Origin of the sequence: Frondihabitans sp. PAMC 28766, assembly GCF_001577365.1 — a bacterium.
In the GTDB taxonomy this organism is placed as follows: domain Bacteria; phylum Actinomycetota; class Actinomycetes; order Actinomycetales; family Microbacteriaceae; genus Frondihabitans.
This window is the reverse complement of the sequence record NZ_CP014513.1, coordinates 3,677,342-3,908,027: the sequence shown is the minus strand read 5'-3', so window position 1 is coordinate 3,908,027 and position 230,686 is coordinate 3,677,342. Positions and strand designations below refer to the sequence as shown.

Annotated in this window: 195 protein-coding genes, 4 tRNA genes, 1 other RNA gene and 8 pseudogenes (1 of these 208 only partly in view); 121 read left to right on the top strand and 87 right to left on the bottom strand. The window is 69.5% G+C overall.

From position 1 onward, the window contains the following. Nucleotides 1-208 precede the first annotated feature (208 nt). Entirely contained in the window at nt 209-772 is a 564-nt protein-coding gene (locus AX769_RS18650) for a TetR/AcrR family transcriptional regulator (RefSeq protein WP_066282203.1), read from the bottom strand. A 115-nt stretch (nt 773-887) separates the two neighbouring features. On the opposite strand from AX769_RS18650, the gene AX769_RS18645 reads away from it, so the two are divergent. Next, nucleotides 888-2,876 carry a helicase HerA-like domain-containing protein gene (locus AX769_RS18645; RefSeq protein WP_066282202.1) on the top strand — a complete coding sequence of 663 codons (1,989 nt, stop codon included), beginning with the start codon at nt 888-890 and terminating at the stop codon, nt 2,874-2,876. Nucleotides 2,877-2,880: 4 nt separating this feature from the next. On the opposite strand, the gene AX769_RS18640 is transcribed toward AX769_RS18645, so the two are convergent. The 3 genes from AX769_RS18640 to AX769_RS18630 form a co-directional block, all read right to left on the bottom strand. Next, nucleotides 2,881-3,507 (bottom strand): hypothetical protein, encoded by a 627-nt coding sequence (locus tag AX769_RS18640; RefSeq protein WP_157887728.1) that lies wholly within the window; start codon nt 3,505-3,507, stop codon nt 2,881-2,883. A 226-nt stretch (nt 3,508-3,733) separates the two neighbouring features. Next, complete coding sequence (locus AX769_RS18635) at nt 3,734-4,138, bottom strand: RNA-binding S4 domain-containing protein (RefSeq protein WP_066282200.1); 405 nt, start codon at nt 4,136-4,138, stop codon at nt 3,734-3,736. Nucleotides 4,139-4,318: 180 nt separating this feature from the next. Beyond that, nucleotides 4,319-4,403: transfer RNA gene (locus AX769_RS18630), tRNA-Ser, on the bottom strand. Between the two features lie 142 nt (nt 4,404-4,545). On the opposite strand from AX769_RS18630, the gene pta reads away from it, so the two are divergent. After that, on the top strand, nt 4,546-6,672 hold the full coding sequence (pta, locus tag AX769_RS18625; protein ID WP_066282197.1) for a phosphate acetyltransferase: 2,127 nt from the start codon (nt 4,546-4,548) through the stop codon (nt 6,670-6,672). After that, nucleotides 6,669-7,862, top strand: coding sequence for an acetate/propionate family kinase (locus AX769_RS18620; protein WP_066282196.1), 1,194 nt, complete (start codon nt 6,669-6,671; stop codon nt 7,860-7,862). Before pta ends, AX769_RS18620 begins: the two co-directional genes overlap by 4 nt. Nucleotides 7,863-8,002: 140 nt before the next feature. On the opposite strand, the gene AX769_RS18615 is transcribed toward AX769_RS18620, so the two are convergent. Beyond that, a complete protein-coding gene (locus AX769_RS18615) occupies nt 8,003-8,680 on the bottom strand; it encodes an SDR family oxidoreductase (protein ID WP_066284005.1) in 678 nt (225 codons plus the stop codon). Between the two features lie 375 nt (nt 8,681-9,055). Continuing rightward, an RNA gene (gene ffs / locus AX769_RS18610) (signal recognition particle sRNA small type) lies at nt 9,056-9,152 on the bottom strand. Between the two features lie 264 nt (nt 9,153-9,416). Here ffs and AX769_RS18605 point away from each other — a divergent pair. The 10 genes and pseudogenes from AX769_RS18605 (at nt 9,417) to AX769_RS18560 (ending at nt 30,640) form a co-directional block, all read left to right on the top strand. Beyond that, nucleotides 9,417-18,473 (top strand): S-layer family protein, encoded by a 9,057-nt coding sequence (locus AX769_RS18605; protein WP_157887727.1) that lies wholly within the window; start codon nt 9,417-9,419, stop codon nt 18,471-18,473. Between the two features lie 139 nt (nt 18,474-18,612). Continuing rightward, nucleotides 18,613-21,233 (top strand): annotated as a pseudogene (locus AX769_RS25855) (DNA polymerase III subunit gamma and tau). 1 nt (nt 21,234) lies between these two features. Then, nucleotides 21,235-21,834 (top strand): recombination mediator RecR, encoded by a 600-nt coding sequence (gene recR / locus AX769_RS18595; RefSeq protein WP_066282194.1) that lies wholly within the window; start codon nt 21,235-21,237, stop codon nt 21,832-21,834. Nucleotides 21,835-22,605: 771 nt separating this feature from the next. After that, on the top strand, nt 22,606-23,871 hold the full coding sequence (locus AX769_RS18590) for an aspartate kinase (RefSeq protein WP_066282193.1): 1,266 nt from the start codon (nt 22,606-22,608) through the stop codon (nt 23,869-23,871). Nucleotides 23,872-23,890: 19 nt separating this feature from the next. Then, entirely contained in the window at nt 23,891-24,952 is a 1,062-nt protein-coding gene (locus AX769_RS18585; RefSeq protein WP_066282191.1) for an aspartate-semialdehyde dehydrogenase, read from the top strand. Between the two features lie 137 nt (nt 24,953-25,089). Beyond that, nucleotides 25,090-26,520, top strand: coding sequence for a malate:quinone oxidoreductase (locus tag AX769_RS18580; protein ID WP_066282189.1), 1,431 nt, complete (start codon nt 25,090-25,092; stop codon nt 26,518-26,520). 205 nt (nt 26,521-26,725) lie between these two features. Then, complete coding sequence (locus tag AX769_RS18575) at nt 26,726-28,126, top strand: sensor histidine kinase (RefSeq protein ID WP_157887726.1); 1,401 nt, start codon at nt 26,726-26,728, stop codon at nt 28,124-28,126. Continuing rightward, complete coding sequence (locus AX769_RS18570) at nt 28,123-29,268, top strand: hypothetical protein (RefSeq protein ID WP_066282185.1); 1,146 nt, start codon at nt 28,123-28,125, stop codon at nt 29,266-29,268. The genes AX769_RS18575 and AX769_RS18570 overlap by 4 nt, the downstream gene beginning before the upstream one ends. Continuing rightward, the gene (locus AX769_RS18565; RefSeq protein WP_157887725.1) at nt 29,255-29,998 is read left to right on the top strand and encodes a response regulator; all 744 of its coding nucleotides are present in this window, start codon (nt 29,255-29,257) and stop codon (nt 29,996-29,998) included. Before AX769_RS18570 ends, AX769_RS18565 begins: the two co-directional genes overlap by 14 nt. Nucleotides 29,999-30,034: 36 nt before the next feature. Then, a complete protein-coding gene (locus AX769_RS18560) occupies nt 30,035-30,640 on the top strand; it encodes a thymidine kinase (protein ID WP_066282183.1) in 606 nt (201 codons plus the stop codon). 38 nt (nt 30,641-30,678) lie between these two features. Here AX769_RS18560 and AX769_RS18555 read toward each other — a convergent pair whose 3' ends face one another. From AX769_RS18555 to AX769_RS18535, 6 genes are all read right to left on the bottom strand, one after another. Continuing rightward, nucleotides 30,679-31,332: a hypothetical protein gene (locus tag AX769_RS18555; RefSeq protein WP_066282181.1), complete on the bottom strand. Its 654-nt coding sequence runs from the start codon at nt 31,330-31,332 to the stop codon at nt 30,679-30,681. Then, nucleotides 31,293-31,898 carry a DUF2510 domain-containing protein gene (locus AX769_RS24260; RefSeq protein WP_157887724.1) on the bottom strand — a complete coding sequence of 202 codons (606 nt, stop codon included), beginning with the start codon at nt 31,896-31,898 and terminating at the stop codon, nt 31,293-31,295. The genes AX769_RS18555 and AX769_RS24260 overlap by 40 nt, the downstream gene beginning before the upstream one ends. Next, nucleotides 31,895-32,800, bottom strand: coding sequence for a DUF2510 domain-containing protein (locus AX769_RS25775; RefSeq protein WP_066282180.1), 906 nt, complete (start codon nt 32,798-32,800; stop codon nt 31,895-31,897). Before AX769_RS25775 ends, AX769_RS24260 begins: the two co-directional genes overlap by 4 nt. A 370-nt stretch (nt 32,801-33,170) precedes the next feature. Beyond that, nucleotides 33,171-33,244 (bottom strand) — tRNA-Pro (locus AX769_RS18545). Between the two features lie 82 nt (nt 33,245-33,326). Then, the gene (locus tag AX769_RS18540; RefSeq protein ID WP_066282179.1) at nt 33,327-34,274 is read right to left on the bottom strand and encodes a metallophosphoesterase; all 948 of its coding nucleotides are present in this window, start codon (nt 34,272-34,274) and stop codon (nt 33,327-33,329) included. Next, nucleotides 34,271-36,820 (bottom strand): transglycosylase domain-containing protein, encoded by a 2,550-nt coding sequence (locus tag AX769_RS18535; RefSeq protein WP_082763931.1) that lies wholly within the window; start codon nt 36,818-36,820, stop codon nt 34,271-34,273. The genes AX769_RS18540 and AX769_RS18535 overlap by 4 nt, the downstream gene beginning before the upstream one ends. A 51-nt stretch (nt 36,821-36,871) precedes the next feature. Here AX769_RS18535 and AX769_RS24800 point away from each other — a divergent pair, with 51 nt between their 5' ends. After that, the gene (locus AX769_RS24800; protein WP_204249235.1) at nt 36,872-37,033 is read left to right on the top strand and encodes a hypothetical protein; all 162 of its coding nucleotides are present in this window, start codon (nt 36,872-36,874) and stop codon (nt 37,031-37,033) included. Next, nucleotides 37,030-37,503, top strand: a complete 474-nt coding sequence (locus AX769_RS18530) for a RidA family protein (protein ID WP_066282174.1) — start codon at nt 37,030-37,032, stop codon at nt 37,501-37,503. The genes AX769_RS24800 and AX769_RS18530 overlap by 4 nt, the downstream gene beginning before the upstream one ends. 98 nt (nt 37,504-37,601) lie before the next feature. Here the strand turns inward: AX769_RS18530 and acs are convergent, their stop codons facing one another. Further along, complete coding sequence (gene acs, locus AX769_RS18525) at nt 37,602-39,578, bottom strand: acetate--CoA ligase (protein WP_066282173.1); 1,977 nt, start codon at nt 39,576-39,578, stop codon at nt 37,602-37,604. 539 nt (nt 39,579-40,117) lie between these two features. Between acs and AX769_RS18520 the strand changes: the two genes are divergently transcribed. The 17 genes and pseudogenes from AX769_RS18520 (at nt 40,118) to AX769_RS18440 (ending at nt 56,725) form a co-directional block, all read left to right on the top strand. Next, nucleotides 40,118-41,056, top strand: coding sequence for a TadA family conjugal transfer-associated ATPase (locus tag AX769_RS18520; protein WP_066282168.1), 939 nt, complete (start codon nt 40,118-40,120; stop codon nt 41,054-41,056). Nucleotides 41,057-41,126: 70 nt separating this feature from the next. Next, nucleotides 41,127-42,047 carry a type II secretion system F family protein gene (locus AX769_RS18515; RefSeq protein ID WP_204249234.1) on the top strand — a complete coding sequence of 307 codons (921 nt, stop codon included), beginning with the start codon at nt 41,127-41,129 and terminating at the stop codon, nt 42,045-42,047. A gap of 103 nt (nt 42,048-42,150) precedes the next feature. Beyond that, on the top strand, nt 42,151-42,342 hold the full coding sequence (locus tag AX769_RS18510) for a DUF4244 domain-containing protein (RefSeq protein WP_066282164.1): 192 nt from the start codon (nt 42,151-42,153) through the stop codon (nt 42,340-42,342). Next, entirely contained in the window at nt 42,339-42,671 is a 333-nt protein-coding gene (locus tag AX769_RS24255; RefSeq protein ID WP_066282163.1) for a TadE family protein, read from the top strand. The genes AX769_RS18510 and AX769_RS24255 overlap by 4 nt, the downstream gene beginning before the upstream one ends. Nucleotides 42,672-42,720: 49 nt before the next feature. Beyond that, a complete protein-coding gene (locus AX769_RS24250) occupies nt 42,721-43,020 on the top strand; it encodes an Rv3654c family TadE-like protein (protein ID WP_157887722.1) in 300 nt (99 codons plus the stop codon). A gap of 269 nt (nt 43,021-43,289) precedes the next feature. Then, the gene (topA, locus tag AX769_RS18495) at nt 43,290-46,280 is read left to right on the top strand and encodes a type I DNA topoisomerase (protein WP_066282159.1); all 2,991 of its coding nucleotides are present in this window, start codon (nt 43,290-43,292) and stop codon (nt 46,278-46,280) included. Continuing rightward, nucleotides 46,280-46,900, top strand: a complete 621-nt coding sequence (tmk, locus tag AX769_RS18490; RefSeq protein ID WP_066282157.1) for a dTMP kinase — start codon at nt 46,280-46,282, stop codon at nt 46,898-46,900. Before topA ends, tmk begins: the two co-directional genes overlap by 1 nt. A 2-nt stretch (nt 46,901-46,902) precedes the next feature. Then, the gene (locus AX769_RS18485) at nt 46,903-48,096 is read left to right on the top strand and encodes a DNA polymerase III subunit delta' (RefSeq protein ID WP_066282156.1); all 1,194 of its coding nucleotides are present in this window, start codon (nt 46,903-46,905) and stop codon (nt 48,094-48,096) included. A 14-nt stretch (nt 48,097-48,110) separates the two neighbouring features. After that, nucleotides 48,111-48,785 (top strand): TetR/AcrR family transcriptional regulator, encoded by a 675-nt coding sequence (locus AX769_RS18480; RefSeq protein ID WP_066282154.1) that lies wholly within the window; start codon nt 48,111-48,113, stop codon nt 48,783-48,785. 40 nt (nt 48,786-48,825) lie between these two features. Continuing rightward, nucleotides 48,826-48,898 (top strand) — tRNA-Thr (locus tag AX769_RS18475). Nucleotides 48,899-49,582: 684 nt separating this feature from the next. Further along, nucleotides 49,583-50,527: an extracellular solute-binding protein gene (locus AX769_RS18470; RefSeq protein ID WP_066282152.1), complete on the top strand. Its 945-nt coding sequence runs from the start codon at nt 49,583-49,585 to the stop codon at nt 50,525-50,527. 48 nt (nt 50,528-50,575) lie between these two features. Further along, nucleotides 50,576-52,036 (top strand): annotated as a pseudogene (locus tag AX769_RS18465) (ATP-binding cassette domain-containing protein); the annotation flags it as partial. Between the two features lie 71 nt (nt 52,037-52,107). Next, nucleotides 52,108-52,479, top strand: coding sequence for a TOBE domain-containing protein (locus AX769_RS26115; protein WP_369824107.1), 372 nt, complete (start codon nt 52,108-52,110; stop codon nt 52,477-52,479). 13 nt (nt 52,480-52,492) lie between these two features. Next, nucleotides 52,493-53,434 carry a ribokinase gene (locus tag AX769_RS18455; RefSeq protein WP_066282145.1) on the top strand — a complete coding sequence of 314 codons (942 nt, stop codon included), beginning with the start codon at nt 52,493-52,495 and terminating at the stop codon, nt 53,432-53,434. Further along, nucleotides 53,431-54,438, top strand: coding sequence for a Gfo/Idh/MocA family protein (locus AX769_RS18450; RefSeq protein ID WP_066282143.1), 1,008 nt, complete (start codon nt 53,431-53,433; stop codon nt 54,436-54,438). Before AX769_RS18455 ends, AX769_RS18450 begins: the two co-directional genes overlap by 4 nt. A gap of 79 nt (nt 54,439-54,517) precedes the next feature. Next, complete coding sequence (locus AX769_RS18445; protein WP_082764116.1) at nt 54,518-56,008, top strand: D-alanyl-D-alanine carboxypeptidase/D-alanyl-D-alanine-endopeptidase; 1,491 nt, start codon at nt 54,518-54,520, stop codon at nt 56,006-56,008. A gap of 129 nt (nt 56,009-56,137) precedes the next feature. Further along, the gene (locus AX769_RS18440) at nt 56,138-56,725 is read left to right on the top strand and encodes an isochorismatase family protein (protein WP_066282140.1); all 588 of its coding nucleotides are present in this window, start codon (nt 56,138-56,140) and stop codon (nt 56,723-56,725) included. A gap of 259 nt (nt 56,726-56,984) precedes the next feature. Here the strand turns inward: AX769_RS18440 and AX769_RS18435 are convergent, their stop codons facing one another. The 10 genes and pseudogenes from AX769_RS18435 to AX769_RS18390 form a co-directional block, all read right to left on the bottom strand. After that, nucleotides 56,985-59,129, bottom strand: a complete 2,145-nt coding sequence (locus AX769_RS18435) for an ABC transporter ATP-binding protein (RefSeq protein WP_082763929.1) — start codon at nt 59,127-59,129, stop codon at nt 56,985-56,987. Nucleotides 59,130-59,237: 108 nt separating this feature from the next. Next, entirely contained in the window at nt 59,238-60,644 is a 1,407-nt protein-coding gene (locus AX769_RS18430) for an MFS transporter (protein ID WP_066282139.1), read from the bottom strand. Between the two features lie 227 nt (nt 60,645-60,871). Beyond that, nucleotides 60,872-61,483 (bottom strand): annotated as a pseudogene (gene ribA / locus AX769_RS18425) (GTP cyclohydrolase II); the annotation flags it as partial. Nucleotides 61,484-61,506: 23 nt separating this feature from the next. Further along, complete coding sequence (gene ribD, locus AX769_RS18420; protein ID WP_082764115.1) at nt 61,507-62,508, bottom strand: bifunctional diaminohydroxyphosphoribosylaminopyrimidine deaminase/5-amino-6-(5-phosphoribosylamino)uracil reductase RibD; 1,002 nt, start codon at nt 62,506-62,508, stop codon at nt 61,507-61,509. A 184-nt stretch (nt 62,509-62,692) separates the two neighbouring features. Then, nucleotides 62,693-63,037: a GNAT family N-acetyltransferase gene (locus tag AX769_RS23270; protein WP_369824106.1), complete on the bottom strand. Its 345-nt coding sequence runs from the start codon at nt 63,035-63,037 to the stop codon at nt 62,693-62,695. Further along, a complete protein-coding gene (locus AX769_RS25460) occupies nt 63,010-63,267 on the bottom strand; it encodes a GNAT family N-acetyltransferase (protein WP_066282134.1) in 258 nt (85 codons plus the stop codon). The genes AX769_RS23270 and AX769_RS25460 overlap by 28 nt, the downstream gene beginning before the upstream one ends. A gap of 22 nt (nt 63,268-63,289) precedes the next feature. Beyond that, nucleotides 63,290-64,300, bottom strand: coding sequence for a tryptophan--tRNA ligase (gene trpS, locus AX769_RS18405; RefSeq protein ID WP_066282133.1), 1,011 nt, complete (start codon nt 64,298-64,300; stop codon nt 63,290-63,292). A 71-nt stretch (nt 64,301-64,371) separates the two neighbouring features. Further along, on the bottom strand, nt 64,372-65,217 hold the full coding sequence (locus AX769_RS18400; protein ID WP_066282131.1) for an exodeoxyribonuclease III: 846 nt from the start codon (nt 65,215-65,217) through the stop codon (nt 64,372-64,374). A gap of 47 nt (nt 65,218-65,264) precedes the next feature. Beyond that, nucleotides 65,265-65,537 (bottom strand): HPr family phosphocarrier protein, encoded by a 273-nt coding sequence (locus AX769_RS18395; RefSeq protein WP_066282130.1) that lies wholly within the window; start codon nt 65,535-65,537, stop codon nt 65,265-65,267. A 65-nt stretch (nt 65,538-65,602) separates the two neighbouring features. Then, a complete protein-coding gene (locus AX769_RS18390) occupies nt 65,603-66,373 on the bottom strand; it encodes a DeoR/GlpR family DNA-binding transcription regulator (protein ID WP_066282126.1) in 771 nt (256 codons plus the stop codon). Between the two features lie 192 nt (nt 66,374-66,565). Between AX769_RS18390 and ptsP the strand changes: the two genes are divergently transcribed. The 4 genes and pseudogenes from ptsP to AX769_RS18370 all read left to right on the top strand — a co-directional run bounded on the left by ptsP (nt 66,566) and on the right by AX769_RS18370 (nt 71,483). Further along, entirely contained in the window at nt 66,566-68,224 is a 1,659-nt protein-coding gene (gene ptsP / locus AX769_RS18385) for a phosphoenolpyruvate--protein phosphotransferase (protein WP_082763927.1), read from the top strand. Between the two features lie 61 nt (nt 68,225-68,285). After that, entirely contained in the window at nt 68,286-69,848 is a 1,563-nt protein-coding gene (locus AX769_RS18380; RefSeq protein ID WP_066282123.1) for a PTS mannitol transporter subunit IICB, read from the top strand. 32 nt (nt 69,849-69,880) lie between these two features. After that, entirely contained in the window at nt 69,881-70,318 is a 438-nt protein-coding gene (locus tag AX769_RS18375) for a PTS sugar transporter subunit IIA (RefSeq protein ID WP_066282121.1), read from the top strand. Nucleotides 70,319-70,335: 17 nt separating this feature from the next. Further along, nucleotides 70,336-71,483 (top strand): annotated as a pseudogene (locus AX769_RS18370) (mannitol-1-phosphate 5-dehydrogenase). A 335-nt stretch (nt 71,484-71,818) separates the two neighbouring features. On the opposite strand, the gene AX769_RS18365 reads toward AX769_RS18370, so the two are convergent. Then, nucleotides 71,819-72,244, bottom strand: coding sequence for a hypothetical protein (locus AX769_RS18365; protein WP_066282119.1), 426 nt, complete (start codon nt 72,242-72,244; stop codon nt 71,819-71,821). A 161-nt stretch (nt 72,245-72,405) separates the two neighbouring features. On the opposite strand from AX769_RS18365, the gene AX769_RS18360 reads away from it, so the two are divergent. Next, on the top strand, nt 72,406-73,590 hold the full coding sequence (locus AX769_RS18360) for a DUF6177 family protein (protein ID WP_066282117.1): 1,185 nt from the start codon (nt 72,406-72,408) through the stop codon (nt 73,588-73,590). Continuing rightward, nucleotides 73,590-73,934, top strand: a complete 345-nt coding sequence (locus AX769_RS18355; RefSeq protein ID WP_066282116.1) for a hypothetical protein — start codon at nt 73,590-73,592, stop codon at nt 73,932-73,934. Before AX769_RS18360 ends, AX769_RS18355 begins: the two co-directional genes overlap by 1 nt. Before the next feature lie 93 nt (nt 73,935-74,027). Here the strand turns inward: AX769_RS18355 and AX769_RS18350 are convergent, their stop codons facing one another. The 6 genes from AX769_RS18350 to AX769_RS26105 form a co-directional block, all read right to left on the bottom strand. Next, nucleotides 74,028-74,783 (bottom strand): succinate dehydrogenase iron-sulfur subunit, encoded by a 756-nt coding sequence (locus AX769_RS18350; RefSeq protein ID WP_066282114.1) that lies wholly within the window; start codon nt 74,781-74,783, stop codon nt 74,028-74,030. Between the two features lies 1 nt (nt 74,784). After that, complete coding sequence (gene sdhA, locus AX769_RS18345; protein WP_239451850.1) at nt 74,785-76,599, bottom strand: succinate dehydrogenase flavoprotein subunit; 1,815 nt, start codon at nt 76,597-76,599, stop codon at nt 74,785-74,787. A 52-nt stretch (nt 76,600-76,651) separates the two neighbouring features. Further along, entirely contained in the window at nt 76,652-77,110 is a 459-nt protein-coding gene (locus AX769_RS18340; protein ID WP_066282113.1) for a succinate dehydrogenase hydrophobic membrane anchor subunit, read from the bottom strand. A 2-nt stretch (nt 77,111-77,112) separates the two neighbouring features. After that, nucleotides 77,113-77,448: a succinate dehydrogenase, cytochrome b556 subunit gene (sdhC, locus tag AX769_RS18335; protein ID WP_066282111.1), complete on the bottom strand. Its 336-nt coding sequence runs from the start codon at nt 77,446-77,448 to the stop codon at nt 77,113-77,115. Nucleotides 77,449-77,670: 222 nt separating this feature from the next. Further along, nucleotides 77,671-78,144, bottom strand: coding sequence for a glycosyltransferase (locus AX769_RS26110; RefSeq protein ID WP_369824041.1), 474 nt, complete (start codon nt 78,142-78,144; stop codon nt 77,671-77,673). After that, nucleotides 78,132-78,821, bottom strand: a complete 690-nt coding sequence (locus AX769_RS26105; protein ID WP_369824040.1) for a glycosyltransferase — start codon at nt 78,819-78,821, stop codon at nt 78,132-78,134. The genes AX769_RS26110 and AX769_RS26105 overlap by 13 nt, the downstream gene beginning before the upstream one ends. Nucleotides 78,822-78,975: 154 nt before the next feature. Between AX769_RS26105 and AX769_RS18325 the strand changes: the two genes are divergently transcribed. The 10 genes from AX769_RS18325 (at nt 78,976) to AX769_RS18280 (ending at nt 89,469) form a co-directional block, all read left to right on the top strand. After that, entirely contained in the window at nt 78,976-80,097 is a 1,122-nt protein-coding gene (locus tag AX769_RS18325; RefSeq protein ID WP_066282109.1) for a mannose-1-phosphate guanylyltransferase, read from the top strand. A gap of 266 nt (nt 80,098-80,363) precedes the next feature. Further along, nucleotides 80,364-81,446, top strand: coding sequence for a BMP family protein (locus AX769_RS18320; protein WP_066282107.1), 1,083 nt, complete (start codon nt 80,364-80,366; stop codon nt 81,444-81,446). Between the two features lie 80 nt (nt 81,447-81,526). Further along, nucleotides 81,527-83,065, top strand: a complete 1,539-nt coding sequence (locus tag AX769_RS18315; protein ID WP_066282105.1) for an ABC transporter ATP-binding protein — start codon at nt 81,527-81,529, stop codon at nt 83,063-83,065. Further along, nucleotides 83,062-84,396: an ABC transporter permease gene (locus AX769_RS18310; RefSeq protein ID WP_082763925.1), complete on the top strand. Its 1,335-nt coding sequence runs from the start codon at nt 83,062-83,064 to the stop codon at nt 84,394-84,396. Before AX769_RS18315 ends, AX769_RS18310 begins: the two co-directional genes overlap by 4 nt. Further along, nucleotides 84,393-85,682 carry an ABC transporter permease gene (locus AX769_RS18305; RefSeq protein WP_082763924.1) on the top strand — a complete coding sequence of 430 codons (1,290 nt, stop codon included), beginning with the start codon at nt 84,393-84,395 and terminating at the stop codon, nt 85,680-85,682. Before AX769_RS18310 ends, AX769_RS18305 begins: the two co-directional genes overlap by 4 nt. A 37-nt stretch (nt 85,683-85,719) precedes the next feature. Next, nucleotides 85,720-86,139 (top strand): cytidine deaminase, encoded by a 420-nt coding sequence (locus tag AX769_RS18300; protein WP_066282103.1) that lies wholly within the window; start codon nt 85,720-85,722, stop codon nt 86,137-86,139. Then, nucleotides 86,136-87,470, top strand: a complete 1,335-nt coding sequence (locus AX769_RS18295; RefSeq protein WP_066282102.1) for a thymidine phosphorylase — start codon at nt 86,136-86,138, stop codon at nt 87,468-87,470. The genes AX769_RS18300 and AX769_RS18295 overlap by 4 nt, the downstream gene beginning before the upstream one ends. A 77-nt stretch (nt 87,471-87,547) precedes the next feature. Beyond that, a complete protein-coding gene (locus AX769_RS18290; protein WP_066282100.1) occupies nt 87,548-88,687 on the top strand; it encodes an adenosine deaminase in 1,140 nt (379 codons plus the stop codon). A gap of 1 nt (nt 88,688) precedes the next feature. Beyond that, nucleotides 88,689-89,135, top strand: coding sequence for a PTS sugar transporter subunit IIA (locus AX769_RS18285; RefSeq protein ID WP_066282099.1), 447 nt, complete (start codon nt 88,689-88,691; stop codon nt 89,133-89,135). A 61-nt stretch (nt 89,136-89,196) separates the two neighbouring features. Further along, a complete protein-coding gene (locus AX769_RS18280) occupies nt 89,197-89,469 on the top strand; it encodes a PTS sugar transporter subunit IIB (protein WP_066282098.1) in 273 nt (90 codons plus the stop codon). Between the two features lie 500 nt (nt 89,470-89,969). On the opposite strand, the gene AX769_RS18275 is transcribed toward AX769_RS18280, so the two are convergent. Both AX769_RS18275 and AX769_RS18270 read right to left on the bottom strand, forming a co-directional pair. Beyond that, a complete protein-coding gene (locus tag AX769_RS18275) occupies nt 89,970-91,730 on the bottom strand; it encodes a phospho-sugar mutase (protein ID WP_239451849.1) in 1,761 nt (586 codons plus the stop codon). Between the two features lie 41 nt (nt 91,731-91,771). Further along, the gene (locus AX769_RS18270) at nt 91,772-92,626 is read right to left on the bottom strand and encodes a purine-nucleoside phosphorylase (RefSeq protein ID WP_066282096.1); all 855 of its coding nucleotides are present in this window, start codon (nt 92,624-92,626) and stop codon (nt 91,772-91,774) included. Between the two features lie 113 nt (nt 92,627-92,739). Here AX769_RS18270 and AX769_RS18265 point away from each other — a divergent pair, with 113 nt between their 5' ends. From AX769_RS18265 to AX769_RS25455, 3 genes and pseudogenes are all read left to right on the top strand, one after another. Continuing rightward, nucleotides 92,740-94,176, top strand: a complete 1,437-nt coding sequence (locus tag AX769_RS18265) for an NAD(P)H-quinone dehydrogenase (protein WP_066283991.1) — start codon at nt 92,740-92,742, stop codon at nt 94,174-94,176. 101 nt (nt 94,177-94,277) lie between these two features. Further along, nucleotides 94,278-94,385, top strand: a pseudogene (locus AX769_RS26100) (hypothetical protein); the annotation flags it as partial. A 246-nt stretch (nt 94,386-94,631) separates the two neighbouring features. Continuing rightward, the gene (locus AX769_RS25455; RefSeq protein WP_239451848.1) at nt 94,632-95,177 is read left to right on the top strand and encodes an endonuclease domain-containing protein; all 546 of its coding nucleotides are present in this window, start codon (nt 94,632-94,634) and stop codon (nt 95,175-95,177) included. Between the two features lie 218 nt (nt 95,178-95,395). Here AX769_RS25455 and AX769_RS18255 read toward each other — a convergent pair whose 3' ends face one another. Further along, nucleotides 95,396-97,183, bottom strand: coding sequence for a biotin carboxylase N-terminal domain-containing protein (locus AX769_RS18255; protein WP_066282092.1), 1,788 nt, complete (start codon nt 97,181-97,183; stop codon nt 95,396-95,398). A 79-nt stretch (nt 97,184-97,262) separates the two neighbouring features. Further along, complete coding sequence (locus AX769_RS18250; protein ID WP_066282090.1) at nt 97,263-97,943, bottom strand: nucleoside triphosphate pyrophosphatase; 681 nt, start codon at nt 97,941-97,943, stop codon at nt 97,263-97,265. 39 nt (nt 97,944-97,982) lie between these two features. On the opposite strand from AX769_RS18250, the gene AX769_RS18245 reads away from it, so the two are divergent. From AX769_RS18245 to AX769_RS18230, 4 genes are all read left to right on the top strand, one after another. After that, a complete protein-coding gene (locus AX769_RS18245; RefSeq protein ID WP_066282088.1) occupies nt 97,983-99,209 on the top strand; it encodes a class I SAM-dependent RNA methyltransferase in 1,227 nt (408 codons plus the stop codon). A gap of 191 nt (nt 99,210-99,400) precedes the next feature. Beyond that, entirely contained in the window at nt 99,401-100,042 is a 642-nt protein-coding gene (locus AX769_RS18240) for a response regulator transcription factor (RefSeq protein WP_066283985.1), read from the top strand. Further along, nucleotides 100,032-101,300, top strand: coding sequence for a sensor histidine kinase (locus AX769_RS18235; protein ID WP_157887721.1), 1,269 nt, complete (start codon nt 100,032-100,034; stop codon nt 101,298-101,300). Before AX769_RS18240 ends, AX769_RS18235 begins: the two co-directional genes overlap by 11 nt. Continuing rightward, nucleotides 101,297-102,409, top strand: coding sequence for a hypothetical protein (locus AX769_RS18230; RefSeq protein ID WP_066282085.1), 1,113 nt, complete (start codon nt 101,297-101,299; stop codon nt 102,407-102,409). Before AX769_RS18235 ends, AX769_RS18230 begins: the two co-directional genes overlap by 4 nt. Nucleotides 102,410-103,249: 840 nt before the next feature. Here AX769_RS18230 and AX769_RS18225 read toward each other — a convergent pair. Both AX769_RS18225 and AX769_RS18220 read right to left on the bottom strand, forming a co-directional pair. Further along, the gene (locus AX769_RS18225; protein WP_066282083.1) at nt 103,250-103,561 is read right to left on the bottom strand and encodes an acyl-CoA carboxylase epsilon subunit; all 312 of its coding nucleotides are present in this window, start codon (nt 103,559-103,561) and stop codon (nt 103,250-103,252) included. Next, nucleotides 103,558-105,129: an acyl-CoA carboxylase subunit beta gene (locus AX769_RS18220; RefSeq protein ID WP_066283984.1), complete on the bottom strand. Its 1,572-nt coding sequence runs from the start codon at nt 105,127-105,129 to the stop codon at nt 103,558-103,560. Before AX769_RS18220 ends, AX769_RS18225 begins: the two co-directional genes overlap by 4 nt. 131 nt (nt 105,130-105,260) lie before the next feature. Between AX769_RS18220 and AX769_RS18215 the strand changes: the two genes are divergently transcribed. From AX769_RS18215 to AX769_RS18200, 4 genes are read left to right on the top strand one after another with little or no spacing between them, the layout of a single operon-like run. Then, nucleotides 105,261-106,994 (top strand): hypothetical protein, encoded by a 1,734-nt coding sequence (locus tag AX769_RS18215; protein WP_157887720.1) that lies wholly within the window; start codon nt 105,261-105,263, stop codon nt 106,992-106,994. After that, a complete protein-coding gene (locus tag AX769_RS18210) occupies nt 106,991-107,794 on the top strand; it encodes a biotin--[acetyl-CoA-carboxylase] ligase (RefSeq protein ID WP_066282079.1) in 804 nt (267 codons plus the stop codon). The genes AX769_RS18215 and AX769_RS18210 overlap by 4 nt, the downstream gene beginning before the upstream one ends. Nucleotides 107,795-107,841: 47 nt before the next feature. After that, nucleotides 107,842-108,354, top strand: a complete 513-nt coding sequence (locus AX769_RS18205; protein ID WP_239451847.1) for a PH domain-containing protein — start codon at nt 107,842-107,844, stop codon at nt 108,352-108,354. A gap of 55 nt (nt 108,355-108,409) precedes the next feature. Beyond that, nucleotides 108,410-109,720, top strand: coding sequence for a UDP-glucose/GDP-mannose dehydrogenase family protein (locus tag AX769_RS18200; protein WP_066282078.1), 1,311 nt, complete (start codon nt 108,410-108,412; stop codon nt 109,718-109,720). 34 nt (nt 109,721-109,754) lie between these two features. Here AX769_RS18200 and AX769_RS18195 read toward each other — a convergent pair whose 3' ends face one another. From AX769_RS18195 to AX769_RS18185, 3 genes are read right to left on the bottom strand one after another with little or no spacing between them, the layout of a single operon-like run. After that, nucleotides 109,755-110,558, bottom strand: a complete 804-nt coding sequence (locus tag AX769_RS18195; protein ID WP_066282076.1) for an ATP-binding cassette domain-containing protein — start codon at nt 110,556-110,558, stop codon at nt 109,755-109,757. A 1-nt stretch (nt 110,559) separates the two neighbouring features. Next, complete coding sequence (locus AX769_RS18190; RefSeq protein ID WP_082763922.1) at nt 110,560-111,600, bottom strand: ABC transporter permease; 1,041 nt, start codon at nt 111,598-111,600, stop codon at nt 110,560-110,562. A 3-nt stretch (nt 111,601-111,603) separates the two neighbouring features. Further along, complete coding sequence (locus AX769_RS18185) at nt 111,604-112,719, bottom strand: substrate-binding domain-containing protein (protein WP_082763921.1); 1,116 nt, start codon at nt 112,717-112,719, stop codon at nt 111,604-111,606. 241 nt (nt 112,720-112,960) lie between these two features. Between AX769_RS18185 and AX769_RS18180 the strand changes: the two genes are divergently transcribed. Further along, complete coding sequence (locus AX769_RS18180; RefSeq protein WP_066282074.1) at nt 112,961-114,103, top strand: 5-(carboxyamino)imidazole ribonucleotide synthase; 1,143 nt, start codon at nt 112,961-112,963, stop codon at nt 114,101-114,103. Nucleotides 114,104-114,392: 289 nt separating this feature from the next. Beyond that, nucleotides 114,393-114,860: a 5-(carboxyamino)imidazole ribonucleotide mutase gene (gene purE / locus AX769_RS18175; RefSeq protein ID WP_066283971.1), complete on the top strand. Its 468-nt coding sequence runs from the start codon at nt 114,393-114,395 to the stop codon at nt 114,858-114,860. A 444-nt stretch (nt 114,861-115,304) separates the two neighbouring features. On the opposite strand, the gene AX769_RS18170 is transcribed toward purE, so the two are convergent. Together AX769_RS18170 and AX769_RS18165 are read right to left on the bottom strand one after the other, a co-directional pair. Further along, nucleotides 115,305-116,444: a glycosyltransferase family 1 protein gene (locus AX769_RS18170; protein WP_066282072.1), complete on the bottom strand. Its 1,140-nt coding sequence runs from the start codon at nt 116,442-116,444 to the stop codon at nt 115,305-115,307. A gap of 76 nt (nt 116,445-116,520) precedes the next feature. Beyond that, complete coding sequence (locus AX769_RS18165) at nt 116,521-116,946, bottom strand: hypothetical protein (protein ID WP_066282071.1); 426 nt, start codon at nt 116,944-116,946, stop codon at nt 116,521-116,523. Between the two features lie 89 nt (nt 116,947-117,035). On the opposite strand from AX769_RS18165, the gene AX769_RS18160 reads away from it, so the two are divergent. Next, entirely contained in the window at nt 117,036-117,965 is a 930-nt protein-coding gene (locus AX769_RS18160) for an aldo/keto reductase family oxidoreductase (protein ID WP_066282070.1), read from the top strand. Between the two features lie 4 nt (nt 117,966-117,969). On the opposite strand, the gene AX769_RS18155 is transcribed toward AX769_RS18160, so the two are convergent. The 4 genes from AX769_RS18155 to rfbB all read right to left on the bottom strand — a co-directional run bounded on the left by AX769_RS18155 (nt 117,970) and on the right by rfbB (nt 121,149). Continuing rightward, entirely contained in the window at nt 117,970-118,527 is a 558-nt protein-coding gene (locus AX769_RS18155) for an isochorismatase family cysteine hydrolase (RefSeq protein WP_066282069.1), read from the bottom strand. Then, a complete protein-coding gene (locus AX769_RS18150) occupies nt 118,524-119,024 on the bottom strand; it encodes a MarR family winged helix-turn-helix transcriptional regulator (RefSeq protein ID WP_066282067.1) in 501 nt (166 codons plus the stop codon). Before AX769_RS18150 ends, AX769_RS18155 begins: the two co-directional genes overlap by 4 nt. Nucleotides 119,025-119,302: 278 nt before the next feature. After that, the gene (rfbD, locus tag AX769_RS18145) at nt 119,303-120,121 is read right to left on the bottom strand and encodes a dTDP-4-dehydrorhamnose reductase (protein WP_066283970.1); all 819 of its coding nucleotides are present in this window, start codon (nt 120,119-120,121) and stop codon (nt 119,303-119,305) included. 41 nt (nt 120,122-120,162) lie between these two features. Continuing rightward, on the bottom strand, nt 120,163-121,149 hold the full coding sequence (gene rfbB, locus AX769_RS18140; protein WP_066282065.1) for a dTDP-glucose 4,6-dehydratase: 987 nt from the start codon (nt 121,147-121,149) through the stop codon (nt 120,163-120,165). Between the two features lie 268 nt (nt 121,150-121,417). Between rfbB and AX769_RS18135 the strand changes: the two genes are divergently transcribed. Both AX769_RS18135 and AX769_RS18130 read left to right on the top strand, forming a co-directional pair. Beyond that, nucleotides 121,418-122,623: a N(5)-(carboxyethyl)ornithine synthase gene (locus AX769_RS18135; RefSeq protein ID WP_066282063.1), complete on the top strand. Its 1,206-nt coding sequence runs from the start codon at nt 121,418-121,420 to the stop codon at nt 122,621-122,623. Between the two features lie 4 nt (nt 122,624-122,627). Then, complete coding sequence (locus AX769_RS18130; RefSeq protein WP_066282062.1) at nt 122,628-123,890, top strand: MFS transporter; 1,263 nt, start codon at nt 122,628-122,630, stop codon at nt 123,888-123,890. Nucleotides 123,891-124,133: 243 nt separating this feature from the next. On the opposite strand, the gene AX769_RS18125 is transcribed toward AX769_RS18130, so the two are convergent. The 7 genes from AX769_RS18125 to AX769_RS18100 form a co-directional block, all read right to left on the bottom strand. Continuing rightward, nucleotides 124,134-124,985, bottom strand: a complete 852-nt coding sequence (locus AX769_RS18125) for a glycosyltransferase family 2 protein (RefSeq protein WP_066282061.1) — start codon at nt 124,983-124,985, stop codon at nt 124,134-124,136. Next, nucleotides 124,982-126,133 (bottom strand): glycosyltransferase family 1 protein, encoded by a 1,152-nt coding sequence (locus tag AX769_RS18120; protein WP_066282059.1) that lies wholly within the window; start codon nt 126,131-126,133, stop codon nt 124,982-124,984. The genes AX769_RS18125 and AX769_RS18120 overlap by 4 nt, the downstream gene beginning before the upstream one ends. A gap of 65 nt (nt 126,134-126,198) precedes the next feature. After that, on the bottom strand, nt 126,199-128,034 hold the full coding sequence (locus AX769_RS18115) for a cell wall-binding repeat-containing protein (protein ID WP_082763920.1): 1,836 nt from the start codon (nt 128,032-128,034) through the stop codon (nt 126,199-126,201). 82 nt (nt 128,035-128,116) lie between these two features. Beyond that, the gene (locus tag AX769_RS23260) at nt 128,117-128,275 is read right to left on the bottom strand and encodes a hypothetical protein (protein ID WP_082764112.1); all 159 of its coding nucleotides are present in this window, start codon (nt 128,273-128,275) and stop codon (nt 128,117-128,119) included. Further along, nucleotides 128,239-129,234, bottom strand: coding sequence for a cell wall-binding repeat-containing protein (locus tag AX769_RS18110; protein WP_066282057.1), 996 nt, complete (start codon nt 129,232-129,234; stop codon nt 128,239-128,241). The genes AX769_RS23260 and AX769_RS18110 overlap by 37 nt, the downstream gene beginning before the upstream one ends. 85 nt (nt 129,235-129,319) lie before the next feature. Beyond that, nucleotides 129,320-130,258 carry a hypothetical protein gene (locus tag AX769_RS18105; RefSeq protein ID WP_066282056.1) on the bottom strand — a complete coding sequence of 313 codons (939 nt, stop codon included), beginning with the start codon at nt 130,256-130,258 and terminating at the stop codon, nt 129,320-129,322. Next, a complete protein-coding gene (locus AX769_RS18100) occupies nt 130,258-132,303 on the bottom strand; it encodes a cell wall-binding repeat-containing protein (RefSeq protein ID WP_157887719.1) in 2,046 nt (681 codons plus the stop codon). Before AX769_RS18100 ends, AX769_RS18105 begins: the two co-directional genes overlap by 1 nt. Nucleotides 132,304-132,724: 421 nt before the next feature. Between AX769_RS18100 and AX769_RS18095 the strand changes: the two genes are divergently transcribed. Both AX769_RS18095 and rfbA read left to right on the top strand, forming a co-directional pair. Further along, nucleotides 132,725-133,360: a dTDP-4-dehydrorhamnose 3,5-epimerase family protein gene (locus AX769_RS18095; protein ID WP_066282051.1), complete on the top strand. Its 636-nt coding sequence runs from the start codon at nt 132,725-132,727 to the stop codon at nt 133,358-133,360. Further along, nucleotides 133,357-134,220, top strand: a complete 864-nt coding sequence (rfbA, locus tag AX769_RS18090) for a glucose-1-phosphate thymidylyltransferase RfbA (protein WP_066282050.1) — start codon at nt 133,357-133,359, stop codon at nt 134,218-134,220. The genes AX769_RS18095 and rfbA overlap by 4 nt, the downstream gene beginning before the upstream one ends. Here rfbA and AX769_RS18085 read toward each other — a convergent pair. Together AX769_RS18085 and AX769_RS18080 are read right to left on the bottom strand one after the other, a co-directional pair. Continuing rightward, nucleotides 134,210-135,157: a glycosyltransferase family 2 protein gene (locus AX769_RS18085; protein WP_066282048.1), complete on the bottom strand. Its 948-nt coding sequence runs from the start codon at nt 135,155-135,157 to the stop codon at nt 134,210-134,212. The two genes, rfbA and AX769_RS18085, sit on opposite strands and share 11 nt — an antisense overlap. Continuing rightward, nucleotides 135,154-136,122: a lysylphosphatidylglycerol synthase domain-containing protein gene (locus AX769_RS18080; protein ID WP_082763919.1), complete on the bottom strand. Its 969-nt coding sequence runs from the start codon at nt 136,120-136,122 to the stop codon at nt 135,154-135,156. The genes AX769_RS18085 and AX769_RS18080 overlap by 4 nt, the downstream gene beginning before the upstream one ends. A gap of 116 nt (nt 136,123-136,238) precedes the next feature. On the opposite strand from AX769_RS18080, the gene AX769_RS18075 reads away from it, so the two are divergent. Further along, nucleotides 136,239-137,297 (top strand): glycosyltransferase, encoded by a 1,059-nt coding sequence (locus AX769_RS18075; protein WP_204249233.1) that lies wholly within the window; start codon nt 136,239-136,241, stop codon nt 137,295-137,297. Between the two features lie 20 nt (nt 137,298-137,317). On the opposite strand, the gene AX769_RS18070 is transcribed toward AX769_RS18075, so the two are convergent. From AX769_RS18070 to AX769_RS18040, 7 genes are all read right to left on the bottom strand, one after another. Next, nucleotides 137,318-138,898, bottom strand: a complete 1,581-nt coding sequence (locus AX769_RS18070) for a glycosyltransferase family 39 protein (protein WP_066282045.1) — start codon at nt 138,896-138,898, stop codon at nt 137,318-137,320. 7 nt (nt 138,899-138,905) lie between these two features. Beyond that, nucleotides 138,906-141,803: a YfhO family protein gene (locus tag AX769_RS18065; RefSeq protein ID WP_157887718.1), complete on the bottom strand. Its 2,898-nt coding sequence runs from the start codon at nt 141,801-141,803 to the stop codon at nt 138,906-138,908. A gap of 7 nt (nt 141,804-141,810) precedes the next feature. Further along, complete coding sequence (locus AX769_RS18060) at nt 141,811-142,752, bottom strand: glycosyltransferase family 2 protein (RefSeq protein ID WP_066282041.1); 942 nt, start codon at nt 142,750-142,752, stop codon at nt 141,811-141,813. Nucleotides 142,753-142,867: 115 nt separating this feature from the next. After that, a complete protein-coding gene (locus AX769_RS18055; RefSeq protein WP_066282040.1) occupies nt 142,868-143,995 on the bottom strand; it encodes a glycosyltransferase family 2 protein in 1,128 nt (375 codons plus the stop codon). Nucleotides 143,996-144,052: 57 nt separating this feature from the next. After that, nucleotides 144,053-145,309 (bottom strand): ABC transporter ATP-binding protein, encoded by a 1,257-nt coding sequence (locus AX769_RS18050; protein WP_066282039.1) that lies wholly within the window; start codon nt 145,307-145,309, stop codon nt 144,053-144,055. Between the two features lie 17 nt (nt 145,310-145,326). Continuing rightward, complete coding sequence (locus AX769_RS18045) at nt 145,327-146,283, bottom strand: ABC transporter permease (protein WP_066282038.1); 957 nt, start codon at nt 146,281-146,283, stop codon at nt 145,327-145,329. 90 nt (nt 146,284-146,373) lie between these two features. Continuing rightward, a complete protein-coding gene (locus AX769_RS18040; protein ID WP_066283961.1) occupies nt 146,374-148,938 on the bottom strand; it encodes a glycosyltransferase in 2,565 nt (854 codons plus the stop codon). A 134-nt stretch (nt 148,939-149,072) separates the two neighbouring features. On the opposite strand from AX769_RS18040, the gene AX769_RS18035 reads away from it, so the two are divergent. The 3 genes and pseudogenes from AX769_RS18035 (at nt 149,073) to AX769_RS18020 (ending at nt 154,408) form a co-directional block, all read left to right on the top strand. After that, the gene (locus AX769_RS18035) at nt 149,073-150,107 is read left to right on the top strand and encodes a glycosyltransferase (protein WP_066282036.1); all 1,035 of its coding nucleotides are present in this window, start codon (nt 149,073-149,075) and stop codon (nt 150,105-150,107) included. 259 nt (nt 150,108-150,366) lie between these two features. Further along, nucleotides 150,367-152,354 (top strand): annotated as a pseudogene (locus AX769_RS18025) (lysozyme). Then, entirely contained in the window at nt 152,351-154,408 is a 2,058-nt protein-coding gene (locus AX769_RS18020; RefSeq protein WP_066282032.1) for a hypothetical protein, read from the top strand. Before AX769_RS18025 ends, AX769_RS18020 begins: the two are co-directional and overlap by 4 nt. Nucleotides 154,409-154,441: 33 nt before the next feature. Here AX769_RS18020 and AX769_RS18015 read toward each other — a convergent pair whose 3' ends face one another. Together AX769_RS18015 and AX769_RS18010 are read right to left on the bottom strand one after the other, a co-directional pair. Further along, nucleotides 154,442-155,785, bottom strand: a complete 1,344-nt coding sequence (locus tag AX769_RS18015; protein ID WP_066282031.1) for a hypothetical protein — start codon at nt 155,783-155,785, stop codon at nt 154,442-154,444. A gap of 12 nt (nt 155,786-155,797) precedes the next feature. Continuing rightward, nucleotides 155,798-157,192: an O-antigen ligase gene (locus AX769_RS18010; protein ID WP_066282030.1), complete on the bottom strand. Its 1,395-nt coding sequence runs from the start codon at nt 157,190-157,192 to the stop codon at nt 155,798-155,800. A gap of 88 nt (nt 157,193-157,280) precedes the next feature. Here AX769_RS18010 and manA point away from each other — a divergent pair, with 88 nt between their 5' ends. Then, nucleotides 157,281-158,456 (top strand): mannose-6-phosphate isomerase, class I, encoded by a 1,176-nt coding sequence (gene manA / locus AX769_RS18005; protein ID WP_066282027.1) that lies wholly within the window; start codon nt 157,281-157,283, stop codon nt 158,454-158,456. Nucleotides 158,457-158,561: 105 nt separating this feature from the next. Here the strand turns inward: manA and AX769_RS18000 are convergent, their stop codons facing one another. Then, a complete protein-coding gene (locus AX769_RS18000) occupies nt 158,562-159,503 on the bottom strand; it encodes a GlxA family transcriptional regulator (protein ID WP_066282025.1) in 942 nt (313 codons plus the stop codon). Nucleotides 159,504-159,590: 87 nt separating this feature from the next. On the opposite strand from AX769_RS18000, the gene galE reads away from it, so the two are divergent. From galE to AX769_RS17980, 4 genes are all read left to right on the top strand, one after another. After that, complete coding sequence (gene galE, locus AX769_RS17995) at nt 159,591-160,553, top strand: UDP-glucose 4-epimerase GalE (protein WP_066282023.1); 963 nt, start codon at nt 159,591-159,593, stop codon at nt 160,551-160,553. 179 nt (nt 160,554-160,732) lie between these two features. Beyond that, a complete protein-coding gene (locus tag AX769_RS17990) occupies nt 160,733-161,065 on the top strand; it encodes a WhiB family transcriptional regulator (RefSeq protein WP_082763918.1) in 333 nt (110 codons plus the stop codon). Nucleotides 161,066-161,146: 81 nt separating this feature from the next. Further along, the gene (locus AX769_RS17985; protein WP_066282021.1) at nt 161,147-163,177 is read left to right on the top strand and encodes a glycosyltransferase; all 2,031 of its coding nucleotides are present in this window, start codon (nt 161,147-161,149) and stop codon (nt 163,175-163,177) included. A gap of 801 nt (nt 163,178-163,978) precedes the next feature. After that, complete coding sequence (locus AX769_RS17980; protein WP_066282019.1) at nt 163,979-165,406, top strand: DUF5719 family protein; 1,428 nt, start codon at nt 163,979-163,981, stop codon at nt 165,404-165,406. Between the two features lie 25 nt (nt 165,407-165,431). Here AX769_RS17980 and AX769_RS17975 read toward each other — a convergent pair whose 3' ends face one another. Next, nucleotides 165,432-165,878: a metallopeptidase family protein gene (locus AX769_RS17975; RefSeq protein ID WP_066282018.1), complete on the bottom strand. Its 447-nt coding sequence runs from the start codon at nt 165,876-165,878 to the stop codon at nt 165,432-165,434. A gap of 123 nt (nt 165,879-166,001) precedes the next feature. Between AX769_RS17975 and AX769_RS17970 the strand changes: the two genes are divergently transcribed. The 3 genes from AX769_RS17970 (at nt 166,002) to AX769_RS17960 (ending at nt 168,147) form a co-directional block, all read left to right on the top strand. Continuing rightward, nucleotides 166,002-166,169, top strand: a complete 168-nt coding sequence (locus AX769_RS17970; RefSeq protein WP_369824039.1) for a DUF3499 family protein — start codon at nt 166,002-166,004, stop codon at nt 166,167-166,169. Then, the gene (locus tag AX769_RS17965; protein ID WP_066282014.1) at nt 166,159-167,589 is read left to right on the top strand and encodes a phosphomannomutase/phosphoglucomutase; all 1,431 of its coding nucleotides are present in this window, start codon (nt 166,159-166,161) and stop codon (nt 167,587-167,589) included. Before AX769_RS17970 ends, AX769_RS17965 begins: the two co-directional genes overlap by 11 nt. Before the next feature lie 273 nt (nt 167,590-167,862). Then, nucleotides 167,863-168,147 carry a metal-sensitive transcriptional regulator gene (locus tag AX769_RS17960; protein WP_066282013.1) on the top strand — a complete coding sequence of 95 codons (285 nt, stop codon included), beginning with the start codon at nt 167,863-167,865 and terminating at the stop codon, nt 168,145-168,147. Here the strand turns inward: AX769_RS17960 and AX769_RS17955 are convergent. Then, nucleotides 168,144-169,172 carry a glycerophosphoryl diester phosphodiesterase membrane domain-containing protein gene (locus tag AX769_RS17955; protein WP_066282010.1) on the bottom strand — a complete coding sequence of 343 codons (1,029 nt, stop codon included), beginning with the start codon at nt 169,170-169,172 and terminating at the stop codon, nt 168,144-168,146. The genes AX769_RS17960 and AX769_RS17955 overlap by 4 nt on opposite strands. Before the next feature lie 328 nt (nt 169,173-169,500). On the opposite strand from AX769_RS17955, the pseudogene mtrA reads away from it, so the two are divergent. The 6 genes and pseudogenes from mtrA to secA all read left to right on the top strand — a co-directional run bounded on the left by mtrA (nt 169,501) and on the right by secA (nt 178,136). Then, nucleotides 169,501-170,183, top strand: a pseudogene (gene mtrA / locus AX769_RS17950) (MtrAB system response regulator MtrA). A 49-nt stretch (nt 170,184-170,232) separates the two neighbouring features. After that, nucleotides 170,233-171,861 carry an MtrAB system histidine kinase MtrB gene (gene mtrB / locus AX769_RS17945; RefSeq protein ID WP_066282008.1) on the top strand — a complete coding sequence of 543 codons (1,629 nt, stop codon included), beginning with the start codon at nt 170,233-170,235 and terminating at the stop codon, nt 171,859-171,861. Next, nucleotides 171,858-173,540, top strand: coding sequence for a GerMN domain-containing protein (locus tag AX769_RS17940; RefSeq protein ID WP_066282006.1), 1,683 nt, complete (start codon nt 171,858-171,860; stop codon nt 173,538-173,540). Before mtrB ends, AX769_RS17940 begins: the two co-directional genes overlap by 4 nt. Nucleotides 173,541-173,634: 94 nt before the next feature. Further along, nucleotides 173,635-174,294 (top strand): ComF family protein, encoded by a 660-nt coding sequence (locus tag AX769_RS17935; protein WP_066282004.1) that lies wholly within the window; start codon nt 173,635-173,637, stop codon nt 174,292-174,294. 156 nt (nt 174,295-174,450) lie between these two features. After that, complete coding sequence (gene hpf, locus AX769_RS17930; RefSeq protein ID WP_066282003.1) at nt 174,451-175,149, top strand: ribosome hibernation-promoting factor, HPF/YfiA family; 699 nt, start codon at nt 174,451-174,453, stop codon at nt 175,147-175,149. Between the two features lie 125 nt (nt 175,150-175,274). Beyond that, on the top strand, nt 175,275-178,136 hold the full coding sequence (gene secA, locus AX769_RS17925; RefSeq protein ID WP_066282002.1) for a preprotein translocase subunit SecA: 2,862 nt from the start codon (nt 175,275-175,277) through the stop codon (nt 178,134-178,136). A 152-nt stretch (nt 178,137-178,288) separates the two neighbouring features. Here the strand turns inward: secA and AX769_RS25450 are convergent, their stop codons facing one another. Then, nucleotides 178,289-178,882: an Rv3235 family protein gene (locus AX769_RS25450; RefSeq protein ID WP_239451846.1), complete on the bottom strand. Its 594-nt coding sequence runs from the start codon at nt 178,880-178,882 to the stop codon at nt 178,289-178,291. 136 nt (nt 178,883-179,018) lie between these two features. Continuing rightward, nucleotides 179,019-179,321: a helix-turn-helix domain-containing protein gene (locus tag AX769_RS17915; protein ID WP_066282001.1), complete on the bottom strand. Its 303-nt coding sequence runs from the start codon at nt 179,319-179,321 to the stop codon at nt 179,019-179,021. A 64-nt stretch (nt 179,322-179,385) separates the two neighbouring features. Between AX769_RS17915 and AX769_RS17910 the strand changes: the two genes are divergently transcribed. Next, the gene (locus AX769_RS17910) at nt 179,386-180,882 is read left to right on the top strand and encodes a sensor histidine kinase (protein WP_066283951.1); all 1,497 of its coding nucleotides are present in this window, start codon (nt 179,386-179,388) and stop codon (nt 180,880-180,882) included. A gap of 244 nt (nt 180,883-181,126) precedes the next feature. On the opposite strand, the gene AX769_RS17905 is transcribed toward AX769_RS17910, so the two are convergent. Next, nucleotides 181,127-181,375, bottom strand: a complete 249-nt coding sequence (locus tag AX769_RS17905) for a WhiB family transcriptional regulator (RefSeq protein ID WP_055959328.1) — start codon at nt 181,373-181,375, stop codon at nt 181,127-181,129. 185 nt (nt 181,376-181,560) lie between these two features. On the opposite strand from AX769_RS17905, the gene AX769_RS17900 reads away from it, so the two are divergent. Further along, a complete protein-coding gene (locus tag AX769_RS17900; RefSeq protein ID WP_157887717.1) occupies nt 181,561-181,998 on the top strand; it encodes a hypothetical protein in 438 nt (145 codons plus the stop codon). 356 nt (nt 181,999-182,354) lie between these two features. Here the strand turns inward: AX769_RS17900 and bcp are convergent, their stop codons facing one another. After that, nucleotides 182,355-182,831 (bottom strand): thioredoxin-dependent thiol peroxidase, encoded by a 477-nt coding sequence (bcp, locus tag AX769_RS17895; protein ID WP_066281995.1) that lies wholly within the window; start codon nt 182,829-182,831, stop codon nt 182,355-182,357. Nucleotides 182,832-182,935: 104 nt separating this feature from the next. Between bcp and AX769_RS17890 the strand changes: the two genes are divergently transcribed. Both AX769_RS17890 and AX769_RS17885 read left to right on the top strand, forming a co-directional pair. Beyond that, nucleotides 182,936-183,008: transfer RNA gene (locus AX769_RS17890), tRNA-Lys, on the top strand. A 77-nt stretch (nt 183,009-183,085) separates the two neighbouring features. Continuing rightward, entirely contained in the window at nt 183,086-184,108 is a 1,023-nt protein-coding gene (locus AX769_RS17885; protein WP_066281994.1) for an LLM class flavin-dependent oxidoreductase, read from the top strand. Between the two features lie 192 nt (nt 184,109-184,300). Here AX769_RS17885 and AX769_RS17880 read toward each other — a convergent pair whose 3' ends face one another. Continuing rightward, nucleotides 184,301-184,825 carry a hypothetical protein gene (locus tag AX769_RS17880; RefSeq protein WP_066281992.1) on the bottom strand — a complete coding sequence of 175 codons (525 nt, stop codon included), beginning with the start codon at nt 184,823-184,825 and terminating at the stop codon, nt 184,301-184,303. Between the two features lie 603 nt (nt 184,826-185,428). On the opposite strand from AX769_RS17880, the gene AX769_RS17870 reads away from it, so the two are divergent. Continuing rightward, a complete protein-coding gene (locus AX769_RS17870; RefSeq protein WP_066281989.1) occupies nt 185,429-185,995 on the top strand; it encodes a T6SS immunity protein Tdi1 domain-containing protein in 567 nt (188 codons plus the stop codon). 235 nt (nt 185,996-186,230) lie between these two features. Here AX769_RS17870 and AX769_RS24245 read toward each other — a convergent pair whose 3' ends face one another. Then, entirely contained in the window at nt 186,231-186,491 is a 261-nt protein-coding gene (locus AX769_RS24245; protein WP_157887716.1) for a hypothetical protein, read from the bottom strand. Here AX769_RS24245 and AX769_RS17865 point away from each other — a divergent pair. From AX769_RS17865 to AX769_RS17850, 4 genes are all read left to right on the top strand, one after another. Next, nucleotides 186,463-186,873: a hypothetical protein gene (locus AX769_RS17865; RefSeq protein WP_157887715.1), complete on the top strand. Its 411-nt coding sequence runs from the start codon at nt 186,463-186,465 to the stop codon at nt 186,871-186,873. The genes AX769_RS24245 and AX769_RS17865 overlap by 29 nt on opposite strands. A gap of 72 nt (nt 186,874-186,945) precedes the next feature. After that, the gene (locus AX769_RS17860) at nt 186,946-187,821 is read left to right on the top strand and encodes a phosphoribosyltransferase family protein (protein ID WP_066281986.1); all 876 of its coding nucleotides are present in this window, start codon (nt 186,946-186,948) and stop codon (nt 187,819-187,821) included. Continuing rightward, nucleotides 187,818-189,398 (top strand): nicotinate phosphoribosyltransferase, encoded by a 1,581-nt coding sequence (locus AX769_RS17855; protein WP_082763914.1) that lies wholly within the window; start codon nt 187,818-187,820, stop codon nt 189,396-189,398. The genes AX769_RS17860 and AX769_RS17855 overlap by 4 nt, the downstream gene beginning before the upstream one ends. Nucleotides 189,399-189,400: 2 nt before the next feature. Next, nucleotides 189,401-190,054 carry an NUDIX hydrolase gene (locus AX769_RS17850; RefSeq protein WP_157887714.1) on the top strand — a complete coding sequence of 218 codons (654 nt, stop codon included), beginning with the start codon at nt 189,401-189,403 and terminating at the stop codon, nt 190,052-190,054. On the opposite strand, the gene AX769_RS17845 is transcribed toward AX769_RS17850, so the two are convergent. Further along, complete coding sequence (locus tag AX769_RS17845; protein WP_157887713.1) at nt 190,051-191,082, bottom strand: LacI family DNA-binding transcriptional regulator; 1,032 nt, start codon at nt 191,080-191,082, stop codon at nt 190,051-190,053. The genes AX769_RS17850 and AX769_RS17845 overlap by 4 nt on opposite strands. 114 nt (nt 191,083-191,196) lie before the next feature. On the opposite strand from AX769_RS17845, the gene AX769_RS17840 reads away from it, so the two are divergent. The 4 genes from AX769_RS17840 to AX769_RS17825 are packed head-to-tail and all read left to right on the top strand — an operon-like array spanning nt 191,197 to nt 196,053. Then, nucleotides 191,197-192,528 carry an extracellular solute-binding protein gene (locus tag AX769_RS17840; RefSeq protein WP_066281981.1) on the top strand — a complete coding sequence of 444 codons (1,332 nt, stop codon included), beginning with the start codon at nt 191,197-191,199 and terminating at the stop codon, nt 192,526-192,528. Continuing rightward, a complete protein-coding gene (locus AX769_RS17835; RefSeq protein ID WP_239451845.1) occupies nt 192,525-193,496 on the top strand; it encodes a carbohydrate ABC transporter permease in 972 nt (323 codons plus the stop codon). The genes AX769_RS17840 and AX769_RS17835 overlap by 4 nt, the downstream gene beginning before the upstream one ends. Beyond that, nucleotides 193,493-194,341 carry a carbohydrate ABC transporter permease gene (locus AX769_RS17830; protein WP_066281980.1) on the top strand — a complete coding sequence of 283 codons (849 nt, stop codon included), beginning with the start codon at nt 193,493-193,495 and terminating at the stop codon, nt 194,339-194,341. The genes AX769_RS17835 and AX769_RS17830 overlap by 4 nt, the downstream gene beginning before the upstream one ends. 47 nt (nt 194,342-194,388) lie before the next feature. Next, on the top strand, nt 194,389-196,053 hold the full coding sequence (locus AX769_RS17825; protein ID WP_066281978.1) for a glycoside hydrolase family 13 protein: 1,665 nt from the start codon (nt 194,389-194,391) through the stop codon (nt 196,051-196,053). An 835-nt stretch (nt 196,054-196,888) separates the two neighbouring features. Here the strand turns inward: AX769_RS17825 and AX769_RS17820 are convergent. The 3 genes from AX769_RS17820 to AX769_RS17810 form a co-directional block, all read right to left on the bottom strand. Further along, complete coding sequence (locus AX769_RS17820; protein ID WP_066281977.1) at nt 196,889-197,812, bottom strand: ABC transporter ATP-binding protein; 924 nt, start codon at nt 197,810-197,812, stop codon at nt 196,889-196,891. Beyond that, nucleotides 197,809-198,171: a GntR family transcriptional regulator gene (locus tag AX769_RS17815; protein ID WP_066281976.1), complete on the bottom strand. Its 363-nt coding sequence runs from the start codon at nt 198,169-198,171 to the stop codon at nt 197,809-197,811. Before AX769_RS17815 ends, AX769_RS17820 begins: the two co-directional genes overlap by 4 nt. 84 nt (nt 198,172-198,255) lie before the next feature. After that, on the bottom strand, nt 198,256-198,888 hold the full coding sequence (locus AX769_RS17810; protein ID WP_066281974.1) for a TetR/AcrR family transcriptional regulator: 633 nt from the start codon (nt 198,886-198,888) through the stop codon (nt 198,256-198,258). 91 nt (nt 198,889-198,979) lie between these two features. Between AX769_RS17810 and AX769_RS17805 the strand changes: the two genes are divergently transcribed. After that, the gene (locus tag AX769_RS17805; protein ID WP_066281973.1) at nt 198,980-199,699 is read left to right on the top strand and encodes an SDR family oxidoreductase; all 720 of its coding nucleotides are present in this window, start codon (nt 198,980-198,982) and stop codon (nt 199,697-199,699) included. Between the two features lie 7 nt (nt 199,700-199,706). Here AX769_RS17805 and AX769_RS17800 read toward each other — a convergent pair whose 3' ends face one another. From AX769_RS17800 to AX769_RS17780, 5 genes and pseudogenes are all read right to left on the bottom strand, one after another. Then, entirely contained in the window at nt 199,707-199,997 is a 291-nt protein-coding gene (locus AX769_RS17800; protein WP_066281971.1) for an ATP-binding protein, read from the bottom strand. A 200-nt stretch (nt 199,998-200,197) separates the two neighbouring features. Further along, nucleotides 200,198-200,404 (bottom strand): annotated as a pseudogene (locus AX769_RS26095) (histidine kinase dimerization/phospho-acceptor domain-containing protein); the annotation flags it as partial. A gap of 560 nt (nt 200,405-200,964) precedes the next feature. Beyond that, the gene (locus tag AX769_RS17790) at nt 200,965-201,651 is read right to left on the bottom strand and encodes a response regulator transcription factor (RefSeq protein ID WP_066281967.1); all 687 of its coding nucleotides are present in this window, start codon (nt 201,649-201,651) and stop codon (nt 200,965-200,967) included. A 59-nt stretch (nt 201,652-201,710) separates the two neighbouring features. Further along, nucleotides 201,711-202,994, bottom strand: coding sequence for an LCP family protein (locus AX769_RS17785; RefSeq protein ID WP_066281966.1), 1,284 nt, complete (start codon nt 202,992-202,994; stop codon nt 201,711-201,713). Between the two features lie 110 nt (nt 202,995-203,104). Further along, a complete protein-coding gene (locus AX769_RS17780) occupies nt 203,105-203,581 on the bottom strand; it encodes a GNAT family N-acetyltransferase (protein ID WP_066281965.1) in 477 nt (158 codons plus the stop codon). Between the two features lie 135 nt (nt 203,582-203,716). Between AX769_RS17780 and AX769_RS17775 the strand changes: the two genes are divergently transcribed. The 19 genes from AX769_RS17775 (at nt 203,717) to AX769_RS23240 (ending at nt 223,762) form a co-directional block, all read left to right on the top strand. Further along, nucleotides 203,717-205,279 carry an ABC transporter substrate-binding protein gene (locus tag AX769_RS17775; protein WP_066281963.1) on the top strand — a complete coding sequence of 521 codons (1,563 nt, stop codon included), beginning with the start codon at nt 203,717-203,719 and terminating at the stop codon, nt 205,277-205,279. Between the two features lie 58 nt (nt 205,280-205,337). Further along, a complete protein-coding gene (locus AX769_RS17770) occupies nt 205,338-206,552 on the top strand; it encodes an amidase (protein WP_066281960.1) in 1,215 nt (404 codons plus the stop codon). A gap of 79 nt (nt 206,553-206,631) precedes the next feature. After that, on the top strand, nt 206,632-207,588 hold the full coding sequence (locus AX769_RS17765) for an ABC transporter permease (RefSeq protein WP_066281959.1): 957 nt from the start codon (nt 206,632-206,634) through the stop codon (nt 207,586-207,588). Continuing rightward, on the top strand, nt 207,585-208,469 hold the full coding sequence (locus tag AX769_RS17760) for an ABC transporter permease (RefSeq protein ID WP_066281957.1): 885 nt from the start codon (nt 207,585-207,587) through the stop codon (nt 208,467-208,469). Before AX769_RS17765 ends, AX769_RS17760 begins: the two co-directional genes overlap by 4 nt. Nucleotides 208,470-208,471: 2 nt before the next feature. Further along, nucleotides 208,472-209,470: an ABC transporter ATP-binding protein gene (locus AX769_RS17755; RefSeq protein ID WP_066281955.1), complete on the top strand. Its 999-nt coding sequence runs from the start codon at nt 208,472-208,474 to the stop codon at nt 209,468-209,470. Beyond that, nucleotides 209,467-210,531 carry an ABC transporter ATP-binding protein gene (locus AX769_RS17750; protein ID WP_066281954.1) on the top strand — a complete coding sequence of 355 codons (1,065 nt, stop codon included), beginning with the start codon at nt 209,467-209,469 and terminating at the stop codon, nt 210,529-210,531. Before AX769_RS17755 ends, AX769_RS17750 begins: the two co-directional genes overlap by 4 nt. Continuing rightward, on the top strand, nt 210,528-211,361 hold the full coding sequence (locus tag AX769_RS17745; protein WP_066281953.1) for a M55 family metallopeptidase: 834 nt from the start codon (nt 210,528-210,530) through the stop codon (nt 211,359-211,361). The genes AX769_RS17750 and AX769_RS17745 overlap by 4 nt, the downstream gene beginning before the upstream one ends. Before the next feature lie 106 nt (nt 211,362-211,467). Then, on the top strand, nt 211,468-212,313 hold the full coding sequence (locus tag AX769_RS17740) for an isoaspartyl peptidase/L-asparaginase family protein (RefSeq protein WP_082763911.1): 846 nt from the start codon (nt 211,468-211,470) through the stop codon (nt 212,311-212,313). Nucleotides 212,314-212,379: 66 nt separating this feature from the next. Next, complete coding sequence (locus AX769_RS17735; RefSeq protein ID WP_066281952.1) at nt 212,380-213,264, top strand: MurR/RpiR family transcriptional regulator; 885 nt, start codon at nt 212,380-212,382, stop codon at nt 213,262-213,264. 11 nt (nt 213,265-213,275) lie between these two features. Continuing rightward, a complete protein-coding gene (locus AX769_RS17730) occupies nt 213,276-213,974 on the top strand; it encodes an SDR family NAD(P)-dependent oxidoreductase (RefSeq protein WP_066281951.1) in 699 nt (232 codons plus the stop codon). A gap of 24 nt (nt 213,975-213,998) precedes the next feature. After that, nucleotides 213,999-215,720: a DUF885 family protein gene (locus tag AX769_RS17725; protein ID WP_066281949.1), complete on the top strand. Its 1,722-nt coding sequence runs from the start codon at nt 213,999-214,001 to the stop codon at nt 215,718-215,720. A 10-nt stretch (nt 215,721-215,730) separates the two neighbouring features. Continuing rightward, on the top strand, nt 215,731-216,603 hold the full coding sequence (locus AX769_RS17720; RefSeq protein ID WP_066281947.1) for an alpha/beta fold hydrolase: 873 nt from the start codon (nt 215,731-215,733) through the stop codon (nt 216,601-216,603). Continuing rightward, on the top strand, nt 216,600-217,565 hold the full coding sequence (locus AX769_RS17715) for a ketopantoate reductase family protein (protein WP_066281946.1): 966 nt from the start codon (nt 216,600-216,602) through the stop codon (nt 217,563-217,565). Before AX769_RS17720 ends, AX769_RS17715 begins: the two co-directional genes overlap by 4 nt. A gap of 1 nt (nt 217,566) precedes the next feature. After that, entirely contained in the window at nt 217,567-218,817 is a 1,251-nt protein-coding gene (locus tag AX769_RS17710) for a methylaspartate ammonia-lyase (RefSeq protein WP_066281945.1), read from the top strand. A gap of 4 nt (nt 218,818-218,821) precedes the next feature. Further along, on the top strand, nt 218,822-219,535 hold the full coding sequence (locus AX769_RS17705) for a creatininase family protein (protein ID WP_066281944.1): 714 nt from the start codon (nt 218,822-218,824) through the stop codon (nt 219,533-219,535). Further along, complete coding sequence (locus tag AX769_RS17700) at nt 219,532-220,929, top strand: M20/M25/M40 family metallo-hydrolase (RefSeq protein WP_066281943.1); 1,398 nt, start codon at nt 219,532-219,534, stop codon at nt 220,927-220,929. The genes AX769_RS17705 and AX769_RS17700 overlap by 4 nt, the downstream gene beginning before the upstream one ends. Beyond that, nucleotides 220,926-222,110, top strand: coding sequence for a dipeptidase (locus AX769_RS17695; RefSeq protein ID WP_066281941.1), 1,185 nt, complete (start codon nt 220,926-220,928; stop codon nt 222,108-222,110). Before AX769_RS17700 ends, AX769_RS17695 begins: the two co-directional genes overlap by 4 nt. Before the next feature lie 467 nt (nt 222,111-222,577). Next, complete coding sequence (locus AX769_RS17690) at nt 222,578-222,949, top strand: hypothetical protein (protein WP_066281939.1); 372 nt, start codon at nt 222,578-222,580, stop codon at nt 222,947-222,949. An 81-nt stretch (nt 222,950-223,030) separates the two neighbouring features. Next, the gene (locus tag AX769_RS23240; RefSeq protein WP_082763910.1) at nt 223,031-223,762 is read left to right on the top strand and encodes a phosphotransferase; all 732 of its coding nucleotides are present in this window, start codon (nt 223,031-223,033) and stop codon (nt 223,760-223,762) included. Nucleotides 223,763-223,784: 22 nt separating this feature from the next. Here AX769_RS23240 and AX769_RS24235 read toward each other — a convergent pair whose 3' ends face one another. Continuing rightward, entirely contained in the window at nt 223,785-224,543 is a 759-nt protein-coding gene (locus AX769_RS24235; RefSeq protein ID WP_066281937.1) for a phosphotransferase, read from the bottom strand. Nucleotides 224,544-224,662: 119 nt separating this feature from the next. On the opposite strand from AX769_RS24235, the gene AX769_RS17675 reads away from it, so the two are divergent. Then, nucleotides 224,663-225,079, top strand: a complete 417-nt coding sequence (locus AX769_RS17675; RefSeq protein WP_157887712.1) for a 2'-5' RNA ligase family protein — start codon at nt 224,663-224,665, stop codon at nt 225,077-225,079. Between the two features lie 493 nt (nt 225,080-225,572). Here AX769_RS17675 and AX769_RS17670 read toward each other — a convergent pair whose 3' ends face one another. The 5 genes from AX769_RS17670 to AX769_RS17650 form a co-directional block, all read right to left on the bottom strand. Next, on the bottom strand, nt 225,573-226,043 hold the full coding sequence (locus AX769_RS17670) for a DUF3592 domain-containing protein (protein WP_066281935.1): 471 nt from the start codon (nt 226,041-226,043) through the stop codon (nt 225,573-225,575). Nucleotides 226,044-226,200: 157 nt separating this feature from the next. Continuing rightward, nucleotides 226,201-226,482 carry a hypothetical protein gene (locus AX769_RS17665; protein WP_162269022.1) on the bottom strand — a complete coding sequence of 94 codons (282 nt, stop codon included), beginning with the start codon at nt 226,480-226,482 and terminating at the stop codon, nt 226,201-226,203. Between the two features lie 283 nt (nt 226,483-226,765). Then, nucleotides 226,766-227,494 (bottom strand): bifunctional 2-polyprenyl-6-hydroxyphenol methylase/3-demethylubiquinol 3-O-methyltransferase UbiG, encoded by a 729-nt coding sequence (locus AX769_RS17660; protein WP_066281931.1) that lies wholly within the window; start codon nt 227,492-227,494, stop codon nt 226,766-226,768. 392 nt (nt 227,495-227,886) lie between these two features. Further along, nucleotides 227,887-228,459 carry a TetR/AcrR family transcriptional regulator gene (locus tag AX769_RS17655; RefSeq protein WP_066281929.1) on the bottom strand — a complete coding sequence of 191 codons (573 nt, stop codon included), beginning with the start codon at nt 228,457-228,459 and terminating at the stop codon, nt 227,887-227,889. A gap of 33 nt (nt 228,460-228,492) precedes the next feature. Next, entirely contained in the window at nt 228,493-228,852 is a 360-nt protein-coding gene (locus AX769_RS17650; RefSeq protein WP_162269021.1) for a hypothetical protein, read from the bottom strand. A gap of 218 nt (nt 228,853-229,070) precedes the next feature. On the opposite strand from AX769_RS17650, the gene AX769_RS17645 reads away from it, so the two are divergent. The 3 genes from AX769_RS17645 to AX769_RS17635 all read left to right on the top strand — a co-directional run. Beyond that, nucleotides 229,071-229,805 carry an MFS transporter gene (locus AX769_RS17645; protein WP_157887709.1) on the top strand — a complete coding sequence of 245 codons (735 nt, stop codon included), beginning with the start codon at nt 229,071-229,073 and terminating at the stop codon, nt 229,803-229,805. Nucleotides 229,806-229,837: 32 nt separating this feature from the next. Beyond that, nucleotides 229,838-230,089 (top strand): GNAT family N-acetyltransferase, encoded by a 252-nt coding sequence (locus tag AX769_RS23230; protein ID WP_239451843.1) that lies wholly within the window; start codon nt 229,838-229,840, stop codon nt 230,087-230,089. A gap of 62 nt (nt 230,090-230,151) precedes the next feature. Next, nucleotides 230,152-230,686, top strand: the 5' portion of a protein-coding gene (locus AX769_RS17635) for a tyrosine-protein phosphatase (protein ID WP_066281926.1). It continues 188 nt past the right edge of the window; only the first 535 of its 723 coding nucleotides appear in the window; its start codon is at nt 230,152-230,154; the stop codon falls past the right edge of the window.

The following is a 230,686-nucleotide window of genomic DNA, read 5'->3' as shown; positions in this document are numbered from 1 at the left end:
CGAGCCCAGCGGGAAGTGTCTTGCGAGCGCCCACTTCAGGTTCGCCCGAATTCAGGCAGAACTGAATTCGGCGCTTCCAAAGACCGTGCCCGGAAGGCGTCGGATTCCGCCGACGGCACGGACGGAACGAGTGACGGCGACGACGCCGCCCGCCGACAACGGCAACCGGCGCGACGGCGCTGCTGGCGAGACGGGAACTCGTGCCCGGTCAGCCCCACCACGTCGGAAACATGAGCACCATGTTGTCGACGAGGGTCTTGCGGCTGGTGCGCTTGCCGGACAGCCACGTCTCGATCACACCGACGAGGCCGTGCGCGATGAAACCGGCCACGAGGGGTGCCGAGGCGCCCTCGGGCAGGGTGGCCTCGTGACGGTCGAGGTGCTCCAGGCACGAGATCTCGAAGTGCCGGGCGAGCACACGGTGCGTCGAGGCGTCGAGCGCGTCGGGCAGCGCGAGGCGGTAGATGTCTTTGTATTTGACGACGTGGTCGACGATGCGCTCCATGCCCTTGCGGGTGATCGACGGGGCGTCGAGGGCGCTGGTCTCGCGCAGTTCGTAGTCGCCCGAGCGGATGGCGTCGAGGTCGGGCGTCAGAACGTCGACGAGCAGCGAGCCCGGCGAGGTGGCGTGGCTGTAGAACGTCGCGCGGTTGATGCCGGCAGCCCGGGTCACGTCCGCGACCGTGATCGACGACACCGGCGTCGACGAAGCAAGCTCGACGATTGCGGTGTGCAGCGCTGTCGTCGTTTGCACGATTCGTGCGTCGACCATCGTCGGTCCTCCCCATTCTCTGGTGCCCCAGAGCCTAGCCCCGGGCGACTGACGATTATGCCAGGTCGATCGGCGGGGCTGTCCCAGGGAGGGCCGAGGCTCCTAGAGTGGCGACATGAGTGATGCTCTGCAAGACGCCCAGGCCGCGGCTGCCGCTGCTGTGGCTGCCGCTGAGAAGGCCAAGCAGGATGCCGAGGACGCCCTCGCTCGCGCCCAGCAGATCGCCGCCGAGGCGACGGCGGCCGCGCAACAGGCCGCTGAGCAGGCTGTAGCGGCGGTCACAGCGGCAGCGGCGACCGGGTCAGCGGTAGTGACAGCGGCAGCGCCGGCCGGGCCAGCGCCGGCCGATCAGGCCGCGGCGCCCGCCCCGCAGCCGACCGCACCGACGCGCCCCCTCGGCGACGCCGACGTCGCCACGATCCGCACCGGCTACGCCTTCGCCGGCCCCGCCCTCGAGATGGGCGCCCTGGTCAACGGCGAGGCTCAGGCCGACGTGCCGATCCGCATCCCCCTCGCGATGATGAACCGGCACGGCCTCGTCGCCGGCGCGACCGGCACAGGCAAGACGAAGACTCTGCAGGTACTCGCCGAGCAGCTGTCCGCAGCCGGTGTGCCGGTGTTCGCGGCCGACGTGAAGGGCGACCTCTCGGGGATCGCGACGCCGGGGGAGTCGAACCCCAAGCTGCTCGAGCGCACGGAGGGCATCGGGCAGCACTGGTCCCCCCAGGCCGCCCCCACCGAGTACTTCGCGCTCGGGGGCAAGGGCACAGGGATCCCCGTGCGGGCCACCGTGTCGGGCTTCGGCCCGATCCTGCTCTCGAAGGTGCTGGGCCTCAACGCGACGCAGGAGTCGAGCCTCGGTCTCGTCTTCCACTACGCCGAGAAGGCGGGGCTCGCGCTCCTCGACCTCAGCGACCTCCGCACCGTGCTGAGCTATCTCACGAGCGACGACGGCAAAGGCGAGCTGCAGGATCTCGGGGGGCTGAGCAGCCAGACCGTCGGCGTGATCCTGCGCGAGCTGATCACCTTCGCCGACCAGGGCGCCGACGAGTTCTTCGGCGAGCCCGAGATGGACACCGCGGAGTTCCTCCGCACGGCACCCGACGGTCGCGGCATCGTCAGCCTCCTCGAGCTGCCCGGCGTCGCGACGCAGCCGGCCCTCTTCTCGACCTTCCTGATGTGGATGCTCGCCGACCTCTACAACGACCTGCCCGAGGTCGGCGACCTCGACAAGCCGAAGCTGGTCTTCTTCTTCGACGAGGCCCACCTGCTCTTCCGCGACGCGTCGAAGGACTTCCTGGCCTCCATCACCCAGACCGTGCGCCTCATCCGCTCGAAGGGGGTCGGCATCGTCTTCGTCACGCAGACGCCGAAAGACGTGCCCTCCGAAGTGCTCGCGCAGCTCGGCTCGCGGGTGCAGCACCAGCTGCGCGCCTTCACGCCCGACGACGCCAAGGCTCTGAAAGCAACCGTCTCGACCTACCCGTCGAGCGGCTACGACCTCGCCGCCGTGCTGCAGTCGCTCGCCACGGGCGAGGCGATCGTCACCGTGATGAACGAGAAGGGCGCGCCGTCGCCGGTCGCCTGGACCAGACTGCGGGCGCCTCAGGGCTCGATGTCGCCCACCCCGCAGGCCGCCATGGACGCCACGGTCGCAGGATCACCGCTGCGCGACACATACTGGGAGCCGATCGATCGCGAGTCGGCCCGCGAGATCCTGACGGCGAAGCTGGATGCGGCGGCGTCGGCCGAGCAGGCTCGCACCGACGCGGAGGCTGTCGCGAAGGCCCAGACGGAGGCGGAGAAGGCTGCCGCAGCGCAGGCCAAAGCCCAGGCCTCGGCGGAGAAGTCGGCGGCCAAGGCCGAAGCCGATGCAGCCCGTGAGCGCGCGAAGATCCAGGCGGAGTACGACCGTCAGCAGCGGGGGTTCGAGCGGGCCGAGAAGGCTCAGCGGGCCACGAAGGCCCCGGCCGCGCGGGCGTCCACGTCGCGTCGCGGCTCGGGCTCGAACAATCCGCTGAGCGACCTGCTCGGGTCGTCGGCGAGCAACACGATCGTGCGCGAGGTGGTGAAGGGGATCTTCGGCACGCTGCGGCGGCGCTGACAGATCACGCCCGGACGATGCCCTCGATGGCGGCCAGCACGCCCGCCAGAGCGATCGCGCCGACACCGACGGCGATCAGCCGGAAGACCCGGGTCTCGTACCAGCCGCGAGCCGTCGGGTACATCTCGTAGTACTCGCCCCGCGACAGCGGCTGCTCGTCGACGACGAGTTGCACGTCGAGGGCCTCGGCGATGGCGCGGATGTCGGCCTCCGACCAGAACAGGCCGCTCATGCCGAACAGGCGCCGGCCTTCGGCGTCGAGGACGAGCATCTGCGTCAGCGACTCGGTCGACGAGCCGCGGTAGACCCGGCTGATCAGCACGTGGTCGACGGCAGTGCGGTCGACGCTGGTGGCGGTGAGCACCATGCGGCGCTTGACGAGCGTGCTCGGCGTGACAGCCGAGTAGACGAGTTTGAAGCGGATGAAGACTGCGAAGAAGACGGCGGTCACGATGACTTCGACGCACGCCACAACCGGCCAGGTGCCCGTTCGCGCCGTGAGCCAGAGGCAGGCGGCGAAGACGGGGACCAGGCTGAACGCTGCCGACAAGAGGGCTGTGCGACCCAGCGACTGGATCGGCACGACGGTCGTGGTGAACTCGGTGCGGTCGAGCCCTCGCTGCATTGTCATCTCGTTCTCCCCCATGAAGTGGCGCACGCAGTGCCCAGCAGTCACACGCAGGCTCGGGTGCCCTCGCATGTCGAGCATCTGCGGTGGTTCACGCAAGACCCCTCCACCCCTGGAGGGCCTCCCGTGCAGTGCCTACTGTAAGCCCGGCCGCCGACAGGGCGGACTGCCCAGTTCGGGTGGTAGCAGACCAGTGGGTATGTTTTTTCACCCGCGGGTGACCGGCGGACTAGCGCTCGAACGTCTCGCCGCCGAACCTCTCGTCGCGTAGGCGGTCGATCTCGCGGCGGTCGCGTTTCGTGGGGCGTCCGGCGCCGCGGTCGCGCAGCGGGATGTAGAGCAGCTCTTTGCGTTCGGGAGGCGGTGGGCTCATGTCGGTGAGTGCGGTGGCGGCGACGGGGGCGCCGACCCGCTTCGTCAGGATCGTGCGGACGGTCACGATGCGCTCCCAGCCCTCGATCCTGGTGCGGATCTCGTCTCCGGGCCGCACCGTGTGCGCGGCTTTCACCCGCTCGCCGTTGACCCGCACGTGGCCCGCGCGGCACGCCGCCGTCGCGGCCGAGCGCGTCTTGTACACGCGGACGGCCCACATCCACGCGTCCACCCGTGCGCTCGCCGCCGCTTCGCCGCTCATGCTCTCCACCCTACGTCCGCCGCCCGGTCTGCCCCTTCGCTGCACTAGTGCCGCCAGAACACGGCGGAGGAGCTTCGGCGAGGCCGCGCAGCGGCCGACGCCGGCGGGAGCGGAGCGACCCAGCCAAACCAGCGACGCCCCTGCGAGGTTTCGAAGAAACCGAACAGGGGCGATGCGTCGCGGAGAATGGGGGATTCGAACCCCCGAGGGCTTGCACCCAACACGCTTTCCAAGCGTGCGCCATAGGCCACTAGGCGAATTCTCCAGTGATCGGCGGGGTGAGCCGCCGTTCGACCTAGAGAACTCTAGCGGACGGGCGGGGCGACCACGAACCGGCACGGGTTTTGCCCTCTCCATGTCAGGACAAGTCCAGGCGGCGTCGAGGTGTCGGTCATACAGTTGTCAGCGTGTCGACCCGCATCTACATCACGTCCGCTGAAGGCCACACCGGCAAGTCCACCGTCGCCCTGGGGGTGCTCGACACGCTCAGCCACGAGCTCGGTCGTGTGGGCGTCTTCCGCCCCGTCGCCCGGTCGACGAGTGAGCCCGACTACGTGCTGGAGTTGCTGCTCGCGCATGACAGCGTCGACCTCCCCTACGAAGACTGCATCGGAGTGACGTACGACGACGTGCACGCTGATCCTGATGCCGCCCTCGCCACGATCATCGGCCGGTTCGCGGCCGTCGAGCGTCAGTGCGACGCCGTCGTGATCGTCGGCTCGGATTACACGGATGTCGGCAGCCCGACCGAGCTGTCGTTCAACGCGCGGATCGCCGCCAACCTGGGCGCCCCGGTGCTGCTGGTGCTCGGCGGGCGCGCCGCCGACGGTTCGCGGGCTCGCTCGGGTGTCGACGTGCGCCAGGTGGCCGAGCTGACCACGGCAGAGCTCCGCAGCGAGCACGCGAGCCTCCTGGCCGTGATCGTCAACCGCGCCGAACCCGATCGGCTGGCCGAGGTCGTCGAGGGGATCGGCGAGGCCCTCGAGGCGTCGCCCGAGGGCCGGGTGCCGGTGTGGGCTCTGCCCGAAGACCGGGTGTTGGTCTCGCCGACGCTCCGAGCGGTGATGGAGGCGACGCAGGCCCGCCTGGTGCGCGGCGACGACGCCCTGCTCGAGCGCGAGGCGATCGGAGTGGTCGTGGCAGCCATGTCGATGGAGAACGTGCTGCCCCGGCTGACCGAGGGCGCCGTCGTCGTCGTGCCGGGCGACCGGTCCGACGTGCTGGTGGCCACGGTGCTCGCGCACTCGTCCGACACGTTCCCGTCGATCGCCGGCATCATTCTCAACGGTGGGTTCGACCTCGCCCCGCAGGTGGTCCGCCTTCTCGGTGGCCTCGACAGCTCGCTGCCGATCCTCTGGAACGAACTCGGCACGTACGACACCGCCACGCGCATCACCCAGACGAGCGGGCGGCTCGCGGCCGAGTCGCCGCGCAAGTACGACCTGGCCCTTTCGCTGTTCGAGACCAACGTCGACGGTGACGCCCTGCTGCGCCTGCTCGAGATCTCACCCTCGAAGGTCGTCACCCCGCTCATGTTCGAGTACCAGCTGCTCGACCGGGCCCGCTCGGTCAAGAAGCACATCGTGCTTCCCGAGGGCGACGACGACAGGATCCTGCGGGCCGCGTCGTCCCTCCTCCAGCGCGGCGTCGCCTCGTTGACTCTGCTCGGCAACGAGCCCTCCGTCCGCGCGCGCGGCGCCGAGCTGGGTCTCGATCTCGGCGACGCGTCTGTGCTCGACCCCACCGACCCCGAGCTGCAGCTGAAGTTCGCCACCGAGTACGCCGCCTTGCGCGCCCACAAGGGCACGACCGTCGAGATGGCGATGGACACCGTCACGGACGTGTCCTACTTCGGCACGATGATGGTCAAGATGGGCCTCGCCGACGGCATGGTCTCGGGTGCGAAGCACACCACCGCCCACACCATCCGCCCGGCGTTCGAGGTGATCAAGACGCGGCCCGAGGTCAACGTCGTGTCGAGCGTCTTCCTCATGGCGCTCGCCGATCGCGTCCTGGTCTACGGCGACTGCGCAGTCATCCCCGACCCCACGTCCGAGCAGCTCGCCGACATCGCGATCTCGTCGGCCGAGACCGCGGTGCAGTTCGGCATCGAGCCGCGCATCGCGATGCTGAGCTATTCGACGGGCGACTCCGGTTCGGGCGCCGACGTCGAGAAGGTACGCGCGGCCACGGCCCTCGTGCGCGAACGCCGCCCCGAGCTGCTCGTCGAGGGGCCCATCCAGTACGACGCCGCGGCCGATCCCACGGTGGCGGCGGCGAAGATGCCCGACTCCGACGTCGCGGGGCGCGCGACGGTCTTCATCTTCCCCGACCTCAACACGGGCAACAACACCTACAAGGCGGTGCAGCGGAGCGCCGGGGCCGTCGCGATCGGACCGATCCTGCAGGGCCTTCGCAAGCCCATCAACGACCTGTCGCGAGGCGCCCTCGTCTCGGACATCATCAACACCGTCGCCATCACCGCCATCCAGGCGGGCACCGCCCAGCCGGGCACCGAAGGAGCATTCCTGTGAGCGCAGTCCTCGTCGTCAACTCCGGTTCGTCGTCGTTCAAGTACCAGCTGATCGAACTGGAGGGCGAGAAGACGCTCGCGTCGGGCCTCGTCGAGCGCATCGGCGAAGAGACCGGGTCGACGAAGCACAAGAACGCGCTCACGGGCGACGAGACGTCGAACGACTCGACGCCCATCCCCGACCACTCCGCCGGCTTCGAGGTCATGCTCAACGCGTTCCAGGATCACGGCCCCTCGTTCGACGAGCATCCGCTCGTCGCGGTCGGGCACCGGGTCGTGCACGGCGGCTCGCAGTTCGACAAGGCCACGATCGTCACGACCGCGGTCGAGCATGCCATCGAAAAGCTCTCGGCGCTGGCACCGCTGCACAATCCTGCGAACCTCGAGGGCATCCGCGCGGCCTCCAAGGCCTTCCCGGGCGTGCCCGAGGTGGCCGTGTTCGACACGGCCTTCCACCAGACGCTGACGCCTGCGGCCTACACGTACGCCATCGACGACAAGCTGGCGAAGGAGCACCAGGTGCGCCGCTACGGCTTCCACGGCACGTCGCACAAGTACGTCTCCGCCGCCGCCGCCGACTTCCTCGGCAAGCCGCTCGCCGAGCTCAAGATGATCGTGCTGCACATCGGCAACGGCGCGTCGGCGTGTGCGATCCTGGCGGGCCGGAGCATCGAGACGTCGATGGGCCTCACACCCCTCGAGGGCCTCGTCATGGGAACGCGGTCGGGCGACGTCGATCCTGCCGTCGTGTTCCACCTGCACCGCGAGGCCGGGCTCGACTTCGACGAGCTCGAGGGAATGCTCAACAAGCAGAGCGGCCTCCTGGGCCTCACGGGCAACGGCGACATGCGCGACGTGCAGGATGCCGCCGCCCGCGGCGACGAGACGGCCGAGGCGGCGCTCGCGGTCTACCGTCACCGCATCAGGCACTACGTCGGGGCGTACGCCGCTCAGCTCGGCGGCCTCGACGCAGTCGTGTTCACCGCGGGCGTCGGCGAGAACAACGCGCTGCTGCGACGCCGGACGCTGATGGGGCTCGAGTTCTTGGGCATCCGCATCGACGACGACCGCAACGAGCTCGACTCGCGCGAGGCGCGCTACATCTCGGCCGAGGGAGCGCCCGTCGCCGTGCTCGTGGTGCCCACCGACGAAGAGCTCGAGATCGCGCGCCAGGCCGCTGCCCTCGTTTAGCTCCGGGGCCGGAGCCTGGGCCGGGGCCGGAGCCTGGGCCGGGGCCGGGGCCGGGGCCGGGGCCTGGGCCTGGGCCGGGCCGGGCCGGGGCTGAGGCCGGAGCCCACGGGGCCGGCGGGGCCGGGGAGGAGAGGCGGGTGCTAGTAGCGGATGGCGACGAGAGCGTCGCTGATCGTGGCCTCGCCAGAGATCGTCTCGAACTGGGTGTGCACGGCGGTGCCCTCCTCGAGAGCGGTGGCGATGATCGTCGCGACGTCGGCGCGGGGGATCGACCCGGTCTCGAGGCGCTTGCCGACCGAGATGAGACCGGTGGGGGCCTCGTCGGTGAGGGTGCCGGGGCGGACGATCGTCCAGTCGAGGTCGGAGCGGGCGCGGAGGTCGGCGTCGGCCTCGGACTTGGCGCGCAGGTATACCTGGAAGGCGTCGGTGGCGTCGGTGCCGAGCTGGGCGCGGGACTCGTCGAAGTCGTCGGTGTGGATCGCCGACACCATCACGTAGCGGGTCACGCCGGCTTGCTCCGCGGCGTCGGCGAGCAGGATCGCGCCGTCGCGATCGATCGTCAGCTTGCGCTCGGCGCCGCTCGAGCCGCCCCCGCCCGCGGCGAAGACGACGGCGTCGGCGCCGTCCAGGTGTCCGGCTAGCGTGTCGACGTCAGTGCTCTCGAGGTCGAGCACGAGTGCACGGGCGCCCGCCTCTTCGAGGTCGGCGGCCTGGTCGGGGTTGCGGATGATGCCGATCGGGTCGTGGCCCTTGTCGGACAGCTGTCGTTCGAGGAGCAGGGCGATCTGGCCGTGCCCACCGGCGATGACGATTCTCATGCCGCCCATCAAACCCCGTTCCGCTGGGCACCCGCCACTTGCCGAGCCGGAGGCGAGGTGCATGGGCACGCGATGGCGGGCGGTGCTCTTTGAGCGAAGCGAAAAGACTCCTCACGCACCCGCCACTTGCCGAGCCGGAGGCGAGGTGCAGAGGCACGCGATGGCGGGCGGTGCTCTTTGAGCGAAGCGAAAAGACTTCTCACGCACCCGCCACTTGCCGAGCCGGAGGCGAGGTGCAGAGGCACGCGATGGCGGGCGGTGCTTTCTGTGTGCGAAGCGAAAGGAGAGACTCCTCACGCACCCGCCACTTGCCGAGCCGGAGGCGAGGTGCAGAGGCACGCGATGGCGGGCGGTGCTTTCTTTGAGCGAAGCGAAAAGAAAGACTCCTCACGCACCCGCCAGAGCCCGGTTACCCTTGCTGCATTTCTGCCCTGGGGGAGTTGGCCTGGATGGCGCCACGTGAGGAGCCGTCCGAGAGTCTACAGGATACGAAACCGGGTGCCGTTCTCGGGTCCTTTCTGCCGGGTGGAGGACCGTCACTCGTTTGGGGGTACAAACCGCTCAATCCGGTCGACTTGGCACCTCGGAGTCTGCATATGATGGGCCCCACAAACATCGAGAACCGCTCACCATGGCTCTCGTCGCTCCTCTCACCAGGGAGCGAAGCCCCTTCCGATTCACCCACGGAGGGATTCCGGATCAGTGACAGGCCCTGCCTGTCAGGAAGAGGCACCTCATGCACCACCAGGGGACTCGTACCCGTACCCGCACCGGCATGTTCTCCGGTCGGAGGACGATTCTGCAGCTCGCCGCGGCCACCGTGGTCGCCGCCGTCATCGCCGCGATGACCGTCGTGCCCGCGCAGGCCGCCACCGGCGACGTCAGCGAGGGCGAGGGGCTCCTGCTCTCCGGCAGCGGTCTGGTCAACGTCGACAACCTCGCCGAGCTGCAGAGCGCGTATTCGTCGAGCACGTCGTCGTCGAGCCTCGGTGCGGTGTCGCACCCGCTCGACGTCTCCGCCCTCAACGCGGTCAACGTGGACCTCGGCAACGGGATCCGTCTGCTCGGCACGAACGGTCTCCTCACCCTGGGCGTCGGCGACCAGTACGCGAGCACCTCGACCACCGGCTCGACGGCGTCGTCGGGGGTCCTCACCCCGGATGGCGCCATCGCCGTCGGCTCGGGGCACGGTTCGACCCTCAACCTCGAGCCCCTCTTCACGCAGGTCGGCGCGAACTCGTCGCTCGCCAGCGCCGCCCAGTTGAACATCGGCGCCCTCGCGTCGAGCATCCAGTCGACACGCGGTGCGACGGCGACCCCTCCGACGACGAACTACCAGATCGCGGGCGCGAACGTCGCCGTGACGAGCCCGGCTGTCGCAGGGCTCAACTCGTCGCTGCAGACGACGGTGAACACGACCGGCTCGGCGCTCAACAACCTCGTGTCGAGCCAGGGCTTCCTCGACTCGCTCACGACGGCGACGACCAGCAACCTGACCTCGGCGATCCGCACGCTGATCCCGCTCGCCAACCTCAACGGCACGACCGTCACGGCCAGCCTCAACGGTCTCAACCTCTCGGCCGTGACCGCCCCGGTGCTCACGCAGAACTACACGTCTGGCCCGGTCACGATCAACCCGCAAGCCGGCACGATCTCGATCGACCTCGCCACCCTCCAGGCCCTCAACAACCAGCCGGCGAACACGAAGCTGCTGTCGACGCAGGCTTTGCAGGACACCGTCACGGGCGCGATCAGAGACATCCTCACCACGCAGATCCCGGCAGCCCTCAACACGGCCATCGTCGGGGCCCTCGGCGGGGCCACTCTCAAGGTGAGCGTCAACGCCAGCGCCAGCCTCGTGCTGCTGGGCATCACCACCAACGTGGCCACGGTGAACCTCACTTCGACGGTGCCGCTCAGCAACCTCGTCTCGGGCGGCACCTCGGTCGCCCCGACGCTCACGGCGAACGTCTCGGCCATCGACAACCTCGTCAACATCCCCGTCAACGCCGTCCTGCCGGCGCTCACGCCCGTGGTCTCGTCGATCACCGGGTCGCTGGGGACCCTGCTCTCGCCGACCCTCAACGGCCTGGCGCCGGCCCTCCTGACGGTGCTCAACGCGGCGAACGTCGTCGTGGCGCCGCTGATCGGCATCATCAACCAGGTCGTCTCGATCACCGTCAACGCGCAGGATTCGACGTCCGGCTTCCGAGACAGCCGCGGCAACGACACCGGGGCGAGGTCCGTCCACGCGCTCCAGCTCACCGTCCTGCCCGTGCTCAACGCGGCCACGGTGAACCTCGCGACGTCGACCGTCAACGTGACGACCATCGCGCCGGTGGCGATCACCTCGCCGACGGCGAACCAGCAGCTCACGGTCGCGACCAGCACGGCCACCCGTTCGATCCCCGTCTCGGGCACCGGCGAGCCGGGCGCGACGATCGCGGTCGACCTCGGCGCCGGCCGCACCGGTTCGGCCACCGTCGCCACCGACGGCACCTGGAGCACGTCGATCGCCGGAGTGGGGGTGGGCTCCGTCACCGCGACGGCGACCCAGACGTTCGGCGGAGTCGCCGGCACGCCCGTCTCGCAGACGTTCAGCGTCGTCGCCCAGCAGCCCCTGACCATCACCGCCCCGACCGCGTCGCAGCAGTCCCTGGTCGTCTCGCCGACGGCCACCCGCTCGATCACCGTGTCGGGCACCTCGACGCCGGGCGCGACCATCGCTCTCGACCTCGGCTCGGGTCTCACCGCGAGCACGACGGCGGACGGCTCAGGGGTCTGGAGCACCCCGGTCGCAGGCGTCGGCGTCGGCAGCTACACGATCTCGGCCACGCAGACCTCCGGCGGCGTCACGAGCGCCGCGGTCACCAGCCCCTTCACCGTCGTCTCCGGCGCCGGCCTCACGGTCACGGCCCCGACGGCGAGCACGCAGTACGTCGTCCCGGGGGCCACGTCGACCACCACGGTCACGATGACCGGCACGGCGCAGCCCGGCGCCACCGTCACCGCCGACCTCGGTGGCGGCATCACCGGCTCGGCCGCCGCCGCCGCTGACGGCAGCTACAGCATCCCGGTCGCGCACGTCGGCACCGGCTCGTACACGGTCAGCGTGACGCAGACCGTCGGCGGAGTCGCATCCGCCGCCATCACGCGCCCGATCACCGTCGTCGCAGCATCGCCCGTCGTCATCCAGGCCCCGGTCGCCGGTGGCACGTTCACCGTGGCCGGCCCGCTCTCGACCACTCCGGTGACCGTCTCGGGCACCGCGCAGGCCGGGGCGACCGTGCAGGTGCAGCTCGCCAGCGGCGTCTCGGCGACCGTCACGGCCGACCTCACCGGCACCTGGAGCGCCCCCTTCAGCAACGTGGGGGTGGGCAACTACACCGCGAGCGTCACGCAGACCATCGCCGGGGTCACCTCGACCCCGGTCACCCGCTCGTTCTCGGTCGTCGCCGGCGCAGCGGTCACGATCGCCAGCCCTGCACAGGGCTCGGTCACGACCGTCGCCGACCCGACCTCGACGATCCCGGTGACCGTCACCGGCACGGCACAGCCGGGCGCCTCCGTGGCAGTGACGCTGGGATCGCAGGGCACCCGGACCGTGACGGCGACCGGCACGGGATCCTGGTCCGCGCCCTTCACGAACGTGCCGGTCGGCGGCTACACGATCAGCGCGGCGCAGACCATCGGCGCGACCACGTCGACGCCCGTGACCAGCACCTATTCGATCGTGGCCGGCGCCCCGGTGGCCGTCACGGCGCCGGCCCCGGGCGCCACGATCCCCGTGGCCGACGGCACCTCGACCGCGAACGTCGCCGTGACGGGCACGGCTCAGCCGGCCGCCACCGTGAAGGTGGATCTCGGGGGCGGCATCACCGGCACGACGACCGCGGCCGCTGACGGCTCCTGGTCGGTGCCGCTCGCGGGCGTGCCCATCGGCGCCTACACCGTGAGCACCAGCGAGACCGTCGGCGGCACCACGTCGCCCGCCGTCACACAGCCCCTCACCGTCGCCGCCGGTGCTCCCGTCGTGATCCAGAGCCCGACTGCGAACGGCTCGATCACCGTCTTCGGCGGGGACCTCGCCACTGTGCCGGTCTCGGGCACCGCGCAGCCCGGCGCGACCGTGACGGCCAGCCTCGGCACCGGTCTGACGGCGACCACCACCGCAGGTCCCACCGGATCCTGGTCGACCACCATCGCGAACGTCCCCGACGGCAACTACACGCTGAGCGCGTCGCAGAGCATCAACGGCGGCACCTCGGCCCCGGTGACGCAGCCGTTCTCGGTGCTCTCGAGCACCGGAGTCGTCATCCAGACCCCCGTGTCGGGCACCACATCCGTGGTCGCCGACGCGAACGGCACGCACACGACGATCGTCACCGGCGTCGGCACCCCGCTCGTGCCCGTGACGGTCGACCTCGGTGGGGCGAACGTGCAGACCGTCCCCACGAGCCCGCTCGGAACCTGGACGGCGACCTTCACCGCCCTGCCGGTCGCGAACTACACGGTCAACGCGTCGCAGCTCGTCGGCACCGACACGATCACGGCCGCGCCGACCACCTTCAGGATCGCCGCGGGCGCTCCGGTCACGATCACGGCCCCGGTCGCCCCCGACAACTCGTTCACCGTGGCCACCGCCGGCTCGACTCTGCCGGTTACCATCAGCGGCACCGCTCAGCCGGGTGCATCGCTCTCGGTCGTCGTCACTCCCGGCGGCGCGCCGATCCCGGCCACCGCCGACGCCTCCGGCGCCTGGAGCGTCACGACCCCCGCGTCCGGCGTGCACACCGGCTATACAGCCACCGTCACGCAGACGGTGAACGGCACGACCTCGACCGGCGTCTCCACGACGTTCTCGATCGTCCAGGGCGCGGACTTCGCCGTCGCGACGCCGATCGACGGCGCGAACCTGACCGTCGCCGACGCCTCCGGCACGCAGGACGTGGCCGTGTCGGGCACCGGTGACCCCGGGGCCTCGGTCGCCGTCACGACGGGCACCGGCGCGAACGCCGTCACGCAGACCACCGCCGTCGACCTGACGGGCCACTGGTCGACCACCTTCCTCGGCCTCGGCGTGGGGGACCACTCGTTCGGCGCCACCGAGACCCTCGACAGCGGGTCGACGGCTGTCGCGCCGACCGTCACCGTGCACATCCTGACCGCGGCCCCGGCGACAATCACGGCGCCGACCGCGGGCCAGAAGATCCCGCTGGCCTCGTCGGTCGGCGGTACCACGGTCACGGTGACCGGCACGGCCCCGGATGCCACGAGCGTCACGGTCAGCCTCGGCGGAACCGGCACGCAGACCGTTCCCGTCACGGGCGGCACCTGGACGGCCGACTTCGACGCCCTGCCCGTCGGCTCGTACACCGCAGCCGTCTCGCAGACCGTGAACGAAACCACCTCGGCACCGATCACGCGCTCGTTCCAGGTGGTCGCCGGTGATCCTGTGGTCGTCACGGCCCCGGTCGACGGCAGCACAGTCACCGTCGCAACGGCCGACTCGACCACCCCGATCACCGTGTCGGGCACCGCGCAGGCGGGCGCCACCGTCACCGTGAAGCTCGGCACTCTCACCGGTTCGGCGACGGTCGCCGGCGACGGCTCCTTCTCGGTGCCCTTCGCCGCCGTGCCGGTCGCGGACGACCCCTACACCGTGAGCGTCTCGCAGACGATCAACGGCACGACCTCGACGCCCGTCACCTCGACGGTGTCGGTCATGGCCGGCGCACCGCTCGTCATCGCGACGCCCACCGAGGGCCAGACGATCACCCTCGCCGACACCTCGTCGAAGACCGACGTGATCGTGGCCGGCACCGGCCAGCCCGGCGCGACGATCGACCTCACGGTCAACGGCACACCCGTCGCTCCGATCATGGTGCGCAACAGCGGCGGCTGGACGACGACCCTGGCGAACACGCCGCCCGGCTCGTACATGCTGCACGCCACCCAGACCGTCGGCACCACCACGACTCCCGAGGTCGACCGCGACTTCTCGGTCGTCGGCAGCCCGGCCGTGACCATCACGGCGCCGACGGGCGGCAGCACGGTCGTTGTGCCGACGGCGACCTCGACGACGCCGATCGACGTCACGGGCGTCGCGGCCCCCGGCGCCTCCGTCACCGTCACCACCGACGGCGGCCTCGCAGCGTCCGGCACGGCCGACCCGACGACCGGCGCCTACCTGGTGACGATCCCCGACGTGCCCGTCGGCCCGCAGACCGTCTCGGTCACGCAGACCATCAACGGCACGGTGTCGCCTCTGCCGACCACGGTCGACTTCACGATCGCGGCGGCAGCGGACCTCACCATCACGAGCCCCGCCGACGGCACCGCCTTCACGGTCCCGACCGCGGCCGGCACCACCGACGTCACGCTCAGCGGCAAGGCGCAGGCGGACGCGCCGATCGCCGTCTCGCTCGGCACCGGCCTCACCGCGACGACGACGGCCACCGACGGCGGCACCTGGGCCACCACGGTCCGCGGCGTCCCGGTCGGCAGCTACACGGCCTCGGTCACGCAGACGATCGCAGGCACCGTGTCGGCGCCCGTGACCGAGAGGCTCACGGTCGCCACGGCCGCTCCCGTCGTCGTCGCGGCCCCGGCCAACGACCAGTCCTTCCCGATCGCCACCACGACCGACACCGTCACGGTGCCCGTCTCGGGCACCGCCGAACCGGGCGCCACGGTCTCGGTGAGCCTCGACGGCGGCACCGCGAAGCTCGTCACGGCCGACCCGTCCACCGGCGCGTGGAACACCAGCTTCGCCGACGTCGCCCGTGGCCCCCACGAGGTGTCGGTCACCGAAGAGACCTCGGCCGGCCCCACGACCCCGGCGCTCGCCGACTTCACGGTCGACGTCGCCCCGGCCGCCGTCATCACGTCGCCCGTCGCCGGGCAGTCCATCCAGGTGCCCACCGTCACATCGACGACCGACGTGCCCGTCTCGGGCACCGGTCTCGCCGGCGCCGCCATCTCGGTCACCCTCGACGGCACCGGCACGCCTCAGACCACCACGGTCTCGGGCACTGGCACCTGGGACGTCACGTTCAGCGCCGTCGCAGTGGGCCCGCACGAGATCGCGGCGACCCAGACCGTCAACGGAACCGATCAGGATCCGGTGACCCGCGACTTCTCGGTCGACCAGACTGCGGCCCCCGCAGCGCCGGTCGAGATCACGAGCCCCGACCCCGGCGCGGCGATCCCCGACGCCGACGGCGACGGCTTCGTCGACGTGCCGGTCTCGGGAACCGGCCAGCCCGGCTCGACCGTCACGGTCACGTTGAACGACGGCCAGACGCTCACCACGACGGTCGGTGACGACGGCACCTGGAGCGTCACCTTCCACCACGTGCCGGTCGGCGTGATCCGGATCGTGGTGCGCCAGACCACCGGCGGTGTCACGACCGGCTCCGACCAGGTCGGCGTCTCGGCCGAGACGGTCGCAGCGGCGACCATCACGACTCCTGTCGCAGGTGCCCCCGTGATCGTCTCGAACGCCACCGCCGCAGCGGACGTGCCCGTCGCGGGCACCGGCCAGGCCGGCGCCCACATCGCGGTCGACATCGACGGCCTCACCGGCACGGCGACCGTCGGCGACGACGGCACCTGGTCGACGACCGTCCACGCCCTCCCGGTGGGCGACCACACGATCAGCGTCGTCGAAAGCACCGACGACGTGACGCTTCCCGCGGTGACGCAGGATCTCGTCGTCACAGCCGGCCAGGGCGTGGCAGTCACCTCGCCCGCCGACGGCTCGAGCGTGACAGTGCCCACCGCGGGCTCGACGGTCACCCTGCCGGTCACCGGCACCGCCGACCCGGGCGCCGCCGTCTCGGTGACGCTCGACGGCGGAGCGGCGAAGACGGTCGACGCGGCGAACGACGGCACCTGGTCGGTGGACTTCACCGGCGTCGCGGTCGGCACGCACGCCATCGCGGCCAGTGAGACCCTCGCCGACGGACCGACGACGCCCGTCACCAGCTCCGTCACCGTCAAGGTCGCGGCCCTCGCCGTGATCACGACACCGCAGAGCGGCCAGCAGATCGAGGTCACCCCGGGCTCGACCACCGCGGTGGTCGTGTCGGGCACCGGCGAACCCGGAGCCTCGATCAGCGTCTCGCTCGACGGGAAGGGCACCGTGTCCGTGCCGGTGAGCGCCCAGGGGTCCTGGACCACGACGTTCACCCAGGTCGGAGTCGGGTCGCACACGGCGAAGGCCGTGCAGACCGTGCTCGGGGTCACGCAGAGCCCGGTCACCACCGGCTTCACGGTGGCCGCCACCACGACTCCGGTCGTCGCCCCGACGATTCAGAGCCCCTCGGCCGGCCAGATCATCCTCGACCCGAACGGTGACGGCTTCTTCGACGTGCCGGTCTCGGGCACGGGCGACCCCGGCTCGACCATCACGGTCGACCTCGGCGCCGGCATCACGCGCACCGTTCCGGTCGGCGACGACGGTGCCTGGAGCGTGACCGTGACCGGCGTGCCCGACGGCACCCGCACCATCCTGGTGACCCAGACGACCGACGGGACGACCACAGGATCCGCCTCGGTGCAGGTCACCGGTGCCGCCATCGATCCGATCACAGTCACCTCGCCCACCCCGGGCCAGAGCGTGCAGGGCTCGATGATCGGCGGCACGGTCCTCACGGTCACCGGTACCGCCGAGCCGGGCGCGACCGTCTCGGTCTCGCTCGACGGCGGTACGGCGAAGACCACGACGGCCGACGGAACGGGCGCGTGGAGCGTCCCCCTGACCGACGTCTCGACGGGCAGCCACTCGATCGCGGTCTCGGAGAAGCTCGGAGCCGCCACGTCGGCGCCGGTGACCGTGCCCTTCGCAGTCTCCGCGGCTCCGTCCTCGGGCGGCATCACGGTGCTCTCCCCGGCGCCGAACGCCCTGATCATGGACACCGGCGTGCAGGGGTCCGAGAACGTCACGATCTCGGGCACGGCCGCACCGGGCGCCGACGTCTCGGTCTCGCTCGACTCCGGCGCGACGACGCTCACGACGACTGCCGACGGCACGACCGGGGCGTGGAGCATCCCCTTCCCCGCCGTGTCCGACGGAACCCACTCCTTCGTGGCCACGCAGACCGTGCTCGGCACGCCCACCAACGCTCCGTCGCAGTCGTTCACGATCGCAGCCATGGCACCGCTCACCATCTCGAGCCCGGCCCCCGGGTCGGCCTTCCAGGCCGGTGCCGACGGGACGGCCACGGTGCCCGTCCGAGGCACGTCGGAGCCCGACGCCACGATCACCATCACGTTCGACGGCGGCACGCCGATCACTGTGACGGCGGGTGACGACGGCACCTGGTCGCACACGTTCACCGGTCTCGAGCCCGGCAGCCACACGGCCGTGGCGACGCAGAGCGTGGACGGCTTCACCAGCGCCCCCGAAGCGACCACGTTCAGTGTGCTGCGCGCCATCAGCAACCCGGGTGGCGGGACGCCGGGTGGCGGCAACCCCGGCGGTGGCGGCAACCCCGGCGGCGGCGGCAACCCTGGCGGTGGCGGCAACCCTGGCGGTGGCGGCACAGGCCCGGGCACCGGCACGGGCGGCTCAGTCGGCGGCTCGGGTGGTTCGATCGCACCGGCCGGCCACTCCGGCAACGGCTCAGGCAGCGTCTCCTCCTCGGCCACGGCCCTGGGTGAAGCGCTGGCCTACACAGGCTCGACCGTCTTCCCATGGGCGGTCGTGGGCGCAGGCCTCCTCGCGCTGGGTCTCGGGATGTTGGGTGCATCCCGCGGGCTGAGCAGGATCAGGGCGAGGAAACGCTAGCGCCATCAGGGGCGGCCCTCTCCATTCGGGTGAGGGGGCCGCTCCGCTCTCTTCGTCAGGTCGGCGGTGTTCTCACCGCCGGCCCGTCGTCTCGTCCGGGGCAGCCGGCAGTGTCGGTGGGGCCGACTACTCTTGCTCTGTGGTCACCGCTCTGTATCGCCGTTACCGGCCCGAGACGTTCGCCGAACTCATCGGCCAGTCTCAGGTGACCGATCCGCTGCGCACCGCACTGCGCACCAACCGGGTCAACCACGCCTATCTGTTCAGCGGCCCCCGCGGCTGCGGCAAGACCACCTCGGCCCGCATCCTGGCGCGCTGCCTCAACTGCGCCCAGGGCCCGACCGACACCCCTTGTGGCGTCTGCGACAGCTGTGTCGAGCTGTCGCGCGACGGCTCCGGCTCGCTCGACGTCATCGAGATCGACGCCGCCAGCCACAACGGCGTCGACGACGCCCGCGACCTCCGCGACCGCGCCATCTTCGCCCCGGCCCGCGACCGCTACAAGATCTTCATCCTGGACGAGGCCCACATGGTCACGCCGCAGGGCTTCAACGCGCTGCTCAAGATCGTCGAAGAGCCGCCCGAGCACGTCAAGTTCATCTTCGCGACCACCGAGCCCGACAAGGTCATCGGCACCATCCGTTCGCGCACACACCACTACCCCTTCCGCCTCGTTCCGCCCGCTCAGATGCTCGACTACGTGCAACAGCTCTGCGAGACCGAGAAGGTGACGGCCGCCCCGGCGTTCTGCCGCTCGTCGTCCGGGCCGGCGGCGGCTCGGTGCGCGACACCCTGTCGCTTCTCGACCAGTTGATCGCAGGATCAGAGGGCGGCGACATCCTCTACGAGCGCGCGGTCGCCCTGCTGGGCTACACCCACGCGTCGCTCCTCGACGCCGTGGTCGACGCCCTCGGCGAGCGTGACGGCGCCGGGGCCTTCGCCGCGGTGGACCGCGTCATCCAGACCGGCCAAGACCCGCGTCGCTTCGTCGAAGACCTCCTCGAGCGACTCCGCGACCTCATCGTCGTCGGCGCCACCACCGAGGGTGCCGCCGCCGTGCTGCGCGGCGTGACGCCCGAAGAGCTCGAGCATCTCGCCCGCCAGTCGCACGCGTTCGGCCCAGCCGAGCTCTCGCGCTCGGCCGACGTCGTCAACCGCGCCCTGACGGACATGACCGGCGCCACCTCGCCGCGCCTCCACCTCGAGCTGATGATCGCGCGCGTGCTCGTACCCGAGGCCGACGAGACCGGCCGCGGCGCGCTCGCGCGCGTCGAGCGGCTCGAGCGGCGCGTGGGTGTCGACGCTGGTGCTGCAGCCGCGGCTCCCGCCGGCCAGGGCCCGCCGTCGATGGGTCGCCCGGCCGCGCAGGGGGCTCCGGCGCGCTCCGCGCAGGCCGCGGCCTCCGACCCGGCGCGCGAGACGTCGTCGCCCGCCGCGGCCGCTCATGCGTGGGCCGCCGCTGCGCCTGCCGATGCTGGTGGTGCTGCTGCGCCTGCTGGCGCTGCTGCGCCCGCTGGTGCTGCTGCGCCTGCTGATGCTGCCCGGGCCTCGGCCACCGCGCCTGCATCGCCGTCCGCAGGCCCCGCTGCACCTGCCGCTGCCGCACCGTCGTCGTCGCCCGACGCGGCGCCTCCCGGCGCCGCACACTCCACGGCCTGGGCCGAGACACCGCCCGTCGAGCACCCGGTCGAGGCTCCGGCGTCCGTGGCCCCTGGGGCCGCCGCCGCAGCGGGCCCGGTGACGCTCGAGCAGTTGCGTGACTCGTGGCCCGAGATCCTCGAGATCGTGGAGCGCGACAAGCTCTCGGCGTGGATGGTCGTCATGACCTCCACCGTGCGGGCCTTCGCCGACGACGTGCTCACCCTCAGCTTCCCCAGCGTCAACGACGTCGAGCTCTTCAAGCGTCCCCTCGGCGCCGGCGAGGGTGTCAGCGAGCACCTGCGCCGCGCCATCCTGCAGCTGCTCGGTGTCCGCGTCAAGTACATCGCGCGCGTCGAGCGCCCCGACGAGGGCGGCCCCGTGGCTGCCGCGCCGACCCCGGCCGCTGCGGCTGCGCCGTCCGTGTCGGAAGGGGCTCCGCCGGCCGTGGCGGCGCCGTCGACTACATCTCCCGCCGGCGAGGCCCCTGCGCGTGAATCCGCACCCGCCGGCCGGGAACCCGACGGCCGGAAACCCGCCGCCCAGGCTCCTCCCATCTCGGCGCCCACGGCCGCAGCCGCGACGCGGCCCGCACCGGCAGCCACCGCGCCGGCAGCCACCTTGCCGGCGACCGCCACGGGCTGGGACGTCGCTCCCATCCCGCAGTCGGCACCGCCCGAGCCCGACGAGCCCGAATACATCACCGAAGAGCCCGAGGGTGGCGTGCCATCGGTCGACGTCGAGCCGCCGGTCGGGGCCGCCGCCTCGGCTCCTGCCGGCTCATCGCAAGCGGGGCCGTCGCATCCTGCCGCGCCGTCGACTTCTGCTGGAGTGTCGACGGTCGGCACCACCGATTCAGCCGGGTGGAGCACCGCCGTGCCCGGGGGCGACGAGCCGCCCGCAGCGCCGACCGCCACCGCACCGGGCGAGCCCGGCGCCCGCCCGGCCGAGCAGCAGGCCGCATCACAGCCCGCCGCGCCCCGGCAGGCCGCCCGCGGTGTCGCGCAGAGCTCGCGCTACGGCGAGGCCGTCGTGCGCGAGATCTTGAACGCCCAGTTCATCCACGAAGAGACGATTGTGCCTCGGGTCACGCCGCAGGCCGGCCCGACAGAGAGCGCCTGACATGTACGAAGGCATCGTCCAAGACCTGATCGATGAGTTCGGCCGCCTGCCCGGCATCGGCCCGAAGTCGGCGCAGCGCATCGCGTTCCACATCCTCCAGTCGGAGAACTTCGACACCAGCCGTCTCGCCGAGCTGCTGATCGACGTCAAGACGAAGGTGCGCTTCTGCGAGATCTGCGGCAACGTCACCGAAGAGCAGACCTGCTCGATCTGCCGCGACCCGCGCCGCTCGCCGGCCACGATCTGCGTGGTGGAAGAGGCGAAAGACGTCCAGGCGATCGAGCGCACCCGCGAATTCCGCGGGCTTTACCACGTGCTCGGCGGGGCGATCAGCCCGATCGACGGCATCGGGCCCGACGACCTCCGCATTCGGCAGCTCGTTCAGCGCCTCGCAGACGACACCGTGCAGGAGGTGATCATCGCCACCGACCCCAACCTCGAGGGCGAGGCCACCGCCACGTATCTCTCGCGCATGCTCGCGCCGTTCGGGCTGCGAGTCACGCGACTCGCGTCCGGTCTCCCGGTCGGCGGCGACCTCGAGTACGCCGACGAGGTCACCCTCGGCCGCGCCTTCGAGGGCCGCCGGCTCGTCAGCGAGTAGCTCGGCGGCGACCGCCACCGCCGCGGTTGCTGCCGGGCGATTGCGGGGCAGCAGGTTCCTCCCCGAGTGAAGCCTCTGCGGCGGGGTCCCCGCGCTCGGGAGGGAAACGCCGAGGCCGTTCCTCCGGGGCGGGCGCCAGGCATCAGGATCCCCTCCCGACCGGGGGCGATTCGCTCGCGATCCCTCCCGGGGCCGCGGGGCTTCCTCCCGTGCGACGCGTTCCTCCTGACGTGCCATGGAGGCTTCCTCCCGAACGGGCCTCGGCCTGTACGGCCGTGGAGGCTTCCTCCCCGAGGAAGGCGAGACTCCCTCTCGAAGCACGCAGTGCCCGCGAGATCGCGGTTCCGCCCGGCTCGCTCAGCAGGAACCGACCGAGACGCGATCTCGCGAGCGCCGGTAGCTCGGCATCCGGCCGTCGCGACGAAATCGACGAGTCGCGTCCTCCGTCACGGCGGTTCGGGCCCGAATCTCCTCTCCTCTCGGCGGCCGCACGGTGTTTCTCCTCGCGGAGCGCGCAGACTTCCGTGCGACCCGCACAGACGCCGACCACCGCACACCCCCGCCGTCGTCTCCCGCACGCCGGCGAGAGACCCGCCGTCGACCCGCGCCGACCCACCAGTCACCGCCGTAACACCCCGGAAACGTCCAATACAATTGCACGGCGGCGCACCACGGCGCCCCGTGCCGAGCGCGCCAGCGACCGACACCAGCCCAGCGACACCACCCCAGCGACCGACACCAGCCCAGCGACACCACCCCAGGAGCCCAGCAGTGAGCTTGATCGTGCAGAAATTCGGCGGCTCGTCGGTCGCCGATGCCGAGAGCATCAAGCGTGTCGCGAAGCGCATCGTCGAGACGCGCAAGGCGGGCAACGAGGTGGTCGTCGCGGTGAGCGCCATGGGCGACACCACCGACGAGCTCCTGGACCTCGCGGCCCAGGTCACTCCGATCCCCGGCGGGCGCGAGCTCGACATGCTGCTCACGGCGGGGGAGCGCATCAGCATGGCCCTGCTCGCGATGTCCATCCGGAGCCTCGGCGTCGAGGCCCGCTCGTACACCGGCAGCCAGGCCGGCATGATCACCGATGCGCAGCATGGCAAGGCGCGCATCGTCGACGTCACGCCGGGTCGCATCCGGTCTGCTCTCGACCAGGGCGCGATCGCGATCGTCGCGGGCTTCCAGGGCTTCAATCGGAGCACCGGCGACATCACGACGCTCGGCCGCGGCGGCTCCGACACCACCGCCGTCGCCCTGGCGGCGGCCCTCGACGCCGACGTCTGCGAGATCTACACCGACGTCGACGGAATCTTCACGGCCGACCCGCGCGTTGTCCCCAGGGCGAAGAAGCTCGACCGGGTCACCAGCGAAGAGATGCTCGAGCTGGCCGCGGCCGGGTCGAAGGTGCTCTACATCCGGGCCGTCGAATACGCGAGGCGCCACGGCGTCACGCTGCACGTGCGCTCGTCGTTCAACAATAACGAGGGCACCCTGGTCGTCAACCCGAAAGAGGGAGAGAACGTGGAAGAGCCGATCATCGCCGGCGTCGCCGGAGACCTCAGCGAGGGCAAGATCACCGTCGTCGGCGTGCCCGACAAGCCCGGCAAGGCTGCGCAGATCTTCCGTACGGTCGCCAAGACCGGTGCGAACATCGACATGATCGTGCAGAACGTGTCGGCCGCCGCCACCAGCCTCACCGACATCTCGTTCACCCTGCCCAAGTCCGACGGCGCGACCGTCATGCAGGCCCTCGAGTCCGAGCGCGACGAGATCCAGTTCTCGAGCCTCCTCTACGACGACCAGATCGGCAAGCTCGCCCTGGTCGGCGCCGGCATGCGCACGAACCCCGGCGTCAGCGCCAAGTTCTTCACCGCGCTGTTCGAGGCGGGCATCAACATCGAGATGATCTCGACCAGCGAGATCCGCATCTCCGTCGTCACCCGAGCCGACACCCTGAACGACGCCCTCCGCGTCGTCCACACGGCCTTCGGTCTCGACGCCGACGAGGTCGCAGTCGTCCACGCCGGCACCGGCCGCTAATCCCTTCCAAGGAGCCCAGATGAGCACAGGATTCCGCGTCGGCGTCGTCGGCGCCACCGGCCAGGTCGGCGCCGTGATGCGCCGTCTCCTCGAAGAGCGCGACTTCCCGATCTCCGAGATCCGCTTCTTCGCCACCGCCCGCTCGGCCGGCACCACCCTGCCGTTCAAGGGCGAGCAGATCGTCGTCGAAGACTCGGCCACTGCTGATCCTGCCGGCCTCGACATCGCCCTCTTCTCGGCGGGCGCCACCGGTTCGAAGGCGCTCGCGCCGAAGTTCGCCGCGGCGGGCGCCATCGTCATCGACAACTCCAGCGCCTGGCGCATGGACCCGGAGGTGCCGCTCGTCGTCAGCGAGGTCAACCCCCACGCGATCGACGAGGCCGTCAAGGGCATCATCGCCAACCCGAACTGCACGACGATGGCCGCGATGCCGGTGCTCAAGGTGCTCGACACCGAGGCCACCCTCGAGCGGCTCATCGTCAGCACCTACCAGGCCGTCTCGGGTTCCGGCCTCGCGGGCGCCGAAGAGCTGCGCGACCAGGCTCTGGCGGCCGTGTCGCAGGATCTGATCGGTCTCGTCAGCGACGGTTCGAGCGTCACCTTCCCGGCACCCGTCAAATACGTCAAGCCGATCGCGTTCGACGTGATCCCCTTCGCCGGCAACCTCGTGGACGATGGCCGGGGCGAGACCGACGAAGAGAAGAAGTTGCGGGGCGAGAGCCGGAAGATCCTCGAGCTGCCGGGCCTCCTGGTCAGCGGCACCTGCGTGCGCGTGCCCGTCTTCACCGGCCACTCGCTGTCGATCAACGCCGAGTTCGCGACCGAGCTGACGGCGGCCCGCGCGAAAGAGCTGCTGGCCGATGCCCCGGGCGTCGTGCTGACCGACGTGCCGACACCCTTGGAAGCCGCGGGCAAAGACCCCAGCTTCGTCGGTCGCATCCGGCAGGATGAAGGTGTCCCCGGCAACCGGGGCATCGCGCTCTTCATCTCCAACGACAACCTCCGGAAGGGCGCGGCCCTCAACGCGGTGCAGATCGCCGAGCTCGTCGCCGCCCGTCGCCTGAGCGCCGCCACCGCGTAGCGCCACGGGCTCTCGAGTCGTCTCGACGTCGAGAGACCTTCACCCGCGCTGGGCGGCCCTGCGGTAGCCCGCAATAGGATTGCGGGGTGACTGCTGCAACGGAGCCAATCGACGTCGCCCTCATCGGCGGCGGAATCATGTCCGCGACTCTCGGGGCGCTGCTCAAGCAGCTTCAGCCCGACTGGACGATCCGCGTCTACGAGGCGTTGAACGACGTCGCGCAAGAGAGCAGCAACCCGTGGAACAACGCGGGCACCGGTCACTCCGCTCTCTGCGAGCTCAACTACACGCCAGAGAAGGGCGACGGCTCGATCGACATCACGAGCGCCGTCAAGGTCAACGAGCAGTTTCAGGTGTCTCGCCAGTTCTGGTCGTACCTCGTCGACAAGGGCGCGCTGCCTCAGCCCGACCAGTTCATCAACTCGACGCCGCACATGAGTTTCGTGTGGGGTGCCGACAACGTCGAGTACCTGCGCAAGCGCTATGAGGCGCTGAAAGACCACCCGCTCTTCCAGGGGATGGAATTCAGCGACGACCCCGGGCAGATCGCGAAGTGGGCCCCTTCGCTGGTGCCCGGCCGCACGAAGGCGCAGCCGATCGCGGCCACGCACATCCTCGCCGGCACCGACGTGGACTTCGGGTCGCTCACGCGCAGCCTGCTGCGCTACCTCACCGAGAACGGTGTCGACCTCGCGCTCGGCAACCGGGTGACCAACCTCTCCCGCAACCGCGACCGCACGTGGAGGATCGATCTCGCGGTCGGCGCCACGGCCGAGCCGGTTCGCGTGAACGCGCGGTTCGTCTTCGTCGGCGCCGGTGGCGGCGCGCTGAACCTGCTGCAGAAGTCCGGCATCCCCGAGATCCGCGGCTTCGGCGGCTTCCCCGTCAGCGGTGAGTTCCTCCGCACCGACAACCCCGCCGTCGTGGCCAAGCACCAGGCCAAGGTCTACGGCAAGGCCTCGGTCGGCGCCCCGCCGATGTCGGTGCCGCACCTCGACACCCGCGTCGTCGACGGGTCGTCGAGCCTGATGTTCGGGCCCTACGCCGGGTTCAGCCCGAAGTTCTTGAAGAGCGGCTCGTACCTCGACCTGTTCCGCTCGATCCGGCTGCACAACCTGTACCCGATGATCCGCGTCGCCCTCTCGAACGTCGACCTGCTCAAATACCTGATCGGCCAGCTGGCCGCGTCGAAGCGCACCAAGTTCGACGCGCTCAAAGAATTCATGCCCGACGCCGACCCGAGAGACTGGTACCGGATCACGGCGGGTCAGCGCGTGCAGGTCATCAAGGCCGACAAGGAGAAGGGCGGCGTGCTCCAGTTCGGCACCGAGGTCGTCGCAGCGAAGGACGGCTCGATCGCCGGTCTGCTCGGGGCGTCGCCCGGGGCTTCGACAGCCGTGCCGATCATGCTGACGATCCTGGATCGCTGCTTCCCGGCCAAGAGAGACGAGTGGGCGCCTCAGCTCAAGGCCATGATCCCGACGATCGGCCAGCAGCTCGCCGCCGATGAAAAGCAGGCGGCGGCGACCATGGGATCCACCGCGGAGGCGCTCCACATTCACGTCTGACGACGCCTGTCGGGCGTCGTCACGATCGTGAGGAGCGCGCTAAACTCGCCGATGGACCGCTTTCGGGGCACAAAAATCGCCATGAAAGGGGTCCGCGTGCGGCGTGTCCCCTGATATCGGGGTACAGCCGAGGCCGGTTGTTTGACATACTTCGAGTACGTCGGCACCAGCGATCGCTGACGACCCGAACGAAGGAGGACGACGCGTGCTGCTCGGGCTCCCCAGTCACCTCGCTCCGCAGAGTTCGAGTCGCGCCATCGCCCGGGCGTGCCATGGCGTGGCGACCGTCCTGCTCGTCGCCGCGACCGTCATCCTGCTCGCCGGGCAGTTCTCCGACCGGTCGCTCGTGCTCTGGCCCGCACTGCTCGCTCTCGTGCCGATGCTCGCTCTCCTCGTCCTGGTCGAGCGCATCCGCTCGACGATCTCGACGATCGCGTACCTCGCGGTCGGCGCCGCAGCGGTCTACGTCTACGCGGTCACGGTGCTGTCGCAGTTCAGCTTCGTGAACTCGTCCGACGCCTTCACCGTCTCGCTGCCGAAGCTCGCGCTCGTACTGGTCGGCGGCAGCGGCCTCTACGCCAAGCGCGGGCCCCTCTGGGCGACGTTCGGGCTGGTCGCCGGCGAGATCGCCACGCAGATCGCCACCTGGCAGGCCGGTGCGACGCCTCGCGTCGACGTCACGACCCTGCTCGGCTACGTGTTGATCGTCGCCACGATGGGCGTCTCGTTGATCGCCCGCGACCGCGCCCAGCACCTCCAGCCCAACCTCCACCGCGCCGCACGCGACCAGCAGATCTCGGTCGTGCGCCACGAGATCGAGCAGCAGGCGTCGGCCATGGTGCACGACACGGTGCTCAGCCACCTCGCCGCGATCTCGGTTGCGCCGAGCGGCCCGCTCGACGAGGGCCTCGTCACCGCCATCGAGCGCGACCTCGCCACGATCGTCGGGCAGGAGTGGCTGCACGACGCGATCGCCGATCTGACGGCCGTCCAGGGCACGTGGGAGGCGAGCGAACTGGCTTTGGCCGTCGAGCAGGCGCGTCGCGACGGTCTCGACGTGGTCGTGACAGGAGACGTCTCGGCTGTCGGCCGCCTCGACGCCGGTGTCCGCCGTGCCCTGGCCCTGGCCGTCGCGCAGTGCTTCGCGAACGTGCTCAAGCACGCCGGCACCCGCGACGCAGAGCTCGTGCTCTTCGGGTCGGGCGCCGACGTCTCGGTGATGGTCATCGACAACGGCGTCGGATTCGACGAGTCGGAGACTCCCGACGACCGTCTCGGCCTCAAGCACTCCATTCGCGCGCGGGTCGAGCGCGTCGGCGGATCGGTGCAGGTGTGGTCGTCGCCGGGCAGTGGCACGTCGGTCATGTTCGGCCTGCCGGTTGCCCGCCAAGCTCAGGCGCCCGCCGAGCCGCGGCCCGAAGCGGGTCATGGTGACGCGGCTCCGGCTCAGGCACCGCCCGAGGTGGCGGTCGCCAGCGCGCGAGAGCAGGAGGCCGCGGCTGAGTGGGCCGCCGAGCCCGACCTCGAGAGCGACTTCGAGTCGGGCTACGAATCGGGCTTCGAACGCGGGGACGAGCACGACGACCGCCCGGAGGACGCCGCGTGAGCGATCGCGAGGCGACAGCTCAGCAGGCCGACCCCCTGGGCGTTCTCAATCAGCGCCCGGTCGCCGTCGTCATCGCGCTCTTCGCCGTCGCTCTTGCCGTGGGCCGGGCCGCGACCGGTCACGACCCCGGCACGAACACGGCGCTCGCGGTCGTCGCGGTGGTCGTCGCGGCCGTCGGGGCGCTCGTCATGATCCTGGCCTCGAATGCCTTCCGCGCGCCGTTCACCCGGCGCTCCTTCGTCGTCCTCATGGCGTGCGGCTGCCTCGGCATGGTGCTCGAGGCCGCCGCGAGCTACGGGCACGACTCGATCATCCGCGACGACTGGGGCAGCACGGTCGTGGGCCTGCTGCTCTTGGCCTGCGCGCCCTTCCGTCCCGGTCGCGACATCGTCGCAGCCACAGCCGTGGCATCGGTCGTCTCGATCGTCGTCGTCGCCCTCGAGGCGCCCTACTTCACGGCTGCCGCGCCGAGCCTCCTCTTCGTCGTGGTGGGCACCACTCCGCTCGTGGCCCTCGGTGCGGCCAGCACGATCTACTCGACCACCTTCGTCACTCTTGTGAGCCAGTGGCTCGAGCGAGCCTCGTCGATGACCGTCGAGAGCGCCCGCGAGATGCGCCCCGTGATCGCCCGGTCGGTGCAGCAGGATCGTGTCACCGGGCTCAACCGCGAGGTCGTCCCGTTCTTCACCGACCTGCTCGAGCGGGGCGAGACCACCGAGGTCGATCGTCTTCGCGCCTCCGAGGTCGCCACGGGCATCCGCCAGCGCATCGTCGACGAGTCGGATCGCTCCTGGCTCGAGCAGGTGCTGATCGACGTGTGCCCCCTCGGGCAGAGCGGCACCGTGATCGACCGCTCGCACCTGGCCGAGCAGATGAACGGCGATCAGCGCACGGCTCTCCGCGCCGTCGTGAACGCCATCGCGGTCGACCCCGATACCCGGGCGTCGAGCCTCGGCATCGTCCTGCACGACGATGCCCCGTTCGTCCGCGCTCTCGTGCGAGTCGAGAGCGCCTCCGCCGACGTCGCCATCCGGCAGCACTACGCGTCCTATCTCGCCGTCCTCCGCATCCTCTTCCACGATCTCCAGATCGACGTGAGCGGATCCTTCCTGACACTAAGGTTTTCTTATGACCAGCACTGACCCGAACGGTAGCCGCACCCTCCGATCGAGTGGTGCTCGCCCCCAGCCGGTCGCCTCATGGAACAGCGCCTCGACCGAGGCGCCGTCTCAGCGTCGCGTCCGCCTGGCCATCCTCGACGACCACGAGGTGCTGCTCGACAGCCTTTCGAGCTGGATCAACGTCAACGCGTACGACTTCGACCTCGTGCTGACGGCGCACACCTGGCTGCAGCTGGTGCACAGCGACAACTTCCCGACCGACCTGGTCTTCCTCGACTTCCAACTCAAAGAGCCCGTCTCGATCGAAGCCCGCGTGCGCACCTGCCGCGCCGCCGGGGCGAAGGTCGTCGTGCTCTCGAGTCTCGACACGCGCGAGTCGCGCGAGCGCGCTCTCGATGCGGGGGCGAGCGCCTTCCTCTCGAAGGCCCTGCCGATGCGCGAGGTGATGGACGCCGCCCGCCAGGTGATGGGTGTCGCCCGCGACAACGCCCCGCAGCGCGACTGGCGGCCGCTCCCCGTCGGCGCCTCCAACCAGAGTCGTCCCAAGCTGTCGGCCGGCGAGGCCGAGGCCTTCCGTCTGTACGTCTCCGGCTTCTCGACCAACGAGGTCGCCCAGCAGATGAACGTGCAGTACGAGACGGCCAAGACCTACCTGCGCCGCGTCCGCGAGAAGTACGCCAAGGCCAACCGCCCCGCGTCGAAGAAGGCCGAACTGATCCGGCGTGCCGCCGAAGACGGCTACCTGCAGTAGCGCTGCTCTCGATGGCAAAGCTCTGATCTCACAACAATGGCAAAACTCTATTTTCGCTACGGGGCGATGAACTCCGGCAAGAGCACCGCGCTGCTCCAGGCCGCCTACAACTACGAAGAGCGCCACCAGAACGTGCTGCTCGCGAAGCCCGACACCGACACCAAGGGTGACGACGCGATCGTCTCGCGCCTCGGCGTGACCCGGGCCGTCGACTTCGTGGTGGCGCCGACCGACGATCTCCTCGAGGTGTTCACCGCCGCACGAGCGGGTGCCGTCGAGGCGACAGGATCCGACGTGGCCTGCCTCCTGGTCGACGAGGTCCAGTTCTTCACGCCGCGGCAGGTCGACGACCTCCTGCGCGTCGCAGTGCTCGAGAACATCCCCGTGCTCGCTTACGGCATCCGCACCGACTTCCGCACCCGCGCCTTCGCCGGCGCCGAGCGCCTGTTCGAGGTCGCGCACTCGCTCGAAGAGCTCAAGACGATCTGCCGCTGCGGCCGAAAGGCGATGTTCAACGCGCGCCTGATCGACGGCCGCTACGTGTTCGACGGCGACCAGGTGGCCATCGAGGGCGCCACAGTCACCTACGAGCCGCTCTGCGCGGCGTGCTACCTCGACGAATCGGGCGGCGTGCTGGCCTGAGGTCGTCGGTCGTCGGGTTCAGCAGCGGGCGCCGGCGGTCAGCCGGCCGAGATCTCGAGCTCGCCCTGGTCGGAGACCACGGTCACCTCGACGCTCGTCGTGCCGGCGGCGGGCAGAGCGACGCTGCAGTCGAACGTCGTGCCGATCACGATCAGCTCGGAGGTCGGACACTGCACGCTGCCGGGTGTGATGTGCACCCGCTGCACGATGGCCGAGGTGATCGCGCTCTCCGTGAGGGACTGCGAGTACACGTACGAGGTCGTCCCGTCGCCGTCCTCGGGGGTCGCACCGATGGGCGCCTGCGCGGGAGCCGTCGCCCCGGCCGTGGGCAACGTGCTCTGATTCGCAGTGCGCTGAGCGGCCGAACCGATGTCCAGGAGTCTCACCGCCGTGACGGAGTTGCCGACCAGCAGCAGCACGCAGATCACGATGCCGATGATCGCGTGCGGGCGGCCTCGGGCGATCTGCCCGCCGCGGGCGATGCGTGCGGCGCGGACCAGGCCGACGATCCCGAACGGAATCCCGGCGATCAGGGCTGCGAGAGCGAGTACGTCGATGATCAGAGCGACGGCGGTGCCCGCCGCGCCGAGGACGCCGCTCACGCGGATCCCCACGAAGACCGGCACCAGAACGAGCGCGAGCAGCGGCAGCGTCAGCGCCCAGCGGGCAGGGAGGTTGCGGTCGGCCGACACGGCGCCCCAGTCGGCCGGGCCGAGCCCTCCGGCCGGCGAGCAGTACGGGTGGGCGCGCCGGAGGGAGCGCCGGGGCCGTACGTGACTACCGGAGGGGCCGGAGCCCCCGGGGCGTTAGCGACCCACGCGGTGGGCGGGGTGAAGGGTGTGTCGCTGGACGGTGGGGCCGACGGGCCCGTGACGGCCTGGAACCGGGCGACGCCCGTGGCATCCTGCGCCGTCTGGCCGGTGGCCTGGTGCACCTTTGCCGCCTGAGTCGCATCAGGAGCCGACGGGCCTCGCGACGTCGTCTCGGCAGAGGCCCGGGCGTTGCCGGCCTCACGCAGGCTGCGGCGCGACGGGAACGTGCCGTCGGCGGCAGGGCCGACAACACGCTCTGGGGTGCCAGGGGCGCCGCTGGCGTCGGGCTGTGGGTCTGCGGCGGCTTCGGTGCCCGCGGGGGTCGCTGGGCGCTCGTGGAGCGTGTCGGTCGTCCACCGCGAGCCGTCCCACCACCGGTAAGGTGCCGCGCCGCTGGGGTCGTCGTACCAACCTGCCGTCGGCACCTCGGTCGCGGTGTCGGTCACGGAAGCAGCCCGCCTAGGTCGGCGAGGTCGGACAGGCCGGAGCCTGTCGCGACGAGGGCCTGCGCACCCAGCGCGAGAAGGCACACCAGGATCACGAGGACGCCCTCGCTCCGTCTGGCCGGTGCGCCCTCGGCGACGAAGAGGTGCGCTCGAGCCACGCCCAGCACCCCGAGAAGAAGCCCGGCGAGCACGGCGACGGCCACGGCGACCCCGGTCCAGCTGGTGGCGAGTGGCGCGCCCCAGACCGCGACGACCGCCTGGTAGAGCAGGCCGATCAGCGCGAAGCCGGCCCCGAGGTTGGCGAACGGGTTGACTCCGGTCGGCTTGTGCCCCGCCGGGAGCGTTGCGACGAAGGGGGTGCCGGTGCCGTAGACGGCGTGGTCGTCGAGCGAGGCGTGCGGGCTGTTGGCGACCCAGGCGTCAGGGGCGTGCCAGTCCGGGGCTGCGGCCTGCGGGCTCTGCGGGGCGGCGACCCGGAGGGGGTTGAGAGGGATGTAACGCTGCGGATCAAGTGGGACGGTGTATTCGTCGGCGGGCTGCCGGGTTGCTGGCTCGGCGGGTCGCACGTCCGCGTGCTGCGAAGCGTGCATCGGCCCGAGGTCGGTCGGGGCGTCGATCGTGGGGGTGCTGCCCGCCTGACGGAGGCTGCGGCGGCTGGGCAGCAGCGCGGAGACGGCGGTGCCGGCCGCAGTCGCGGAGACGGCGGCGCCGGCGGGTGCGGGTGCGGCTGCGGTTGCGGTTGCGGCAATGGCGGCGGGCGCGGCAGTGGGCGCGGTGTCATCCTGGCGGTGCGTGCTCGTGCGCGTGCTCCAGCGGTCGCCGTCCCACCAGCGGTACGGCGCCTGCGAGCTGGGGTCGGGGTACCACCCGGCCGTCGGCCGCTCGGTCATCGTCTCGCTCACGCGTTCCCCCAGAGAAGTGGTTGCACCCACCGTACGAACCCGCGCGGCACCCCGGCGAGCCCCACTTCCGGGGTCGCCCTAAAGGGGGACCCACAACACCCGTTGCCGACGTTCGGCCGATTCCGCCCCGCCCGTTCCGTCCCGCCGTCCCGTCCGGCCGTCCCGTCCGGAGGAGAAGCTGTCCCCTGAGACCCCTGGAGCGCCCCAAGCCGCCGCGATCTCCTCCCGAAGGCACGGCGCGGGCGTGACACGCGAGCAGAGCGAGGCGCGAGCGGCAGCGAGCCTATCTGGCACCGCCGCGCCGCCGGAACGGCGGGCTGGAAGGGGAACGAAAAATTGGCCAGGCCCACAGGCCCAGCCAATTTGTTCGTCGGGGTAGCGGGATTCGAACCCACGACCTCCTCGTCCCGAACGAGGCGCGCTACCAAGCTGCGCCACACCCCGAGGTGTGTCGGTGCCGTTCGGCCCGCAAGCGGACCGTGCGAAGCACCTCCGGAAGTCTAGCCGATCTTTGGGGCGCCGCGCGTCACGCCCCCGCGGTCAGCGTCACGAGCACGGCCTCGGGCCGGCAGGCGAACCGGAACGGGGCGTAGATCGACGTGCCGATGCCGGCCGAGACCTCGAGGTCGGCCGTCCGGAGGGCGTGCGTCCATGTGCTGAGCCCGGCCACCTGGTCGCGGGGGATGTCGCAGTTGGTGACGAGGGCGCCGTAGCCGGGCAGGCAGACCTGGCCGCCGTGGGTGTGGCCGGCGAAGATCAGGTCGGCGCCGTTGGTCACGAACGAGTTGAGCACCCGCTGGTAGGGCGCGTGGGTGAGGCCGATACTGACGGCGCGGGGGCCGTCCTCGTCCTGCCAGCCGACGTTCTCGCGCAGGTCGTCGAGAGCGCCGGGGATCTTGTCGAGTCTCGCCCAGCCGCGGTGTGCGTCGTTGACGCCGAAGAATTCGAGCCGCGAGCCCTTCAGCTCGAGGGCGCGGGCCGTGTTGTTGAGGTCGAGCCAGCCGTAGTCGTCGAACGAGTCGGTGAGTCGGTCGTTGTCGAGCATCACGGGCTTCTGGCCGGCCCGGCTGGGGCCGCCGAAGTACGTGAGCGGGCTCTTGAACTTCGGCGCGATGTAGTCGTTCGACCCGTGCACGTAGACGCCTGGCACGCCGTCGAACGGCTCGAGCGCGTAGCCGAGCGCGTCGTAGGCATCGACGTGGCCGAGGTTGTCGCCGGTGTTGACGATCAGGTCGGGTTCGAGCACGGCCAGCCCGCGGATCCACTCCTGCTTGTCGGTCTGCCACGGGGCCATGTGGATGTCGGACAGGTGGAGGATCGTGAGCGGACGGGATCTTGCCGGCAGGATGCCGAGGGTCTCGCGGCGCACGTGAAACCGATTGCGTTCGACGAGCGCCCCGTAGGCGAACGATCCGGCCGCGCCGAGGGCGGCCAGGGTCGCGCCGGCGAGGGCGGTGTCGCTGCGGCGGCTCACGAGCAGTTCCCGGGGTCTTTGCCGTCGGTGCCGCCGCCGACGCTGAGAGCGATCGCGGCTGTCTTGGCGGCCGAACTGCCACCGGCCGGGTTCGACGACTGCACGTCGCACTTCTGGCTGTCGTCGGTCTTCGTGTAGGTCACCGTGACCTTCGAGGTGTCGAATCCGGCGTTCTGGAAGGCGCTGATCGCGGTTTTGAGCGGCTGGCCGGTGACGGTGGGCACGGTCGTCGCGAGCGAGCCGTCGCTGGTGTAGAAGGTGATGCGCTGGCCTTTCGCGACGCTGGTGCCGGCGACGGGGTCGCTGGCGGTGACTTGGCCCTGGGGCAGAGCGGAGGCCTGAGTCCCGGCGATCGAGTAGCCGAGACCGGCGTTGATCAGCGCGCTCTCGGCCTGGTCGCTGGTGAGGCCGGTGAGGCTCGGCACCGTGACGCCCGATCCGGAGATCTCGCTCTGCGGCGGGTCGGTGAAGGTGCCGCCCGGGTAGACGCCGTTGTTGGCGTTCTGCACGTTGTAGAAGAGCGACGCGCGCGACGAAGCGTACTGCCCGTGCGGGCCGTACATCAGCCGCAGGCTCGTCTGGCCCTCGACGTTGCCCATCCACGTGACCGTCGTCAGCGCCGTGGTCGAGCCGATCAGCCAGATCTGGTCGGCCTTGTCGGTCGTACCGGTCTTGGCGAACATCTGGCCGCCGTTGCCGGGGTCGGCGCCGACGGCAGTGCCGCCGCCCGTCAGCGTGCCCTTCATCGCGTAGACGACGCCCTGCGCGACCTCGGGCGAGATGGCCTGCTTGCAGCTCTTCGGTTGGCCGCCGAGGTCTTTGCCGTCCGGCCCGACGGCCTTGTCGACCACGATCGGCGAGCAGTACATGCCGTTGTCGGCGATGGCGGCGTAGGCGGCGCCCATCGTCAGCGGGGCGACGTAGTTCGTGCCGAGCACCGACGACGGGTTGTCTTCGAGCTGTGCCCCGTCGGCGCGGTGGACGCCGAGCGACTCGGCGGTCGAGCGGATGTCGCAGAGGTCGAGTTGCTGCGCCATGGCGACGAAGGCGACGTTCACCGAGAGCGCGGTGGCCGTCTCGACGCTCATGTAGCCGCGGATGTAGCCCTCGTCGTTCTTCGGCGTGTAGGTCGGCCCGACCTGCTTGCCGCAGGCCGTCGAGGTGTCGAAGGTGCGGGGTGTCGCGTCGACCTCTTCGTCGAGCCCGTGACCCTTCGCCAGCCAGTCGGCCAGCGTGAACGCCTTGTAGGTCGACCCGGTCTGGAATCCGCCGGAGTTTCCGTAGGCCTCGTCGGTCGAGTAGTTGAGCGACGTCTGCGTCGAGTTGCCCGAGCCCGCCGTGTAGTTCTTGTTCTGGGCCATCACGATCACGCGACCGGTGCCGGGCTGGATGGAGTCGACCACGCCGCCGAGGTCGAAGCGCGTCTCGGTGTTGGGGGCGTACGAGTCGATCTGCGCCTTGGCGTTGTTGTTGAGGTCGAGGTTGAGCGTCGTGTAGATCTTGTAGCCGCCGGTCTTCCAGTTGGCCTCGCGCTGGGTTTTGTTCGCCCCCAAGAACGAATAGTTCTGCACGTTGCGCTGCACGTAGTCGCAGAAGTTCTGCGCCCCGTTGTACTGGGCGGCGATCGCCGCGCAGCCCTGGCGCGGCGGGCTCAGCTTGACGTAGCTCGCGGGGTTGCTCGCGACGGCCGCCGTGTAGTCGGGCGTCGACAGGTCGCCGAGCTGGTTCATGCTCTTCAGGATCACGTTGCGGCGCGCCTCGTTGGCCGGGTAGTTCTTCGGCGTCGCGAGGTTGCGCGACGTGGGGTACTGCACGATCGCGATCAGGCTGGCCGCCTGCACCGGTGTGAGGTTCTGGGCGGTCGTGTTGTAGTAATGCTCGGCAGCCGCCTCGACGCCGTAGGCCTGATCGCCGAAATAGGCGATGTTGAGGTATGCCAGAAGGATCTGGTCTTTGGTGTACTTCTTCTCGAGGCCGATCGCGAGCTTCATCTCCTGCAGCTTGCGACTGATCGAGGTGTCGGTCGCCTCGGCGGCGAGCGACTTCTGCTGGGCGAGTGTCGGCGCATTCTGCGCCTGCGCGAGACGGATGTTCTTGACGAGCTGCATGGTCAGCGTCGACCCACCGCCGCCCGCGCCGAGCGAGCCGCCCGAGATCGTGCCGAACGCCGCGCGCACCAGCGATGTCAGGTCGACGCCGCCGTGCTCGTAGAAGCGGCGGTCCTCGCCGTCGACGGCCGCCTTCTTGAGGTTGGGCGAGACTTGATCCCACGTGAGGTTGACGCGGTTCTGGTCATAGAGCGTGGCGAAGGGCACCTGCTTGCCGCCGGAGGTGGCGTAGAGCGTGTTGCGCTGCTGCAGCTGGCCGATCGAGATGTAGTCGGGGAGGCTCTGGAAGATGCCCACCGAGCTCGAGGCCGTCACACTGCCGACAGCCAGAGCCGGGGTCACTCCGATCGTGACGAGCAGGCCGGCGAGGGCGGCGAAACCGACGAAGCCGAGCACGGCCCCCACGGTCGACGTAGGCCTCTTTTTTTGGGCAGACATAAGATCAGGGTAAGTGATCGACCGCACCGCCTTACTGAACGGACACCGAATATGGTCCTCTGGGAGTACTTCACAGCCCCCCTCATCAACCACAACACGACAGCGATCCTGAACAACTTCGGGTCGGAGGGGTGGGAGCTCGTGTCGGTCCTCCAGGGGGCCGAGGGTGGACTCGTGGCCTACCTCAAGCGCCCGGTCGAGGGCTCGAAGTGACCGGGGTCGAGACGCGCCTGGCCGAGCTGGGTCTGACGCTGCCCCCGGTGGCTGCGCCCGCCGGATCCTACGTGCCCGCCGTGTACTCGCGCGGCACCGTCTACACCTCCGGGCAGCTGCCCTTCGTCGACGGCGTACTGCCTGCCACGGGCAAGGTGGGCGACGGCGACGGTCTGGTCTCACCCGCTCTGGCGCAGGATCTGGCGCGCCAGTCGGCCCTCAACGCCCTCGCCGCTGCGAGCTCGGTGCTCGGCACGCTCGACCGCGTCGTGCGCGTGGTCAAGGTGGTCGGCTTCGTCGCCTCCGACCCGTCGTTCTCGGGCCAGCCGCGTGTCATCAACGGCGCCTCCGACGTGCTCGCCCAGATCTTCGGCGACAAGGGCGCCCACGCCCGCAGTGCGGTGGGCGTGGCCGCCCTGCCTCTGGATTCGCCCGTCGAGGTCGAACTCGTCCTCGAGGTGGAGGACTGAGGAGGCCCGCCCTTACCGGGCCCACCCTTACCTTTTCGGCGCGATCTGGCCTTTCAGGAGGCCAGGACGAGCCGAAAAGGTAAGGGTTCGGGTCACGCTCAGCCGATTTTGATGGCGTTCATCACGCTGGTGTCGGCCAGCGTCGTCGTGTCGCCGATCTCCCGGCCTTCGGCGACGTCGCGCAGCAGTCGGCGCATGATCTTGCCCGAGCGGGTCTTGGGCAGCTCCTGAACGATCATGACGGTGCGCGGCTTGGCGATCGCGCCGATCTCGTGGGCGACGTGCGCGCGGAGGGCGGCGACGGCATCCTCGGGTGTCATCGTGTCGACCTGAGAGGTGCGCAGGATCACGAACGCCACGACCGCCTGCCCCGTCGTCTCGTCCGCCGCCCCGACGACGGCCGCCTCGGCGACGATGGGGTGCGAGACGAGCGCCGATTCGATTTCGGCCGTCGACAGGCGGTGCCCCGAGACGTTCATCACGTCGTCGACGCGGCCGAGCAGCCAGATGTCGCCGTCCTCGTCCTTGCGAGCTCCGTCGCCCGCGAAATAGTAACCCTGGGATTTCCCAAGGGATGCAGCCTCGAACTTGCTCCAGTACGTCTCCTTGAAGCGCTCGGGGTCGCCCCAGATGCCGCGGAGCATCGACGGCCACGGCTCGGTGATCACCAGCAGGCCGCCCTGGCCGTTGCCGACGGGGAGCCCCTTGTCGTCCACCACGTCGATCGAGACTCCGGGCAGCGGCACCTGCGCCGAGCCGGGCTTCAGAGTCGTGAGGCCGGGCAGCGCCGAGATCATGATCGAGCCGGTCTCGGTCTGCCACCAGGTGTCGACGATCGGGGTCTTTCCGCCGCCGATCACGTCGCGGTACCAGACCCATGCCTCGGGGTTGATCGGCTCGCCGACGCTGCCGAGGAGGCGCAGCGACGACAGGTCTCGTGATCCGGGGATCTGCCTGCCGGCCTTCATGGCACTGCGGATGGCCGTGGGGGCGGCGTAGAAGATGCTGACCTTGTACTTCTCGATGAGATCCCACCAGCGGCCGGGCTCGGGGGAGTCGGGCGTGCCCTCGTAGACCACCTGCGTGGCGCCGTTGGCGAGCGGGCCGTAGACGACGTAGGTGTGTCCGGTGATCCAGCCGATGTCGGCGGTCGACCAGTAGACGTCGCTCTCGGGGTGCAGGTCGAAGACGTTCTTGTGCGTGTACGCGGCCCCGGTCAGGTAGCCGCCCGAGGTGTGGAGGATTCCCTTCGGTTTGCCGGTGGTGCCCGACGTGTAGAGGATGAACAAGGGGTGCTCTGCGTCGAACCCCTCGGCCACGTGCTCGGGCTCGGCCTCGGCCATGAGGTCGTGCCACCAGAGGTCGCGGCCCTCTTGCCACGCGACCTCGTTGCCGCCGCGCTTGATCACGATGACCTTCTCGACGGAGGTCGACCCGTGTGCGCTCACCTCGAGGGCTTCGTCGACGGCGGGCTTGAGGGCCGAGACGGCGCCCTTCCGCCAGCCGCCGTCGGCCGTGATGACGAGCTTTGCCGCCGCGTCGTCCACCCGGGCGCGGATGCTCTCGGCGCTGAAGCCGCCGAAGACTACGGAATGGACGGCGCCGATGCGGGCCACGGCGAGCATCGAGACGATCGCCTCGGGGATGAGGGGCAGGTAGATGATGACACGGTCGCCGGCGCGGACGCCCAGCGACAGCAGCACGTTGGCAGCCTTCTTGACATCGGCGGTGAGCTCGGCGTAGGTGATGGTGCGGGTGTCTCCCGGCTCGCCCTCCCAGTGCAGAGCGACGCGGTCGCCGTTGCCGGCTTCGACGTGACGGTCGAGGCAGTTGTAGGCGACGTTGATCTGCCCGTCGGCGAACCACTTCGCGAACGGCGGGTTCGTCCAGTCGAGCACCTGGGTGAACGGCTTCTGCCACGACAGCAGGTCGCGGGACTGGTCGGCCCAGAAGGCCAGGCGATCCGTTCGAGCGGCCTCGCCGAGCGCCGATGTCGCCACGGCGTTCGCCGTGAACTCGTCGCTCGGGGCGAAGCGGCGGGTCTCGGTGAGGAGGTTGTCGATGTTGTCAGCCATGGGGCGTCCTTCCGCGTCATTGCGTGGGCCGTTGGTCGGCCCGACTCGAGCGTATAGCCGCAATGAGAACTCTGCAGATTCCCACGTTGCGATTCCTTGCGCAGGCGTCGCTTTGGGGTACACTCATTCGAGTCGGACTTGTTCCGACTGGCGACGCACTCGATTCCCCCAATCACGCGTCGCCGTGGCGGCACCCGTTCCCCCCAACAGGTGCCGCCCCTCTCTTTTTAACCGCCCTGGCGCTCGGGCCACTGCGACAGGTGTCGAATAGTGTCCGTGCGGTCGGGCCACACGTCATGTCCTCCACAGGGCCGACATCCGCACCGTCCCGGGCGCGGGGGTGTGCAGAACCGTCTACGACCAGGGCTTCGGCTCTACCGTCGAGCATGATCTGCACGCCAGCGCCCCGGTCCCGCCCATTCGCCCACCTCACCGACACGGCACCGTCAGGGGCATTCGTCGTCGGCGGCTCTCGCGCGACCGCGAATAGCCGGGGTACAGACGAGTCGAACGGGGTACAGGTCCTCGCGCAGCGGTCGGTGCCCGATCAGTTCGGGCCGCTCGCGCGGATCCTGGCCGACCCGGCGGTCACCGACGCGTTCGTGAATGCGGCCGGAGACGTCTGGGTGGTCCGCGGCTGCGGCGTCGAGCCTCTCCTGGCGCTCCGGCTCGAGCCCGACGAGGTGCGTCGGCTGGCTGTCCGCCTCGTGGCTCTCGGCGGCCGCCACGTCGACGAGGCCACCCCGTGCGCCGACGTGCGCCTCGCCGACGGTCTGCGAGTGCACGTCGTGCTGCCGCCCGTGGCGCGCGACGGCACCGTGCTGTCGGTCCGGGCCCCTCGGGTCGGCATCCTGCGGCTGGACGATCTCGACGACGGCCGGTACTTCTCGTTCGTCGATCGCGAGGTCGTCGAGCGGCTCGTCGCGCGCCGAGCGAACCTGCTGATCACGGGTGCGGCCGGCACCGGCAAGACCACTCTTCTGGCAGCCCTTCTGAGCGGCGCGCCACCGACGGAGCGGATCGTCACCATCGAAGACGTGGCCGAACTGCGGGTCGACCATCCGCACGTCGTCGCCCTCGAGACGCGGCAGGCCAACCTGGAGGGCGCGGGGCGGATCGACCTCGCCCGGCTCGTGCGCGAGGCCCTGCGCATGCGGCCCGATCGGCTCGTCGTGGGGGAGTGCCGGGGCGTTGAGATCCGCGAGCTGCTCTCGGCCCTCAGCACCGGGCACGACGGGGGCGCGGGCACTCTGCACGCTAACGGACTCGACGCGGTCCCGGCCCGGCTCGAAGCTCTCGGGGCGCTCGCCGGTCTGACGCCCGAGTCGGTCGCCCGGCAGGCCGTCAGCGCCTTCGACGCGGTGCTGCATCTCGAGGCGGTGCCGGGCGACAGAGGAGGGACGGTGCGGAGGATCGCGGGGCTCGCCTCGTTCACGCTCGACGCGTCCGGTCGGCTGCAGGTCGATGCGGAGGGGTGAGGTGGGGCGTCGTGGCGGAGATCGTGGTGGTCGAGCGGGTGCCGGTGGCGCCGCGAATGCGCTCGAGCGCGTGGCGATCCTGCTCGAAGCCGGTGTCGGCCCGGCGGCGGCATGGCGGCACGTCGGGGACGGTGCCGCGGCGGCGGGCGAAGTCGACACCGCACAGCGCGCGCTCCGCATGGCGGCGGCGCTCGCGCGGGGCGAGCGAGGCGGCCCCGCCCTCGCGGCAGAAGGCGCGGCGACGGATGGGCTGGGGGCGGCCGTGTCGGTGGCAGCCGGATCTGCCGCGTGGCGTCAGGCCGGCGCCGCGTGGCAGGTGGCCGAAGAGAGCGGCAGCCCGCTCGCGCCGAGCCTCCGCTCGGTCGCTCGCTCGCTGCGAGCCCTCGCCGAGGCTCAGCGCGATGCCGACGTCGCCCTGGCCGGCCCGACCGCCACGGGCCGGATCGTGCTGGCGCTGCCCGCCGTCGGGGTCCTGCTCGGCGCCTTTCTCGGCTTCGACACCATCGGCGTGCTCCTCCGCCCCACGGGCTGGCTGCTGCTCGCGGTCGCCGCCGCCCTCGTGCTCACCGCGCGAGCGTGGAACTCCCGGCTGGTCCGCTCCGCTCGGCCGGCCGACGCCGTGCCGGGTCTCGAGCTCGAGCTGCTGGCAGTGGCGCTCGCCGGCGGCGGAGCCTGGCCGGCAGCCCGCGACCGGGTGCGCGCGGCCCTCGACGCACACTGCCCGCGCCAGGCGGGGCGGCAGGATGCCACGGCCCGAGTCGACGAGATCGCCCACCTCTCCGAGACGGCCGGCGTGCCCGCAGCAGAGCTCTTGCACTCGGCAGCCACCGAATGCCGCCGCGACGCCCGAGCCCGGGCCGCGATGGCGACCGAGCGGCTGGGAGTCGCGCTGATGCTTCCGCTGGGGCTCTGCATCCTGCCGGCCCTCGTCGCCGTGGCGGTCGTGCCGATGGTCGTGGCACTCCTGTCCTCCACAGGGCTGGGTTTCTGACGAGTTCTCCACAGATCCGGAATCGGGGCCCACGGCCCCGAGCAGGATCGCAACACTGAAAGCCCACCGACGAAAGGCTCCGATGACATTTCCTACCTCTCTTATGCACGACCGCCTTCAGCACCACCGGCTGCTGCGCGGCCTCGGTGACGACCGCGGCGCGGTCACCGCCGAGTACGCGATCGTGATCATGGCGGCGGTGGCTTTCGCCGGCGCCCTGGTGGCGGTGATGCGCTCCGGGGCCGTCCAGGGCATCTTGACCGACCTCGTGCACAAAGCACTCACGATCGGATGACGGGTTCGGATCGTGGCAGTGTCACCGTCGAGTTCGCGCTCGTCGTTCCTTCTCTTCTCCTCGTCATCGCCGCGGGGGTCGGTGCGATCGGCGTCGCCGCCCAGGCGATCAGGCTCGCCGATGCAGCCGGCATCGTGGCCCGCGCCGAGGGGAGGGGAGACGGGCGGGTCGCCGCCGAGGCACGCGCGGCGCTCGCCGACGGGGCCAGTGTCTCGGTCGAGCGCGGGGCGCTCACCTGCGTCCGCCTCGACCGGTCCGCCGACCTCGGTCCCCTGTCCGGCGTGGTCCCGCTCTCGGCTCGCAGCTGTGCGGCGAGCGGCGGAGGGTGAGGCGCGGCGCGGCTCAGTGGGCGAGCGGGGCACGGCGACCGTCGTCGGCGTGGCGATCATCGCTCTCCTGCTCTTCGTGGTCGCCGCTGCGGCGTTCGCGGCGAGTCTCCTGGTCGAACGGCACCGAGTCGCAGCGTCGGCCGATGCCGCCGCCCTGGTGGCAGCCGACACCGCCGCCGGGCGTCGCTCGGGTGACCCTTGCGCCGAGGCGGCCGTGGTCGCCGAGGCGAATCGGGTGCGCCTCGTCGGCTGTCGGGCGAGCGGCTCGAGCGTCACCGTCAGAGCGGCCTCGATCGGCTCTCCGGTGCCCGTCGGGGCCACCGCGACGGCCGGCCGGCCGCCCTCGTGACACCGGGGCCTCAAGGTGTGTTCCTAGAAATGAAGAGCGAGACCCGGGCCTGGTGTGTGTATGGTGTGCCTGTCGGGTGCACCGGCAACGAGCGATCTCACCGATCGCCAGGGCGACGAAGCCGTCGGGCACCTGTCGACCGCGTCGTCGAAACTCAGGTCGCCCGAGGTCGGGCCTCACGCTCCGCCTCTTTCGATCCCCTTCGATTTCCGGTCTCCAAACCGTCTGCGCAGTTCGCAGGCAGTCCTTTCCATCATTCAAGGAGTCCCGTGCCAGGCACGAAGAAGCTGGTCATCGTCGAGTCGCCCGCCAAGGCGAAGACGATCGGCCAGTATCTGGGCAGCGGTTACGAAGTGCTGGCGTCCGTCGGCCACATCCGCGACCTCGTCGAGCCCAAGAACCTGCCGGCCGAGCTGAAGAAGGGCTCGCTCGGCAAGTTCTCGGTCGACGTCGAGAACGGCTTCGAGCCCTACTACGTCGTCTCCGATGCCAAGAAGAAGACCGTCGCCGACCTCAAGCGCGCCCTCAAGAACGCCGACGAGCTCTACCTCGCAACAGATGAAGACCGCGAGGGCGAGGCCATCGCGTGGCACCTGCTGCAAGAGCTGAAGCCCAAGGTGCCGGTCAAGCGCATGGTCTTCCACGAGATCACCAAAGACGCCATTCAGAAGGCCCAGGAGAACACGCGCGAGCTCGACACGGCGCTCGTCGACGCGCAAGAGACCCGTCGCATCCTCGATCGCCTCTACGGCTACGAGGTCTCGCCGGTGCTCTGGCGCAAGGTGGGCCCCGGCCTGTCCGCCGGGCGCGTCCAGTCGGCGGCCACACGACTCGTCGTCGACCGCGAGCGCGAACGCCTCGCCTTCGTCTCGGCGTCCTACTGGGACCTCGCAGCGATCTTCTCGCCGACCGCCGAGCGCTCTCCCTTCCCGTCACGTCTCGTGCGCGTCAACGGCTCGCGCATCTCGTCGGGCCGCGACTTCGACGATCGGGGCAATCTCAAGGGCGAGGCGACCACCCTCGACGCCGAGACCGCGCAGGCCCTCGCCGAGGCGCTCTACCGCCCCGACGTCACGGCAGTCGTGCAGTCGGTCGAGTCGAAGCCGTACACGCGTCGGCCCGCCGCCCCGTTCACGACGTCGACACTGCAGCAGGAGGCCGCGCGCAAGCTCCGGTTCTCGGCCCGACAGACGATGAGCGTCGCGCAGTCGCTCTACGAGAACGGCTACATCACCTATATGCGCACCGACTCGCCCAACCTGTCCCAGCAGGCGATCGACGCGGCGCGCTCGCAGGCCAAGCGCCTCTACGGCAATGACACCGTGCCCGACAAGGCACGGATGTACAGCGGCAAGAGCAAGAACGCCCAGGAGGCCCACGAGGCGATCCGCCCCTCGGGCGACACCTTCAAGACGCCGACCGAGCTCGAGAGCACGCTGCGCGGCAACGACTGGAAGCTCTACGACCTCATCTGGAAGCGCACTGTCGCCTCGCAGATGGCCGACGCCAAGGGGTCGACGGCCTCGGTCGTCGTCGCAGCCACCACGGCTCAGCCGGTCACCGGCATCACCCCTGGCGCGACCATCGGCGGCACGATCGCCGAATTCGTCGCCACCGGCACCGTGATCACCTTCCGGGGGTTCCTCTCCGCCTACGAAGAGGGTCAGGACGAGGACCGGCACGCCGCGGACGCCGCCCCGGCCGACGCGAAGCTGCCCGTTCTCACCGAGGGCCAGGCTCTCGCCGTCGACGACGTCGAGGCGAAGGGGCACGACACCAGCGCTCCGCCGCGCTACACCGAGGCCAGCCTGGTCAAGACACTCGAAGAGCTCGGCATCGGTCGCCCCTCGACGTACGCGGCGATCATGTCGACCATTGTCGACCGCGGGTACGTCACGCCGCGTGGCACGGCTCTCGTGCCCAATTGGATCGCCTTCTCGGTGGTCCGGCTGCTCGAAGAGTATTTCGGCGACCTCGTCGAGTACGACTTCACCGCCAGCATGGAAGACGACCTCGACCTCATCGCGGGCGGCGAGGCGGACCGGGTCGACTGGCTCAACGGCTTCTACTTCGGCAACGAGACCCACCGAGGCCTCCGCAAGGTGATCGACAACCTCGGCGAGATCGATGCGCGCGACATCAACTCGATCCCGCTCGGCGAAGGCATCACGCTGCGGATCGGCCGGTACGGCCCCTACCTCGAAGCGCCCGGCGACGACCCGGAGACTCCGCGTCGTGTGAACGTGCCCGAAGACCTCGCCCCCGACGAGCTCACACCTGCCAAGGCCCGCGAGCTCATGGACGCGCCGGTGATCGGCGACCGGGTGCTGGGTGTCAATCCCGACTCGGGCAAGGAGGTCGTCGTCAAAGACGGTCGCTTCGGCCCCTATGTGACCGAGCGCACGCCCGAGGCCGAACCCGACATCGCGGTCGACGCCGAGACCGGTGAGATCATCGACGCGCCTGCGGAGGTCGCCGAGACGGCTGCTGCCGTCGCCGCTTCCGCCGAGGGCGGGACGACCCTGACGAAAGCGCCGCCGAAGAAGGCCGCCGCAGCGAAGGCCCCTGCCAAGAAGGCGCCAGCGAAGAAGTCGGTGCTTCCTAAAGAGCGCACCGCCTCCCTCTTCAAGTCGATGAGCGTCGACGCCGTCGACTTCGAGACCGCGCTCAGACTGCTCGACCTGCCGCGCACGGTGGGCGCCGACCCGGAGTCGGGCGAGGAGATCCTGGCCCAGAACGGCCGCTACGGCCCGTATCTGAAGAAGGGCGTCGACACCCGGTCGCTGACCGACGAAGACCAGATCTTCACGATCGACCTTCCCGGCGCTCTCGAGCTCTACGCCCAGCCGAAGTACGGCGCGAGGCGCGCCTCGAGTGCCCTCAAGGAGTTCGAGGCCCCTGACCCGGTCAGCGGCAAGGCGATCAAGATCAAAGACGGCCGCTTCGGCGCTTACGTCACCGACGGCGAGACGAACGCGACGATCCCGCGCGGCGAGACCGTCGACGACGTGGACTTCGATCGCGCCGTGCAGCTGATCGCCGACAAGCGTGCCAAGGGCCCCGTCAAGAAGCCTGCCGCCAAGAAGGCCGCGGCGAAGAAGCCTGTTGCCAAGAAGTCGCCCGCGAAGGCGACGGCTGCGAAGGCGACGGCTGCAAAGACGACGGCCGCGAAGGCGACCACGACGAAGACTGCGGCGACGCGCAAGGCTCCGGCGAAGAAGACCGGCAACCCGACCACCTCGCCTCCCGAGTCGAAGTAGTGGCCGGACTCTTCATCACGCTCGAGGGGGGAGACGGCGCCGGCAAGTCGACGCAGGCCGCCCTCCTCGAGACGTGGCTGCGTGAGCAGGGCGAGACCGTCGTGCGCACCCGCGAGCCGGGCGGCACCGACCTCGGCGCCGAGATCCGAACGATGGTGCTGCACCGGCGCGGCCACATCGCGCCCCGCGCCGAAGCCCTGCTCTATGCCGCCGACCGCGCCCACCACGTCGCGACCGTCGTGCGCCCGGCGCTCGACCGTGGCGAAGTCGTGCTGCAAGACCGCTACCTCGACTCGTCCGTCGCCTACCAGGGCGCGGGCCGCGTGCTCGACCCGACCGAGGTGCGCGAGCTCTCGCTCTGGGCCACCGGCGACCTGCTGCCCGACCTCACGGTCCTGCTCGACCTCGACGAGTCGTCCAGCCGCTCGAGGCTCGACGCCGCGCGCACCGGGTACGACCGTCTCGAGGCCGAGCCCGAGAGCTTTCACGCGCGTGTGCGCCAGGGTTTTCTCGATCTCGCCGAGGCAGAGCCCGAGCGCTTCGCGGTGCTCGACGCGACTCGCCCCGTCGACGACATTGCGGCCCTCGTGCGCGAGCGCGTCGCCGGTATGCTGAACTGACCATGGGCGTCTGGGATCACCTCACCGGGCAGACGGAGGCCATCCGCGGCTTCGCAGCCGCCGCGGCGCTCCCGCCCGATCGTCTCGCCCCGGGCAACGGCGCTCCGGGCGTGACTCCGCTCGAGAACCTCGCCATGACCCACTCCTGGCTCATCACCGGGCCGCCCGGCTCCGGCCGGTCGAACCTCGCCTACGCCTTCGCGGCGGCGCTTCTGTCGCGCGGCCCCGACGACGAGGCGCAGACCATGCGCCAGGTGCAGGCGCGCACCCACCCCGACCTCGCCGTCCTGAGCACCGAGCGCGTCATCATCACGATCGACGAGGTGCGGCAGCTCGTCACCGCGTCGCAGTTCTCGCCGTCGGTCGGGCGCTACCGTGTCGTCGTCATCGAAGACGCCGACCGCATGACCGAGCGCACGTCCAACCTCCTGCTCAAGGCGCTCGAAGAGCCGCCGCCGCGCACCGTCTGGATCCTGTGCGCTCCGAGCGAGGCCGACCTCATCCCCACCATCCGCTCGCGCGTCCGCAGCGTGCGGCTGCGGGTGCCGTCGACCGAAGACGTCGCAGCGCTCCTCCGCGACCGCGACGGGGTCGACCCCGAGACGGCCGAGATCGCCGCCCGCGAGGCCCAGAGCCACATCGGCATGGCGCACCGCCTCGCGACCGACCCCGACGCGCGTGCCCGCCGTCGGCAGACCCTCGAGACGGCACTCGGCATCCGCAGCGTCGCCGACGCCGTCATGGCCGCCGCCACGCTGCTGTCGGTCGCGGGCGACGACGCCAAGGCGATCACCGAAGAACGTGACGCCGAAGAACGCGAGAGCGCGCTCCGCAGCCTCGGCGTCTCGCCCGGCGGCACGATCCCGCCGGCCCTCCGCGCACAGCTGCGCGCCCTCGAAGACGACCAGAAGCGGCGGGCGACCCGGTCCCTCCGCGACGGGATCGATCGCATCCTGGTCGACCTGCTCTCGCTCTACCGAGACGTGCTCTTGCTGCAGCTCGGAGTCGAGGGCGAGCCCATCAACCAGGCCATCCGCTCCGCCCTCGACGACGCCGCGCGTGCGTCGACCCCCGCGTCGACCCTGCGTGTCATGGACGCGATCAGCACCGCGCGCACCAGGATCGACGGCAACGTCGCCCCCGCCCTCGCCCTCGAGGCCATGCTCGTCGCTGTCAGCCGCCACGCCGTTCGATAGGCCAGGATGCCAGCATGACCGACGACGCCACCCCTCCCGGCCTCCGCGAGCGCAAACGCCTCGCCACCCGCAGAGCCATCCAGGTGGCCGTCCTCCGCCTCGTCCACGACCTCGGCTACGACGCCGTCACAGTCGAGATGATCAGCCGCGAATCCGAGGTGTCGCCTCGCACCTTCTTCAACTACTTCCCCTCGAAGGAAGACGCCGTCGTCGGCGACCCGCCCACCATGCCCACCGGTGAGGCGCAGGATGCCTTCGCCCGCGGCGAGCCCACCGGCCGACTGCTCGGCGATGTGATCGAGCTGCTCGACCGGGCGATGGAAGCCAACATCACCGACCGTGAACTCGTGCGGAGTCGCCGCGGGGTGCTGCGCCAGCACCCCGAGCTCTTCGCCCGCCGCAGCGCCTCCATGCACGAATTCGAAGGCGAACTGCTCGAGATCCTGACGCATCGCATCCAGCACGACCACCCCGCGCTCGCAGCCGACCCGGCGGCGCTCGCCAGCCGAGCGCAGGTCACGGCCCTCGTGACGATGGCGGCCCTGAGGCACGCCTGGGCCGAATGGCTCGAAGAGCGCGACGATCTGCGGCAGGACGGCGCTGTCGAAACGGGCCTCCGAGCCCACCTCGACAAGAGCTTCGCCACCCTCGGCGACGTGCTGTCACAAGACGCCCCGCGCATCGGGTAAAGTATCTGACTGTGCCTCGCGGGCCCTGCCTCGCGAACACGCCGCCTTAGCTCAGTCGGTAGAGCGTCTCACTCGTAATGAGAAGGTCGTCAGTTCGATTCTGACAGGCGGCTCACGATCAGCGCGCAGGGTTCCGCTTCGCTTCGCGCCGCGTTCCCGCGTTGTGCTTGTGCCGCGGGCGACTTCGTCGCCGCGGGCGCCTTCGGCTCGCGATCAGCGCGCGCAGGGTTCCGCTTCGCTTCGCGTCACGTTCCCGCGTTGTGCTTGTGCCGCGGGCGACTTCGTCGCCGCACGGGCCCGGGAGACACAGGGGCGGTGCTCGAGGGGATTCCTCCCGTGGAGGTGCGGGCGGCGAGTGTTACGCCGCGGGAGGATGCATTCGGGAGGGGAATTCGACGGCGGATCCTCCGGGGGTGGCGGCTGCGAGGGGAAAATCCTCCCGTGGGCGCCGGGCGCCCCGGGTTTCCTCCCACGGCAATGGGGGTTCCTCCCGGGCGGGGGCTTCCTCCCGGGCGTGAATCGCCTGGGGAGGAAATGTTGGCGGGCGATCCTCCCAGACGCCCGGCCGGCACCCGGCGGTCACCCCGGCGCGCCTTCCTCCCGCAACCCTGCGACGAAGCGCAGGACAGAGCGCAAATGTTACGGGTGGCCGCAGGTGCGGCGGCAGGTGACCCTCGGTGCCGCAGATCTGGCTAGGGTGGAGGGCGGCGCGACAGCACGCGCCCCGCACCCGCCTGCCGAACCCGCCCATCACCGCCCGCGCCCAGCCCTAGCGCTCTCGCCGAAAGCAGCCTCCCATGTCGTTCCACAATCGCCCCGTCGCGCGCCGACCCCGTCGCATCCTGACCCTCTCCGCCGCCGCCCTCGGCATCGCCCTCGTTGCCACCGGCTGCTCGTCGTCGAACAGCACGTCGACCCCGAGCGCCAGCGCCACGAAGGCCGGCGCCTCGCAGATCACCGGCACCGGCAACGTCTCCGTGCTCTACGCCGGGTCGCTGCTCGGCCTGATGGAGAACACCGTCGGCCCCGCCTACGACAAGGCCACCGGCTTCACGTTCGCAGGGATGGGCGCAGGATCCAACGCGCTGGCCACCGAGATCAGCGGAAAGACCATGAAGGCCGACGTCTTCATCAGCGCGGCCCCCGCGGTCAACCAGATGCTCGAGGGCTCGACGAACGGCGACTGGGTGTCGTGGTACGCGACGTTCGCCTCGTCGAAGCTCGTGATCGGCATCAACCCGAAGTCGAAGTTCGCTGCCGACCTGACCTCGAAGCCGTGGTACGACGTCGTGGGCGAGCCCGGCTTCAAGCTCGGCTCGACCGACGCGCTCACCGACCCGAAGGGCAAGCTGAGCGTCGAAGCGCTGAACAATGCCGCGAAGAGCGAGAACAAACCGGCCCTGGCGACGATCGCCAAGTCGTACAACAACGTGCAGCCCGAGGAGTCGCTGGTGGCCCGCCTGCAGGCCGGCCAGCTCGACGCCGCGTTCTTCTATGCGAGCGAGGCGAAGGCGGCGAAGCTCCAGACCATCCCGCTGACCGGCCAGAATCTCAAGGCGATCTACACGATCACCGAGGTCAACCATGCGCCGAACTCGAAGGGCGCGCAGGCGTTCATCCAGTACCTGCTCGGCTCGAAGGGTCAGGCGGCGATGAAGAAGTTCGGCTACGACATCACGTCGCCGGCGACGGTGACGGGCACAGGCGTGCCGAAGAGCCTGTCGAGTCTCGTCAGCAAGTAGGCGGGTGACGCCGCCTGCGCCGCCGTGCGCGCCAGTAGGCTGACCGCGATGAGACGCAGCCCGCTGACCTACCTGGGCTCTCTGCTCGCGCTCTACCTGCTGGTGCCGCTCGTGGCGTTCGCGGTTCGCTTCGCGGTCTCCGACGACCGGGGCTTCGGCGCCCTCGGCCTGGCGTCGGCGTTCTGGACGTCGGTCGGCACGGCGAGCGTCTCGACGGCGATCATCACGGTGCTCGGCGTGCCGCTCGCGTATGTTCTGGCGCGCTCGCCGGGGCGGCTGTCGCGGGCCGTCGGCGTCCTCGTCCAGCTGCCCTTGGCCCTGCCACCCGTGATGAGCGGCATCGTGCTGATCTACATCGTCGGGCCGTACACGGCGCTCGGGTCGCTCTTCGGCGGCGAGCTGACGAGCACCTTCGTCGGCGTGGTCATCGCCCAGACGTTCGTCGCGTCGCCCTTCCTCGTGATCGCGGCGCGCTCCGCGTTCAGCGCCCTCGACCCCGCCCTCGACGACCTCGCCGCGACGATGGGACATCGCCCGCTGGCGCGCTTCCTCCGGGTGGCGCTGCCGGCGGCATCGGGTGGGATCGGCGCCGGCATCCTGCTGACCTGGCTGCGGGCCCTGGGAGAGTACGGCGCGACCGTGCTGCTCGCCTACCACCCGTACACGCTGCCGGTCTTCACGAACGTGCAGTTCCAGGCGACCGGTATTCCGGGCACGCAGGCTCCGACGGCCCTCGCGCTCGGCATCGCGATCGTGGCCGTGCTCGGCGTGCCGTTCGCCGTGGCGCGCCTGCGCGCCGCGTTGCGGGCCAAACGGGCACGCGACGGGTCTGCGGGCTCAGCCGGGGCAGCTGCAGCCGGGGCAGCTGCAGCCGGCCCAGCCACGGCTCCCGGGTCAGCCGCCGCCCGGCCGCCCTGCGACACGCCGCCCACCCCCGTGTCGTTCGCCCTCGACACCCGGGCCGGCCGCTTCCACCTCCGCCTCCAGCACGAGAGCGCCAGCCACCGGATCGCGATCCTGGGCCCGTCGGGCTCGGGCAAGTCGATGACCCTGCGCGCCATCGCCGGCCTCCTGGGCGAGGCGGCAGGATCCGTGCGGTTCGGAGGCGAAGACGTCGCGTCCGTCCCCACCGAGAGTCGTCACGTGGGCTACGTGCCGCAGGGGGAGCGCTGCTGCCGGGCCGCACCGTGCGCGAGCAGCTGACGTTCGGGGTGGGGGCCGATGCGTCCGTCGCATCCTGGTGGCTTCGCATCCTGCGGCTCCAGGGCCTCGAGGGCAGGATGCCGGAGCAGCTCTCGGGCGGCCAGCGACAGCGCGTCGCTCTCGCGTCGGCTCTCAGCCGCCAGCCGCGCGTGGTGCTGCTCGACGAGCCGTTCTCGGCCCTCGACGCCCCCGTGCGCGAAGAGCTGCGGCAGGAGCTGCGGCGGCTGCAGCGCGAGACGGGCCTGTCGACGGTGCTCGTCACGCACGATCCGGAAGAGGCGGCGCTCTTGGCCGACGAGATCGTGGTGATCGCCGACGGTCGCCTGCTGCAGGCCGGGCCGCGCGCCGAGGTCTACCGCCGACCCCGCTCGCCCGAGGTGGCGAGGCTGCTCGGCATCGAGAACCTCGTGCGGGGCGTCGCCGAGGCGGCCTCGTCCGTTTCGAGCGCCGGCGTGACGCTGGAGACGCCCGTGCACGGTGTCGCGAGGGGCGTGCCGGTGCTGTGGAGTGTCCGGCCCGAGAAAGTGCGTGTGGGGGCCGTCGGGTCCCTCCCCGCCCGAGTCGTCGACGTGGCCGACCTGGGGGCCTCGAGCACTCTCACGCTGGCGGTCGGCGACGGGCCCGACCCTCTCGAACTGCGGTCCCGCACCACCGATTCGGTCACCGCCGGCATCGGAGACCGTGTGCGCGTCGACATCGACGCCGACGACTTGTCGGTCTGGGCGTCACCGCGCGAGCCCGTCGCGTGAAAGGCTGGTCGTCGTGAACAGCAAGCGCATCGTCGTGGTCGGGTCGGCCAACCAGGATTACCTGCTGCGGGTGCCCAAGGCGCCCGGCCCGGGGGAGACCACGATCGCCACCGGCCTCACCAAGCAGCCGGGCGGCAAAGGCGCCAACCAGGCGGTTGCGGCAGCCCGCCTCGGCGGCGACGTGCACTTCGTCGGGGCCGTGGGCCGCGACGACGACGGCGCGACCATCCTGCGCAATCTCTCGACCGACGGCGTCTCGATCGACGACGTCCGCATCATCGACCAGCAGCCCACCGGCCTCGCCCTCATCTGGGTCGAGGCGGCCGGCGAGAACAGCATCACCGTCGTGTCGGGCGCCAACGCCACGGTCACGGCCGAGCGGGCGTCGAGCGCCGTGACGCGGCTCGCCGGCCAGGGCTCGATCGTCGTCGTGCAGGGCGAGCTGCCCCGCGACGTCGTCGAGACGACCGTGCGCGCGGCGACCGGGGTCGGAGCTCGCGTCATCCTCAACCTCGCCCCCTTCCTCGAGGTCGACGCGGCCGCGCTCGCCGCGGCCGACCCGCTGGTGCTCAACGAGACCGAAGCCGGCCAGCTGCTGGGGGTGCCGGTGCCCGACGCCTCCGCCGTGCTCGCAGTGCGTGACCGCCTTTTGGCGATCGCGCCCTCGGTCGTCGTGACTCTCGGCGGCGAGGGCGCCGTCTGGGGTGCTCGCGGCGACGACGGCCCGGCAGGAGGCCACGTCCCGGCCGAGAAGGTCGCCACGGTCGTCGACACCACCGGCGCCGGCGATGCCTTCGTCGGCGCCTTGGCCTACGCGCTCGCAGGCTCTGCCGCCCTGGCCGACGCCGTCCGCCTCGGGGCCCGCGCCGGCAGTTTCGCGATCACGGGCGTCGGGGCCCAGAAGTCGTACGCCCGCGCATCCGATCGGGGCCTCGCGGCCGGGGCCGCCTCGTGAGGCGCCTGCGCTGGGGCATCCTCGGGGCCGGCGGCATCGCCGAGACGTTCACGCGCGACCTCGTGGGTGCGCGAGCCCAGGGAGCTGCGCTCGACGTCATGGCCGTCGGCGCGCGCGACCAGGTGCGCTCGCAGGAGTTCGCCGACCGGTTCGGCATCCCGCATGCCCACGACAGCTACGAGGCGCTCGTGGCCGACCCAGACGTCGACGCCGTCTACGTCGCGACCCCGCACGTCTTCCACCGCGAGCAGGCGCTGCTCGCCATCGCCGCCGGCAAACACGTGCTCGTCGAGAAGCCGTTCACGGTGAACGCCGCCGAGGCCCGCGAAGTGTTCGCCGCGGCAGAGGCCGCCTCGGTCGTGGCGCTCGACGCGATGTGGACGCGGTTCGTGCCGCAGAACGTGCGGCTCCGCGGCATCCTGCGCTCCGGGGTCATCGGCGAGCTGCGCCTCTTCACGGGCACGCACGCCCAGGCGCTGCCCACCGACCCGCGGCACCGCATCAACGATCCCGCTCTCGGCGGAGGCGCGCTGCTCGACCTCGGCGTGTATCCGGTGGCGTTCGCGCACGACGTGCTCGGCGCACCGACCGCGATCGTCGCCCAGGCCCGGCTCTCATCGCAGGGCGTCGACGCCTCGATCGGGTCGGTGATGCAGCACGGCGACGCCCAGTCGCTGCTCTTCAGCGCCCTCGACCTCGCGGCCTCCAACACCGGCAGGATCGACGGCACCACGGGGCGCATCGAGATCGACTCGCCGTTCTTCGTGCCCGGCGGCTTCACCGTGTACGACTCGTCGGGCACCGTCGTCGAGCGCTACGACGCCGACGAGAAGGGCCTGCGGGGCATGCAGCACCAGGCCTTCGAGATGGCGCGCCTCGTCGACGAGGGCTGGACGGACGACGCGCCGCTGACGCCCGGCGACACGATCGCGATCATGGAGACGATGGACGAGATGCGGCGCCAGGCCGGTGTCGTGTACGAGGCCGATTCGCGGGTGGTCTGACATTCGAGCCGCCCCCGGTCGTCCACAGGCCCGAACGGGTGGGATGGACTCGGGGCTCGAGTTTCGTAAGATGATCGCGATGACTTCTGACGACGAGACCCCGGCCACCGGTGCTCTCGGCCGCGCCGGTGCGTGGATCCGCGGCCACCAGCGCGCTTCGCTGATCACGGGCGGGGCTCTCGCGGTCGTGCTCTTCGGCGGCGGCGCGCTCGCGGCGGGGGCGGCCACTGCGCCCGGTTCGTCAACGGCGCCTGTCGCGCCCGGTGCTCCGGTCTCTTCGGCGCCGTCGACCGCTTCGTCGCCGACCCCGAAGCCCACCCCGACGGCCGCGGCGCGCCCCGTGCCCTCGGCCATTCCGGGGGCCACCGCCCTCCGCACCTGCTCGGTCGCGGCGGCCGCCGCGCAGCCCGCCCTCGGCTCGTTCGAGGGCACTGTCGTCAACGCCACGACGGGCCAGACCCTGTTCGACCGCAACGGCGGCACCCCCGCCCGCACGGGCAGTGTGATGAAGACCCTGACGTCGGCCGTCGCGCTCTCGGTGCTCGGCCCCGACTACCGCTTCACCACGACCGTCGCGGGGCCGACCACCGGCGGCACGATCAGCCTCGTCGGCGGCGGTGACCCGACGCTCAGCGCGACGCCGGTCGGCGCCGAGAGCGTCTATCAGGGCGCCCCGAAGCTCGCCACGCTCGCAGCGGCGGTCAAAGCCAAGCTCGGGTCGAACAAGATCACGACCATCAACCTCGACTCGTCGATGTGGAACAACGCCGACTCCTACGACCCCAGCTGGCCGGCCACCGAGCGCACCGAGGGGTACCAGCCGCTGATCGTGCCGCTCATGGTCGACGGCGACCGCGCCAACCCGGCAGCCCAGGACAGCCCGCGCAGCACCGACCCCGTCGGCCGAGCGGGTTCGGCCTTCCAGGCCGCTCTCGCAGCCGCCGGGGTGCAGGGCGCATCGACGGCGAAGATCACTCGCGTCACGAACACCGACAAGACCGTTCTCGCCACCGTGCAGTCGCAGCCGATCAAGACCCTCATCGCCCAGATGATTCCCGTCAGCGACAACACGCTCGCCGAGATGATGGCACGCGTGTCGTCACTCAAATCAGGGTCCGACGGCTCGGCCAAGTCGCTCACCGCCGTCTACAAGAGCGTCCTGTCCAAGACGTACGGCCTCGACACGTCGAAGCTCACGATCATCGACGGCTCGGGCGAGAGCCTCAACGACGGCGTGCCGTCGAGCTTCGAAGCCGCGCTGATGATCCAGGTGCTGAACCGCAACGCCAACCTCGGCATCCTCTACGAGGCACTGCCGATCTCGGGCCAGACCGGCACCCTCGCCACCCGCTTCACCGGGGCGAACGCCATCGCCCGCGGCGCCGTGCACGCCAAGACCGGTTGGATCGCCAGCGCGTACACGCTCGGGGGCGTCATCTATGCCAAAGACGGCACGAAGCTCACGTTCGCCTTCTACGCGATCGGCAACGTGTCCGCTGCGGCCATGCCCGCGCTCGACACTCTGACCACCGCCGTCTACTCGTGCGGGGCGAACCTCTCGAACAACTGAGGCCGGCTCTGCGTCCGCCCCGGCCTTACCATTTCGGCACGTTCTGACCGTCCTGCCCGAGCGGCCGGGCCGAAAAGGTGAGGCTCGGGGCTCCAGGCGGCCTCGGGGTGCGGCTGGCAGAATCGAGCCATGACCCGTGGCCTGCTGATCGTCGACGTGCAGAACGACTTCACCGAGGGCGGCGCGCTCGGCGTCGACGGCGGGGCCGCCATCGCCTCGGGTGTCACGTCGCTTCTGCAGGCATCGGCTGGCACGTACGCGCTTGTGATGGCGTCGCGCGACTGGCACGCCCAGACAGGCGACAACGGCGGGCACTTCGCGACCATGTCGGATCCTGACTACGTCACGTCGTGGCCCGTGCATTGCGTCGAGGGCACGCCGGGGGCCGCGTACCACCCCGCACTCGCGGTCGATGCGATCGACGTCAACGTCAAGAAAGGCCACGGCGAGCCCGCCTACTCACTGTTCGAGGGCCTGACCGACGACGGGCGGACTCCGGCGGATGCTTTGAGAACGGCCGGCATCGACGAGGTCGACGTCGTCGGCATCGCGACCGACCACTGCGTGCGGGCCACCGCTCTCGACGCCGTGCACGGCGGCCTCCGGGTACGGGTGCTCTCCGATCTGGTCGCCGGCGTCTCGCCCGAGGCCAGCGCGACGGCACTCGACGAGCTGCGTGCCGCCGGCGTTCGCGTCGAGCCGAGCGACCCCGCCTGAGCCGGGCCGTCGCCCGTCGTCGGCCCCGACTCCGGTCGCTCTCGTGCAAAACGGGCGGTTTAGACGTTCCGTTCTGGCCGAAATCGACCGGACTTGCCCAGCGGATGGCGGTTCGGCCCGGCAGCCGCCTTCGCGCCACGTTTGCGTCGTCGCGCCACGTCCAACCGGGGCGCGGTGCCCGAAACGTGGTTCGGCGAAGCGGCACGGCCGTGGCTGGACGGGCCGCCGGGCGACCGACTCGACCCGCGCACTGCGGCAGCTACACGAGCAGCTGGTGCTTCGCCAGATCCTTGTACAGCGGCGTCGACACGACCAGCTCGGAGTGCGTGCCGACACCGACCACCTGGCCGCCTTCGAGCACCACGATCTGGTCGGAGTCGACCACGGTCGAGAGGCGGTGCGCGATCACGATGAGGGTGCGGTTCTCGGCCACGGCGTCGATGGCCTCGCGGAGGCGCTGCTCGTTGATACCGTCGAGCGACGACGTCGACTCGTCGAGCAGCAGGATCGGCGGGGCGGCCAGCAGGGTGCGCGCGATCGCGAGCCGCTGCTTCTCACCGCCCGAGAGCAGCACGCCGTCTTCGCCGACCTGGGTGTCGAGGCCGTGGGCGCCGCGCTCGACCACGGCAGTGAGGTTGACCGCCTCGAGTACGTGACGGCAGTCGTCGTCGGTGGAGTCGGGGCTCGAGAGCACGAGGTTGTCGCGAATCGTGCCGGCCAGCACGGGGGCGTCCTGCTCGACGTAGCCGATCTGCGCCCGCAGCTCGGCGCGGTCCAGGGCGCGGATGTCGGTGCCGCCGATGCTGACGACGCCGGAGTCGGCGTCGTAGAAACGCTCGATGAGCGCCAGGATCGTCGACTTGCCGGCCCCCGAGGGGCCGACGAGGGCGGTGCGCTGCCCGCGCCGCGCGGTGAAGCTGACGCCCCGCAGCACGGTGAGGTCGGCAGTGTCTTCGCGGGCCTTCAGCGCCTCGGCGTCGAGCGGCGACAGATTCCAGCTGTCGACGGGGGGTGCCGCCGGGTAGGCGAACGCCACGTCGTCGAAGCGGATCATCGCGTCGGCGACATCGTCTTCGGCAGCCGATGCGAGCGCAGGATCCGACGCTCGGGCCGGCGACGACGACTCGCCCGGCGAGGGGGCACCGCCCTGCGAGGGGGCACCGGCAGACGAGGCCGCACCGGCGGTCGTGGTGGCACTGGCGGTCGTGGTGGCACTGGCGAGCCGCCCGGCGATCTCGGCATCCGCAGCGGTCTCGCCCGGCAGCCCGATGATCTCCTCGATGCGCCCGAGGGCGCCGAGCGCGGAGTTGACACTGGTCACGGCGCCGAACGCGCTGCCGAGCGGCATGATCATGAGGAACAAGAAGAGGATGAACGAGACGAGCTGCGCGATGGTGTCGGCGCCGCTGGCGACGCGGAAGCCGCCGACGCCGAGCACGACGAGGAACGACACCTGCATCGCGACGCTGGCGATCGGCACGACGACGGCCGAGGCGCTGGCGACCTCGAGGCCGCGGTCGTAGGCGCCTTCGGAGTCGACGTCGATCGCCCGGATCTCGCGCTCGGTGGCACCCGATGCGCGCACCGTGCGGATGGACGAGATGGCACGCTCGACGGCCGCGGTGAGGTCGCCGACCTTGCGCTGCGCGCGCTGGCTGGCGACCCGGATCCTGCGCGACAGGCTGACGACGACGACGACCGAGATGGCGACGACGAGCACGGTCAGGCCGAGCAGCACCGGGTCGATGATCGCCATGCCGACGATGGCGCCGACGAAGGTGAGCGAGCCGCCGATCGCGTCGACGAGGCCCTGGGTGAGGACGGCTCGCAGCAGCGTGGTGTCCGAGCCGACGCGCGACACGAGGTCGCCGGTGCGGCGCGAGTCGAACTCGTGGATGGGCAGGTGCAGCATCCGCGAGACCAGGCGGCGTCGGCTCGAGAGCACCACGGCCTCGCCCGTGCGCTGCAGCAGGTAGTGCTGGAAGCCGCTGAGGAGGCCCGAGATGATCACCAGGGCGACCAGGGCGACGACGATCATGCCGAGCGGCTTGTTCTTCTGCACGAGGCCGATCACCTGGCTGACGAGCAGCGGCTGGGCGAGCGACGCGGCGGCGCCGAGGATGCTGAGGGCGATGATGACGACGAGCATCTTCTTGTGCTCGAAGAGGTACGGCAGCAGCTGGGTGAACTTCGCGCGCGGCCCTTCGGGGATGGGGCGGCCGTTCTTGTCGAGGCGGGGAGGGCGCTGCCGCTTGGCGCGACCCGCGCGACCCCGACAAGTACGCCCCGAGCGCCCGGCGCCGCCTTTCCCGCCTGCGCCACCAAGCCCGTCGGCAGACGCGCCGGGGCCGCCAGAAGAACCGGGATCGGAGGGGGCCGGCCGGGTTGTGGTGTCGGAGCTCATGGACGCCTTTCGAGTCGCGTGACAGCGATTTTACGCGCGCTCGACGACGCCCTCGAACGCCTGTGGAGAACAGGCGCCGAGGGCGTGGGTGAGGTGCGGGCGAACCCGCTAGTTCAGGTTGCTCGAGTAGTCGACGTCGCGGGTCTCGCGGCTCAGGATCAGCGCCACCAGAGTGATCACGGCCATGGCCGAGAGGTAGAGCCCGACCTGCCAGGTGCTGCCGTGGGCGGCCTGCCACAGGGCGACCGCGATGAACGGAGCGACCGCGGCGCCGAGGATGCTCGAGAAGTTGTAGCTGATGGCCGAGCCGGTGTAGCGGACGTTCGCCGGGAAGAGCTCGGGCAGCACGGCGCCCATCGGCCCGAAGGTCAGCCCCATCAGGATGAAGCCGATGATCAGCAGCCCCTGCGCACCGGCGAACCCGGCGCTGAAGAGCGGCGCGAACAGGAATCCGAAGACCAGGATCCCGGCGGTCACCGCGATCAGCAGTCGCCGGCGCCCGAAACGCTCGGCCAGCGGCCCCGACACGAGTGTGAAGATGCCGAAGAACGCCACGCCCACGATCAGCATCAGCAGGAAGTTCTCGCGCGTGTAGCCGAGGCCCGGCACGAAGGCGGAGGCGGCGAACGGCTTCCCTGCGGCCTTCGCGGCGGCTGCAGCGGACTTCGCCGACGAGGCGGTCGTGCCGTAGGTCAGCGTGAACGTGGTCATCAGGTAGAACAGCGTGTAGGTCGCCAGCATGATGAACGTACCGAGGATCAGCTGGCGCCACGAGGTGCGGAAGACGCGCCCGAGCGGCAGCTTCGACACGTTGCCGGTCTCGACGACCTTGGTGAACGCGGGCGTCTCGACCAGCTTGAAGCGGGCGTAGAGCCCGATGATCACGAGCACGGCGCTGCCGAGGAAGGGGATGCGCCAGCCCCACGCGGCGAACGACGCCGTCGACATGGTCACGTTGAGGATCAGGAAGAGACCGTTGGCGATCATGAACCCGATCGGGGCGCCCAGCTGCGGGAAGGTGCCGTAGATCGCACGCTTCTTGGCGGGGGCGTTCTCGGTCGCGAGCAGTGCCGCGCCCGACCACTCGCCGCCGAGGCCGAAGCCCTGGGCGAAGCGGAGGATGACCAGCAGGGTCGGCGCGAGCGTGTGCCATCCTGACGTCGTCGCCCCCGGCAGGACGCCGATCAGCACGGTCGCGATGCCCATGGTGAGGAGCGACGCGATCAGCGTGTTCTTGCGGCCGATGCGGTCGCCGAAGTGGCCGAAGACGATCGAGCCGATGGGGCGGGCGACGAAGGCGACACCGAACACCGCGAACGAGGCGAGGAGAGCGACGGTCGGGTCGGAGTTCGCGAAGAAGAGCGTCGGGAAGACGAGGACGGCGGCCGTCGCGTACGCGTAGAAGTCGTAGAACTCGATCGAGGTGCCGATGAGGCTCGCGACGATCACGCGAGCTCTCGAGTTGACGGGGGCCGGGTTGGTCGACGGCGGGGCCGTCACGGTGCTGGCTGACATGAGAGGGGGTCTCCGGACAAAGGCGCTCGACGCCTGCCGACAGAAGCCGGGCGGGTGGAGCAGATGCTGGGGGAGACGCGAACGGGAGACGGCGCACGGTGATGCGGAGGACTCCCGCGCATCATCGCCACCGGGAAGTGGGCGATCGTTTGTGACGACCTGTCGACTATGTTACAGCAACATTTCGGCTCGCCCGACAGCTGTCGTGAACGAGCCTTGAGAACGCACTACGCGACAGGGTCGTACCCGGTGTCGAGGTGGCCGGGCAGCCGGTGGCCCATGCGGTCGCGCTTGGTGTCGAGGTACGACTCGTTGAACGCGCCGACGCCGACCACGAGGGGCACCATCTCGGTCACCTCGATGTCGTGCGCGGTGAGCTGATCCTGCTTGTCGGGGTTGTTGCTGAGCAGCCGGATCGACGCGATGCCGAGATCCCGCAGGATGTCGGCGGCCGCGCCGTACTCTCGGCTGTCGGCCGGCAGACCCAGGGCGAGGTTCGCGTCGAGGGTGTCGAGCCCCTCCTCCTGCAGCTTGTAGGCACGCAGCTTGTTGATCAGGCCGATGCCGCGGCCCTCGTGGCCGCGCAGGTAGATGACGACGCCACCGTGGTTGTGGATCGTATCGAGCGCGGCGTCGAGCTGCGGCCCGCACTCGCACTTGAGCGACCCGAAGGCCTCGCCGGTGAGGCACTCCGAGTGGACGCGGACGAGGGTGCCGTCGACGGGGTCGCCCGCGACGATCGCGATGTGGTCGGCCCCGGTGTCGAGGTCGCGGTAGGCGCGCATACGGAAGGTGCCGTGGGTGGTGGGGACGGTGGTCTCCACCTCGAAGGTGACTTGCGGGCGCACGGCTGGGGTGTCGGTCATGAGGAGCTCCCGCTCTGATTGCGGGCGACGATCGCGAGATCGTCACCGAGGGGGGTGACGGCGGTCACGCGCAGGCGGCGTGCTTCGTCGAGTGTCTCGACCCCGATGTCGCCGAGGGCGAGTCGTGATCCGCCCACCAGGGTCGGGGCGAGGTAGATCAAATAGTCGTCGACGAGACCGCGGCGGATGAACTCGGAGGCGATGGTAGGCCCGCCCTCCACGAACACACTCCGGATCTCTCGGGCGAACAGATCGGCGAGCACGGCGCTGAGGTCGCGCGTTCGCTCTTCGATCAGCGGGTGCGGGTGCTGCAGGATGCGAGACCCTTCGGGCACTGCGCGTTCGCCCACGACCACAGGCACCGGCTGGTCGGCGAGCAGCTCTCCGCCGTCGCCCCGCGCCGTCAGAGACGGGTCGTCGGCAAGGAGAGTGCCCGTGCCCACGAGGATGGCGTCGTGCGCGGCTCGCTGCTCGTGCACGTGCTGGCGCGCGGCGGCACCCGTGATCCACTGGCTGGTGCCGTCGTCGGCCGCGGCACGGCCGTCGAGCGTCGACGCCCACTTGACCGTGACGAACGGGCGCTGCAACCGAGCGGCGACGAGCCAGCGGCGCATGAACTCCTCGACCTCGTCGGCCAGCAGGCCCTCCTCGACGGGGATGCCGGCGTCGCGCAGGCGCTCTTTGCCGCCCCCGGAGTGCTCGCCCGGGTCTTCGACCGAGAAGACCACGCGCCCGATCCCGGCTTCGACGAGGGCTTCGCTGCACGGGCCCGTCCGGCCCCAGTGGTTGCACGGCTCGAGGGTGACGACGGCGGTGAGCCCGGCGGCCTCGCCCGGGGCGAGGTGCGACAGGGCGTCGACCTCGGCGTGGGCGGTGCCGGCGCCGCGGTGCCAGCCCTCGGCCACGACCTCGCCGTGGGCGTCGAGCAGCACGCAGCCGACCCGCGCGTGCGGGCCGCGGGCGGGGCCGTTGGCAGCGAGGGTGAGTGCCCGGCGCATGGCGTGCTGCAGCTGCGCGGAAGCGGGGGCTGCGGTCGTGCTCACGGAGGCCTCAATCGGGGTGAGAAGGGAGTTTCGGGTTCGTCGGCGTCTGACGAGAATCTCGAGAAGCATCGTCGCTTCTTCGACCATAACCAACGCGGGCACCAGGGCAGTATTCCGCGCGACTGGCGAAATGAACTTCTTACATGGCGTGACGTGACGACCCCTCGGTCGGCCAGTTCGGTTTGGGCTCGCGATCGTCGTCGCGGCCGAGACGACCCTTCCAGCAGGCAGGATGCCCTCGGTCGCGGTCGGGCTGCAGCCCCGGCCCGGTGCCGGTGTAGGTGAATCCGGCGCGACGGGCGACTCCGGCCGAGCCGAGGTTGCCGACATACCCCTCCCACAGCACGTCGTCGAGACCCTCGTCGAACGCCCAGTCGGCCACGAGACGCACCGCCTCGGTCGTGAGGCCGAGCCCGCGGACATCGGGCGCGGCCCAGAAGCCGATGTCGTGGTGCATCAGGCGGATGCTGATGACGCCGACCAGCAGGCCGGCTCCGGGCAGGCGGAGCCCCCAGGTGTACTCGCGGCCCGTCGTCCAACCCGCTCGACGACCTGCGAGACGAAGAACTGGGCGTCCTGGAAGGTGTACGGCACGGGCACGGTCGTGTACTTCTGCACTTCGGCGTCTTGGCACGCGTCGTAGATCGCGCCGATGTCGGCTGTGCGGGGCGCCTCGAGACGCAGGCGGTCGGACTCGAGCGCGAAGGGCTTCATGGCAGGATCCGGGCTCGCCCGGTCAGACTCGCGCCCTGCGCACGAAGCCGATGCGGTCGTAGACCGTGTCGAGGGTCTGCTGGGCGATCGCGTCGGCGCGGTCGGCGTTGGACGAGAGCACCCGGTCGAGCTCGGCCGGGTCGGCGAGCAGCTCGAGCGTGCGCTCGCGCACCGGCGTGAAGACCTCGACCACGGCCTCGGCCACATCCTTCTTGAGGTCGCCGTAGCCGCGGCCCGCGTACTGCTCTTCGAGAGCCGGGATCGTCGAGCCCGAGAAAGCCGACAGGATCGTGAGGAGGTTCGAGACGCCCGCCTTCTCACCGCGGTCGAAACGGATCTCGCGCTCGGTGTCGGTGACGGCGCTCTTGATCTTCTTCGCCGTCTTCGAAGGCTCGTCGAGCATCCACACGATTCCCGCGTCGGTCGCGGCCGACTTGCTCATCTTCGACTCCGGGTTCTGGAGGTCGTAGATGCGGGCGGTCTCTTTCTGGATCATCGCCTCGGGGATGCGGAACGTCTCGCCGAACCGCGAGTTGAACCGGTTGGCGAGGTCGCGGGTCAGCTCGATGTGCTGTCGCTGGTCGTCGCCGACGGGCACGACGCTGGTGTCGTAGAGCAGGATGTCGGCGGCCATGAGCATGGGGTAGGTGAAGAGCCCGACCGAGGCCGACTCGGCGCCCTGCTTGGCCGACTTGTCTTTGAACTGGGTCATCCGGCTGGCCTCGCCGAAACCGGTGATGGTGTTGAGCACCCAGGCGAGCTCGGCGTGGGCCGGCACCTGCGACTGGATGAACAGGATCGACTGCGATGGGTCGATGCCCGACGCGATGTACTGCGCGGCTGTGCGGCGGGTCTGCTCGCGCAGGTGTGCGGGATCCTGGGGCGAAGTGATCGCGTGCATGTCGACGACGCAGAACAGGGCTTCGTGGTCGGCCTGCAGCTGCTTCCACTGCTGGATCGCGCCGATGTAGTTGCCGGCGTGGAGGGAGTCGGCGGACGGCTGGATGCCCGAGAAGAGGCGGGGGAGGGTCATTGCGAGTCCTTGGAGCTAGGAGCGAGGAGAAGTCGGGAGTGCAGACATGCGGACATGTCGTTCGACGAGCACTAGATGTCGTAGTCGACGACCACGGGAGTGTGGTCGGACCATCGCTTGTCGTACGACTCGGCCCGGTCGACCGCATAGTGCTTCACCTTCGCTGCCAGAGCCGGGGTGGCCATCTGGTAGTCGATGCGCCAGCCGGTGTCGTTGTCGAAAGCGGCGCCGCGCCACGACCACCAGGTGTACGGCCCCTCGACGTCGCCTGCGGCCTGGCGACCCACGTCGACCCACCCGAGGCCCTTGCCGCTCGAGCCGTCGACTCCCTCGACCTTCTTGCCCGCGGGGCCGAAGAAGCGGTCGAAGTAGGCGCGCTCGCGCGGGAGAAAACCGGCGCGCTTGACGTTGCCCTTCCAGTTCTTGATGTCGAGCGGGGTGTGCCCGACGTTGAGGTCGCCGACGACGACGGCGAGCTCGTTGTGCTTCTCGAGCTGGGGGAGGCGCTTCGACATGGCGTCGAGGAACTTCCACTTCTCGTCCTGCTTGGGGTTGTCGGCCTCGCCCGAGTGCACGTAGGTGCTGACGACGGTCACGATGGTGCCGTTGACGTCGTAGTCGGCTTCGAGCCAGCGCCCGGCGCTGTCGAACGACTTGGGGCCGAGATCGATGCGGTGGATCTCGGCCTTCTTGCGGCTCGCAAGAGCGACGCCGGCTCGACCCTTGGCCGTCGCCTCGTCGTGCACCACGTTCCACTCGGGCCCGAGCAGGCCCTGGATGTCGTCCGTCGACGCGCGGACCTCTTGGATCGCCAGGATGTCGACGTCTCGGCCCTCGAGCCACGGCCCCATGCCCTTGCGGAAGGCGGCGCGGATGCCGTTGGTGTTGATGGTGGCCAGGCGGAGACGAGAACCCATGGCTGAGAGCCTACCGACCACCCCTGACGTCGGTGCGCGCCGCGGGGCTACGCGGCGTCGTGGTCGGTCGAGAGGAAGTCGACGAGCGAGTCGGCGGTCGTCTCGGCGTCCTCGCCTGAAACCGTGAGGGTGACCTCGTCGCCGGTGTTGACGCCGAGGCCGAGGAGGCCGAGGATGCTCGACGCGTTGACGGTCTTGTCGCCCTTGGCGATGGTCACGGCCTGGCCGGAGGCGGTCACGGTCTGCACGAACAGCGAGGCGGGGCGGGCGTGGAGGCCCGACGACGAGGCGACGGTGACGGTGCGGGTGACTTCAGGCATGGTGCGGCTCCTTGATTGGTGGTGCGGTGGGACGGTGCGGTGGTGGAAGGGATCGAGAGGTGGGCTCAGACGCGTCCGGGCCAGAAGACCTCCGTGCCGGCCCCCTCGACCTCGCGCACGAGATCGAGGTTGACCGCGGGGTCGGTGATGATCGTATCGATCGCGGCGATCGGGGCGACGCGGCCGAACTCCTCGCGGCCGAACTTCGTGTGGTCGGCCAGGAGGACAGAGCGCCGCGCGGCCTTGATCAGAGCGGACTTCACTGCGGCCTCGGCGATGTTGTGCGTGGTGAGGCCGCGCTCGGGTGTGATGCCTCCGACGCTGAGGAAGGCCGCGTCGACCGAGACCATGCCGACGAGCTGGTGCGTCCAGGTGCCGACGCCCGCGAGCGAGTCGCGGCGGATGGACCCCCCGAGCAGGTGCAGGTCGATGCCCGGCCGATTCGCGACGGCCATCGCGACGGGCAGCGAGTGGGTGACGACGGTCAGGCCGCGGTCGGTCGGCAGCATCTGGGCCAGCAGGATCGTCGAGGTGCCGGCGTCGATGATGATCGACCCGTTCTCGGGGATCTCGTCGAGCGCGGCCTGGGCGATGACCATCTTCTCGGCGGTGTTGATGCCGCCGCGGTCGCCGACGCCGGGGTGGAAGGTCATCCGCTCGACCGGAATGGCACCGCCGTGGGCACGGCGCACGAGGCCGCGTCGCTCGAGGCTGGTGAGGTCGCGGCGGATTGTTTCGGGGGTGACGGCGAGCAGCTCGGCGAGGTCTTTGACGTCGACGCGCCCGTGTTGCCTGGCCTCTTCGACGATACGAAGGTGGCGTTCTGGAGCGTACATCGGTCCTCATCAATGAGAAGTGGGCATTTTGGAGCCTCGATCGAGGCAAGCAGGCATAAACAAATGTCTGTTGGTGCATTTTTAGCTCTGAATTTGTTTGTTTGTCAATTCAGATAGATGTATGGTCTTCCCAGCGCACGCGCAGTGTGCACGCTTCACAGCGATGGACGACTTGAGATGAAGGAGTCTCGGATGCCAGAACTTCACGGTGTCGGAGTAGGACGAGGGACCGTCACGGGCCCCGTCCTCCGCATGGCCGACCCGCTCGGAGAGCCGGACGCGACCCCGCTCACGGGCGACGCGGCCACGGCCAAGGCCTCCGTCGGCGAAGCACTCGCCGCCGTCGCCGCCGATCTCGGCAAGCGCGGCGCAGCAGCCGGCGGAGACGCTCAGGCCGTTCTCGAGGCCCAGGCGCTGATGGCGCAGGACCCGTCGATCCTCGACGACGTGCACCGTCAGATCGACGAGGGCACCAACCCCGAGCGCGCCGTCTTCACCGCGTTCAAGTCGTTCCAGGACATCTTGGCGGGTATGGGCGGCTACATGGGCGAGCGGGCCGCCGACCTCGGCGACGTGGCGCAGCGCATCATCGCCCAGCTCCGCGGTGTGCACGCCCCGGGTGTGCCCGAGAGCGACACCCCCTTCATCCTGGTGGCCCACGACCTGGCCCCCGCCGACACCGCTCTGCTCGACCTCGAGAAGGTGCTGGCCCTCGTGACGCGCGATGGCGGCCCGACGTCGCACACGGCGATCCTGGCCCGTGCCAAGGGCATCACCGCCATCGTCGGCGTCGTCGAGGCCGACTCTCTCGACGACGGCGCCGTCGTGATCGTCGACGCTGCGGCCGGAGTGGTCGTGACCGACCCGAGCGCCGACCAGGTCGCCGAGGCCGAGCGCAAGCAGGCCGAGCGCCTCGCCGCGGTCAACGCCCCGATCACCGCCGGCGCCCTCGCCGACGGCACCGCGGTGCCGCTGCTGGCCAACCTCGGCTCGCCGAAGGACGCCGCGAACGCCGTCGAGCTGGGCGCCGAGGGCGTCGGCCTCTTCCGCACCGAGTTCCTCTTCCTCGACTCGCCCTACGCCCCCGACATCGCCGCGCAGAAGGCGTCCTACGTCGCTCTCCTCGAGGCGTTCCCGGGCAAGAAAGTCGTCGTGCGCGCGCTCGACGCCGGTGCCGACAAGCCCCTGCCCTTCCTCACGGACCAGGGCGAAGAGAACCCGGCCCTCGGGCGACGCGGGCTGCGTGCCCTGCGTCACCACCCCGAGATCCTGCGCGACCAGCTGACAGCCCTCGTTGAGGCGGACGCCGAGACCGACGCCGACCTCTGGGTCATGGCGCCGATGGTGGCCGACCTCGAAGAGACGCAGTACTTCGTCGACCTGGCCCGCTCGCTCGGCATCAAGACCGCCGGTGTCATGGCCGAGGTGCCGTCGGTCGCCCTCATGGCCGAGCAGGTGCTGGGCGCCGCCGACTTCGTCTCGATCGGCACCAACGATCTGACGCAGTACACGATGGCCGCCGACCGCATGCTCGGCAGCGTCGCGAGCTACCAGGATCCGTGGCACCCCGCCGTCCTGCGCCTCGTCGCCCAGCTCGGCTCGGCCGGAGCCGCCGTTCACAAGGGCGTCGGCATCTGCGGCGAGGCGGCGTCCGATCCGATGCTGGCCGTCGTGCTGGTCGGCCTCGGCGCGACCACGCTCTCCATGACTCCCGCCGCTCTCGCTGACGTCCGGGCCGAGCTCAAAAACCACACGCTCGACCAGGCCAAGTCCCTCGCAGCGGCTGCCCTCGCGGCGCCGTCGGCTGCGGGCGCTCGCGAGGCCGTGTCGCAGCTCGTCTCAGCGCTGTGACCTCCACGATCCCCCTCCCCACCAACACCTCCTCCCTTCCGACAGAAAGAAAGAACCGATCATGACAACGACGTCTGCAGACGCCCCGGCACGCCAGCGCGGCTCCGGCCGGGTTCAGGTTCAGAAGTTCGGCGCCTTCCTCGCCGGCATGGTGATGCCGAACATCGCGATCTTCATCGCGTGGGGCATCATCACCGCCATCTTCATCCCCACCGGTTGGCACCCCGTCGCCATCCTCGGCGGCGACAAGGCCGGAACCCCCGGGGTCGGCGTGGTCTCACCGATCCTCACGTACCTGATCCCGCTGGCGATCGCCATCCAGGGCGGCCGCATGATCTACGACATCCGCGGTGCTGTCGTCGGCTCGATCTTCACGATGGGCGTGATCCTCGGCTCCGACACGACGATGATCCTCGGCGCCATGATCTGCGGCCCGCTGGGCGCGTACCTGGTGAAGCAGATGGACCGTCTCTGGGACGGCAAGATCAAGCCCGGATTCGAGATGCTGGTCAACAACTACTCGGCCGGCATCCTCGGCTTCGGGTTGTTCCTGGCGGGCTTCTTCTGGCTGTCGAAGCTCGTCTCGCTGGTCGAGAACGGCCTCGGTGACGCGGTCAAGGCACTCGTCAACGCGCACCTCCTGCCCCTCGCGAGCATCTTCATCGAGCCGGCCAAGGTCTTCTTCCTCAACAACGCGATCAACCACGGCATCCTCGACCAGCTCGGTGCTCAGCAGGTGCAGCAGTCGGGCAAGTCGATCCTGTTCCTGCTCGAGGCCAACCCCGGCCCCGGTCTCGGCATCCTGCTCGCCTTCACCTTCTTCGGCGTCGGCGCGGCTCGCTCCACCGCCCCCGGTGCGATCATCATCCAGTTCATCGGCGGCATCCACGAGATCTACTTCCCGTTCGTGCTGCAGAAGCCGATCCTGTTCATCGCCGTGATCCTCGGCGGTGCGACCGGTGTCGGCACCAACGTCGCCTTCAACTCGGGTCTCGTCGCGCCAGCGTCTCCGGGGTCGATCATCGCGGTCCTCGGCGAGACCGCGAAGGACAGCTACGTCGGCGTCATCCTGTCGGTCGTCCTCTCGGCTGCGGTGTCGGGCGTCGTCGCCTCGCTGTTCCTGATTGCGACTCGCAAGCGCGACCTCGCCAACGCGGACGCCGGCGACATGAGCGCCGCCTTCGCCAAGATGCAGGCGTCCAAGGGCCGCGACGCCAACGCCGCGACCGCGGGCCTCTTCGCCGGTGCCTCGGTGAACGGTGCGACCGAGGAAGAAGACGAAGCCACCTTCGGCGGCGTCGGCAGCGCATCGGCGCCCGGCTCGACCACCACCGCGACTCGCGTCGAGAACATCGTCTTCGCCTGCGACGCCGGTATGGGCTCGTCGGCGATGGGTGCGAGCGTCCTCCGCAACAAGATCAAGAAGGCCGGCATCGAGGGGGTTACGGTGGTCAACAAGGCCATCGCGAACCTCTCGGGTGACGAAGATCTGATCATCACGCAGCAGCAGCTGACCGACCGCGCGAAGACCATGAACCCGGGCGCCCAGCACGTCTCGGTCGACAACTTCATGAACGCCCCGCAGTACGACCAGGTCGTCGAGCAGCTGCAGGCGCAGAAGTAACGAACCACCACTACGAGTAGGAAGAACCGCCGATGACGAACCCCGTCCTCCAGAAGAGCTACATCAAGGCCGAAGGAACCGCCACCACCAAGCTGGAGGCGATGCGAGAGGCCTTCGAGATCCTTCTGGAGGCGGGGGCCGTCACGGCCGACTACCTGCCCGCCATGCTCGAGCGCGAGAAGACCGTGTCGACGTACATGGGCAATTTCCTCGCCATCCCGCACGGCACGAACGAGGCGAAGGGCGCGATCCTGGCGTCCGCCCTCTCGTTCGTCCGCTACGCCGACCCGATCGACTGGGACGGCAACCCCGTCCACTTCGTCGTCGGCATCGCCGGCATCGAGAACGAGCACCTCGAGATCCTGTCGAAGATCGCCATCATCTTCTCCGACGACGACCAGGTGCAGGCCCTCCGCGACGCCGCCGGCCAGGACGACATCTATAAGCAGCTCGAAGAGGTCAACGAGTGACCGACGCTTCGTCGAAGATCGCCGTCCACTTCGGGGCCGGCAACATCGGTCGCGGCTTCGTCGGGCTGCTGCTGCACGAGGCCGGCTACGAGGTCGTCTTCTCGGACGTCAACGCCGAACTGATCGACTCTCTTGCGGCCGCCACCTCCTACACGGTGCACGAGGTCGGTGCCGGGGCGCAGGATCACGAGGTCACGCGCTTCAGCGCCCTCAACTCCGCCGCCGACCCGGAGGCCGTCGTGGCAGCCGTGGCGTCGGCCGCCGTGGTCACGTGCGCGGTCGGCCCGAACGTGCTGCGCTTCATCGCCCCCGCCATCGCCCAGGGGCTCCAGGCGCGCGACGCTTCGCTTCCGCCGGTCGCGGTCATGGCCTGCGAGAACGCCATCAACGCGACCGACCGCCTCGAGGAGTTCATCGTTGCGGCCCTACCCGGGGCGCTTCGGACGAGGCCCTCGCCAGAGCGGTTTTCGCCAACACCGCCGTCGACCGCATCGTGCCGGCGCAAGAGCCCGGCCAGGGCCTCGACGTGACCGTCGAGACCTACTACGAGTGGGCGATCGACCGTACGCCGTTCGGCGGCTCCGAGCCGACGATCCCCGGGGTGCACTGGGTCGACGGCCTCGAGCCCTCGATCGAGCGCAAGCTCTTCACGGTCAACACCGGTCACGCGACCACCGCGTACTTCGGCTTCATCGAGGGCGCCGACAAGATCTCGGACGCGATCGCCCTGCCCGCCGTTCGCACGGCCGTCGAAGCGGTGCTCGCCGAGACGAGCGCGTACCTCATCGCCAAGCACGAGCTCGACGCACAGGATCACGCCGACTACGTCGCCCGCATCATCTCGCGCTTCGAGAACCCCCACCTGCCCGACACCGTGACGCGTGTCGGCCGCCAGCCGCTGCGCAAGCTGTCGCGCGACGAGCGCTTCGTGTCGCCCGCCGCCGCGATCGCCTCACAGGGCACCGAGCCCGTCGCCCTGCTGAACGCCATGGGCGCGGCGCTCCGCTTCGACGTGCCCGACGACGAGCAGTCGGTCGAGCTGCAGGCGATGCTCGGCGACGCCTCCCTCGACGACACCACCGTCGCGACGACGATCACGGGGCTCGACGCGGGGCACCCGCTCGTCGAGCCGTTCACCGCGCGCGTCTCGGCAGCGCGGGAGTAGCCCCGCCACTCTCCGCGATTCGTGGCAGGGCAGCGGCTTTCGCCGGTGCCCTGCGCTGCTTCGTGCGGGTGCGAGTGGCCGGGGCTCGTCAGGCGCGAATCGGAGGTGCCGCGAGATGGCCCGTCCGACGGCGGTGGCCGGTTGCCGCGGTAGGACGGGCCATCTCGCGGAGGGCTTTGGCGCGAGATCGCACTTCAGCCGGGCGGGCTCGCGCGCGGCCGGCCGAACTGCGATCTCGCGCGGGCGCGGGCGCGGGCGCGGGCGCGGGCGCGGGCCCGGCCGCGAGTGCACGGCGTTCGTCGCCTGCGGGCGGCCAACGCGGCGGCCGGGCGGCGTCAGGCGGCGGCGGCGCGGAGGCGCTGACGCACCAGGTCGCCGAGGGTGCCGTAGACCCCGGCCTCGACGGCGAGCAGCGCCGGCGACGAGGTCTGCCGCGCGTCGAGCAGCGTCGCACCGGGGTCGAGTTCGTCGGCCGCGGGCACGGGCCGGAGAAGATGCCGGGCGACGGCTTCGGCGTGCAGCGCGAGCAGCGTGGCGAGGGGGTGCGACTCGAGCGTTTCGGCCACCACGGCCGTGAGTACCAGGCGGCCGAGGTCGTCCGCCTGCTGCCTGTCGAGACGAGCCGTGGCATCCTTCGCGCCTGCGGCCTGCCACTCGGCCAGCGCCGCCGCGACGTGCGCGTCGATGCTCGCGATCACGCCGTGCCAGCATGGGACGTCGGTGAGGCGCAGGGTGGGGTCGCGTTCGATCTCGGCGTCCATGGCGGGCCTCTCGTCAGGCGTGGAACGGACGCCCCGGTCTCGGGCCCAGGGCTTGCTGTGAGCTTACTGAGTCTCGTGGCAACCTGCGCCGTCGACATCGCGATGCGTTCTACTGGATGTGCGCTCGACCGGATCAGACCGTTCGAGAGTTCAATGGCCGGGTGGGCACTCCGATACGGCATCCCCTGATCGACGAGATCACAGAACGCGTCGCCCTGGTCGAGAGCCGGGCACGCGTAATTCGGTTGAGCCCCGCTCTGGCCGACCTGTTGGCACGCCCCGTCGCGCTCGGCCGCACTCTCGTGCTGCTCACCCCCGAGTCGTCCCGGGTGACGATCGGCCTGCGCAGCGCTCTCGTGGCTGCTCGCGCCGTGTGGGCCGTGGTGACCGCCGACGGCTACCGCGACGGCATCACGGGCATCGACCACCACACCCTCGACGAGGCGGCCGCCGGCCATGCACCCGACATCGAACCGAGCGCCGACTTCGACGGGCTGCCCCCCTCCATCTCGGCCGCCTCGGAGGTCACGACCCAGTTGAGCGTCGACGTGACCCTGCTGCATCGCGCCACGCACGACACCCTGCTCGGCGGTGCCGTCGAGTCGATCAGCGCTGCGATCGGCGGCTACCGACCACTGGCGTGGGGTTTGAGCGAACCTCTCGAGAAGAGCTGGGACCGCTGGGTCTTGACGCAGGATGCGAGGCACCGCGCGCCCGACCCCACCCGAATCATCGTCGAGGGTGAGCACGTCTCGGCGGCCGTCACCACTCGCGTCACCGACCGCGGCCTCGAAGAGACCGTCGCCCTGACCGCCGACGTGCCCGGCGGGCGCGCGGGGCTCGATGCGGCGATCGAACGCCTGCGTGCCGCTCTGGGTGACCTCACCCGCACGTCTCTGCCGACTTTCGCGCTCGTGCTCGCCCGCGAGGGCGAGGCCGACCGCAGCTTCCGGCCCGTGACCTACCCGCCGCCCAACCCGGTCGTGCTGCTGATCGGCGCACCCTCCGTGCGTCGGCTCGATCTCGGCGAGAACACGTTCGCCCCGTCGCAGGATGTCGACGTCGTCGGTCGGCCGACCCTCCCCGCGTTCTTGCTTCCGCTCGGCAGTGCGGATCGTTCGGGCTGGGAGGCCCTCCACGACGCCCTCGACTCGGTCGGCTCGGAGCGCCTCACGACCCTCGTCGACGAGCCGCTGCTCGACGCGTGGGAGGGCGACCTGCACGAGGACATCGACCGGCACGGAGACCCGCACCCGCACGACCACCCTGACACCGGCGGCGACGCCAGTGAGCGTCTGGACTACCGCGACGATCGTGACGGTCTCGACGACGGGGGAGACGCCTGATGCCCCGCGAGATCACGATCCTGTCGCAGACCCCGCACGACCTCTACGCGCTCGCCGAGGCCGCGGAGGGCATCGCAGGGACGGGAGAGGTGCGAGAGATCGAAGGGGGCACCGCCGTGCAGGTGCTGACGGCAGCGGGGAGCGACCTGCTCACTGTGTACGCACCCCGCATCCTGCGCACCGGCGGCGAGGTCGCGCGGCTGCTGCCGGACGCGCCCGCGGTCGAGCTGCCCGTGTACTGGAGCGATGCGTTCGCGCCGTGGGGGGATGCGGGGGAGGCGGGCGTCTCGATTGCGTTGCGCCTCGCGCTAGCCGTCGACGCGACCTGCGTCGTCGAGGACTGATCCAACGCACAACACCCCCGACTTCGGCCATGGTCCTCGCGCCGCGGCGCGGGGACCTCGTCCGAAAACGGGGGTGTGACGAAGAGCTAGAGGCTACGGGCGGCCGCGGAGCACGGCAGCCTTGACCTCGGCGATCGCCTGCGTGACCTGGATGCCACGAGGGCACGCCTCGGTGCAGTTGAAGGTGGTGCGGCAGCGCCACACGCCCTCTTTGTCGTTGAGGATGTCGAGACGAACCTTGGCCTCTTCGTCGCGCGAGTCGAAGATGAAGCGGTGCGCGTTGACGATCGCAGCGGGGCCGAAGTACTGGCCGTCCGTCCAGAAGACGGGGCACGACGAGGTGCACGCGGCGCAGAGGATGCACTTCGTGGTGTCGTCGAAGCGCGCGCGCTGCTCGTCCGACTGGAGGCGCTCTTTATCCGGCTTGGACGACGACTGCAGGAAGGGCTGGATCTCGCGGTACGACGCGAAGAACGGGTCCATGTCGACGACGAGGTCCTTCTCGAGGGGCAGACCCTTGATCGCCTCGACGTAGACCGGCTTCGAGATGTCGAGGTCTTTCATCAGTGTCTTGCAGGCGAGGCGGTTGCGCCCGTTGATGCGCATCGCGTCCGAACCGCAGACGCCGTGGGCACAGGATCGACGGAACGTCAGCGAGCCGTCCTGCTCCCACTTGATCTGGTGCAGAGCGTCGAGGACGCGGTCGGTCGGCAGCATCTCGACCTGGAACTCCTGCCAGCGCGGCTCGTCGTCGACGTCGGGGTCGAAGCGGCGGATCGACAGCGTGGCGGTGAACTTGGTGATGGCGGCGTCGGCTTCCGGCGCCTTCTCGAGGACTGCGTTGCTCATCTCAGTACTTCCGTTCCATCGGCTGGTAGTTCGTGATGACGACAGGTTTGGTGTCGAGCTTGATGTGGTCGCCGGCGTCGGCGGAGTGCGCGTCGCCGGTGAGGTAGGCCATCGTGTGCACCAGCCAGTTCTCGTCATCGCGCGTCGGGAAGTCTTCGCGGAAGTGGCCGCCGCGGCTCTCGGTGCGGGTGCGCGCCGAGTAGACGACGACCTCGGCCAGGTCGAGGAGGAACCCCAGCTCGATCGCTTCGAGGAGGTCGGTGTTGAAGCGCTTGCCCTTGTCTTGCACCGAGATGTTGAGGTAGCGCTCGCGCAGCTCCTGGATCTTGTCGGTGACGAGGTTGAGCGTCTCTTCGGTGCGGAAGACCTGGGCGTTGTCGTCCATCGACTCCTGCAACTCGCGGCGCAGGGTCGCGATGCGCTCGGTGCCGGTCGCGGTACGGACCTGCTCGATGAGGCCCTGCACGAAAGCTGCGGAGTCGTCGGGCAGCGGCACGAAGTCGGCCGTCTTGACGTACTCGACAGCGTTGTTGCCGGCGCGCTTGCCGAAGACGTTGATGTCGAGCAGCGAGTTGGTGCCGAGGCGGTTCGAGCCGTGCACGCTCACGCAGGCGCACTCGCCGGCGGCGTAGAGGCCGGGCACGGGCGTGATGTTGTCGCGCAGCACCTCGGCCTTGACGTTGGTGGGGATGCCGCCCATCGCGTAGTGCGCGGTCGGCAGGATCGGCACCGGCTCGGTGTACGGCTCGACGCCCAGATAGGTGCGCGCGAACTCGGTGATGTCGGGGAGCTTGGCGTCGATCACCTCGGGGGAGAGGTGGGTGATGTCGAGGTAGACGTAGTCTTTGTTCGGGCCCGCGCCTCGACCTTCGCGGATCTCGGTCCGGATGCAGCGGGCGACGATGTCACGCGGAGCGAGGTCTTTGATGGTCGGGGCGTAGCGCTCCATGAACCGCTCGCCCTCGCTGTTGCGGAGGATGGCGCCCTCGCCGCGAGCGGCCTCCGACAGCAGGATGCCGAGACCCGCGAGCCCTGTCGGGTGGAACTGGAAGAACTCCATGTCTTCGAGCGGCAGGCCCTTTCGCCACACGATGCCGACGCCGTCGCCGGTGAGGGTGTGCGCGTTCGACGTGGTCTTGTAGATCTTGCCGAAGCCACCGGTCGCGAAGATGACGGCCTTGCCCTGGAAGACGTGCAGCTCGCCGGTCGCGAGCTCGTAGGCCACGACGCCCGCCGGGCGCGAGACGCCGTCGACCTCGGCCATGATCAGGTCGAGCACGTAGAACTCGTTGAAGAAGTTGATGCCGAACTTGACGCAGTTCTGATAGAGCGTCTGCAGGATCATGTGGCCGGTGCGGTCGGCCGCGTAGCAGGCGCGACGCACGGGCGACTTGCCGTGCTCGGAGGTATGGCCGCCGAAACGACGCTGGTCGATCTTGCCCTCGGGGGTGCGGTTGAACGGCAGACCCATGTTCTCGAGATCGAGGACGGCGTCGATGGCCTCTTTGGCGAGGATCTCGGCGGCGTCCTGGTCGACGAGGTAGTCGCCGCCCTTGACGGTGTCGAAGGTGTGCCACTCCCAGTTGTCTTCCTCGACGTTGGCGAGAGCGGCGGCCATGCCTCCCTGCGCGGCACCCGTGTGCGAGCGCGTCGGGTAGAGCTTGGAGATCACGGCGGTCGACGCGTGCGGGCCGGCTTCGATGGCGGCGCGCATGCCGGCGCCGCCGGCCCCGACGATCACGATGTCGTGCTGGTGATAGTGAACGCCGTTGACGGTCTTCGTCGGGGCGGTGGAGGAGTCGGGGATGTCTGTCACGAGAGCTTTCCGTTGCGTGATGGTGCGGAGTCGAGCGGGCGTGGAGCCGGTGCTAGTGGGTCGGGCAGAACGAGGCGACCTGCGAGGGGTTCGCGCCGGCGGGGCACGGGTTGAAGGTGGTGACGACGAGCGTGCCGAGCACGATCAGCACGACGCTCGAGACGAGCAGGGCGATGACCATGACGCGACGCAGCTTCTCGTTGCCGACGTAGTCGTTGACGATCGTGCGCATGCCGTTCGAGCCGTGGATCACGGCGAGCCAGAGCATGAGGGTGTCCCACACCTGCCAGAACGGGCTGGCCCACTTGCCGGCCACGAACGCGAAGTCGATGGCGCGGACGCCGCCCTGGTGGGCGATCAGGTTGGTGAACAGGTGGCCGAACACGAGCACGAGCAGCAGCACGCCGCTGCCGCGCATGTAGATCCAGCCCCATTTCTCCCAGTTGGTGCCGCGGCGCGGGGCGCGCTGCGAGCGGGGGGCTTCGACGCCCGTGAAGGTCTCAGTCGTCATGATCAGAACTCCGCGATGATGTTCGTGAGCTGGACCGGCACGAAGCCGGCGAGCAGGATGATCCAGATCGCGATCACGATCCAGAACATGAGGCGCTGGTGGGCGGCGCCCTTGCTCCAGAAGTCGATGAGGATGATGCGCAGGCCGTTGACCGCGTGGAAGCAGATCGCGGCGACCAGTGCCATCTCGCCGAAGCCCATGATGGGCGTCTTGTACGTGCCGATAACCGCGTTGTAGGCGGCCGGGCTGACGCGCAGGAGCGAGGTGTCGAGGATGTGCACCAGCAGGAAGAAGTAGATGGCGACGCCGGTCACCCGGTGGAGCACCCAGCCCCACATGCCTTCTCGACCCCGGTACAGCGTGCCCGCGACCCGACTGGGTTTGGGGTCGGGAATCGTCGGCGCGTTGCGCCCGGGTGATGCTGCGGAGCCCGGAAGGACCCCCGTCGTCTGCTCGGCCATGAGCGACCCTCCGTACGGATCAGGTGTGTTCTGAGAACGTCACCATCCTAGGCAAACGCTGAGTGCGCCGCCGCCCAGGCGGGCCTAAGTCCGCCGGAACTATCTCGACACCGAGAGACCAGGATCGGCGGCGGTACGGGGCGACGGCAGCACGGACCGGTAGTGCTCGATCAGCTCGTCGCCGAGGTGCTCCCACGTGCGCGACAGTACCTTTCGTCGCCCGGCCTCGCCGAAACGGGCCCGCTGCTCGGCGTTCGTCACGAGCGACAGGACGGCCCGTCGCAGCGCGTGATCGTGCCGCGGGTCGACGAGGAAGCCGTCCACGCCGTGCTGCACGAGATCGACGGGGCCGCCGACCGACGGCGCCACGACCGGGAGCCCCGACGCGTGCGCCTCCTGGATGGTCTGCCCGAAGGTCTCGGTCGTGCCCGTGTGCACGAACACGTCGATCGCGGCGTAGGCCGTGGCGAGCTCTTCGCCGTGCAGCGAGCCGAGGAAGACCGGTCCGACGTGCGCGAGCTTCCGGGCGAGCGCCGGGCGGGCCGGCCCCGAGCCGACGATCACCAGGCGCATGCCCCGGATGCGGCGGAGGGCCGCGAGACGCTGCACCTCTTTCTCGGGGCGAGGCGGCCGACGTAGCCCACGACCACCTCGTCGTCGTCTGCGAAAGACGAGCGCAGGATCCTGGTGCTCTCGAGGCCTCGTCGGTTCGGGTGGTAGAGCCCCGAGTCGACCCCGCGGCCCCACGATGCCATCCGGGCGACGCCCAGCCGCTCGAGGTCGAGACGGGACGCTTCGGAGGGCACCAGTGTGAGCGTGGCCGCGAGGTGGATGCGTTTGAGGACGCTCCAGCCGACGGCGACTCCTGCGCGCCCGAGGCCGTTGCGGCCCGCGTAGCGCGCCATGTCGGTCTGGTAGACGGCGATGGTGGGGATTCCCTGCCGGTTCGCGGCGGTGACCGCCTGCGCTCCGAGCACGAAGGGGGAGGCGAGGTGGACGACGTCCGGGTCGAAGCCGGCGATCAGAGCGGCGAGCTGGGGCCCGGGGATGCCGACGGGGAACTGTCGGTAGGCCACTGACGGCATGCGGTGCACGGCGAACCCGGCGTAGGAGGAAGGCCCCTTTCCGTCCGGGGCGATGACCATCGCCTGGTGCCCGCGTGCCGCCAGGTGCTCGAGCACCCGGCAGACGCTCGTGGTGACCCCGTTCAGGGTCGGAAGGAAGCTCTCGGTCACGATGGCTACACGCATCTGGATCCCTTGGTCGCCTTCGAGAAGGCTACGAGCCGGGTGTGACGGGCGAGTGGCCCCGATGTGAAGACGCGGTGGCGACCCGGGTGCGTCGGTGGGCCCCAGTGCTGGGGGGAACCAGGTCCAGGGCACCTCGCGCCGATAGTGTGGCGGCATGACCACAGCGAAGAAGAGCCTCGACCGGTTCTACAGCATCATCCCGGCCGGCGGCATCGGTTCTCGCCTCTGGCCGCTCAGCCGCGCCGACGCGCCCAAGTTCCTCCACGACCTGACGGGCTCGGGCTCGACCCTGTTGCGCGGCACGTGGGACCGCCTCGCCCCGATCAACGGCGAGCAGCGCATCATGGTCGTCACCGGCCGGTCGCATCGCGCCGCCGTCGAAGAGCAGCTGCCGGCGCTCGCCGACCACAACGTCGTGCTCGAGTCCGAGCCGAAGGACTCGACGGCGGCCATCGGCCTCGCCGCCGCGATCCTCGCGAAGCGCGAGCCCGACGTGATCATCGGCTCGTTCGCCGCCGACCACGTCATCGCCGACCAGCGGGCGTTCGTCCGCACCGTGCACGAGGCCATCGCCGCTGCCGACGCCGGCTACATCGCCACCATCGGGATCACGCCCACCGAGCCGGCCGTCGGCTTCGGCTACATCCACTACGGCGCCGCGCTCGAGATCGACGGCGCCCCGCACGCGAAGGCCGTCACGTCGTTCGTCGAGAAGCCCGAGCTGGAGACCGCCGAGGCCTACCTCCGCGACGGCAACTATCTCTGGAACGCCGGCATGTTCATCTCCCGCGCCGACGTGCTGCTCAAGCAGATCGGCGAGACCCGGCCCGAGCTGCTCGCCGGCCTCCTCGAGCTCGCCGAGGCGTGGGACTCCTCGGCCCGCGGGGCCGTCGTCGACCAGATCTGGCCGAACCTCGAGAAGATCGCCATCGACTACACCGTCGCCGAGCCTGCAGCGGCGCAGGGCCGCCTCGCCGTCATCCCGGGCGACTTCGACTGGGACGACGTGGGCGACTTCGCGTCGATCGCCAAGCTGCACTCGAAGGGCCGAGCCTCCGACCTCGCAATCCTCGGCGAGAACGCCCGCGTGCTCGCCGACTCGTCGTCGGGCATCGTGGTCAGCCAGGGCGACCGTCTCATCTCGCTGATCGGCGTGCAGGACATCGTCGTGGTCGACACCCCCGACGCCCTGCTCGTCACGACCTCGGCCAACGCCCAGCGCGTGAAGAGCGTCGTCGACGCGCTCAAGCTGTCCGGCCGCAACGACGTCCTCTAGCCCGCTCGGCCTTACCTTTTCGGCCCAGCCAGACCCCCGGGTCGGTCAGGACCTGCCGAAAAGGAAAGGCTTCGACCGGGACGGTGCCCGCCGACGGGACAGGAAGCGATTACGGCGCCGTTTCGCTGACGTCGCGATGAGGTAACGCTTGTCACTCGAAACGACGCTCGTGTCAAATAGACGGCGTCACTGTGGGTAACCTGCATGTCGACGTGCTCAGCGACAGATGCTGAGGCGATTCGTAGGATCACTCGAGAGGACCCACAGTGACTATCTCTGCGCGAAAGGCCGTCCTGGCCGGTCTCGGCATCGTTGCCGCGACTGCGATGCTCGCCGGCTGCGGCTCGGCCCCGACTCCGTCGAGCTCGAAGACGGCGTCGTCGTCGAGCTACCTGCCCTGCATGGTCTCCGACTCGGGCGGGTTCAACGACAAGTCGTTCAACGAGCTGGGCCTCGACGGCCTGCAGGACGCCGCGAAGTCGATCGGCTCGAACGAGAAGCACGTCGAGTCGGCCGACCAGACGGTCTACGCCTCGAACATCACGAGCCTCCTCAACCAGAAGTGCAACCTGATCATCACGGTCGGCTTCCTTCTTGCCGATGCGACGAAGGCGGCCGCCAAGGCCAACCCGAAGACCGACTTCGCCACCATCGACGACGCGTCGACGACGGCCAAGAACGTGCGCCCGATCACCTTCGACACCGACGAGGCGGCCTTCCTCGGCGGCTACGCGGCGGCCAGCTACTCGAAGACCGGCGTCGTCGGCACCTTCGGCGGCCAGCAGATCCCGACGGTCACCATCTTCATGGACGGCTTCGCCGACGGTGTCGCCTACTACAACCAGCAGAAGAACAAAGACGTCAAGCTCGTCGGCTGGAACGAGAAGTCGCAGAAGGGCGTCTTCACCGGTGGCTTCGACGCCGGCACCGCCGCCAAGCAGTCGGCTCAGACCCTGCTCGACCAGAACGCCGACGTGATCATGCCGGTCGGCGGCCCGATCTACCAGAGCGCAGCCGAGGCGATCAAGGACAGCAACAAGGGCCAGGTGCTCGTGGGAGTCGACTCCGACACCTTCCAGACCGACCCGCAGAACGCCTCGCTCTTCCTCACCAGCGTCGAGAAGGGCATCGCGCCCGCGACCGAGGCCGTCGTCTCAGACGCCGCCAAGGGCAAGTTCACCGACACGCCCTACGTCGGCACCCTGAAGAACGACGGCGTCGGCCTCGCCCCGTTCCACGACTACAAGAGCAAGATCTCGTCGAGCCTCCCCGGTGAGCTCACCAAGATCAAGGCCGGCATCATCGACGGCTCGATCAAGGTCGACTCGCCCGCTTCGCTCACGAAGTAGCGCAGCCCCCCGAAGGCCCGGAGCGACTAAAGTCGCTCCGGGCCTTCAGGCCTGTACCAACCCGAGGGAGATCACCCCCAATGAAGCTCGAACTCCAGGGCATCACCAAACGCTTCGGCGCTCTCACCGCCAACGACCACATCAGCCTCACCGTCGAGCCTGGTGAGATCCACGCGCTCCTTGGCGAGAACGGCGCCGGCAAGTCCACTCTCATGAACGTGCTCTACGGCCTCTATCAGGCCGACGAGGGCGAGATCCTGCTCGACGACGTCGTCCAGCACTTCCAGGGCCCGGGTGACGCGATGAACGCCGGCATCGGCATGGTGCACCAGCACTTCATGCTCGTGCCCGTCTTCACCGTCGCCGAGAACGTCATGCTCGGCCACGAAGAGACCTCCTTCGGCGGCCGCCTCGACCTGCCGGGGGCCCGCGCGAGGGTCACTGAGATCTCGCAGCGCTTCGGGTTCGACGTCGACCCCGACGCGATCGTCGAAGAGCTGCCCGTCGGCGTGCAGCAGCGCGTCGAGATCATCAAGGCGCTCTCGCGCGAGGCCAAGGTGCTCGTGTTCGACGAGCCGACCGCCGTCCTCACGCCTCAAGAGACCGACGAGCTGATGGCGATCATGCGTCAGTTGCGCGACGCCGGCACCGCGATCGTCTTCATCACGCACAAGCTGCGCGAGGTGCGCGAAGTCGCCAGCAGGATCACGGTCATCCGGCTCGGCAAGGTCGTCGGCGAGGCCTCGCCCACCGCCTCCAATGCCGAGCTCGCGTCGCTCATGGTCGGCCGCTCGGTCGAGCTCACCGTGCAGAAAGAGCCGGCGAAGCCCGGCGAGACCGCCCTCGTCGTCGAAGGGCTCAAGGTCATCGACGCCATCGGTCAGGTCGTCGTCGACGACGTCTCGTTCGAGGTCAGGCGCGGCGAGATCCTGGCGATCGCCGGTGTGCAGGGCAACGGGCAGACCGAGCTCACCGAGGCGATCCTGGGGCTGCAGGATCGCGTGCAGGGGACCATCCGTCTCGACGGTCGCGATATCCAGGGGCTCAGCGTGCGCCGCGTGCTCGACGCCGGCGTCGGCTTCGTGCCCGAAGACCGCACCGAAGACGGCCTCGTGGGCGAGTTCACCATCGCCGAGAACCTCATGCTCGACCGCTCGCAGTCGGGGCCGTTCGTCAAGAGCGGGTGGCTGAAGCTCGTCGAGCTCGCGCAGTTCGCCACCGACAAGATCAAGGAATTCGACATCCGCAGCCAGGGCATCACGACCCCGGTCGGGCGCCTGTCGGGCGGCAACCAGCAGAAGGTGGTGCTCGCCCGCGAGCTCTCGCGCGATCTGCGGCTGTTCGTGGCGGCGCAGCCCACCCGCGGCATCGACGTCGGCTCGATCGAGTTCGTGCACAAGCGCATCGTCGCCACCCGCGACGAGGGCGTGCCGGTCATCGTCGTCTCGACCGAGCTCGACGAGGTCACGGCGCTCGCCGACCGCATCGCCGTGATGTATCGCGGCACGATCATCGGCATCGTCCCGGCCGACACCCCGCGCGATGTCCTCGGCCTGATGATGGCCGGCGAGATGCCGCCCGAAGCACAGCAGCAGCACGAGAAGGAGCAGCTCGCATGAGCGAGGTCTCACCCACACCGCCCGGGCCGAGAGAACCGGCACAGCCCGGGCTCGTCGAAGCGACGCCGAGCCCGGCCGAGAACGAGCCGCGGCCGTCCCGCGACGAGCAGGGCTCCCAGATCCTGCGCCAGATCGTGCAGTCGAACGCGCTGATCTCAGTGCTGGCCGTCGTGCTGGCGCTGATCATCTCCGGCATCCTGATCGCGGCGACCGACCCGACAGTGCAGTCGACGTCGAGCTACTTCTTCGCGCGGCCCGGCGACATGATCCACGCGGTGTGGAGCTCGGTGTCGATCGCCTACTCGTCGATCTTCCAAGGCGCGGTCATCAACTTCCAGGCGTCGACCGTCGCGGGGGCCCTCGCCCCGCTGTCGGACACGCTGAACTTCGCGATGCCGCTGATCGTGGCCGGCCTCGGCGTCGCGCTCTCCTTCCGCGCCGGGCTCTTCAACATCGGCGGCCAGGGGCAGATCCTGATCGGCGCGGCGTTCGCCGGCTGGGTCGGCTTCTCGTTCCACATGCCGATCGGAATCCACCTGCCGCTGGCGATCCTGGCCGGCGTCGCGGGTGGGGCGTTCTGGGGCTTCATCGTGGGCATCCTGAAGGCGCGCACCGGCGCGCACGAGGTGATCCTCACGATCATGCTCAATTACGTCGCGTTCTACCTCATCTCGTTCATGCTGCGGACGCCGGGCCTGCTGCAGGCGCAGGGGTCGACCAACCCGCAGTCCCCGCCCACGATGCACTCGGCGATCCTGCCGCCCCTGCTCGGCTCGAAGTTCTCGCTGAACATCGGCTTCTTGATCGTGATCGCGGCGACGTTCTTCTGCGCCTGGCTGCTCAACCGCTCGAGCCTCGGCTTCCGCTTCCGTGCCGTGGGCGAGAACCCGAGCGCAGCTCGCACGGCCGGCATCGACGTCAAGGGCATCTACGTCTGGGCGATGGTGCTCTCGGGCGCGCTCGTCGGCATCGCCGGCGCCACCCAGGTGCTCGGCACGCTCACGACCGGCTTTTCGTCGGGGATCGACGCGGGCATCGGCTTCGACGCCATCACGGTGGCGCTGCTCGGCCGCTCGCGCCCGTGGGGCGTCTTCGGCGCGGGCATCCTGTTCGGCGCTCTCAAGGCCGGCGGCTACGCGATGCAGGCGGCGAACGGTGTGCCGATCGACATCGTGCTCGTAGTGCAGTCGCTGATCGTGCTGTTCGTGGCGGCCCCGCCGCTCGTGCGGACCGTCTTCCGTATTCCGGCGCCAGGCTCGAAGACCGGCCCCGCCAAACCCTCGCGCCGGCTCCGCCGTGCAGCGACCGAGACCGCGACGGTGACCAAGTGAGCACTCTGACCCCGAACATCGTCGTCCCCGCAAGCGAGACTCCGGGGCTGGCCGTGACCCGCACGCGATCCTGGAAGGCTCCGATCGCGCTCGCGGTGTTCACGATCCTGTCGCTGCTGCTCGTCACCGCCGCCCACCGTGACGGCCACTCGACCTTCCGCCTCGCGTCGTCGTCGGACTTCGTCAAGCTGCCGAACGCCGTCCTGCCGACGGCCGGCACTGGCATCGTGCTCACGATCGTGCTCGCGCTCATCACCGTGTTCGCGGCCCAGCAGTCGGCGCGCTACCGCAAGACGCCGCTGTGGCTGCTGGCGCTGTTCGGCGTGTTGTTCTTCGTCGGCTTCTTGACCTGGGCCGGCGCCGACAACTCGATCCTGGTGCCGGGCCTCCTGGTGGGCTCGCTCGGCCTCAGCTGCCCGCTGATCTTCGGCGCGCTCGGCGGCGTGATCTCCGAGCGGGTCGGCGTCGTCAACGTCGCCATCGAAGGGCAGCTGCTCGGCGGGGCATTCGTCTCGGCGATCGTCGCCAGTGTGACGGGGTCGCTCTGGGCCGGGCTCCTCTCCGCTCTCGTCGCGGGTGCCCTCGTGTCGATGGTGCTGGCGGTGTTCAGCATCCGCTACCTCGTCGACCAGGTGATCGTCGGCGTCGTGCTCAACGTGCTCGTCACCGGCCTGACCAGCTTCTTCTATTCGGAGGTGCTGACGAACTCGCCCGGGCTCAACAAGGGCCTGCGGTTCTCGACTCTCGACATCCCCGGGCTCAGCAGCATCCCTCTCATCGGTCCGCTGCTCTTCCAGCAGAACATCGTCGTCTACCTCATGTACGTCGCGGTCGCCGCGGTCTTCTTCGGGCTCTTCAAGACCCGCTGGGGCCTCCGCCTGCGCGCCGTGGGCGAGCACCCTCAGGCGGCGGACACCGTCGGCATCCGTGTCAACGCGACGCGGTTCTGGAACGTCTCGCTCGCCGGCGCGATCGCCGGCCTCGGCGGTGCGTTCTTCACCCTCGGCGACCTCGGTCAGTTCCAGAAGGAGATGACAGCGGGCGCGGGCTACATCGCCCTCGCCGCCGTCATCTTCGGGCGCTGGGATCCGATCCGGGCGACGCTCGCAGCCCTGCTCTTCGGCTTCGCGAGCAACCTGCAGAACGTGCTGAGCGTCGTCGGCTCACCGGTGCCGAGCGAGTTCATGCTGATGCTGCCTTACGTCGTCACGATCCTCGCGGTCGCCGGGCTCGTCGGGCAGTCGCGAGGGCCGGCGGCGTCCGGCAAGCCGTACATCAAGTCATAACAGACGAGTATCGAGTCGTAGAGAGCAGGATCCAGACATGACTCACCCTTCAGAATTCGACTGGACCACGCTCCGCGCCACGGCTCGCTCGGCCATGGAACGCGCCTACGCCCCGTACTCGAAGTTCGCCGTCGGGGCCGCGGCGCTCACTGACGACGGCCGGATGGTCTCGGGCTGCAACATCGAGAACGCCTCGTACGGCGTCACGCTCTGCGCCGAGTGCTCGCTGGTGACCGATCTGATCATGGGCGGCGGCGGGCTGCTCGTCGCCTTCACCTGCGTCGACGGCAACGGCGACACCCTGATGCCGTGCGGGCGATGCCGGCAGCTGCTCTACGAGCACTCGGCGGACGGCCTGATCCTCGACACGGTCTCGGGGTTCAAGACGATCGACGAGGTGCTGCCCGATGCCTTCGGGCCGCGGCAGCTCGACGTCTACCGGGAGACCCGGGCGTGAGCGACGCAGCGCCAGCGACCGGCGCCGCCACCGCCACCGCCACCTCCGCCGTCGAGCCGTTCGACACCGTCGATCTCATTCGCGTGAAGCGCTCGGGCGGAGCCCTCTCGACGGCCCAGATCGGCTGGCTGATCGACGCCTACACGCGCGGCTACGTGGCTGACGAGCAGATGTCGGCCCTCGCCATGGCGATCTTCTTGAATGGCATGGAGCGGCGCGAGATCCGCGACCTCACCCTCGCCATGGTGGCGTCCGGCGAGACGATGTCGTTCGAGGGCCTCGGCAAGACCACCGTCGACAAGCATTCGACCGGGGGAGTGGGCGACAAGATCACTCTCCCGCTGGCGCCCCTCGTCGCCTCGTTCGGTGTCGCCGTTCCGCAGCTCTCGGGGCGCGGGCTCGGCCACACCGGCGGGACCCTCGACAAGCTCGAGTCGATCGCGGGCTGGGAAGCGGACATCCCCGTCGACCGGATGCGTGGCATCCTGCGCGACGTCGGCGCTGTGGTGTGCGCCGCCGGTTCGGGGCTCGCCCCGGCCGACGGCAAGCTCTACGCCCTGCGCGACATCACCGGCACGGTCGAGTGCATCCCGCTGATCGCCTCGTCGATCATGTCGAAGAAGATCGCCGAGGGCACCGCTGCCCTGGTGCTCGACGTGAAGTTCGGGTCGGGGGCGTTCATTCAGGATCGCGCGCAGTCCAAACTGCTCGCACAGACGATGGTCGACCTGGGGCGCGACGCCGGACTGTCGATGGCGGCGCTGCTCACCGACATGAACGTGCCGCTCGGGCTCACCATCGGCAACGCCCTCGAGGTGCGCGAATCGCTCGAGGTGCTGCAGGGCGGCGGCCCGGCCGACGTGCGCGAGCTCACCCTGGCGCTCGCCCGCGAGATGCTCGCGTTGGCGGGGCAGCCCGACGCCGATGTGGCCGCCGCGCTCGACGACGGGCGTGCCTACGCGACCTGGCGTCGTATGGTCACCGCGCAGAGCGGTGATCCTGACGCGCCCCTGCCCGTGGCCCGTGAGACGCACGTCGTCACGGCGGAGTCGTCGGGGTACGTGGTGCGGCAGGACGCCCTGCCCTTCGGCATCGGAGCCTGGCGCCTCGGCGCCGGCCGAGCACGCAAGCAGGATGCCGTCGTGGCCAGCGCCGGCATCGAGCTGCACGCCAAGCCGGGTGACCGTGTCACGGCCGGGCAGCCGCTGTTCACGCTGCACGCCGACGATGCTGCGCGCTTCGCTCGGGCCCTCGAGTCCGTGGAGGGTGCATGGAGCATCGGCTCAGAGGCCCCCACGCCCACTCCCATCGTGGTCGAACGGATCTCGTAGGCGACCTCCAGACCTCGCCCCGGTTGCTTGTGGCCGCCACCCAGGGTCGCGCCACTGACCGCTAGTAGGTTTGAGTCATGAGCGCACCGAGTCAGGAGTACCGCCTGCCCAACGGGGGGCCGAGCATCGCGGCCCTGCCGAAGGTGTCGCTGCACGACCACCTCGACGGGGGTCTCCGGCCGACGACGATCGTCGAGCTCGCCTCGGCCGCGGGCATCGCGTTGCCGGTCGACGACGCCGCCGGGCTGGCCTCGTGGTTCTCGAGCGATCGCGGCTCGCTCGTCGAGTACCTCCAGACATTCGCCGTGACGTCTGCTGTGATGCAAACGGCGCCCGCACTCCGGCGGGTCGCCCACGAGTTCGTGCTCGACCTCGCCGCCGACGGCGTGATCCATGGCGAAGTGCGCTGGGCTCCGTCGAAGCACCTCCTCGGCGGCCTCACTCTCGACGAGGCGGTGGAAGCCGTGCAAGCGGGCCTCGACGACGGTATCGAAGATCTCGCCGAGCGGGGGCACCGGATCGGCATCGGGCAGATCCTGTGTGCGCTGCGCAACGATGATCCTGCCGCCGGTGGCCCCGTCTTCGGGTCGTCGGCCATCGCCGAGCTTGCGCTTCGCCACCGCGACTCGGGCGTCGTCGGGTTCGACATCGCCGGGCCCGAGGCCGGCTTCCCGCCCTCGGCGCACGCGGCGGCCTTCGACCTGCTGCAGCAGGAGTTCTTGCCCGTGACCGTGCACGCCGGCGAGGCGGACGGTCTCACCAGCATCCGTGGCGCCCTGATCGACGGGCACGCCCTTCGCCTCGGCCACGGCGTGCGGGTCGCCGACGACGTCAGCGTGCTCGACCGCGACACCGACCACACCACCGTCGGCCTCGGCCCCATCGCCACCTGGGTGCGCGACCGGCGCATCGCCCTCGAACTGTCGCCGACTTCGAACCTCCAGACGGGCGCGATCGCGGCGTGGGGCGTCGAGATGTACGACCACCCCTTCGACCTGCTCTACCAGCTCGGGTTCCGGGTCACAGTCAACCCCGACAACCGCCTCATGAGCGGCACGAGCATCAGCCGCGAGCTGGCGCTCTTGGCCCAGGCCTTCGACTACGACCTCGACGACCTCGAGCGGTTTCAGCTCAACGCGGCCGAATCGGCGTTCCTGCCCCTCGAAGAGCGCGACGACCTGGCCGAGCGCATCGTGGCCGGGTTCGAGGAGGCTTGAGATGACTTTGCCCCTGATCCCCGACGAAGCGATCGTCATCGGCGCGACCGCGACCGACTGGCGATCGGCCGTGCGAACCGCCGGCGCCGCCCTGGTCGCCTCCGGGTCGGCGAAGCCCGGCTACTCCGACGCCATGATCCGCATGATCGACGAGCACGGCCCCTACGTCGTGATCGCCCCCGGGCTCGCCCTCGCGCACGCCCGCCCCGACGATCAGGTCATCGCGACGGGGCTCGCCGTGGTGACACTCGCGTCGCCGGTCAGTTTCGGCCACCCGCACAACGACCCCGTGCGGGTCGTGCTCGGCCTCGCGGTCGAGTCGGTCGGTGGCCACCTCGAATCGATCGCCGATCTGGCCAACGTGTTCAACGACTCGAAGATGATCGGGGTGCTCGCCGACGCGGCGACACCCGACGAGGTGCGGAGCCTGATGGGAGTCGCGACATGAAGATGGGGAGTCTCGTCGTGAAGATGGGCAGTCTTGTCATGAAGACCACGGAGCGCTCGCTGTGAAGATCGTGACCATCTGCGGAGCCGGAATCGGCTCGAGCGGCATCCTCAAAGTGAACGCCGAGCGGGTGCTCGCCCGGCTCGAGATCGAAGCCGACGTCGTGGCCGCCGACGTCGCCAGCGTGCGGACGGTCGCTGAAGACGCCCAGGTGATCCTGACCTCGGCTGAGTTCGTCGACGCGATCGGGCCGACGTTCGCCGATGTCGTCGTCATCGTCAACCACTTCGACCAGCAGGAGCTCACCGAGAAGCTCGAGCGGGCGCTGGGGTAGGTCGCGGCGCGGCGCCGTCGCTTCGGTGCGCTTCGGTGCGCGAGGACGTTTTCGCGCTTCGCGAGGAGAAACGGCCTCGCGTCTCCGCGAGGAGAGGAAGAACGGGGTGCCGCCGCAATGCGGCGCGGAACGGCCAGCCGGACTTCCTCGCGCATGCGTTCGGCGTGGGCTGCGTGCGCAGGGCGACGCCCGGGGAGGAAGCTGCCCAACGCCCGGGGAGGAACCCCGTGTTAGGGAGGATTTCGCGACGGCAGGGGAGGGAATCGATGCCGCCGTCGCGCGCCAGGGAGGAGGTCGCGCGTTTCGGGCCGGTGCTGGGAGGAATCGTTCGGCGTTCATCCTCCCGCCGAGCGAGTTCCTCCCTGCAGGACGCGGGCCAGGGAGGAACTGCGGCCGCTCGCCATCCGCACGGGAGGAAACGCTTGCCGGGGAGGAAGCCTGCGCGCGGGAGAAGACCGGCCGGCAGGGTCAGGCGCGCAGACTTCCTCCGGGCACAGAGCTCAGCGCAATAGCTCGCGAACGCCCGCCTCGAGCGCGGCAACGGCGGCATCGGCGGCGGCACGCCGTTCGGCGGCCGTGCCGGTGCTGCTCCACGCGTCGATGTAGACCTTGAGCTTCGGCTCGGTGCCGCTCGGCCGCACGATCACGCGTGCGCCGTCGGCACCCGCGCCGCCGGCCCCGGCCCCGCCGGACGTCGCGTCGGCACCGCCGGCTGCGGCACCGCCGGCTGCGGCACCGCCACCGAACCGGAACCGCAAGATGTCGGTGGGGGCGAAGCCGTCGACCCCCGCCGCGAAGTCGTCGACCGCCGCGACCGTCTGGCCGCCGATCGCCGCAGGTGGTGTGGCCCGCAGTGACGACGTGATCCTGCCGATGTCGGCGAGGTCGGTGACCCGCAGCGAGACCTGCGTCGATGCGAATGCGCCGAAACGCTCGTCGAAGTCACGCAGGTGCTGTTCGAGCGACGTGCCCTCGATGCGAAGCGACACGACGAGCGCCAGAAAGTCGACGGCCGCCGAGATGCCGTCCTTGTCGCGCACCTTCGCGGGGTCGACGAGGTAACCGAGGGCCTCCTCGTAGCCGTAGGCGAGGCCGTCGACACGCGAGACCCACTTGAAGCCGGTGAGGGTGTCGGCGGAGGGCAGGTCGAAGTGGCGGGCGACCTCGCCGAGCGCCGGCGACGAGACGATGCTCGCGGCGAGGGTGCCTCGGGTGCCCTCGGCTCGCTGCCGCTCGGCGGCGCGCCAGCCGAGCAGGGCGCCGACCTCGTTGCCGGTGAGGCGTCGCCAGGCCGCAGGATCCGATGGGTCGCCGACCGGGATCGCCACCGCCAGCCGATCGGCGTCGGGGTCGTTGGCGATGACGAGATCGGCGCCGACTCGTGCTGCGGTCTCGAAAGAGAGGTCCATCGCGCCGGGCTCTTCGGGGTTGGGGAAGGCGACCGTGGGGAAGGTGGCGTCGGGCGCCGCCTGGTCGGCGACGGGGATGGGCTCGGTGAATCCTGCCGTGGCGAAGACGCGGCGGGCGACCTCCCACCCGACGCCGTGCAGCGCGGTGTAGACGACGCGCGGCTGGGCGACGCCTGCCGAGGCCGCATCGGCAGCGGCGCTGCCGGCGACAGCGGCGGTGAGTCGCACGTAGTCGGTGACGAGGTCGTCGCCGGCGGTCGTGTAGGCGTCGGAGCGCGGGAGGTCGAGCACGGACGAGTGTGCGGCGACCTCGATGAGGGCGGCGATGTCGGCGTCGGCAGGGCTCACGATCTGGCTGCCCTGGTCGTCGTCGCCGAGATAGACCTTGTAGCCGTTGTCGCGCGGCGGGTTGTGGCTCGCGGTGACCATCACGCCGGCGGAGGCGTCGAAGTGCCGCACGGCGAACGCCAGCACGGGCGTGGGCAGCGCGCGGGGCAGGAGCGTCGTGGCGACGCCTGCCGCCGCCATGATCTCGGCGGTGTCGCGGGCGAAGACGTCGGACTTCGTGCGCCCGTCGTATCCGATCACGATCGACGGCGCAGCCTTCCGGGCGAGCAGGTAGGCGGCGAGCCCGGCCGCGGCTTGCGCCACCAGCACGCGGTTCATGCGCTTCGAGCCCGCGCCGATCTCGCCCCGCAGACCCGCGGTGCCGAATTCCAGCCGGCCGTCGAAGCGGTCTGCGAGCGACGCGGCCGCGGCACTGTCGCCCGTCGCCGCCGCGTCGACGAGAGCGCTGAGCTCGGCACGCGTCTCGGCGTCGGGATCCTGTGCCAGCCAGGCTTGCGCGGCCACCTGAACCGAGGCGATTCCCGAGGACGGGGAGGGCACGCCGCTCACAGCGCCGCCACCACCCGTGCCAACAGCTCGCTGATGACCGGCTCGGCGTCGCGCCCCGCCTGCAGCACCTCGGCGTGGCTGAGAGGCTCGGGCGAGATGCCGGCCGCGAGGTTGGTGATGAGCGAGAACCCGAGCACCTCCATGCCGGCCTGCCGGGCGGCGATGGCCTCGAGAGCCGTCGACATGCCGACGATGTGGCCGCCGATCGCCTTGGCCATCTGCACTTCGGCGGGGGTCTCGTAGTGCGGGCCGCGGTTCTGCACGTAGACGCCCTCGTCGAGGTTCGGATCGATCGAGCGCGCGACATCGCGCAGGCGCCGGCTGTAGAGGTCGGTGAGGTCGATGAACGTCGCGCCCTCGAGCGGCGAGTCGCCGGTCAGGTTGATGTGGTCGCTGATGAGCACGGGGGTGCCAGGATGCCAGCTCTCGCGGATCCCGCCCGCCCCGTTGGTCAGCACCATCGTGGTGGCACCGGTCGCGGCAGCCGCCCGCACGCTGTGCACCACGCGTCGCACCCCGTAGCCCTCGTAGTAGTGCGTGCGCGCCCCGATCACGAGAGTGTGACGCCCGTCGGGCATCCGCACGCTGCGGATCGAGCCGGTGTGGCCGGAGACCGCCGACGCGGTGAAGCCCGTCACCGACGTGGCGGGCACCTCGGCGATCGTCTGGCCGATCAACTCGGCGGCGCGGCCCCAGCCGCTGCCGAGCGTCAGGGCGATGTCGTGCCGCTCGACGCCGGTGAGGCGTGCGATGTCGGCGGCGGCCTGCTCGGCCACGACGAGCGGGTCGGCGGACGCGTCGTCCAGGGGATTGGCTGCGCTGCCGGCGGGGTGGGGCTCGAAGACATGCAGACCACTCTAAGGGGGTGGCCGCGGGGTCGAGAGGTTCTCCACAGGGTCGGGGACCAGCCGGATCCTGCGCCCGCCGATCGGCCCGGTGAGTGCGCCACAGGATAATGGGCAGCATGACCTACGAGTTCGAGCGCAAGCAGCGGCTGGCCATCCTCGGCGGCGGCCCGGGCGGCTTCGAAGCGGCCCTCAGCGGCGCACAGCTCGGCGCGGACGTGACGCTCGTCGAGAGGGTGGGCGTCGGCGGGTCGGCAGTCATCACCGACGTCGTGCCGTCGAAGACCCTCATCGCGACCGCCGAGGCGACGAACGCGATCGGCGAGGCCGCCGACCTCGGCGTGCAGTTCTTCACCCGGGGCGAGAACGGGCGGCCCGTGCGCCCGCAGATCGCGGTCAACCTCAAGGCCGTCAACGATCGGCTGCTGCGGTTGGCGCGCCAGCAGTCCGAAGACATGCGGGCGCAGCTCACCCGTGCCCGCGTGCGCATCGTGCAGGGGGAGGGGCGTCTCGACGGGCCCAGCCGCATCGTGGTGTCCACCGGTCACGGCAGGGGAGCAACCACCTTCGACGAGATCGAGGCCGACACCGTCGTCGTCAGTGTCGGTGCCCGCCCGCGAGAGCTCGACACGGCGAAGCCCGACGGCCAGCGCATCCTGACCTGGACCCAGCTCTACACGCTCGACACCGTGCCCGAGCACCTCATCGTGGTCGGCTCCGGTGTCACCGGCGCCGAGTTCGCCAGCGCCTACACGGCCCTCGGCTCGCACGTGACGCTCATCTCGAGCCGCGACCAGGTGCTGCCCGGCGAAGACGCCGACGCCGCCCGCGTCATCGAAGACGTCTTCACCCGCAACGGCATGGACGTGCTCGAGCTGGCCCGCGCCGCCACCGTCGAGCGGACCGCCGACGGTGTCGTCGCCGCCCTGACCGATGGGCGCAGGATCGAGGGTTCGCACTGTCTCATGGCCGTCGGCTCCATCCCGAACACCGAAGGCATCGGCCTGGAGGAGGCCGGCATCCAGCTGACAGCCACGGGTCACGTCCGCGTGAACCGAGTTGCTCGCACCTCGGTGCCCAACGTCTACGCGGCCGGCGACTGCTCCGACTTCCTGCCCCTCGCCTCCGTCGCGTCGATGCAGGGCCGCACGGCCGTCTTCCACGCCATGGGCGACGCCGTCACGCCGATCGAACTGCGCAACGTCACGTCGAACATCTTCACGCAGCCCGAGATCGCCACCGTCGGCTGGACGCAGAAGCAGATCGAAGACGGCATCGCCCAGGGCGAGATCTACAAGATGCCGCTCGCCTCGAACCCGCGCGCGAAGATGATGGGCATCCGTGACGGCTTCGTCAAGATCTTCGCCCGCACGGGCTCGGGCACCGTGATCGGCGGCGTGATCGTGGCGCCGAAGGCTTCCGAGCTCGTCTTCCCGCTCGCGCTCGCTGTCGAGCACCGCCTCACCGTCGACCAGGTCGCCCGCGCCTTCACGGTCTACCCGTCGCTCTCCGGCAGCATCGCCGACGCCGCCCGGGCCATGCACATCGTCAACTGAGGGTTCTCTCTTCTCCTCCACAGGCCAGGATCCGGCGGCTCGTTCTCCACAGGCGCCCTCGCACCCCGGTGCCGTGCCCATCGTTCGGGCAGGGTCGGGGCATGTCGTCTCCTTCGCCGCCCACGGCCCTCCGTCTCACCGGGGGTCTCGGCACGTCCGCGCAGCTCGTGGCCGCCGGTGTCTCCGCGCATGCGGTGCGAGGCGCGGTCGACCGAGGCACGATCACCCGTGTGCGTCGCGGGATCTACGCCGTGCCGGATGCGCCGGTCGAGGGACTCGTGGCAGTTCGGGCGGGTTCACGCCTTGCGGGCCTGTCCGCAGCCGACAGCTTCGGTCTCTGGGGAGGCTGGGGGACGCCGCTGCATCTCTGCGTCCGAGGGCACTCCGGGCACGTTCGAGGGCGCAGCCTTCCGACGACTCGGGGAGTGCCGCTCATCGACGGAAGGCGTGCGGTCATGCACTGGAACGACGATCGCCACGACACGACATGGTGCTGGCGGGTGTCTGTGGAACGTTGCCTTCGACAGGTGCTGCGCTGGCACGACACCGAGACGGCCGTGGCGGTCGTGGACACCGCGCTCACCACGGGGCTGATCGACGAGGCAGGCGTACGGGCCCTGTGTCAGGGCCCGTCGACATCGCTGGCGAGCGACCTGGCGCGGTGCGCTGCGGGCGCACAGTCCGGCGTGGAGTCGATCGCCCGGCAGAGGCTGGAGCGCATCGGTCTCGCGGTGCGGCGTCAACCCGAAGTTCCCGGCGTCGGCCACGTCGATCTCGGCATCACCGGCACGATGATCTACGTCGAGGTCGACGGATACGAGTTCCACAAGAGCCCCGAGCAGTTCGCGGAGGACCGACGCCGCGATGCGGAGGCGCGATCTCGAGGATTCGTGCCGTTGCGTTTCACCGCGGTGCAGGTGCGCGACGATTGGCCGTGGGTGGAGCGGATGATTCTGGACTCCGTGTCGAAGTACGGGAGGAGTGACATCAGGGGGAGGTAGTTGCGGCTGTTCAGGGCCGCCCGGGAGGGAGCGCCACGGGAGGAAGTCGGATTTTGGGAGGATGTCCGCGCGCACGTTCCTCCCGGGAAAGCGCTAGCTGGCGAGCGATCCTCCGCGCGGCACGATGCGGCCCTAATCGCCTCCCGGTGACGCGGGACTCCCTCCCGTATAGCGACTTCCTCCCGAGGAGTTCCTCGCGAAGGGCGGCGGGGGCGGCGCTAGTCGCCGATGCTGAGCAGCACGTGGCCCGAGGAGACCGTCGAGCCGACGGCGGCGTCGATGCCCGAGACGGTGCCGTCGCGGTGCGCCGAGACGGGCTGCTCCATCTTCATGGCCTCGAGCACGAGCACGAGGTCGCCCTTCACCACGTGCTGGCCCTCTTCGACGGCGAGCTTCACGACGGTGGCCTGCATCGGGGCGACGACCGAACTGCCGGTGGCGACGGTCGCGACCGAACGGCCGCCCGAGCGGCGCCGCGGCGGAGCAACGGCCACGCCGGAGCCGTACCCGGCCCCGCCGACCGAAGCGCGCGACCCGAGCGACGCCGGCAGCGTCACCTCGATGCGCTTGCCGTCGACCTCGACCACGACGGTCGAGCGTGCGGCCTCGACGCGAGGAGCGGACGCCTCGCCGCTCCACGGCGGGATCTGATTGTCGAACTCGGTCTCGATCCAGCGGGTGTGGATCGTGAACGGGGCGCCGTCGGCGGGGGCGAAGGCCGGGTCGTCGACGATGGCGCGGTGGAAGGGCAGGACGGTCGGCAGACCGGCGATCTCGAACTCTTCCAGGGCGCGGCGGGCGCGCTCGAGGGCGTCTTCGCGGGTGGAGCCGGTGACGACGAGCTTGGCGAGCAGCGAGTCGAAGGCGCCCGAGATCTCGTCGCCCGACTGCACGCCGCTGTCGACGCGCACACCGGGGCCGCCCGGAGCCTTGAAGACGTGAATGGGCCCGGGGGCCGGGAAGAAGTTGCGGCCCGGGTCTTCGCCGTTGATGCGGAACTCGAACGAGTGGCCCTGCGGAACCGGGTCGTCGTACTCGAGCACGCCGCCTTCGGCGACGCGGAACTGCTCGCGCACGAGGTCGATGCCGGTGACCTCTTCGGAGACCGGGTGCTCGACCTGCAGGCGGGTGTTGACCTCGAGGAAGGAGACCGTGCCGTCCTGCCCGATGAGGAACTCGCAGGTGCCGGCGCCGACGTAGCCGACCTCTCGGAGGATGGCTTTCGACGCCTGGTAGAGCGCGTTCTCCTGCTGCTCGGTGAGGAAGGGCGCGGGGGCCTCTTCGACGAGCTTCTGGTTGCGGCGCTGCAGCGAGCAGTCTCGCGTCGAGACGATGACGACGTTGCCGTGCTGGTCGGCGATGCACTGGGTCTCGACGTGGCGCGGTTTGTCGAGGAACTTCTCGACGAAACACTCGCCGCGCCCGAACGCGGCGACGGCCTCGCGCACGGCCGAGTCGAACTGCTCGGGGATCTCTTCGCGGGTGCGGGCGATCTTGAGACCGCGCCCGCCGCCTCCGAAGGCCGCCTTGATAGCGACAGGCAGGCCGAACTGATCGACGAACTCCAGGATCTCGGAGGCGTCGGCGACCGGGTTGAGCGTGCCGGGGGCGAGGGGCGCACCGACCTTCTCGGCGATGTGCCGTGCGGAGACCTTGTCGCCGAGCTTTTCGATGGCGTCGGGCGACGGCCCGATCCAGATGAGGCCGGCGTCGATCACGGCTCGGGCGAAGTCGGCGTTCTCGGCGAGGAAGCCGTAGCCGGGGTGCACGGCGTCGGCACCCGAGCGGCGGGCGACCGACAGGATCTTCTCGATCACCAGATAGGTGTCGGCGCTGGTGGTGCCGTCGAGCGAGTACGCCTCGTCGGCGAGGCGGGCGTGGAGGGCGTCCCGATCCTGATCCGCGTAGACCGCGACACTGCGGATCGAGCTGTCTCGCGCGGCACGGATCACGCGAACGGCGATCTCTCCACGGTTGGCGATGAGCACCTTGGTAATACGCGGCATGACAACCAAGCCTACGGGCCCGACCTGACGCGCCTTTGGCCGCACCGCACAAAAACGCGAGGAGTCGACCACACGAGACCTACAAGGGGTTGTCAGAGGGAGCGCTCGGGATGTTCCAGAGCTCGTGCCACTCCACCCCGAACTGCGATCGCAGGAGGCCCCGCAGCACCGGCACCGACAGCCCGACCACGGCGCTCGGAGTGCCCACGATGCTCGTGATGAAGGCGCTGGCGAGCCCATCGATCGTGAACGCCCCGGCGACCTCCAGAGGCTCGCCCGTGCCGACGTAGCGCGCGATCTCGCCGTCGCTCAGATCGTCGGCGAAGGTCAGCTCGGCCGAGGCGGCAGCGGAGTGCCCGGCGTGAGGGCGCCCGCCGCGGTGGTCGATCAGGTGGTGGCCGGAGTGCAGGATGCCATGGCCCACCCGCGACATCTGCCGCCACCGCTTCGTCGCGACGAGCGGCTCGTGGGGCTTGCCCAGCACCTCGCCCTCGATCTCGAAAGCGGAGTCCCCGCCGAGGATGAAGCCGTCGATCTCCTCGCCGTCGACGAGAGCCCCGATCACAGCCTCGGCTTTTGCCCGCGCCAGCAGCGTCACGACCTCCACAGCCGTCAGATCGCGACCGAGCGTCAGCGCCTCCTGGGCGACCGCCTCGTCTTCGTCGACCCCCGGCGAGATCAGGATCGGCTCGATCCCGGCCGCGCGAAGCAGCGCAAGACGAGCGGGCGAGGTGGAAGCGAGATACAGCCGAACGGTCATGGTCAAACTCTGTCAGACGTCGTGCACCACACTGGAGCCATGGGAGACATGCAGGGGAAGGACGTCGAGCTCGACGTCACCGGGATTGCGCACGGAGGCATCAGCGTGGCGCGCCTCGACGGGCGCGTCGTCTTCGTGACCGACGCCATCCCCGGCGAGCGAGTGGTGGCGCGGGTCACCGACGACCGCAAGAAGGCGTTCTGGCGAGCCGATGCGGTCGAGGTCGTCGAGGCGTCTCCTCACCGCCAGGAGCACGTGTGGGGGGCAGCGTCCATCGATCGGGATCCTGCCGTCCGTGCGGGAGGCGCCGAGTTCGGCCACATCGAGCTGTCGCACCAGCGCGCCCTCAAGAAGCAGGTGCTGACCGAGGCGATGCAGCGGTTCGCGAAGCTCGACGTGGACGTCGAGGTGGAGCCGGTCGCCGGCGACGTGGAGGCGAAGGGTCTCGGCTGGCGCACCCGCGTCAGCCTGCACGTCGACGGCGACGGCCGTGTCGGCCCGTACGCCGCGCGCTCGCACACCGTCGTGACTGTCGACGACCTCCCGCTGGCGACTGCCGCGCTCGCCGAGGCCGCCCCGCTCGATCAGCTCTTCGTCGGCGAGGAGCGCGTCGACGTGCTCGAGGCGTCGGAGGGCGGCGCGCGCTTGATCATCGGCGACCAGGCCCGCACGACCATCGTCGAGCGGGTGGGGGATCGCGAGTTCAGGCTCGACGACGCCGGCTTCTGGCAGGTGCACCACGGGGCGGCGACCACGCTGACCGAGGCGGTGCAGGATCTCGTCGACCCGGCCCTCTTCGACCCTCGCGCCGCGAATCTCGACCTCTACGGCGGCGTGGGCCTCCTCGCCGCGGCGATCGGCGACCGCTTCGGCCAGGCGACGCGAATCACCAGCGTCGAGAGCGACTCGCGGGCCACCGACCACGCCTCCGAGAACCTCCAGGAGTGGATCGGCGCCAGCGCCGTGACGGGGCGCGTGGAGCGCTGGATCCGCGAGCACTCGAAAGCCACCGGCATCGACCGCTCGCGCCTGGCCGCGTCGACGATTCTGCTCGACCCACCCCGGTCGGGGGCTGGCAGGGCCGTTGTCGACGAGATAACGTCCATCGAACCGGCCCAGGTCGTCTATGTCGCATGCGATCCAGTCGCCCTGGCTCGGGACGTCGCGTTCTTCGCCGAGCGCGGCTACCACCTCGAGGCCATCCGGGCCTTCGACCTGTTCCCGCACACGCACCATCTTGAAACCGTGGTGCGCCTGATCCGCTGAGCGCCCAGCGGCCCGATAAGATTTCGGGTGTGACGCCCGGGAATCAGGGACCCGACGCGCCCATCGAACGAAGGATGATCGTGCCAGAATCCACGACGGACCCGACCACTGTAGCCACGAACACCGAAGCTGGCACCAGCTCCGGCGACGCGCCAGCACGCCAGGACAGCGCTCGCCAGGTACGTGTAGCCATTGTCGACGACCACGAGTCCGTGCGACTCGGCATTCAGGCCGCCTGCCAGAACGCCGGCTTCGACGTCATCCTCACGGCCGCCGGCGTGCAGGAGTTCGTCGACAACCTCGCCGGCCGCGAGGTCGACGTCGTGGTGCTCGACCTGTCGCTCGGCGACGGCTCGACCGTCACCGAGAACGTCAAGCGGGTGCAGGCCACCGGCTCGGCCGTGCTCGTGCACTCGATCGCCGACCGCGTCGCCAGCGTGCGCGAGGCCCTCGCCGCCGGTGCCGCCGGCGTCATCCCCAAGTCGTCCGCGACCAAGACCGTCATGGCCGCCGTCGCGACCGTCGCCCGCGGCGACGTGCTCAACAACCTCGAGTGGGCGAGCGCGATCGACGCCGACCGCGATTTCGCCAAGGCCCAGCTGGGTCGGCGCGAGCGCGAGATCCTGCACCTGTACGCCTCGGGCCTGCCACTCAAGCTCGCCGCGCAGCAGCTCGGCATCGGCTACTCGACGGCCCGCGAGTATCTCGACCGCATCCGCGTGAAGTACGTCGAGGTCGGCCGCCCCGCCCCGACGAAGGTCGACCTGCTCCGACGAGCGGTCGAAGACGGGATCCTGCCGGGTCTGGATGCGGACGGCGGCGATGGCCGCTGACGGACCCTCCGGGGTTCCCTCTTCTCTTCGGCCGAGGCCGGCCCGCAATCCGATCAGCGGGCCCCTCCTCGACAAGATCTTCGCGCGCGCACTCGCCGCGCTGGGCGTCGTCTTCGGCCTCCAGGCCATCCCGTTCGTGCTCTCCGAGCAGAACAGCATGCAACTCGCCTGGGGCTGGATCATCTCGATCGCCGTCTTCGGCGGCATTCTCGTCGTCGGTCTTGCCAGCGTGCTCATGCGCGGCATCGAGACGGCTGCTGCCTTCGTCGCGATCTCCTTCCTGGTCGCGCTGATCACCTGGCCGCTGGCGGTGCAGGATCCCGGCACCGTCCAGCCTCAGGTGCCGTGGCTCTGGTATCTCGTCACGGTGGCCACCTCGGCCGCCGCCATCGCGTTCTCGCTCTGGGTCGCGACCGGCTACCTTTTTCTCGCGCCCGTCATCTACGGGCTGATCCGGCTGACCCCGTCGGGCGGTGAGGCAGGGTTCCTGCGCGCCGGTCTGGACGCTGCGTACTCGATCATCCTGGGTGGCGCCGTCCTGATCCTGATCACTCTGCTGCGGCAAGCGTCGGCCTCGGTCGACTCGGCGCAGAACATGGCCGTGGCCCGCTACTCCGGCGCGATCCGAGAGCACGCCACCGAGCTCGAGCGAGTGCAGGTCGACGCGATCGTGCACGACAGCGTGCTCACCACCTTCATCTCCGCCGCTCGGGCCTTCTCGCCCGACGAGCGTGCCCTCGCCACCACGATGGCCAGGAACGCGATGTCGCACCTGACCAGCGCGGCCAGCGTCACGCCCTTCGACGAGTCGTCGACGAGCCTTTCGTCGATGCGTGACCGCATCCGGGTCTTCATCGAGAACCTCGGAGCGAACGTCGAGATCCGGGCAAAAGGCCTCGACGAGCACACCATCCCCGCCGGAGCCGCCGAGGCGCTCTACTCGGCCGCCGTGCAGGCCGTCGTCAACAGCGTCCAGCACGCCGGCGGCGACGCCGTCGAGCGCTGGGTCAGCGTCAACTGGGCGAAGGAGCGCGTCACCGTCGAAGTGGGCGACACCGGGTCGGGCTTCAACCCGAGCGCCGTGCCCGGCGAACGACTGGGCGTGCGCGTCTCGATCACCGAGCGACTCGCCAACGCCGGCGGCGAAGCCGACATCCACACCAAGACCGGCTCCGGCACGGTCATCCACCTGAGCTGGCCCCGATCCGAGCCGCGCCCGGCCGTCGTCGTCAGCGAGATCCACGAGGAGGCCTCGTGAACGTCAAGCTGCCCCGGTGGCTCCCCGTCGGGCTCGCCGCGCTGTTCTCGCTGTACCACCTGCTGCTCGCCGCGGTGTCGCTGTCGATCCCGTCGGACCCTGTGCCCGTCATCGTCTGCATGGTGCTCTACGCCGTCGCGACCGCCGTCGTGCTCTGGCCCGACAAGTCGAAGAACCTCCTGCTGCCGGTGTGGATGGCGTGCCTCGCGCTCGCCGTCGCCGTGATCCTGCCGCTCGCCGTCGCGTCGCAGCTCGACCCGCACCGCGCCGGGGGCAACGGCTACGCCACCTGGTACGTCGCCGCAGTCGGCACGCTGATGGTGATCGTGTCGACCCGGCGCCGGCAGGGTTTCGCGTGGGTCGGCGTCGGATTCTTGGTGTTGCACTCCGTCATCTGGAGCGGTAACTTCGCCGAGCTCGCGAATCTCGGCGTGGTCGGCAGCGTCAGTTGGGTGGCCATCTCGCACGCCCTGCAGGCGACTCTCTCACGCGCCAGCCGCGATACGCGCGAGTTCATCCGCGCCGAGCAGGAGGCCGCCGACTGGCAGGCCGCCCAAGAGGCCCACGTCAACGAGCGGCAGTTCCGGCTGCTGCAGACCGGCCGCACCGCGCGCCCCATGCTGCAGCGGATCGTCGCGACCGGCGGCGATCTCTCGCCGGAAGAGCGCCAGGAGTGCCTCAACCTCGAGGGCGCCATCCGCGACGAGATCCGGGGTCGCCGTCTGCTGAGCGACGACGTTCGCCGCGAGGTCATGGCCGCGCGCCGCCGCGGCACGGTGGTGAGCCTCCTCGACGAGGGCGGCATCGACGACATCGACGACGCCGAGCTCGAGCGTGTGCACCGCGAGCTGGCCGACGCCATCCGCGACGCCTCAGCCGACCGACTCATCATCCGCACCGTCTCGGTCGGCAGCGAGTACGCCGTCACCGTCGTCGGCCTCTCGAGCGAAGACCTGCAGTCGTCGACCCTGGGGTCGAGCCACGCGAATGCCGACTCCGGCGAGTTCGACGAGTTCGACGACGATGACGATGACGACGGCGAGGACGAGGTCAGCCTCTGGCTGCAGATCCCGCGCTCGTCGGTGCCGCGGGAGTCTGTCGACGCCTGAGACTGGGCCGTGGCTTGAGCTTGGGCCCTGGCCTGAGCTTGGGCCCTGGTCGGCTCTGGCCCTCCGCTCGGGCATCGAGAGGGCACAGACGCACGCCTGAGGGCGACTCGGGGTGCGTTTGCGCCCTCTCGCCGAGACCGGCACTGGCCGCGGCTCGCGAGTGCGTGGAATCCGGTCGCGGGGGGCGGCTCTCGACCCGGAATCCACGCACTCGGTTCAGGGGCTGGCCGGACCGGCCCGGGCGGTGCGACGGGAGGAATTGCTGCCGGGAGGAAGTGTTGCCGGGAGGAAGTGCGCCGCCGGGAGGATGGCGCGCGAGGCGGGGAGGGTGCTCGACGGTATTCGGCGCGCGGGGAGGAACACCGCAGGGGTAGCGCGGCCCTGGGAGGAGCTGTGCGGCCGTTCTCCTCCCGCCCGGCGGGAGGGAGCCCTGCCGGGCGGAAATCCTGCCGGGCAGAACTGAGGCACGGCGCGCGCGCAGCGCCCGTTAACGGGAAGAGGGCCGGACCCCCGAAGGTCCGACCCTGCTAAAGCCCCGAGTCAGGGCGACAACCCGAATGCAACCCTGACTCGCCCCCGAACAGTGAGGCCCGCTTACCCTAGTAGGCCCCGTTCGGTGGTGTATCTCTGAGAGAAACACCTAGCACAAGCAATAATGCCCAAAGCGTGCCCCCCGAGATAGTCGTCATTTAGGGGGACAGTGGGGGGCAAAACGCCGGGTGCCTGACAGAGGAATGCCCCCCGTTCTGGGGATCCCGACGGGCCTGATGCCCCCCGCGGCACCCGAACGGGGGACAAAACGAGCAAGTTTGGACGGATCGACTCGACGACCGGAACCGGTCATGCCGGATAGCGCCGCCACTGTTCGGGGCCCGCGTGGACGGGCTGACGGAGAGGTCGACGCGACTGCGACCACGCCGACTCGACCTGGGGCCGCGAGAGACGCGCGGCGGCGTTCGCGGCCTCTTCGGCGGCGAGGGCCGCGAGCACGGCCGTCACTGCGGCCAGCTCGGCGTCGGTCGGATCGCCGGCGACCACACGGATCGTCGGGTCGGCGCCGGTCGCCTCCTCGGCGGCAGCCGGGGCAGACGCGACCGCAGCCCCCTCGGACGCCGCGTCGCCCGCCGCCGAGGCCGAGTGCTTGCCGCTCACAGCGGGATGTTCCCGTGCTTCTTCGTCGGCTGCGTGGCGCGCTTGGTGCGGAGCGCCCGCAGGGCCTTGATCACGGCGGTGCGCGAGGCGGCCGGCTCGATGATGCCGTCGAGCTCGCCCCGCTCGGCGGCGAGGAAGGGCGACGCCACGTTGTAGGTGTAGTCGTTGGCGAGCTTCGTGCGCACCGCGTGCACGTCTTCGCCCGAGTCGGTCGCGCGCTTGATCTCGGAGCGGTAGAGGATGTTGACAGCGCCCTGCCCGCCCATGACGGCGATCTCCGACGTCGGCCACGCGAGGTTGATGTCCGCGCCGAGTTGCTTCGAGCCCATCACGATGTACGCCCCGCCGTAGGCCTTGCGGGTGATGACTGTGACGAGCGGCACCGTGGCCTCGGCGTAGGCGTAGAGCAGCTTGGCACCGCGGCGGATGATGCCCGTCCACTCCTGGTCGGTGCCGGGCAGGAAGCCGGGGGTGTCGACGAGCGTCAGGATCGGGATCGAGAACGCGTCGCAGAATCGCACGAACCGCGCCGCCTTCTCGCCGGCGTCGATGTTGAGCGTGCCGGCCATCACGTTGGGCTGGTTGGCGATGATGCCGACGGAGCGCCCTTCGACGCGGCCCAGGCCGATGACGATGTTGGGGGCGAAGAGCGGCTGCACCTCGAGGAATTCGCCGTCGTCGAGGATGTGCTCGATGACGGTGAGCATGTCATACGGCTGGTTGGGTAAGTCGGGGATCAGCGTGTTGAGTGCGCGATCGGCGTCGGTGGTTTCCATCTCGGGCGCGAGGTCGAACACCGGCGGGTCGGAGAGGTTGTTGTCGGGCAGGTAGCCGAGGAGGGTCGCGACGTAGTCGAGCGCGTCGTCCTCGTCGCTCGCGAGGTAATGCGAGACGCCCGAGATCTTGTTGTGCGTGAGGGCGCCGCCGAGCTCTTCGAACCCGACGTCTTCGCCGGTGACCGTCTTGATGACGTCGGGCCCGGTCACGAACATCTGCGAGGTCTTGTCGACCATGATCACGAAGTCGGTGAGGGCTGGCGAGTAGACCGCGCCGCCGGCCGCGGGGCCCATGATGATCGAGATCTGGGGGATCACGCCCGACGAGGCGGTGTTCAGCTTGAAGATCTCGCCGTACTTGCCGAGGGCGACGACGCCTTCCTGGATGCGGGCCCCGCCCGAGTCGAGGATGCCGATGATGGGCACCCCGGTGCGCAGTGCGAGCTCCATCACCTTGATGATCTTCTCGCCGGCGACCTCGCCGAGCGACCCGCCGAAGGTGGTGAAATCCTGCGAGTAGACGGCGACGTTGCGGCCGCCGATCGTGCCCGTGCCGGAGACGACGGAGTCGCCGTAGGGCCGCTTGGCGTCCATTCCGAATGCCGTCGTGCGGTGTCGCACGTATTCGTCGAGCTCGACGAACGAGCCGTCGTCGAGCAGCTGTTCGATGCGCTCGCGCGCCGTCTTCTTGCCTTTGGCGTGCTGCTTGGCGACGGCGGCTTCGCTCGGGCCGGTCACTGCGTCGTGGAAGCGGTTCTTGAGGTCGGCGATCTTGCCGGCGGTGGTCGCCATGTCGGGCTCGGTGGTGGAGTCTGGAGTCACGGCGTCCACCCTACTAACCGCCGAGTCGCGACACGGTGGAGGAACCTGCCAAGTCTGCGGCCCGAACCTCGTCCCCTGACGACTTCGGCTACTCTCCGAACGTGCCCATGAAACCGCGCCCACGCGTCGCGGTCGAAGCCTTGGGTCTGATCCTGTCAGCCGCCTGGGCCGTCATCCTGCTCGCGCACGCCCTCGGCGGAGCCAAGCGTGCCCTGCTGCTCGACGACGGCGACACGGTGCTGCTGCCGATGATCAAGCAGTCGTTCGAGCGCGGCCAGCCGATCGAGTGGGGCATGTCGCCGGTGCTCTTCGTCTTCCCCGAGCTGCCGCTGTATCTCGCGGCCGCCGCCGTGACGTCGACCGTGGCGGCGGCCCTCCTGGTGAGCGGGGTCGTCAACGTCGTGATCCTGTACGGCCTGCTTCGGGCCGTGACGGGGCGCGTCGCCCCGGGCCGCGCGGGCGTCGGAGTCGCCGCCGCCCTCAGCGCCACCGCGCTCTTCTCGGTGCTCTCGCTGCTCGAGACGCGGCCCGGCGGCAACTCGGGCGAGATCGCGTCGCTCTACCTCACCACGACCTACTATTCGGGCACGGTCATGGCCCTCGTGGCCGCGATCGGGCTGACGCTCCACCTGGCGGGAGTGCCGGGCGGCAGGATCACGACGAGGCGCAGGATGCGGGTCGCTCCCATCGCTCTCGCACTCCTGTCTGCGCTGGCGACCCTGTCGAATCCCCTCTTCGTGCTGTGGGCCACCGCGCCCCTCGTGGTGGCGCTCGGCGCACTCGCGCTGCTCACACGCTTCACGCCGGCCCGCACCCGCTCCGGCCCCCGACGGCCCGTGACCGCCGCTGCCGCCCTCCTCGTCGGCGCGGGTGTCGGCTATCTGGGGCGGGAGCCGCTGCAGCGCTTCATCATCGCCGACAAGACGGAGTACCTCCGCTTCGGCGGCGGGGCCGCGAGCCTGCGCTTCTTCGGCGACTCGGCAGCCGTGCTCGTGCAGACGCCCGGGGGAGTGGTGGAAGCCGCCGTCGGGATCCTGCTGACCGTGGCCGTCGTGGTGCTCACCATCGGCCGCCTCACTCGCGGCCGCCGCGACCCGGCCACCGTCGCGGGCCTCGTCGTCGTCGCCACCGTCGTGGTGGTGCCCGTGGGGCTCCTGGTCACGGGGAGCCTCTCGACCCGGTATGCCATGCCGCTCATGTTCACGCCGATCGTCGCTCTCGCCGCGCTGGTGGCCGATGCGCTGGTGCATCGTCGGCCGCGGGCCTGGCGCGAACGGGTGCAGGGCCGCGAGCAGGAGCAGGGCCGAAAGGGGCAGCAGGGCCGGGGCCGCCGGGTGCCGGCCGTGGTCGCCGGGGTGGCGGTCGTGCTGTTGCTCACGGTCGTGCTGGTCGTGCCGGGTGCGGGGCGCGTCGTGGCGGCCGGGCGATCTCTCGGTGATCCTGCGGCCGGCTGCCTGACGAACTGGGCCCGGGGCAAAGACGTCGCCGGCGTCGCGCAGTTCTGGACCGGCCGGCCGTTGGAGGCGTACGGCGGAGCCGACGTCGACGTGCTGCAGGTGAACTCCGACTTCACGGTCTACCCGTGGCTCGTGAACCTGGCTGCCTACCGCGATGCCCGGGTAGGTTACGTGATCGTGGCGACCGGGCCGACGCCCGGCGACCACCTCGAGGGATGGGGAGACTCCGTGACGGATCTCGGAACACCGCGGGCAGTCGTCCGCTGCGACGGCTACGACATCGATGACTTCAGAGGGACTCCCGGCGAGACGGCTCTCACGCAGCGCGTCGAGGGCAGCGCGCGCGTCCTCGCGGCACTGCGGGGGCTCGGCTGGTGACCTCCTCCGTCTTTCCGATCTCGTCCGCCGTCAGCGGCCACTTCGACTACCGCGTGACGACGGGCTCGACCAACACCGACCTGGTGGCCGAGGCGGGGGCGCTGCCCGATCGCGCCGTCATCGCCTCCCTCGACCAGCGAGCCGGCCGAGGTCGCCTCGATCGCGCCTGGTCGTCGCCGGCCGGCCAGACGCTCGCGGCCAGCGTGCTGCTGCGGCCGCGCAGATCCGGCGGCGAGCCGCTCGGCGACGACGACTGGGCCTGGTTCCCGCTGCTCGCCGGCACCGCTCTGCACGGCGCGATCGGCGGTCTCCTGCCCGACGCCGACGTCACGCTCAAGTGGCCGAATGACGTGCAGATCCGGGGGCTCAAGGTGTCGGGCCTCCTCGCCGACCTCGTGATCGTCGACGGGCGGCCGGATGCCGTCGTGATGGGCTCCGGCATCAACCTCACGATCCCGCCCGAGCGCCTTCCCACCCCCACCTCGACGTCACTCGCGATCGAGGGCGCCGAAGGCAGCGCGGACGACATCGGCGACGCCGTGTTCGCGGCCTACCTCGAGCGCCTGTTCTCGCTCGTCGACGCGCTCGCCGCGGGCGGCGAAGGGGCCGTGCGCGACGCGGTCACCGCGGCCTGCGCGACCGTCGGCCGCCGCGTCCGCGTCGAGCTGCCCGACGGCACGAAGCGCCACGGTCTGGCTCAGGCGCTGGGCGAGGGCGGGCGCCTCGTCGTCCTGGAGGATGACTCTGGCGAGAGTCTCGTGGTTGCCGCCGGAGACGTGACGCACCTGAGGTATGAATGACGCATGTCCGCCGATGAGCCCGCCTTCCGCGAAGGCACCCCGAGCAGGTGATCGCGCGCCTCCGGCCGCACGCCCGGGTGCTGTTCTGGCCGTCGGTGGCGCTCGTCGCGATCTGCTTCTTCGCCTCGTTCGGTGCTGGTCGGCTGCCCTCCGCGTGGATGAACCAGGCCGTGCCGATCGTGGCGATCGTGCTCGTGATCCTGCTGTGGCTGCTGCCGCTGCTCGCCTGGCTGGGGCGGCACTACACGATCACGACGCGCCGCATCGTGATCCGCCGCGGCCTCTTCGTGCGCACCCGGCAAGAGCTGATGCACACCCGCGGCTACGACCTGACGGTGCGGAAGAACGGCATTCAGAGTCTCTTCCGCTCGGGCGACGTGCTGATCAACTCCGGTCTGGACCGGCCCGTCGTGCTGTGGGACGTGCCCTCGGCCGACCTGGTGCAGTCGACGCTGCACGACCTGATGGAAGAGAACATCTCGGCCGTCGCCCGCATGCGCCAGCAGGAGCAGACGATGCCACCCGACGCGTCGACGTATTGGAACGGCGGCACGGTGTGAACCTCTCGTACCGCGCCTGACGAAACCGTCGCTCGCCGTCCGTTAGGGTCGATCCGTGCGAATCTCTGTCATCGGATGCGGTTACCTGGGCGCCGTTCATGCGGCCTGCATGGCTGAACTCGGCCACGACGTCGTCGGCATCGACGTCGACGAACACAAGGTCTCGGAGCTCTCCGCCGGCCGCGCCCCCTTCTTCGAGCCGGGCCTGCCCGAGGTGCTCACCCGCGCGGTCGCCACGGGGCGCCTCCGCTTCACCACCGATATGTCGCAGGCGCAGGATGCCACCGTGCACTTCGTCGCCGTCGGCACCCCTCAGACGAAGGGCAGCTTCACCGCCGACCTGACGTACGTGAACGCCGCGATCGACGGCCTCCTGCCCTACCTGTCAGAGGGCGACCTCGTCGTCGGCAAGTCGACCGTGCCGGTCGGCACCGCGGCGCGCCTCGCGGGGATCATCGAGGGGGCGGGCAGCGGCGCCCACCTGGCCTGGAACCCCGAGTTCTTGCGCGAGGGCTTCGCCGTGCAGGACACCGTGGCTCCCGACCGCTTCGTCTACGGCGTCCCGGCGGGCGAGCCGGGTGTGCGCGCCGCCGAGCAGCTCGACGAGGTCTACGCCACGGCGCTCGCGACCGGCACCCCGAAGATCGTCACCGACTACGCCACCGCCGAGCTGGTCAAGGTCAGCGCGAACGCCTTCCTCGCCACGAAGATCTCGTTCATCAACGCGATGGCCGAGGTCGCCGAGGCGACCGGCGCCGACGTGACCCAGCTGGCGGATGCCATCGGCCATGACGCCCGCATCGGGCGCAAATTCTTGAACGCCGGCCTCGGCTTCGGCGGCGGCTGCCTGCCGAAAGACATCCGCGCGTTCCGCGCCCGCGGCGACGAGCTCGGCCTGAGCGACACGCTGGCCTTCCTCGGCCAGGTCGACGCCATCAACCTGCGCCGCCGCGAGCGGGTCGTGACCCTCACCCGCGAGCTCGTCGGCGACCTCCAGGGCGCGAAGATCGGCGTGCTGGGGCTGGCCTTCAAGCCGAATTCCGACGACGTGCGCGATTCGCCGGCCCTCGACGTGGTGAAGAAGCTCGTCGAGGCGGGGGCGACTGTGACCGCCTTCGATCCTGAGGCCAACGGCACCGCGACGCGCAGCCTGCCGTCGCTCGTGACGGTCGGCAGCGCTGCGGAGGCCTATGCCGGAGTCGACGCCCTGCTCGTGCTGACGGAGTGGCAGGAGTTCCGCGATCTGGTGCCTTCGGAGGTCGCCGCCGCCGTCGCGCAGAAGAAGGTCGTCGACGGCCGGAACTGCCTGAACGTCGCCGAGTGGCGAGAAGCCGGCTTCGAGCTGCGGGGTCTGGGGCGCCCCTGAGCGCGACCGGGCCCGCCTCACGCGGCCTCGCGCGTCAGGCAGGCCCGCGAGCCTCTCCGAGCAGCTGCCCGCGATTGCCCGCCAGGCTGCCGCCTCGCCGGTACTCGTTGGCGACGAGGTCGAGCAACTCTTCGGCGCTCGTCTCCGACGTCTTCTTGTCGAGCGTGATCTCACCGTGCTGCAGCAGGTTGACCCGGTCGCAGACGTCGAACACCTGCGTGTAGTTGTGGGCGATCAGGATGACCGAGACGTCGCCCTTCTCTCGCAGCATCGAGATCAGGTCGAGGATGATCCCGCCCTCCTTGGCGCCCATGGCCGCCAGCGGCTCGTCGAGCAGCAGAATGCTGGCGTTCGAGTACACCGACCTGGCCACGGCGATCGCCTGCCGCTGACCGCCCGAGAGGTTCGCGACCTCGTCGTTGACTGACGCGATCCTGATGCCGATGTCGTCGAGATAGCGCCTGGCATCCTGCCGCATCTTCGACCGCCGCAGGAAGGGGCCGATGCGCGGCTCCTTGTTGAGGAAGAGGTTCATGTAGACAGGCAGGGTGTTGATCAGCGCCAGATCCTGGAAGACCGTCTCGATGCCCCGCGCCCGGGCGTCGGCGATCCCGGACAGGGTCACCTGCTGCCCGTCGAGGTAGAGCGAGCCCGACGACGGCTGGTGGAACCCGGTCAGTATCTTGATCAGGGTCGACTTGCCGGCGCCGTTGTCGCCGATGAGGCCCAGCACCTCGCCCTTGCCGAGGGTGAGGTTGATGTCCTGCAGAGCTGTCACCGACCCGAACTTCTTCGAGACGTTGCGGGCCTCGAGGGCCAGGGGCTGCGCGTCGCTCATGTCACTGCTCCTTCGCTCGCCGGCGGAACCGCGCGAGATAGATGTTCAGGGCCATCGCGAGCAGGATCGCCGCGCCCTCGACGATCGTGAACGTCGTGGCGCTCACTCCCTGGATGTTGAACCCGTCCTCGAGGACCGCCAGCAGCAGCGCGCCGAGCAGCGCGCCGATCACGGTGCCGGAGCCGCCGATCAGGAGAGTTCCGCCGATGACCGCGGCTGCGATGGCCGAGAACATCAGGTCGCTGCCGCCGGCGTTGGGGTCGAACGACTTGGCGATGTGCGTGCCGTCGAGGATGCCCGCGATGCCGGCGACCACCGCCGTCAGCATGAACGCGCGGATCTTCACCCAGCCGACCCGGATGCCCGACTCCGACGACCCGAGCATGTTCGCACCGGTCGCGATGGTGTGGGCGCCGTAGCGGGTCTGGGTGAGCACGATGTGCAGCACCAGGCCGATCGCGAGCGCCCAGACGAGCTCCGACCACTGCGCGCCCCCGAAGATCGCCACGAGGGCGCCGTCTGTGGGAGCAGGAAGGGGCGTGCTGCCAGCGATGGTGAGCGCGATGCCGTGGAGCAGATACAGGGTGCCGAGGGTCGCGATGAACGACGGCAGCTTGATGTACTGGTTCACCAGGCCGTTGAAGAGGCCGATGGCGGCCGCGATCACCAGCGAGACGATCAGCGCCAGCCACAACTGCATCCCGTTGTTGTTCAGGGTCACCATGATGATCGGGATCAGCGCGAACGTCATACCGGCCGACAGGTCGATCTCGCCGCAGATCAGCAGGAACACCTCGGCTGCAGCGATCATGGCGGTCGCCGCGAAGAAGTCCGCGATGTTCGAGATGTTGCCCGAGGTGAGGAACGACGGGTTCGCGATCGCGAAGTAGGCGATGAGCACGATGTTGACGATGAGCACGCTCAACTCGCGCACCCGGAAGATCCCGGCTGCGGCGCGGGCGAACGGCCCGGTGGCGGGCGAGGGCGAGGCGCCCCCGCCCGACGTGGCGGCGCTCGGTGCTGCTGTTTGGTCGATCGCCATGCGTCAGGCCTTGATGTAGAGCTGCTTGGCCGACGAGCCCTCGAACCGGTTGGCCTGCTTCGTATAGGGCGTCACATTGTCTTTCGTGACGAACTTCAGGCCGGTGTTCGTGAAGGGCGGTGCGACGAGGGTGCCCGACAGCTTGTACAGGTAGAGGTAGAGCGTCGGCAGGAAGCCCTGCAGGTAGGCGGACTGGTCGATGGTGAAGTTCAGGATCCCGCTCTGGATCGACGTGATCGTGGTCGCCAGCAGGTCGTATCCGCCACCGAAGTAGCCCGACGACTGCAGGTTGTACTTCTTCATCACGTTGCCGACGCCCTGCGTCGACCCTGCGTCGACGGCGAACAGGCCCTTGTAGTCCTTGTTGCCGGTGTAGAACGCGTCGATGGCGGTCTGCTCGGCGCCCTCGTCGGCTCCGGTGGCGACCTGCTTGACCTGGTAGCCCTTGCCCGCGGCCTTGAGTGCCGCGATCGCGCCGTCGGCGCGTGGCTGGATATTGAGCGAGCCGGGGGTCGCGATGAAGATGGCGATCTTGGAGCCGGACGGGAGGAGCGTCGCGATGCGCTCGCCCATCGCCTGGCCGGAGGCGTAGAGATCCTGCCCCACGTAGTTGAGGCGTGCGTTGCTCGTCACGTCGGCGTTGTACGAGACGACTGGGATCCCGGCGTCGAGGGCCTTCTTGACCGGGTCGTTGAACGCCTTCTCGTCGACGAGGGCGATGGCGATTCCGTCGACCCCCGCGGTGATGGCGGTGTTCATGGCGCTGACCATCTGCGACACGTTGGAGGTCTCCGAACCCGTCCACTGCGGCTTCGGCAGGCCCAGCATTGCGGCGGCGTCCTGAAGGCCGTACTGGGTGGCCTGGAAGAACGTGTTGGTCGTGACGTGGTTGATGAAGGTGAACTTGAAGCCGGGGGTCTTGGCGAAGTCGCCCGGGCCGGTTCCGGCGGCGCTGGCGCCTCCGGACGACGTGCAGGCCGCGAGGAGCGCGCTGGCAGCCGCCCCGAGGCCGACGGCGCCGCCGACGCGAAGGAGACCACGACGGGAGGTACCGGGCGTTTCGGGCTGGGACAGGTCTACGGCGGACGCCATCTGTTCGTGCAGCTGATCTTGGTCCATCGTTACTCCTTCGTATCAACGGTCCGCGAGCCGGTCGAGACCGGTGACCCGCGCGAAGCACTCGGCGGTGAGCGCTCACATGTTTGCACGATGTGAAACCGTGCGCGGTGTGAAGTCTTTGGGAAGTGTCTGCATCCTGTCAAGACAGGACATGGAGGTGGCGTGTCCCGGCCTGAACCCGCACCGGCGACAGCTCCGATACGCTGGACGAGGCTTCGGCCTGACGAGGGAAGACGAGAGCATGGCACTGACGGTTGGCGTGATCGGCGGCGGGCAACTCGCCCGCATGATGGTTCCTCCGGCGGTGCATCTCGGCCTCGAGATCCGGGTGCTCGCCGAGACCGAAGGGTCGTCGGCCAGGCTCGCCGCGACCGAGGTCGGCGACTACCACGACGCCGACACCGTGCTGGCATTCGCCCGCGGGGTCGACGTCATCACGTTCGACCACGAGCACGTGCCGCAGTTGGTGCTACGGGCTCTCGTGGACGCAGGCGTCCAGGTGCATCCGAAGCCCGAGGCACTCTTCGTGGCGCAGGACAAACTCGTCATGCGCGAGCGGCTGTCGGCGCTGGGGCTGCCGGTGCCCGACTGGGCTCGCCTCTCGTCTCCTGCCGACCTCACCGCGTTCCTCGACGAGCACGGCGGTCGCGTCGTGGTGAAGACGGCGCGCGGCGGCTACGACGGCAAGGGCGTGCGCGTCGTGAGGGCCGCCTCGGAGGTCGACGACTGGTTTGCCGAGCTCGCGTCCGGCCACGCTGACATCGGCGACGCGCTGCTCGCCGAAGAGCTCGTCGACTTCCGTCGCGAGCTGGCGCAGTCGGTGGCCCGCCGCTCGAGCGGCGAGATCGTCGCCTGGCCCGTGGTCGAGTCGATTCAGCGCGACGGCGTCTGCGCCGAGGTCATCGCCCCGGCCCCCTCCTCGGCCGGCAACGTGGCCGACATGGCCGAGCAGATCGCGCGCACCGTCGCCTCCGAGCTCGACGTCACCGGTGTCCTGGCGGTCGAGCTGTTCGAGACGACCGACGATCGCATCCTGATCAACGAGCTCGCCATGCGACCGCACAACACCGGCCACTGGTCGATCGACGGCTCGACCACCAGCCAGTTCGAGCAGCACCTCCGCGCCGTGCTCGACCTGCCGCTCGGCGACACCGGCACGCACGAGGCGTGGAGCGTCATGGTGAACGTGCTCGGCGGCCCCGCCACCGGCACGATGGCCGACCGCCTGCCCGCGGCCATGGCCGACCAGCCCGGCGCGAAGATCCACGACTACGGCAAAGACCCGCGGCCCGGCCGCAAGGTCGGCCACGTCACCGCGACCGGCGACGACCTCGATGACGTGGTCTTCCGGGCGCGGGCTGCCGCGGAGCACTTCGTCGGCTGACGCGGGTTCGCGCTCTGCGCCGGCTGTCGCCAGGGTTCCGCCGCCGGGAGGGTGTAACCCTTTTTTTCGATGTACAGGTTCGCCTGAATTCAGGCAGACCTGCGCGGCGCCCGCAGGCGCGCCTGAATTCAGGCGCACCCGGAGTCGTCCCGCGCGAACGCCTTTCGTCGGGACGCCGGCCGCCGTGTGCTTCGGGTCGCCGCGGCGGGGTCGGTAGGCTGACGGGGTGACCGACGTCGTTGATCCTGCAGCCACCGCCAGTCCTGCCGCGCCCCTCGTCGCGCTCGTGATGGGCTCCGACTCCGACTGGCCGACCATGAAGTCGGCGGCCGACGTGCTCACCGAGTTCGGCGTCGCCTACGAGGTCGAGGTCGTCTCGGCCCACCGCACGCCGACCAAGATGATTTCCTTCGGGCAGGATGCCGCCTCCCGCGGTGTCCGCGTCATCATCGCCGGCGCGGGCGGTGCGGCGCACCTCCCCGGCATGCTCGCGTCGGTGACGACTCTGCCCGTGATCGGGGTGCCCGTACCTCTCGCGAAGCTCGACGGCCTCGACTCGCTGCTGTCGATCGTGCAGATGCCCGCCGGCATCCCGGTGGCCACCGTCTCGATCGGCGGGGCGGCCAATGCGGGTCTGCTCGCGGCGCGCATCCTCGGCTCGGGCGAGCCGGCCCTCACCGCGCGCCTCGGCGACTACGCCGCGCGCCTCGCCGACCTCGTCGAGGAGAAGAACGCGCGCCTCAAGGCGTCGCTCTAGCCGCTGCGGCCCGGGCTGCGCGGCGTTGCCCGGCGCTGCGCTGGGGCGCGCCGCCCTCGATCCTCTCCTGCCGACGGGACCCGGCCCGACTTCCTCTCGGGGCTGCGCTGCCGCCGCTGTTTTCCTCTCCGGCGTGCGCCGGCTTCCTCGCGAACTCCTGAGGCACGCTGGGTTCCTCCCGGGCCGCGAGGGATGAGCGCCGGTTCCTCCCGGCAAGGCGTCGCGGAGGGAGGATCGCGTCGGGAGGATCGCGTCGGGAGGGAGGAACACGCCGGGCGTGATCCTCCGGGGGCAGCGCCTTCGGGGCCGTAGTCCTCCGGGGCGCTCGACAACAGCCAGTTTCCCTCCGGCCCAGCGCAGCACTCCTCCCGAAGCGCGACTTCCTCCCGAAGCGCGACTTCCTCCCGAAGCGCGACTTCCTCCCGAAGCGCCGCCCCGGCGCCGTCAGATCTCGGCGTGGAGCTGCCAGACCTTCTCGGCCGAATCCCGCCAGCTGAAGGCCCGCGCCCGGTCGAGGCCGATGATGCCGAGGCGCGTCGAGAGCTCGACGTCGTTGACGACCTGGAACATGGCCTGCGCGAGCCGCTCGGGGTACCCCTCGGCGTCCTCCCGCGGCACGACGATGCCTGCGCCGGCGGCCACCTCGACGAGGGCGGGCGCATCGGAGTGCACCACGGGGGTGCCGAGACTGAGTGCCTCCACCACGGGCAGCCCGAAGCCCTCGGCCATGGACGGGTAGACGAACACCGACGCGCGCTGCAGCAGCACGGCCAGCGTGGCATCCGGAACCCGCCCGAGCACGCGCACGCGCGCCCGGTCGAGGCCGGCGCGGGCGACGACCTCGTCGACCTTCACGTCGCCCCAGCCCTCGGGGCCGACGACGAGCAGCGGAATGTCGGGTGCGTCGGGGTGCGCCATGGCGCGGATGAGGGGCCCGAGGCCCTTGCGGGGCTCGAGCGTGCCGACGCTCAGGGCGTAGCGCTCGGGGAGGCCCAGCGAGTCGGCGATCTCGTCGGCGTCGGCGGGCACGGCGAACTCGGGGCTGACGGCGCCGCCGATCACGCGAAGGCGGTCGCCGAAGTCGAAGATCTCGGAGAGCTCGGACGCCACGGCGTGCGTCGGCACCACTACCGCGTCGGCGTATTTGAATGCGCGCTTGGCCATGGCCTTGTGCCAGCGCACACCCTGTGCGGTGAGGGTCTCGGGGTTCGTCCATGGCACGGTGTCGTGGATCGTGACGGCCGTCTGGGTCGCCGGATCGAGAGACCGGTCGTGTTTGTAGAGCGGGGTGAAGAGACTCGTGCCGTGCACCATGCCGCGCCCGGGAAGCCCCAGTGTGCCGGTCTGCCAGGCGAGCGAGAGCTCGCGGCGGCCGAGCACCGACCGGTAGAGGCTCGCGAGCCCCGGCACGCGGTCTTCGAGGCGGTCGTAGTCCTCTTGGGGGTGGGCCGAGACGATGCCTTCGACGTCGCAGCCCCGCGGGGCGACCTTGATGATCTGACGCGTGAGTTCTTCGGTGTAGCGACCGATCCCGCCCGGCACGGGGGCGAGGATCTGGTCCACTACCACTCGAAGCGTCATCATCGTGTTTGAAAAACTCCTGTGCCCGCCGCCGACTGTTGATCGACACTACCAGGATGCCCTGGTCGCAGCCCGCGCGTCATCCGGCCGAGTAGACCTCGATGTCGAACGTGAGCGTGTCGCGGAACCGCCACGTCGACGTGAAGCCCGACCAGGCGACGGTCTGGAAGCCGCCGGTGATGCTCGTCGACTGCAGCAGCGCGCGGTCGGTCGACGGCAGCCCGAGGGCGTCGAGGGCGCAAGTCGCGTCGAGGCGGTCGATGCCCGTCGGCCGGCCGCCGCGGTCGGTGACGAAACCGAGCAGCACGCGGTCGCCGACGGTGACGCCCGGCGTGGTGGGCGAGAGGCCGCAGGATGCCAGAGCCCGCTTCACGCTGGTAGCCGCCGAGGCCGCGTGAGCAGTCGGTTTCGCTGCAGGGCTCGCACTCGTCGCTGCCGAGCACCCCGAGCAGGCGAGCACGGCGGTGACGGCGAGGACGGCTGCCGCACTTCGGGATGCGCGCATGACACTGTCTCACCTTCATTGGTGGACAGACTCTATCCCCCTAAAGGGGACACGTCGAGCGTTCATCCGAAGGGCGCAAGAATGGAGGCATGAAGACAACGACGCTTCCCACCGTTCCGCTGCCCGCCTCCACCATCGTGCTCGGCCTGATGCGGATCATGCCGCTCAGTGACGACGAGATCCGCGACCTCGTCACCGCGTCTCGCGACCTCGGCATCAACTTCTTCGACCACGCCGACGTCTACGGCGGCGAGCCGCACGCGGCCGAGAGGCGGTTCGGCGACGCCGTGACGTTCTCTCCGTCGCAGCGCGACGAGGTGCTGATCCAGTCGAAGGTCGGCATCCGCGACGGCTACTGGGACTTCTCGACCGAGCACATCCTCGAGTCGGTCGACGGGTCGCTGGCGGCGCTCAAGACCGACCACCTCGACATCCTGCTGCTGCACCGCCCCGACCCGCTGGTCGAGCCCGACGAGGTCGCCGCGGCTTTCGACCAGCTCGAGAAGTCGGGCAAGGTGCGCCACTTCGGCGTCTCGAACCACACGCCCCTTCAGGTCGACCTGCTGAAGACCTCGGTGACCCAGCCGCTCGTCGCCAACCAGGTGCAGCTGAGCATCACGCACGCCCCGCTCATCGCGCAGGGCGTGACGGCCAACATGCAGGCCAACGACCAGGCCATCGGCCGCGACTACGGCATCCTCGATTACAGCCGCATCCACGGCATGACGCTGCAGGCCTGGTCGCCCTTCCAGAAGGGGTTCTTCGACGGCGTCTTCCTCGGCGACCGCGAGACGTACAAAGAGCTCAACGACGTGCTCGACGAGCTGAGCGCGAAGTACGGGGTGCCGCCGGCCGCGATCGCGGTGGCCTGGATCACCCGCCACCCGGCCGAGATGCAGGTCGTGCTCGGCACCACCAGCATCGAGCACCTGCGCGACTCTGCGGCGGGCGCCGACGTGGTGCTCACGCGTCAGGAGTGGAGCCGCCTCTTCACCGCCGCCGGCTACATTCTGCCCTGACGGATCAGGCGAGCAGCGCCAGGATCTGTGCGGTCGTGCCGGTTTCGCCGATCCGTGGGAAGACCCGCGTGACGCTGTTGTCGTGAGCTTCGGCGCTCATGTCGGTCATGGCGTCGGTGGCGAACGTGACGTTGAAGCCGTTCTCGTGTGCGTGACGGGCGGTCGACTCGACGCCGGCCGTCGTCGCGATGCCGGTCACGACCACCTGGGTCACGCCGAGCGACTTGAGGTGCTCGTCGAGGTCGGTGTTGGTGAAGGCGCCCCAGGTGCGCTTCGTGACGGTGTGGTCGGCCGGCTGCTGGTCGAGCTCGGGGACGAGCTCGTCCCAGCCGGCCGGCCGCTGGACGGCGGCGCGCCCCGCGCTGCCCTCGTTGCGGCCCGGGGCTCCGCCGTCGACGTTGACGAGCACGACGGGGAGGCCCTTCGCGCGGAACGCGTCGAGGAGGGCGCGACTGTTCGCCACGACACCCTCCACCGGGTGGGCCGTCGGGATGCCGACGACGCCCTTCTGCAGGTCCACGACGATGAGTGCGGTGATCGGGTCGAGGGTGGTGAGTGTCATGCGTTCTCCTGAACGGTGCGGGCGGTTGTGGTGGTCGGTGCGGATTCCGTCTCCGCCTCGATGAGGCGCCAGACCAGCCGGATGCCGTCGGCGGCGCGGCGCAGCTCGTCAGCGCCGAGACGCTCGTCGAGCTGGCGCGTCAGCCAGTCGGTCTTGGCCGTGCGATTCGCGAGGAAGGTGGCGCGGGCGTCGTCGGTGAGGGTCAGGATCGTGCGCCGGCCGTCGTTCGGGTCGGGGTGCCCGGTCACGTAGCCCTGGGCTTCGAGCACGGCGATCGTGGCGCCGAGCGACTGCGGGCGCACGCCCTCGGCGCGGGCGAGGTCGGAGACCGTGGCCGGCCCCGAGGTCAGCAGGCGGCTCAGGATCGACGTCTGGGACGGCGACAGGTCGGCGGGCGTGGCGAGCTCGCGGAGACGCCGCTGGAGACGGCTGACGAGAACGCGCAGATCGGTGGCGACCTCGCTCGCAGTTGGGTCGTCGACGCTGGGCTCGGTCATGGCTCCGAGGCTAGCAGATGCTCAGCCGAAACTTCTCAGTGCAGGCTTCGTAATCGTTTGTGAGCCGTCGTGGTCGACGGCATCCAGGCCATGGAGGGGCCGCATCCTCGAGCGAGAGTGCGGCCCCGGGCCGGCTCACCCGGCAATGAGCTTCACGGGCAGGGAGCGCGGGCGAGCGGCGGGATGTCGATGTCCGAAGACCGTCGACCCCTGGCACAGTACCCGCCATGAGGGAGTCTTCACAGAGGGCACTCAGCCCCGAGCGAATCCGTCGACAGTCAGTCGGCGAAGACTCCGCGCGCGAAGGCCTCGGAGAGCGCGTCGGCCCAGGGGCGCATCTCGGTGATACCCGCATCGGCCCAGGCGTCATGGCCCAGCACGCTGAACCCGGGTCGCGCAGCGGGGCGCACGAAGGTCGAGCTGTCGGTCGGCTTCACGCGCTCGGGGTCGAGCCCCGCGCCGGCGAAGACCGCCCGGGCGAAGTCGAACCACGTGGCGCTGCCCGAGTTCGTGCCGTGATAGACGCCGGCGGGGGCGTCGGAGTCGACCAGCGCGACGATCTGCTGAGCGAGGTCGGCCGTCCATGTCGGCTGGCCGAGCTGGTCGTCGACCACCGACACCGTGTCGTGGCTCGAGCTGAGCTTCAGCATGGTCTTCGCGAAGTTCGGGCCGTGCTCGCCGTAGAGCCAGGCCGTCCGCACGATGTAGGTGCCCGCGGGGTTCGCGCCGAGGGCCAGGCGCTCGCCCTCGGCCTTCGTGCGGCCGTACGCGTTCAGAGGATCGAGGGGGGTCGCCTCGGTGTAGGGCTCGGTGGCGGTGCCGTCGAAGACGTAGTCGGTCGACACCGTGACGAGCTTCGCGCCATGGGCTGCCGTTGCTTCCGCCAGGAGCCCGACGGCAGTGCCGTTGACGAGCAGTGCCTCGTCTTCGTGAGTCTCGGCGTCGTCCACCCTGGTGTACGCGGCCGCGTTGATCACGACGTCGTGGCCTTCGACGGCGCGCAGCACGGAGTCGCGGTCGGTCACGTCGAGATCCTGACGCCCGAGCACTGTCACGTCGCGCCCGAAGAGCGCCTCGACGAGGTCGCTGCCGAGCATGCCGCGGGCGCCCGTCACGAGGTACTTCACGGAGGGCTCGCTCACACCAGGGCCGCGCGGGCTTTGAGGGGCTCCCACCAGGCACGGTTGTCGCGATACCACTGCACGACGTCGGCGAGACCCTCGGCGAAGGGCACCTGCGGCTCGTAGCCGAGCTCGGCGCGGATCTTCGAGATGTCGACGGAGTAGCGCAGGTCGTGGCCGAGCCTGTCCTGCACGCGGTCGACGTACGACCAGTCTTTGCCGGTCGCGTCGAGCAGCAGCTGCGTCAGCTCTTTGTTGGTGAGCTCGGTGCCGCCGCCGATGTTGTAGATCTCGCCGGCGCGGCCGCCGACCAGCACCATGGCGATGCCGCGGGTGTGGTCGTCGACGTGCAGCCAGTCGCGGATGTTGTTGCCCTCGCCGTAGAGCGGCACGTGCTTGTCGTCGATGAGGTTCGTGACGAAGAGCGGGATGACCTTCTCGGGGAAGTGGTAGGGGCCGTAGTTGTTCGAGCAGCGGGTGATCGACACGTTGAGGCCGTGGGTGCGGAAGTAGCTGCGCGCGAGCAGGTCGCTGCCGGCCTTCGACGCCGAGTAGGGCGAGTTCGGCTCGAGCGGGCGGTCTTCGGCCCACGAGCCCTCGGCGATCGAGCCGTAGACCTCGTCGGTCGAGACGTGCACGAAGCGCTTCAGGTCGTGGCGGAGGGCGGCGTCGAGCAGCTGCTGCGTGCCGAGGACGTTGGTCTCGACGAAGATCGAGGCGTCGCGCACCGAGCGGTCGACGTGTGACTCGGCCGCGAAGTGGACGACGGCGTCGACCTCGGGGAAGAGCGTGTCGAGGAGGGCCGCGTCGCGGATGTCGCCCTGGACGAAGCGGTAGCGGGGCGAGTCGGCCACGGGGGCCAGGTTCTCGAGGTTGCCCGAGTAGGTGAGCGCGTCGAGGACGGTGACGTCGGCGCCCTCGAGGCCCGGGTAGGCGTCCTGAAGCGTGCGGCGCACGAAGTTGGAGCCGATGAAACCGGCGCCTCCGGTGACGAGGATGTGCATGAGAAGAGCTTTCCGTTCGCTGGGCGGGGTCGATCCATAGTACGGGTCTGCTCAGCGCGGCCCGGTCTCGTCGAGAAACGCGCGGGGTGCGTCGGTGAGGAGCGTCGGCTGCTCGTCGGGGATGAAGCGGCCCGAGCCGGGGATGGTGACGGCGCGGCTGCCCTCTGCTGCGGCAGCCCAGGCGGCGCGGAGCGCGAGGACGGTGCGGTCGAGATGTCACGGGAATGGCGACCGCGGGCGTGCTCACGCGCGGGCTCTAGGCTTGACTATGAGCGAAACGCGCGAAACCGCCGAGACCACCTCCGACAGCACGCCCGAGCTGCTGCGCCTCGGCGTCCTGGCGACGTCGCGCAAGCCCGACGAGCGGCGGCTGCCGATCCACCCCGCGCACCTCGAGCGGATCGACGCCGACCTGCGGGCACGGATGATCCTCGAGCGCGGTTACGGGGCGCGCTTCGGCATCGCCGACAGCGAGCTCGAGCCCTTGGTAGGGGCGATGGCCGATCGCGACACGATCATCGACGAAGCCGACGTGATCCTGCTGCCGAAGCCGCAGGCGTCCGACCTCGAGGACCTGCGCGACGGTCAAGTGCTCTGGGGCTGGCCGCACTGCGTGCAGGACCGCAGGATCACGCAGCTCGCGATCGACAAGAGCCTCACCCTGATCGCCTGGGAGGCCATGAACCACTGGCAGGCCGACGGAGGCTTCGGGCTGCACGTCTTCCACAAGAACAACGAGCTCGCGGGCTACTGCTCGGTGCTGCACTCGCTGCAGTTGTGCGGCTCGACGGGCGACTACGGCCGGCGGCTCAGTGCGGTCGTGATCGGGTTCGGCGCCACCGCACGCGGCGCGGTCACCGCGCTCAACGCGCACGGCATCCACGACGTGCGCGTTCTCACCAACCGCGGCATCGCCGAGGTGGGATCACCGATCCCGTCGGTCGACATCATCACCTTCGAGCACGACGCAGAGTCACCGCACGACAGCACGGTGCACTCGCCCGACGGCCCGGTGCCCCTCGCCCCCTACCTCGCCGAGAACGACATCGTGGTCAACTGCACCCTGCAAGACCCGAACGCGCCGCTCACGTACCTCCGCGAGACCGACCTCGACGCCTTCCGCCCGGGCAGCCTCATCGTCGACGTCTCGATCGACGAGGGCATGGGCTTCAGCTGGGCGAAGGCGACGACCTTCGCCGAGCCGATGTTCACCGTCGGCGCCTCGACGAACTACTACGCGGTCGACCACAGCCCGTCGCTGCTCTGGAACTCCACGACGTGGGAGATCAGCGAGGCCCTCATGCCCTTCCTCCGCACGGTGATGGAGGGATCGACGTCGTGGGCCGAGTCCGAGACGATCCAGCGCGCGATCGAGATCGAGGGCGGGCGGGTGCGAAACGAGGCGATCCTCACCTTCCAACAGCGCTCGCCCGAGTACCCCTACCTGCCTGCGACGCCGCCCGCGCTAGTGTGAGGGCATGCCCGGAGTGAGTGGTCCTGCCCTCCCGACGCGCATCCGCTACGGCGCCATCGGGGCGCTCGCTGCCTCCGCCTTCGTCTACTTCACGGCCGAGACGCTGCCCGTCGGGCTGTTGCCGCAGATCTCCGCCGGGCTGCACGTCAGCGAGTCGTCGGTCGGCCTGCTCGTCACGATCTACGCCGCGGTGGCGGCGGCGGGCGCGATCCCGCTCACGAACCTGACGATGCGGGTGCCGCGTCACCTGCTGCTGACGAGCTGCGTGATCCTGTTCGTGATCTCGCAGGGGCTCGCGTCGATCGCACCGACGTTCGTCGTGCTGATCCTGGCCCGCGTCATCTGTGCCCTCGCGCACAGCGTGTTCTGGTCGGTGATGGCACCCGTTGCAACACGCCTCGCGCCTCCCGGCCAGGGCGGCCGCGCGTCGTCGCTCGTGATGGCCGGCAACACCGCGGGCATGGTGCTCGGAGTGCCGCTCGCGACGATCCTCGGCCAGACGGTCGGGTGGCGGGCCTCCTACCTCGTGCTGGCGATGGCGGGCGTGTTGAGCGCCCTGGCCGTGTTCGCCTTCCTGCCGAAGATGCCGGTGTCGAGCGCCGACCGGATCGCCTCGATCCGGCGCCAGTTCGCCGGCACCGTCCGCCTGGCCTTCTCGCGCGCCATCACACCGGTGTGCGTCGTGACGACGCTGGTCGTGATCGGCCAGTACGCCGCCTACACGTACATCGCCCCGATCGTGCAGCGGACGGGCGACCTGCACGGCACCGCCCTCAGCCTTCTGCTGCTCGGCTACGGCGCCACGGGCCTCGCTGCGAATGTCGTCATCGGCAGGATCGTGGACACCCGGCCCGGCACCGCCCTCCTCGGTTGTCTGACGGCAGTCGCCGCGACCCTGGGCACGCTGACCTTCACACACAGCGCGGCCGTCACCGTCGTGGCGGTGCTCGTCTGGGGCGCCGGATTCGCAGCCGTGCCGCTGATCCTGCAGATCACCGCCATGCGGGTGGCCCCGGGGCGGCGAGACGCGGCGTCGGCGATCCGGCAGACCGCCATGCAGCTCGGCATCGCCGGCGGGTCGCTCGTGGGCGGGCTGATCTACCACGCGGGGCACCTCGCCGACCTGGCGCCGTTCGGGGCGGTCGTTGCCGCAGCCTTCGTCGTGATCGTGCTGCTGACCCGCCGCACCTTCCCGTTCCGCGTCGACGAGACGGCCTCCGGCCCTGTGCTCACCGGCCCGATCCGCACGGTGCCCGCTGGCTCCTGACCTACGGGCTCCGGGCCGGCCGGCCGGCCGGCGGTGAGGGGACGGGGCAGTCGAACCACGCGATCCCTGTCGCGCCACCGAATCCCATGGCGCCACCGACATCCCGTGGTTCGAGCGCTGCCGCCGGAGCCGGGGGCACGGCGAGGTGCTGGAGTGGAACCACGCGATCCGGTTCGCGCCGCAGGATGCCTTGGTTCGAGAGGGATCGCGTGGTGCGAGGCCGGCCGGCCGTTCGGGGCGGCGCTAACGACGCGTGAGGAAACGCGCGCGCACAAAGAGGCCGAGGCGGACGGCCAGCAGCACCGGCTTCCACTGCAGACCGGGGTGCGTCTTGGCGATGTACCGGTAGGCGCTGCGGTGGTGCGCGAGCACCATGGCGCCGGCGACGCTCTCGGTGCTGGCGCCGCCGATGTGCACGACGGTCGCGGTCGGCACGAAGACGTTCTGCCAGCCGGCCAGGTGCATTCGGCGCCCGAGGTCGACGTCTTCGAAATACATGAAGAAGGCGTCGTCGAACCCGCCGACCGCGTCGAACGCCTCCCGCCGGATCAGCAGGAAGGCGCCCGACAACCAGCCCACCGGCACGGCTTCGTCCGACGACGAGACGTCGCGCTGCTGGTAGCGCTTCGTCCACGGGTTCGTCGGCCACACGCCCGACAGCACGGCGTGCCCGATGCCGGTGCGGATGGACGGCAGCGAGCGGGCCGACGGGTACACGGTCTGGTCGGGCTCGAGGATGCGAGGGCCCAGGACCCCGGCGCGCGGGTGCGCCTTCGCCGCCTCGACGAGGTGGTCGACCGCGCCGGGTGTCACCTGCGTGTCGGGGTTGCAGACCAGCACCCACTCGACGCCCGGGTCGAGGCTCCGCACCCCGATGTTGGCGGCGGAGCCGTAGCCGACGTTACCGGGGGCATGGATGAGCCGAACGCCGGAGTGCTGCTCGGCGGCCCGCTCGGGAGCCCCGTCGGTCGAGCCGTTGTCGACGACGACGATGTCGGATCCTGCGCTCTGCTCGGTCTCGAACGAGCGGATGAACTGCTCGAGGGTGTCGCCTGGGGAGTAGGTGATGGTCACGACGCCGACCGAAGCGCTCATCGCCCGGCCGCCGCGGTGCGACTGGCCGCCGCGGCGTGGAACGCGTGGGCGTGAGCCTCGGCGGAGGCCGCCCAGGTGAACTCGGCGGCGCGCTTGGGGCCCGCTTCGGCGCGCTCGGCACGGCCTCGAGGTTCGAGCAGGATCCGGCGGATCGCCTCTTCGAGAGAGCCCCGGTCGGGCTCGGCATAGTATGCGACGTCGCCGCCGACCTCGGGCAGGGCGAGCCGGTCGGTCGTCAGCACGGCGGTGCCGCAGGCCATCGCCTCGAGCACCGGCAGGCCGAAGCCCTCGCCGTCGCTCGGGTACGCCACGAGGTCGCTGCCCGAGAGGAGGCCCGGCAGGTCGGCGTCGTCGACGAAGCCGGTCCACTGCACGGCGGGGGAGTGCCTCTGCGACGAGAGCAGCTCGACGGCCTCGGCGTCCCACCCGGCGCCGCCGGCGAGCAGCAGCCGCCAGCCGGCCAGGCGCTCGTCGTCGATCGCGGCAAGGAACGCGTCGACCAGCGGCACGACGTTCTTGCGCGGCTCGATGGTGCCGACGAAGGCGACGTACGGGCCCGATCCGTGGAAGGTCTTGGTGGCGCGCTCGACGGTCGCTGTGCCGACTGGGCGGAAGCGGGTCGTGTCGATGCCGTGGTACGCGACCACCGCATTGTCGAGGCGGCGGTGCGTGGCCCGGCGCACCTCGTCGAGGGTGGCCTTGCTCGGGGTGACGCAGACGGCGGCGCGGCGCACCGAAAAGCGCGTCCACGACCGGAAGAACAGACGCTTGAGGCGCGAGTGCAAGTGCGGGTGCGAGAAGAACGTCGCGTCGTGCAGCGTCACGACGACAGGCACGCGCGCGGCGACCGGCATCGTGTAGTGGGGCGACAGGATCACGTCCGCCCTGGTTCGCTTCGCCAGCCGAGGCAGCGCGAGCTGCTCCCACGCGAGCCGCCCGGGCACGCTGCTCGCCCAGCCCGGCACGGCCTCGATCGTGGCCTTCGGCGCGCGCGATGCCCACATCTCGGCGTCGCGCGGTTGCGTCGCCACGATCAGCCGGACGTCGTCTCGTCGATCGAGGGCCGGGATCAGGTTGAGGAGGTATCGGCCGACGCCGCCCGCGTTGGCGGGGATCGACGTCGCATCGACGAGGACGGTGGAATTCACGATCCAGCCAGGCTACCGTCTGGGCGTCGGGTGATCGGACGCCTCACCGCGGCGCGCGCGATGCGCTAGCGCGCGAGCCCGTCGAGTTGAGCCTCGACTTCGGTCGAGATCGCCGACGTGCCGCCGAGCACGACGATCGACTGAGGTTTCAGGCGGTGGAGCTCCTGCGCGACGAGGGTGGGGATGCCCGTCGACGTGACCAGGAGCACCGGCGAGTCGGCCAGACCGGCAACGGGTGCACCTGACAGGGCGTCGGGGAAGTTGGTGCCGACGGCGATGTACACCGTGGTCGGAGGCGTACTGCTGGGGAACGTGGAGGACGAGATCAGCGCGCTCGTGTTGTAGCGGGTGGTGCCCGCGAATCGCGTCACGGTCGGGGCGTACTTCGCCGCCTGGCTGGCCACGGTCGTCGAAACCGCCGATGTTCCGCCCAACAGGATGATCTTGCTCGGCTTGAGCCGGGTGAGCTGGGCTGCGACGGCGGTCGAGATGCCGTTGGGCGCGACGAGCATGAGAGGGCCGCTGTGGGCCCCGGACTCGGCTGCGACGGCGGCGCCGGAGAGGGCGTCGGGGTAGGCGAGCCCGGTGGCGAGGTAGACGACGCCGCCGGTGGTCGTGAAGCCCGTGGCGATGTCGGCGCTCGTCACGAAGCGGTTGCTGCCGGCGAGGCGCGTGACGAATGGGGCGCTCTGGGCCTGGGTGTACTGCTGAAGCGCCGTCTGGACGGCCGGTGTGATCACGGTGGTGCCGCCGAGGATCACGATGCGGGCAGGATCGAGGCGGGTCAGCTCCGCCTGGGTCGCGGGGGGAACCGCGGTCGACGTCACGAGCAGCACGGGGGAATCCAGGTGACCCGCGAGGGCGCCACCAGCTAGCGCGTCGGGGTAGCTCAGACCGCTGGCGATGTAGACGGTGCCCTGCCCCGCGGCGAACGGCGAGAACGTCGATGCAGACAGATCGGCGCTTGTGGCGAAGCGATTGGTTCCAGCCAGACGCGAAGCGGCACTCGTCGTGGTCATGCTCGCGAGCTGGCTGATGTTGCCGTTGAACGCGTCGAAGTCGTAGCTTGTCGGGCTTGCGTTGCCGGTGGGCTTCTCGTACTGCCAGAAGCTCCAGGCCGACCAGCTGGACGGCAGCGGATTGGGCGTGGCGGCCGTCGTGTAACGCGCGATGTACAGCGGCGAGATGCCGAAGCCGCCGCTGTTGCCGGTGCAGTCGCTCCACCACGAGGGGTTGGAATAGATCGAGACGTTCTGGCCCGTCTTCGCGAGGATCTCGACGGCGTACGACTGGATCCAGGCGACCATCTGGGCCTGCGTCAGGTTCCAGCACTCCGTCGTGGCGCCGTTCTCGAGGTCGAGCACGGGCGGGAGGACGGCGCCGAGCGCCGACCACGACGTCACTCGTGCTCCGGCCTCGACCTGCTTCACGAAGTAGTCGGCCTGCGACGTGCCCGACGAGATCCCCGGGCTGCCGACGGCGTACGCGCCGTGGTAGCCGAGAGTGGCCGACCCCGTCCACTGCTGGGTGAAGTTCTCGTTGGTGATGGTCGTGCCCTCGCTGGCTTTGACGAAGGCGAACTGCTTGCCGGCGTTCTTCGCAGCCGCCCAGTCGACGTCGCCGTTGTACGAGCTGACGTCCATCCCCTGCACCGGCAGCGACGATCCACCCGAGGCGGCGGCCGCGTCGCGGCTTCGCACCGACGGCGCGGCCACCTGCGGGCCGGCCGGCATCGACCAGCCCATCGAATGGCCGCCGTCAGCCGGTGTCTCGACCGTACTGGTCGCGGGGGCGGCGCTCGCCGAGACGGCGCCCCCTCCGGCAGCCAGAGCGACGGCCAGAGCCATCGCCCCCGCGAGTCGAAGTCGCAGCGAACTGGTGGGCGCAACGATGCGCGTCATGGTGCCTCCCCGGCGTCCCCCGATGCCCCCACGCGGAGGCCGGTACTCGATTCAGTATCGCCTATCTCGAAGCCCGATCGCCTCAGCAGTGGTCGAGCGCGGCCACGGCTGGGCTGAGGGCGCTGGTGCCGCCGAGCAGCGTGACCGTCGACGTCGCGTAGCCGTCGAGGTCGGATGCGACGTTCGAGGGGACGCAGGTCGGCTTCACGACGTAGAGGGGGTCGCCGGCAGAACCGGCCAGTGCGGCGCCGGAGAGCGCGTCGGCGAAGCCGGTGCCGGTGGCGAAGTACGCGGTGCTCGCCGAGGGAAGACCGCGTGGTTGATCAGCTCCGACGTGTTGTAGCGGGTCGAACCGGCGAACCGGGTCACAGCCACGCCGGGGAGCGCCGCCAGGCCGGACTGCACGCCGCTGCTGACGACGGTCGTTCCGCCGGCGATGTAGACCGTGGTGGCTCCGAGGCTCTGCAGCAGCTGTGTCGTCGTCGAGTCGGCCGTGGCGGCCGTGCCCTTGACCAGGATCACGGGGGCGGCCAGTTTCCCGGCCGCGGCCCCCGCCGCGAGGGCGTCGGGGTAGTTGAGGCCGGTTGCGATGAACGCGTGCGTGGCGCCGGGGGTCGTCGCCCCGGTTCCGAACGCGTCCTCGGTGACCAGGTCGGAGGTCTGGTACCGCGTGGTGCCGGCGATCCTCACGGTGTTGCTCTGGATGGCTGTCAGCTGCTGCAGCACGGTGTCGCTGATCGCGGACGGTCCGCCGACGACGACGATGCGGCTCGGGTTCAGGCGTGTGATCTCGGCGGCGACGTCGGCGGGCAGCGAATTCGGGCTGGTGAGCAGGAGCGGGCCGCCCTCCTTGGCGGCGGCGGGCGCCGCCGACAGGGCGTCGGGGTAGTTGAGCCCGGTGGCCACGAACACCACGGGCGCGGTGCCAGGGTAAGCGGCCTGCGAGATCGCAACCGACGTGGCATAACGCGACGACCCCGAGAGTCGCGTCTGCGTCAGGCGGTCGAGCTTCACGATCGTGTTGTCGTTCGAGTCGGTGATCCACAGGTGGCCGTCGCTGCTCCAGCCGTTGGCTTCGATCTGGGTGTCCGAGTTGTCGTAGAGCGTCGACACGACGCCGGCGGTGGTCACCTGGCCGACCTTGCCGGCGTCGAGGTACTCGTTGCCGTCACTGTCGGGCGCGGTGACCGTTCCGAGCACGTACGTGAGCGAGCCGTCGGGTGAGACGGTCAGGCCGGCGATCTGGCCTGTTCGACAGCGAACTTCGTGATGGCGCCGGCCGGTGTCACCTGAGCCACCGTGTTGGCGGCGGAGACGTACACGTCGGCGCCGTCAGTCTCGATCTCGGGGCGATGTACTGGCCGTTCGAATCCGAGCCGACCGAGTAGGGCGCGATGACGCCGCCCGACGTGATCTCGTCGACGCCGATGGCGACCGGGTATTCCGATGTGGCGGAGGCCCTGGTGACGGTGGTGCCCCAGATATTGCCGTCCGAGCCGATCGTGAGGTCTTGAGCGAGGTGGCCGATTGGGAGGGCGTGGTCAGTGTAGGCGCCAGCGGTCGTCATGCTGCCGAAGTGGCCGGTCGCGGTCAGGTTGGTGGCCGTGTCGGACGCGTACGAGTTCGACGCGATCAGCATGGTGCCGTCCGAGCCGGCCGTGATCCGGCGGACGATCTGCACGGGAGACGTGATGGCGGACATCTTGTGGTCGGTGATCGTGCCCGACGGCGTGATCGTGTCGACGTCACCCGAGTCGTCTGCCGAGAACCAGATGTTGCCGTCGGGCCCGAGGGCGAGGTTGGAGATGTCGCTCCCGGAGGGAACCTCGAAGTAGGTCTGCACGTCGGCAGGGGTGATCCGGCCGATGTAGCCGACCTTGGTCTTGTCGTCGTAGGTCGTGAACCAGATGTTGCCGTCCGACCCCTGGGTGAGGCTGTAGGCGGTCGTGTGTCCACCGGTCATCGAGAACTCGGTGATCTTGCCGGTCGCGCTCGTGACCCCGATCTTGGTGTCGTAGTCGGTGTACCACATCGCCCCGTCGGCTCCTGCGACGAGCTCTTCGGGCACGTAGGCCTCGTCGGACGGCACAGCGTACTTGACGTAGTTCGCGGCGTTGATCGTCGGGGCGGGGGCGGCGTTCGCCGGCGCCGCGACGATGCAGAGCAGGGCCGCAGCCGAGAGGGCAGCGGCGGTGGCCGCGGCACGGAGGAGGGTCGATCGCATCAGCAGTGCTCCAGTTCGGCGACGGCGGGGGTGAGGGCGGAGGTGCCACCGAGGAGGGTGACGGTCGAGGTGGCGTAGGTGTCGAGGTCGGATGCGACGTTCGAAGGGACGCAGGTCGGCTTCACGACGTAGAGGGGGTCGCCCGCAGAGCCGGCGAGGGCCGCGCCCGAAAGGGCGTCGGCGAAGCCGGTGCCGGTGGCGAAGTACGCGGTGCCCGCACTCGAGAAGACGGCCTTGTTGATCAGCTCGGACGTGTTGTAGCGCGTCGATCCTGCGAATCGGGTGACGGTCACGCCCGACAGAGCCGCGAGGCCCGACTGGACCCCGCTGCTGACGACGGTGGTGCCGCCGGCGATGTCGACGCTCGTCGCGCCGAGGGTGCTGAGCAGTTGCGTGGTCGCGTCGTCGAGGGCCGACGCGGTGCCCTTGACCAGGATCACCGGGGCGTCCAGTTTGCCCGCGGCAGCGCTTGCAGCGAGGGCGTCGGGGTAGTTCTGCCCGGTGGCGACGAAGGCGCTGGTTGCTCCCGACGTGCCGAACGCGTCATCGGTGACCAGGTCGGAGGTCTGGTAGCGGTTGGAGCCGGCGATCCTGTCGACAGTGCCGGGCGTCGACTCGCTGCTCGCGAGCGTGTCGAGCTGCTGCTCGACTGCGGCGCTGATGGCGGACGTGCCGCCGACGATGACGATTCGGCTCGGCTTGAGGCGCGTGATCTCGGCCGCGACATCGCTCGGCAGCGAGTTCGGGCTGGTCAGCAGCAGGGGGCCGCCCTCCTTCACGGCGGCGGGCGCCGCCGACAGGGCGTCGGGGTAGTTGAGCCCGGTGGCCACGAACACCACGGGCGCGGTGCCGGGGTAGGCGGCCTGCGAGATCGCGACGGACGTCGCATAGCGGGACGAGCCCGCGATCCTGGTCTCGCTCAGCGGCGTGGCCTTCGCGATGGTCTTGTCGTTCGAGTCGGCGAGCCAGAGGTGACCGGTGCCATCCCATTGGAACGAGAGGATGTCAGAGGTCGACGACGCGTAGTAGGTGGTGAGTGCACCCGCCGGGCTGACGGTGCCGACGGTTTGGATCTCGAGGGCGGGCTCGGCGAAGGGGACGTTCTTGTAGTTCCCCGACGCGAAGGCGACGCCGCCGTCCGTGCCCGGGTAGACGAAGGCTTGCGCCGCGCCTGACTTGTAGCGGCCGACGACCTTCCCTGCGGTCGAGATCTGGATGATATTGCCGTCGAACGCCTCCCACAGGGCCGACGTTCCCGCCACGATGTTCGTTCCCGAGAAGCCGTCGGTCGAATCGGGGCCGACCGCATACGACGTGAGGGTGCCGCCCGGGGTCAGCTTGATCACGCTTTCAGGGACGGTGGGGGCGTTGGCGTCGACGACAGCCGAAGCCCAGATGTTGTCGTCCGGGCCGAGAGTGATGGCCCCCGCCACCGCGCCGGCCGGAAGCGCGAATTTGTGCGCAGTGCCGTCGGGTGCGATTCGCTCGATTGCGCCCGACTCCGTGAATGTCTTTCCGTTGTAGATGCTGTCGGCGAAGTACAGGTCCCCGTCATGGCCCAGGACTGCAGACCCGAGGGTCTCGCTGTCCGTCTCCGGTAGGTTCGAGAAGACTGGGAATTTCGAGATATCGCCCGCGGTGTCGACGCGGAGGAGCGAGACGTTCTTCGGCAGGGTCCCACTCCCGTTCTGATCCTCCTGGAGCGGGAACCAGAGGTCGCCATCGCTGCCGAGGAATCCCTGCTGGAGGTCGGGGAAGCCGTCAGTCGACGAGACCGGGAAGTACGAGATGTCGCCGGTCGGCGTGATGCGGCCGATGGAGTCGGTGGTAGTGAACCACATGTTGCCGTCCGAGCCGAGGACGAGGCCCTCGGCGTACTGCTCCTGAGAAGACACCTCGTAGGTCGTCACCGCGCCGGTGGTCGAGATGTGGCTGATCGAACGCATGCTCGCGTCGCCGAAAGCCCCGTTGTCCTCCGCGCTGAACCAGATCGATCCGTCGGCGCCCTTGATGAGACCGGCAGCCTCGCCGAGAGTTTTCGGCACGGGATACTTCACATAGTTCGCGGCGTTCGGCGTCGCGACGGGTGCGGCGTGAGCGGGAAGGGCCAGAAGGCTGGAGGCCAGGACGACGCCGGCTGCGGCAGCGAGGGCCCCAGGCGCGGAAGGGTGGTGCGACGGGACACGGCAGTGCTCTCCTCGGAGTGGTGGCGACGACCGAGGGAACGCGGTGTGCAGAGTGATCGGATGCCGCGGCCCTTCACCAGTGATCCCCCTGGACCTGCGACGGGCTCACGGTACATCGAAGGCAGGATTAGGCACATCGCCCCCGAACGGGGGTCGTGGTCGCAACAGCGCTGTGAAGCCGCATCCGAGCCGAGCTGCAGGTTTGCGACGCTGCCGCCGGTGACGGCCGCAGGAAGGGGGAAGCTCGGGGCCGCGTCGGCGCTCTTGCTAGGCTTCCGGCGTGCAGATCCGCGAACTGAAGATTCCCGACAGCTACGAGATCACCCCCAAGCAGTTCGGTGACGACCGCGGCGTGTTCCTCGAGTGGTATCGCTTCGACCGTCTCGAAGAGACCGTGGGGCACTCGATCGACCTCCGGCAGGCGAACACCTCGGTGTCGAAGCGCGGCGTCGTGCGCGGCATCCACTTCGCCGACGTGCCGCTCGGCCAGGCCAAGTACGTGACGGCGACCCACGGTGCCGTGCTCGACTACGTCATCGACATCCGCGTGGGCTCGCCGACGTTCGGGCAGTGGGACTCCGTGCTGCTCGACGGAACCGATCGCCGCGCCATCTACATCGCCGAGGGCCTCGGCCACTGCTTCGTCGCGCTGACCGACGACGCCACGGTGAGCTACCTGGTGACCGACGTCTTCAACGCGCCCCGCGAGCACGGCATCAACCCTTTGGATCCTGACGTCGCCCTGGTCTTCCCCGACGAGGCCGGCGAGCCGCTGCTCTCGCCGAAAGACACCGACGCCCCCTCGCTCGCCGAGGCCGCGGCATCGGGCCTCGTGCCCACGTGGGACGACATGCGCGCGTACTATGCGTCGCTCAACGAGAAGGCGGCTGCGTCGCCGAAGGAGACAGGCCGATGAAGGGCATCATCCTCGCGGGCGGCACCGGCTCGCGCCTCTGGCCGATCACCAAGGGCGTCTCGAAGCAGCTCATGCCGATCTACGACAAGCCGATGGTCTACTACCCCCTGTCGACCCTGATGATGGCCGGCATCAACGAGGTGCTGATCATCACCACGCCTGAGTACAACGAGCAGTTCCGCGAGCTTCTCGGCGACGGGTCGAGCCTCGGCATGCGCATCGAGTACGCCGCGCAGCCCTCGCCCGACGGCCTCGCGCAGGCGTTCATCATCGGCGAGGAGTTCTTGGCGGGCGACAGCGTCGCCCTCGTGCTCGGCGACAACATCTTCCACGGTGTCGGCCTCGGCTCGAACCTCAAGAGCAACACCGAGGTCGACGGCGCGACGATCTTCGCCTACCACGTCTCCGACCCGCACCGGTACGGCGTGGTCGACTTCGACGACGACTTCAAGGCCGTCTCGATCGAAGAGAAGCCGAAGGAGCCCAAGAGCAATTACGCGGTGCCCGGCCTCTACTTCTACGACAACTCGATCGTCGAGATCGCGAAGTCGATCAAGCCGAGCGCCCGCGGCGAACTCGAGATCTCGACCGTGAACGAGCGCTACCTCGCCGACGGAAAGCTGCAGGTGCAGGTGCTCGACCGCGGCACGGCGTGGCTCGACACCGGCACGTTCGAGTCGATGATGCAGGCCTCCGAGTACGTCCGCGTGATCGAGGATCGCCAGGGCCACAAGATCGGCTGCATCGAAGAGATCGCCTGGCGCAACGGCTGGATCGACGACGCGGCCCTCGAGGCGCTTGCAGCCCCGCTCGCGAAGAGCGGCTACGGCGTCTACCTGCAGAACCTCCTCAGGGGCTGACCCCCTCCGACGTGATGCGCCCGTCGTTCCATGCGGTGCGAACCCGGGCCCGGCGTGTGAGCCACGCGCGCTGGGTGCGCTGCACCCGATAGAACCGGTCTTTCAGGGGCGACAGGCCGTGATACTGGTTCTTCTCCTCCGAGACCAGGTCGATGGTCGTCCGACCCTTGATCACTCGCCAGCCCTTGGCGTGGGCGAGGAACGTCATCCACTGGTCTTCCAGAAAGGCGAACTCACGGGGCAGGTTCGCGAAGAAGCGGTCGTCTCTGACGAGCGAGCTGTCGTAGACAGTGCCTCCGGTGCCCGCATGGTCGGCGTCGCTGCCCGGCTCGATCTCGGCGCGTCGCCAGTAGGAGCCGTGCAGGCTGAAGGCCCACCAGGCGACGACGGAGCGCTCGCTGTAGTCGCGAAGCAGGTCCTCGACGAAGTTCGGCGACACGTCCTGGTCGTCGTCGAGCATGAGCACGGGGCCCGTGTAGCCGCCGTTGGCGAGAAGGCGGGCCGCGACGAAGCGAGCGAGGCCGCCGATGTTGACAGGGCTCTGCACGAGGTCGACGCCGGCCAGCGAACCACCGGCAGCGTCGGTGATCCTGCCCGCGTAGAAGTCGGCGTCGGCCGCATTGTTGTTCCAGAGCAGGAGGGCGACGCGGTGCGGGCCCGAGAGAGATCGCAGCATCGCGAGCACCTCGTCGATGCGCTCGGGGCGGTTCCAGAGACACATTACCAGAGGCAGCACGCCGGCCTCGGGGCGCGCCCACCCTCCTGAGCCGTGCACGACCACCCCGTCGTGAAGGAGGCCCCCGACGACGCGCAACCAGGCTCGCTCTCGCGGAACCGCCTTCAGGCGACGCGCAGCGAGGATCAGCCGATCGTAGAGGGCCTCGGCACCGGCGCGACGCACCGCCTGCCGGGCCCGCTCGCGGACCACGAGCGTCACGAGCGCTCGGAAGCAGCCCGAACGACGACGCCCTTGCGCCGGCGGCTCAGGCCGGCAGCCAGCGCCAGCAGGAGGTCGGTCGCCGTCAGAAGCACGCGCGACATCACGGCGACGCTGACGGCGCCGTTGAGGCTCATGGCCGAGCCGGCGACGAGAAGCGCCGTGAGCACGGCCTCACGACCGCCGAGGCCCGCGGGGAGGAAGAAGACGAGGAACCCGACGAGCCAGGCGAGAGAGTAACCGCCGATCGCGAGCACGAAGGTGTGCCCGTCGAGGCGGATCAGCGCGGCCGACAGGGTGGCGATGTGGGCCCCGAACAGGATCCAGGCGATGACGGCCCAGCCGAAGGCTTTCGCCACGGACGGGAGCGGAAGGCGGATCGTGCCGAAGTCGCGCTTCATGACGCGCGATGCGAGCCGCATGACGAGGCCGAGGACTGCCGGGTGGAGGGCGGCGAGCGCGATCGGGACGAAGACGATGACGAACCAGTACTTCGAGAGCGCGTCGGGGATCACGAACGGCAGACTCGCGGCAGCGACGCAGACGCCGGCGCCGCAGCTGACCAGAAGCGTCAGCAGCCCGACCGCGACCGACTTGACCACGGGCACCCTGTGCTCGCGACCGAGGTCGGCCTGCGCTGCGATCGCCCAGATCGAGCCGGGGATGTACTTGCCGATCTGGGACAGGAAGAAGACGCGCTGCGCGGCCATCAGAGCCAGGGGGTGGCCCGCGCCGCGCATGAGCTCGCGCCAGGAGAGGAACGTGGCATAGGTCGCCGCGATCGCCAGAACGAGGCCGATCACGATCGAGAGGGGGTTCTGGCGACCCAGGGCGTCGACGATGTCGGAGGCGCGGGGGATGAGGAAGACGATGCAGAGCACGAGCGCGACCACCAGCGCGCCGACGCGAATGAGACGCCTCCAGTTGCGGGGGGCTCGTGTGGCGGGTTCGTCGGGGGAAGTCATGGTCACCTAGTGTTTCATGGGGCCGTGAGTAGTCGGCCCGTTCGGCCGACCACGGAGGCGTGTTGCGCATTCTTGCCTTTGGAACCTATCAAGTCGCGAGCCATCCGCGAATCGCGGTGATCCTCGAAGGGCTCCGCGATCGCGGGTACACCGTCGACGAGGCCAACGTGCCGTTGGGTCTCTCGACCGCCCAGCGCGTCGAGCTCCTCGGCTCCAAGACGGGGGCGATCCGCATGCTCGGGAAGCTCGCAGGAGCCTGGTCTCGTCTGGTCGTGACGGCGGCACGCACGCGGCGCCGAGCGAGGCCTGACGTGGTGATCGTCGGCTACATGGGCCACTTCGACGTCTGGCTCGCCCGCCTGATGTTCCCGCGCACGACCATCGTGCTCGACCACCTGATCTTCGCATCGACGACCGCGACCGATCGCGGCGTCGGCGATACGGGCCTCAAGCAGCGTCTGCTGCGCTTTCTTGACCGCGGTGCTCTGACCCTGGCCGACATCGACGTCGTCGACACCGAGGAGCATCGGGCGCTGGTGCCCGAGAGCCTTCGTCGCAAGGCGGTCGTGGTGCCGGTCGGTGCGAGCGGCCCCTGGTACGATGCTGCCGCGGCGGCGCACGGCGCGCCCCGAGACGGCGGTGCGGCTGTCAGCGTGGTCTTCTTCGGACTCTTCACGCCTCTGCAGGGCGCGGAGACGATCGGTGCCGCCATTGGCCTGCTGCCGGGCGACGGCAGCATCCGGGTGACGATGATCGGGTCGGGGCAGGATCTCAAGGCAGCCAGGTCGAAGGCGCAGGGCGGCGCGCCGGTCATGTGGGAGCCCTGGGTCGACGCTGCCGAGCTGCCCGCCGTCGTGGCCTCCCGCGACATCGGCATCGGCATCATGGGCGCCACCGAGAAGGCCGCCAAGGTCGTACCGAACAAGGTCTACCAGTGCGCGGCTGCCGGCATCGCCGTCGTGACGAGCGACACTGCTCCGCAGCGCCGGGCGTTCGGCGACGCAGTGGACTACGTGGCTGCGGGAGACCCCGAAGCTCTCGCCGATGCGATCGTCCGGCTCGCCCGCGATCCTGCGCTCCTGGCCGCGCGAAAGGCTGCGGCGCGCGAGGCTGCGGAGTCGTTCCGGCCCGAAGCGTCGGTCGCTGCCCTCGACGAGCGGCTCAGCGTGCTCTGACAGCGTCGGGGCGGGTGCCGTCACGAGCTCGTGCCGGCGTGGGCGCCTCGCCGCAGCATTCCGCGCTCGTGAGGCCCGGTCTCGCGGGGCGGGGCGGCGAGGCCGCGCCACACCAGGACGACGGTGACGCCCCCGAAGACAACGGTGAGCACGATCACTGCGAGGAGCGATATCGATCCCAGTGTCGTGGCTCCTCGCAGCGCCTGGAAGCCCGCGGGGGTCGGGAGCTCGCTCCCACCCTGGTAGAAGCCGAGAAAAGCGACGACGAGGCCATAGAGGGCCACCAGGACGGCGAGAGTCACCAGAGCGCGTCCGACCATCAACCGGGTGACCTCCGACCGCACCGCGTTGGAGAGCCCGAGGGCGACGAGAGCCACGAGCGCGATGATCGACGGGAAGTAGTAGCGCCCTTGGTCGCCCGACACGAGATGGGTGGCGGCATAGGACTGCCAGTTGTTGCCGAGCTGCAACACGATCGTGGTCACGACAAGCGCCCCCAGGGCGATGGGCGCGCGCAGACCCGACCGCCGGCGGAACGCGAACAGCACGATCACAGCGATCGAGCCGACGGTGAGCACTCCGGTGAGGGTGCCGCTGATCGTGATCGCAGTCGGCGTCGGGACCAGCCCGAAATCGCCCCAGAATGACGAGGTGACGTGGTTCCACTCGGTTACGAAGAACCCACCGACGTTCGGGCCGTGACCGGGCGGCCACGGAAGGACGGCTCGGACGAGACCGGCCGGCTGCAGCTGGTGGTAGACGACGATGTTCCGGAGCCACCACGCGCCGCCCAGGGCTGCGACGATGACGCCGGCGACCACGAACTGGGCGACGCTGCGCGCAGAGCGCAGGCGTCCTGTGAAGAGCACCAGGAGCACCAGGATGACGAAGAACAGGCTCGGATAGCCGGTGGCCTTCGTGGCGACTGCGGCGGCACTCGCCAGCGCGAGCGCGACCGTGGTTCGCCAGCGAACGTCGCCTGTGAGCACGAGTGCGCCGAGCCAGATCGTCAGGCCGCCGAAGAGCATCAGCGGCGCGTCGTTCGTGACCGCCGATCCGACGAGTGCGACCTGTGGAACGAGAACGATGCTCATGGCCCCGACGAGGCCGGCGCGATTCGAGTGCGCAAGTCGGCGGACCGTCGCCCACGCGAGGAGGGGGAGGGGTGCGATGAGGCAGGAGTCGAAGAGGCGCAGGATCGCGAGGTCGACGTCCCAGCGTAGGTGAAGGAATCCGACGGCGTGCATCAGCCCGGCTGCGACGGCATAATACGTCGGAGGGTGCTGCGACATCTGGTCGATCGTGCTCGGCGACGTACCGGGATGGGCGGCCAGCAGAGCCTCGAGAGTCGGCCGTGCCGAGGGCCCCGTCGTCAGGAGTTCGGAGCGTGCGGCGAGGACCGCGTTCAGGTAGGGCGCGTGGCCGGGAGCCGCCCAGCCGTATCCGAGAGCGAACCGCAGTACCGAGTCGAAGTGCGCGAGCTCGTCGGGCGCCCCGAAGACCGGCGTCAGCATCGACCACAGCACGAGCACCACTAGGAACGCGGCTGTCGCGGCGCCGATCGCGATCCCGTCGCGCCGGGCGATCGGGGGAACGCTCACGGCCTTGTCACTGCCGGGGGCGGGCAGCGAGACGGCCGCGAGGGCGCTTTCGACGCCCGAGCACGATCACGAGAGCCGACACGATCGCCGCGATGACGATCGAGGCGACGGTGAGCACGACGCCTTCGCCGAGACCCGGAGTCGAGTACTGCAGGTCGACCGTGTGCTCGCCCTTCGGCACCCAGACCGCTGCGCCGGCGTTGTCGGCGGTGACGAGGTCGGTCGCCTTCCCGTCGACGGTCGCCGACCAGCCGGGACGCTGCAGGGAGTCCTCCACTACGACCCAACCACCCAGCGTGGCGTTCACGTGCACGACGGTCGCGTTGACGTCGCTGGCGTCAAGCTTGAGACTCGCGGTGCCCTGCGGGTCGGCCTGGTGCGTCGTCGGGGAGCTGAGGACGACCTCGTCGGCCGGTGTTGCAGGATCCTGCAGCGTCGCGATCCGGGCCTTGGCCGTCGTCTCGACCGACTGGTTGGAAGCCCAGTGCACGCGGTCGCCCGCGTCGAGGAGCTGGTAGATGGTGGCGTCGCCGGTGTGGACGACGCGCACGTCGGCGCCCGGCGTGGGCCGGTAGATGTTGACAGCGGCGAGCCCTGCGGACGTGGTGCCGACCTGCACCGACTTGCCGGTCGGGATGCCGGTAATCGAGATGCGCGCGTGCCAGGAGGTCGATGTCGGGATCGAATCGCCCTTGAGCGCGACCCACCGTGCTCCCTGGAACGTCTGGACCCAGGTGGTCGTCGAGGCCAGGGTCTTGCCGGTGCCGTCGGCGATGAGCGAGACGGTGAGCTCCATCCCCTTCTGCACGTGGACGAGGTTCGCCGGCCCGGCGAACTGGAAGCCGTTGACCGGACCCGACCAGGTGGTCGTGTTCACCGATGTCGAGGTGCTCGTCAGCGAGTCAGTCGTGACCGGCGCGGGCCCGCCCACGCCCGTCCCGACGAGCGGGTACGACGGATCGTTGATGACGTAGCGGGTGCCGAGGCGATCGAGGATCGGCGAGGTGATCGACCGGGGCAGGTTGCCGGGCGATAGCGTGGAATAGGTCGGCGTCGTCGCGGAGGCCGGGTCGACGGCCGTCATCAGCTGCTTCCAGGCCGTGGTCTGGAAGGTGTGACCGGTGAGCGAGCGCACCTGGTAATACGAGGCCGTGCCCGGGAGGGTCGACTGGCCGGACGTCGCGAAGCGCTGCTGTGCCGTGAGGTTCTTCTTCAAGAAGTTCAGAGCGGGGGTATTCGGATAGAACGACGCGTCGGAGGCGACGGGCCACCAGGCCTGCACCGAGGTGATGGCGGGAACCGCGACCAGGGCGATGATGCCTACCCCGGCGACGAGGCCGACGATGCGCGAGCGCAGGATCCAGGCGAGGAGCACCAGGATCACGGCGGCACCGGCGACACCGCCCGTCCAGAGCACGCCCAGCTTGACCTGGTGCACGTACTCCGCCGAGATCGGGAACAGGATCTCGCGCGTCTGCCAGATGATCCAGGCGGCCGCGGCGAGCACCAGCATGGCCACTGCAGCGCGGCCGATCCAGTAGAGCGGAGCGACGCGACGCACGCGGGCGAACTCGGCGCGGAGGTTCTCGGGCTCGACGAGCTTGCCCAGGCCGATGCCGGCGAGGGCGGCCGCGAAGAAGCCGACGTCGCATCGCATGCGGCCGATGGGGTTGGAGTCAAAGACGGGGAGGTGCCGGACCGCTGCGAGCAAGGGCCCGCCGAGGAACACGAGGATGACGCTCAGGGCGAGCAGGCCGATGAGGAGCGGCACGGCACCCGTTCGGTGCGGTGATCGCGAGCGGATGAGCACGGCCGCTGCGACGAGCACAACAGCTGCAGCGCCGACGTACGAGTAGATCTCGGTGGGGTTGCCGCCGCCGAAGATGGGGCCGCGCGACTGCTCGCTCTCGGCGTCCGCCAGCCACGAGGTGACGAGGGCGCCTATGCCGAGAGCTCCGCTGCCGCCGCTCTGGGCCCGGACGCCGAAGTTGATGACGCTGAGGGCGTTGTGGGCAAAGGGCACGATCTGCCAGGCGGCCAGGAGCACGCCGAACAGCAGCCCCCCAACGACGATCCCCAGGCTGACGACCATTTCCCGCATCCGTGGGTGGGCGACGATCGTGCGGACGACGAAGTAGAAGGCTCCGACGAAGAGCGTGTAGCCGACGACGGCCGGGAATCCGCCGAGTAGCATGCAGGCGAGCGCGACGCCGACACTGATGATGTCGCGCGCCTTCTTCTCAGCGGCGGCGCGATCGATCGCCCAGAACAGCAGCGGGATGAAGGCGGCGACCCGGGTCTGCGGCCAATTGGTCCAGGCCACCATGAAACCGGACGACGAGAAGACGAGGGCGGCGATCGGCCATCCGGCACGGGGCACGCTGTACCGGCGGAGGAGGAGGGCCATGCCGACCGTGACGACCACGATCTCGAGCAGCTTGACGACGCCGGGAGCGTACGAGAGGGGCAGGATCCACCAGGGAAGCGAGAGCGGCGAGTACGCGCCCGAGTCGGGGAGACCGCCGAGCTCCGTGCCACCGGAGAGATAGGGGTTCCACTGCGCGAAGACGCCCTCGTGGGCCAGTCGGACAAGAAGGGCGACCTGCGGGGCGCCGCTGTCAATCGTATCGCTGTCGTAGACGTTGCTGGTCGACGTCGCGGACTTTGCCGCGTCGCTCCACGGGGCGAAGTCGTGCAGGAACGCGGTGTTGAGAAAAGTGCCCTGGCCGAGGAGGGGGATGCCGAGGCTGAAGACGACGAACGCGACGAGAGCCGCCCAGGCCGCGATCTCGATCCACGCGCCGGGGGTCCGCAGCCACGTTGAGAACCGGGAGCGGCGCCCGGGGCGGGGCTCGTCGGCAGCCTGCTCGTCGCGAGGACGGGTCTCGGCTGACGGCGGAGTCACCGCCGCCTCAGTCGCCATAGCGCTGGAGCTTCTGGTAGTCGAGGGACTCTTCGGCGAGCGTCCGGTTTATTCGCGTGAGGTCGGCCACGACGCCCATGACGAGCGAGAGCAGGGCGCTCACGATCAGCAGGAGGCCGAGGAGCAGCGACTGCAGGTTCGATCCGGCCTCGTGCTCGGCGAGGAGCACGAGATAGCGCACGAAGGGGATCAGGCCGGCCACGGCGAGCACGATGCTGATCCAGGCGAAAAGGGCCACGGGCCGGTACATCAGGTAGGCCCGGACGATCGCCGAGCCCGACTGGAACATGTGCTGGAAGATGTTCGAGAAGAGACGCGACTCGCGGGTCTTCGGGTTGGTGGTGATCGGGATGCTGGTGATCGCGATGCGCTTGTAGCCGGCCTGCACGATCGTCTCCATGCAGTAGCTGAACTGCGTGACGATGTTCAGGCGGATCAGGGAGTACTTCGAGTACGCGCGGAACCCGCTGGCCGCGTCGGGCAGGTCGAGGCCGGCGGCACGGCTGACGACCCAGCTGCCGAGCTGCTGCATCGACTTCTTGAAGCCCGAGAAGTGCTCGATGGTCTTGGTCTGGCGATCGCCCACGACGATCTCGGCCTCGCCGCGCAGGATCGGCTGCACGAGCTCGGGGATCGCCGCCTGCGGGTACTGGTTGTCGCCGTCGGTGTTCACGACGATGTCGGCGCCGTGGAGGAGGGCGTAGTCCACGCCGTCGCGGAAGGAACGGGCGAGGCCCATGTTGCGCGCGTGACGCACGAAATGGGTGACCCCGTACGACTTCGCGACCTCGACCGTCCGGTCGGACGAGCCGTCGTCGATCACGAGGATCTCGATCTCGTCGATTCCGTCGATGTGTGTGGGCATCGTCTCGAGGACGGCTGGGAGGGTCGTCTCCTCGTTGAGGCACGGGATCTGGATGAAGAGTTTCACGCGGGTCTGAGTCCTGGGTTCTCGAGAACGTCGGGAGCGTTCGTTGTCGTCTCCCCCCGCGCGCTCGGCGCCGGATCGCTCTCGGGGAAGGGCCTCGACGAGTTTACATGCGGTGTCACCGGCGGCCGCGCCGCGCCGCGCTGCCCAGCGCGTCCGCGAGGCGGACGACCTTGCGCGCATGAGTGGCGTCGAGCTCGGCCGTGATCCGCGCGTTCTCGGCCTCGAGGCCGCGGGTGTGGCGTTCGAGCTCGAGGACGCGCTGCTGCGCGCCCGCAGCCTCGACACGGCGTTCATCACGCTCGCGCCGCAGCTCTCGGTCGCGCGAGAGGATGATCTCGCCCGCGCGGGACGCGGCCTTACCGGCATCGACCGCGTAGGGGTGGTCGGCCGGGTAGGGGGCGCCCTCGTGCTCGAGGGAGTCGAAGAAGTCGGGAAGGCTGCGGTCGAGACGGAAGGGGCCGGCTTCGGCCTCGTCGTCGGTGACCATTCGCAGGGCGTAGTAGAAGAAGAGGGTGCCGTCGTGGTGCCGGCGATAGTCGAGCATGCCGTGGTGGTTGGGGCTCGGCGCCAAGTCGGGGTTCGCGTCGTAGGCCCGCCCCGAGATCTCGACCTTGTTGTCGAGCTGCTTCCACGAGCGCCACGGCAGGTGGATGACCTCGAGGGCGAGGGTGGGCGGGGGAGTGCCCTGGCTGCCGATGCTGACGAGGTGGTTGCCCTGCACGACGGTCACGTCGGGCGAGCCGACATGGATCGCGTTCGGCGTGGGCTGGGCGAGTACACCCCGCTGCTGCAGTTCGTCGTTCGTGCGCTCGTCGCGCCACACGAGGCGATCGATGCCGGCGCCCGACCTCGCGATCCTGCCGACCATGTTGACGATCGGCACGGTGAACGCGGCCAGTGCCGGGTCGAGCCTCTCGAACACGTCGCGCAGCCGCAGACTGCGATCGACGGGCATCAGGAACTCGTCGGCGTCGGCGTTGATCACCCAGTCGGCACCGTAGCGGGACGATGCCTCGCGCGCCATCCCGGTGACCAGCTGGCCCTGCTGCTTCATCTGCACGGGCTCGTCGCGGAGATCGACGAGGCCTCGGTCGGCGTAGCTCTGCAGGATCTCGCGCGTGCCGTCGATCGACCCGTTGTCGGTGACCAGGATGACGTCGACGCCTTGGGCTACGTGGTAGTCGACCCACTGTCGGATGATGTCCGCTTCGTCGCGGACCATTGCGGTGACGGCCAGTTTCATTCAGGTGCTCCTACGGTCGTCTCTGGTCGTGCTGCGGTGCCCGGGCGCCGTGCCCGTCTATCCCGCCGTCTGGCGGAGGGTCGAGTGCTGGCGCACGGTTCCTGACCCCTCGAGGTCGTTCGTCATCACGAACCGGGCCGCCTGCCGCTCGATGGCGATGTGCTCGCCGGTCGGCTTGGCGAAGAACGCGTGGAGGAAGAATGCGCCGCCCCCGAAGTGGATGTCTTCGATGCGGTATTCGACCGTCGCCTCGCCGACCATCGGCGGGTGGACGAAACCGAGCATGCGGCTGTCGGTGCCGTACACCGGTTGACCGAGGTTGCCCTCGATCTTGAAGCCGGAGTGCCACGACTCGAGTCGCGTCGCGTGAGAGTAGGTCATCCGCACGATCAGGTTGTCGCCCGGCTGGAACTCGTCGCCAGGCGCCCGGCCCTCGGCGATGATCTCGGCGCTCAGCACCTTGCCGGGGTTGACCTCTTCTTCTTGCTTGCCCTGGGCCTCGGCCTCGGCGATGCGGCGGTCTTCGAGGATGTCGCGGAAGTTCTTGACCGCGTCTCGAGCCGAGCCCTGGAACATGACCTCGCCTTTGGCGAGAACGACGGCCATGTCGCACATCTCCTGCACCTGGCCGAGCGAGTGGCTGACCAGGATGATGGTGCGGCCCTGCTGCTGGAACTCGCGGATCTTGTCGAGGCACTTGCGCTGGAACGCCTCGTCGCCGACGGCCAGCACCTCGTCGACGAGCAGGACGTCAGGGTCGGTGTGGATCGCCACGGCGAAGGCGAGTCGCACGTACATGCCGGACGAGTAGAACTTCACCTGCGTGTCGATGAAGTCGCCGATGCCCGAGAAGTTGAGGATGTCGTCGAACTTCGCCTCGGTCTCTTCTCGCGTCATGCCGAGGATGGCCGAGTTGAGGAAGACGTTCTCGCGGCCGGTGAGGTCGGGGTGGAACCCGGCGCCGAGTTCGAGCAGGGCGGCGAGGCGCCCCCGACGCTTGATCGTGCCGGAGGTGGGGTCGAGGATGCCGCCGATGGCCTTGAGCAGCGTGCTCTTGCCTGACCCGTTCGGGCCGAGGAGCCCGATGGTCGCGCCGGCGGGGATCTCGAGGCTGACGTTCTTGAGCGCCCAGAACTCCTCGCTGTTGCGGCGCCCGGCGCGACCGAGCGTGACGAGCCGCTCTTTCAGCGAGTTGTCCTTGCGGATGGTGAAGCGCTTGGAGACGTTCTCGACGGTGACGACTGTCGGAGCGCCGCGCAGGGGGCGGAAGGGCTCTTCTTCGAAGACGGGCCGGTTCTCGGTGGTGATGGTCATGATCGGGGGAGTCCGTTCTAGAGCTCTTGAGCGAAGTTGCCCTGGAGGCGCGAGAACACGCGCTGGAAGACGACGATCAGCACGAGGCCGATGACGCCGGCGACGATCATGTGCAGAAGCATGTCGTTCGGGTAGTTGTTGTCGGGGCCGGCGACCCAGAACGCCCGGTGGAAGCCGAGCACGGCGAGGGTGATCGGATTGTCGGTGTAGATGGACAGCAGGAGGCCGAAGTGCTTGGCGTGCGCAGCCACGGTCGCCCAGGCGTAGACGATGGGCGAGCCCCACATCAGCAGCATCAGCAGCACCTCGACGAGGTATCCCATGTCGCGCAGGTAGACGTTCGCAGCGGCGAGCAGGAGGCCGAAGGCGGTGCCGTAGATCAGGATCAGCAGCGTCGATGGGAAGAAGTAGAGCAGGCCCAGGTGGATCGGGAACTGGCCGGTCACGGCCGTTGCCGCGAGCAGCACGATGATCTGGATGCCGAAGTTGAACATCGCCGAGCCGATGCTGGCGAGCGGATAGATCTCGCGCGGCACGTAGACCTTCTTGATGAGCCCGGCGTTGGCCACGATCGAGCCGGTGGCGCCGCCGATGATCTCGCTGAAGAGGTTGTAGACCGTCAGGCCGGAGAAGACGTAGACCGCGAACTCGGGAATGTTGCGGGCGGCGCCCAGCACCTGGCCGAGGATCACGTAGTAGATCAGCAGCTGGGTGATCGGGCGGATCAGGGTCCAGACGAAGCCGAGCGCGCTGTCCTTGTAGCGCGACTTGAGGTCGCGGCGCACGAGGAGATCGAGCAGGCTGCGGTGCGCGAAGATGTCGCGGATGATCCCGATGCGGCCGGCGAAGGCGCCGGTCGGCTGGCCCGCGACGACGAGCGGCTCATCCTTGAGCCGCGCGAAACGGGCGGCGCTGACCGGGTCCGGCTCGTCACCGAGGGGGGTGAACGCCGTCGTGGTCGTGGTCGTGGTCATGGCTGCTACCTCATCCTTGGAAAACCTGGAAACTATACCCCGAGGGGCTGGGCCGAGGGCACGTCGTCGCCGTGTCGGCCCAGGCGGATGTCAGTCCTTGCCGTACTTGCTGGCGCGGGTCGTCGCGAGGCGGTTCTTGACCTTGCTCTGCAGGAGGCTGACGCCGCCGCCCTCGGTGAGGTACCAGCGGGCCAGGTTGAGGTCGCGGACGAGGCCGTGGCGGCTGTTCGCGATCACGTGGAACTTCTCTTCGCTCGTCTGCGGGCTGCGGACGCGCTGCCGCACCACGACGGCCGCGGCGGACGACTGCATGGTCGCGGCCCGGTCGGGAGCGGGCTGCGGGTCGTTGCAGAACTCGACGAGCGGAGCCAGTGCATTCTCCCAGGTGAAGTCCTGGCGCACGCGGCCGACGGCCTGCCGCGCGGCCGTGACCGCCTTCTCGTCGTAGAGCATCTTCTCGAGGGCGTCGGTCAGGGCGTCGACGTCGCGCTCGGGCACCGAGACACCCATGCCCTCGGCGCCGACGAGGTCGCCGAAGCTGTCGCCGCGGGTGGTGACGATGGGCAGGTTCGCCCACATGTAGTCGAGGATTCGGGTGCGGAACGAGAACTGAGTCTCGATGTGGTCGTAGTGCGTGCTGACGCCCGCGTCGGCCTCGAGCAGGTAGTTCTGGCGGTCGTCGAGGGCCACCCACTGCTCGTTGAAGAAGACGTTCTTGTCGTAGACGCCGAGGCGGCGGGCCTCCTCGCGGGTCTTCGCGACGATGGCCATCTCGGGCACGTCCGGGTTCGGGTGCGCCACGCCGAGGAAGAACAGGCGCACGTCGGGGCGACGCTCGGCGAGTTGCGCGATCGCGCGCACCAGCGTGATGGTGTCGAACCAGTTGTAGAGCCCGCCGCCCCAGATGACGACCTTGTCGTCGTCCGAGATGCCGGGCACCACGCCGCGGATGGCCTTGCGCGTGTGGACGGGAGGCGTCGAGTCCATGCCGAACGGCGCGATGGCGATGAGGTTGTTGAGGTTCTCTTCGGCCGCGTAGTTCTCGGGGTTGATCCGCCCGAGGCCCGCGAGCTGGCCCAGCCAGAACAGGCGCTGGCGCTCGGAGGCGCAGAGGAAGAAGTCGGCGCGCAGCAGCTGTTCGTTGAGCACGTCGGTGGCCGACTGCACCTGGTTCTTCCACTGCGCGAGGCCCCACTCGCGGCCCTGCTCGAGCTGCTCGAGGTGCATCGGGTCGTAGAGGTCGGCGACCATGATCTTGGTGGAGTGCTTCAGCGTCGTGAAGTGGTGGAGCGCATGGCCCTGGAAGATGATGACGTCGGCCCACTCTTCGTGGTCCTTCATCTCGCGCTCGTTCTGGAGGCGCACCCGGTCGACCTCGAAGAGATCCGACTTGCGGTTGGCGACGTTCCAGGTGAGCAGGCGCACGTCGCTCTGCTGCGACAGCGCCTCGCTGATCTTCCACGCGCGCATGGCGGGGCCGGCCATCTTCTCGCCGATGGCGTCGCCGGTGATCACCAGGATGTGACGGCGCTCGGTGTGCTCGCGGATCCCGAAGGCGTCGACGATCGAGTGCAGTCCGTCGAGGAAGTAGGCGTCCGAGAAGAGCGGCTTGAAGATGTCGCCGAAGAGCCGGAAGAGGTCGCCGTCCGTGCGCTGGCGCCGGGCCTGCAGTTCGTCGCGGGTCTGCTGCAGCGACGGCAGCTCTTGCACGAACTGGTCGAGGGCGAAGAGACCGGCCACCGTGTCTTTGTTCACGGGGGTGTCGCGCTCGAACTCGTCCTCGGCGCCGGTGAAGCGGCGGATGTCGAACATCTCGGAGTCGAGCCCGCTCTTCGCGACGGCGCGACGCGCCAGGAGAGCGAGGGCGCCGGGCAGGAACCGCGACAGGCTCTCGTCGTCGAGGTTCTTGAAGAGCAGGATCAGCGCGTTGCGCTCGAGCAGGTACATCTCGCGGTACTCGCCGAAGCTCTTCATCGAGCCGTGGTGCTTGTGGTAGACGACCGACTCGGGGGCGAAGCGCACCCGGTAGCCGAGCAGGTTGAGGCGCCAGCCCAGGTCGACGTCGTCGTAGAACATGAAGAGACGCTCGTCGAAGCCGCCCACCTCGTGGAAGATCGCCTTGCGCACGAACAGCGCCGAACCGGTGCCGAACAGGATGTCGCGGGGGGTGTCGAACTCGCCGGTGTCGATCTCGGTGACCCGGTCTTTGTAGCCCATGCCGAACCAGGTCAGGCTGCCCTGCACGAAGTCGATCGCCTTGCCGTCCCAGTCGAGCACCTTGCTGCCGACGGCGGCGACTCTCGGGCTGACCGCGAACTGGCCGAGAGCGCCCCGGATCCAGTCGGCACCGGGCTTGGCGTCGTTGTTCAAGAAGGCGACGAACTCGCCGCGGGCCTTCTCGGCGCCGAGGTTGCTTCCGCCGGTGAACCCGAGGTTCTCTTTCGAGACGATGAGGGTGACGTTCTCCTGCTCGCCGAGGGCCGCGCGCAGCCGCGTCTCGCTGTCGTCGCCGGAGCCGTTCTCGACGATGACGATCTCGAGCTGCTCGGCCGGCCAGTCGACGTCGTTGAGCCGTGCGACGCACTCGAGGGTGTCGTCGGTGCCTCGGAAGTTGACGATGACGACGGAGACGACGCTCGACGTGGAAACTGACAAGGCGAAATGCTCCAACACGTTGGTGACAGGTGGGATCGGCCCGCGATGGGCGCTCTCACTATAGTCAGCCGTCTCCGAACGAACCCGGAGGGCTGGTCGGCGTCGAGAGGATCGGCGTCCGACAGAATGGTCGGATGCGCGCCTCCGTGATCGTCGTCGACTGGCATCAACCCGAGCTCACCAGGCGGTGCGTCGCGGCTCTCATGAAACAGCAGACGGCCTCAGGATTCGACGTGGTCGTCGTCGAGAACGAGGTCGCGCCGGGTGCCGCCCCCGACTTCTCCGATCTGGGCGCAGTCACGGTGGTCGAGGTGCGCGAGAACTCCGGCTTCGCCGGCGGCGTCGATCGCGGCATCCGGGAGTCCGACGCGCCCGTCGTCGTCCTCGTCAACAATGACGCGGTCGTCGAGCCGGGTTTCCTCCAAGCGGGGATCCAGGCTCTGCAGGGTGCTGGCGGCGACGTCGCTGCGGTCGCGGGCGCAGTGATCCTCGAAGGGCAGTTCGTCCCGGCCGTCGATCGCGACTCCGACACCCTCGTAGGGCTCGACGGACGCCTATGGCGCCGGGTCCGAGACGGGGAGACAGGCAGAGCCCTGCTCAACGGCACCGGTGTCGAGCTCACCCGCGACGGCAACGGCTTCGATCGCGACTGGCTTGCGCCGGTCGAGGGCGACCTCGCGTCGCACGACCTCTCTCGGCCGGACCCGTTCGGCTTCTCGGGCGGGGCCGTCTTCATTCGACGCGGCGCGCTCGAAGCCGTAGGAGGCTTCGATCCTGCGCTCTTCATGTACTACGAGGACGTCGACGTGGCGTGGCGCCTCCGCCTCGCCGGCTACCGCATAGCGCTCGCCGCCGATGCCGTCGTAGTGCACCGGCACGCCGCGAGCTCGTCGAGCAACGGCACGCTCGTGCGCAGCCAGAGCATGACGAATCGCCTGGCCGTCGTGGTGCGCAACGGCTCGCCGTCCATGATCGCGCGAGTCGCAGCGCGCACCGCTCTTCGGCTGGTCGCGGACTTCGTGCGCCCCCGCAACGCCTACATCGACCGACCGAGCTGGGGCCGGGTACTCGGTCGGCTGCCCGGTCTGGTGCGTCATTCGCTGTCTGCGCGACGTCGCGACGGCGTTGCCTCATCGCGGCGTCGAGAGGTCGAACGGCTGCTGCTCTGAGGCGGATGCTCGCCCCCTATCGGGGGTGAACGGGCCCCTGTTGCATGTGACCAGAGTGACGTACCGTAAAGAAGTCGACTGGAAGCCGTTGCCTTCCGCGGGAGCATTCGGGTGCTCGTCGCGGCGAGGTGCGATCAGAACGGGCCGCGTCGACCCCGCCACAGCTGCCTTAGGGAGGCGCACACGTGACTACCGCTTCGATGCACCCGTTCGCCCTCCGGCGGTCGTCGTCGACCGCCTCATCGGCAGCCGCCCAGTGATGTCTCGTCTGGCGCCCGTCGTCGTCGGCGTCCTCATCGCCGTCAGCGCCGTGTCGGCCCTTGGCGCGGCATCCGCGACTGCGGCGACGTCGACCGTGTCGTCTTCGGCTGCTTCGACTGCGACGGCTCTTCCGACCGCCACAGCTGCTCCGACCGCGACCGCAACTGCGACCGCGACGGCGGCACCGGCGCCTGCTGCGACGCCGAGCACGACGACGCCCGGCACGACCAGTGGGACGGCGACCCAGGGCGACAACCCTTCGCTCGCGACGCAGAACGCCGCCGGCGATCACGCCATGGGCTCGACTGTCCCGGTCAACGAGGCCACGACGGCCGCTCCGAAGCTCCACTCCCTGCTCGCGACACCGAACGCCTCGGCGTCCAGCTCGCAGGTGCTCGGCATGGATGTGAGCGCCTGGCAGGGGACCGTCAATTGGAAAGGCGCCTACTCGAACGGCGCGCGGTTCGCCTACATCAAGGCGACCGAGAGCAGCACCTACAAGAGCAGCACCTTCGCGAGCCAGTACGCCGGCGCCGCCGCCGCGGGCATCGTTCGCGGGGCCTACGCCTTCGCCGTGCCCAACAAGTCGTCGGGCGCGGTCCAGGCCGACTACCTGGTCAAGAACGGAGGTGGGTGGACAGCTGACGGCAAGACGCTGCCCCGCTGCTCGACATCGAGTACGACCCCTACACCAGCACTGACGGGACGAACACCTGCTACGGCCTGAGCGCGAGCGCGATGGTCAACTGGATCACGTCGTTCTCGAACCAGGTCTTCGCCGAGACGGGCCGGTACCCGGCCATCTACTCCACGACCGACTGGTGGTCGAAGTGCACCGGCAACAGCTCGGCCTTCGGCCACAACCCGCTCTTCATCGCCCACTACGGCCCCGCGCTGTCGGCCGGCCCGGGCACCCTTCCGAAGAGCTGGTCGAGCTGGACGATCTGGCAGTACGCCGACGCGGGCGCCTTCCCCGGCGACCAGGACGTCATCAACGGCGGATCGACCGCCCTCGCCGGGCTGGCTGTCCCGGCGAGCCTGCAGTCGCCGAAGGGCAGTGTCGACGAGGTCTCGACCGTTCCCGGCGGCATCGAAGTGCGCGGCTGGGCGATCGATCCCAACTCCACGGGCTCCATCGGGGTCGCTGTCTACCTGGGTGCAAAGGGCTACAACCTGAAGGCCAACCTCTCGAGGCCCGACGTGGCGACCCAGTATCCGGCGGACGGCGCCCTGCACGGCTTCGACGCGGTCATCCCCGCCGCGGAGGGTGCCTACAAGGTCTGCGTGTACGGCATCAACGTCGGCGCCGGTTCGAACGACCTGCTGTCACAGTGCGGCACCGGCACCTCGGCTGGCTCCACCCCCATCGGCGGCTTGGACTCTGTCTCGTCCACCCCGAAGACCGTGACCCTTAAGGGCTGGGCACTCGACGGAGACACCTCGTCGCCGATCCACGTCGCCGTGTATGTCGACGGCAAGGGCACAATGGCCACCGCGAACGCCGCCCGAGCCGATGTCGGCGCGCGATTCCCGAACTACGGGTCGAATCACGGCTTCTCGGTCACTCTGTCCGAAAAGCAGGGGACGCACTCCGTCTGCGCGTACGCCATCAATGTGGGCGCCGCTGCGTCGAACCCCCGGCTCGGCGTGTGCCGCACGGTCGTCGTCAACCAGCCGCCCATCGGCCGACTCGACTCAGTGACGGTCTCGGGCAAGACGATCACAGCCACCGGCTGGACGATCGACGAGGACACCCCGACGACCTCCACGCGCGTCGCGGTCTACGTCGACGCCGCGGGGGCACAAGTCACGGCGAACGTCTCACGCCCCGATGTGGCGAAGGTCTATGCGGGTGCCGGTGCCCTGCACGGCTACAAGGTCTCCCTCACCACGACCAGCGGCAAGCACCGCGTCTGCGCCTACGGGATCGACACCAGCGGGGGCAGCAACCCCACGCTGAAGTGCGTCACAGTCACAGTCAAGTGAGGCGACAACTCGGCATCGCGGTCGCCCTCGCCGTCATCGGCGGCCTGGCGGCCGCGATGCTGGGGCAGTCCGCGTCGGCGGCCACGCTTTCCGGGTCGTCGTTCAACCCTGGCAACATCGTCAGCGACGCCGTCTTCTTCGACTCCGCCGCCATGACCCAGTCGGCCGTCCAGACCTTTCTCGCTCAGAAGGAGGGCTCCTGCGGCAACACCAACTGTCTGAGTGACTACCGGCAGACGACCGCGAGCCGATCGGTCGACGCCATGTGCTCGGCCTACACCGGGGCGGCGTCGGAGCCGGCGTCGCAGATCATCGCCAAGGTCGCCGCGGCCTGCGGCATCAACCCGCGTGTGCTCCTCGTGACCCTGCAGAAAGAACAGGGGCTCGTCACCGCGACCGCGCCCTCGACCACGGCTCTGGCGCGCGCCATGGGCTACGGCTGCCCGGACGGCTCGGGGTGCAACACGACCTACAGTGGGCTCTACAACCAGCTCTACTGGGCCGCCTGGCAGTTCAAGCGCTACGCGAATCCGGCAGGCACGTCGGCAGCCTTCACCGCCTACAAGCCTGGCACGACGGCGTCCATCGCCTACAGCCCGAACTCGCCCTGCGGCGTCGCCAGGGTGACCATCCAGAACCAGGCCACGGCCGACCTCTACTACTACACGCCGTACACCCCGAACGCGGCGGCTCTCGCCAACCTGCGGGGCACGGGCGACAGCTGCTCGTCGTACGGCAACCGCAATTTCTGGGTGTACTTCACCGACTGGTTCGGGTCGCCGACGATCGTCGCATCCGACCCCGTCGTCGGTCACGTCGACGCCGTCACGGGCGGTCTCGGCCAGCTGACCGTCCGCGGTTGGGCATTCTCCTCGACGACGCCGACCAAGACGGCCACAGTCGTCGTGAGTGCGGCAGGCACCGCCAGCACCCTGACGGCGAACTTGTCGCGGCCCGACGTCGGCGCGGCCTACCCGGCGGCCGGCGCCCTGCACGGCTTCTCCGGCACGATCGGCGCACCGGCGGGCACCTACGCCGTCTGTGTCTCCGGCGGGGCGACCGCGGGCACAGCCCAGCCCATCTCGTGCACGTCGGCGACGGTGACGTCGGCCTCGCCCATCGGATCCGTGGACTCCGTCTCTGCCGCCCCGGCGGGCGTCCGCGTCGTCGGCTGGGCTGCGGACCCGGAGACGAGCGCGTCGATCGGTGCCCGCGTCACCGTCGACGGCGGCAAGCCCACGACGATCACGGCTGCGCTCTCCCGACCGGATGTCGCTGCTGCGCACCCGGGTCTCGGTTCTGCCCACGGCTATGCGGCCGTCGTGGCGGCGTCGGCGGGCACGCACACCATCTGCGTCCAGGGCATCAACGTCGGGCGCGGATCCGACGCCTCGGTGGGCTGCAAGACGGTCATCGTCATCGGCAGCTCTCCGGCCGGCAAAGTCGAGTCGGTCACGACCACGCCGACGTCGATCAGCCTGCGCGGCTGGGCAATCGATGGCGACACGACGGCCTCGACCCGCGTGGCCGTCTACGTAGACGGCAAGGGCACCGCCGTCGCCAACGCCTCGGCCGCCCGTTCGGACATCGCGCTCGCGTACCCGCTCTACGGTGCGGCTCACGGCTTCGCGACGACCGTGAAGACCACTCTGGGAAAGCACCAGGTCTGCGTCTACGGACTCGACGTCTTGGGCACGCCGGGGTCGAACGCGCTCCTCTCGTGCACGACGGTCACCACTGACCGGCTGCCCGTCGGCCGGCTCGACTCCGTCGCGGTGTCCGGGCCCACGGTGAGTGAGCGCGGGTGGGCCTTCGATCCCGACACCGCGTCGTCCATCTCGGTTGCGATCTACGTCGACGCGGCAGGGTCGGTGGCGAAGGCGTCGACGGCAAGGCCCGATGTCGCCGCCGCGTACAAGCTGCGGTCGGCATTGCACGGCTACGTGGCGAAGCAGACGGTGACGGCGGGCGAGCATCGGGTATGCGCCTACGGGCTCGACTCGGCCGGGGGAGGGCACACGCTGCTCGGCTGCCAGACCGTCACCGTGAAGTAGCGCCGCCGACACCGCTCTGGTGCCGCCGCTCGGTCAGGACTCCCGCGCACCGGGCAGAGTCGGCGTCGGCCCCGTGCGCCCGGGCAACGGTGCGAGCCGGGACCGCCACGACCTCTTGCGTGCCGACACCGTGGCGATGGCGACGAACACCATGAGCGTGCCCTCGTCGAGCACGAAGCTCTCGGCCGTGTCAGTCACGGCGATCAGCAGCAGCACGAGCGGCGGCCACACGTAGGCGACGATCGGGTGGCTCGACGCCGTCGTCCAGGCCCGCAGGAAGGCGAGCGTGCCGGCGATCAGAAGCAGGATCACGCCCAACGCACCGATCTGCAGCCAGGCGTCGAAGAACGCCCCGAGGCCGGAGGCCGACGGCCGCCCGCCGGGCACGGTGAGGAATTCGAACGGGATGATGTCGTTCGGCCACTTGCCGACGTACCCCCAGCCGATCATCGAGTGCAGGTCGATGAAGGGCCTCATGGCCCCCCAGAGGGACAGGCGCGTGTTGAGGTCGGAGCGCGCGCCGATGGCGGCGATGAGGCGGGCCCGGCTGACATAGGCGAGCACGAGCCCGGTCACCACGAGCACGAGCAGCACCCCCTGCACGACGGGCCGTCGCTCGGCCGGGGCGCGGCGGAGGATCCAGAGCGCGATCGTCGCGATGACCAGCACCACGATCGCGATCGACGTCACCGGCGACGACGCGAAGAACACCACGGCGGCGGCCCCCACCGAGCTGGCGAGGGCGACGGGCCAGGTCACCGACTTCATCAGCCACTCGACGACGAAGGTGACGAGGCCGATCGCGGCCAGGAAGCCGAGGAAGTTGCGGGTGCCCGCGATGCCCTGGATCGGCCCGCCGTGCGCGAGGTTGCCCTGGATGCCGAGGAACGAGATGGGGGTGTCGATCAGCAGACCACTCAGCACCTCCAGGCCGATCGAGACGGCCAGCAGGATGCGGAAGGCGTCGCCCATCGCACGGATCACCTGCACGAGGTCACGGCTGAGCGCGAGGAACATGCCCAGCATGCCGAACGCCAGCGAATAGCAGAAGCCGCCGATCGACACCCAGGTGTACTGGCTCCAGAACACGCTGGCGCCGAGGTAGGCGAAGAGGGCGATCAGCGACACCGGCAGAAGGCCGTGCCACTCGATGCGGTGCCGCGCCCCGACCAGCGACAGGATGGCGAGCACGACGAGGGTCGACAGGATCGCCAGCGACCCAGGCCATTTGACCAGCGCCAGCACCGTGTTGATGCCGAACGCGTAGAGGACGATGGCGACCGAGAGCGCCTGGCTGAACTGACCGCCGGCCGAGAAGCCGATCCACGCCGACAGGTAGCGGCGCCAGTGGTCGCGCGTGTCGTCGGGAATCGTCATCGACTCATTGTGTCAGGTGGTCGCCCCGGCCTTGGTGGGCGTCGGGTCGCCTGTCGCGGTCTTCTGGCGTGGCGGGGGCCCGCCGTACCACCGGAACCAGTCGACGCGCGTCACCAGGCAGATCACGACCAAGAGACCCCAGCCCCATTCGACGTTGAGCCGTGACTCGCCGAGCCCGTGCACGAGCATGACCGCGAGCAGCAGGATCGGCAGCAGGTCGCGTGCCGACCACTTCGCAGGCTGGCCCGCCGCCAGCATGCGGCGGTCGGTCGCCCACCACCAGGCTCGGGCGACGGTGCTGACGATCACCGCGAGGAAGATGACGAGGCCGATCCAGCCGAGCTGGAAGAACATGTCGAGGTACGCCTCGTGCGCCTGCAGGTAGACGACCCCGTTCCGCACGGCGAGGCCCTTGAACGGCTCGAGGTAGGGCTGCCACCAGCCCGTCCAGCCCCAGCCGGCGACGGGCCTCTGGATGGCCAGCTCGTAGACGCTCTGCCAGATGGTGCGCCGCCCGGTGAAGGTCGAGCTCTTGCCGAGCAGGTGCAGCAGCGGCTTGTTGAAGACCAGCGCGAGGGCCGCGAGCGCCAGGATCACGACGAGGGCGGCGGGGTACACCATGCGCCGCATCCGGTGCGAGCTGCGACGGATCATGAGGGCGACGCCGAGGACGACGGCGCAGGCGAGGGTGCAGACCAGCACGGTCGACGACCGCGTGAGGCCGTAGGCGAGTACGGCAGAGACGATCCCCACCCAGGCGGTCACACGCGTGATCGAACGGTCGGCGGCTTCGACGGCCGTCACGACGAGGGCCAGAAGGGCGAAGATCGCGAGCAGGTTGCTGTTGCCGGGCAGACCGCCGATGGGGCCGCCGTGCAAGAGGTTGTCGCGGCTCCAGTCGAAGGCGGCCGGGTAGTGCCCGACGCAGAGCGACCGGGTGTAGATCGGGCAGATCGGGTGGCGCACGACGAGCGACACGAACAGCTCGAACAGCAGCGACAGCACCACGATGATGCGAAGGGCCCGCCCCAGCGCCTTCACGATGGCCGGCCAGGTGAGAGTCGACGCCATCGCCAGGGGCGCGGCCGTGGTCATGAGCTGCGAGCCGACGCCCAGGAGGGAGCCCGTCGGGTAGTCCGACCACAGGATCGAGAGCACCATCGTGAGAAGGAGCGCCACCAGCGGCCACGGGATCCTGTTGAGCGGCAGCCGATGCCGGACGCTGACGACGATCGACGCCGCGGCGAGCAGCCCCGCGATGATCCCCCACGCGGTCCAGCCCACGGAGTTGCGCAGCGCGTCGCCGCCGAACAGGACGAGGAAGAGGGCGGTCGCGAGAGCGATCGACTCGCGCGGTGCGTGGTCGCCGTCGCGGACGGTGGGCCGCGCGAGGGGGAGGGACGTCATAAGGCCACGGTAGACGACGAGGCCGGGGCGTCAGCCGATTGGTAGCGTGGGCGACGACCGCACCGATCCTTCCCTCGAGGTAGCACCCATGTTCCTTCCCATCACCAACGTCCCTCGCGACTACGCGTGGGGCTCGACCGACGCCATAGCGACGCTGCTGGGCCGCACCCCGTCGGGGCGCCCCGAGGCGGAGCTCTGGCTGGGCGCGCACCCCGCGTCGCCGAGCATCGTGGTGAACCCGGCGGTGGTCGACGGCGCCGCCACCCTCGCCGACTGGATCGAGGCCGAGCCCGAACGCGCCCTCGGGCAGGGCCGCCGACACCTGCCGTTCCTGATGAAGGTGCTCGCCGCGGCGTCGCCCCTGTCGATCCAGGCCCACCCGACGCCCGAGCAGGCGCGCCAGGGGTTCGCCCGCGAGAACCGCGAGGGCGTGCCGCTCGTCGCGAGCGAGCGCAACTACAAAGACCCCTTCCCCAAGCCCGAGATCATCTACGCGCTCAGCGAGACGTTCGACGCCCTGTGCGGGTTCCGGCCGGTCGACGAAGCGCTCGCCGACGTAGAGGCCGTGGACGCAGGATCCGGTCGCCTCGCCGCCCTGCGCGAGCACCTGTCCGAGTCGCTCGAATCGACCGTGGCGTGGCTGTTCGACGACGAGTCGGCCGACGAGACCATCGCCGCTGTCGGTGAGCTCGCCGCGGCGCAGGTCGCCGCGGGCGGTGGCGTCTCTCCGAGCGTGGCGACGGTGGCGCAGCTCGCCGGGCTCTACCCGGGCGACGCGGGCGTCGTCATCTCGCTGCTGCTCAACCGGGTCACGCTGAAGCGCGGCGAGGCGCTCTTCCTGCCCGCCGGCAACATCCACGCCTATCTCGGCGGCCTCGGCATCGAACTGATGGCGCCGAGCGACAACGTGCTGCGCGGCGGCCTGACACCGAAGCACGTCGACGTGGCCGAGCTCTTGACCGTCCTCGAGTTCGAGCCTCTGCCGCTGCCGTACCTGCGGCCGACCGAGCAGGGCGCAGGTGTCGAGCGGTTCGACCCGACCGACGTCGGGTTCGCACTGCTGCACGTCGTGCCCGGCGAGTCGGGCGCCGTCGTGCCCCTCGGCGGCCCCTCGATCGTGTTGGTCACCGACGGCGAGTTGCACCTGAAGGGGCAGGACGGCAACGTCCGCGTCAGCCGCGGCGAGGCCGTCTACGTCACGCCCGACGAGTGGCGCCTGGCGGTCACCGGCACCGGCGAGGCGTTTGTCGCCACCTCCGCCTAGCCCCCTCCCCCCTCCGTTTTACCTATAGGCAAGCGTTTGCCGCACAGAAACTTCTGTGGGGCAAACGCTTGCCTATAGGTAAAACGGAGGGAGGGGGAGGAGGGGCTAGGCGGCGAAGGCGCGGCGATAGGCCGTGGGCGTCGTCTGCAGCGTGCGCGCGAAGTGGTGGCGCAGCACGGCGGCCGATCCGAACCCCGTGGCCGTGGCGATGGCGTCGAGGGTGTCGTCGGTGGCCTCCAGCAGGTGCTGGGCGCGCAGCAGCCGCTGCCGGTTCAGCCAGGCGGCGGGCGTTGTGCCGATGTCGGCACGGAAGCGCCTCGCGAAGGTGCGCGGCGACATCAGGGCGCGTCGCGCGAGCTCGTCGACGGTGAGGTCGCGGTCGAGGTGGTCGAGCATCCAGTCGGTGACGCCGGCGAGAGACTCGGTGCGGCGCTCGGGCACGGGCTGGGCGATGTACTGCGCCTGGCCGCCCTCGCGCTGCGCCGGGATCACCATTCGCCGGGCGATGGCGTTCGCGGGGCCCGCGCCGAGCTCGCGACGCACGACGTGCAGGGCCGCGTCGATGCCGGCCGAGGTGCCGGCGCTCGTCACGATCGAGCCCTCGTCGACGAACAGCACGTCACGGTCGACGGTGACGAGCGGGTGCTGCCGATGCAGCTCGTCGGCATGCATCCAGTGCGTCGCAGCCCGCCTTCCGTCGAGAATGCCCGTGGCGGCGAGCACGAAGGCGCCGCTGCAGATGCTCAGGATCGTCGCGCCACGAGCGTGCGCGTCGCGCAGGAACGAGACGTAGGCAGGATCGACGGCGCCGGTCCCGTGGGCGGGCACGACGACCAGGTCGACGTCCTCCGCCTGGTCGAGGCCGGCGTCGACGACCAGGTCGAAGCCGAGGCTCGTGCGGACCCGGCCGGGGTGCGCCGTCACCACGCGGAAGTCGAAGGCGGGGCCGCCGGTGTCGCGCCGGTCGATGCCGAAGACCTCGCAGGCGACGCCGAACTCGAACGGCGGGAGGCCCTCGACGGCGAGGACGGCGACGGAGCGGAGCATGGCGGACCTCCTGGGCATGGGCGCGTGGCAGAAAAGTGAGACTCGTCCAGATCCTGCCATAAATGCTCGAGCCGGTAGGTTTGCCTCATGTCTTGGCTTGTCACCGGCGGTGCCGGCTACATCGGATCCCATGTCGTGCGCGCGCTTGCGAAGGAGGGTCTCGAGCCGGTCGTGCTCGACGACCTCTCGTCGGGCATCGAGTCGTTCGTGCCCGAGGGCGTCCCCTTCGTGCGCGGCACCATCCTCGACCGGCAGCTGATCGGCGAGACGATCGCCGAGCACGGCGTCACCGGGGTCGTCCACGTCGCCGGCTTCAAGTACGCGGGCGTCTCGGTGCAGCGCCCCCTGCACACCTACGAGCAGAACGTCACCGGCACCGCACGACTGCTGGAGGCGATGCAGGATCACGGGGTCGACCGCATCGTCTTCTCTTCCAGTGCCGCCGTCTACGGCACGCCCGACTTCGACACTGTCACCGAAGACACGCCCAAGGCGCCCGAGTCGCCCTACGGCGAGTCGAAGCTGATCGGCGAGTGGCTGCTGCGCGACCAGGGCACGGCGACCGGGCTGCGCCACACGAGCCTCCGGTACTTCAACGTGGTGGGCTCGGGCGAGAGCGACCTGTACGACGCCAGCCCGCACAACCTCTTCCCGCTGGTCTTCCAGGCACTGCTCGACGGGAAGACGCCGCGGATCAACGGCGACGACTACAACACCCCCGACGGCACCTGCGTGCGCGACTACGTGCACGTCGCCGACCTCGCGGTCTCGCACGCGGTCGCCGCGCGCCGGCTCGATGCGGGTGAGACGCTGGAGCCGGCCTACAACCTGGGTTCGGGCGACGGTGTCTCGGTCAGGCAGATCATGGACGCCATGGCCGAGGGGACAGGCATCGCGTTCACGCCCGAGATCGCACCACGCCGCCCTGGCGACCCCGATCGCATCGTCGCGGAGGGCGTCCTGGCGGGCCGCGACCTCGACTGGAAGATGCGTCACACCCTGCTCGAGATGGTGTCGAGCGCGTGGGAGGCGCGGAAGTCCGCGGCCTGACCGTGTCCCCCGTTCTGTCCGCCGAGTCGCCGACACGCGACACGCCCGAGACGCAAATTACCCTCACTCGGGGGTCGAGGGTTTTATGATGCTCGACTTGACGTACCCCTAGTTACACGAGTGTAATTACAGGTATCGCGACCGCCGGGGAAGCGAATGCAGACGAGGGGAGATGCGCAATGGCCATCCACGACCGAAGCGGCTCTGTACCCGAAGACTGGCACGTCGATCCGATCCTGCTGGGTGTCCCAGGGGTTCGCTCGTCGGCGCCGGAGGGCGTCGAGACCGACGAGAGCCAGCTGTCCTGGCAGGCAGACTCGCTCTGCGCCCAGACCGATCCCGAGGCGTTCTTCCCTGAGAAGGGCGGCTCGACCCGCGACGCCAAGAAGATCTGCGCCTCGTGCGACGTGAAGGCCCAGTGCCTCGAGTACGCGCTGCAGAACGACGAGCGCTTCGGCATCTGGGGCGGGCTCTCCGAGCGCGAGCGCAGAAAGCTTCGCAAGCGGGCCTGATCCCCGCCTTGCTATGAATCGAGACGGCGCGCCCACGGGGTGCGCCTCTCGGCGTTTCCGGCCCCTTAGAGTCTCACCGTCATGCAGCCGAGAGTCACAGCGATCCTCGTCGCCCCCGGCGGGGCGACCACCCTCGACAGAACCCTCGACGGGCTGTCGCGCCAAACGCGACCTCCTGAGCAGCTGGTCGTCGTCGACACGGGGGGCGCAGGATCCGCAGCCGGTCGCCTGACCCTGTCGGGTGCGGCCCAGCTCACCTCGGCTCCGGGCGCCACCACCCTCGGTCTCGCGGTGACGCACGCCCTGCGAGTGATGGGCCCCGGCGCCCAGGGCGCCGACGCCGATGACGAGTGGCTCTGGATTCTCGGCGACGACAACGCCCCCGAAGACGTCGCCCTCCAAGAGCTGATGGCCACGGTCGAGGTCAACCCGTCGGTCGCCGTCGCCGGCCCCAAGCTGATGCGCTGGGACGAGCCGAGGGTCATCGCCGAGTTCGGCGAGACGATGACGCGCTTCGGCGCCTCGCTCGCCCTGGTTTCGGGTGAGCTCGACCAGGCGCAGCACGACGTCCAGGCCGACGTGCTCGGTGTGGCGGCCGGCGGCATGCTCGTGCGCCGCTCGGTGTGGACGGCGCTCGGCGGTTTCGACCCGGGCCTGCCGCACATCGACGCCTCTCTCGACTTCTCGACACGGGCCCGCCTCGCCGGGCACCGCGTCGTGCTCGTGCCGTCGGCGCGCGTGCTGAGCCAGGGCAACCCCGAAGACTTCGGTCGCAAGCCCGGCGGCCATGCCCGCCGATCCCGCCTTCGACGCGGTGCCCAGCTGCACCGCCGCCTGGTCTACTCGCCCAGCTGGGCTCTGCCCTTCCACTGGCTGAGCCTCGTGCCCCTGGCGATCATCCGCTCGGTCTGGCACCTGCTCGCCAAGAATCCCGGCGCGGTCGTCGGTGAATTCCGCACGGCGCTCGGCACAGCGTTCGGGCGCTCGCACGTCGGGCCCGCCCGAATCGCCCTCGGCCGGTCGAAGAAGCTCGGCTGGGGCGCCGTCGACCCCCTGCGCGCTGACTGGGCCCGCATCCGAGAGCGCCGTGTCTCCGAGCGCGATGCTCTGCTGGCCACCGCCGAAGACGCAGCCGTGGCGAAGGCCGGGTTCATCTCGTCGGGCGGCCTTTGGGTCTTCCTCTTCGCCGTCGTCGTCGGCGTCGTCGCCTTCTTCCCGCTGCTCGGCTCGCCCGCGGTGACCGGCGGCGGCCTGCTGCCGGTCAGCACGACTCTCGGGGCCCTCTGGCACGCCGTCGGCTACGGCTGGCACGAGATCGGCACCGGCTTCGTCGGGCCCTCCGACCCGTTCGCCGGCATCGTGGCCGTGCTCGGCTCGATCACCTTCTGGTCGCCGTCCACCGCGATCGTCATCTTCTTCTTCGTCGCGCTGCCGGTGTCGGCTCTCGGGGCCTGGTTGGCTGCGCGAAGGATCACCGAGCGCTCCTGGGTGCCCTCGGTCGCAGCCCTCGTCTACGCGGTCTCGCCGCCCGTCCTCTCGGGTCTTCAGACCGGGCACCTCGGCGCCGTCGTCGCGCACGCGGCGCTGCCCTTCCTCGTGCTCGCCATGGTGTCGTCGGCCCGATCGTGGTCGGCGGGGGCGACCGCCTCGATCCTGTTCGCCGTCGTCGCCAGCGCGACCCCGTCGCTGATCCCGGCCCTCGTGATCGGCTGGCTCGGCGCCATCGCCACGCGGCCGCGCGGCACGCATCGCATGCTCGCGATCCCGTTGCCCGCGATCGCCCTGTTCGCACCGCTCGCCGTCGCCCAGATCGGCCGCGGCACCTGGTGGGCGATCTTCGCCGACCCCGGTGTGCCGACCCGCAGCGCCGCCGCCTCCCCGTTGCAGTTGGCCCTCGGCTCGCCCGAGACCGGCCTGAACGGCTGGACGTCGCTCGTGGCGGGGTCGGGATCACCGGCGCGACCATGGCGATCATCATCGTGCTCGCGATGCTGCCCCTCGGCATCCTGGCGGCCTGCTCGGTCTTCCTGCCCACCCGCGGCCGGGCCCTCGCGTGCCTCGCGGTCGCCCTCCTCGGCTACGTCACCGCCGTCGCCAGCACGCACGTGCTGATCACCGGAGTCGGTTCGACGACGACCGGCATCTGGGCGGGCGCGGGTCTCTCGGTCTACTTCGCCGGCCTCGTCGGCGCGGCCGCCGTCAGCCTCGACCGCATCCCGCGCTTCACGCCGCCGGTCGGCCTGCTGCTCGGCGTCGTCGGGATCGCGGCCTCGGTGCCTCTCATCATCGCCACGCTCGTCGGCACCGGTGCCGTCATTCCGTCGACCGGCAGGATCCTCTCGGCGTACGTCACCGCCGAGGCCGTCGCGAAGCCCGACGTGGGCACCCTCGTGCTCAGCCCCCAGCCCGACGGGTCGCTCTCGGTGTCGTTGCAGCGCGGCCAGGGCGAGACGCTCGACGCGCAGTCGACCCTCGACTCGACCCAGCAGCAGCTGTCGTCGCACAGCCGCGACCTCACGATCCTGGCCGGCAACCTGGTGAGCCGCTCGGGGTTCGACCCGCAGCACGACCTCTCCGAGCTCGGCATCGGCTTCGTGCTGCTGTCGTCCACCAAGGACGGCGGTGCGGCCGGCGATCTCGAGCAGCGCTCGTCGCAGGCGCTCGACGGCAACGCGCGCTTCCTGCCGGTCGGCGACACGACCTCCGGCCTGCTCTGGCGCTACACCGACGCGACCGAGCGCACCCGGGCGACGCCCGCAGACGGCCCGCTGCGGCCGATCGTGCTGATCAGCTGGGCGATCATCTTCGGCTCGGCCCTGCTGCTGGCCATCCCGACGACTCCCCGTCGCCGCCGTGCCCGCACGGGCCGCCTCGAGAACGAGCTGCCCGCCACCACCTTCGACGAGGAGAGAGATGAATAGCCGCCGCGTCGTCCGCACCGGAATCCGCGCAGCGATCGGCGTCGTGGCTCTCGCCGTCGGCGCCGTCGTCGTCGTCAGCGCTTCGGCCGTCCCGCTGCCGAGCCTCGCCGAGACCCCGGCGGGTCGCCTCGTGAAACCGGTCGCGCTCGACCAGCAGCGCGTCTGCTCGGGGTCGCTGCTGCGCCTCGCGGGCGACAGCGGCGCCTCAGCGACCACCGTCACGGCGATCGGGGCGGCCAACACGGTGACCGGCGCCGGCGACTCGGTCACACCCACCACCGGCACGCTGAAGGGGGCCGACGGCGCCTCGTCGCACCCCCAGTCGGTCACCGCGAAGGCGACCGACGAAAAGGTTCCGCAGGTCGCAGGATCCCAGAGCCAGAGCGTCGCCGAGACCGACCTGCGCGGGTTCGCCGTGGCCCCCTGCGCCGAGCCGACGTCGTCGACGTGGCTCGTCGGCGGCTCCACCGAGACCGGCCGCACCACCCTCATCGACCTCGTCAACCCCTCCGACGTCAACTCGACGGTCGACCTGAACGTCTTCGCCGAGAATGGCGCCGTCGACGGCCCTGGCCTCCAGGGCATCGTCGTCGCCCCGCGCAGCCAGAAGTTGGTGCCGCTCTCCGGGTTCCAAACCGGGCTCGTGTCGCCGGTGGTTCACGTCACCAGCCGCGGCGGCCTCATCGCGGCGTCGCTGCAGGTGGGCGTCGTCCGCACTCTCGAGGCCGGTGGCGCCGACATCGTGAGTGCGTCGGCGGCACCGTCGAAAGTGGTGACGGTGCCCGGCATCGTGATCCGCGACGGGGCGGAGGTGCAGGCCAAGACCGGGCAGGCGGGCTACGCCGACCTGAAGTCGATCCTCCGCACCTTCGTGCCGGGCACGACCAATGCCCAGGTGACGGTGCAGCTGGCGACGGCCAACGGCACCGGTACGACCTTCACCGCCACGGCCGAGGCGGGTCGGGTCACCGACGTCTCGCTCGACGGGCTGGCCGACGGGCTCTACACGGCGACGGTGCGCTCGTCGCAGCCGGTGGTCGCCGGGGCTCGTACATCGAGCATCGCACCCGACGGTGGGATCGACGTGGCGTGGACGGGCGGGGCGCCGAGCCTCGGCACCGACACGATGTTCACGGTCGCGCCGGGGCAGAACATCCAGCTCTCGCTGTCGAACCCGACAGCCAAGGCGATCACGACCACTCTGGCGCACGTCGGCGGCACCGGCAAGAGCACCTCGACGACGATCTCGGTGCCCGCCAACTCGTTGTCCGTCGTGCGCCTGCAACCCGGTTCGGTGATGACGCTGACCAAGGCCAGCGGTCTTCACGGAGCCGTCAGCTACGCCGGTGCGGGGCAGATCGCGGCATACGCGCTCTTCGGCCCGACCGCCGCGGCGTCCCCGGTGACCGTCTACCCGTGAGGCGGATTGCGGGCCGAGCGGCTCGCTACTGGCGGTAGCGGTCGGGGGCGAGGTCCCAGGGGTCCTTGCCCATGAGGTCGCCGACGGCCCGGAAGACGTAGCCCTCGACGAGCACGCGGTGATCCCACTCGGCGTCGACCGCCTGTCGCGATTCGCGTGTGCGGGCGAGGCGCTCGATCGGCAGGCGGTAGAGCGTGACCGTGCGCCGGATCGCGTCGACGTGCCACCGCTCGAACGAGCGCTCGGGCCGACCGGAGGGCAGGCCGGCGATCTCGAACGTGACGTCCTCAAGCTCGTCGGGCCACAGCTCTTTCAAATATTGCGCCGTCTGCGCGACGATGTCGTCGAACAGGTCGACGCGCGTCCGCAGGAAGGGCAGGTGCGGGCCGGCTGCCGACGAGCGCAGGCCTCGGCCGTGACGATCGCGCGAAGCCGCTCGCCCCGTGGGGCGTGCGCGTGGGGGCGTGGCCATTCGCCCATGGTAGTCGCGCGGGCGTGGCCGGGCCGCCTCCCCGGATCCTGCGCCTGTCGGGGTTATGGTGATCAGGATATGAACGGTCGCCCCTGCAGCAAGGTCACCTGCCACAACGAGGCGGTGGCGACTCTCACGTACGACTACGCCGATTCGATGGCGGTCGTGGGCCCTCTGAGCAGCACGGTCGAGCCGCACGGCTACGACCTGTGCGAGAAGCACGCCGAGCGGCTGAGTGCGCCGCAGGGGTGGCAGGTCGTGCGGCATGTAGTTTTGGGGAATGACTTCTGAGACGCCGTTAGACCTCACCGCCTTCGTCAAGACGTACGACGTTCGAGGCCTGGTGGGCTCGCAGCTCACGCCCGAAGTCGTCGAGGCCTTCGGTGCCGCCTTCGCCGACGAGATCGCAGCCTCGTCGCCCGATGCCACCGAGATCGTCGTCGGCCACGACATGCGCGACTCCTCGCCGACCTTCGCCGCAGCGTTCGGCGCCGGCGCCACGGCTCGAGGGGCGAACGTCACGCTGCTCGGTCTCTGCTCGACCGACGAGACCTACTTCGCGTCGGGGTCTCGCAACGCCCCCGCGGCCATGTTCACGGCGAGCCACAACCCGGCCACCTACAACGGCATCAAGTTCTCACGAGCGGGCGCTCAGGGCATCAGCCTCGACACCGGGCTCTCGTCGATCCGTGACCGCGCCTCAGGGTTCCTCGCCTCCGGCATCTCGTCGGTCGACTCGCCCGGCACGGTGACCCCGTTCGACGCACTGCCGTCGTACGCCTCGTACCTGCGCTCGCTGGTCGACCTCTCGTCGATCCGGCCCATCAAGATCGTCGTCGACGCCGGCAACGGTATGGGCGGCCTCACGGTGCCCGCCGTCCTCGGCACGGCCGCCGGCCTGCCCAAGCTGCCCATCGAGATCATCCCGCTCTACTTCGAGCTCGACGGCACCTTCCCCAACCACGAGGCGAACCCGCTCGAGCCGGCGAACCTCGTCGACCTGCAGAAGGCCGTCGTCGAGCACGGCGCCGACCTCGGGCTGGCCTTCGACGGCGACGCCGACCGCTGCTTCGTGGTCGACGAGAAGGGCGACGCCGTCACCCCGTCGGCCGTGGCCGCGATCGTGGCCGTGCGCGAGATCGCGCGGGTGCGTGCCCTGGATCCCACCGCTCCGATCTCCGTCATCCACAACCTGATCACGTCTCGCGCAGTGCCCGAGGCGATCGTGAACGCCGGGGCGAACCCCGTCCGCACCCGCGTCGGGCACTCGTTGATCAAAGACGAGATGAAGGCCACCGGCGCGATCTTCGGCGGCGAGCACTCGGCGCACTACTACTTCAGAGACTTCTGGGGCGCCGACAACGGCATGCTCGCAGCCCTGCACGTGCTGGCCGAGTTCGGCTCGGGCACGGCGCCGCTGTCGCAGCTCACCGACCGGTACACGCCCTACTCCGCCTCGGGCGAGATCAACTCGACCGTCACCGACGTGCCCGCGGCGTACGCGCGCATCGTCGACGCGTACTCGGGCGTGGGCGAGTTCGACGAGCTCGACGGCCTCACCGTCTCGGGCACCGACGGCTCGGGCGAGTTCTGGTGGTTCAACGTGCGCCCCTCGAACACCGAGCCGCTGCTGCGCCTGAACGCCGAGGCCGCAACCCCCGCCGGCATGGAGCGCGTGCGCGACACCGTGCTCGCGCTCATCCGCGCGTAGCCCCGGCCCCGCCCCCCTGAACTGAACTCCGCCGACCGGCACACGATCTAGCCCGCGGGCTAGAGCCTGTGCCGGTCGGCGGAGTCTTGCGGTGCGTGGGGCGGCCGCACGTTCCTTTCGACGAGATAGCACTACGTCCCGTCCCTCGAGCGTGGCGGCGGCCGAAACCGATTTTCGGCACGGGGCACGGGGCACGGGGCACGGAGCACGGGGCACGGCGGCACGGCGCGTAGAGTGTGCATACCCCATGGGGGTACGGCGAGAGGCGGCACGGTGCAACACGGATACAGCGGCGACAAAGACCAGATCCTCAAGCGGCTGAAGCGGGCCGAGGGCCAGGTGCGGGGCCTCCAGCGCATGGTCGAAGACGATACGTACTGCATCGACATCCTGACTCAGGTCAGCGCCGCCACGAGGGCACTCGAGACCGTCGCCCTGCAACTGCTCGACGACCACCTGGCGCACTGCGTCGCCGAAGCCGTGGCCGAGGGCGGCGACGTCGCCGACCAGAAGGTGCGCGAGGCCTCCGCCGCGATCGCCCGGCTCGTTCGCAGCTAATTCAGCGGTGCCGCCGCGGCACCAGGATCAGGGGCCGCGAACGGATCGGGCAGCCCCTCCTGCCCGGCGTCGCGCTGCTCGGTGTATCGCACCAGCTGCACGTCCAGGCGCTCTGCGCGGATCCGCAGGTCGACGTAGACGAGCGCGACGGCAGCCGTTTCGAGCGCGAGGCCGATCGCTGTGACGACGGCCGAGACGAGCTGTCCGATGCCGAGGAGGATGCCGTAGGTCTTGAACATGTTCCAGTCGGGCGCGGAGACCGTGGTGTGAGACGACCCCACGTGGCCGCTGATGCCGACGCTGAACGACCCCGCGAACGAGAACGGAATCGTGACGATAAGAGTCGCGCCGTAGATGATCAGGCCGACGAGCAGGATCGTGCCGAGCGTCGGCCAGAAGCGGTGCCGGGTGAGGCGCCACGACCGGGCGATCGCCGCACGCAGCGGCCGACGCTCGAGCATCAGGACGCTGGGCACGAGGCACAGCTTGACGCCGATCCAGACGGCCGCCACCTCCAGGGCGATGAATCCGACTACGAAGAGGGCGCCGCCGCCGGCCGCACCGCCTGTCGTGCCGCTGGCGATCAGGAGAGCCGACAGGCCGCCGATCACGGCGAACGCGACGAAGGCCGCGGCGCCGATCAGCAGGAAGAAGCCGGTCAGCGCGCGGATGCGGCCCCTCGCCTGCCGCAGGAGGGCCGGCAGCCGCACCCGCTCGCCGACGACCTGTCGCGCGGCGGCCAGCGTGAGCACCCCCAGGAGGACCGCCTCGCCGACCCAGACGACGACGACGGCGAAGACGAAGAGCGCTGCGACGCCGACAATCGCCCCGACCGACGGCGCCTGGTGATGCGACGCCGGCACGAAGACCACGGCGAAGACGGCAGCGAAGAGACCGCCGAAGACGACGAACATCAGCAGCACGAACAGCAGGGCCGTGCCGACCGTCGTGCGGAGGCTGCGGCGGATCACCCCGAAGGAGCCGCGGAGGACGTCGCCGACCTGCAGGGGGCGGAGGGGGATCACGCCCGGCTTCGGGGCCGGCGGGGAGGAGGGCCCCAGGGCGGCGGCCCATAGCCGGGAGGCGGCCCGAACCCGGAGGGCGGCCCGCCATATCCCGGGGGCTGAGCGCCGGGCGGCGGGCCCCAACCCGGAGGAGGCCCGTAGCCGGGCGGCGGCCCGTTGTAGCGGTCGTCGCTCATGGCTTCCCCCGGGGTTTCGTCGCGCCCATGACCCTCATCGGCTGGTCCATGATTCCACCGCGACCCGCTTTCGGGCCGATCGCCGTGGGCGGTACCCCTGATCCTCGGCTCCATTCGCTACTGTGGTCGCACCTGTACCGACTCTGGAGACCATGAACCCGCGCATCCTGGTGGTTGACGACGATCCCGCCCTCGCCGAGATGATCGGCATCGTGCTTCGCGCCGAGGGGTTCGAGCCGTCGTTCTGCGGCGACGGCGCCGCAGCCCTCGCCGCCTACACGAGCACCCAGCCCGACCTCGTGCTGCTCGACCTCATGCTGCCGGGCATCGACGGCATCGAGGTCTGTCGCCTCATCCGTGCCGAGAGCGGCGTGCCGATCATCATGCTCACGGCCAAGAGCGACACCACCGACGTGGTGCGCGGCCTCGAGTCGGGGCCGACGACTACGTCGTCAAGCCGTTCAACCCGAAAGAGCTGGTCGCGCGAATCCGCACGCGGCTGCGACCGGCGCCCGACCAGTCGGGCGACACCCTCGCTGTCGGCGACCTCACGGTCGACGTCGCGGCGCACGAGGTGCGTCGCGGAGACGCGGTCATCAACCTCACCCCGCTCGAGTTCGAGCTGCTGCTCGCGCTCGCGTCGAAGCCGCAGCAGGTCTTCACGCGCGAGATGCTGCTCGAGCAGGTCTGGGGCTACCACTACAAGGCCGACACACGGCTGGTCAACGTGCACGTGCAGCGTCTCCGCGCGAAGGTCGAGCACGACCCCGACAACCCGCGCATCGTCAGCACCGTGCGCGGAGTCGGCTACCGGGCCGGCACGAGTGCGTCGTAGCGCCACGGCATGAGGGCCACCGAGAGGTCGACACCGTGAGGGCACAGCCGTGAGATCGCTGCGCTGGCGCAGCTGGCCTCGCCGGGTGCTCGGGCTGTGGCGCTCGTCGCTGGAGTTCCGCACGATCGCGATCACCGTGATCCTCTCGGGGATCGCAGTGACGGTCATCGGCGCGTCGATCTCGATCTCGATCAGCAACAACATCTACGAGCAGCGCCGCCAGCAGATCGAGTCCGAGTCGCAGCGCGCCACCGTGCTGGCGCAGAGCATCTTCGACTCCGCCACGGCGACCGAAGACAACAACCAGGTCGAGCTCGACGGCCTGCAGAACCAGGCCCAGTCGGCGATCCTGTCGTCGACGTCGAGCCCCGGCGGCACGAGCATCGCGATCCTGCGCTCGCCGGGCCAGACCACGAGCCAGACCATCCAGAACATCGCGAGCCCCGACTTCCCCAACTCGGCCATCTCCAAAGAGCTCCGGGCGGCCGTCGAGAAGAACACCGACTCGCTGCACTTCCAGGCCGTGTCGCTCTCGACCAGTCAGGGCACCCAGCCGGGTCTCGCCGTGGGGTCGACTCTCGACGTGCCCACCGCCGGCCAGTACGAGCTCTACCTCGTCTACGATCTGAGCGACGCCCAGAAGACGCTCGACTTCATGCAGCAGACCCTCGCCATCGGCTCGATCGCGCTCGTGCTGCTGATCGCCGCGATCACCTACGTGGTGGTGCGGCTGGTGGTCGGGCCGATCCGGGTGGCGGCCGAGACGAGCGAGAAGATCGCCGCCGGCCACCTCGAAGAGCGGATCCCCGAGGCGGGGCAGGATGTCATCGCCACCCTGGGCCGCTCCTTCAACGGCATGGCCGACGCGATGCAGCGACAGATCGAGCAGCTCGCCGACCTCTCGCGCATGCAGCAGCGGTTCGTCTCCGACGTGTCGCACGAGCTGCGCACCCCGCTCACCACGATCCGGCTCGCCGGCGACCTGCTGTTCGACAATCGAGATGGTTTCGACGCCCCCTCGGCACGGACGGCCGAGTTGCTGCACACCCAGGTCGACCGGTTCGAGCTGCTGCTCGCCGACCTGCTCGAGATCTCGCGGTTCGACGCGGGCGCCGTCGAACTCGAGATCGAGCCGGTCGTGCTCGTGCACCTGGTCGAAGAGAGCGTCGAGGAGTTCGGCCCGCTCGCGGCCAGCGCGGGCTCGCAGATCTCGGTGGACGGCCGGGGCGGCTACTTCGAGGCCGAGGTCGACCCTCGGCGGGTCCGGCGGGTGCTGCGCAACCTCCTGGGCAACGCGATCGAGCACGGTGAGGGTCGCACGATCGTCGTCACGGTCGACAGCAACGCCGAGGCCGTCGCGATCGCCGTCGACGATCACGGGGTCGGCATGAGCCCGGAGAGCGTCGAGCGGGTCTTCGACCGGTTCTGGCGGGCCGACCCCTCGCGTCAGCGCAGCATCGGCGGCACCGGACTCGGCCTCTCGATCAGCCGTGAGGACGCCCAGTTGCACGGCGGTCGTCTCGAGGTTCGCTCGGCACTCGGCATCGGCACGCGGTTCGTCGTGACCCTGCCGCGGACGCACGGCGCCTTGATCCTGTCGTCTCCGATCGGTGTCGACTGGCCCGATGCCGACGCGGCAGCGCTCGACCGGCCCGTTCTCGAAGGGGGTGCCTCGTGATTCGTCCGCGCCGCGCGGTCGCCGTCGCCCTCGGCATCCTGTTGGCTGTCGCGCTCGCCGGCTGCGCCAACCTGCCCTCCGGCGGCGGCGTGCAGACCGGCCAGAAGATCACCAGCAACGTGCAGAGCGACATCGAGTACCTGCCGTCGGGCCCCGTCGCGGGCAGCGACCAGGAGCGCATCGTGCGCGACTTCATCGAGGCGGGCACCGGTTCGCAGAGCAACTACGGGGTCGCTCGCGAATACCTCACCAAGTCGTTCGCGGCGAAGTGGAACCCGCGGGCCAGCGTGATCGTGCGGCAGGGTTCGGGCACCGTCACCGCGCAGTCGCCCACACAGGTCACCTACACGGTGCAGACGGCGGCGACGGTCGATGCCAGCGGCCACTACACCGAGTCGCAGCCGTCGACGAACTCCACCCTGACCTTCCGTCTGCAGAAGGTCGGCACCGAGTGGCGCCTGTCGTACGCGCCACCCGGCATCGTGCTGACGACGGCCAACTTCGACCTGGTCTTCCGCCCGCACGCGGTGTACTTCTATGACCCGACGTACACCTACCTGGTGCCCGACGAGCGCTGGTTCCTGGCGCGGTCGTCGACCACGACCCGCATCGCCGAGGCGCTGCTGGCCGGGCCCTCGAAGTGGCTGCGGGGGGCGGTCGTGTCGGCCTTCCCCGAGGGCACGCAGCTGGCCCTCGACTCGGTCACGATCGACTCGGGCACGGCCCACGTCGACCTCTCGGGCGATGCCGGGTCGGCCGACGCCACCGAGCGATCCCGCATGCGGGCCCAGCTCGTCGCGAGCTTCTCGACGGTGGCCACGGTCAGTGCCGTCGACATCAGCGTCGACGGCGCGCACCTCTCGATCCCCGACGACGCGGGTTCGGTCGCGTCGACCGACCCTCCGGTCGACGCTCGGCCGTTGATCCTGGTGAAAGACGAGTTCGGTTTCGGGTCGTCGACGAGCGTCGCGCAGATCAGCGGGCTCTCGAAGGCCGTCGTCGCGCTGCACCCCACCTCGGTCGAGTACTCCGCCAAAGAGGGCGTCGCGGCCGTCGGCACCGCGGTCGGCGTCTCCGCCGTGCAGGGCAACGGCACGACCACGAAACTCGACCCGAGGCCGGGGCTCGTGGCGCCCACCATGGACAGCCTCGGCTACGTCTGGTCGGCCCAGTCGACCGATCCGCGCTCGATCACCGCCTACGGCATCGACGGCACCCCGCACACGATCACGACCTCGCTGCCGGCCGACCAACAGCTCGTCGCCTTCAAGATCTCGCGCGACGGCACCCGCATCGCGATGCTGCTCGACGCCGACGGCACCACCCGCCTCCTGGTCGCGGCGATCCTCCGCGACAGCAAGCACGTGCCGACAGGCCTCGGCGACGCCCTCGACATCACGGCGCCGACGGGCACCCCCGTGGCCGTCACCTGGGTCGACGAGCTGACGGTCGCCACGCTGTCGACCGACAACGCCGGCGACTCGATGGTCTCCGAGCACGACGTGGGCGGGGAGTCCACCGACCTCGGCCGCCCGACGGGCACCGGCGTCGACATCGTGGGCGGCAACGGGGTCGACCGCGTGCGCGTCCTGACGTCCGACGGCGGCATCCTCGAGCCGCGCGGCAACGGCTGGGAAGACACCGGAATCACCGCGCAACTGCTCGCGACGCAGCGCTGACGTCCTCTCCCGATCGGCCTGTGGAGAACCGCCGGTCGTCCACAGATTCGTTCTTCACGGCGCCGCAGGATGCCATGGCTGCCACCTTCGAGCCATGTCCCGTTCTCTTCCGCCCTGGCTGGTCGACTCCCTCCGAGGCGCCCTCGCGCTCGTCTCGCCCTGTGACTGCGCCGGCTGCGGCCGCGCCGACGTCGAGCTCTGCACCCGGTGCCGTGCGACGCTCGCCTCGCCTCCGCCGGCGCACGTCACGCGGCTGCCGGACGGCACACCGTTGCGAACGGTCCTGACCTACGAGGGCATGGTGCGCGACGTCGTGCTCGCCTTCAAGCAGCAGGGCCGCCTCCGGCTCGCCCGGCCCCTCGGCCCGGCCATGGCGCGGGCGCTCGAGCCCTGGCCCGACGCCGAGGTTCTGCCGGTGCCGGGGTCGGCCCGGGGGCGGCGGGTGCGCGGCTATGAGCCCGTCGAGCTGCTGCTGAAGGCCGCAGGGAGGGTGCCCTTCCGGCCGGGGTTGCGGATCCTGCGCGCCACGGGGTCGCAGAAGCATCGGTCGCGGGCCGAGCGGGCCGACGCCCGGCGAGGCAGCATGCGGGCCTCGCCTCGCCTCGCCGGGCGGCGCGTGGTCGTCGTCGACGACGTCACGACGACCGGGGCCAGCCTCGCCGAGGCCGTCCGGGCAGCGCGCTCGGCCGGCGCCGATGTCGTCGGGGCGGCGAGCGTGGCCGCCACGCCGCTCATGTCTGAGAAGGGCGTGTGATGTCGCCGGTCTCTCGTGTGAATGACGTCACAGTCGGGCGAATCGGAGAACATCACGTGACACGTGAGCGTCCACCTCGTTACGGTGGGCAGACGAGGCGTGAAAGCACTACCGCCTACACGAACGGCGGCACGCTGGAGTGGCTGGGAGAACGTCATGGACATTTCCGTAACGGGTCGAAACGTCGGGATCACCGATCGGTTCCGCGAATACGCCACCGAGAAGTCCGAGAAGGTCGCAGCTCTCGCGCCGCGCGCTCTCGCCTTCGAGATCAAGGTCACACGGCACAACGAGAAGTCGTCCGGGCAGTCCGGCGACGACCGCGTCGAGCTGACCCTGATCGGCCCGGGCCCGCTGGTGCGGGCCGAATCGAGCGGGCCCGACAAGTACGTCGCGTTCGACCTGGCGATCGGTCGCCTGCTCGAACGCGTGCGACGAGCGAAAGATCGCAGCAAGGTGCACCGCGGCCAGCATCGGCCGACGTCGCTGCACGAGGCCTCGGCGGCCGACTTCAGCCACACCGGCATCACGCCGGCCTCGGCAGAGACCCTCGAGCAGGTGCGCACCGGCGTGGTCGAGAGCGTGCCCGACGACAAGACAGAACTCGAAGACGAGTACTGCCCCGTCGTGATCCGCACGAAGGTCTTCTCATCCACCCCGATGACGGTCGACGACGCGCTCTACTACATGGAGCTCGTCGGGCACGACTTCTACCTCTTCACCGACTCCGAGTCGGGCCGCCCCAGTGTCGTCTACCGGCGCAAGGGCTGGGACTACGGGGTCATCGGCCTCGACGACCAGGCGCCCGTGCGCCAGGAGACCGAGATGGCGATCCGCGGCGGCCTCGTCAGCTGACCGTTCCTTCCGTTCGCGCCCTGGGAGGCGGCTCGGCACGGAGCCGAGCCGCCTCCCAGGGCAGCGGTCACTAGGCTTGGTAAGATCACGGGCTGGTATCAGCACCACACACTTTGGGAGTTTCCGTGGCCAATGTTCTCGAGAAGGTCCTTCGCGTCGGCGAGGGTCGTACGCTCCGCAAGCTGAAGGCGTACGCCAAGGCCATAGGCGACCTCGAAGAGGACTTCAAGAGCCTCACCGACGACGAGCTCCACTCCGAGACCGCAGAGCTGCGCGAGCGCTACGCGAACGGCGAGTCGCTCGACGACCTCCTGCCCGAGGCCTTCGCCGCTATCCGAGAGGCCGCAACCCGCACGCTCGGCATGCGTCCCTACGACGTCCAGCTGATGGGCGGCGCCGCCCTCCACCTGGGCAACATCGCCGAGATGAAGACGGGCGAGGGCAAGACGCTCGTCGCGACGACGGCGGCCTACCTCAACGCCATCGCCTCGCGCGGCGTTCACGTCATCACGGTCAACGACTTCCTCGCCAGCTATCAGTCCGAGCTCATGGGGCGCGTCTTCCGCGCCCTCGGCATGACGACCGGCTGCATCCTGGCCGGCCAGACGCCGGCCGAGCGCCGCGAGATGTACGCCGCCGACATCACGTACGGCACGAACAACGAGTTCGGTTTCGACTACCTGCGCGACAACATGGCGTGGCAGGCGGCCGACATGGTGCAGCGCGGCCACTTCTACGCCGTCGTCGACGAGGTCGACTCGATCCTCATCGACGAGGCTCGCACCCCGCTCATCATCTCCGGCCCGTCGAACGGCGAGGCCAACCGCTGGTTCGCCGAGTTCGCGACTCTTGCACGCCGCCTCCAGGCCGACATCGACTACGAGGTCGACGAGAAGAAACGCACCGTCGGCGTGCTCGAGCCCGGCATCGAGAAGGTCGAGGACTACCTCGGCATCGACAACCTCTACGAGTCGGCCAACACCCCGCTCATCTCGTTCCTGAACAACGCGATCAAGGCCGACGCCCTGTTCAAGCGCGACAAAGACTATGTCGTCATCAACGGCGAGGTGCTGATCGTCGATGAGCACACCGGCCGCATCCTGTCGGGTCGGCGCTACAACGAGGGCATCCACCAGGCGATCGAGGCGAAGGAGGGCGTCGAGGTCAAGGCCGAGAACCAGACCCTCGCCACGGTCACACTGCAGAACTACTTCCGTCTCTACAAAAAGCTGTCGGGCATGACGGGCACGGCCGAGACCGAGGCCGCCGAGTTCATGTCGACCTACAAGCTCGGCGTGGTGGCCATCCCCACCAACCGGCCCATGGTGCGAAAAGACCAGACAGACCTCGTCTACAAGAACGAGACCTCGAAGTTCGAGCAGGTCGCCGAAGACATCGCCGAGCGCAACGAGGCGGGCCAGCCGGTGCTGGTCGGCACCACGAGCGTCGAGAAGAGCGAGTACCTCTCGAAGCTCCTGGCGAAGAAGGGCATCAAGCACGAGGTCCTCAACGCGAAGAACCACGCTCGAGAGGCGGCCATCGTGGCCCAGGCCGGTCGCCTCGGCGCCGTCACCGTCGCCACGAACATGGCCGGTCGAGGCACCGACATCATGCTCGGCGGCAACGCCGAGTTCCTCGCCGTCGCCGAGATGAATTCGCGCGGGCTCAGCCCGGTCGACACCCCCGACGAGTACGAGGCCGTGTGGGACGACGTGTTCGCCGAGAAGAAGACGGCCGTCGAGGAGGAAGGCGACAAGGTGCGCGACGCGGGTGGCCTGTACGTGCTCGGCACTGAGCGCCACGAGTCCCGCCGGATAGACAACCAGCTGCGCGGCCGCTCGGGCCGCCAGGGCGACCCTGGCGAGAGCCGTTTCTACCTGTCGCTCACCGACGACCTCATGCGCCTGTTCAACTCCGGTGCGGCCGAGTCGCTCATGGGCCGCGGCAACGTGCCCGACGACCTCGCCATCGAGAACAAGATCGTGGGGCGGGCCATCCGCTCGGCCCAGTCGCAGGTCGAGGGGCGCAACGCCGAGATCCGCAAGAACGTCTTGAAGTACGACGACGTGCTGAACCGCCAGCGCGAGGCGATCTACTCCGACCGCCGTCACATCCTCGAGGGCGACGACCTGAAGGACCGCGCCGAAAACTTCCTCGAGAGCGTCATCAACGAGGTCATCGAGTCGCACACCGGCGAGGGCAACCCCGACGACTGGGATCTCGACGCGATGTGGACCGAGCTCGGCACGCTCTACCCGATCTCGATCACCATCGACGAAGTCATCACCGAGGCGGGTTCGAAGGGCAAGGCCACTCGCGAATTCCTCGAGAAGGAGATCCTCTCCGACGCACGCGTCGCCTACGCCGCCCGCGAGGAGTCGCTCGGCGACTCGGCCATGCGCGAGCTCGAGCGCAAGGTCGTGCTCTCGGTGATCGACCGCCGCTGGCGCGACCACCTCTACGAGATGGACTACCTGAAAGACGGCATCGGCCTCCGTGCGATGGCTCAGCGCGACCCGCTCGTCGAGTACCAGCGCGAGGGCTTCGCGCTCTTCCAGAACATGATGGGCGCGATCCGCGAAGAGTCGGTCGGCTTCTTGTTCAACCTCGAGGTCGAGGTGCAGAGCATGGTCGGCCACGAGGGCCACGATCACGGCCCGATCATCGCGGCGAAGGGCCTCGGCGAAGGCGACAACGCCGACGCCGTGCTCAACTTCTCGGCACCCAACACCGAGGGTGAGGTCGAGGTGCGCGACCAGCGCGGTCACCTCGAGAAGGCCGAGACGGCCCGCGCTCAGCGTCAGCAAGAGGTGACCGAGCGCCTGGCCGACCCCGAGATCGCGGCAGCGCGCGCGACCTCCGGCTCGACCGAGGCCTCTGGTGGCGACGGTCAGCCCGCCAAGCGCGGCGCCTTCGGCCAGACCACCACCGCCACCGACGAGCCGGCCAACAACCGCGCCGAGCGTCGCTCGCAGAAGCGCAAGTAGCCGCTCGCGGCTGCGCGCCAGAGGGGCTTCGGTTCGCCGGGGCCCCTCTGCTGTGCGTACCCGCCGCTCGTCGTTCAGAGAGACCTCGTCTTTCGGCCGAGGTCCCCGCGCCGCGGCGCTGGGACGTCGGCCGAAAGACGAGGTCTCACCGACTAGAGCACGTGGATCGCGGTCGCGCGCCAGCGTGCCCCCATCGCTTCGAGCCGGATTGCGACGGCACGGCTGCGTGCCCGCCCGTGCATCACCACGACCGCCTCGACGACGCCCGCATCGGGCTCGGTGAGCCGAACAGCGCCGACCGAGAACGTCGGGCGCGGGGCCGACGCGCTGCGGGCGCTTCGGGCACGCGTGGCGAGCACGCAGCGCTTCAGCAGGTGCCGGTAGACCTCGTCGGAGACCCACCGGGCGATCTGCTCGATGTCGCGAGCCCCGGCCAGGATCTCGATCACGCACCGAGCGAGGTTCGTCACGAGCGGCCGTGGGTCGGGCAGGACTGCCGCGGCCGCGAGCGTGGCTGTGGCCGTGGCCGTGGCCGTGGCCGTGTCCGTGGCCGTGTCCGCGGACGGGCCGACGCTGCCACCGTCGCCTGCGTCGTCGGGCTCCTCCGGGCTCTCGTCGCGGGGCACCGCCCGCAGGCTCGGGGGAGTCACCCCGGGCGCGGTGGCATCATTGCCGGCCGGCGGGTGGGCGCCCAGGGGAAGGGGAGGGAAGGGGAGATTCGACTCGGCGGTCGTCGAGATGGTCATGGTGCTGCTCTCGCTCGTGAACGGACTGAGCGCCCCGCTGCGACGGGCGTAGCATCAACATATGACATTCGAAGGGATCGACACGCCGCCATGTCGAATTCTGTGGACAACTGCTTCTAGGCGAGAGAAGAAAGCCTCAGTCGATGTCGTCCGACGGGGGAGGGGTGGGCCTTCGACGCTGGTCGAAGTCGGACACGGCTCCGAAGTCGAAGCCATTGAAGAGGGCGGATCGCCGAGCCTCCTCGTACTTCGCCTCGATGTAGGAGTCGAGCTCGCTGCGCTCGATGCGCCACTCGTCTCGCGTCCCGATCCTGATACCCCGCAGCTCGCCCCGCTCGAGGAGTCCCTCGATCTCGCCATCGTCGAGGCTGAGCATCTGGGCCACCTGCGAAACAGCGAGAAAGAGCCGGTCGGGCCGCTCGCGATCCTGAGGCTCCATACGTCGATTATCGGCCCTCGTGCGCGGTGCGACCATGGAGCGAGCGGCGGTTAGGCTGAACGACGTGTCGACGCTCAGTGATCTCGTTCTCGCCCAAGGCCTCTCGTCGGAGGCCGACGTCGAGTGGCTGCACCTGCTCGTCGGCGACTGGCAGCTGCTGGCCGATCTCGCGTTCGCCGACATGGTGCTCTGGGTGCCGACCGACTCCGGAAGCTTCGTGGCCGTCGCGCACGCCCGCCCGTCGAGCTCGGCGACGCTGTTCTACCGCGACTTCGTCGGGCACGAGGTGCGCCCCGAGTGGCGCGCGCAGATCAGTCAGGCGTTCGAGACGGCTCAGATCGTCGATTCGGCGGCTCCCGACTGGTACGAGGAGACTCCGACGCGTGTGCGTGCCGTGCCCGTTCTTCGGCGCCTGGGGGCCAGCCGCCCCGACATCAGCGAGCACCCGGTCGCAGTCATCACCCGCCACACGAACCTCTCCGAGGCGCGAACGCCCAGCCGCCAAGAGCTCACCTTCAACCAGTGCGCCAACGACCTCTTCGCCATGATCGCAGCTGGCGACTTCCCCGACCTCGGCGCCCCGACCGGGCCGCGACGCGGTGCGCCCCGCGCGAGCGACGGCCTCCTGCGGCTCGACGTCGACGGCGTCGTCGTCTTCGCCAGCCCGAACGGCCTCTCGGCGTTCAACCGCATGGGCTTCCTCGGCGAGCTCGAAGGCGAGAGCCTGGCCGAAGTCACGACCGAGCTGCTCTCGGGCAAGCTCGTCGTCGACGAATCGCTGCCGCTGGTGGTCACCGGTCGTGCGCCGTGGCGCACCGACGTCGAGGCGAAAGGCGTGACCGTGTCGCTGCGGGCGATCCCGCTGCGCGACCGGGGCGAGCGTGTCGGCGCGATCGTGCTGTGCCGCGACGTCACCGAGCTGCGCCACCAGGAGCGCGAACTCATCACGAAAGACGCGACCATCCGCGAGATCCACCACCGTGTCAAGAACAACCTTCAGACGGTCGCGTCGCTGCTTCGCATCCAGGCGCGCAGGACGCAGACGGACGTCGCCCGCGATGCCCTCAACCAGGCCATGCGCCGTGTCGCGTCGATCGCCGTCGTGCACGACACCCTCTCCGAGGGGCTCAACCAGAACGTCGACTTCGACACCGTCTTCGACCGGGTGCTGATGCTGATCGCCGAGGTCGCCTCGAGCCACAACACCACGGTGCGTCCGCAGCGCACGGGCAGCTTCGGCGAACTGCCGTCGGAGTACGCGACGCCGCTCGCGCTGGCGCTCACCGAACTCGTCACGAACGCCGTCGAGCACGGCCTCGACGGTCGCGACGGCGACGTCGAGATCAATGCGCACCGCACCGATGACGAGCTCACGGTGAAAGTGCGCGACAACGGTATCGGACTGCCCGAAGGCAAGGTCGGCTCGGGGCTCGGCACTCAGATCGTGCGCACGCTCATCCAGGGAGAGCTCGCGGGCACCATCGACTGGCATACGCTCGTCGGCTCAGGCACCGAGGTCACGATCGACGTGCCACTGCGCTGGCTGCAGCAGCCGGCGTAGCCGGCGCTCGCCACCGCGTGCCCTTACCTTTTCGGCAGGTTCTGCCCGTCTGAAAGGGCTGGACGTGCCGAAAAGGTAAGGCTGTGCGGGCACAGGTAGCCGCGACCGGCGACAGCCGCGACCGGCGACAGCCGCGACCTGCGGCAGACGCACGAAGGGCGCGTCACCCGCCGACAAACCGGCTGGTGACGCGCCCCCGGCGCAACTGCTGTGATCTCTGGAGTTGTGTGCTGATCGGCCAGAGCTAGCTGGCGCGACGGGCGCGAGCAGCGCGACGCTTGAGCGCGCGACGCTCGTCTTCGCTGAGGCCGCCCCAGACGCCGGAGTCCTGAGACGTCTCGAGTGCGTACTGGAGGCAGGTCTCGGTGACGGAGCAACGACCGCACACCGCCTTGGCCTTGTCGATCTGGTCGACGGCGGGGCCCGTGTTCCCGACGGGGAAGAAGAGCTCGGGGTCTGCAGTCAGGCAGGCGGCCTTGTCACGCCAATCCATCTATGGGTACTCCTTTGGTAACGCACGTCTGGGCATGCCGAATGGGACAGCGAAACGCCGGACGTTCTGTGAGGGGAAAGAAAAGAATGTGGGAGGCACGCACAGCGATGTACGCGTCACTTCGACCTCGAATATGGTCGCATACTGGTGTGACCAAATCAAGGGGTTAACGGGAGGCCTTCAGCGTGACTGGACCACTGGCAAGCGGAGTCGACGGCAGCGACAGGCGACAGCTGTCGCGGCGTCGCCCGGCTCTGCTCTGGCTGCTGATTGTGCTGATGGCAGCCGAATTCGTCGCGGTCGCGGTGATCACCGTGGTGTTCATCGTCGACCTGTTCGTCGCGCCGCCCGTCTCGTACGCCGCCGGTATCGCCGTCATCGTCATGGCGGCGGTCGCCTCGGTCTGGCTCGGCTTCATCGTGGTCGCCGCCTGGAAGGGCCGAGCGTGGATGCGCGGCGCCTCCATCGTCTGGCAGGTGCTGCAGTTCGCCATCGGCCTCGGCTGCTTCGAGGGCCTCACCGCGGCGCCCGTCGTCGGCTGGCTGCTCGTGGTGCCGGCCGTCGCGATCGTCGCGCTGCTCGTGTCGCCGCCGATCCGCGCCGTCACCGACCGCCGCGACTAACGCAGCAGACCCGCGGTCGCCGCTCGCGGCGCGGGGAGGCCGTCCGCCCCAAAACCGTCTGCCCCAGGGAGGAAGTGTCCGTTCGGGAGGAAGCGCCGACCTCCGGGGAGGGACAACGGCACGGGCCGCTCTCTCCAGGAGGATGAGGGGCACGCCGGCACTGTGCCGGGAGGAACGGCGGCACCGTTCTCCTCCCGCGCATCTGCTTCCTCCCGCAGCGACACTGAGCCGGGAGGAAAAACGCGGTGCTTGGGCGGCTGGACTACCTCGGCATGCGCAGACATCCTCCTGGCAGCAGAGCCGAGACGCAGGATCCTGACGGGGCGACAGGATCCTGACGACTCGCGCTCCCCAGGTCAGGCCGCGTCGAGCCCCAGCTTCTTGCGCAGCGACTTCACGTGGCCCGTGGCCTTGACGTTGTAGAGCGGCAGCTCGACGGTGCCGTCCTCGCCGACGACGATCGTCGAGCGGATGACGCCGGTGACCGTCTTGCCGTAGAGCGACTTCTCGCCGTAGGCCGCGTACTCGTTGTGCACCGTGAGGTCGAGGTCGCTCAGCAACGGGAAGTTGAGGCCCTGGTCGTCGCGGAACTTCGCCAGATCAGCGGTCGTGTCTTTCGAGACACCGAGCACCTGGTAGCCGGCCGACTTCAACGAGTTGATGTTGTCGCGGAAATCGCACGCCTCGGTAGTGCACCCCGGCGTGCCCGCCGCCGGATAGAAGTACACGATGACCTTCTCGCCCCGGTAGTCGTGCAGCGAGACCGGCTTGCCCGTCTCGTCGGGAAGGGTGAAATCGGGGGCCTTCTGGCCCGCCTCGAGACGATCTGACATGGTTCTCCTCCGGTGACATGACTGGTGCCGCACCCGTTCGGCCCGGCTCCGACTTCATGCTAATGTTGTTCCTCGGTTGCAGAACTCCGGTTCACACAGCCAACGCACCTCTAGCTCAATCGGCAGAGCAACTGACTCTTAATCAGTGGGTTCTCGGTTCAAGTCCGAGGGGGTGCACCGGCAGGCCCGATCCCACGTGGATTGGGCCTTTCTGTTTGTCTGCGGGCCCCAGCCGTCCCTGCGAGAATTGCTGCATGCCCGTCCATGGTTCCCCGCTGCAGCGCCTCGGCTTCCTCACGATCGGGTCGTTCGACCCCGCGGCCCCGGCTGCCGGCCATGAAGACACCCTGCGGGTGATCGAGCGCGGCGAGCAGCTCGGCTTCGACAGTGCGTGGCTGCGTCACCGGCACCTGCAGCCCGGCATCTCGTCGCCCGTCGCGATCATGGCTGCGGCATCGCAGCGGACAAGCCGCATCGAGCTCGGCACCGCGGTCACGCCGATCGGGGCCGAGAACCCGTTCCGCCTCGCCGAAGACCTCGGCACCGTCGACGTCCTGCTCGGCGGCCGCCTCAACCCCGGCTTCTCAGCGGGAACCCCGATGAACTTCGACCTCTACCGTGACGCGATCTACCCCGACACCGCCGACCAGGAGGACCTCGGCTACGACCGCCTCCTTCGCTTCCGCAACCTGGTGCGGGGCGACCTCGTCAGCGAGTCGCCGGGCCGACGGGGAATCGAGGAGTTCAGCGGCATCGTCCAGCCGCACAGCCCCGGCCTCGCCGATCGGCTCTGGTGCGGCGTCGGCAGCACCCGTTCGGCGGTGTGGGCGGGCGAGAACGGGTTCCACCTGCTCGCCTCGAGCGTGACCCGCGCCGAGCAGGGCACCGATTTCGCCACCACCCAACGCGCCCAGATCGATGCGTACCGCGACGCCCGCCCGGCCGGCGCGTCCGCCCGCGTCTCGCAGGGCCTCGTCGTCGTGCCCACGGACTCGGCGACGCCGGAGCAGCGCGCCCGCTACGCCGCCTACGCCGAATCGCGGGCAGGGCGCGTCGGCGTGCCCCAGGGCCCGGGCAAGCTGCTGTTCGCGGCAGACCTCGTCGGCACCTCCGCCGAGATCGCCGACACACTTCACGCCGACCCCGCCTACCAGGCCGTCGACGAGGTCGCGTTCGCGCTGCCCTTCGCCCTCGAGCCCGACGACTACGCGCAGATCCTCACCGACCTCGCCGAGCACCTCGGCCCCGAGCTCGGCTGGGCGCCGACCGCCGCCTGACACGAGGCCTGTCCCGCATCAAGGATCTGGCCCACGCGATGGCGACCTCGGAGAGCTGCCGTGCGATCTGTCCGGCGTACTCGACGACCCACACTCGCCCTGACACGCGTGCCTCAGCGGTGAAACCCTGGATCTTGGGGCCCGGAGAGGTGACGAGTGACTGACGCCGACGAGGCGGGGATCGAAGGCTCGTCAGTGCAGGCGCAGATACTCGCCCAGTGGCGCCCATGCACCGAACTCCGGAATGTCGACCCAGTGCTTCGCCAGATTCAGTCCCTCGCCGTCGGCGTCATCGGTGGGGAGAGGCTCCCGGCGCTTGTCCCAGGTGTCGACGTGGAAGCTGCCGTCGACCTCGAACGTCGCCGTCTCGCCGGCGACGGCCTCCTGAAGTGGGTGGTGCCCACCGGGGGCGTAGGTGTACTCGGTGCTCTCAGTGAGGAACAGGCGTCCGTCGATCGACTTGAAACCATAGATGAAGCACAGATTATGGGCCATGTCGATGAAGTGGACGTTGGCCATCTCGGCGCCGGGAAGCACCTCGACCATGAACTCGGGGTTGTCGGTGATCGCCACGTCGTCCCGGAAGGCGGCGACGGTGAACCAGTGGTCGGGAGCTGGGACCTGGCCTGCGTAGCGCGCGCGGGCCTCGTCTTCGGTGAGGACGCGGCGCGGCTGCCAGGCGTCGCGGTCCCAACTCGTGCAGTACACGTACTTCATGGCAGCCCCCGATCAGTCGAGACCCACGGTAGCGTGCATCCGGAGAGCGAACCGCAGCCCGCGATCGAGGAGCCACGCACGCTCGGCGGAGCCGTCGCCATGTCCGTCCTCTCCGGGAGCGCCCTGATGATCGCGAGCATCGCCGACCTCGTGGCGTACTCGACCGCAGGCGGCATCGAAACGCCCAACCACGGGAGCAGTGTCAGGTCGCCCAGACCGCCATGAAGATCGGCTGGCCCCTCTCCCTCGCACTCTGGTGGATAGGCCTCGGCTTCACCATCTGGGTCGCCAAGTGGCGCTCGGGTGGTCCACCGGGCTCGTCGCGCTCCGAGCGGGCTTCGCCGTCGGCGTCACCCAGATCGCCACACTCGGCCAAGCAGCCTCCACCGGCACCTGACGGCCAGAGCGCTCAAGGCGATCGAGGGGGAACATGGAAATCACGACAGCAGCTCGACGGGGTGCTGACCGCGTGAGACGCGACCGCCGTCATCAATCCGGTCGCTCCGAGTCGACATGAGTACCGAAAACTACCGCAGGCGACGAACCCGTCGCAGCGAGCCTGAACAAAGGCGAGCAGTTCGAATTCGACGGAAGGACACAGAAATGTTCAGACGCGGCAAGAAAGCGCCCATCGAATCGCCCTACCCGGGCTTCGACAAGGGGGGTGAAGTGTCGAAGGACGTCATCGGCAGCTTCGGCTCGCGCGTTCCGGCCGAGGTCGTGGAGGGCTGGCGCGCGGGCATCGGCACGATGCTCGACGGCTTCATCCAAGTCGTCGACCCCTACACCGCCGCCGTGCTGATCTCGTCGTCGTACACCGGCATTGCGGGCGCCGTCCCGATTCTCCAGACCGCTTTCGGTGACGTCATCGTGTGGGAGGACGGCTGGTTCCGCCTGCTCTCGTTCCGGAAAGAGATCAACCGGTACGTCTCGCGCTCCTTCGACGTCCTGCTACAGCTCTTGGCCGACGACACCTTCCTCGACCCCGAGCTGGACCGGGCCCTCTACGTCACGGCCGTCGAGAAGTTCGGGCCCCTGGATTCGGGAACGATCTTCGGGCACGTACCCCTGCTCGCGCTCGGCGGCCCGAAAGACGTCGAGCACTTGGACAAAGTGAAGACCCGCGAGCACCTGCTGCTGATCAGCCAGATGGTCGGCCCGCTCTCCTGAGTGCCTGAGGGCATTGGACCTGGGAGCCGAGGCGAGCACGGGGTCGGGCACCTGCGGGCGAGGCGGACGGTCTCCAGGCACTCAGCCTCCGGGTCGCTTGCCACGGAGTTCCCGCTTGCGGGCCTTCACCGCCTCGACCGTCGGCCCAGTCGGCATTCCCGCGGGATACCGTGGAACATGTGGACAACGGGAGACCCGGCCACGGCGTAATCATCACCTGCATCGTTCGCCTGATCTACGGCGGCGCGCTCCAGTCCGACGAGGTCGGCGCAGCCGCACAGAAGCGCGACGTCGCCCCGTACGGCCCGCCGACGAATTCTTCAGAGGCCTGATGGTCGAGTTCGATGCTGAGCCGGGCCTCGAAGCAGGTGAAGTTCGCGCCTGCCGGCACGGGTGCGGCGTCGCCGTCCGGCCCGGGCATCGGTACGCTGGGCCCGGGCATTCGCCCGGCGACCACGAGGAGCACCATGACCGACATCACCGAACCGATCGACACCGAGATCACGCTCGACGTGGTGTTCACCGGCGGCGCCTGGGTCGTCCAGGTGAAAGGCGCGGGCGAGGTGACGGCGGCCAACCTCGAGGAGGCGCTCGAGCTCGGCGAGGCCGAAGCGCGACGCGCCGGGCTTCTCGGCGGCGAGGACTGGACGCTCGCCTGGTCGACCACGACGACCCCCGAGGCGGAGAGTCTCGTCCGCGACGCCCTCGAGAGCGACGCGGCGGCCGAAGAGGCCATCGAGCAGGCCTACGACGACGCGCTCGCCGCGGTCGTCGCCCTTCGCAACCTGGGGCTCAAGAAGCGCGACATCGCCGACATCCTCAATATCGAGAAGTCCGCGGTCACCGACTACCTCGCCGAAGAGGCACTCGGCGACTAACGCCGCGTCGCAAAAAACTCATAGCGAGCAAATTATTTGCTCAGAGTGAGTAAAATGCGCTATGGTGGCGTCATGGCAATCACATTCGCTACCCGGGTCGGACCGGGATACGTCACCACACCGACATTCGAGAGCATGCGCTTTCCCGCCGGCGAAGGCCACATCAAGGTCGCCCACGACAATGCCGGCAAGGGGCCTCTCACCGAGGTCGCCACTCTCACCGGCGCCGACGCCGACGACCTGATCCTCCTCGGCATGTGGGCCGACGCCGCGCGGCAGCGTGCCGCTCGCACCGTCGCCCTCATCCCGTACCTGCCCGGTGCCCGGCAGGATCGCGGCCTCCCGTTCGGCGCGAACGTCTACGCGACGATCATCAACGGCTTCGGCATCGACCAGATCGTCTGCTTCGACCCGCACTCGCCGGTCATGCCGTCGCTGATCGAACGGCTCACCATCGTCGACTCGGCCCACCTGGTGCGCCAGCACGTCGTCGGCCGCGCCGACCGCGACACCGCGCCGCAGCGTTACGCCGGCATCATCGCCCCTGACAAGGGCGCGGTCGCCCGGGCCACCGAGGTCGCCCAGATCTGCCACCTCCCCGTCTACCGGGCCGAGAAGCACCGCAACCCCGACACCGGCAAGCTCGACGGGTTCAGCTGCGAGCCGCTGCCCGACACGGGCCGGTTCCTGGTCGTCGACGACATCTGCGATGGCGGCGGCACCTTCATGGGGCTCGCCGAGTCGACCGGCCTGCCGAAGGAGCGCCTCGGCCTCTACGTGAGCCACGGGGTCTTCTCGGGTCGCGCAGCCTCGCTCGCCGACCACTTCGGCGAGATCGTCACCACCGACAGCTACCCCGCGAAGGCCGACATCCCGGGCCTTCGCACCATCGACCTGCACCCCTACCTGACCGGGGCCATCACCACCCTCACCGGAGCCGTCAAGTGACCACCACCATCGCACCCCGCCTGACCACCGCGAGCCCGATCCAGGCGCTCCTCACCACCGACGGCTACAAGCAGAGCCACCGTCAGCTGTACCCGAAGGGCACCACTCGCATCCTGATCAACTGGACGAACCGCAGTAACAAGCTGCTGCCCGGCTCGACTCACGCTGTCGTCTTCGGGGTGCAGGCCTTCGCCCAGTCGTACCTCGCCGAAGCTTGGGCGCCGTTCTTCGAGGCCTCCGAAGACGAGGTGTGCCGCCTCTTCGAGCGGACTCTCGAGGCGTACTTCGGGCCGAACCACATCGGTTCCGACCACGTGCGCGCCCTGCACCGCCTCGGCTACCTGCCCCTCGAGATCAAGGCGCTGCCCGAAGGCACCCTCGCCCCCATCGGCGTCGCCACGCTTACCATCGAAAACACGGTCGACGAGTTCTTCTGGCTGCCGAACTACATCGAGACGGCCCTCTCTGCGAGCATCTGGCACCCGTCGACCGTCGCCACCATCGCCCTGCAGTATCGCGACCTCATCGAGAGGTGGGCCGCGACGACAGGAGGCGACACCGTGGGCATCGACTTCCAGGCCCACGACTTCTCGATGCGCGGGCAGTCCTCGCTCGAGTCGGCGACGGCATCCGGCGCGGGGCACCTGCTGTCCTTCCTCGGCACCGACTCGATGCCGACCTTCGACTGGATCGACCGCTACTACCCGGGCGACAACGGCATGCTCGGCGCGTCCGTCCCCGCCACCGAGCACTCCGTCATGTGCATCCGCGGCGAGCAGGGCGAACTCGAGACGTTCAACGCCATCCTCGACGAGTTCGCGACCGGCGTCGTCTCTGCGGTCAGCGACGGCTACGACCTGTTCAAGGCGATCACCGAGATCCTCACCGAACCGGCGCTCAAGGCCAGGATCCTGGGGCGCGACGGCAAGCTCGTCATCCGCCCCGATTCGGGCGACCCGGTCGACATCGTGACCGGCTCTCTCCACGGCGCCGATCTCACCGCCCGCGCCGACGGCCCCCGCAGCCCCGAAGAGAAGGGTGTCGTCGAGCTCCTCGACGAGGAGTTCGGCCACACCGTCAACGCTCGAGGCTACAAGGTGCTCGACCCGCACATCGGCGTCATCTACGGCGACAGCATCACTCTCGACCGGGCCAGCCGCATCTTCGAGCGTCTGGCCGCGAAGGGCTACTCGAGCGACAACATCGTGCTCGGCGTCGGCTCGTTCACCTACCAGTACCTCACCCGGGACAACCTCGGCTCGGCCGTCAAGGCGACGTGGGCTCTCGTCGACGGGCAGCCCGTCGACATCCAGAAGGACCCGAAGACCGGCAACGGCAAGAAGAGCGCCAAGGGGCGAATCGCCCTGCACCGGGACGCCGCCGGCGAGATCGTTCAGGTCGACCAGGCGACGCCCGAGCAGGAGGCCTCGAGCCTGCTGCAGACGGTGTGGGTCGACGGGGCATTCGCCACCGTGCAGTCGTTCGCCGATGTCCGTGCCACCCTCGCGGCCGAGCGGGTCGCTCGTGCTGAGCGGAACGATCGCGGCGCCGGCGCCGTCGACCCAGCGGGGGAGTGACCGTGGCCGCCTGGAAGCAGCCGCTGCTCGCCGTCGACGTCGTACTCGTGCGGTTCCACCCCGAGCGCGGTCTCGAGTTCGGCACGTCCGAACGCGCCGCCGAGCCCGCCCGAGGCGAGCAGGCCCTGCCCGGCGTGCTGGTGCGCTCGGACGAGTCGCTCACCGACGCCGCCTCCCGCGCGGTCGGCACCAAGGCCGGCATCGCCGACGAGGCCGTGCGACACCTCGACCAGTTGCACGTGTTCGACACCCCGGGCCGTGAAGACTCCACCGTCGAGTCGGGGCGAGAGCGCTCATGGAGCCTCGCCTTCCTCGGCGTCGTCGACCCGGCCGCCGCCACCGGCGAGCACGTCCGCTGGCACTCCGCGAGCGGACCCGCCCTGGGCCTGCCCTTCGACCACGACGACATCGTCGACTTCGCGCGGCAGCACATCCGGGCGCGCCTCTGGAGCGACGTCGCGATGACCCGCGCGCTCACCGGCGACAGCTTCTCCACCCGCCTCGGCGCCGACCTCGAGGCGGCGGCCACCGGGGTGCAGCCGCACGCCAGCAACTTCCATCGCAGGCTCACCGGTCTCGCCGACCTCGAGCGCCTCGACGAGAAGTCGCCGTCCGGTGGGCGCCCGGCGCACGTCTGGAAGTGGCGTCGGCCCTAGCGGGGCGTGGTGGTGCCCAGGCGCAGCACAGTCGGCAGCTCGAGCCGCTCGCGTGGCGCGTTCGCGTCGCGGGCGAGCGCGACGGCGGTTCTCGCCGCCCACCCGGTCATCTCGGCGACCGGCTGCACGACGGTCGTCAGCCCGAAGAGTTCACCCTCGGGCTGCCCGTCGAAGCCGATCACGGCGACGTCATCAGGCACGCGAGCACCTCGGCGACGGAGCGCCGCCAGAAGGCGGATGGCGATGCCGTCCGACTCGCAGGCGACCACCACCGGCACGGCGCCGGCCAGGATCCGATCGGCCGCGCTCACGCCGAACCGGCCGCCGCCGGGCTCCTCCACCAGCTCGGCCGAGGCGCTGAGACCGGCGGCGTCGAGCGCGTCGAGGTAGCCCCGGTAGCGATCGCGCGCGCTCCAGCGGAAGCCCTCGAGGCCCCGTTCGCGCAGGAAGACGACGCGCCGTCGCCCGAGGCCGAGGGCGTACTCCGTCGCCGCTCTGCCCGCGCCCCGATCGTCGATGCCGACACCGGCTGATCCTGAAACCTTTTGGTTCAGGTAGACGACCGGCACGCGCATGCGCTCGAGTGTCGCCTGCTCGTCGGGCGTCAGGGCGAAGGAGGCGACCAGCAGGGCGTCGGCGTTGCGCCTCGCCGGGAGGGTCTCGAAGAAGACGCGTCGCTCGTCGGCGTCGTGCACCCGGTAGAGCAGCAGGTCGTAGCCCGCCGAGCGCACCTCACGGTAGATGCCGTCGAGGATCGTGCCGCTGAACCAGTCGGTGAGCGGGCTGCCGATCAGCACGGCGATGCGCTTGACCTTTCCGGTCGCGAGCGACGCGGCGCTGGGCGACGCCGAGAAGCCGAGCCGTGCCGCGGCGTCGTGCACCCGGGCGGTCGTCTCGGGGCGCACGTTCGACGCGTTGCGGAGGGCGCGCGACACCGTCGAGATCGACACCCCGGCGGCCTCGGCGACGTCTTCCATCGAGGCTCCGATCGGCCCCTGGCCCGGCGAGTGCGAAAGCTGCCCCTGCATGATTTCCACAGTGTAGATCACCCCGAGTTGACGATGATGACAGCGCTTGCATAGGCTATGCAAGCGCTGTCATTCGTGGCAGGGTGCTCGAACCGAAAACGTCAAGGAGGACGTATGGACGTGGGTCGAAGAAGTCTCATCGCCGGGTCGCTGGGGGCGGCAGGTCTGGTTGCACTGGCCGGCTGTGCACCGGCGGCCAAGCGCACCACCGTCGCCGATTGGCCGACCGACCCCGGCAGCGAGCCGGCGACGATCAGTTGGTGGAGCTCGAGCATCGCGAGCGACACGGGCGGCGACCTGCGGCCGGCGCTCATCGCCCTGTTCAACAAGACCTACCCGCACATCAAGGTCAGCATCGTGGCGGCCCCGGCCGACACCGACACCAGCCGCACGACGCTGACGACGCAGATCGCGGCCGGCTCCGACAGCCCCGACGTCGTGCTCGGCGACATCGCCTGGCCGGGCCAGTTCGCCGCGAACAAGCTGGCGGTGCCGCTCAAGACGCTCGTGCCGACCGACTTCTGGCAGCAGTACCCCGAGGGGCTGCGGAAGGCGGCGGAGGTCGGCAGCGACTACTACATGTTCCCCGTCTACATCGACGAGTCGTTCGTGGTCTACCGCAAAGACCTGCTCGCCAAGCACTCGCTGCAGGTGCCGAACTCGTGGGAGGAGCTCGCGTCGACATCGAAGAAGCTCATCGCGGCGGGCGACGTCGACTACGGCTTCGTCTACCAGGGCAACGTCTACGAGGGCATGACCTGCAACAGCGTCGAGTTCGTGGCCGACGCCGGCGGCGTGCTCACCAACTCTGCGATCACGCGGTCGGAGGCGACCAGCTCGGCGGACAAGCGGGCCTTCGAGTACATGAACTCGCTGATCGACCAGAAGGTCACCCCTCGCGCGGCCCTCACCTACATCGAGCAGTCGAGCCTCGACGCCTTCACGACGGGCCGCGCAGCGTTCCTCCGCAACTGGTCGTACGCCTACGACACGGCCAACAGCCCCAGCGCCTCGTCGGTGGCCGGCAAGGTGGGCATCCGCTCGCGGCCGGGCTTCGACGGCGGGCCGCAGGGCAACAGCACCATCGGCGGCTGGGGCAACTACATCAACCCCCACACGTCGCATCCGGCCGCCGCCCTCGCGTTCGCGAAGTGGATGGCCGACGAGGAGGCCCAGCAGCTCATCGTGCGGAAGGGCGGGGCGATCCCGGCCCGGGCCGCGTCGCTCACGAGCGCCGACGCCGTGAAGGCGAACCGCCCGCAGTACCGCATCGCGAAAGACATCACGCTCGTGCCGCGGCCCACCGCGACGAAGTTCTACCCGAAGCTGTCGCAGGCGATCTACGTCAACGCCAACTCGCTCGCCGCCGGGCAGTCGGCCATCGCCGGCGGCACCGCCCGCATGTCCAATCAGATGGACACGGCTCTCGCGGGACAGGCGCTGTGAGCACGGCACGCCAGGCGCAGGCGACCTCTCGCGCCCTCTCCCGGACGATCAAGCAGGATCGCGGCAACCGCGTCGGTCGTTCGCTCGCCTCCAAGAAGTCCCGGTCGGCCTGGCTCTTCGCCGGCCCCGCCCTGCTCGTCATCGCGGTCGTCACGGTCTTCCCGGTGCTGTACTCGGTCGTCCTGAGCTTCGCCAAGGTGTCGATCAACTACGACGGATTCCAGATCGACGGCTTCACCGTCGGCAACTACGGCGCCCTCACGCAGAGCAGTGACTGGTACCACGCCCTCGCGTTCACCTCGCTCTACACGGTCATCACCGTGGTGGTCGAGCTCGTGCTCGGGATGCTCTCGGCGCTCGTGCTCGAGCGCCTCGGGGCGACCCGTGGCTGGATGCTCGCGCTGCTGCTGATCCCGTGGTCGCTGGTCACGATCGTCTCCGCGCAGCTGTGGAAATACATCTACGACTCGACCTACGGCATCGCGACCTGGGGCATCTCGCTCTTCACCGGCTCCGACCCCGTGATCCTGGGCGAGCCCGTCAGCTCGGGCGCCGCGCTCATGGTCGCCGACATCTGGAAGACGACGCCGTTCGTCGCCATCATCCTGCTCGCCGGGCTCGTCATGATCCCCGAAGAACAGTACGAGGCGGCCGAGCTCGACGGCGCCGGCGCCTGGAAGTCGTTCTGGCGGGTCGTGATGCCGCAGCTCATGCCGACGTTCACCATCGCGGTGCTCTTCCGTGTGCTCCAGGCGTTCGGCGTGTTCGACCTGCCGTTCGTGCTGACGCAGGGCGGCCCCGGCACCAGCACCCAGACTCTCGCGATCATGGGCTACAAGGTGCTCTTCCAAGACATCAACATCGGGCCGGGCGCCGCCATCGCGACGTCGACGGCCGTCATCGTGGGGCTCGGGTGCCTGATCTTCCTCCGAGCGTTCCGCAACCAGGCGAGAGGGGAACGCGAATGAGCCGCATCAGGAGGCGCTCCGGCTGGAGGCGCTGGGTCAACCCCGTCAACATCGGCGGCCTCGTGATCGCCGTCCTCACCGCGGCGCCGCTCTACTGGCTGCTCGTTTCATCGTTCAAGTCGCCGAACGACGTCGCCGCGACGCCGCCCGAGGCCGTGCCGTTCCACTTCACGCTCGACAATTTCGTGCAAGCGTTCGTCACGAACGACCTGCTGCAGTACATGCTGAACAGCGTGATCGTCGCCGTGTCGACGACCGTGCTCGTGCTCGCCCTGTCACTCTTGGCCGGGTACGCGCTCACGGGCCGCAACATCAAGGGCGGCACGGGGATCATGACGGCGCTGCTGATGCTGTCGGTCTTCCCCGCGATCGCCGTCCTGACGCCGATCTACCTGATCGAGCGCTCGATCGGGCTGCTCAACAGCTACCCGGGGCTCATTATCCCCTACGTCGCGTTCAACCTGCCGTTCGCCATCTGGATCATGCGCAACTACCTGCAGGGCATCCCGTCGACGATCGAGGAGGCCAGCGAGATCGACGGGGCGGGGCCGTGGCGCACGGTCGTCTCGGTGATCCTGCCGATGTCGAAGCCCGGTCTCTTCACCGTGGGCGTGTTCACGTTCACGGCGGCGTGGAGCGAGTTCTTGATGGCGCTCACCTTCAACAGCGAGACGAGCTTCCGCACGATCCCCGTCGGCATCGCCCTCTTCGGCACGCAGTTCAGTGTGCCCTACGGCGCCATCTTTGCCGCGTCGGTCTCGGCCACGATCCCCATCGTGATCCTGGTGCTGATCTTCCGGCGATCGATCGTGTCGGGCCTCACGTCCGGCGCGGTCAAGGGCTGACACGCCCGCATCTCCACCCCACCACACACGCTCGAGGAGCACTCTGCATGTCGAACACCTTCATCCCCGCCGACACCGAGACGGACGGGGGCTCGGCGGCCGCCGACTGGTGGCGCCAGGCCACGGTCTACCAGGTCTACCCGCGCAGCTTCGCCGACAGCGACGGCGACGGCCTCGGCGACATCCGCGGGGTGACCAGCAAGGTGCCCTACCTCAGCGCTCTCGGCGTCGACGCGATCTGGCTGAGCCCGTTCTATCCGTCCGCCCTGGCCGACGGCGGCTACGACGTGGCCGACTATCGCGACGTCGACCCGAAGCTCGGCACGCTCGCCCACTTCGACGAGCTCGTCGAGGCGGCCCACTCGGCCGGAATCAAGGTCGTCGTCGACATCGTGCCGAACCACACGTCCGACCAGCACGCCTGGTTCCAGGAGGCCTTGGCGTCCGAGCCCGGGTCGACGGCCCGCGCGCGCTACATCTTCCGTGACGGCCTCGGCGACGACGGCTCGACCCCGCCGTCGACCTGGCCGTCGAACTTCGGCGGCAGTGCCTGGACGCGCCTGCCCGACGGGCAGTGGTATCTGCACCTGTTCGCCCCTGAGCAGCCCGACCTCGACTGGTCGAACCCCGAGGTGCGGGACGACTTCAAGACGACCCTGCGCTTCTGGGCAGACCGGGGTGTCGACGGCTTCCGAGTCGATGTCGCCCACGGCCTCGCCAAAGACCTCGCCGAGCCTTTCCGCGACGCCAACCCGAAAGATTTCGGTCTGCCCACCGACGGCAGCGACCCCCTCTACGACCGCGACGAGGTGCACGAGATCTTCGAGGGCTGGCGCGAGGTCTTCAACGAGTACGACCCGCCGCGCACGGCCGTCGCCGAAGCCTGGGTGCCGCGATCGCGCGTGTCGCTCTACGCCCGGCCGACCGAGCTCGGCCAGGCCTTCAACTTCGAGCTGCTGCGCTCGGACTTCGACGCCACCGCCTTCCGCGCCATCATCGAGAACAACCTCGCGCTCGCCGCCGAAAGCGGCGCGTCGAGCACCTGGGTGCTGTCGAACCACGACGTCGTGCGCCACGCCACGCGCTACGGCCTCCCCACCGGCACCGACCAGGACGCCTGGCTGCTGAGCGACGGCACGACGCCGCCTCTCGACGCCGAGCAGGGCGCCCGCCGCGCCCGGGCCGCGACGCTTCTTCTGCTGGCCCTGCCCGGGTCGGCCTACCTCTACCAGGGCGAAGAGCTCGGGCTGTTCGAGGTCGCCGACCTGCAGCCGACCGACCTGCAGGATCCGGTGTGGACCCGTTCGTCGCACGAGCGCAAGGGTCGAGACGGTTGCCGGGTGCCTCTGGCCTGGGACACCTCGGCGCCCGCTTTCGGCTTCGGCACGCACACGCCGCACCTGCCCCAGCCCGCCTGGTTCGCCGACTACGCCGTCTCGGTGGAGGAGGGCGTCGAGGGGTCGTCGCTCGAGTTCTACCGCACGGCGCTGGGGCTGCGCCACGAGCTGCAGCAGGGCGAGAGCCTCGCGTTCCTGCCCTCCGACGGCGAGACGGTGTCGTTCGACCGGCACCGCGGCTGGCGTTCGGTGACGAACTTCGGCACCGGGCCCGTCGCGCTGCCGGCGGGCGAGGTGCTCGTCGCCAGCGGCCCGCTCGGCTCCGAGGGCACCCTGCCCGGTGAGACGACGGTCTGGCTGCGTCCGAGCAGCTGACCACGCAAGCAGGCCGAAGCGGGGTCACAGCCATGACGGCTGCGGCCCCGCTGCGGCGTCTGTGAGCGACGCCGGTCAGCTTCGGGGGTGGCCCTCCGCAGCACCGCGAAGCTCGCGAGGGCTGCGACCGCGGTCGGCACCAGCAGCCAGCTCGCGACCCCGAGCGGGCCCGCGTTCACGAACCACTGCCCGACGGCCGGCCAGCTGCCGCCGAACGACACGACCGCCAGGGCTACGACGGCGAGGACAGCCAGCGTCGCGCCGCCGAGCATGACGCCGAGAGCCCTCCAGCGCATGAAGAGCGTGCCGGCCATCGCCCCCGCGAAAAAGCAGAACAGCAGACCGAAGAACACGATCAGCAGCCGCTGGCCGACGTTCGCCCCGAAGTAGATCGACGTGAACAGGTGGCCGCCGAGGAACCAGCCGCCGGTCGCCGTCTCCGCCATCGACAGCAGCGAGAACGCCACCGAGAAGGCCGCGGCCAGCAGGATGAAGGTCACCGCCGACCCGAGAGAGAAGTCGCGGCGGGTCACGCTCAGCCCGAGCGCGAAGGGGAACGTCGCCGTGACGACCTGCAGGCCGAGGATCAGCATGAACACGAAGATGTAGAAGCTGCCCCCGCTGAACTGCGTGCCCTGGAGTGCCGCGTGACGGTCGGATTCCGAGGTCGTGGCCGAGATGATGAACCACACGGCCGCGTTGATCAGCAGGATGGCCGCCATCACGAGACCCGGGACGACGAGCACCTGCCGTCGGTTGACGAGGTTCAGCCGCACGACTCGTCCGACGCGGGTGGTGGTGGGCACGGGGCGGGCCGCGCCCGCTGCGATGGTGGTCATGCGCTCGTCTCCAAGGCTCGGTTCTGCGAGGGGTCGGCATCGACCCCCGTCTTCTGCACGATCAGCTGCTGCAGCGAGACGCCCGACAGCTCGAGCCCCTGCGCGACGGCGTCGATGCGCTCGGCCGGGGTCAGCGACTCGACCGTGATGGAGGCCAGGCCCCCCAGCCCCTCGCGATGCAGCACGGGGTGACCCGCGGCGAACCGGTCGACGGCGGCTCGGGCACCCGCCACCACGGTCGCGGCACCGCGCAGCGAGTCGGCGTCGTCGTCGATCACGACCCGCCCCTCGTCGATCACGATGACGTGCTCGAGGATGTTCGACACCTCGTCGATCAGGTGCGTCGACAGGATCACCGTGCGCGGGTTCATCGTGAAGTCGTCGAGCAGGCGGTCGTAGAAGATCTGCCGGGCCACGGCGTCGAGCCCGAGGTAGGGCTCGTCGAAGAACGTCAGCGGGGCCCGGGAGGCCAGGCCGACGATCACGCCCACCGCCGAGAGCTGGCCACGCGACAGCTTCTTCATGCGCCGGCCGAGCGGCACGCGGAAGTCGGAGATCAGCCGTTCGGCGAAGTCGGCATCCCAGTTCTCGAAGAACCACGGCGCGCTGCGGAAGACGTGCGCGGCGGTGAAGTCTTCGGGGTAGCGCTGGCTCTCTTTGATGAAGCAGATGCTGCGCAGCACCGCGGCGTTCTCGACCGGCCTCGCGCCGAATACCGAGACCGAGCCGCTGGAGGCGAAGTCCTGCCCCGTCAGCAGCTGCATGATGGTGGTCTTACCGGCCCCGTTGCGGCCGAGGAGGCCGTAGATGCGGTCGGAGTCGACGGTGAAGCTGACGTCGTCGACTGCGGTGAACGAGCCGAAGCGGCGGGTGAGGCCCTCGACTGTGACAGCCGGGGTGGTCTGACTCAGTGCGGTCATGCTCTGATGCCTTCCGTGAGGATCATGTCGGTGAGTTGGTCGGGGCCGATACCGAGATTTTCGGCCTCGCGAAGGAGCGGCGCGACGAATTCGTCGCGGAACGACTGGCGGCGGCGCGCCATGAGGCGCTCGCGGGCGTCGGCCGTGACGAACATGCCGATGCCGCGCTTCTTGTAGAGAATGCCGTCGTCGACGAGGCGGTTCACGCCCTTGCCGGCGGTGGCCGGGTTGATGCGATGGAACGCGGCGAACTCGTTCGTCGACGGCACCTGGGTCTCGGGCGGGTAGACGCCGGCGAGGATGTCGTTCTCGACCTGCTCGGCGATCTGGACGAAGATCGGCTTGCCTTCTTCGATCATTCGCCCTCCCTCCCGCTTCGTTGGTTAATTACCTGTGTAACTAACCAACCAGGGCAAGGCGCCGTTGTCAAGAGGTGCGTGCGATCAGGAGGCGACGCCGAGGGCCGGGAGCACGATGTCATCGATCACGGTGACGTAGAAGTCGCGCGGAGCCGTCTCGCCCACGGCGTTCAAGCGGTGCGTGCTCATCGCGGGGACCACCTCGGCGACCACGGGGATCTTCGCGATCATGCCCGCGAGGATCTCGCCTCGCTCGGCTGCGCGCTCCAAGATCCGCCGGTACACCTCGACGTACGGTTCGGTCACCTCCGAGCGGACGACGTCCCCCAGGCTCGCTGAGCTGCGAGTGGCCGACGCGAGCCCTGCGAAGACCGCGAGGCGCCGTTCGGAGCCACCGAGCCACGTCGAATCCACGACCGCGATCAGATCCGACCGGAGCGACCCGTGATCCGGCAGCGCATCGACCTCGGGCGGCCGCCCGATCGAGCGGATGGCAGCCAGCGCGAGGTCCTCCTTCGTCGCCCACCTCCGGTAGAGCGTCGTCTTGGCCTTGCCCGTGCGCGCCGCGACCTCGTCGAGCGTGAGCCGGTCGTACCCTCGCTCGCCGACGAGGTCGAGGGCGGTGGCCAGGATCGTCGCGTCGCTCGAGTGGTCGAACGGGCGGCCGGTTCGCCCCACGGCGGGCTTCGTCGCGTCGGTGCGGGGCAAGGGCTTCACGTCAGAAGAGTATCCCGGGCTGTCGATTTACGCTACTCAGGCGTAGCGTATGTCTCCAGCGGTCCACTCGGGCCGCCAGGAAGGAGCAGCAATGCAGATCGACAATTCTGTGATCGTGATCACCGGCGCATCCTCGGGCATCGGTGCCGCCACCGCTCGGGCCGCGTCAGTCCGCGGCGCCCGCGTGGTGCTGGCAGCTCGACGCGAAGACAGGATCACGGCGCTCGCCGACGAACTCGCGCACGCCGTCGCCGTGCGCTGCGACGTCACCGACCGAGCCGACCTCGACTCGCTCGTCGAGCGGGCCCTCGACGAGTTCGGGCGCGTCGACGTGCTCGTGAACAACGCCGGCCAGGGTCTACAGGCCACGGTCGAGCAGATCGATCTCGACGACTTCCGCGCCGTTCTCGAGCTCAACCTCGTCGCACCTCTGGCGGCCATGCAGGCCGTCCTGCCTGCCATGCGTCGCCAGAAGGCCGGGGCCATCGTGAACGTGAGCTCGGGCACGACTTTCGGCGACGTGCCGGGAACGGGTGGCTACGTCGCGTCGAAGATCGCCCTCGAGCGACTCTCGGCGATCGCTCGCAACGAGCTCGACGGCACCGGCATCACGGTGTCGACGGTCATCCCGTTCGCCACCAGCACCGAGTTCCTCACCTCGATCCGGGCCGGTCGCGCCGACGCCGAAGCGATGACGTCGGGTGCCGACTTCGACACGCCCGACCAGGTCGCCGACGCCGTCCTGCACCTCGTCGAGAGCGGTGAGGCCCGCCTCGACCTGGTGCCCGCGGCCTACGGCGGCAGCCGCTGACCCGGGGTCAGGCCCCCTGCTCGGCCGCGAGCCCGATCTCGACGACGGCCCCTCCGCGCTCGGCGTTGCGGAGGGTGAGCTGGAGGCCCATGGCGGTCGCGTGCTGCACGGCGATCGCGAGGCCGAGGCCGGCGCCGCCACTCGCGCCGCGGCGGGCGAAGCGCTGCGGGCCCGCCTGCAGGATGTCGTCGGGGAACCCGGCGCCGTGATCCTGCACCGTGATCGTCGAGCTCGCGAGGGTGATCTCGATCGGCGGGCGGCCGTGCCGTGCCGCGTTGGCGAGCAGATTGACCAGCACGCGTGAGAGGCGCCGGGAGTCGACGCTCGCGTAGCCGTCGTGCTCGACGACGACGGTGCAGTCGTGCGCCTCGGGGAGGTCTCGACGATGTCGCGGACGAGGGTGGGCAGGTGCACCGTCTCGACGGTGACGGCGTCGATGCCCGCCTCGGCCCGGCCCAGCTCGAGCAGGTCTTCGACCAGGGTCTGCATGCGTCGGATCTGGTGCCGCACCCGCTGGCTGTCGGGGCTCTCGTCGAGGAGCGACGACGCGCTGACCAGAGCGGTGAGCGGTGTCTTCAGATCGTGCGCGACGTCGGCGGCGAACGCTCGCTCGCGGTCGAGCCGCAGGCGGAGGTTCTCGGCCGAGCGCGCGATGCCGAGCGAGATGACGGCCACCTCGTCACGCCCCTCGGGCAGGGCGCCCATCTCGCCGTCGACGGCCTGGTTGATCGACCCCGCGACCCGGCGCAGGCGGCGCGTCAGGCTGCCGGCGATCAGCCAGCCGATCACGATCGAAGCGACGGCCGACGCGATGCCGGCGATGACGAACGTCGAGCGCAGCTCGGCCCACTGCCGGTCGACGGGCGCGTTGGACAGCTTGACCGACAGCACGGCCTCGGGCTCGAGCCTCTCGGCGGCCCACATGAAGCGCCCGTCGTCGAAGGTGACGATCGACTTGTCGTCGAGGGCCCGGGCGGCTGGGGCCGGAAGCACGGCCGGATTCAGCGACGCATTGGCGGGCAGCGAGCCGCCGAGTGCGCGCCCGGCGAGGGCGAGCCGCAGCTGCCCCGCAGCCTCGTCACGCAGCTGATCACGCGCGCCGGAGAGCGAGGCGTTGGCGAACAGGGCCCCCGATATCAGGATCAGCGCGATGGTGAACAGCGAGAACGCGACCGCCGTGCGGGCGCGCAACGACTGCCACAGTGGCACCCGCGACGCGATGGCGGGCTGCGTCGGCGGCGAGGTGGACCAGCGGGCCGACGTGCTCACGCGCTGTCCATCCGGTAGCCGATGCCTCGCACGGTCTCGATGCCGGCCGTGTCGAGCTTCTTCCGCAGCCGCTGGACGTTCGTGTCGACCACGCGGCCGTAGCCCCAGCCCTCGTCGCCCCAGACCATCGAGACCAGCTGGTCGCGGCTCAGCGCGAGGCCGCGGTTGTCGAGCAGCACGATGAGCAGCTTCAGCTCGGTCGGGCTGAGGCTCACGGCCTCGGCACCTCGGCGGACGACCATGGCGTCGCGGTCGAGGGTGAAGTCGCCGAACGTCTCGTCGACCGTGGCGGGCTCGCTGTAGCGGCGCAGTACCGAGCGGATGCGGGCCGTCAGAATGTCGGGGTCGAAGGGCTTCGTGACGTAGTCGTCGGCGCCGAGGTCGAGCCCGCCGATGATGTCGGAGGGCAGTGCGCGTGCCGAGAGGAGGACGACGGGGATGCCCAGCTCGCGGAGCCGACGGGTCAGCGCCAGGCCGTTCATCCGGGGCATCGCGATGTCGAGGAGCGCGATGTCGGGCGCGTCGTCGACGCAGGCCGACAGCGCCTCGAGGCCGTCGCGCGCGACTCGGACGTCGAATCCGCGCCGCTCGAGCACGAGGGCCGTCGTCTCGCGCACGTCGTCGTCGTCCTCGGCCACGAGCACGACCGGGCGGCGGCCCGCCTCGGGTGTGTTCGGTGTCATGTCGCCCCCGATCGTTCGAAATCTCCTGCTGATCAGGATGCCAGGATCCGGGGGCGCCGCTAGTCCCCCTTGCCGGTGCACGTCTCTTGAGCCGCGCTCTGCCCGGTCGACGTGTCGGGCAGGACGGCGGCTGATGCCGACGACGCCCCGGTTGACGAAGGCGCCGAAGAAGCAGGGGAGGGGGCGGTGGTTGCTGCGGGTGCAGGGGTCGCGAGTCGCGCCGACTGACCGAGGCTGCCGGGCGAGAGCTGGATCGCCTGATTCGTCGACAGGGCGTGCTTCAGGATCGTGACGCCGTCGGGATCCGCCAGCAGGTGTGCGCTGTCCGCCGGGTCGGCCACAGTCGGATACTGCAGGAAGACGATGTTGCCGAGCCCGATGCTCTTCACGGCCAGGGCGATCTTGACGACCGTCGGCACATCGAGGGTCGACGACTTCTGAACGCTCTTCAGGGCGGCCGATGCGAGCGAGTAGAGCCGTACCGGGTTCGACAGGGTGCCGCTCGACACGATCTGCCGCATCAGGGCCGACATGAACACCTGCTGGTTGCTGATGCGGGCGGTGTCGCCGCCGTAGCCGACGCTGTCGCGGGTGCGGAGGAAGGCAGCGGCCTGCGCGCCCTGCAGCACGTGGGTGCCGGCAGTGAGATCGAGTGCCGGCGTGACGTTGTCGTCGACGATGGGCGTCGCGAGGCAGACGGACACGCCTCCGATCGCATCCGTCATCCTGACGACCCCGTCGAACTGCAGCATCGCCGCGTAGTCGATCTGCACGCCGGTCAGCGAGGCCACGGCCGAGGCGACGCACTGGAGACCGTGGTTCACCCCGCCGTCGGCGAGGGCCGTGTTGAGCATGACGCCCGTGCGAGCCGGTTCGACCGTGCCCGTGTCGTCTTCGCAGGCCGGCATCGTCACCACCAGGTCCCGGGGCAGATCGATCACGGCCATGCTCGTGTGCTGCTGGTTGATGTGGACGAGCAGGTTGGTGTCGTTGTTGCCGACGCCGCTGCTGCCGCGGAGGTTCGCGGCGTCGTCGAAGCCTGCGCCCTGACCCGTGCGCGTGTCGGATGCCACGACGAGCATGTTGACCTCCCCGCTGAAGGCCGAGAGGGCGGGCGCCTTGTGCACCGCTGCGCCCGACGGTGCCGCCGCGTGGAACGCGACCGACGGCTCGGCGCTGTGCGCCAGCGACCACGCGGCGATCCCGCCGGCCGATGCCGCACCCACCACGGCGACCACGGCCGCGATTCCGATCGCCTTGAGCGCCGTCTTGGCGGGGCTTCGGCGAGGGAGCCGGCCGTGACGGGCCGCGCCGTCGTGTCTCTTGTCGGAGGCAGCAGACATGTCTTCTCGATTCCGTCGGGCGCCCGGGCGCGCCTGATCGGAGCCGAAGCTAGCGAGGGTGTGTGTCAGTTCTGTGTCGGTCGGCGACACAGACGGCGCTCGCCGCAGGCTCAGAGGTCGAGAGTCATCCGCACGTAGCCCGGCTGCTCGGGGTTGGGCTCGCCGGCCCGGAAGCCGACGCGCGAGTAGGCCCGGAATGCGGGCTCGTTGCCCGGCACGACGTGCATCGACAGCGAGCGCGCGCCGAGGGCCCTCGCCTCGACGATGGCGGCCTCGACCAGGGGAACGGCGAGACGTCGCCCGCGCAGCGACGGCGCGATCGCGATGCGGGCGAGACGGAAGACGTGCCCGCCTTCGTCCACCAGGTCGACATGGCCGGCGACGGGGTCGTCGGCGATCGTCATCGTGAACGAACGCACGCCCGGCGCGAGAGCCCGTGCTTCGAGGTCGTCACGAGTGAGGGGCCACGTCGCCGCAAAACCGGCGAAGAGTCGCAGTTCGTCGAGATCGGCGAACCACGAGAGCACGTCGTCGGTGTCGTCGGGCGCGAATGGGCGCAGCGAAACGGCCGGGGTCACATCGTTCACCGTTTCATTACCTTGTCTTTCAAACGTAACAAGATCGAAAAAATCTGCCGTTACTGTAACTAACAATACGCACCCCTCCACCACACGTTCTGCGACACCGCACCCCTCGAGGTGCAGAAAGTAGTGAGGCATCCAATGAAGAAACGCCTGGGAGTAGTGATCGCGGCAGTGGTCACGGCCGCGGCGCTGACGCTGAGCGGCTGCAGTGCCGGCGGCGGCGGCTCGACCTCGAGCAGCGGCAAGCCGACGAAGGGCGGCAACCTCGTCATGGCCCGCTCGGCCGACATCATCTCGATGGACAACACGACGACCTTCGACAACAACTCCATCCGTGTGATGGAGCAGATCATGGAGCCGCTGTTCCAGGCGAGCGCCGACGGCACGAAGCTGCAACCGTGGCTCGCCACCGGCTACACGATGTCGGCCGACAAGAAGACCTACACGATCCACCTCCGCAAGGGCGTGAAGTTCTCGAACGGCAAGGCTCTCACGGCCGCCGACGTGAAGTTCTCGATCGACCAGGACACCGCGACCGGCGCCGCCGGCTGGGGCTTCATCAACTCCGCCATCCAGACCGTCACGGCGACCGACGCGAACACGGTCACCATCCAGCTGAAGTACGCCTGGGCCCCGCTCATCGCCGACCTGTCACTGTTCTCGAACGGCATCGTGCCCGCGAACTACGGCGGCAAGACGAAGGCCGAGTTCTACAAGGCTCCCGTCGGCACCGGCCCCTACGTCTGGGACTACTGGAAGAAGGGGCAGTCGCTGAAGCTCACCGCCAACAAGAACTACTGGCAGAAGGGCAAGCCCTACCTCAGCAGCGTCACCTGGAACGTCGTGCCCGACGCCAACACCCGGAAGCTCCAGGTGCAGGGCGGCCAGATCGACATCGACGACACTCCCGACTGGTCGAGCCTCGCCTCGCTCAAGTCGGCGAGCGGTGTGAACGCCGAGACGTTCCCGTCGACCCAGATCGACTACATCGCCTTTAACCAGAAGCGCGCGCCGTTCAACGATCCGCACATCCGCACGGCGATCTCGGAGGCGACAGACCGCCAGGCCATGGTCAAGGCCGTGCTCTACGGCAACGGCAAGCCCGCCTACTCGCTGCTCATGCCGGGTGTGCCCTACTTCTCGTCGAACGCGGGCGGGGCCAAGTACGACGTCGCGGCCGCCAAGAAGGAGATGGCCGCGTCGACGAAGCCGAACGGTTTCACGACGACGCTGCTCATCTCGTCGGGCGACCCGAACCAGGCCTCGATCGCGCAGATCATGCAGTCCGAGCTGAAGGCGATCGGCATCACGATGAAGATCCAGCAGCTCGACCCGACGGCGAACAAGCAGGCACGGCTCAAGTCGGACTTCGACATGGCCTGGTCGGCGTGGACGATGGACATCCCCGACCCCGACGAGTGGACGAGCTTCGCCGTCGACCCCTCCGGCGGATCGAACTCGGCGTTCACGTCGTACAACAACGCGGCCGTCATCAAGCTGAACAAGGAGGCGGAGGTCGAGACCGACACGACCAAGCGTCAGAACCTCTACACGCAGCTCCAGCAGCAGACGAGCAAGGACGCCTTCTTGGACTACCTCTTCTACTCGCCGTACGTCTACGCGACGACGACCAAGGTCAAGGGATTCCATGTGACGCCTCTCGGCAACTACCTGCTGCAGGACGTCTACAAGACGAGCTAGCAGCAGGATCAGCAGCACCAGCGACACCAGCACCGCCATCGACGACGAGAGGGGCACCATGGACGCATCGCAGGAGGTTCGCGACCGAGTCGAACAGCTCGGCCGCCCACTGAACGCGGTCGTCCGGGTGCTCCCCTCGTCGCCCTCGACCGCCCCCGCGGGCCCGCTCCACGGTCTCGCGGTGGCGGTCAAGGACATGATCGACGTCGAAGGCCAGCCTCGCGGCAACGGCAACCCCGACGACATGGCCGGCCCGCCAGCCGCCGCCGACGCACCGATCGTCGCCGACCTCCGGGCGGCAGGAGCCGACGTCGTCGTATTGGCCGCACTGCTCGAGTACGCCGCAGGGGCGCAGCACCCCGACCTCCCCGAGGCCCGCAACCCCCGGGCTCCCGGCCTCACTGCCGGCGGCTCGAGCGGAGGGTCGGCGGCCCTCGTCGGCGCGGGCGCCGTGCCGCTGGCTCTCGGCACCGACACCGGCGGCTCGATCCGCCTGCCCGCGCACTACTGCGGCGTCGTCGGCTTCAAGCCGACCCACGGCACGTTCTCGGTCGACGGTGTCCAGGCGCTCGCGCCGACGCTCGACCACGTCGGGCTGCTCGCCGTCGACGTCGCCACGACGGTCACAGCGGTCGAGGCGCTGACCAGGATGCAGGTCGCCGGCCCGCCTGAATCCCTTACCATCGGCATCCTGCGATCGCAGCTCGACGACGAGCGGCTCGACGTCGACGTGCGGCTCGCCGTCGACGCCGCGATCGAGAGACTGGGGGAGGGGAACCGTCTCGTCGACATCGACAGCGCGCCCCTCGACCGGCTGAACGACTCGATCGCCGCGATCATCCTGTTCGAGGCGTGGCAGGTGCACGGCGAGGCCATGACGGCCCGGCCGGAGCACTTCGGTGGGGCGACTCGTCGGCTGTTCGAGGTGGCCTCGCGAGTGACTGCGGCCGACTACGCCGAGGCGCTGAGAGAGCGCGACCGGCTGCTGCCGGAGGCTGCCGCCCTTCTGGACGACTGTGACGTCCTGCTCGGGCCTGCCGGGCCGTTCGTGTCGCCCGAGTGGACGCCGCCGATCGACACTCCCGAAGGAGAGGTCGAGGGCATCTTCTCGGGCCCGTACAACATGACCGGGCAGCCGGCGATCGTGATCCCGTGCGGCATGACCGAGGCCGGCCTGCCCGTCGGTCTCCAGCTGGCGGGGCGGTACGGCGACGACGCGGCGCTGCTCTCGGCGGCCTGCCTGATCGAGTCGCAACTCGTCTTCTCGACGTAACAAGTTCGAAAGAAATACCCCTTACTGTAATAAACAGTACAAACAGGCATCGGTCACATCCGAGAGAGGAGGGCGCGACATGCTCCACCGTCTGCGATTCATCCCCGGGCGCATCATCCAGTCGATCCCCGTCGCCCTGGGCGTCACGCTCATCGTGTTTTTCATGGCGCACCTGCTGCCCGGCAACGCCGCCCTCGCCCTGCTGGGGCAGCGCGCGACGAAGGCGAGCGTCGCCGCCCTCAGCGCGCACCTCGGCCTCGACAAGCCGCTGTGGCAGCAGTACTTCATCTTCCTGGGCGACCTGTTCCGCGGCAACCTCGGCGAGAGCCTGACGTATCAGACGCCCGTCGTCGGCCTCGTGCTGCAGGCCATCCCGGTCACGCTGTCGCTGCTCCTGTTCGCCCTGATCCTGGCGCTCGCGATCAGTATCCCGCTCGCAGCGCTGGCCTCGTTCCGCCCCGGTGGCGCGCGCGACCTCGGCGTGCGCGGCTTCACCCTGCTCGGCCAGGGGATGCCGCAGTTCTGGCTCGGCATTATGCTGATCCTGCTGCTCGGCGTGACCGTTCGGCTCTTCCCTGTCGGCGGCTACGGGCAGTCGGCGGCCGACCACCTCTACTACCTGTTCCTGCCGTCGCTGACCCTTGCGATCGCGATGTGCCCGACGATCATCCGCAGCCTCCGGTCGTCGATGATCAACGTGCTCGGCTCGGAGTACGTCGGCACGGCCAAGTCGAAGGGCGCCTACGGGGTCGGGCTCTTCCGCGGCCATGTGCTCCGCAACGCGGCGATCCCCACGGTGTCGGTCGTCGGCGTGAACCTCGGCTTCCTCGTCGGCGGGTCGCTGGTCATCGAGCGGGTCTTCGCCCTGCCCGGGCTCGGTTCGCTGATGATCAACTCGATCTTCACCCGCGACTTCCCGACCATCCAGGGCGTGACGTTGTTCGTCGCCCTCTTCGTCGTGGTCGTCGGCATCCTGACCGACGTCGTCTACACCCTGCTCGATCCGCGGGTCGACCTGAGCGGAGCGAGCGCATGAGCACCCCCACCGCGACCCTCGTCAGCTTCAAGTCGCGTCGCCGCAGCAATCGCTCACGGGCACTGACGCCCTGGTATCGCAACCGCTCGCTGATGGCTGGCATCGTCATCGTCGGGGCTCTGGTGCTGATCGCGATCCTGGCGCCCGTCATCGCCCCGTTCGACCCCATCAAGCAGAACCTCGAGAACGCCCTGGCGAAGCCGTCGGCGACCCACTGGCTCGGCACCGACAAGTACGGTCGCGACGTGCTCTCCCGTCTCATCTGGGGCGCCCGGGTCGACCTGCGCATCGGCTTCCTCGCCGTGCTGATCCCGTTCGTCGTCGGCACCCTCATCGGCGGGATCGCCGGCTACTTCGGCGGCTGGCTCGACACGGTGCTGATGCGCATCGTCGACATCTTCTTCGCCTTCCCGTTCTACGTGATGGTGATCGTCCTGGTCTTCATCTTCGGCTCGGGTGAGTTCAGCATCTACATCGCCATCGCCGCCGTCTCGTGGGTGTCGTACGCCAAGATCGTGCGCGGCGAGGTGCTGGTGGCCAAGCAGCAGGACTACGTGGTCGCGGCCCGCCTCGGCGGCATGTCGCACGCCCGCATCATGCTGCGGCACATAGGCCCGAACGTGCTGTCGCAGGCGATCATCTACGCGATGAGCGACATCGTCATGGACATCATGGCGATCGTCACCCTGGGCTACCTCGGGCTCGGAATCGCGCCGCCGACCGCCGAGTGGGGCTCGATGATCAACGACGGCCAAGAGTTCATCACGACGCAGTGGCAGCAGGCCACCATCCCCGGTCTAGTCGTCGTCGTCACCAGCCTCGGGCTCTCATGGCTCGGCGACGGGCTCTCCGACCTCCTCAGCCCCGAAAGAAGGAAGTGACCATGGCCGACACGCTGCTCAGCGTCACCGACCTCCGCGTCGGAATCCGCCGCAAGGGGCGAGCCGACACGGTGATCGTCGACGGCGTCTCGTTCGACGTCGCCAAGGGCGAGCGCTTCGGCATCGTCGGCGAGTCGGGATCCGGCAAGTCCATCACCCTCCGCGCGATCGCCGACCTCCTGCCGAAGGGCGTCGAGGTGCTCTCGGGCAGCATCCGCTACGACGGCCGCGAGCTCGTGGGTATGCCGCCCATCGAGCGCCGGGCCCTGATGGGGCCCGAGATCGCCATGATCTTCCAGGAGCCGATGACCGCCCTGAACCCGGTCATCCGCGTCGGGGAGCAGATCGCGGAGGGGCCGAGGCGACACCTCGGCCTCTCCAAGGCGGCTGCGATGGAGCTCGCGATCCGGATGATGGCGAAGACCGGGATCCCCGATCCGGTGAGACGTGCCCGTGCCTACCCGCACGAGCTCTCCGGCGGCCTGCGCCAGCGCATCATGATCGCGATGGCCGTCTCGTGCGACCCCAAGCTGATCCTCTGCGACGAGCCGACCACGGCTCTCGACGTGACCGTTCAGCACCAGGTGCTCAAAGTGCTGGAGGGGCTCTGCGACGACCTCGGCACTGCACTGGCCTTCGTGACGCACGACCTCGCGGTGGTCAACCAGACCTGCACCGACCTCGCCGTCATGTACTCCGGGCACGTCGTCGAGTCGGGCAAGGTGAAGGACGTCCTGCGCGATCCGCGTCACCCCTACACGAAGGGCCTCCTCGACTCGGCGCCCGACTTCGACCAGCCCGACCGCCAGCTCGTGTCGATCCCGGGCTTCCCGCCGAACCTCGCGGCGCGACCGAGCGGCTGCCCCTTCGCGCCGCGCTGCGTGTTCGTCGTCGACGCCTGCCGCGAGGCCATGCCGCCGCGTGTCGAGGTCGCGCCGGGGCACGACGCCGCCTGCATCGAATCCGATCGGATCTTCGTCCACGAGGAGGTGCACGCGTGAGCCGCGCGACGATCACGACCCCCGGCACCGCAGCGCCCGTGCTGCGGGTCGCGGACATCACGAAGACGTACCACCTGCCCACCACGATCGTCTCGAAGCTGGTCGGCAACCGCGACCAGCACACCAGCCTGAAGGCTCTCGACGGCATCGACCTGCAGCTCGAGAAGGGCGAGATCCTCGCGCTCGTCGGCGAGTCGGGGTCGGGCAAGTCGACGCTGGCCAAGATCCTCGTCGGCTCGGCCACGGCGACCTCCGGCGAGATCGACTACGAGGGTTCGCCGATGCCCGCGCACCGCGATCGCACGGCGAGCCGGCGCATCCAGATGGTGTTCCAGGATCCCTACTCGTCGCTGAATCCACGCATCTCAGTCGGCTCGATGCTCCGCGAGCTTCTGCTCTTGCACAAGATCGTGCCGCGGAGCGAGATCCGGGCCGAGAGCATCCGCCTGCTCAACCTCGTCGGCCTCGAAGAGGACGCCCTCGACGCCTACCCTGGCCAGTTCTCGGGTGGCCAACGCCAGCGGCTCGCCATCGCGCGCGCCCTCTCGGTGCGGCCTGACATCCTGATCGCCGACGAGCCGGTGTCGGCTCTCGACGTGTCGGTGCAGGCCACGATCCTCGACCTGTTCGCCCGGCTGCAGAGCGAGCTCGGCCTCAGCATCCTGTTCGTCGCCCACAACCTCGCCGTCGTCCAACACCTCAGCCAGCGGGTGGCCGTGATGTACCTCGGCCGGATCGTCGAGGTCGCCGAGACGGCCGAGCTCTTCCGCAACCCTCGGCACCCCTACACGCGCGCGCTGATCGACTCGATCCCGCGGATGACCGCCGAGAGCGTCAACGAGGAGTTCGAGCTCGAGGGCGAGCCGCCGAGCCCGTTCGACGTGCCCGCCGGCTGCCGCTTCAACCCGCGCTGCCCGTGGGCGGTCGACGCCTGCCGCGTCACCGACCCGGCTCTCGCCGAGGTCGCCCCCGGCCACGACAGCGCGTGCCTGCGGGCCGCCGAGCTCGACGACGCCCCACCATCCGGAATCACGAACGCAGCAAGGAGCACCACCGTATGAAGGTCTGGATGTCGCTCGACATGGAGGGCGTCGCCGGCGTCGTCGACTGGGATCAGTGTCGCCCGGGCTCGCCGTCGTACGCGCTCGGCTGCGAGCTGCTGCAGGCCGAGGTCAACGCCGCGATCGAGGGCGCCATCGCGGGGGGCGCGACCGAGATCGTACTCAACGATTCGCACAGCCGCATGGCGAACCTCGATCCGCGCCGGATCGCCGGCAACGCCCGCTACCTCTCGGGTCGCCACAAGCCGCTCTACATGATGCAGGGGCTCGACGACTCGTTCGACGCCATCTTCTTCGTCGGCTACCACGGATCCATCTCGGGCGCGCCGTCGACGATGTCGCACACCTACAACCCCGAGGTCTTCTCAGGGGCCACGGTCAACGGCGCCTACGTCGGCGAGAGCGGCATCAACGCGCTCGTCGCCGACCACTACGGCGTGCCCATCGCATTCGTCTCGGGCGACTCCGTCACCTGGGACGAGACCGCGCCGTTCGCCCCCGGCGGCGTCAACGTCGTCACGAAGGAGTCGGTCTCGCGGGCCAGCGCCCTCAACCTGCACCCCGACGAGTCGTGCCGCCTGATCCGCGAGGGCGCCGAAGCCGCAGTGCGCAAGGTCGCCGAAGGCGGCGTCGGCGTGCCCGCGATCGCCAAGCCCGCGACCCTAGGGCTGGAGTTCCAGTCGGCCGACATGGCCGACATCGCCACCTGGGCGCGCGGGGTCACGCTCACGGGGCAGCGCTCCGTCGAGATCGTCGGAGACGACTTCCTCGAGATTTTCAAGTCGTTCGTCGCCGTGAACTACATCACGCGCCAGGCGGGCGGCCGCTGATGGGCCGCGACGAAGAGGCCATCGCGGCCCCCGAGAGCTCCGCCTCTGGGAAGAGCCCCCGCGCGGCGGCTACGCGCTCGCCCTCCACGGCGGTGCCGGAGGCCGCATCCAAGAGCTCTCGGCCGAGAGCCGAGCCGACTTCGAGCGGGGCCTGACCCTTGCCTACGAGGCAGGATCGGGAGTGCTCGCCTCGGGCGGGAACGCGGTCGACGCCGTGTGCGCGGCCGTCGAGCAGCTCGAGAACCACCCGCTGTTCAACGCCGGTCACGGAGCAGCCCTCACCGCGGACGGGCGCGCCGAGCTCGACTCCTCCGTCATGGACGGCGCCACCGGCCTGGCCGGTGCGATCGCCGCGTCGAAGCACGCGAAGAATCCCGTCTTCCTGGCTCGGAGCGTGATGCAGCGGAGCGCGCACCTGCTGCTGGTCGACCCGAGTGCCGATCTCGTCGCATCCTGGGATCTCGAGACCGTCTCGCCCGACTACTTCGTCACCGGCGCCCGCCTCGAGCAGCTCGCCCGCATCCGGGCGCTCGAGGTGCCGGCCGCGCGACACGGCACCGTGGGCGCCGTCGCGCGGGACAGCCGCGGCTCGATCGCCGCGGCCACCTCGACCGGGGGCATGGCGAACCAGCACGAGGGCCGCGTCGGCGACTCGCCGATCATCGGGGCCGGCACCTACGCTCGCGACGGCCTTGCCGCCGTGTCGTGTACGGGCGAGGGCGAGGCTTTCATCCGCGGCGTCGTGGCCTACGACATCGCCGCCCGGATGCGCTATCTCGGCTCGGGCCTCGGCGAGGCCGTCACGACCACGGTCGAGACCGAGCTGACCGCCAAGGGCGCCAGCGGAGGTCTCGTGGCTGTCGACTCCGACGGCCGCGTCGTCGTCGCCCACAACTCGCCCACGATGTTCGCCGCTTTCGCAAACGAGAACGGAATCGTCATGCTGACATGACCGGTGGCGGGGGCCCGGCCACGAGCCGCCCCCGTCACCACCGTCCCTCACGAGAAAGAGACCAGCATGACCATCGACGACGAGATCTTCGCCCGGATGGGCGAACTCAGCCCCGCCGAGAAGAAGGTCGCCCGCGCCCTGCTGTCGACATACCCCAGCGCGGGCCTCGACAGCGCGGCGAGCCTCGCCAAGTCGGCCGGCACCTCGACCCCGACCGTCCTCCGACTCGTCTCCCGCCTGGGCATCGGCAGCTACCCCGACTTCCAGAAGCGCCTCCGCGAAGAGATCACGCACCACATGAACAGCCCGGTGAGCCGCACCGAGCAGCGGCGTCTCGAGCACGAGCAGTCGGATCTCTTCCAGGACGCCATCGCGGGCAAGATCGCTCTCGTCGAGGCGCTTGCGACCAGCGTGCCGCCGAGCGAGTTCGACAACGCGGTGCAGGTGCTGGCGAGCAAGCCGAAGCAGGTCACCATCTCGGGCGGGTACTTCAGCCGGTACTTCGCCATGCTGCTCGCCGCACAGCTCGATCAGGCCATCCCCAACGTCGACTACATCCAGGAGCCGCTGGGCCACGACATCGGCAAGTTCCTGCGCGTCTCGACCGGGGGCGTCGCCATCATCCTCGACTTCAGGCGCTACGAGCTCGCGGCCAAGCAGGTCGCCGAGGTCGCCCGCGGGCAGGGCGCCACCGTCATCGTCATCACCGACCAGGGGCTGTCGCCCGCAGCAGAGGCTGCGCACATCGTGCTGCCCGTCGTCGTGGACGGCATCCCGTTCGACTCGGTCGTCGGCCTCGTGGTGCTGCTCGAGGCCCTCGTCGAGGGTGTGCTCCTCGCGACCGGAGAGCGCGGGATCGCTCGCATGAAGCAGTGGGAGAACTCCGTCGACATCGCACGGGCCTACCGCACCTCGGTCAGCACCGACAGTACCTCCACATCCACCGACTAGAAGGACATCCAATGGCAGAGCTCGACGGACAGACCGCGATTGTGACCGGAACCGCGCAGGGGATCGGCCGTGCGATCGCGGACCGCCTCGAGCGCGCCGGGGCGACCGTGCACCGGGTCGACAAAGACACCGTCGACCTCAGCGACTCGGCCGCGGTCGAGGCCTGGTTCGCGACGCTCGGCGACATCGACATCCTCGTCAACGACGCCGGCGGCGTGGTCGGCCAGACGCACGTGCCGATCGACGAACTCGACGACGCCACCTGGAACGCGGTGATCGCCGCGAACATCACCACCACCATGAACTGCACCCGTGCAGCCGCCCGCGTGATGAAGAGGCGCGGCTACGGCCGCATCGTCAACATCTCCTCCGGCGCGGGGCGGAGCGTGAGCCTCACCGGGGTCCAGGCGTACACGACCGCCAAGGCCGGGCAGATCGGCTTCAGCCGACAGATGGCCCACGAGCTCGGCCCGCACGGCATCACCGTCAACTGCATCTGCCCCGGCTTCGTGCTGTCGAACCCGACCACGCAGGCGCAGTGGGACAGCTACGGCGAGGAGGGCCAGCGAGCCCTGCTCGACAGGATCGCGACTCGGCGGACCGGCACCCCCGACGACATCGCCCGCGGGGTCGAGTTCTTCGTCTCGCCGGACGCGTCGTGGGTCAGCGGCCAGACCATCTCGATCGACGGCGGGCACTCCCTCTTCTAGGGAGCGCGAGGCCAGGAGGAGACCATGGACGACACGACCACGACCGACGCCGCCCTCGATGCGGTGAGTGCGCTCGCGGCGCTCGGCGAGAAGTACTTCGAGACGCAGCACACCTACGACCCGTACAACGCGACCTTGCTGGGCATCGCCGACTTCGACCACATGCCCGGCGACCCGAGCCTCGGCGCGAGCGAGAAGGCCTCGGCCGACCTCTCGGCCATCGGCGCAGCCGTCGAGGCGATCGACCCGGTCCTCCTCGATGAGGCTGCAGTCGTCGACCGCAGTGTGCTCTCGAATCTCGTGCGCGGGGCGCAGCAGGACGCCGAGCACTCCCTCTGGGCCGCGAACGCCTCGGCCAAGAGCTACGTCAGCCGGCAGGGGCTCGTCTTCCAGGCTGTTCCCGCCATGACCGCAGGAGACGCCGAGAGCGCCGACCGCTACCTCCAGCGGCTCTCCGGCCTCGCTGCGGTCTTCGACGCAATCGGCGACCGGTACGCCGTCGAAGCCGCGCAAGGGCGCATCCCGACCAGAATGGGGGTCGACCACGCGACGCAGCAGCTCACGGGCTACCTCGGGCTGGGGCTCGACGATGACGTGCTCCTCGATCCTGCCCGCCGATCGCACGACAGCGCGACGCTCGAGAAGGCGACCGTCCTGGTCGACCGGGAGGTGCGGCCCGCCATGGCGCGCCTGGCAGACCGGCTGCGCGACGAGTTCCAGCCGATCGGGCGCCCCGACGACCGGGTCGGCATCCAGAACGTCCCCGGAGGGGAGGCCGGCTACGTCGCGGCGGTGGCCCGGCACACGACGACGGCGCTCACGCCCGACGAGATCCACGCCATCGGCCTCGAGGTGCTCGACGAGATGCGGCCGGCGTGGTCGAGCATCGGCCGCAGCGCCCTCGGCGAGACCGACTTCGGCAGGATCACCGAGCGGATGCGCTCGGACCCCGCCCTCCGCTTCGAGACGAGCGACCAGATCGTGGCCGTCGCCCAGGCCGCTCTCGATCGCGCGGACTCGGTGCGCGGCAGCTACTTCCCCGCCTACGACATCCCCGACTGCGTCATCGAGGTCATCAACCCCATCGAGGCGTCCAACACCGCGCTCGCCTACTACCGGCCGCCGGCCGTGGACGGCAGCCGACCGGGCGCGCACTGCCTGCTCGCCACCGACCCCGAGTCGCGCTACCGCTTCGAGTACGAGTCGCTCGCCTTCCACGAGTCGGTGCCCGGGCACCACCTGCAGCTGGCCACGGCTCAGACGCTCGACATTCCGCGCTACCGCCGCTACCTCGACGTCGAGGCGTGCAGCTTCAACGAGGGCTGGGGGCTGTACGCCGAGGAGTTCGCCGACGAGATCGGCCTCTACAGCGACGACCTGTCGCGTCTCGGGATGCTGTCGTTCCGTGCCCTGCGCGCCTGCCGCCTGGTCGTCGACACCGGCATCCACCACTACGGGTGGTCTCGCGAGCAGGCGATCCAGTTCATGTGGGAGAACACGGCGACGACCCGCGAGCACGTGACCAGCGAAGTCGATCGATACATCGCGTGGCCGGGTCAGGCGCTCGCCTACATGATCGGACGCCGCGAGATCCTGCGCCTGCGCCAAGAGGCACGGATGACGCTCGGGGGAGCCTTCGCGATCTCCGACTTCCACGGGGTCGTGCTCGGCAGCGGCGCCGTGCCGCTGACCGTGCTGGCCGAGAACGTCGAGCGGTGGCGCACGGGCGTCGCCGCCGCCAACTGAAGGAGAAACCATGGATCTCGTCATCAATGGGGCGCGTCTGAACGTCGAGGTGCTCGAACCCTCGAACGGCGACCCGAACGCCCCGGTGCTCATCGCGCACCACGGCGGCGGCGGCATCGGGTCGCTCGCCGAGCCGAAGTCGACCTTCGGCCCGCTCCACGACCGCTTTCGAGTGATCGTCTTCGACTCGCGCGGCTGCGGCCTGTCCGAGGGAGTCGGCCCGTACTCGCACGAGCAGTGGGCCGCGGATGTCGACGGCCTCCGCCAGTGGGCCGGCGTGGACAAGGTGGTGGTGGCGGGCGGCTCGTACGGCGGCTTCATCGCGCTCGAGTACGCCGTCCGCTACCCCGAGCACCTCTCGGCCATCATGCTGCGTGACACCTCGGCCGACGGCTCGAACCTCGAGCTCGCCTTCGAGAACGCCCGCAACCAGGATCGAGTCGAGATCGACTGGGAGCACTTCAACCGGTACTGGGGCGGCACAGTCCGCAGCGACGCCGAGCTGAGGTCGCTCTGGGCCGAGCTGATCCCGCTGTACGACTTCGAGTACGACGAAGAGAAGTCGAATGCGGCAGTCGAGGCGGGCATCTACCGCCACGAGGCGCACAACGCCTGCTTCGTCGAGAACTTCCCGACCTACGACCTGAAGGCCGATCTGCCGAACATCGCGGTCCCCACCCTCGTGACGGTCGGGCGCGGCGACTGGGTCACGCCCGTCAGCGCCTCCGAGACGATCGCCCGGCTCATCCCCGACTCCGAGCTCGTGATCTTCGAGAAGTCTGGCCACTCGCCCCAGACCGAAGAGCGCGAAAAGTTCCAGCAGACCCTCCGCGACTTCCTCGCCCGAGCCGTGCCGGCCACCGTGACAGAAGGAGCAGCATGAAGATCACCATCATCGGAGCCGGTGCCATCGGCGGCACCATCGGCGCGCACATGTTCCGCGCGGGCCACGACGTCACGCTCTGCGACGCCGACCCGGAGTACGTCGCCGCCATCCAGAAGGACGGCCTCCGGATCGAGGGCCCCGTCGAGGAGTTCACGGTGCGCGTGCCGGCCATCACCCCCGACGAGCTGCCCGACACGATCGAGCACGCTATCGTCGCCGTGAAGAGCCTCCACTCGCAGTCCGCCGCCGACCTGCTGCGCGACCGCCTCGCGCCCGACGGGTATGTGCTGACAGTCCAGAACGGCCTCACGGCCGACGCGATGATCGAGGCCGTCGGCCGTGAGCGCGTCCTGTCGAGCTTCGTCAACTTCGGCGCCGACGTCATGGGCCGGGGTCGCGTGATGCAGGGCAACATCGGCACCTTCCGCATCGGAGAGATCGACGGCGGTGTGATCACCGACCGCGTCCGCGAGCTGGCCGACGCGCTGCCCTACGCCGAGCCGACCGACAACGTGCTCGGCTACCTCTGGGGCAAAGAGGTCTACGGCGCCATGATGTGGGCCGGCGCCGTGTCGGACCTGTCGATCGCCGAGACGCTGGAGGCGCCCGCCTACCGCCCGGTGATGATCGCGATCAGCGAAGAGGTGCTCGCGCAGGCGCCGGTGAAGGTCGAGAGCTTCGACGGCTTCGTGCCCGACGACCTCGAGGGCTCGCTCGACCGCCTCGCCGTCTTCAACCGCAAGAGCGCCAAGAGCCACTCGGGCATCTACCGCGACCTCATGATCCGCAAGCGCAAGACCGAGGTCGACGAGGTCCATAAGGACTTCCAGGGCCCGATCTTCGACCGCGTCGTCGAGATGATCCACGACATCGAAGAGGGCCGGCGCACCTGCGAGGTCGCGAACCTCGACGAGCTGGCCGAGTTCGTCGCCGGTCTCGATCTGGCCGACGCCCGCTGACATGCGGATCGTCGACGTCGTCACCGTGCCCGGGCGCACCGGCTTCTTCGCCGACGACCAGGCGGCGATCCGGGCGGCCGCTTTGCATGACGGCTTCGGGTACGTCGGTGAACCGCTGACCCCGGGTTTCTTGCGCATCCGCCAGCCGGGGGAGTCGCTCTCGGTGCTGCTCGTCCTGGGCGACGGGTCGGTCGTGTTCGGCGACTGCGCGGCGGTGCAGTACTCGGGGGCGGGTGGGCGCGATCCTGTGTTCTCGGCCGACGCGGCAGCCGCGATCGTGGCGGCGCACGTCACTCCTCTGCTGATCGATCGCGAGCTCACGGCGTTCCGCGAGGTGGCCGACGAGATCGAGGGCGTCAGGATCCTGGGCACGCCGTTGCACACCGCCATCCGGTACGGCGTCAGCCAGGCCCTGCTCGCCGCGGTCGCGCAGGGCCGCCGGGTCACCATGGCCGAGGTGATCCGCGACGAGTATTCGACCGGCATCGACATCGCATCGGTGCCGCTCTACGCGCAGACCGGCGACGACCGGCACGGCAACGCCGAGAAGATGATCGTGAAGACCGTCGACGTGCTGCCGCACGCGCTCATCAACGCCGTGGACGGCAAGCTCGGGCAGGACGGCGAGGTGCTCGAAGCGTATCTCGCGTGGCTCGTGTCGCGAATCGAGGCCCTGCGGCCGACGCCCGACTACAGCCCCCGCATCCACATCGACACCTACGGCACAGTCGGGCTCATCTTCGACGGCGACGTCGAGCGCGCGGCCGACTACCTCGCCGGGCTCGGGCGACTCGTGGCGCCCTACCCGTTGACAGTCGAGCACCCGATCGACGCGGGCTCGCGTGACGCGCAGATCGAGACCTACGTCGCCCTCCGCCGGGCACTTGCGGCCCGTGCGTCGACGGTGAAGCTGGCCGTCGACGAGTGGTGCAACACCCTCGACGACATCCGCGCGTTCGTCGACGCGGGCGCGGCCGACGTGATCCACGTCAAGACCCCCGACCTCGGTGGCATCGGCCAGAGCATCGAAGCGCTGCTGCTGGTGCGTGAGGCCGGGTACGAGGCGTACTGCGGCGGCACCTGCAACGAGACCGACCGGTCGGCTCAGGTCTCGGCCCACGTCGCGATGGCGTGCGGGGCGACCCAGGTGCTCGCCAAGCCCGGCATGGGCGTCGACGAGGGCCTCATGATCGTCGGCAACGAGATGGCACGCACCGAGGCTCTCATCGCCTCGCGTCTGATCAGGAAGTAGAGACATGCGACTACACGACCGCAACTGGATGCAGATCGAGGAGTACCTGAAGCACGACGACCGAATCGTCCTGCCCGTCGGGTCGACCGAGCAGCACGGCTACCTCTCGCTCGGCACCGATGCGATCCTGGCCGGGCGCGTGGCAGAAGAGGCGGCCGAGCCGCTCGGCATCCCGGTGCTGCCCACGCTGCCGTTCGGCATGGCGCCCTACTTCACGACGTACCCGGGCAGCATGAGCCTGCGCATGTCGACCTACATCGAGGTGATCCGCGACCTGCTCGACGTCTTGGCCGGCCAGGGTTTCCGGCGAATCGCGCTCGTCAACGGGCACGGCGGCAACGCCCCCGTCACGGGCCTCATCCGAGAATGGACCAGCGCCCACCGCGAGCCGAGCGTCGAGGTCCTCTTCCACAGCTGGTACAACGCCCCGCAGACGGCGGCAGCGGCGAGCCGGTTCTCCGAGGTGCAGCTGCACGGCGCCTGGGTCGAGAACTTCGCGTGGACGCGCGTCGAGGGGGCGACGATCCCCGAGGGCTCGAAGCCGCCGATGTCGCGGGCGCTCGCCGGCGTTCTCTCGGCTGCCGAGATGCGCGAGGCAGCGCCTGACGGGAGCCACGGCGGCGACTACGGTCGCCCCGACGCCGACATGCAGCAGGTGTGGGACGCCGGCGTGCGAGAGGTCCGCGACCTCCTCGAGAACGGCTGGATGAAGTCGTGAGCGGCTCGCTCGAACTCCCGTCGCTGAGCTCGCTCCTGCCCGAGCTCGCCGAGTACGTCGCGCTGCCGAGCATCAGCCGCAGCGCCGACCCGGACACGATGCGCGCGACGGCGTCGTGGGTGGCCGCGCAGCTCGCCTTCGCCGACGGCCGCGTCGTCGAGACCGACGGCTTCCCGGTCGTGCGAGGGGAGTGGATGGGTGCAGCCGGCGCGCCGACGATCCTGGTCTACGGCCACTACGACGTTCAGCCGACCGGCGATCTCGCCGAATGGTCGACCGACCCGTTCGAGCTGGTCGTCGACGGCGACGTGGCCCGGGGGCGCGGCGTGACCGACGACAAGGGCCCCGTCTTTCTCGTGCTGAAGCTCGCCCAGGCGTTCGTCGCGCACGAGGGCGGTCTTCCGCTCAACGTCAAGTTCGTGATCGAGGGCGAGGAGGAGATTGGCAGCCCGAACCTTCCCCGCTACGTGCGTGAGCACGCCGACGAGCTGGCCTGCGACCTCGTCATCTCGGCCGACGGTGCGCAGTGGCGCCCCGGAGAGCCGTCCGTGTCGATCGCGTCCAAGGGCCTGGTCGGCCTCGACGTCGTCGTCACGGGCGCACTCGGCGACCTCCACTCGGGCCGGTTCGGCGGCACGGTCGCCAACCCGGTGCATGCCCTGTCGACGCTCCTCGCCGGCCTCCACGACGCCGACGGCCGCGTGACGGTCGACGGCTTCTACGACGGCGTGGCCGAGCTCTCGCCGGCCCGGCGCGCCGAGATCGCCGCCGTGCCCTTCGACGAGGCGGCCTATGCCGGCGGACTCGGCGTGCCCGAGCTCTTCGGCGAGAAGGGCTTCACCACGCTCGAACGCCTCTGGGAGCGCCCGACACTCGAGATCACCGGCATCACGGCCGGCGGCAAGTACTCGGTCATCCCGCACGTCGCGACGGGCCACATCGCCTCGCGGCTCGTGGGGGCGCAGGATCCCGAGCACGTCGCGTCGGCCATCGCCCAGCACCTCCTCGCGCGCGCACCGCTGGGTGTCGAGGTCGAGGTGCGCGTCGACGACGCCCGGGTGTCCGCGTACCGGATCGACCCCGGCCATCCTGCGATCCGGGCCGCCAGTGCGGCTCTCGAGACCGTCTACCCCGGCGAGGGCGTGCTGCTCGCCGTCATCGCGGGGACGCTGCCTGCGACCACGCTGTTCGAGGACGTGCTCGGGGCGAAGACGCTGTTCTTCTCGTTCTCGACGTCCGACGAGAACCTCCACGCGCCGAACGAGTACCTGCGGCTGCCGCGCATCCACGAGGGCATGCGCGCGTGGGAGGCCCTCTGGCGGCTGCTCGCCGACGGCGAGCACCGACTCGCGCCGGTCGGCACGGCCGGGACGACCGCGGCGGTGACGGAATGACGGTCTACAGGTCGTACGACTACCTCGACGGCGACCTGGGTCTGCCGCGCGATCCGCTGACGCCGGAGTTCGACCGAGTCCCCGCCTGGAGCGGCGGCCACTCGCCCGATGTCGTCGCACGCGCCGAGCGGCTGCTGCACGACACCATCGCGATCAGTCTGCACGACCACCCCGTCCGGTTCCCCGACGACATGGCGAACACCCCCGCCTACAACCGCACGGGTCGGCAGCACACGGCGTTCGAGGGGCTCAGGGCCTCCGGTCTCACCGTCGTCTTCGACAACATGATGGACGGCACGGCGATGGTCACGGGCAACACCCCGTGGCAGTGGGAGGACGTCGTCACCGACCTGGGAATGCGGCAGGCCGACCTCGCGCACCAGTCGGACGTCGTCGTGATCCGCACCGTCGCCGAGATCCACGCTGCGCACGCGGCCGACCACGTCGGGCTCGTCTTCGGCCTCGAGGCGGCGACCCCGGTCGGCAACGACCTCGACCGGCTCGACATCCTGTACGGCCTCGGCATCCGCCAGATCGGTATCGCCTATTCCGAGTCGAACGGCCTCGGCGCCGGCCTCTCGGAGGCGCACGACTTCGGCCTGACCGACTTCGGTCGCGCGGCCATCCGCCGCATGAACCAACTGGGCCTCGCCGTCGACGTCTCGCACTCGTCGGATCAGACGGGCATCGACTCCGCCGAGGCCTCGACGGTTCCGATCTTCATCACGCACGCCGGGGCTCGCGCCCTCTGGGACATCCCGCGTCTCAAGTCGGACGACGTGCTGCGCGCCGTCGCCGCGGGCGGGGGAGTGATCGGGATGTCGGCCGCCCCGCACACGACCATCTCGCACGCCCACACGACGCACAGCATCCTGTCGGTGATGGACCACTTCGAGTACACCGCAGAGCTCGTCGGCATCGACCACGTGGCCTTCGGCCCCGACACGCTCTACGGCGACCACGTCGGCCTGCACACCACCTTCTCGGGCCTGCTCGGCAAGGCCGCGGCGACGGCGCAGGATCACCCTCGGGTCGCCTATGTCGACGGCCTCGAGAACCCGACCGAGAGTTTCCACAACATCGCGGCCGAACTCGTGGCGCGCGGCTACTCGGACGCCGACATCGAGAAGGTGCTCGGTGGCAACGTCCTGCGCGCCCTCGGCGACATCTGGGTCGCATAGTCGCGCTATACCGCCGGGTCGCGGCTCTGAGCCAAGAGTAAAGCCCACGACCTGGCGGGGTCGTGGGCTTTGGTTTGGCTTCCGAGTGGAAAGCCAGGGGATGAATGTGATCCCCGAGACTGTATCGCTCGGGATCATCGTAATTGGGTTCGCCCGGTTGCGCACCTCTGGCCCCGCTTCTCGTGTTCGCCGGCGCGCACACCAGGAGGTGGCCCGATGTCTGATGACACCGGTGACCGTCCGTCCAGGAACGCAGTGCCATGGCTGGGGATCGGGAGCTTGCTCGTGACCGTGGCCCGGTTGCTGCTTGACCTGTGGCGGAAGGGCTAGCAGGAAAACGGGCGTCGCATCGGCGTCGACGAACTCGGTGGCGGATTCCCCCACGGGGCCGATCGTAGGCTAAGACCCGCTCGCGGCCGGGGAGGCACCCGAAGCGGGGCTGGAGGGCGGTCGTCGGAGCCAGCAGGATGGGCACACTCCTGTCCGACTCGAACGGTGACGGTGCCGCATCCGACACGCTTACCGGCGAACCTGGCGAGAAGACCGGTAGCGCTCTGGTGGAGCTCGGATCCGTCGATCCTGGCGAATTCGACGTGCTGAGCGTGTGCCGCGGCGGTGGGGTGGTCCGTGTCGGCGTTCTGCATCGAACACCCGAGAACAACTCCGGCTCGTTAAAGCCGCTTGCTTCGATGAATGTGGTCTGCGGGGCGACGACGCGCCTGCCCATCACGATTCCCAGGCACGACGTCGTGCTGAAGGCGACGGGGCCCGCCGGGACTGACTGGGTGGCGGAAGTCGTCACGCGCGGCTGGCAACCCGACCCGGATTCCGTTGGCTGATCCACACGGTGTCCTGGCGACGAGGTTGGGCCAGAAGAATCGGCCTTCGACTCCCTGGGCCTGGATCCCTAGGCTGCAGGTGTGGCAGAAGAGAGATCCGTTGAGATAGTCGGGGATGTCGTGTGCCGCCCGCGAAAGCCATGGAGCCCCACCGTTCATTCGCTGCTTCATTACCTCTTCGACGAAGGCTTGCCCGTACCGGAGCCTCTCGCGATCGACGAACAGCACGAGTTCGTGCGGCTGGTTCCCGGTGACGCCGGCGACGCCGCTTGGGCCCATCAGGTAAGCCTTTCGGCGGTCTCTTCGGCCGGCAGGCTGCTTCGTCGAATTCACGACGCGACCAGGTCGTGGCAGCCCCCACGAGAGTCCGTGTGGGCCGTACCGCCGGAAGGATCGTCGGTCATCTGCCACGGCGACCCGCAACCCGCCAACATTGCGTGGCGCGGCTGCATGGCAGTCGGGCTCTTCGATTGGGACGTCGCGAGGCCGGCCGAGCCGATCAGCGATGTCGCGTACGCGTTGGAGTGGTTCACACCGTTCGACGTCGACCCCGAGAGCCTGGGGCACCGCGGTCTCACGGCCGCCCCCGATCGACGAGCCCGGGCCGCCGCTCTTCTTGAGGGGTATGGCTGGGAGGACCGTCTGGACGTGGTCGACGCGGTGCTTCGCCGACAGCAACGCGCGATCGACGAAGTGGTGTGGCTCGGTGCATCCGGCAACGAACCGCAGGCCTCCTGGGTTGCAGAAGGGTGGCCACGACGCTGGGCAGACAAGTTGACCGTGACCGAGTCGCTGCGATCGAGTCTGGGCTGACATCGCCCGGGGCGGGAAGCCCTTACCAGCGCAACCCGAGGTACTTCTCGCCATGAGCGGAGATCAACCCGAGAGTCGATTCTTCAGCGGCCGGGCCCTCGATAAAACTCAGTTGACAGCGGGCGTTGTAGGCGAGGGCCCAGAATGCGGCGGCCGCGGCTTGGACTTGCTCCCGAGCGTCGAAACGCGATCCTCGTGCGGTTTCGTAGTCGCGGAGGAACGCCGCGACCTCGACAGGCTCGGGCAGATCCTGAGCCCCAGAACCCCCGTCGGTGAACGTGGCAGCAGCGAATCCGGCGATATGTGCCTCCGGTGCCGCGACGAGATCCCAGTCGAAGGTCCCGACCAGGCGGTCACCATCGAAGCGGGAGTTGCCGGCGTACCAGTCAGCGTGGCCGACCACGGTCTCCAGCCCGGCATGGGCTGTCAGTCGAGCCGCGGCATCCGCTGCGAAGTCGTCAAGCCAGCCGTATCCATCGGGTGTCGAGCCGAAGTCGAAGATGGGGTCGTGTGGAGTCGGCCATGGGCCTCCCTGATAGGGACACCACGCGGGCCCCAGGCCGGCGGCGCTCGCCAGACCCGGTAGGTCTCGCAAGAGCCGGACGTGATCAGCGAGCCCCCGGGCGAGAGAGAGGCGAATGGCCGGATCGTGGGCGTCTCCTGATCTGCCCGCCGTGACGAGGGACTCGGTGGTGATGACGAGTCCGCTGAATGTCGACGTTTCTGACAACGGCCCGGGGCATGGGAAACCATTCACCGCGAGGAAGCCCTGCGCGCGCACCGTCGCGAGCCGGGCCGAGAAGTCGACCCGTTTTTCCTAAGCCTCGAGACGCTAGCCTCGCTGTCATGGATGAAGGCAGGCTCCTCACGGTCAACGCGACTCCAGAGGAGGTGCCCGCAGTGGTCTCCCGCGACCTCTGGCCGGTGCACGTCACCATCCTCGGCAACTTTCGGGTCGAGGGCGCACTCGAGGATGTCGTTGCCGACTACGTTGCGTCTCTCGCGAAGCACACCGAGGCGTTCACCATGCGTCTCGGGCCGCGTGCTCAGTTCGGGTCCGATCTCACGATTCCGGTGCTGTTGGCCGAGCATTCCATGTTCCATGAAATGCACGAGTTGCTGAGTGGCGAGGTCACGCGGCTTCCGGGTTTTGACGCCTGCGAGCCCTCCCACTGGGCGAGCGGCTACCGCCCTCACGCCACCCTCGGCTCGGCAGTCGACATCGACGACAAAGACATGCTCGCGATTAAATGGTTGACGCTTGCGTCGCTGACGGGCAACAGGGCACAGCGGCTCCGGTCCATCGAACTTCTCTGATTCAGCCGCGAGTCCGGCATCGAGCTGCCCTTGCGGGAGAGTTGGAACGCAGGTCGGTGAGGGATTGTCGATGGTGACGATCCGTCACCGGCACTTCGACGCCATCGAATCGGGTGCCCGCAGGTGAGTGGGGGAGAGCCTGTACGCAGAGAGGGCGGCGGCATCGGCCACGGCGACGGCTCTCGGCGTGACGGAGAAATCCATCTGATCGATTGCGTCGACGGAGAAACCCTGGAGCGTCGCATCGTAGATGTCGCTGATCTGCGCGGCTATACCCGACGACCGACGAGCCCGACGACCGGGACCGCGAGAACGGCAACGGCTACGACCGCCACGACGACGATCGCCCACGTGGTTCTCCGAACGCGCCGACGAGCCGGCTCAGGCCCTGTTGGTGGTGTGCTGATGCTGCCCCTGAGATCCCCGCCGCATCATGAAGACCCCCGCGGTGGTACCCACGACCTACTATCGGGTCGACCAGCGGGCTCCGTCATCAGTACCCTCTTGCCGCCGCGTCGGCGTCGTGGATTCTTTTCGCCTTCGCGTTGCGGCGGAAGACCCAGGCCCACGTCGGCAAGCCGGTCAGGAAGAGGACGGCCCCGATAATTCCTGCGGTGAGGTCGATACGGACGTCGTGGGCCACGAGCGCTTGTGCGGCGGGGCTGCCGAGGGCCGCCACTGTGGGGCGAGAGGGGTCGTAAAGAACATCGATTGGTTGCCCCGGGACGAACTCTTCCAGCCTGTCCGACCAGAACGTGCGGAGGGAGACGACCCGGGTTTCGCCGTCGACGTCGATGCGGACGATCGGCCAATACTGGTGGTAGATCGTGCCCCACCGGCCAGTGGAAGTGTGATCCTTCACCGAGGTAGTGGTCCCCTTCTCCACGTGGCCCGTGGCGGCCAACGAGCTCGTGAGGTTCGCCCGGCCGGTGTCGTTGGGCAGGTTTCCGAACCCGACGAACATCGTGAGGACACCACCCGACGCCGCGAGGGTGGAAGCGAGGACGGCGAAGGCGAGCAGGTTCCCTCTGGGTCGTGAACGCGAAGGCCGAGACTTCGAGGGCGGCCTCACGCGGCGTTCATTCTCGGGTCGATTCTCGGAGGCCTCGATCTGCAATCGGTCACGTGGCGCGCCAATCCTGCTGGCTTTTCAGGTCGGCCCGGAGTCCATCCGGCCACGTCGCCAGGAACGCAGGCGTCTCGCCCTTCCCGGCACCGAAATTCTCCACGAATGACACGGACACCGCGTTCTCGATGTGAGAGTCCCCCTGGGCGGGACTGTCATCGACGAAGCGAAGCAGGCGGTCGGTGACGTCCCTCCGGCCATCTGCAAAAGCGGCCGTGGCATATCTCAGGAGATCTGCCATCAGCAGGTGGACGAGGAGCTCGTCGTAGTCGGCCAAGTGCTCGGACACGGTCGACTCGACCTCCGGAACCGCTTGCGTCAACTGCAGAACAAAGTTCGCCTTGGTGATTGTCCGACCCCCCCACGCTCTCATATTGCCACGCCCGCTCGGCTCAGCAGAAGAGCCCCGGAAGGGGGAGCGCGCTTGCTCGCACTCTCTGAGGTTCGCACTGCATCCCGTCGCTGAAGGGAACCCCTTACGACATCCTTGCCCATCGCGGGATGGCCTACGGTTTGGCTCGATTTGTCGTCCCTCGGTGAACCTGGGGAGACTTCGATTCTCAGACGCCGTTTCTGACCGACACGTAGACAAATTCGGCCTTCGGCCGGTCGGGTGCATCTCGGATGTCAAGCAGCGTGAAGCCTGCCTTCTCGAGGCTGTCCTTGATCTCAGCTGCGGTACGAAACCGAAGCGTGGAGTCGGATGGGATTTCATAACCGTCATCGAATGCGTAGCTGTGGCGAAAGGAAACGTAAGGGAGGTCGACGTTCGTGACTTCCATACGGTGCCTCACCCGCCCTACCCCCTCGAGGTCCAGAGTCTGTTCGTTGGGATCTGCTGCCCAGCATTCCCAAGCCCGGTACTCCGGGTCACGTGACTCGAAAACAAGGTGTCCGCCGGGCGCGATTGCCGCACGAAGACCTCTCAGCGTGCCGCTCCAGGCGTCATCCGTGAGGAAGACTTGAGCCACGTTGCCCGTCATGACGGCGAGGTCGACCTGCAGCGGGAGAAGGCTTTCGGCATCCCCGAGAAGCCAGGTCACCTTCTCCGCTCCCGGCTTGGACTGTGCAACGTCAAGGGACGCCTGTGCGGGGTCGACGCCCGTTACCTCGATGCCGTGCGATGCAAGCAGGAGTGCAAACGCCCCTGTGCCGCAGCCGAGGTCAAGGACCGATTTCGCGCCCAGTTCGTTCGCGATGTCGAGGTAATGGTCGAGGTCGGCTCGGGAACCGTCGAAAGGGTCGTACAGGAGCGCGAGCCGAGGATCTGAGAACTGGGCGTCGGGCATGGGCCCACCCTAGACGGACAGCACACGTAGCCCGGCGTCCTGCCCCGCCCCCACTTACTGACTCATTGCTCAGTGGGCGGCCGCCATGAACAATTCGTGTTGCGCAAGCCGAACCCGCTACGAGACCGAGCAGGCTCCAGCTCAGTGGCCTGGAAAGCGCTGGTGGGCGCCGCCCGGCGAGTCGGACCGGTCACTCGTTCAAATTGCCTGCACAGCCAATGCCGTGCTCGAGCTGCCTCGTCCACTTCGCGGGGAGGCCCTCGGCCGGGGATGATGCCGTCGTCGGCGTTCGACATTGACACGGCAAACCATTTTGGCTCGTATCGGCAGTTGTTTCGAGAACGTCAAGCGGCCGGGAATCGGCGGAGACGGTTCAGCATCAGGAGTACATGTCACTCGGGCTTCAAGCCGAGGTCGCGGATCATTCGGACCATGTCGTCGACGTTCTGATCGAGTTCACCTGCCCACCGTGTCTCGGATGGATTCATGGCACCCGATTGCGCGCCCTGGCCGTCCCAGAATCCGCCGTTCGACACGGTGACGGCGAACCCCAGCAGGGCTGTGCTGAGCATCCGCTCGACCCGCGGGATCATGGACTCATCCACTCCGGCATCGCGGAGAACCGCATACATCTCGTCCATGACCCCGATCGCCTCCGGGGCCACATACGAGCGTTCGAGAACGAGTCGAAAGACGCCGGGACGCGCGATCGCGACATCCAGCAGAGCGTGCGCGATGGAGTGGAGTCGTGTCGCCCAGTCGAGGCTGCGATCGGGGAGGTGAACCTCGGAGAGCACGCGGCCGACGAGGGCATCCAGAAGGCCGTCCCGGTTGGGGAGGTGCCGGTAGAGGGCCATCGCCGACGTTCCGAGGCGATCTCCGATCATTCTCATCGAGACCCGGTCGACACCGATTTCCTCGCTGAGTTGCAGGGCGGCCTCGATGATCTCGTCTCTGCGTCCCATTCCTGTCTCTCTTCGTTGCCTATCGGTGCGCTGTCATTCTGCAGGGTCTTGACTCGTCCCGATGTTTACACCGTACACTTCGGGGATGGTGGGAATGGGGATGCCGCAAGGGAGCAAGAGCAGGTCGCCGTTGGCGATGTTGATCGTGGCAAACGTCGTCTCCACGATCGGCGGGTCGATGAGCCTCGTAGCACTGCCCTGGTTCGTGTATCGCTCGACGGGCAGCGCTGCGGCGACGGGGTTGGCTGCGACCTGCGAATTCGTCGCCGTGATGGTGGCGTCGTTCTTCGCCGGTGCGGTGATCGCCCGGCTCGGAGCGCGCCGGACCCGGGTCCTGTCCGACGTCATCAGTGGCCTGGCTGTTGTAGCCATCCCGGCGATCGACGCCACCACGAGGTTGCCTTACGGTCTTCTCCTCGGTCTTGTCGCGATCAATGGCCTGCTGCGGACACCGGCGGTCGCTGCGAGCTTCCTTCTGCTGCGTGAGGCGACCAGCCGTGCAGGAACGACGACGGATTCGGTCAGCGGCCCCTACTTGGCGTCGCTGCAACTCGCGGGCACGATCGGGGCGCCGGCAGCTGGCGCCGGCAGCTGGCGCCGCCATCGCGGTCTTGGGCGCACCGGCCGTGCTCGTCGTCGACGCGGCAACGTTCCTCCTCTCCGCACTCGTCATTCAGGTCGCCCTCCCTGTCGTCGCCGCGACGCCGTCGACGAACGCGTCGTCCCTGCGGAGTGCGCTGCGAATTCTCATCAGCGACAAGGTGCTTCGATCGCTCGTCGGCGCGGGGATCGTCTCCACCATCGTTTTCTCGGCGTGGTCGACTGTGATGGCACCGATCTACGGGCAGACCGTCTTGCACAACTCGTTGCTGTTAGGGGTGCTCTTGGGAGCAGAGAGCATCGGCGGGATCGGAGGAAGCACCATCTCCCGTCGCGTGGCACGTCGCGTCCCTCGGGCTGTCCTCTTCCCTGCGGCCATTGCTTTGGCTGTTGTGCCGGTTTTCGCGGCGCTCGCGCTCACAGCCTCCGTTCCCGTGCTGATAGCGGCGCTGTTCCTGGGGGGCGTCGCGAGCGGGGTCTACTCCTCACGACTCATCAGCACGGAGTACGAGCGCATTCCAGAATCCGAGCAAGGCCACGCGTTCGGCCTCATCGGCGGGCTCGGACAAGCCGGCGTCGCCATCGGGCCCGGGCTCGTCGGCATCATCCTGACAAGAGCACCCCTACCAGCCGTCTTCGCGGGGATCGTCATCATCGGGCTCGTCGTTGCGGCATCCCTAAGAGTCAATCCCGCCCTGAGATCACCAACTTGCGCAAGCGGTTCGATGGGTGGGTCAAGCACTTAGCTGGACGAATCGGCTCAAGCTCCGACGCGAGCGTGGAGCCATCGTCAACTGCGAATGGGTTCGCGAGCGAGGCGGTCACGGCCGCGCTGCGGCTCGCTTTCGAGCGCCACGACGCTCACCGCGTCGTCGCGCAGATGGATGCCCGTAATACGGGGTCTGCGCGACTCGCGACGCGGGTGGGCATGCGGCGAGAAGCGCACTTCCGAAGCGACTTCTGGAGCAAAAGCGAGTGGACCGACACGCTGGTCTTCGCAATGATCGACGGCGAACAGCCCATGCTGTAGGAACACTCAGCGGGCGACCGGCAGCCCCTGATAGAGGCAGCACCATGATCTAGGTTGTCTGCGTGCGAACTCTCGACTGGGACGGCTACCTGAACGCCCGCGACCTCGGAGGCCTTTCGACTTCCTTCTCCGCGACGGGTGCAACGATTTTCGGCAGGGTGGCTCGCGGGCCGCGACGCGAGCTGCTGACCGAGGACGGATGGCGGGACGCTCGCGGCTGGGGCCTCGCCGCCGTCGTCGACTTGAGATGTGAGTACGAGATCGGCGTCCGTGACGGCGACCCTGCTGTCTCGCCCGAAACGCTCGCAACTGTGCCGGTGGTGAACGCCCCCACCGAAGACCAGGACGATCCCGAATTCCGAGAGGTATGTTTCCCGATCCTGGACTCGCCCGAGTACTGGCACCACAACTGGCGAATCCTGCCGCACCTCGTCCTCGCGACATTGCACGCAATCGCGGATGCCCCGCACGGAGTACTTGTGCACTGCAGTGCTGGCCGGGACCGCACCGGCATGATTAGCGCCCTCCTCCTCAGCAACGCCGGGGTCGAGCCCACGTTGGTCGCAGCCGACTATGCGGAATCGGTCCGAGCGATGG

Excerpts from the sequence above, each read along its gene's own strand:
- AX769_RS18285 (WP_066282099.1), top strand. The coding sequence starts at position 88,689 with ATGACTTTGCCCCTGATCCCCGACGAAGCGATCGTCATCGGCGCGACC.
- AX769_RS17770 (WP_066281960.1), top strand. The coding sequence starts at position 205,338 with ATGGACGCATCGCAGGAGGTTCGCGACCGAGTCGAACAGCTCGGCCGC.
- sdhC (WP_066282111.1), bottom strand. The coding sequence starts at position 77,448 with ATGTGGGGCTGGGTGCTCCACCGGGTGACCGGCGTCGCCATCTACTTC.
- AX769_RS18010 (WP_066282030.1), bottom strand. The coding sequence starts at position 157,192 with ATGACGTCCCTCCCCCTCGCGCGGCCCACCGTCCGCGACGGCGACCAC.
- AX769_RS18615 (WP_066284005.1), bottom strand. The coding sequence starts at position 8,680 with ATGAGAATCGTCATCGCCGGTGGGCACGGCCAGATCGCCCTGCTCCTC.
- AX769_RS18435 (WP_082763929.1), bottom strand. The coding sequence starts at position 59,129 with ATGAGCTCCGACACCACAACCCGGCCGGCCCCCTCCGATCCCGGTTCT.
- AX769_RS18350 (WP_066282114.1), bottom strand. The coding sequence starts at position 74,783 with ATGAGCAACGCAGTCCTCGAGAAGGCGCCGGAAGCCGACGCCGCCATC.
- bcp (WP_066281995.1), bottom strand. The coding sequence starts at position 182,831 with ATGTCAGATCGTCTCGAGGCGGGCCAGAAGGCCCCCGATTTCACCCTT.
- AX769_RS17715 (WP_066281946.1), top strand. The coding sequence starts at position 216,600 with ATGAAGATCACCATCATCGGAGCCGGTGCCATCGGCGGCACCATCGGC.
- AX769_RS18190 (WP_082763922.1), bottom strand. The coding sequence starts at position 111,600 with ATGGCGATCGACCAAACAGCAGCACCGAGCGCCGCCACGTCGGGCGGG.
- AX769_RS18170 (WP_066282072.1), bottom strand. The coding sequence starts at position 116,444 with ATGATGACGCTTCGAGTGGTAGTGGACCAGATCCTCGCCCCCGTGCCG.
- AX769_RS17775 (WP_066281963.1), top strand. The coding sequence starts at position 203,717 with ATGAAGAAACGCCTGGGAGTAGTGATCGCGGCAGTGGTCACGGCCGCG.
- AX769_RS18650 (WP_066282203.1), bottom strand. The coding sequence starts at position 772 with ATGGTCGACGCACGAATCGTGCAAACGACGACAGCGCTGCACACCGCA.
- AX769_RS17655 (WP_066281929.1), bottom strand. The coding sequence starts at position 228,459 with ATGGGACGCAGAGACGAGATCATCGAGGCCGCCCTGCAACTCAGCGAG.
- trpS (WP_066282133.1), bottom strand. The coding sequence starts at position 64,300 with ATGACCCTCCCCCGCCTCTTCTCGGGCATCCAGCCGTCCGCCGACTCC.
- AX769_RS18340 (WP_066282113.1), bottom strand. The coding sequence starts at position 77,110 with ATGACGACTGAGACCTTCACGGGCGTCGAAGCCCCCCGCTCGCAGCGC.
- AX769_RS18470 (WP_066282152.1), top strand. The coding sequence starts at position 49,583 with ATGTCGTTCCACAATCGCCCCGTCGCGCGCCGACCCCGTCGCATCCTG.
- AX769_RS17705 (WP_066281944.1), top strand. The coding sequence starts at position 218,822 with ATGCGACTACACGACCGCAACTGGATGCAGATCGAGGAGTACCTGAAG.
- AX769_RS17690 (WP_066281939.1), top strand. The coding sequence starts at position 222,578 with ATGGGCACACTCCTGTCCGACTCGAACGGTGACGGTGCCGCATCCGAC.
- rfbB (WP_066282065.1), bottom strand. The coding sequence starts at position 121,149 with ATGCACATCCTCGTCACCGGAGGCGCCGGTTTCATCGGCTCCAACTTC.
- AX769_RS18325 (WP_066282109.1), top strand. The coding sequence starts at position 78,976 with ATGACCACAGCGAAGAAGAGCCTCGACCGGTTCTACAGCATCATCCCG.
- AX769_RS17985 (WP_066282021.1), top strand. The coding sequence starts at position 161,147 with ATGCAGCCGAGAGTCACAGCGATCCTCGTCGCCCCCGGCGGGGCGACC.
- galE (WP_066282023.1), top strand. The coding sequence starts at position 159,591 with ATGTCTTGGCTTGTCACCGGCGGTGCCGGCTACATCGGATCCCATGTC.
- AX769_RS25450 (WP_239451846.1), bottom strand. The coding sequence starts at position 178,882 with ATGACCATCTCGACGACCGCCGAGTCGAATCTCCCCTTCCCTCCCCTT.
- AX769_RS18000 (WP_066282025.1), bottom strand. The coding sequence starts at position 159,503 with ATGCTCCGCTCCGTCGCCGTCCTCGCCGTCGAGGGCCTCCCGCCGTTC.
- AX769_RS18605 (WP_157887727.1), top strand. The coding sequence starts at position 9,417 with ATGCACCACCAGGGGACTCGTACCCGTACCCGCACCGGCATGTTCTCC.
- AX769_RS17790 (WP_066281967.1), bottom strand. The coding sequence starts at position 201,651 with ATGACACCGAACACACCCGAGGCGGGCCGCCGCCCGGTCGTGCTCGTG.
- AX769_RS18635 (WP_066282200.1), bottom strand. The coding sequence starts at position 4,138 with ATGAGCGGCGAAGCGGCGGCGAGCGCACGGGTGGACGCGTGGATGTGG.
- AX769_RS18430 (WP_066282139.1), bottom strand. The coding sequence starts at position 60,644 with ATGTCAGCCAGCACCGTGACGGCCCCGCCGTCGACCAACCCGGCCCCC.
- AX769_RS18155 (WP_066282069.1), bottom strand. The coding sequence starts at position 118,527 with ATGACACTCACCACCCTCGACCCGATCACCGCACTCATCGTCGTGGAC.
- rfbD (WP_066283970.1), bottom strand. The coding sequence starts at position 120,121 with ATGCTCGGCAGCGACCTCGTCGAGGCGCTCTTCGGGCGCGACGTGACA.
- AX769_RS18165 (WP_066282071.1), bottom strand. The coding sequence starts at position 116,946 with ATGCGCGCATCCCGAAGTGCGGCAGCCGTCCTCGCCGTCACCGCCGTG.
- AX769_RS17980 (WP_066282019.1), top strand. The coding sequence starts at position 163,979 with ATGAATAGCCGCCGCGTCGTCCGCACCGGAATCCGCGCAGCGATCGGC.
- AX769_RS17865 (WP_157887715.1), top strand. The coding sequence starts at position 186,463 with ATGACCGACATCACCGAACCGATCGACACCGAGATCACGCTCGACGTG.
- AX769_RS17860 (WP_066281986.1), top strand. The coding sequence starts at position 186,946 with ATGGCAATCACATTCGCTACCCGGGTCGGACCGGGATACGTCACCACA.
- AX769_RS17805 (WP_066281973.1), top strand. The coding sequence starts at position 198,980 with ATGCAGATCGACAATTCTGTGATCGTGATCACCGGCGCATCCTCGGGC.
- AX769_RS24800 (WP_204249235.1), top strand. The coding sequence starts at position 36,872 with ATGGTCCTCTGGGAGTACTTCACAGCCCCCCTCATCAACCACAACACG.
- AX769_RS18050 (WP_066282039.1), bottom strand. The coding sequence starts at position 145,309 with ATGACCATCACCACCGAGAACCGGCCCGTCTTCGAAGAAGAGCCCTTC.
- AX769_RS17725 (WP_066281949.1), top strand. The coding sequence starts at position 213,999 with ATGGACGACACGACCACGACCGACGCCGCCCTCGATGCGGTGAGTGCG.
- AX769_RS17815 (WP_066281976.1), bottom strand. The coding sequence starts at position 198,171 with ATGATCGAAGAAGGCAAGCCGATCTTCGTCCAGATCGCCGAGCAGGTC.
- AX769_RS18160 (WP_066282070.1), top strand. The coding sequence starts at position 117,036 with ATGAAGACAACGACGCTTCCCACCGTTCCGCTGCCCGCCTCCACCATC.
- AX769_RS18645 (WP_066282202.1), top strand. The coding sequence starts at position 888 with ATGAGTGATGCTCTGCAAGACGCCCAGGCCGCGGCTGCCGCTGCTGTG.
- manA (WP_066282027.1), top strand. The coding sequence starts at position 157,281 with ATGTTCCTTCCCATCACCAACGTCCCTCGCGACTACGCGTGGGGCTCG.
- AX769_RS17710 (WP_066281945.1), top strand. The coding sequence starts at position 217,567 with ATGCGGATCGTCGACGTCGTCACCGTGCCCGGGCGCACCGGCTTCTTC.
- AX769_RS17990 (WP_082763918.1), top strand. The coding sequence starts at position 160,733 with ATGGCCATCCACGACCGAAGCGGCTCTGTACCCGAAGACTGGCACGTC.
- AX769_RS18300 (WP_066282103.1), top strand. The coding sequence starts at position 85,720 with ATGACTCACCCTTCAGAATTCGACTGGACCACGCTCCGCGCCACGGCT.
- AX769_RS18440 (WP_066282140.1), top strand. The coding sequence starts at position 56,138 with ATGACCCGTGGCCTGCTGATCGTCGACGTGCAGAACGACTTCACCGAG.
- AX769_RS17695 (WP_066281941.1), top strand. The coding sequence starts at position 220,926 with ATGACGGTCTACAGGTCGTACGACTACCTCGACGGCGACCTGGGTCTG.
- AX769_RS18565 (WP_157887725.1), top strand. The coding sequence starts at position 29,255 with ATGACCAGCACTGACCCGAACGGTAGCCGCACCCTCCGATCGAGTGGT.
- AX769_RS18080 (WP_082763919.1), bottom strand. The coding sequence starts at position 136,122 with ATGACTTCCCCCGACGAACCCGCCACACGAGCCCCCCGCAACTGGAGG.
- AX769_RS18485 (WP_066282156.1), top strand. The coding sequence starts at position 46,903 with ATGGGCGTCTGGGATCACCTCACCGGGCAGACGGAGGCCATCCGCGGC.
- AX769_RS24255 (WP_066282163.1), top strand. The coding sequence starts at position 42,339 with ATGACGGGTTCGGATCGTGGCAGTGTCACCGTCGAGTTCGCGCTCGTC.
- AX769_RS18150 (WP_066282067.1), bottom strand. The coding sequence starts at position 119,024 with ATGACCGAGCCCAGCGTCGACGACCCAACTGCGAGCGAGGTCGCCACC.
- AX769_RS17840 (WP_066281981.1), top strand. The coding sequence starts at position 191,197 with ATGGACGTGGGTCGAAGAAGTCTCATCGCCGGGTCGCTGGGGGCGGCA.
- AX769_RS18115 (WP_082763920.1), bottom strand. The coding sequence starts at position 128,034 with ATGACGCGCATCGTTGCGCCCACCAGTTCGCTGCGACTTCGACTCGCG.
- AX769_RS18235 (WP_157887721.1), top strand. The coding sequence starts at position 100,032 with ATGGCCGCTGACGGACCCTCCGGGGTTCCCTCTTCTCTTCGGCCGAGG.
- AX769_RS17935 (WP_066282004.1), top strand. The coding sequence starts at position 173,635 with ATGTCCCGTTCTCTTCCGCCCTGGCTGGTCGACTCCCTCCGAGGCGCC.
- AX769_RS18250 (WP_066282090.1), bottom strand. The coding sequence starts at position 97,943 with ATGACCGTTCGGCTGTATCTCGCTTCCACCTCGCCCGCTCGTCTTGCG.
- AX769_RS17745 (WP_066281953.1), top strand. The coding sequence starts at position 210,528 with ATGAAGGTCTGGATGTCGCTCGACATGGAGGGCGTCGCCGGCGTCGTC.
- AX769_RS18390 (WP_066282126.1), bottom strand. The coding sequence starts at position 66,373 with ATGTACGCTCCAGAACGCCACCTTCGTATCGTCGAAGAGGCCAGGCAA.
- AX769_RS17765 (WP_066281959.1), top strand. The coding sequence starts at position 206,632 with ATGCTCCACCGTCTGCGATTCATCCCCGGGCGCATCATCCAGTCGATC.
- AX769_RS17905 (WP_055959328.1), bottom strand. The coding sequence starts at position 181,375 with ATGGATTGGCGTGACAAGGCCGCCTGCCTGACTGCAGACCCCGAGCTC.
- AX769_RS17845 (WP_157887713.1), bottom strand. The coding sequence starts at position 191,082 with ATGCAGGGGCAGCTTTCGCACTCGCCGGGCCAGGGGCCGATCGGAGCC.
- AX769_RS17825 (WP_066281978.1), top strand. The coding sequence starts at position 194,389 with ATGTCGAACACCTTCATCCCCGCCGACACCGAGACGGACGGGGGCTCG.
- AX769_RS18105 (WP_066282056.1), bottom strand. The coding sequence starts at position 130,258 with ATGCGATCGACCCTCCTCCGTGCCGCGGCCACCGCCGCTGCCCTCTCG.
- AX769_RS17870 (WP_066281989.1), top strand. The coding sequence starts at position 185,429 with ATGTTCAGACGCGGCAAGAAAGCGCCCATCGAATCGCCCTACCCGGGC.
- AX769_RS18180 (WP_066282074.1), top strand. The coding sequence starts at position 112,961 with ATGGCACTGACGGTTGGCGTGATCGGCGGCGGGCAACTCGCCCGCATG.
- AX769_RS18380 (WP_066282123.1), top strand. The coding sequence starts at position 68,286 with ATGACAACGACGTCTGCAGACGCCCCGGCACGCCAGCGCGGCTCCGGC.
- AX769_RS18195 (WP_066282076.1), bottom strand. The coding sequence starts at position 110,558 with ATGAGCGACGCGCAGCCCCTGGCCCTCGAGGCCCGCAACGTCTCGAAG.
- AX769_RS18585 (WP_066282191.1), top strand. The coding sequence starts at position 23,891 with ATGAGCACAGGATTCCGCGTCGGCGTCGTCGGCGCCACCGGCCAGGTC.
- AX769_RS17820 (WP_066281977.1), bottom strand. The coding sequence starts at position 197,812 with ATGACCGCACTGAGTCAGACCACCCCGGCTGTCACAGTCGAGGGCCTC.
- AX769_RS18640 (WP_157887728.1), bottom strand. The coding sequence starts at position 3,507 with ATGACAATGCAGCGAGGGCTCGACCGCACCGAGTTCACCACGACCGTC.
- ptsP (WP_082763927.1), top strand. The coding sequence starts at position 66,566 with ATGCCAGAACTTCACGGTGTCGGAGTAGGACGAGGGACCGTCACGGGC.
- AX769_RS17735 (WP_066281952.1), top strand. The coding sequence starts at position 212,380 with ATGACCATCGACGACGAGATCTTCGCCCGGATGGGCGAACTCAGCCCC.
- AX769_RS18375 (WP_066282121.1), top strand. The coding sequence starts at position 69,881 with ATGACGAACCCCGTCCTCCAGAAGAGCTACATCAAGGCCGAAGGAACC.
- AX769_RS18035 (WP_066282036.1), top strand. The coding sequence starts at position 149,073 with ATGCGCGCCTCCGTGATCGTCGTCGACTGGCATCAACCCGAGCTCACC.
- AX769_RS17755 (WP_066281955.1), top strand. The coding sequence starts at position 208,472 with ATGGCCGACACGCTGCTCAGCGTCACCGACCTCCGCGTCGGAATCCGC.
- acs (WP_066282173.1), bottom strand. The coding sequence starts at position 39,578 with ATGGCTGACAACATCGACAACCTCCTCACCGAGACCCGCCGCTTCGCC.
- AX769_RS17965 (WP_066282014.1), top strand. The coding sequence starts at position 166,159 with ATGACTTCTGAGACGCCGTTAGACCTCACCGCCTTCGTCAAGACGTAC.
- AX769_RS17720 (WP_066281947.1), top strand. The coding sequence starts at position 215,731 with ATGGATCTCGTCATCAATGGGGCGCGTCTGAACGTCGAGGTGCTCGAA.
- AX769_RS18130 (WP_066282062.1), top strand. The coding sequence starts at position 122,628 with ATGCCCGGAGTGAGTGGTCCTGCCCTCCCGACGCGCATCCGCTACGGC.
- AX769_RS17975 (WP_066282018.1), bottom strand. The coding sequence starts at position 165,878 with ATGGCCACGCCCCCACGCGCACGCCCCACGGGGCGAGCGGCTTCGCGC.
- rfbA (WP_066282050.1), top strand. The coding sequence starts at position 133,357 with ATGAAGGGCATCATCCTCGCGGGCGGCACCGGCTCGCGCCTCTGGCCG.
- recR (WP_066282194.1), top strand. The coding sequence starts at position 21,235 with ATGTACGAAGGCATCGTCCAAGACCTGATCGATGAGTTCGGCCGCCTG.
- AX769_RS18290 (WP_066282100.1), top strand. The coding sequence starts at position 87,548 with ATGAGCGCACCGAGTCAGGAGTACCGCCTGCCCAACGGGGGGCCGAGC.
- ribD (WP_082764115.1), bottom strand. The coding sequence starts at position 62,508 with ATGCGCCGGGCACTCACCCTCGCTGCCAACGGCCCCGCCCGCGGCCCG.
- AX769_RS17830 (WP_066281980.1), top strand. The coding sequence starts at position 193,493 with ATGAGCCGCATCAGGAGGCGCTCCGGCTGGAGGCGCTGGGTCAACCCC.
- AX769_RS18480 (WP_066282154.1), top strand. The coding sequence starts at position 48,111 with ATGACCGACGACGCCACCCCTCCCGGCCTCCGCGAGCGCAAACGCCTC.
- AX769_RS18510 (WP_066282164.1), top strand. The coding sequence starts at position 42,151 with ATGCACGACCGCCTTCAGCACCACCGGCTGCTGCGCGGCCTCGGTGAC.
- AX769_RS18135 (WP_066282063.1), top strand. The coding sequence starts at position 121,418 with ATGAGCGAAACGCGCGAAACCGCCGAGACCACCTCCGACAGCACGCCC.
- AX769_RS17660 (WP_066281931.1), bottom strand. The coding sequence starts at position 227,494 with ATGCCCGACGCCCAGTTCTCAGATCCTCGGCTCGCGCTCCTGTACGAC.
- AX769_RS17880 (WP_066281992.1), bottom strand. The coding sequence starts at position 184,825 with ATGAAGTACGTGTACTGCACGAGTTGGGACCGCGACGCCTGGCAGCCG.
- AX769_RS18310 (WP_082763925.1), top strand. The coding sequence starts at position 83,062 with ATGAGCGAGGTCTCACCCACACCGCCCGGGCCGAGAGAACCGGCACAG.
- AX769_RS18055 (WP_066282040.1), bottom strand. The coding sequence starts at position 143,995 with ATGAAACTGGCCGTCACCGCAATGGTCCGCGACGAAGCGGACATCATC.
- AX769_RS18560 (WP_066282183.1), top strand. The coding sequence starts at position 30,035 with ATGGCAAAACTCTATTTTCGCTACGGGGCGATGAACTCCGGCAAGAGC.
- AX769_RS18045 (WP_066282038.1), bottom strand. The coding sequence starts at position 146,283 with ATGACCACGACCACGACCACGACGGCGTTCACCCCCCTCGGTGACGAG.
- AX769_RS18265 (WP_066283991.1), top strand. The coding sequence starts at position 92,740 with ATGACCTACGAGTTCGAGCGCAAGCAGCGGCTGGCCATCCTCGGCGGC.
- AX769_RS17730 (WP_066281951.1), top strand. The coding sequence starts at position 213,276 with ATGGCAGAGCTCGACGGACAGACCGCGATTGTGACCGGAACCGCGCAG.
- purE (WP_066283971.1), top strand. The coding sequence starts at position 114,393 with ATGGGCTCCGACTCCGACTGGCCGACCATGAAGTCGGCGGCCGACGTG.
- AX769_RS25460 (WP_066282134.1), bottom strand. The coding sequence starts at position 63,267 with ATGAAGCCCTTCGCGCTCGAGTCCGACCGCCTGCGTCTCGAGGCGCCC.
- AX769_RS18535 (WP_082763931.1), bottom strand. The coding sequence starts at position 36,820 with ATGTCTGCCCAAAAAAAGAGGCCTACGTCGACCGTGGGGGCCGTGCTC.
- AX769_RS18015 (WP_066282031.1), bottom strand. The coding sequence starts at position 155,785 with ATGACGATTCCCGACGACACGCGCGACCACTGGCGCCGCTACCTGTCG.
- AX769_RS17670 (WP_066281935.1), bottom strand. The coding sequence starts at position 226,043 with ATGTTCGTCGGGTTCGGAAACCTGCCCAACGACACCGGCCGGGCGAAC.
- AX769_RS26105 (WP_369824040.1), bottom strand. The coding sequence starts at position 78,821 with ATGCGTGTAGCCATCGTGACCGAGAGCTTCCTTCCGACCCTGAACGGG.
- AX769_RS18245 (WP_066282088.1), top strand. The coding sequence starts at position 97,983 with ATGGGAGACATGCAGGGGAAGGACGTCGAGCTCGACGTCACCGGGATT.
- AX769_RS17785 (WP_066281966.1), bottom strand. The coding sequence starts at position 202,994 with ATGTCTGCTGCCTCCGACAAGAGACACGACGGCGCGGCCCGTCACGGC.
- AX769_RS18400 (WP_066282131.1), bottom strand. The coding sequence starts at position 65,217 with ATGGGTTCTCGTCTCCGCCTGGCCACCATCAACACCAACGGCATCCGC.
- AX769_RS26110 (WP_369824041.1), bottom strand. The coding sequence starts at position 78,144 with ATGCGCCTGGTGATCGTCGGCTCGGGGCCGGCCCGCCCGGCGCTCGCC.
- AX769_RS18395 (WP_066282130.1), bottom strand. The coding sequence starts at position 65,537 with ATGCCTGAAGTCACCCGCACCGTCACCGTCGCCTCGTCGTCGGGCCTC.
- AX769_RS18445 (WP_082764116.1), top strand. The coding sequence starts at position 54,518 with ATGACTTCTGACGACGAGACCCCGGCCACCGGTGCTCTCGGCCGCGCC.
- AX769_RS18355 (WP_066282116.1), top strand. The coding sequence starts at position 73,590 with ATGCCCCGCGAGATCACGATCCTGTCGCAGACCCCGCACGACCTCTAC.
- AX769_RS18365 (WP_066282119.1), bottom strand. The coding sequence starts at position 72,244 with ATGGACGCCGAGATCGAACGCGACCCCACCCTGCGCCTCACCGACGTC.
- AX769_RS18255 (WP_066282092.1), bottom strand. The coding sequence starts at position 97,183 with ATGCCGCGTATTACCAAGGTGCTCATCGCCAACCGTGGAGAGATCGCC.
- AX769_RS18315 (WP_066282105.1), top strand. The coding sequence starts at position 81,527 with ATGAAGCTCGAACTCCAGGGCATCACCAAACGCTTCGGCGCTCTCACC.
- hpf (WP_066282003.1), top strand. The coding sequence starts at position 174,451 with ATGGACATTTCCGTAACGGGTCGAAACGTCGGGATCACCGATCGGTTC.
- AX769_RS18125 (WP_066282061.1), bottom strand. The coding sequence starts at position 124,985 with ATGAGCGCTTCGGTCGGCGTCGTGACCATCACCTACTCCCCAGGCGAC.
- AX769_RS17885 (WP_066281994.1), top strand. The coding sequence starts at position 183,086 with ATGCCCGTCCATGGTTCCCCGCTGCAGCGCCTCGGCTTCCTCACGATC.
- AX769_RS18580 (WP_066282189.1), top strand. The coding sequence starts at position 25,090 with ATGTCCGCGACTCTCGGGGCGCTGCTCAAGCAGCTTCAGCCCGACTGG.
- AX769_RS17915 (WP_066282001.1), bottom strand. The coding sequence starts at position 179,321 with ATGGAGCCTCAGGATCGCGAGCGGCCCGACCGGCTCTTTCTCGCTGTT.
- AX769_RS17760 (WP_066281957.1), top strand. The coding sequence starts at position 207,585 with ATGAGCACCCCCACCGCGACCCTCGTCAGCTTCAAGTCGCGTCGCCGC.
- AX769_RS18220 (WP_066283984.1), bottom strand. The coding sequence starts at position 105,129 with ATGGCGACCACCGCCGGCAAGATCGCCGACCTCAAGAACCGCTTCCAC.
- AX769_RS25455 (WP_239451848.1), top strand. The coding sequence starts at position 94,632 with ATGCACTGGAACGACGATCGCCACGACACGACATGGTGCTGGCGGGTG.
- AX769_RS18185 (WP_082763921.1), bottom strand. The coding sequence starts at position 112,719 with ATGGACCAAGATCAGCTGCACGAACAGATGGCGTCCGCCGTAGACCTG.